The 230,686-nt window shown below is 35.0% G+C and carries 214 protein-coding genes, 5 tRNA genes, 1 other RNA gene, 1 pseudogene and 1 riboswitch (1 of these 222 cut by a window edge); of the genes and pseudogenes, 108 read left to right on the top strand and 113 right to left on the bottom strand.

What is annotated here, in order from left to right; translation table 11 throughout:
- The 6 genes from E5D58_RS11370 to E5D58_RS11345 all read left to right on the top strand — a co-directional run.
- Nucleotides 1-2,242, top strand: the 3' portion of a protein-coding gene (locus E5D58_RS11370; protein ID WP_136481988.1) for an alpha-amylase family protein. The gene continues 140 nt to the left of window position 1, outside the view; only the last 2,242 of its 2,382 coding nucleotides appear in the window; its start codon lies beyond the left edge, outside the window; the stop codon is at nucleotides 2,240-2,242.
- A gap of 5 nt (nucleotides 2,243-2,247) precedes the next feature.
- A complete protein-coding gene (locus E5D58_RS11365; protein WP_136481987.1) occupies nucleotides 2,248-2,847 on the top strand; it encodes a hypothetical protein in 600 nt (199 codons plus the stop codon).
- A gap of 58 nt (nucleotides 2,848-2,905) precedes the next feature.
- Nucleotides 2,906-4,054 (top strand): galactokinase, encoded by a 1,149-nt coding sequence (gene galK, locus E5D58_RS11360; RefSeq protein WP_136481986.1) that lies wholly within the window; start codon nucleotides 2,906-2,908, stop codon nucleotides 4,052-4,054.
- Between the two features lie 24 nt (nucleotides 4,055-4,078).
- On the top strand, nucleotides 4,079-5,101 hold the full coding sequence (locus tag E5D58_RS11355) for a UDP-glucose--hexose-1-phosphate uridylyltransferase (RefSeq protein WP_136481985.1): 1,023 nt from the start codon (nucleotides 4,079-4,081) through the stop codon (nucleotides 5,099-5,101).
- Nucleotides 5,102-5,154: 53 nt separating this feature from the next.
- Complete coding sequence (gene galE / locus E5D58_RS11350; protein ID WP_136481984.1) at nucleotides 5,155-6,195, top strand: UDP-glucose 4-epimerase GalE; 1,041 nt, start codon at nucleotides 5,155-5,157, stop codon at nucleotides 6,193-6,195.
- A gap of 234 nt (nucleotides 6,196-6,429) precedes the next feature.
- Complete coding sequence (locus E5D58_RS11345) at nucleotides 6,430-6,642, top strand: T9SS type A sorting domain-containing protein (protein WP_136481983.1); 213 nt, start codon at nucleotides 6,430-6,432, stop codon at nucleotides 6,640-6,642.
- Between the two features lie 234 nt (nucleotides 6,643-6,876).
- Here the strand turns inward: E5D58_RS11345 and E5D58_RS11340 are convergent, their stop codons facing one another.
- From E5D58_RS11340 to E5D58_RS11325, 4 genes are all read right to left on the bottom strand, one after another.
- Complete coding sequence (locus tag E5D58_RS11340; RefSeq protein ID WP_136481982.1) at nucleotides 6,877-7,605, bottom strand: head GIN domain-containing protein; 729 nt, start codon at nucleotides 7,603-7,605, stop codon at nucleotides 6,877-6,879.
- A gap of 118 nt (nucleotides 7,606-7,723) precedes the next feature.
- Entirely contained in the window at nucleotides 7,724-9,517 is a 1,794-nt protein-coding gene (locus tag E5D58_RS11335; RefSeq protein ID WP_136481981.1) for a PspC domain-containing protein, read from the bottom strand.
- The gene (locus E5D58_RS11330) at nucleotides 9,510-9,854 is read right to left on the bottom strand and encodes a PadR family transcriptional regulator (protein ID WP_136481980.1); all 345 of its coding nucleotides are present in this window, start codon (nucleotides 9,852-9,854) and stop codon (nucleotides 9,510-9,512) included. The genes E5D58_RS11335 and E5D58_RS11330 overlap by 8 nt, the downstream gene beginning before the upstream one ends.
- Nucleotides 9,855-9,979: 125 nt before the next feature.
- Complete coding sequence (locus tag E5D58_RS11325; RefSeq protein WP_136481979.1) at nucleotides 9,980-10,426, bottom strand: DUF4870 domain-containing protein; 447 nt, start codon at nucleotides 10,424-10,426, stop codon at nucleotides 9,980-9,982.
- A gap of 160 nt (nucleotides 10,427-10,586) precedes the next feature.
- On the opposite strand from E5D58_RS11325, the gene E5D58_RS11320 reads away from it, so the two are divergent.
- From E5D58_RS11320 to E5D58_RS11310, 3 genes are all read left to right on the top strand, one after another.
- Nucleotides 10,587-11,042, top strand: a complete 456-nt coding sequence (locus E5D58_RS11320) for a DUF4442 domain-containing protein (RefSeq protein WP_136481978.1) — start codon at nucleotides 10,587-10,589, stop codon at nucleotides 11,040-11,042.
- A 67-nt stretch (nucleotides 11,043-11,109) separates the two neighbouring features.
- On the top strand, nucleotides 11,110-11,910 hold the full coding sequence (locus E5D58_RS11315; RefSeq protein ID WP_136481977.1) for a TIGR00266 family protein: 801 nt from the start codon (nucleotides 11,110-11,112) through the stop codon (nucleotides 11,908-11,910).
- 122 nt (nucleotides 11,911-12,032) lie between these two features.
- Nucleotides 12,033-12,230: a hypothetical protein gene (locus tag E5D58_RS11310; RefSeq protein ID WP_136481976.1), complete on the top strand. Its 198-nt coding sequence runs from the start codon at nucleotides 12,033-12,035 to the stop codon at nucleotides 12,228-12,230.
- Between the two features lie 173 nt (nucleotides 12,231-12,403).
- Here E5D58_RS11310 and E5D58_RS11305 read toward each other — a convergent pair whose 3' ends face one another.
- Nucleotides 12,404-13,342, bottom strand: a complete 939-nt coding sequence (locus E5D58_RS11305; RefSeq protein WP_136481975.1) for a hydrogen peroxide-inducible genes activator — start codon at nucleotides 13,340-13,342, stop codon at nucleotides 12,404-12,406.
- A 103-nt stretch (nucleotides 13,343-13,445) separates the two neighbouring features.
- Between E5D58_RS11305 and E5D58_RS11300 the strand changes: the two genes are divergently transcribed.
- Nucleotides 13,446-13,925, top strand: coding sequence for a Dps family protein (locus E5D58_RS11300; RefSeq protein ID WP_136481974.1), 480 nt, complete (start codon nucleotides 13,446-13,448; stop codon nucleotides 13,923-13,925).
- Between the two features lie 66 nt (nucleotides 13,926-13,991).
- Here the strand turns inward: E5D58_RS11300 and E5D58_RS11295 are convergent, their stop codons facing one another.
- From E5D58_RS11295 to E5D58_RS11270, 6 genes are read right to left on the bottom strand one after another with little or no spacing between them, the layout of a single operon-like run.
- Nucleotides 13,992-15,323, bottom strand: coding sequence for a DUF58 domain-containing protein (locus tag E5D58_RS11295; protein ID WP_136481973.1), 1,332 nt, complete (start codon nucleotides 15,321-15,323; stop codon nucleotides 13,992-13,994).
- A gap of 17 nt (nucleotides 15,324-15,340) precedes the next feature.
- The gene (locus E5D58_RS11290; RefSeq protein WP_136481972.1) at nucleotides 15,341-15,700 is read right to left on the bottom strand and encodes a DUF805 domain-containing protein; all 360 of its coding nucleotides are present in this window, start codon (nucleotides 15,698-15,700) and stop codon (nucleotides 15,341-15,343) included.
- Nucleotides 15,701-15,703: 3 nt separating this feature from the next.
- Nucleotides 15,704-16,756 (bottom strand): AAA family ATPase, encoded by a 1,053-nt coding sequence (locus tag E5D58_RS11285; RefSeq protein WP_136481971.1) that lies wholly within the window; start codon nucleotides 16,754-16,756, stop codon nucleotides 15,704-15,706.
- A gap of 2 nt (nucleotides 16,757-16,758) precedes the next feature.
- Nucleotides 16,759-17,961, bottom strand: a complete 1,203-nt coding sequence (locus E5D58_RS11280) for a DUF4350 domain-containing protein (RefSeq protein WP_136481970.1) — start codon at nucleotides 17,959-17,961, stop codon at nucleotides 16,759-16,761.
- On the bottom strand, nucleotides 17,958-18,650 hold the full coding sequence (locus E5D58_RS11275) for a hypothetical protein (RefSeq protein WP_136481969.1): 693 nt from the start codon (nucleotides 18,648-18,650) through the stop codon (nucleotides 17,958-17,960). The genes E5D58_RS11280 and E5D58_RS11275 overlap by 4 nt, the downstream gene beginning before the upstream one ends.
- Nucleotides 18,651-18,679: 29 nt before the next feature.
- Nucleotides 18,680-19,669: a stage II sporulation protein M gene (locus E5D58_RS11270; protein WP_136481968.1), complete on the bottom strand. Its 990-nt coding sequence runs from the start codon at nucleotides 19,667-19,669 to the stop codon at nucleotides 18,680-18,682.
- Between the two features lie 24 nt (nucleotides 19,670-19,693).
- On the opposite strand from E5D58_RS11270, the gene E5D58_RS11265 reads away from it, so the two are divergent.
- Both E5D58_RS11265 and E5D58_RS11260 read left to right on the top strand, forming a co-directional pair.
- On the top strand, nucleotides 19,694-20,413 hold the full coding sequence (locus tag E5D58_RS11265) for an RDD family protein (RefSeq protein ID WP_136481967.1): 720 nt from the start codon (nucleotides 19,694-19,696) through the stop codon (nucleotides 20,411-20,413).
- Nucleotides 20,414-20,531: 118 nt separating this feature from the next.
- Nucleotides 20,532-21,158 (top strand): trimeric intracellular cation channel family protein, encoded by a 627-nt coding sequence (locus E5D58_RS11260; RefSeq protein WP_136481966.1) that lies wholly within the window; start codon nucleotides 20,532-20,534, stop codon nucleotides 21,156-21,158.
- Here E5D58_RS11260 and E5D58_RS11255 read toward each other — a convergent pair.
- Nucleotides 21,155-21,859 (bottom strand): peptidylprolyl isomerase, encoded by a 705-nt coding sequence (locus E5D58_RS11255; RefSeq protein ID WP_136481965.1) that lies wholly within the window; start codon nucleotides 21,857-21,859, stop codon nucleotides 21,155-21,157. The two genes, E5D58_RS11260 and E5D58_RS11255, sit on opposite strands and share 4 nt — an antisense overlap.
- 2 nt (nucleotides 21,860-21,861) lie before the next feature.
- On the opposite strand from E5D58_RS11255, the gene E5D58_RS11250 reads away from it, so the two are divergent.
- From E5D58_RS11250 to E5D58_RS11230, 5 genes are all read left to right on the top strand, one after another.
- Nucleotides 21,862-22,503 carry an NUDIX hydrolase gene (locus E5D58_RS11250; RefSeq protein ID WP_136481964.1) on the top strand — a complete coding sequence of 214 codons (642 nt, stop codon included), beginning with the start codon at nucleotides 21,862-21,864 and terminating at the stop codon, nucleotides 22,501-22,503.
- A gap of 51 nt (nucleotides 22,504-22,554) precedes the next feature.
- Nucleotides 22,555-23,352: a lysophospholipid acyltransferase family protein gene (locus tag E5D58_RS11245; RefSeq protein WP_136481963.1), complete on the top strand. Its 798-nt coding sequence runs from the start codon at nucleotides 22,555-22,557 to the stop codon at nucleotides 23,350-23,352.
- Between the two features lie 108 nt (nucleotides 23,353-23,460).
- Nucleotides 23,461-25,755, top strand: a complete 2,295-nt coding sequence (locus E5D58_RS11240) for a type IA DNA topoisomerase (RefSeq protein WP_136481962.1) — start codon at nucleotides 23,461-23,463, stop codon at nucleotides 25,753-25,755.
- A 71-nt stretch (nucleotides 25,756-25,826) separates the two neighbouring features.
- On the top strand, nucleotides 25,827-26,474 hold the full coding sequence (locus E5D58_RS11235) for a GNAT family N-acetyltransferase (protein ID WP_136481961.1): 648 nt from the start codon (nucleotides 25,827-25,829) through the stop codon (nucleotides 26,472-26,474).
- 45 nt (nucleotides 26,475-26,519) lie between these two features.
- Nucleotides 26,520-27,116, top strand: coding sequence for a pseudouridine synthase (locus E5D58_RS11230; RefSeq protein ID WP_136481960.1), 597 nt, complete (start codon nucleotides 26,520-26,522; stop codon nucleotides 27,114-27,116).
- A gap of 136 nt (nucleotides 27,117-27,252) precedes the next feature.
- Here the strand turns inward: E5D58_RS11230 and E5D58_RS11225 are convergent, their stop codons facing one another.
- Both E5D58_RS11225 and E5D58_RS11220 read right to left on the bottom strand, forming a co-directional pair.
- Nucleotides 27,253-27,885, bottom strand: a complete 633-nt coding sequence (locus tag E5D58_RS11225; RefSeq protein ID WP_136481959.1) for a hypothetical protein — start codon at nucleotides 27,883-27,885, stop codon at nucleotides 27,253-27,255.
- 3 nt (nucleotides 27,886-27,888) lie between these two features.
- Entirely contained in the window at nucleotides 27,889-28,383 is a 495-nt protein-coding gene (locus tag E5D58_RS11220) for an RNA polymerase sigma factor (protein ID WP_136481958.1), read from the bottom strand.
- A gap of 290 nt (nucleotides 28,384-28,673) precedes the next feature.
- Between E5D58_RS11220 and E5D58_RS11215 the strand changes: the two genes are divergently transcribed.
- The 7 genes from E5D58_RS11215 (at nucleotide 28,674) to E5D58_RS11185 (ending at nucleotide 35,391) form a co-directional block, all read left to right on the top strand.
- Complete coding sequence (locus E5D58_RS11215) at nucleotides 28,674-30,827, top strand: TonB-dependent receptor (protein ID WP_136481957.1); 2,154 nt, start codon at nucleotides 28,674-28,676, stop codon at nucleotides 30,825-30,827.
- A 234-nt stretch (nucleotides 30,828-31,061) separates the two neighbouring features.
- The gene (locus tag E5D58_RS11210; protein ID WP_136481956.1) at nucleotides 31,062-31,787 is read left to right on the top strand and encodes an energy transducer TonB; all 726 of its coding nucleotides are present in this window, start codon (nucleotides 31,062-31,064) and stop codon (nucleotides 31,785-31,787) included.
- 190 nt (nucleotides 31,788-31,977) lie between these two features.
- Nucleotides 31,978-32,601 carry a hypothetical protein gene (locus tag E5D58_RS11205; protein WP_136481955.1) on the top strand — a complete coding sequence of 208 codons (624 nt, stop codon included), beginning with the start codon at nucleotides 31,978-31,980 and terminating at the stop codon, nucleotides 32,599-32,601.
- Between the two features lie 22 nt (nucleotides 32,602-32,623).
- Complete coding sequence (locus E5D58_RS11200) at nucleotides 32,624-33,961, top strand: 2TM domain-containing protein (RefSeq protein WP_136481954.1); 1,338 nt, start codon at nucleotides 32,624-32,626, stop codon at nucleotides 33,959-33,961.
- Nucleotides 33,962-33,974: 13 nt separating this feature from the next.
- A complete protein-coding gene (locus tag E5D58_RS11195; protein ID WP_136481953.1) occupies nucleotides 33,975-34,307 on the top strand; it encodes a 2TM domain-containing protein in 333 nt (110 codons plus the stop codon).
- A 4-nt stretch (nucleotides 34,308-34,311) separates the two neighbouring features.
- Entirely contained in the window at nucleotides 34,312-34,629 is a 318-nt protein-coding gene (locus E5D58_RS11190; protein WP_136481952.1) for a 2TM domain-containing protein, read from the top strand.
- A gap of 6 nt (nucleotides 34,630-34,635) precedes the next feature.
- Nucleotides 34,636-35,391, top strand: a complete 756-nt coding sequence (locus E5D58_RS11185; protein ID WP_136481951.1) for a LytR/AlgR family response regulator transcription factor — start codon at nucleotides 34,636-34,638, stop codon at nucleotides 35,389-35,391.
- A 3-nt stretch (nucleotides 35,392-35,394) separates the two neighbouring features.
- On the opposite strand, the gene E5D58_RS11180 is transcribed toward E5D58_RS11185, so the two are convergent.
- The 5 genes from E5D58_RS11180 to E5D58_RS11160 all read right to left on the bottom strand — a co-directional run bounded on the left by E5D58_RS11180 (nucleotide 35,395) and on the right by E5D58_RS11160 (nucleotide 41,970).
- Nucleotides 35,395-36,609, bottom strand: coding sequence for an acyloxyacyl hydrolase (locus E5D58_RS11180; protein ID WP_136481950.1), 1,215 nt, complete (start codon nucleotides 36,607-36,609; stop codon nucleotides 35,395-35,397).
- A gap of 82 nt (nucleotides 36,610-36,691) precedes the next feature.
- Nucleotides 36,692-39,073, bottom strand: a complete 2,382-nt coding sequence (locus E5D58_RS11175; RefSeq protein ID WP_136481949.1) for an arylsulfatase — start codon at nucleotides 39,071-39,073, stop codon at nucleotides 36,692-36,694.
- A gap of 159 nt (nucleotides 39,074-39,232) precedes the next feature.
- Entirely contained in the window at nucleotides 39,233-40,405 is a 1,173-nt protein-coding gene (locus E5D58_RS11170; RefSeq protein WP_136481948.1) for an LETM1-related biofilm-associated protein, read from the bottom strand.
- Between the two features lie 104 nt (nucleotides 40,406-40,509).
- On the bottom strand, nucleotides 40,510-41,310 hold the full coding sequence (locus E5D58_RS11165; RefSeq protein ID WP_136481947.1) for a hypothetical protein: 801 nt from the start codon (nucleotides 41,308-41,310) through the stop codon (nucleotides 40,510-40,512).
- A gap of 36 nt (nucleotides 41,311-41,346) precedes the next feature.
- Nucleotides 41,347-41,970 carry a YceI family protein gene (locus tag E5D58_RS11160; RefSeq protein WP_136481946.1) on the bottom strand — a complete coding sequence of 208 codons (624 nt, stop codon included), beginning with the start codon at nucleotides 41,968-41,970 and terminating at the stop codon, nucleotides 41,347-41,349.
- 122 nt (nucleotides 41,971-42,092) lie between these two features.
- Here E5D58_RS11160 and hemN point away from each other — a divergent pair, with 122 nt between their 5' ends.
- Together hemN and E5D58_RS11150 are read left to right on the top strand one after the other, a co-directional pair.
- Entirely contained in the window at nucleotides 42,093-43,457 is a 1,365-nt protein-coding gene (gene hemN / locus E5D58_RS11155) for an oxygen-independent coproporphyrinogen III oxidase (protein WP_136481945.1), read from the top strand.
- Between the two features lie 15 nt (nucleotides 43,458-43,472).
- Nucleotides 43,473-44,306, top strand: coding sequence for a universal stress protein (locus tag E5D58_RS11150; protein ID WP_136481944.1), 834 nt, complete (start codon nucleotides 43,473-43,475; stop codon nucleotides 44,304-44,306).
- A 66-nt stretch (nucleotides 44,307-44,372) separates the two neighbouring features.
- On the opposite strand, the gene E5D58_RS11145 is transcribed toward E5D58_RS11150, so the two are convergent.
- The 12 genes from E5D58_RS11145 to E5D58_RS11090 form a co-directional block, all read right to left on the bottom strand.
- Entirely contained in the window at nucleotides 44,373-45,791 is a 1,419-nt protein-coding gene (locus tag E5D58_RS11145; protein ID WP_136481943.1) for a TolC family protein, read from the bottom strand.
- Nucleotides 45,788-47,146, bottom strand: a complete 1,359-nt coding sequence (locus tag E5D58_RS11140; protein ID WP_136481942.1) for an HlyD family secretion protein — start codon at nucleotides 47,144-47,146, stop codon at nucleotides 45,788-45,790. The genes E5D58_RS11145 and E5D58_RS11140 overlap by 4 nt, the downstream gene beginning before the upstream one ends.
- Before the next feature lie 10 nt (nucleotides 47,147-47,156).
- Nucleotides 47,157-48,815 carry a peptidase domain-containing ABC transporter gene (locus tag E5D58_RS11135; protein WP_136481941.1) on the bottom strand — a complete coding sequence of 553 codons (1,659 nt, stop codon included), beginning with the start codon at nucleotides 48,813-48,815 and terminating at the stop codon, nucleotides 47,157-47,159.
- Nucleotides 48,816-48,817: 2 nt separating this feature from the next.
- Nucleotides 48,818-49,492: a TetR/AcrR family transcriptional regulator gene (locus E5D58_RS11130; RefSeq protein WP_136481940.1), complete on the bottom strand. Its 675-nt coding sequence runs from the start codon at nucleotides 49,490-49,492 to the stop codon at nucleotides 48,818-48,820.
- Between the two features lie 138 nt (nucleotides 49,493-49,630).
- On the bottom strand, nucleotides 49,631-50,332 hold the full coding sequence (locus E5D58_RS11125; protein WP_136481939.1) for a sulfite exporter TauE/SafE family protein: 702 nt from the start codon (nucleotides 50,330-50,332) through the stop codon (nucleotides 49,631-49,633).
- Nucleotide 50,333: 1 nt separating this feature from the next.
- Nucleotides 50,334-50,780, bottom strand: coding sequence for a FixH family protein (locus tag E5D58_RS11120; protein ID WP_136482027.1), 447 nt, complete (start codon nucleotides 50,778-50,780; stop codon nucleotides 50,334-50,336).
- Nucleotides 50,781-50,893: 113 nt separating this feature from the next.
- On the bottom strand, nucleotides 50,894-52,318 hold the full coding sequence (ccoG, locus tag E5D58_RS11115; protein ID WP_136482026.1) for a cytochrome c oxidase accessory protein CcoG: 1,425 nt from the start codon (nucleotides 52,316-52,318) through the stop codon (nucleotides 50,894-50,896).
- Between the two features lie 53 nt (nucleotides 52,319-52,371).
- Complete coding sequence (locus E5D58_RS11110; RefSeq protein ID WP_136481938.1) at nucleotides 52,372-53,340, bottom strand: cbb3-type cytochrome c oxidase N-terminal domain-containing protein; 969 nt, start codon at nucleotides 53,338-53,340, stop codon at nucleotides 52,372-52,374.
- Nucleotides 53,337-53,525 carry a CcoQ/FixQ family Cbb3-type cytochrome c oxidase assembly chaperone gene (locus E5D58_RS11105; protein ID WP_136481937.1) on the bottom strand — a complete coding sequence of 63 codons (189 nt, stop codon included), beginning with the start codon at nucleotides 53,523-53,525 and terminating at the stop codon, nucleotides 53,337-53,339. Before E5D58_RS11105 ends, E5D58_RS11110 begins: the two co-directional genes overlap by 4 nt.
- Before the next feature lie 27 nt (nucleotides 53,526-53,552).
- Nucleotides 53,553-55,739, bottom strand: coding sequence for a cytochrome-c oxidase, cbb3-type subunit I (ccoN, locus tag E5D58_RS11100; protein WP_136481936.1), 2,187 nt, complete (start codon nucleotides 55,737-55,739; stop codon nucleotides 53,553-53,555).
- Between the two features lie 2 nt (nucleotides 55,740-55,741).
- Nucleotides 55,742-55,933 carry a cbb3-type cytochrome oxidase assembly protein CcoS gene (ccoS, locus tag E5D58_RS11095; protein WP_136481935.1) on the bottom strand — a complete coding sequence of 64 codons (192 nt, stop codon included), beginning with the start codon at nucleotides 55,931-55,933 and terminating at the stop codon, nucleotides 55,742-55,744.
- A gap of 76 nt (nucleotides 55,934-56,009) precedes the next feature.
- Nucleotides 56,010-58,385 (bottom strand): heavy metal translocating P-type ATPase, encoded by a 2,376-nt coding sequence (locus E5D58_RS11090; protein WP_136481934.1) that lies wholly within the window; start codon nucleotides 58,383-58,385, stop codon nucleotides 56,010-56,012.
- A gap of 106 nt (nucleotides 58,386-58,491) precedes the next feature.
- On the opposite strand from E5D58_RS11090, the gene E5D58_RS11085 reads away from it, so the two are divergent.
- The 4 genes from E5D58_RS11085 (at nucleotide 58,492) to E5D58_RS11070 (ending at nucleotide 62,785) form a co-directional block, all read left to right on the top strand.
- Complete coding sequence (locus tag E5D58_RS11085; RefSeq protein WP_136481933.1) at nucleotides 58,492-59,169, top strand: Crp/Fnr family transcriptional regulator; 678 nt, start codon at nucleotides 58,492-58,494, stop codon at nucleotides 59,167-59,169.
- Nucleotides 59,170-59,343: 174 nt separating this feature from the next.
- Nucleotides 59,344-60,474, top strand: a complete 1,131-nt coding sequence (locus E5D58_RS11080) for a vWA domain-containing protein (RefSeq protein WP_136481932.1) — start codon at nucleotides 59,344-59,346, stop codon at nucleotides 60,472-60,474.
- Between the two features lie 2 nt (nucleotides 60,475-60,476).
- Nucleotides 60,477-61,943: a MoxR family ATPase gene (locus E5D58_RS11075; RefSeq protein WP_136481931.1), complete on the top strand. Its 1,467-nt coding sequence runs from the start codon at nucleotides 60,477-60,479 to the stop codon at nucleotides 61,941-61,943.
- A 107-nt stretch (nucleotides 61,944-62,050) separates the two neighbouring features.
- Nucleotides 62,051-62,785, top strand: coding sequence for a carboxypeptidase-like regulatory domain-containing protein (locus E5D58_RS11070; RefSeq protein WP_136481930.1), 735 nt, complete (start codon nucleotides 62,051-62,053; stop codon nucleotides 62,783-62,785).
- A 51-nt stretch (nucleotides 62,786-62,836) separates the two neighbouring features.
- Here E5D58_RS11070 and E5D58_RS11065 read toward each other — a convergent pair whose 3' ends face one another.
- The 9 genes from E5D58_RS11065 to E5D58_RS11025 form a co-directional block, all read right to left on the bottom strand.
- A complete protein-coding gene (locus E5D58_RS11065; RefSeq protein ID WP_136481929.1) occupies nucleotides 62,837-63,403 on the bottom strand; it encodes a YdeI/OmpD-associated family protein in 567 nt (188 codons plus the stop codon).
- 3 nt (nucleotides 63,404-63,406) lie between these two features.
- Nucleotides 63,407-65,050, bottom strand: coding sequence for a M1 family metallopeptidase (locus tag E5D58_RS11060; RefSeq protein WP_136481928.1), 1,644 nt, complete (start codon nucleotides 65,048-65,050; stop codon nucleotides 63,407-63,409).
- Between the two features lie 32 nt (nucleotides 65,051-65,082).
- Nucleotides 65,083-66,420, bottom strand: coding sequence for a M28 family peptidase (locus tag E5D58_RS11055; RefSeq protein WP_136481927.1), 1,338 nt, complete (start codon nucleotides 66,418-66,420; stop codon nucleotides 65,083-65,085).
- A gap of 101 nt (nucleotides 66,421-66,521) precedes the next feature.
- Nucleotides 66,522-68,333 (bottom strand): acyl-CoA dehydrogenase family protein, encoded by a 1,812-nt coding sequence (locus tag E5D58_RS11050; protein ID WP_136481926.1) that lies wholly within the window; start codon nucleotides 68,331-68,333, stop codon nucleotides 66,522-66,524.
- Between the two features lie 48 nt (nucleotides 68,334-68,381).
- On the bottom strand, nucleotides 68,382-68,618 hold the full coding sequence (locus tag E5D58_RS11045) for a four helix bundle protein (protein ID WP_449397378.1): 237 nt from the start codon (nucleotides 68,616-68,618) through the stop codon (nucleotides 68,382-68,384).
- A 148-nt stretch (nucleotides 68,619-68,766) separates the two neighbouring features.
- Nucleotides 68,767-69,957 carry an acetyl-CoA C-acyltransferase gene (locus E5D58_RS11040; protein WP_136481925.1) on the bottom strand — a complete coding sequence of 397 codons (1,191 nt, stop codon included), beginning with the start codon at nucleotides 69,955-69,957 and terminating at the stop codon, nucleotides 68,767-68,769.
- A gap of 32 nt (nucleotides 69,958-69,989) precedes the next feature.
- Nucleotides 69,990-72,395 carry a 3-hydroxyacyl-CoA dehydrogenase/enoyl-CoA hydratase family protein gene (locus E5D58_RS11035; protein WP_136481924.1) on the bottom strand — a complete coding sequence of 802 codons (2,406 nt, stop codon included), beginning with the start codon at nucleotides 72,393-72,395 and terminating at the stop codon, nucleotides 69,990-69,992.
- A 9-nt stretch (nucleotides 72,396-72,404) separates the two neighbouring features.
- The gene (locus tag E5D58_RS11030; protein ID WP_136481923.1) at nucleotides 72,405-72,848 is read right to left on the bottom strand and encodes a MarR family winged helix-turn-helix transcriptional regulator; all 444 of its coding nucleotides are present in this window, start codon (nucleotides 72,846-72,848) and stop codon (nucleotides 72,405-72,407) included.
- Nucleotides 72,849-72,958: 110 nt separating this feature from the next.
- Nucleotides 72,959-74,731 (bottom strand): AMP-dependent synthetase/ligase, encoded by a 1,773-nt coding sequence (locus E5D58_RS11025; RefSeq protein ID WP_136481922.1) that lies wholly within the window; start codon nucleotides 74,729-74,731, stop codon nucleotides 72,959-72,961.
- Between the two features lie 442 nt (nucleotides 74,732-75,173).
- Here E5D58_RS11025 and pflB point away from each other — a divergent pair, with 442 nt between their 5' ends.
- The 3 genes from pflB to E5D58_RS11010 all read left to right on the top strand — a co-directional run bounded on the left by pflB (nucleotide 75,174) and on the right by E5D58_RS11010 (nucleotide 79,545).
- A complete protein-coding gene (gene pflB, locus E5D58_RS11020) occupies nucleotides 75,174-77,399 on the top strand; it encodes a formate C-acetyltransferase (protein WP_136481921.1) in 2,226 nt (741 codons plus the stop codon).
- 83 nt (nucleotides 77,400-77,482) lie between these two features.
- Nucleotides 77,483-78,235, top strand: coding sequence for a pyruvate formate-lyase-activating protein (gene pflA / locus E5D58_RS11015; RefSeq protein ID WP_317129283.1), 753 nt, complete (start codon nucleotides 77,483-77,485; stop codon nucleotides 78,233-78,235).
- A gap of 41 nt (nucleotides 78,236-78,276) precedes the next feature.
- A complete protein-coding gene (locus E5D58_RS11010) occupies nucleotides 78,277-79,545 on the top strand; it encodes an L-lactate MFS transporter (protein ID WP_136481919.1) in 1,269 nt (422 codons plus the stop codon).
- A gap of 243 nt (nucleotides 79,546-79,788) precedes the next feature.
- Here the strand turns inward: E5D58_RS11010 and purL are convergent, their stop codons facing one another.
- From purL to E5D58_RS10905, 22 genes are all read right to left on the bottom strand, one after another.
- The gene (gene purL, locus E5D58_RS11005) at nucleotides 79,789-83,511 is read right to left on the bottom strand and encodes a phosphoribosylformylglycinamidine synthase (protein WP_136481918.1); all 3,723 of its coding nucleotides are present in this window, start codon (nucleotides 83,509-83,511) and stop codon (nucleotides 79,789-79,791) included.
- Between the two features lie 380 nt (nucleotides 83,512-83,891).
- Nucleotides 83,892-86,171 (bottom strand): hypothetical protein, encoded by a 2,280-nt coding sequence (locus E5D58_RS11000; RefSeq protein ID WP_136481917.1) that lies wholly within the window; start codon nucleotides 86,169-86,171, stop codon nucleotides 83,892-83,894.
- Nucleotides 86,172-86,365: 194 nt separating this feature from the next.
- Nucleotides 86,366-86,512 (bottom strand): hypothetical protein, encoded by a 147-nt coding sequence (locus tag E5D58_RS14975; RefSeq protein WP_168796676.1) that lies wholly within the window; start codon nucleotides 86,510-86,512, stop codon nucleotides 86,366-86,368.
- 318 nt (nucleotides 86,513-86,830) lie between these two features.
- Nucleotides 86,831-88,978 carry a RagB/SusD family nutrient uptake outer membrane protein gene (locus E5D58_RS10995; protein ID WP_168796675.1) on the bottom strand — a complete coding sequence of 716 codons (2,148 nt, stop codon included), beginning with the start codon at nucleotides 88,976-88,978 and terminating at the stop codon, nucleotides 86,831-86,833.
- A gap of 361 nt (nucleotides 88,979-89,339) precedes the next feature.
- A complete protein-coding gene (locus tag E5D58_RS10990; RefSeq protein WP_136481915.1) occupies nucleotides 89,340-89,750 on the bottom strand; it encodes a VOC family protein in 411 nt (136 codons plus the stop codon).
- 258 nt (nucleotides 89,751-90,008) lie between these two features.
- Complete coding sequence (locus tag E5D58_RS10985) at nucleotides 90,009-90,221, bottom strand: T9SS type A sorting domain-containing protein (protein ID WP_136481914.1); 213 nt, start codon at nucleotides 90,219-90,221, stop codon at nucleotides 90,009-90,011.
- Nucleotides 90,222-90,312: 91 nt separating this feature from the next.
- On the bottom strand, nucleotides 90,313-91,938 hold the full coding sequence (locus E5D58_RS10980) for a hypothetical protein (RefSeq protein WP_136481913.1): 1,626 nt from the start codon (nucleotides 91,936-91,938) through the stop codon (nucleotides 90,313-90,315).
- 160 nt (nucleotides 91,939-92,098) lie between these two features.
- Nucleotides 92,099-93,166 carry a ribosome small subunit-dependent GTPase A gene (rsgA, locus tag E5D58_RS10975; protein WP_136481912.1) on the bottom strand — a complete coding sequence of 356 codons (1,068 nt, stop codon included), beginning with the start codon at nucleotides 93,164-93,166 and terminating at the stop codon, nucleotides 92,099-92,101.
- A gap of 427 nt (nucleotides 93,167-93,593) precedes the next feature.
- Nucleotides 93,594-94,133: a DUF3575 domain-containing protein gene (locus E5D58_RS10970; protein WP_136481911.1), complete on the bottom strand. Its 540-nt coding sequence runs from the start codon at nucleotides 94,131-94,133 to the stop codon at nucleotides 93,594-93,596.
- Between the two features lie 246 nt (nucleotides 94,134-94,379).
- Nucleotides 94,380-95,729, bottom strand: coding sequence for an alpha/beta hydrolase family protein (locus tag E5D58_RS10965; RefSeq protein ID WP_136481910.1), 1,350 nt, complete (start codon nucleotides 95,727-95,729; stop codon nucleotides 94,380-94,382).
- 179 nt (nucleotides 95,730-95,908) lie between these two features.
- Complete coding sequence (locus E5D58_RS10960) at nucleotides 95,909-96,652, bottom strand: ankyrin repeat domain-containing protein (protein WP_136481909.1); 744 nt, start codon at nucleotides 96,650-96,652, stop codon at nucleotides 95,909-95,911.
- Nucleotides 96,653-96,884: 232 nt separating this feature from the next.
- Nucleotides 96,885-98,120, bottom strand: a complete 1,236-nt coding sequence (locus tag E5D58_RS10955; protein WP_136481908.1) for a serine hydrolase domain-containing protein — start codon at nucleotides 98,118-98,120, stop codon at nucleotides 96,885-96,887.
- A gap of 12 nt (nucleotides 98,121-98,132) precedes the next feature.
- Entirely contained in the window at nucleotides 98,133-98,774 is a 642-nt protein-coding gene (locus tag E5D58_RS10950; RefSeq protein WP_136481907.1) for a hypothetical protein, read from the bottom strand.
- Nucleotides 98,764-99,270 carry an RNA polymerase sigma factor gene (locus E5D58_RS10945; protein WP_136481906.1) on the bottom strand — a complete coding sequence of 169 codons (507 nt, stop codon included), beginning with the start codon at nucleotides 99,268-99,270 and terminating at the stop codon, nucleotides 98,764-98,766. The genes E5D58_RS10950 and E5D58_RS10945 overlap by 11 nt, the downstream gene beginning before the upstream one ends.
- A gap of 359 nt (nucleotides 99,271-99,629) precedes the next feature.
- Nucleotides 99,630-100,505 carry a tyrosine-protein phosphatase gene (locus tag E5D58_RS10940; RefSeq protein WP_136481905.1) on the bottom strand — a complete coding sequence of 292 codons (876 nt, stop codon included), beginning with the start codon at nucleotides 100,503-100,505 and terminating at the stop codon, nucleotides 99,630-99,632.
- 327 nt (nucleotides 100,506-100,832) lie between these two features.
- Nucleotides 100,833-102,545 (bottom strand): arylsulfatase, encoded by a 1,713-nt coding sequence (locus E5D58_RS10935; protein ID WP_136481904.1) that lies wholly within the window; start codon nucleotides 102,543-102,545, stop codon nucleotides 100,833-100,835.
- 223 nt (nucleotides 102,546-102,768) lie between these two features.
- A complete protein-coding gene (locus E5D58_RS10930) occupies nucleotides 102,769-104,277 on the bottom strand; it encodes a DUF1254 domain-containing protein (RefSeq protein WP_136481903.1) in 1,509 nt (502 codons plus the stop codon).
- Between the two features lie 26 nt (nucleotides 104,278-104,303).
- Nucleotides 104,304-105,452, bottom strand: a complete 1,149-nt coding sequence (locus tag E5D58_RS10925) for a DUF1214 domain-containing protein (RefSeq protein ID WP_136481902.1) — start codon at nucleotides 105,450-105,452, stop codon at nucleotides 104,304-104,306.
- A gap of 18 nt (nucleotides 105,453-105,470) precedes the next feature.
- Nucleotides 105,471-105,947, bottom strand: a complete 477-nt coding sequence (locus tag E5D58_RS10920) for a MarR family winged helix-turn-helix transcriptional regulator (protein WP_136481901.1) — start codon at nucleotides 105,945-105,947, stop codon at nucleotides 105,471-105,473.
- 43 nt (nucleotides 105,948-105,990) lie between these two features.
- Nucleotides 105,991-106,323: a hypothetical protein gene (locus E5D58_RS10915; protein ID WP_136481900.1), complete on the bottom strand. Its 333-nt coding sequence runs from the start codon at nucleotides 106,321-106,323 to the stop codon at nucleotides 105,991-105,993.
- A 276-nt stretch (nucleotides 106,324-106,599) separates the two neighbouring features.
- Complete coding sequence (locus E5D58_RS10910) at nucleotides 106,600-107,133, bottom strand: dihydrofolate reductase family protein (RefSeq protein ID WP_136481899.1); 534 nt, start codon at nucleotides 107,131-107,133, stop codon at nucleotides 106,600-106,602.
- Nucleotides 107,134-107,183: 50 nt separating this feature from the next.
- On the bottom strand, nucleotides 107,184-108,398 hold the full coding sequence (locus tag E5D58_RS10905; protein ID WP_136481898.1) for an RsmB/NOP family class I SAM-dependent RNA methyltransferase: 1,215 nt from the start codon (nucleotides 108,396-108,398) through the stop codon (nucleotides 107,184-107,186).
- 484 nt (nucleotides 108,399-108,882) lie between these two features.
- On the opposite strand from E5D58_RS10905, the gene E5D58_RS10900 reads away from it, so the two are divergent.
- From E5D58_RS10900 to E5D58_RS10855, 10 genes are all read left to right on the top strand, one after another.
- Nucleotides 108,883-109,461, top strand: coding sequence for an RNA polymerase sigma factor (locus E5D58_RS10900; RefSeq protein ID WP_136481897.1), 579 nt, complete (start codon nucleotides 108,883-108,885; stop codon nucleotides 109,459-109,461).
- A 38-nt stretch (nucleotides 109,462-109,499) separates the two neighbouring features.
- Nucleotides 109,500-109,820: a hypothetical protein gene (locus tag E5D58_RS10895; protein ID WP_136481896.1), complete on the top strand. Its 321-nt coding sequence runs from the start codon at nucleotides 109,500-109,502 to the stop codon at nucleotides 109,818-109,820.
- Nucleotides 109,820-110,368 (top strand): periplasmic heavy metal sensor, encoded by a 549-nt coding sequence (locus E5D58_RS10890; protein ID WP_168796674.1) that lies wholly within the window; start codon nucleotides 109,820-109,822, stop codon nucleotides 110,366-110,368. The genes E5D58_RS10895 and E5D58_RS10890 overlap by 1 nt, the downstream gene beginning before the upstream one ends.
- A gap of 119 nt (nucleotides 110,369-110,487) precedes the next feature.
- Nucleotides 110,488-111,948: a CotH kinase family protein gene (locus E5D58_RS10885; protein ID WP_136481894.1), complete on the top strand. Its 1,461-nt coding sequence runs from the start codon at nucleotides 110,488-110,490 to the stop codon at nucleotides 111,946-111,948.
- Between the two features lie 89 nt (nucleotides 111,949-112,037).
- Nucleotides 112,038-112,574, top strand: coding sequence for an EF-hand domain-containing protein (locus E5D58_RS10880; RefSeq protein WP_136481893.1), 537 nt, complete (start codon nucleotides 112,038-112,040; stop codon nucleotides 112,572-112,574).
- Between the two features lie 211 nt (nucleotides 112,575-112,785).
- Nucleotides 112,786-113,577, top strand: coding sequence for a YHYH protein (locus E5D58_RS10875; protein WP_136481892.1), 792 nt, complete (start codon nucleotides 112,786-112,788; stop codon nucleotides 113,575-113,577).
- 248 nt (nucleotides 113,578-113,825) lie between these two features.
- Entirely contained in the window at nucleotides 113,826-115,151 is a 1,326-nt protein-coding gene (locus E5D58_RS10870; protein WP_136481891.1) for a sulfatase-like hydrolase/transferase, read from the top strand.
- An 18-nt stretch (nucleotides 115,152-115,169) separates the two neighbouring features.
- Nucleotides 115,170-115,940 (top strand): YHYH protein, encoded by a 771-nt coding sequence (locus tag E5D58_RS10865; RefSeq protein ID WP_136481890.1) that lies wholly within the window; start codon nucleotides 115,170-115,172, stop codon nucleotides 115,938-115,940.
- Nucleotides 115,941-116,510, top strand: a complete 570-nt coding sequence (locus E5D58_RS10860) for a toxin-antitoxin system YwqK family antitoxin (RefSeq protein WP_235835900.1) — start codon at nucleotides 115,941-115,943, stop codon at nucleotides 116,508-116,510.
- A 32-nt stretch (nucleotides 116,511-116,542) separates the two neighbouring features.
- Entirely contained in the window at nucleotides 116,543-117,178 is a 636-nt protein-coding gene (locus E5D58_RS10855) for an SCO family protein (protein WP_136481889.1), read from the top strand.
- 69 nt (nucleotides 117,179-117,247) lie between these two features.
- Here the strand turns inward: E5D58_RS10855 and E5D58_RS10850 are convergent, their stop codons facing one another.
- The 7 genes from E5D58_RS10850 to E5D58_RS10820 form a co-directional block, all read right to left on the bottom strand.
- Nucleotides 117,248-117,694 carry a sensor of ECF-type sigma factor gene (locus E5D58_RS10850; protein WP_136481888.1) on the bottom strand — a complete coding sequence of 149 codons (447 nt, stop codon included), beginning with the start codon at nucleotides 117,692-117,694 and terminating at the stop codon, nucleotides 117,248-117,250.
- Between the two features lie 13 nt (nucleotides 117,695-117,707).
- On the bottom strand, nucleotides 117,708-118,205 hold the full coding sequence (locus E5D58_RS10845) for a hypothetical protein (RefSeq protein WP_136481887.1): 498 nt from the start codon (nucleotides 118,203-118,205) through the stop codon (nucleotides 117,708-117,710).
- A 43-nt stretch (nucleotides 118,206-118,248) separates the two neighbouring features.
- Entirely contained in the window at nucleotides 118,249-118,794 is a 546-nt protein-coding gene (locus E5D58_RS10840) for an RNA polymerase sigma factor (RefSeq protein WP_394345710.1), read from the bottom strand.
- Between the two features lie 295 nt (nucleotides 118,795-119,089).
- Nucleotides 119,090-120,916: an ABC transporter ATP-binding protein gene (locus E5D58_RS10835; protein ID WP_136481885.1), complete on the bottom strand. Its 1,827-nt coding sequence runs from the start codon at nucleotides 120,914-120,916 to the stop codon at nucleotides 119,090-119,092.
- Nucleotides 120,916-122,646 (bottom strand): phospho-sugar mutase, encoded by a 1,731-nt coding sequence (locus E5D58_RS10830; RefSeq protein ID WP_136481884.1) that lies wholly within the window; start codon nucleotides 122,644-122,646, stop codon nucleotides 120,916-120,918. The genes E5D58_RS10835 and E5D58_RS10830 overlap by 1 nt, the downstream gene beginning before the upstream one ends.
- A gap of 113 nt (nucleotides 122,647-122,759) precedes the next feature.
- The gene (locus tag E5D58_RS10825) at nucleotides 122,760-123,710 is read right to left on the bottom strand and encodes a glycosyltransferase family 2 protein (protein ID WP_136481883.1); all 951 of its coding nucleotides are present in this window, start codon (nucleotides 123,708-123,710) and stop codon (nucleotides 122,760-122,762) included.
- Nucleotides 123,711-123,749: 39 nt separating this feature from the next.
- Nucleotides 123,750-124,280: a DUF4199 domain-containing protein gene (locus E5D58_RS10820; protein WP_136481882.1), complete on the bottom strand. Its 531-nt coding sequence runs from the start codon at nucleotides 124,278-124,280 to the stop codon at nucleotides 123,750-123,752.
- Between the two features lie 157 nt (nucleotides 124,281-124,437).
- On the opposite strand from E5D58_RS10820, the gene E5D58_RS10815 reads away from it, so the two are divergent.
- The 3 genes from E5D58_RS10815 (at nucleotide 124,438) to E5D58_RS10805 (ending at nucleotide 126,770) form a co-directional block, all read left to right on the top strand.
- A complete protein-coding gene (locus E5D58_RS10815; RefSeq protein WP_136481881.1) occupies nucleotides 124,438-124,689 on the top strand; it encodes a type B 50S ribosomal protein L31 in 252 nt (83 codons plus the stop codon).
- A gap of 100 nt (nucleotides 124,690-124,789) precedes the next feature.
- Entirely contained in the window at nucleotides 124,790-125,965 is a 1,176-nt protein-coding gene (locus tag E5D58_RS10810) for a GlmU family protein (protein WP_136481880.1), read from the top strand.
- A gap of 106 nt (nucleotides 125,966-126,071) precedes the next feature.
- Complete coding sequence (locus tag E5D58_RS10805; RefSeq protein WP_136481879.1) at nucleotides 126,072-126,770, top strand: lysoplasmalogenase family protein; 699 nt, start codon at nucleotides 126,072-126,074, stop codon at nucleotides 126,768-126,770.
- Here E5D58_RS10805 and E5D58_RS10800 read toward each other — a convergent pair.
- Nucleotides 126,757-128,376, bottom strand: coding sequence for an ABC transporter substrate-binding protein (locus E5D58_RS10800; protein ID WP_136482024.1), 1,620 nt, complete (start codon nucleotides 128,374-128,376; stop codon nucleotides 126,757-126,759). The two genes, E5D58_RS10805 and E5D58_RS10800, sit on opposite strands and share 14 nt — an antisense overlap.
- Before the next feature lie 88 nt (nucleotides 128,377-128,464).
- Here E5D58_RS10800 and mtaB point away from each other — a divergent pair, with 88 nt between their 5' ends.
- Nucleotides 128,465-129,790: a tRNA (N(6)-L-threonylcarbamoyladenosine(37)-C(2))-methylthiotransferase MtaB gene (mtaB, locus tag E5D58_RS10795; RefSeq protein ID WP_136481878.1), complete on the top strand. Its 1,326-nt coding sequence runs from the start codon at nucleotides 128,465-128,467 to the stop codon at nucleotides 129,788-129,790.
- 71 nt (nucleotides 129,791-129,861) lie between these two features.
- Here the strand turns inward: mtaB and E5D58_RS10790 are convergent, their stop codons facing one another.
- Nucleotides 129,862-130,158, bottom strand: a complete 297-nt coding sequence (locus E5D58_RS10790; protein ID WP_136481877.1) for an N-acetyltransferase — start codon at nucleotides 130,156-130,158, stop codon at nucleotides 129,862-129,864.
- Nucleotides 130,159-130,271: 113 nt separating this feature from the next.
- Between E5D58_RS10790 and E5D58_RS10785 the strand changes: the two genes are divergently transcribed.
- Both E5D58_RS10785 and E5D58_RS10780 read left to right on the top strand, forming a co-directional pair.
- Nucleotides 130,272-130,937 carry an alpha/beta hydrolase gene (locus tag E5D58_RS10785; RefSeq protein WP_136481876.1) on the top strand — a complete coding sequence of 222 codons (666 nt, stop codon included), beginning with the start codon at nucleotides 130,272-130,274 and terminating at the stop codon, nucleotides 130,935-130,937.
- A gap of 38 nt (nucleotides 130,938-130,975) precedes the next feature.
- Nucleotides 130,976-131,905 (top strand): lytic transglycosylase domain-containing protein, encoded by a 930-nt coding sequence (locus E5D58_RS10780; protein ID WP_136481875.1) that lies wholly within the window; start codon nucleotides 130,976-130,978, stop codon nucleotides 131,903-131,905.
- 73 nt (nucleotides 131,906-131,978) lie between these two features.
- On the opposite strand, the gene E5D58_RS10775 is transcribed toward E5D58_RS10780, so the two are convergent.
- The gene (locus E5D58_RS10775; RefSeq protein WP_136481874.1) at nucleotides 131,979-132,554 is read right to left on the bottom strand and encodes a DUF2892 domain-containing protein; all 576 of its coding nucleotides are present in this window, start codon (nucleotides 132,552-132,554) and stop codon (nucleotides 131,979-131,981) included.
- Nucleotides 132,555-132,849: 295 nt separating this feature from the next.
- On the opposite strand from E5D58_RS10775, the gene rpmH reads away from it, so the two are divergent.
- Both rpmH and carB read left to right on the top strand, forming a co-directional pair.
- Nucleotides 132,850-133,011 carry a 50S ribosomal protein L34 gene (gene rpmH / locus E5D58_RS10770; protein ID WP_027878648.1) on the top strand — a complete coding sequence of 54 codons (162 nt, stop codon included), beginning with the start codon at nucleotides 132,850-132,852 and terminating at the stop codon, nucleotides 133,009-133,011.
- 114 nt (nucleotides 133,012-133,125) lie between these two features.
- Nucleotides 133,126-135,981, top strand: coding sequence for a carbamoyl-phosphate synthase large subunit (gene carB, locus E5D58_RS10765; RefSeq protein ID WP_136481873.1), 2,856 nt, complete (start codon nucleotides 133,126-133,128; stop codon nucleotides 135,979-135,981).
- 36 nt (nucleotides 135,982-136,017) lie between these two features.
- Here carB and E5D58_RS10760 read toward each other — a convergent pair whose 3' ends face one another.
- The 6 genes from E5D58_RS10760 to E5D58_RS10735 form a co-directional block, all read right to left on the bottom strand.
- Nucleotides 136,018-136,554, bottom strand: a complete 537-nt coding sequence (locus E5D58_RS10760) for an acyl-CoA thioesterase (RefSeq protein ID WP_136481872.1) — start codon at nucleotides 136,552-136,554, stop codon at nucleotides 136,018-136,020.
- A gap of 15 nt (nucleotides 136,555-136,569) precedes the next feature.
- On the bottom strand, nucleotides 136,570-136,929 hold the full coding sequence (locus E5D58_RS10755; RefSeq protein ID WP_136481871.1) for a 6-phosphogluconate dehydrogenase: 360 nt from the start codon (nucleotides 136,927-136,929) through the stop codon (nucleotides 136,570-136,572).
- Between the two features lie 23 nt (nucleotides 136,930-136,952).
- Entirely contained in the window at nucleotides 136,953-138,341 is a 1,389-nt protein-coding gene (gene rmuC / locus E5D58_RS10750; RefSeq protein ID WP_136481870.1) for a DNA recombination protein RmuC, read from the bottom strand.
- A 97-nt stretch (nucleotides 138,342-138,438) separates the two neighbouring features.
- Nucleotides 138,439-139,233 (bottom strand): ABC transporter ATP-binding protein, encoded by a 795-nt coding sequence (locus tag E5D58_RS10745; RefSeq protein WP_136481869.1) that lies wholly within the window; start codon nucleotides 139,231-139,233, stop codon nucleotides 138,439-138,441.
- Complete coding sequence (locus E5D58_RS10740; RefSeq protein WP_136481868.1) at nucleotides 139,233-140,261, bottom strand: FecCD family ABC transporter permease; 1,029 nt, start codon at nucleotides 140,259-140,261, stop codon at nucleotides 139,233-139,235. The genes E5D58_RS10745 and E5D58_RS10740 overlap by 1 nt, the downstream gene beginning before the upstream one ends.
- Entirely contained in the window at nucleotides 140,262-141,401 is a 1,140-nt protein-coding gene (locus E5D58_RS10735; protein WP_136481867.1) for an ABC transporter substrate-binding protein, read from the bottom strand. It lies immediately after the preceding gene.
- 85 nt (nucleotides 141,402-141,486) lie between these two features.
- On the opposite strand from E5D58_RS10735, the gene E5D58_RS10730 reads away from it, so the two are divergent.
- A complete protein-coding gene (locus E5D58_RS10730; RefSeq protein WP_136481866.1) occupies nucleotides 141,487-142,137 on the top strand; it encodes a Dph6-related ATP pyrophosphatase in 651 nt (216 codons plus the stop codon).
- Here the strand turns inward: E5D58_RS10730 and cobC are convergent.
- Genes cobC through E5D58_RS10710 form a run of 4 tightly spaced genes read right to left on the bottom strand, consistent with a single transcriptional unit; the run spans nucleotide 142,115 to nucleotide 144,968 of the window.
- On the bottom strand, nucleotides 142,115-142,693 hold the full coding sequence (gene cobC / locus E5D58_RS10725; protein WP_136481865.1) for an alpha-ribazole phosphatase: 579 nt from the start codon (nucleotides 142,691-142,693) through the stop codon (nucleotides 142,115-142,117). The genes E5D58_RS10730 and cobC overlap by 23 nt on opposite strands.
- Nucleotides 142,678-143,442, bottom strand: a complete 765-nt coding sequence (locus E5D58_RS10720) for an adenosylcobinamide-GDP ribazoletransferase (protein ID WP_136481864.1) — start codon at nucleotides 143,440-143,442, stop codon at nucleotides 142,678-142,680. The genes cobC and E5D58_RS10720 overlap by 16 nt, the downstream gene beginning before the upstream one ends.
- A gap of 4 nt (nucleotides 143,443-143,446) precedes the next feature.
- Nucleotides 143,447-144,460, bottom strand: a complete 1,014-nt coding sequence (gene cobT, locus E5D58_RS10715) for a nicotinate-nucleotide--dimethylbenzimidazole phosphoribosyltransferase (RefSeq protein WP_136481863.1) — start codon at nucleotides 144,458-144,460, stop codon at nucleotides 143,447-143,449.
- A 4-nt stretch (nucleotides 144,461-144,464) separates the two neighbouring features.
- Nucleotides 144,465-144,968, bottom strand: a complete 504-nt coding sequence (locus E5D58_RS10710; RefSeq protein WP_136481862.1) for a bifunctional adenosylcobinamide kinase/adenosylcobinamide-phosphate guanylyltransferase — start codon at nucleotides 144,966-144,968, stop codon at nucleotides 144,465-144,467.
- Between the two features lie 93 nt (nucleotides 144,969-145,061).
- Nucleotides 145,062-145,281: riboswitch (cobalamin riboswitch) on the top strand.
- A gap of 68 nt (nucleotides 145,282-145,349) precedes the next feature.
- Between E5D58_RS10710 and E5D58_RS10705 the strand changes: the two genes are divergently transcribed.
- Complete coding sequence (locus tag E5D58_RS10705) at nucleotides 145,350-147,212, top strand: TonB-dependent receptor plug domain-containing protein (protein WP_136481861.1); 1,863 nt, start codon at nucleotides 145,350-145,352, stop codon at nucleotides 147,210-147,212.
- Between the two features lie 60 nt (nucleotides 147,213-147,272).
- Here E5D58_RS10705 and E5D58_RS10700 read toward each other — a convergent pair whose 3' ends face one another.
- Nucleotides 147,273-147,995 carry a Dph6-related ATP pyrophosphatase gene (locus E5D58_RS10700; protein ID WP_136481860.1) on the bottom strand — a complete coding sequence of 241 codons (723 nt, stop codon included), beginning with the start codon at nucleotides 147,993-147,995 and terminating at the stop codon, nucleotides 147,273-147,275.
- 11 nt (nucleotides 147,996-148,006) lie between these two features.
- A complete protein-coding gene (locus E5D58_RS10695) occupies nucleotides 148,007-149,437 on the bottom strand; it encodes a S41 family peptidase (RefSeq protein ID WP_136481859.1) in 1,431 nt (476 codons plus the stop codon).
- 145 nt (nucleotides 149,438-149,582) lie between these two features.
- Here E5D58_RS10695 and E5D58_RS10690 point away from each other — a divergent pair, with 145 nt between their 5' ends.
- From E5D58_RS10690 to E5D58_RS10675, 4 genes are read left to right on the top strand one after another with little or no spacing between them, the layout of a single operon-like run.
- Nucleotides 149,583-150,092 carry an RNA polymerase sigma factor gene (locus tag E5D58_RS10690; protein WP_136482023.1) on the top strand — a complete coding sequence of 170 codons (510 nt, stop codon included), beginning with the start codon at nucleotides 149,583-149,585 and terminating at the stop codon, nucleotides 150,090-150,092.
- Nucleotides 150,079-150,552: a hypothetical protein gene (locus E5D58_RS10685; RefSeq protein WP_136481858.1), complete on the top strand. Its 474-nt coding sequence runs from the start codon at nucleotides 150,079-150,081 to the stop codon at nucleotides 150,550-150,552. The genes E5D58_RS10690 and E5D58_RS10685 overlap by 14 nt, the downstream gene beginning before the upstream one ends.
- A gap of 48 nt (nucleotides 150,553-150,600) precedes the next feature.
- A complete protein-coding gene (locus E5D58_RS10680) occupies nucleotides 150,601-151,164 on the top strand; it encodes a DUF4252 domain-containing protein (protein ID WP_136481857.1) in 564 nt (187 codons plus the stop codon).
- Nucleotides 151,165-151,173: 9 nt separating this feature from the next.
- On the top strand, nucleotides 151,174-151,716 hold the full coding sequence (locus E5D58_RS10675) for a DUF4252 domain-containing protein (protein ID WP_136481856.1): 543 nt from the start codon (nucleotides 151,174-151,176) through the stop codon (nucleotides 151,714-151,716).
- A gap of 252 nt (nucleotides 151,717-151,968) precedes the next feature.
- Here the strand turns inward: E5D58_RS10675 and purB are convergent, their stop codons facing one another.
- On the bottom strand, nucleotides 151,969-153,312 hold the full coding sequence (purB, locus tag E5D58_RS10670) for an adenylosuccinate lyase (RefSeq protein ID WP_136481855.1): 1,344 nt from the start codon (nucleotides 153,310-153,312) through the stop codon (nucleotides 151,969-151,971).
- A gap of 71 nt (nucleotides 153,313-153,383) precedes the next feature.
- Entirely contained in the window at nucleotides 153,384-153,953 is a 570-nt protein-coding gene (locus E5D58_RS10665; RefSeq protein ID WP_136481854.1) for an adenylosuccinate lyase, read from the bottom strand.
- A gap of 37 nt (nucleotides 153,954-153,990) precedes the next feature.
- Between E5D58_RS10665 and E5D58_RS10660 the strand changes: the two genes are divergently transcribed.
- Together E5D58_RS10660 and E5D58_RS10655 are read left to right on the top strand one after the other, a co-directional pair.
- Nucleotides 153,991-154,464 (top strand): heme-binding domain-containing protein, encoded by a 474-nt coding sequence (locus E5D58_RS10660; RefSeq protein ID WP_136481853.1) that lies wholly within the window; start codon nucleotides 153,991-153,993, stop codon nucleotides 154,462-154,464.
- Nucleotides 154,465-154,482: 18 nt separating this feature from the next.
- A complete protein-coding gene (locus tag E5D58_RS10655) occupies nucleotides 154,483-155,718 on the top strand; it encodes a glycosyltransferase (RefSeq protein WP_136481852.1) in 1,236 nt (411 codons plus the stop codon).
- Nucleotides 155,719-155,740: 22 nt separating this feature from the next.
- On the opposite strand, the gene E5D58_RS10650 is transcribed toward E5D58_RS10655, so the two are convergent.
- The gene (locus E5D58_RS10650) at nucleotides 155,741-156,418 is read right to left on the bottom strand and encodes an SIR2 family NAD-dependent protein deacylase (RefSeq protein ID WP_136481851.1); all 678 of its coding nucleotides are present in this window, start codon (nucleotides 156,416-156,418) and stop codon (nucleotides 155,741-155,743) included.
- A gap of 67 nt (nucleotides 156,419-156,485) precedes the next feature.
- Between E5D58_RS10650 and E5D58_RS10645 the strand changes: the two genes are divergently transcribed.
- On the top strand, nucleotides 156,486-157,139 hold the full coding sequence (locus E5D58_RS10645; protein WP_136481850.1) for a TrmH family RNA methyltransferase: 654 nt from the start codon (nucleotides 156,486-156,488) through the stop codon (nucleotides 157,137-157,139).
- Between the two features lie 5 nt (nucleotides 157,140-157,144).
- On the opposite strand, the gene E5D58_RS10640 is transcribed toward E5D58_RS10645, so the two are convergent.
- From E5D58_RS10640 to E5D58_RS10630, 3 genes are all read right to left on the bottom strand, one after another.
- Nucleotides 157,145-157,921 (bottom strand): carboxypeptidase-like regulatory domain-containing protein, encoded by a 777-nt coding sequence (locus E5D58_RS10640; protein WP_136481849.1) that lies wholly within the window; start codon nucleotides 157,919-157,921, stop codon nucleotides 157,145-157,147.
- A gap of 102 nt (nucleotides 157,922-158,023) precedes the next feature.
- Nucleotides 158,024-159,811, bottom strand: a complete 1,788-nt coding sequence (locus E5D58_RS10635; protein WP_136481848.1) for a DEAD/DEAH box helicase — start codon at nucleotides 159,809-159,811, stop codon at nucleotides 158,024-158,026.
- A gap of 335 nt (nucleotides 159,812-160,146) precedes the next feature.
- Nucleotides 160,147-160,281: a 30S ribosomal protein THX gene (locus tag E5D58_RS10630; protein WP_136481847.1), complete on the bottom strand. Its 135-nt coding sequence runs from the start codon at nucleotides 160,279-160,281 to the stop codon at nucleotides 160,147-160,149.
- Nucleotides 160,282-160,436: 155 nt separating this feature from the next.
- On the opposite strand from E5D58_RS10630, the gene E5D58_RS10625 reads away from it, so the two are divergent.
- The 4 genes from E5D58_RS10625 (at nucleotide 160,437) to E5D58_RS10610 (ending at nucleotide 163,061) form a co-directional block, all read left to right on the top strand.
- A complete protein-coding gene (locus E5D58_RS10625) occupies nucleotides 160,437-161,117 on the top strand; it encodes a uracil-DNA glycosylase family protein (RefSeq protein ID WP_136481846.1) in 681 nt (226 codons plus the stop codon).
- Between the two features lie 224 nt (nucleotides 161,118-161,341).
- Nucleotides 161,342-162,622, top strand: a complete 1,281-nt coding sequence (locus tag E5D58_RS10620; RefSeq protein ID WP_136481845.1) for a DEAD/DEAH box helicase — start codon at nucleotides 161,342-161,344, stop codon at nucleotides 162,620-162,622.
- A 6-nt stretch (nucleotides 162,623-162,628) separates the two neighbouring features.
- Nucleotides 162,629-162,853: a DUF6500 family protein gene (locus tag E5D58_RS10615; RefSeq protein WP_136481844.1), complete on the top strand. Its 225-nt coding sequence runs from the start codon at nucleotides 162,629-162,631 to the stop codon at nucleotides 162,851-162,853.
- A complete protein-coding gene (locus E5D58_RS10610) occupies nucleotides 162,834-163,061 on the top strand; it encodes a VF530 family protein (RefSeq protein ID WP_136481843.1) in 228 nt (75 codons plus the stop codon). Before E5D58_RS10615 ends, E5D58_RS10610 begins: the two co-directional genes overlap by 20 nt.
- Here the strand turns inward: E5D58_RS10610 and E5D58_RS10605 are convergent.
- The 10 genes and pseudogenes from E5D58_RS10605 to E5D58_RS10565 all read right to left on the bottom strand — a co-directional run bounded on the left by E5D58_RS10605 (nucleotide 163,055) and on the right by E5D58_RS10565 (nucleotide 171,610).
- Nucleotides 163,055-163,861: a 3-keto-disaccharide hydrolase gene (locus tag E5D58_RS10605; protein ID WP_136481842.1), complete on the bottom strand. Its 807-nt coding sequence runs from the start codon at nucleotides 163,859-163,861 to the stop codon at nucleotides 163,055-163,057. The genes E5D58_RS10610 and E5D58_RS10605 overlap by 7 nt on opposite strands.
- 4 nt (nucleotides 163,862-163,865) lie before the next feature.
- The gene (locus tag E5D58_RS10600; RefSeq protein WP_136481841.1) at nucleotides 163,866-164,330 is read right to left on the bottom strand and encodes a tRNA (cytidine(34)-2'-O)-methyltransferase; all 465 of its coding nucleotides are present in this window, start codon (nucleotides 164,328-164,330) and stop codon (nucleotides 163,866-163,868) included.
- A 13-nt stretch (nucleotides 164,331-164,343) separates the two neighbouring features.
- On the bottom strand, nucleotides 164,344-165,075 hold the full coding sequence (locus E5D58_RS10595) for an SIMPL domain-containing protein (RefSeq protein ID WP_136481840.1): 732 nt from the start codon (nucleotides 165,073-165,075) through the stop codon (nucleotides 164,344-164,346).
- 22 nt (nucleotides 165,076-165,097) lie between these two features.
- Nucleotides 165,098-165,862: a tryptophan synthase subunit alpha gene (gene trpA, locus E5D58_RS10590; RefSeq protein WP_136482022.1), complete on the bottom strand. Its 765-nt coding sequence runs from the start codon at nucleotides 165,860-165,862 to the stop codon at nucleotides 165,098-165,100.
- 114 nt (nucleotides 165,863-165,976) lie between these two features.
- Nucleotides 165,977-167,158 carry a tryptophan synthase subunit beta gene (gene trpB, locus E5D58_RS10585; protein WP_317129282.1) on the bottom strand — a complete coding sequence of 394 codons (1,182 nt, stop codon included), beginning with the start codon at nucleotides 167,156-167,158 and terminating at the stop codon, nucleotides 165,977-165,979.
- 33 nt (nucleotides 167,159-167,191) lie between these two features.
- Nucleotides 167,192-167,779, bottom strand: a pseudogene (locus E5D58_RS15200) (phosphoribosylanthranilate isomerase); the annotation flags it as partial.
- Nucleotides 167,780-167,796: 17 nt separating this feature from the next.
- Nucleotides 167,797-168,582, bottom strand: a complete 786-nt coding sequence (gene trpC, locus E5D58_RS10580; RefSeq protein WP_136481838.1) for an indole-3-glycerol phosphate synthase TrpC — start codon at nucleotides 168,580-168,582, stop codon at nucleotides 167,797-167,799.
- A complete protein-coding gene (gene trpD, locus E5D58_RS10575; protein ID WP_136481837.1) occupies nucleotides 168,579-169,574 on the bottom strand; it encodes an anthranilate phosphoribosyltransferase in 996 nt (331 codons plus the stop codon). Before trpD ends, trpC begins: the two co-directional genes overlap by 4 nt.
- Before the next feature lie 60 nt (nucleotides 169,575-169,634).
- On the bottom strand, nucleotides 169,635-170,201 hold the full coding sequence (locus E5D58_RS10570; RefSeq protein ID WP_136481836.1) for an anthranilate synthase component II: 567 nt from the start codon (nucleotides 170,199-170,201) through the stop codon (nucleotides 169,635-169,637).
- 2 nt (nucleotides 170,202-170,203) lie between these two features.
- Complete coding sequence (locus E5D58_RS10565) at nucleotides 170,204-171,610, bottom strand: anthranilate synthase component I family protein (RefSeq protein ID WP_136481835.1); 1,407 nt, start codon at nucleotides 171,608-171,610, stop codon at nucleotides 170,204-170,206.
- Between the two features lie 286 nt (nucleotides 171,611-171,896).
- Here E5D58_RS10565 and E5D58_RS10560 point away from each other — a divergent pair, with 286 nt between their 5' ends.
- The 6 genes from E5D58_RS10560 to E5D58_RS10535 all read left to right on the top strand — a co-directional run bounded on the left by E5D58_RS10560 (nucleotide 171,897) and on the right by E5D58_RS10535 (nucleotide 176,257).
- Nucleotides 171,897-172,439 (top strand): TlpA disulfide reductase family protein, encoded by a 543-nt coding sequence (locus E5D58_RS10560; RefSeq protein WP_136481834.1) that lies wholly within the window; start codon nucleotides 171,897-171,899, stop codon nucleotides 172,437-172,439.
- Nucleotides 172,440-172,444: 5 nt separating this feature from the next.
- Complete coding sequence (locus tag E5D58_RS10555) at nucleotides 172,445-173,050, top strand: thioredoxin family protein (RefSeq protein ID WP_136481833.1); 606 nt, start codon at nucleotides 172,445-172,447, stop codon at nucleotides 173,048-173,050.
- A gap of 110 nt (nucleotides 173,051-173,160) precedes the next feature.
- Nucleotides 173,161-173,478, top strand: a complete 318-nt coding sequence (locus E5D58_RS10550; RefSeq protein ID WP_136481832.1) for a rhodanese-like domain-containing protein — start codon at nucleotides 173,161-173,163, stop codon at nucleotides 173,476-173,478.
- 81 nt (nucleotides 173,479-173,559) lie between these two features.
- Nucleotides 173,560-173,889 carry a rhodanese-like domain-containing protein gene (locus E5D58_RS10545; protein ID WP_168796673.1) on the top strand — a complete coding sequence of 110 codons (330 nt, stop codon included), beginning with the start codon at nucleotides 173,560-173,562 and terminating at the stop codon, nucleotides 173,887-173,889.
- A gap of 218 nt (nucleotides 173,890-174,107) precedes the next feature.
- A complete protein-coding gene (locus tag E5D58_RS10540) occupies nucleotides 174,108-174,377 on the top strand; it encodes a hypothetical protein (protein ID WP_136481830.1) in 270 nt (89 codons plus the stop codon).
- A 203-nt stretch (nucleotides 174,378-174,580) separates the two neighbouring features.
- Nucleotides 174,581-176,257: a coiled-coil domain-containing protein gene (locus tag E5D58_RS10535; RefSeq protein ID WP_136481829.1), complete on the top strand. Its 1,677-nt coding sequence runs from the start codon at nucleotides 174,581-174,583 to the stop codon at nucleotides 176,255-176,257.
- Between the two features lie 2 nt (nucleotides 176,258-176,259).
- Here E5D58_RS10535 and E5D58_RS10530 read toward each other — a convergent pair whose 3' ends face one another.
- A complete protein-coding gene (locus tag E5D58_RS10530; RefSeq protein ID WP_136481828.1) occupies nucleotides 176,260-176,616 on the bottom strand; it encodes a hypothetical protein in 357 nt (118 codons plus the stop codon).
- A 47-nt stretch (nucleotides 176,617-176,663) separates the two neighbouring features.
- Nucleotides 176,664-177,060: a transfer-messenger RNA gene (gene ssrA / locus E5D58_RS10525) on the bottom strand.
- A gap of 233 nt (nucleotides 177,061-177,293) precedes the next feature.
- Between ssrA and E5D58_RS10520 the strand changes: the two genes are divergently transcribed.
- Entirely contained in the window at nucleotides 177,294-177,728 is a 435-nt protein-coding gene (locus tag E5D58_RS10520) for a DUF1801 domain-containing protein (protein ID WP_136481827.1), read from the top strand.
- Between the two features lie 16 nt (nucleotides 177,729-177,744).
- Nucleotides 177,745-178,953: an NAD(P)-dependent oxidoreductase gene (locus E5D58_RS10515; RefSeq protein WP_136481826.1), complete on the top strand. Its 1,209-nt coding sequence runs from the start codon at nucleotides 177,745-177,747 to the stop codon at nucleotides 178,951-178,953.
- Between the two features lie 5 nt (nucleotides 178,954-178,958).
- Here E5D58_RS10515 and E5D58_RS10510 read toward each other — a convergent pair whose 3' ends face one another.
- Nucleotides 178,959-179,801, bottom strand: coding sequence for a hypothetical protein (locus E5D58_RS10510; protein ID WP_136481825.1), 843 nt, complete (start codon nucleotides 179,799-179,801; stop codon nucleotides 178,959-178,961).
- A gap of 109 nt (nucleotides 179,802-179,910) precedes the next feature.
- On the opposite strand from E5D58_RS10510, the gene E5D58_RS10505 reads away from it, so the two are divergent.
- Entirely contained in the window at nucleotides 179,911-180,288 is a 378-nt protein-coding gene (locus E5D58_RS10505) for a DUF1801 domain-containing protein (RefSeq protein ID WP_136481824.1), read from the top strand.
- 4 nt (nucleotides 180,289-180,292) lie between these two features.
- Here the strand turns inward: E5D58_RS10505 and kdsA are convergent, their stop codons facing one another.
- Nucleotides 180,293-181,111, bottom strand: a complete 819-nt coding sequence (gene kdsA, locus E5D58_RS10500) for a 3-deoxy-8-phosphooctulonate synthase (protein WP_136482021.1) — start codon at nucleotides 181,109-181,111, stop codon at nucleotides 180,293-180,295.
- A 261-nt stretch (nucleotides 181,112-181,372) separates the two neighbouring features.
- On the opposite strand from kdsA, the gene typA reads away from it, so the two are divergent.
- The 5 genes from typA (at nucleotide 181,373) to E5D58_RS10470 (ending at nucleotide 188,963) form a co-directional block, all read left to right on the top strand.
- A complete protein-coding gene (gene typA / locus E5D58_RS10495; protein ID WP_136481823.1) occupies nucleotides 181,373-183,172 on the top strand; it encodes a translational GTPase TypA in 1,800 nt (599 codons plus the stop codon).
- 400 nt (nucleotides 183,173-183,572) lie between these two features.
- A complete protein-coding gene (locus E5D58_RS10485) occupies nucleotides 183,573-184,880 on the top strand; it encodes an O-antigen translocase (RefSeq protein WP_136481821.1) in 1,308 nt (435 codons plus the stop codon).
- Nucleotides 184,881-184,916: 36 nt separating this feature from the next.
- Nucleotides 184,917-186,221, top strand: a complete 1,305-nt coding sequence (locus E5D58_RS10480) for an oligosaccharide flippase family protein (RefSeq protein ID WP_136481820.1) — start codon at nucleotides 184,917-184,919, stop codon at nucleotides 186,219-186,221.
- 31 nt (nucleotides 186,222-186,252) lie between these two features.
- The gene (locus E5D58_RS10475) at nucleotides 186,253-187,860 is read left to right on the top strand and encodes a phosphoethanolamine transferase (RefSeq protein WP_136481819.1); all 1,608 of its coding nucleotides are present in this window, start codon (nucleotides 186,253-186,255) and stop codon (nucleotides 187,858-187,860) included.
- A gap of 5 nt (nucleotides 187,861-187,865) precedes the next feature.
- Entirely contained in the window at nucleotides 187,866-188,963 is a 1,098-nt protein-coding gene (locus tag E5D58_RS10470; RefSeq protein ID WP_136481818.1) for a glycosyltransferase, read from the top strand.
- Between the two features lies 1 nt (nucleotide 188,964).
- On the opposite strand, the gene E5D58_RS10465 is transcribed toward E5D58_RS10470, so the two are convergent.
- Genes E5D58_RS10465 through E5D58_RS10455 form a run of 3 tightly spaced genes read right to left on the bottom strand, consistent with a single transcriptional unit; the run spans nucleotide 188,965 to nucleotide 191,446 of the window.
- Entirely contained in the window at nucleotides 188,965-189,903 is a 939-nt protein-coding gene (locus tag E5D58_RS10465; RefSeq protein ID WP_136481817.1) for a glycosyltransferase family 2 protein, read from the bottom strand.
- Nucleotides 189,900-190,760: a glycosyltransferase family 2 protein gene (locus E5D58_RS10460; protein ID WP_136481816.1), complete on the bottom strand. Its 861-nt coding sequence runs from the start codon at nucleotides 190,758-190,760 to the stop codon at nucleotides 189,900-189,902. The genes E5D58_RS10465 and E5D58_RS10460 overlap by 4 nt, the downstream gene beginning before the upstream one ends.
- A 2-nt stretch (nucleotides 190,761-190,762) precedes the next feature.
- The gene (locus E5D58_RS10455; RefSeq protein ID WP_136481815.1) at nucleotides 190,763-191,446 is read right to left on the bottom strand and encodes a cell division ATP-binding protein FtsE; all 684 of its coding nucleotides are present in this window, start codon (nucleotides 191,444-191,446) and stop codon (nucleotides 190,763-190,765) included.
- Between the two features lie 197 nt (nucleotides 191,447-191,643).
- Here E5D58_RS10455 and E5D58_RS10450 point away from each other — a divergent pair, with 197 nt between their 5' ends.
- Together E5D58_RS10450 and E5D58_RS10445 are read left to right on the top strand one after the other, a co-directional pair.
- Entirely contained in the window at nucleotides 191,644-194,664 is a 3,021-nt protein-coding gene (locus E5D58_RS10450) for a tetratricopeptide repeat protein (RefSeq protein WP_136481814.1), read from the top strand.
- 22 nt (nucleotides 194,665-194,686) lie between these two features.
- A complete protein-coding gene (locus E5D58_RS10445; protein ID WP_136481813.1) occupies nucleotides 194,687-196,426 on the top strand; it encodes a TonB-dependent receptor in 1,740 nt (579 codons plus the stop codon).
- Nucleotides 196,427-196,573: 147 nt separating this feature from the next.
- On the opposite strand, the gene E5D58_RS10440 is transcribed toward E5D58_RS10445, so the two are convergent.
- Nucleotides 196,574-197,275 (bottom strand): class I SAM-dependent methyltransferase, encoded by a 702-nt coding sequence (locus E5D58_RS10440; RefSeq protein ID WP_136481812.1) that lies wholly within the window; start codon nucleotides 197,273-197,275, stop codon nucleotides 196,574-196,576.
- A gap of 68 nt (nucleotides 197,276-197,343) precedes the next feature.
- Here E5D58_RS10440 and E5D58_RS10435 point away from each other — a divergent pair, with 68 nt between their 5' ends.
- Nucleotides 197,344-197,835 carry a YkgJ family cysteine cluster protein gene (locus tag E5D58_RS10435; protein ID WP_136481811.1) on the top strand — a complete coding sequence of 164 codons (492 nt, stop codon included), beginning with the start codon at nucleotides 197,344-197,346 and terminating at the stop codon, nucleotides 197,833-197,835.
- Between the two features lie 26 nt (nucleotides 197,836-197,861).
- Nucleotides 197,862-198,692, top strand: coding sequence for a sterol desaturase family protein (locus E5D58_RS10430; protein WP_136481810.1), 831 nt, complete (start codon nucleotides 197,862-197,864; stop codon nucleotides 198,690-198,692).
- Here the strand turns inward: E5D58_RS10430 and E5D58_RS10425 are convergent.
- A complete protein-coding gene (locus tag E5D58_RS10425) occupies nucleotides 198,689-199,753 on the bottom strand; it encodes a serine hydrolase domain-containing protein (RefSeq protein ID WP_136481809.1) in 1,065 nt (354 codons plus the stop codon). The two genes, E5D58_RS10430 and E5D58_RS10425, sit on opposite strands and share 4 nt — an antisense overlap.
- On the bottom strand, nucleotides 199,750-201,018 hold the full coding sequence (locus E5D58_RS10420; RefSeq protein ID WP_136481808.1) for an exo-beta-N-acetylmuramidase NamZ family protein: 1,269 nt from the start codon (nucleotides 201,016-201,018) through the stop codon (nucleotides 199,750-199,752). The genes E5D58_RS10425 and E5D58_RS10420 overlap by 4 nt, the downstream gene beginning before the upstream one ends.
- A gap of 8 nt (nucleotides 201,019-201,026) precedes the next feature.
- Here E5D58_RS10420 and E5D58_RS10415 point away from each other — a divergent pair, with 8 nt between their 5' ends.
- Nucleotides 201,027-202,262 carry an ABC transporter permease gene (locus E5D58_RS10415; RefSeq protein ID WP_136481807.1) on the top strand — a complete coding sequence of 412 codons (1,236 nt, stop codon included), beginning with the start codon at nucleotides 201,027-201,029 and terminating at the stop codon, nucleotides 202,260-202,262.
- A 26-nt stretch (nucleotides 202,263-202,288) separates the two neighbouring features.
- Here the strand turns inward: E5D58_RS10415 and E5D58_RS10410 are convergent, their stop codons facing one another.
- Nucleotides 202,289-202,684, bottom strand: coding sequence for a DUF2721 domain-containing protein (locus E5D58_RS10410; RefSeq protein WP_136481806.1), 396 nt, complete (start codon nucleotides 202,682-202,684; stop codon nucleotides 202,289-202,291).
- A 95-nt stretch (nucleotides 202,685-202,779) separates the two neighbouring features.
- On the opposite strand from E5D58_RS10410, the gene E5D58_RS10405 reads away from it, so the two are divergent.
- From E5D58_RS10405 to E5D58_RS10290, 24 genes are all read left to right on the top strand, one after another.
- Entirely contained in the window at nucleotides 202,780-204,051 is a 1,272-nt protein-coding gene (locus tag E5D58_RS10405; protein WP_136481805.1) for a DUF2851 family protein, read from the top strand.
- A 36-nt stretch (nucleotides 204,052-204,087) separates the two neighbouring features.
- Nucleotides 204,088-204,315, top strand: coding sequence for a PspC domain-containing protein (locus tag E5D58_RS10400; RefSeq protein ID WP_136481804.1), 228 nt, complete (start codon nucleotides 204,088-204,090; stop codon nucleotides 204,313-204,315).
- A gap of 3 nt (nucleotides 204,316-204,318) precedes the next feature.
- On the top strand, nucleotides 204,319-205,350 hold the full coding sequence (locus E5D58_RS10395) for a potassium channel family protein (protein WP_136481803.1): 1,032 nt from the start codon (nucleotides 204,319-204,321) through the stop codon (nucleotides 205,348-205,350).
- 100 nt (nucleotides 205,351-205,450) lie between these two features.
- Nucleotides 205,451-207,037 (top strand): alanine/glycine:cation symporter family protein, encoded by a 1,587-nt coding sequence (locus tag E5D58_RS10390; protein WP_136481802.1) that lies wholly within the window; start codon nucleotides 205,451-205,453, stop codon nucleotides 207,035-207,037.
- A 33-nt stretch (nucleotides 207,038-207,070) separates the two neighbouring features.
- Entirely contained in the window at nucleotides 207,071-207,931 is an 861-nt protein-coding gene (locus E5D58_RS10385; protein ID WP_235835898.1) for a ComEA family DNA-binding protein, read from the top strand.
- The gene (locus tag E5D58_RS10380) at nucleotides 207,932-209,098 is read left to right on the top strand and encodes an acyl-CoA dehydrogenase family protein (RefSeq protein WP_136481800.1); all 1,167 of its coding nucleotides are present in this window, start codon (nucleotides 207,932-207,934) and stop codon (nucleotides 209,096-209,098) included. It begins immediately after the preceding gene.
- A 118-nt stretch (nucleotides 209,099-209,216) separates the two neighbouring features.
- Nucleotides 209,217-209,411, top strand: a complete 195-nt coding sequence (gene rpsU / locus E5D58_RS10375) for a 30S ribosomal protein S21 (RefSeq protein ID WP_136481799.1) — start codon at nucleotides 209,217-209,219, stop codon at nucleotides 209,409-209,411.
- 135 nt (nucleotides 209,412-209,546) lie between these two features.
- The gene (locus E5D58_RS10370; RefSeq protein WP_136481798.1) at nucleotides 209,547-210,437 is read left to right on the top strand and encodes a tyrosine-type recombinase/integrase; all 891 of its coding nucleotides are present in this window, start codon (nucleotides 209,547-209,549) and stop codon (nucleotides 210,435-210,437) included.
- 34 nt (nucleotides 210,438-210,471) lie between these two features.
- Nucleotides 210,472-210,774: a ribosome hibernation-promoting factor, HPF/YfiA family gene (gene hpf, locus E5D58_RS10365; RefSeq protein ID WP_136481797.1), complete on the top strand. Its 303-nt coding sequence runs from the start codon at nucleotides 210,472-210,474 to the stop codon at nucleotides 210,772-210,774.
- A gap of 101 nt (nucleotides 210,775-210,875) precedes the next feature.
- A tRNA-Thr gene (locus tag E5D58_RS10360) sits at nucleotides 210,876-210,949 on the top strand.
- 48 nt (nucleotides 210,950-210,997) lie between these two features.
- Nucleotides 210,998-211,079, top strand: a tRNA-Tyr gene (locus E5D58_RS10355).
- 73 nt (nucleotides 211,080-211,152) lie between these two features.
- Nucleotides 211,153-211,225: transfer RNA gene (locus tag E5D58_RS10350), tRNA-Gly, on the top strand.
- A gap of 80 nt (nucleotides 211,226-211,305) precedes the next feature.
- Nucleotides 211,306-211,377 (top strand) — tRNA-Thr (locus E5D58_RS10345).
- A 74-nt stretch (nucleotides 211,378-211,451) separates the two neighbouring features.
- Nucleotides 211,452-212,639, top strand: coding sequence for an elongation factor Tu (tuf, locus tag E5D58_RS10340; RefSeq protein ID WP_136481796.1), 1,188 nt, complete (start codon nucleotides 211,452-211,454; stop codon nucleotides 212,637-212,639).
- Between the two features lie 62 nt (nucleotides 212,640-212,701).
- Nucleotides 212,702-212,774 (top strand) — tRNA-Trp (locus tag E5D58_RS10335).
- 75 nt (nucleotides 212,775-212,849) lie between these two features.
- On the top strand, nucleotides 212,850-213,044 hold the full coding sequence (gene secE / locus E5D58_RS10330) for a preprotein translocase subunit SecE (protein WP_136481795.1): 195 nt from the start codon (nucleotides 212,850-212,852) through the stop codon (nucleotides 213,042-213,044).
- Nucleotides 213,045-213,061: 17 nt separating this feature from the next.
- Nucleotides 213,062-213,616, top strand: a complete 555-nt coding sequence (gene nusG, locus E5D58_RS10325; RefSeq protein WP_136481794.1) for a transcription termination/antitermination protein NusG — start codon at nucleotides 213,062-213,064, stop codon at nucleotides 213,614-213,616.
- Between the two features lie 77 nt (nucleotides 213,617-213,693).
- Nucleotides 213,694-214,131: a 50S ribosomal protein L11 gene (gene rplK / locus E5D58_RS10320; protein WP_136481793.1), complete on the top strand. Its 438-nt coding sequence runs from the start codon at nucleotides 213,694-213,696 to the stop codon at nucleotides 214,129-214,131.
- Nucleotides 214,132-214,150: 19 nt separating this feature from the next.
- Nucleotides 214,151-214,840, top strand: coding sequence for a 50S ribosomal protein L1 (gene rplA, locus E5D58_RS10315; RefSeq protein ID WP_136481792.1), 690 nt, complete (start codon nucleotides 214,151-214,153; stop codon nucleotides 214,838-214,840).
- 19 nt (nucleotides 214,841-214,859) lie between these two features.
- Nucleotides 214,860-215,381, top strand: coding sequence for a 50S ribosomal protein L10 (rplJ, locus tag E5D58_RS10310; RefSeq protein WP_136481791.1), 522 nt, complete (start codon nucleotides 214,860-214,862; stop codon nucleotides 215,379-215,381).
- Nucleotides 215,382-215,446: 65 nt separating this feature from the next.
- A complete protein-coding gene (rplL, locus tag E5D58_RS10305) occupies nucleotides 215,447-215,824 on the top strand; it encodes a 50S ribosomal protein L7/L12 (RefSeq protein WP_136481790.1) in 378 nt (125 codons plus the stop codon).
- Nucleotides 215,825-216,017: 193 nt separating this feature from the next.
- On the top strand, nucleotides 216,018-219,830 hold the full coding sequence (gene rpoB / locus E5D58_RS10300; RefSeq protein WP_136481789.1) for a DNA-directed RNA polymerase subunit beta: 3,813 nt from the start codon (nucleotides 216,018-216,020) through the stop codon (nucleotides 219,828-219,830).
- Between the two features lie 32 nt (nucleotides 219,831-219,862).
- Nucleotides 219,863-224,164, top strand: coding sequence for a DNA-directed RNA polymerase subunit beta' (gene rpoC / locus E5D58_RS10295; RefSeq protein ID WP_136481788.1), 4,302 nt, complete (start codon nucleotides 219,863-219,865; stop codon nucleotides 224,162-224,164).
- 136 nt (nucleotides 224,165-224,300) lie between these two features.
- Entirely contained in the window at nucleotides 224,301-224,618 is a 318-nt protein-coding gene (locus E5D58_RS10290) for a DUF3467 domain-containing protein (RefSeq protein ID WP_136481787.1), read from the top strand.
- A gap of 214 nt (nucleotides 224,619-224,832) precedes the next feature.
- On the opposite strand, the gene E5D58_RS10285 is transcribed toward E5D58_RS10290, so the two are convergent.
- Together E5D58_RS10285 and E5D58_RS10280 are read right to left on the bottom strand one after the other, a co-directional pair.
- Complete coding sequence (locus E5D58_RS10285; protein WP_136481786.1) at nucleotides 224,833-225,060, bottom strand: (4Fe-4S)-binding protein; 228 nt, start codon at nucleotides 225,058-225,060, stop codon at nucleotides 224,833-224,835.
- Between the two features lie 117 nt (nucleotides 225,061-225,177).
- Nucleotides 225,178-226,767, bottom strand: coding sequence for a peptide chain release factor 3 (locus E5D58_RS10280; RefSeq protein WP_136481785.1), 1,590 nt, complete (start codon nucleotides 226,765-226,767; stop codon nucleotides 225,178-225,180).
- A 492-nt stretch (nucleotides 226,768-227,259) separates the two neighbouring features.
- Between E5D58_RS10280 and E5D58_RS10275 the strand changes: the two genes are divergently transcribed.
- Nucleotides 227,260-230,686: proprotein convertase P-domain-containing protein (locus E5D58_RS10275; RefSeq protein ID WP_136481784.1), on the top strand; the 3,427-nt coding region annotated here is incomplete at its 3' end.

Genomic DNA, 230,686 nt, shown 5'->3' with positions numbered 1-230,686 from the left:
GGCACGTTCAGAATCCATTGACGTGGCAAGGGAGGAAACCGTATTATGGTTTTCGAAGGAATTCTTAAAATTTGCCAATTGGGATGAAAACAACAAAGAAGCGGTTGCAAAGCTTTTTGGTTATGAGCGTTATTACGAACCTCAAAAGGACTCGCTAGCTGAAATATTACCAGATTTTGAAAGAAAAAAGGTGATTCAGATTTTAGATAAAAGTATTGATGATTTAAACAAAGAACTTAACGGTGAAATAAAACGAAGGCCTGTTAATAAGGTAGATTGGCAAAACACAAAAGCTGATGATAATATGTTTATTAGTAACGGAAAACCAATTTTTCCATATGATTATTTTTCTAAAACGGTGGGGCAACCATTAACTAATGAACAGGTTTACAACGACCATTTAGGAGCTTTGTATCACGGTGGAGAAAATCTTTATCCAGTGGATCACGATCGTGCCATCAACTCATTTCTTTTAAAAGAAGACGGCACATGGGACGAAGAATTGATGAAAGAGGTTACTGGTATTCCTGATACTAACATTGGTTTTTTATACTATTGGGATATGGGCATTCCTAAGTGGGTAGAGCAAAAGGAGCCAGAAGTACGCATAGGTCGTTCTTTGTTTACAGGTTTTGATATTGACAACCCTTTGGCTCGTGATGTTTGGGGGAAAATTATTCGTCATACAGGTGAACTTACCAAAGGAAAAAAAGTCACTGAGTTAGGATACGTGTTCGCCAACGAGCCTCATTGGTATTCTGAAAAGGGGCATTGGACCTATAAGTATAAAGAGATGAATGGTATTTCTTCTTATACTTTGAATAATTTTAGGTCTTGGTTGAAAGACAAATACAGCGATAATATTGAAGAACTTAATTCAAATTGGGATACATCATTTAAAAACTTTGCTTCCGTTGAAATTGCAATTCCAATAGACACAGTGCTGAGAGGTAAGCCAATGTGGTATGATTGGTGCCGATATAATATGCATAGAACATTGGATTGGTTTACATTTAATCAAGATAATCTGCATGCGGTAAATCCTGAAGCAGATACCCATATCAAATTATTTCCGCGCACGTTTTACGAAGATTCCCGTTCACACGGAATGGATTTCGAGGCTTTAACCGAGTTAACAACTATGATAGGTCATGATGCCAAAGCTTTGGGAGACCCAAGTATTCGTCCGCATATTAACTCCGATTGGCATAAAGATTACGTTTATAAGTGGGACGGGATGGCCATTTTACAAGATTTTCTAGAATCGGTTGCTCCAGATAAAATCAATATTAATTCTGAATCTCATTTCTTGTCGTCAGGACAATATAGAAAATTGGATATGCGTACGAGTTATGTACGAAATGTGTATTGGTTGGCCACTTTAATGGGAATGGATGCCAACATGGGGTGGTTTTGGGCTCGAGATCCTGATGGTTCACCAGAAGACCGTTTGGAGGGAGAACTAAACTTTTTTGATCCTGGATTGGGCGGTGCCTACGCAGGTTCAAATAATATGCAACCCCATATTACAAATGAAGTAACTCAGGTAATGTACGACTTGAATTCTTTTTCAGAGGAAATCATCGCTTTGCGGAATCAACCACGCCCTTTGCGTTTGTTCTATTCAGAGACTTCTGCTATTAACACATCAAACTATATGACACAAACAGGTAAGTTGTATAAATCATTATTTTTCGAAGGATTGCCACTAGGATTTGTAACAAAAAACATTATTGAAAAACAAGATAATAGTTCTTGGAATACAGTTGTTGTGTATAAAACTAAGTATGTTACCGATGCTGAGTTTGATGCTTTACAAACCTATTTGAGTAATGGGGGTACAGTGATTTTGGATTCTACAGAAAGCTTGTCCATGAACGAATATGGTAAAAAGCGAAACAAAACCTTAAAATCAGATAAGGGAAAGTTAATTTCAATGAAGGCTTTGGATTTAGAGGAAATCAAAACAAAAGCTTTGGCTCAACTTGTTGACCAAATGCCAGATGTAATTGTAGAATCGGATAATGGATTAGCGCATAAAACAACCATTTCAAGGGTTGTTCGGCAAGAGGATGGCTCGTACTTGGTAAACTTACTTAATGTGGGGCATAATAAAGCGAAAATTAAATTGTCATTAAAATCTGGGAAGTCTATTTCCGTGCAAAATATAATGACATCAAATTCTATGGATACTGAGTTTGATTTAGCATCTGAAGAAGTACTGCTATTAAAAGTTCAGTAAAAACCATGAATCTGTTCCAGTATTTTGTCATTTTATTTTTTGGCTTCTCAGTAAAATTTTATGGGCAAACACCGTTGAAAGTTTCAGATAGGTTGGCTTCATGGACATTTGTTGATAATTTTTTAGATGGGTTAGAAACTCCAGAAGTAGTAAATTGGAAGAATTGGTTCAAAAAAAAGCAATGTTGCCCAATACAACAAACAGGTTGGAAACGGAATAATACCGATAATGTAAAAATCGTCATTGGTTTAGCGGAATTGAGCATACATTATAATCCAGACAATGCATCAGATGGTGGAACCTATTTTAAATCGGGCATATTGAAGTCCAAAGAAACGTTTACAACAGGTTTCATAAAAGCTTCTGAAGAAGATGCTTTATTAGCTATAAAGGATAAGTTTGTAAATGATTGTTTCGAATCAAATTCAAATGAAGTCATCTTGAGATCACTTAAATATACCTTGGAATTTGATAGAACAGGTAAGAACAATTTTTTGCAAGTGCAAACGCTAAGCAAAAAAAATACCATTGCTATAGAACCAGCTTCAGTTGGATCGGCAGTTTTAATAACAAAAAAAGGCTTACAAACTTTAAATCCAAACTAAATATATAGCATCACCTGGAGTATAAAGGGTGATAATTAATCTAATAAATTAATAAGACATGAGTATTGAGCTAGTAAAGGATGTAAAAAAGACATTCATTGAAAAATTTAAAGCCAACCCCTTGTTAGTTTTTTCACCTGGGAGAATCAATATTATTGGTGAGCACACTGATTATAATGATGGATTTGTATTTCCTGCCGCCGTAGATAAAGGTATAGCTGCTGCGATTCAAAAGAGTGATTCAGGAAGTTCAACAGCTATAGCTTTAGATTTAGATAGTACTATTGAATTTGAATTAGATAAATTAAAACCTTCAAAAGGAGGGGGTTGGGAGAATTATGTGCTTGGTGTTGTTGCGGAAATACAAAATCGCAATAAAGTCGTGGGAGACTTTAATGCCATTTTTAAAGGTAACATTCCAGGTGGAGCGGGCATGTCGTCATCAGCCGCGTTAGAAAATAGTGTGGTTTTCGGCTTAAATGAATTGTTTGAATTAGGGCTCTCTAAAGAAGATATGATTTTAATATCTCAAAAAGCGGAACATAACTACGTAGGAGTAAATTGTGGCATAATGGACCAGTATGCGAGTATGTTTGGTATAAAAAACCATGCATTGCATTTAGATTGTAGAACCATAAAATCTAAATCGTACAAAATAGACTTTAAAGATTATCAATTGATGCTTATTAATACTAACGTTAAGCATAGCTTATCTAACAGTGCCTATAATGACAGACGATCTGCTTGTGAACAAGTTTCAGAATTACTAAAAGTTAAGTCACTTAGAGATGCTACTGAAGTGGATTTAGAAGCTATTACAGGTAAGGTTATACCAGCAAATTATCAAAAGGCATTATATGTTATTCAGGAAAATAATAGAACTCTGAAAGCAGTCAATGCTATTAAAAATGATGATTTAGACACCTTAGGAGCTTTGCTTTATCAATCTCATGAAGGCTTATCAAATCAATATAAAGTAAGCTGTGAAGAGTTAGATTTTTTAGTAAAGCAAGCTAAGAAAAACAAACACGTTTTGGGTGCCAGAATGATGGGTGGTGGTTTTGGAGGTTGTACTCTTAATTTAATAGCTAAAAAAGAAGCTAAAGCCTTTTCTGATCTAGTCTCAGAGGCTTACAAGAAAAAATTTAATAAGGCATGTTCTGTATATTTTGTTAGACTTTCGGATGGAACTCGAATAGTAAAATAAGCCAAGGAAATATAATATTCAGTTATGAAAAATTCAGATTTACAAGATTACTCTCATAAGCGCTTTAATATACTTACAGGGGAATGGGTTTTAGTGTCGCCACATAGAGCTAAACGACCGTGGCAAGGACAAAATGAAGCTGTTAATGATGAAAAGCGTCCAGAATACGATGAGACCTGTTACTTATGTGCTGGAAATACAAGAATTAACGGTGAAGTAAACCCCAAATACAAAGACGTTTTTGTCTTCTCCAATGATTTTGCAGCGTTGCAAAGCGACTCGCCAATTTTTTCAGTAAACGATGGTTTATTAATAGCCGAAAGTGAAAAAGGAATTTGTAAGGTAGTATGCTTTAGTCCAAATCATTCAGAAAGTCTAGCAGATATGACTCCTACTGCAATTCAAAAAGTAGTTTTTGCTTGGCAAAGAGAGTATAGAGAGTTGGGTAATAAAGACTTTGTTAACTATGTGCAAATATTTGAAAACAAAGGGTCGGTAATGGGTTGTAGTAATCCGCATCCTCATGGTCAGATTTGGAGTCAGTCTACCTTGCCAAATGAGGTAGAAAAAAAACATGTTCAGCAATTAAAATATTACAGAGAAAACAACAAAAGTATACTAGGTGATTATTTATTTCAAGAATTAGAAAAGAATGAACGTATTATTTTTCAAAATGATGCTTTCGTAGTATTGGTACCATTTTGGGCAGTATGGCCTTTTGAAACTATGATTGTTCCTAAAAAGCACCAATCTAATATATTAGAAATGAATGAAGAAGAAGTCTTTTTCTATGCAGAGGCTATTTCTGTTTTAACAAAAGTATACGACAAGATATTTAATACGTCTTTTCCATACTCTAGTGGTATCCATCAAGCACCAACCAATAATGAGGATAATAGTCATTGGCATTGGCACATGAGCTTTTATCCGCCATTATTAAGAAGTGCAAGTGTAAAGAAATTTATGGTAGGATATGAAATGTTTGGCACACCGCAAAGAGATATTACAGCAGAGCAGGCTGTAAAAATAATCAAATCGCTTTTGTAGCTTGAGGTTTAAATGGAGTAAGATAAAAATTAAAGCAAAATTTAAAGTAAATAATGAAAGGTAAAATAATTGTAACTGGAGGATGTGGTTATATTGGCTCACATACAGTAGTTTCACTAATAGAAAATGGGTACGAAGCAGTAGTTTTTGATAATTTATCAAACTCAAAAGAATTCATCCTAGATAGAATAAAAGAAATTACAGGTAAAAAACCTCGGTTAGAAAAAGTAGACCTAGCAGATGAGCAACAAGCAAAGGCAGCTTATAAAAAACATAGAGATGCTATGGCTATTATAAATTTTGCGGCCTATAAGGCCGTAGGGGAATCTGTAAAAGAACCTTTGTTATATTACAAAAATAATCTGTCTTCTCTTTTGAACACATTACAAGGGCAAGTTGATAATGGTATAGAAAACATAATTTTTTCCTCATCCGCTACAGTTTACGGAGAACCAGATGTTTTGCCCATATCGGAGAATAACGAAACCAAAAGACCTTTTTCGCCTTATGGGAATACAAAAAAAATGGCAGAGGAAATTCTTGAAGATTTTTCATATGCCAACTCCAATTTTTCTGCAATATCTTTACGGTATTTTAACCCTATTGGAGCGCATCAGTCAGGATTAATTGGTGAGTTCCCGAGTGGTACACCCAATAACTTATTACCATATGTAACGCAATGTGCGGCGGGTGTTCTAAAAGAGTTGCAAGTATTTGGTAATGATTATCCTAGTAAAGATGGTACACCTATTAGAGACTATATACATGTTGTTGATTTAGCTGTTGCCCATGTAAAAGCTGTTGAAAGGTTGGTGACAAACAAAAACAAATCAAATTTTGAAGTATTTAATTTGGGTACGGGTAATGGTTACACTGTATTGGACATTATTAACACTTTTGAATCTGTGGCTAACTTAAAATTAAATTATAAGATTGTTGGACGTAGAGAAGGAGATGTTACAGCACTTTATGCTGCTACTAATTTAGCGAAGGATGAACTAGATTGGCAGTCTAAATTTGATTTGGAAGATATGATATCTTCTGCTTGGAAGTGGGAACAAAATTTAAGATCGGGTACAAAATTTAGTAACTAATAATTCGCACTACTTTTAAATGTACCTATAGATAATTTGGAAGATGCAGGTATACCGTAGGTAGAGGGATGAAAGGAATTTTAGATGCTTTAAAAACAAATAATATTTATGAAAATACTTTGATAATTTTTACGAGCTACAATGGCGGTAGCTTACGATTTGCAGCAAGTAATAGACCTCTTTCAGGTCAAAGAAATACTTTAGAAGGTGGTTTCGGGTGCAAACATTCCTTCATTGGCCAGATACTGCCCTGCTGGCCTGAATTACGATTATCCAATTTCTGCTCTAGATTTTTATCCAGATCCTGCAAAAAATACTGTGCAAAGTAATATTGACAGTTCAAATGCATCTACTATTGACATATCCGTTTACAATATTCAAGGTATTGGAGTTTTTCAAAATAAGAATCTCCAGATAACAACTGGGAATAAGTTTATACTAAACTAAGAACAGAAAATAACTAATGGAGTTTATCAAGTGAAGATTAAGGTGGATGATAACATGTTTAACCAAAAGATTGTTGTTAAATAATATTAAAACACCTGTGTATTAATCTCCTCCCATGTTAGATAATCTTATCCCATCTAGCGAATCAGTTAAAAGTAGAGAATCTTAGCTATTTTAGTTTATGTAAATATATTCATTGGGAGTTATATCTCACAAAAAAACTAGCATATTGCTTTACTTTTGGGATATGCTTCCTGATGGATTATTGCTTTTTTCAACTTTTTCTGGATTGCCATAGTATTTAATGTCTCCTCCGCTACTAGCCTTAGCAACTAATTCTTTAGAACTGTTTACCACGATATCTGCCCCACTGCTGGCTTTAACCTGACTTGATTCGGCCATTAAATCGGCGGCATTAATATCGCTACCACTATTTGATTCTGCATACAGTTTTACCGTAGATCCAGAAAGTCTCATATCACTGCCACTTGTAGATTTACACGTTAAAACGTTGGTTTTTAAATTGAGTTTCATATCGCTGCCACTGGTAGATTTGAGCTCCAAATTTTCAAGAGTAAGTGTGTTTGTCGAATAAACATCTGCGCCGCTCGTTGATATGATTTTTGAAATATCTTGAAAGCTCACCATTATTTTTTTAGACGATGCGCTTCCAATATTTTCCTTAGTATGAATCTTTAATACACCGTTTTCAATTTCTGTTAAAATAAGCTCTTGCAAGTTTTCATCGGCCTCTACTAAAATACTGGGGGTGTTGCTCTGTGTTAAGTACACATCAAGTCCTTCTGTAGCTTTAATAGTGTTGAATGTTGCGTCGGTGTTTCTAGTTTCTGTAACAACATTACCGTTACCTCTAATTCCAGTGTTTAAGTTAAAATCGAAATTACAGGAAAAGAGGGTTAAGCTCAAAATGGTGGCTACTATAAGTTTGATAAGTGTGGTCATAATGATTCGTTTTTTGATTGATGATTAAATGTTATTGATTTGATAACTCAAATATTATGTTTTACAAGTGTTTTTGATAGTTTAATTACTTGAACTGTTGTTTTTTAATGATGAATTGTTAGTCTTCTGATTCGATATTAATTCCATTGGAATCGATGTTTACTTTAACGTCGTCAGATTCTGCTTTAATACCTTGATCATTAATTTCTAAATGACTCCCATCAGCATGCACTTCAATCCCATCTTCATTTATTTTAACATTTGGAGTATTCACATCTACATGATATGCCTCTGAAACGGGACAATCTAAGCACTCGGAATCGTTATCCCGTATTTTCATATAATGATTGGCATTTTTACGAGTTATGATATTGCCTCGATGTTTTCGGTGACTCATAAATGGTTCGGAGCTATTACTGAAATAAGCGATGCTTTCTTCTGGCAAATACAGAATAATAGAAATTTCTTGATTGCTGAATTTAGCTTCGGGATCTAGAGTAAAAAACGAGTCAAAGTGAAGCTCATTATCGGTAAAATTAAAATTATAATTAATAGTTTTTGCTCTGTTAATAGCGGTATCAAAGTCTTTTCCATCGGCGCTTTTTTCCACTGCAATGGTGGCAATAGAATCGGAGGTTGATTTTACTAGAATTGTAATATCCGATGAAAAAATAATCTTATTTCCGTTTTCGTCGTGAGTAAGCTTAAAGTCTCTGTGTCCCTTATAATATTTGGAACCCAGTAAGTCATTGTCTAACATTTTTATGTGTAACGTGTCTTTTGCTTTTAAAGGTATTTCTGTTCTTTCAATATAGGATTCTTCAAAAGCATGCTCACTAGCCTGACGTACACCAATAACAATAAGCGCGATTACAGACATAAGCCAAAGACCAAGTAACGAGAATTTGGCAATGTTCCCTATAGATTTTAAATTATTAATTAAAATTTTAAGCCCTAAATAAAACAGGAAAAAGAAGGGGATTCCAACCGCAAAAAAGGCAAAAAGTGAAACCAACCAAATAGGCGAATTCCCTGTATTTGCAATATCCACCAAATCTAAACCTGGAATATTAATGAAATCTACAATACTTAAAGAAAGAAAACCTACAATTAACCCAATAAGGGTGGCTGCAGCAACAATTATTAAAATAATACCAATAAATTTTGCAATTATTTTAAAGAAAAACATGATGATATCGGCTAGCGTGTCAAAAAATGTCCTTGATGAAGATTTAATTGAATTAGCTCCTTTTTTTACATCCACATTTTTGGCGGCATTCGATACAGAATCCGAAACATTTTTGGCTACGTCTCCAACCTTTTCTGTAACAGAGTCAAACCCGTCTTTAATTTTTTTTTCTATGTTACTTATATTAACGGGTTCACCTCGCATCATTAATTTTTCGGTTGTTGTTTTGGCTTCAGGCACCAAAACCCATAATAGTATATAGAGTAAAATGCCTGTGCCTGCACCAAAAATCAATAATATCCATGCCAGTCTAATCCAAATGGCATCGATACCAAAATAATGCCCGAGGCCAGCAGAAACCCCACTTATGTATGAGTTCTCTGCGTCTCTAAAGAGTTTCTTAGGATGTGTGGATTTAGACTTGTATGATTGTTGAGGCTCGTCTTCAAAAATTTCATCATCTACCAAATAGTCCTCTGGTTGTCCCATTATAGAAATAACCTCATCGACCTCGGTGATTCTAATAACTTGTTTGTCGTTTTTTATGCGTTCATTAAACAATTCTGCAATTCGAGCTTCAATGTCGGCTATTATCTCTGATCGCCCTTGAGAGTCGGTAAATGAACGTTTAATAGCCTCTAAGTAGCGCTGTAGTTTTGAGTATGCATCTTCATCAATATGAAAAAATATGCCGGCTAAATTTATGTTGACTGTTTTATTCATTGTTAGTTGTTTTTTTTGCGGTTACTATATTAACCGCGTTTTGTAATTCGTTCCATGTGGTGTCTAGTTCTTTTAAGAAGAGCTTGCCAGTTTCTGTTAACCCATAATATTTTCTCGGTGGTCCAGATGTGGATTCTTCCCATCTATAGTTTAAAAGTCCGGCGTTTTTAAGGCGCGTTAGTAACGGATAAATAGTACCTTCAACCACAAGCAGTTTTGCGTCTTTCAAGGTGCCTAGTATTTCTGCTACATAAGCATCGTTGTCTTTTAAGACCGAAAGTATGCAGAATTCTAGGACGCCTTTACGCATTTGAGCTTTTGTGTTTTCTATTTTCATAGTGTCATTCTTTTAATGTTGTAAAACTGTTCATTTTTTGATTGATTTTGTGCTGAAACGAGTTCAGTACCGATTGATGATGATTATTGATGAAATTCTTTTTGTCTGTTTTTAATAGGAGCCATTTATTTGAAAAAATTAATGGTTAAGGGGTACTTATAAAGCTCGCCATCTCTAGCTTTTAAACTGGCAACTACAATGAGTATTAATTCTATGATAAATGCTATAATGGCTAAAGCTCCCAAAAAACCACCTAGGTATAATAGTGGTGATGGTTTACCAAGACTAATATGAAAATCATGAAAGCCGTTAAAATCCATAAAGTCAAAATCGCTAAGTAACTTAAATATAAAAAAGGGGATTGTTATGGATCCTAAAATAACGGCATATAACAAAATGCTTATTTGGAAATTGATAGCTTGCTTTCCATGGGCATCAATGAATTCAGATTTATCCTTGTTGGAAATCCAAAGAATTAAAGGACCAATAAAGTTACCAAAGGGAATTATAAACCTGCTGAAGGTAGATAAATGAATAAAGGTGGCAATGTTTTTTTGATGATTAGTTATCATGATTTTTTTGATTGATGTTAAAACATATAATAGTTTCTTATGCAAATATATGTCTAAAAACAGGTATTATGTTACGCATAGTACTTAAATTTAACATAATATTAACAAATAAAGGTCTTTTTAGTTTTTATAACTTAGTGCCAATTAAATACTAAGAATTATGAGTTTAACCCCCAGAAAATTAAATGGTTTTATCATTTTTAAATTACCGGCAGCTTTTATGTGCGGGGTAAGAACCAAGTATCTTGATACTAATAAATGTGTTGTAACGGTAAAACACAGATGGATTAATCAAAATCCATTTAAGTCAATGTTTTGGGCGGTTCAAGGTATGGCTGCCGAGTTTTCTACTGGAGCTATCATGACCTCAAAAATTCAATCGTCTGGGAAACGTATTTCAATGTTAGTTACTTCAAACCAAGCTAGGTTCACAAAAAAAGCAACGGGTAGAATTAGTTTTACGTGTTACGACGGACATTTAATTGATGAGGTTCTAAGTAAAGCGATACAAACAGGAGAAGGTCAAACCATAGATTTAAAATCGGTTGGAGTTGATGAGCATGGAGACGAAGTATCCTCTTTTACTTTCGAATGGAGTATTAAGCTAAAGACTTGATTAATTTATTTGTAACAAAACTAAGATTCTGTCAACAAACATGTAATTAACAAAAAAAACGATTAAAATGACCGCACACGAAATTGATTATAATATCTATGGAGAAGAAATGCAATACGTAGAAATAGAACTAGATCCTCGTGAGGGCGTGGTAGCAGAAGCAGGTAGTTTTATGATGATGGACGATGGTATCAAAATGGAAACCATATTTGGTGATGGCTCCAAAAGAGATTCTGGTTTTTTAGGTCAAATTCTAGGAGCTGGAAAAAGAATTCTTACTGGAGAAAGTTTGTTTATGACCGCCTTTTATAACACACTTTCAGATAAATGTAAGGTGTCGTTTGCGTCTCCTTATCCCGGAAAGATTATTCCAATAGACTTAAAAAAGTTTGGGAACAAATTTATTTGTCAAAAGGATGCTTTCCTCTGTGCAGCTAAAGGCGTGAGTATAGGAATGGAGTTTTCAAAACGCCTTGGTAGGGGGTTGTTTGGAGGCGAGGGCTTTATTATGCAAAAGTTAGAAGGTGATGGTATGGCCTTTGTGCATGCAGGAGGAACTATGGCCATGAAAGAACTTAAGCAAGGAGAAGTCTTAAGGGTAGATACGGGTTGCATCATCGGGTTCGATCAAACAATTGATTACAATATTGAATTTGTGGGTGGCATAAAGAACACTATTTTTGGTGGTGAAGGATTGTTTTTTGCTAAGCTTCAAGGTCCTGGAACCGTATATATTCAATCCTTACCGTTTAGCAGGTTGGCAGGGCGTGTATTGGCGTCTGCACCTCAAGGAGGCGGTAAGAATAAAGGAGAAGGGAGTGTGCTTGGGGGCTTGGGAGATTTACTTGATGGGGACAACCGATTTTAAATGTTAATTTTGTTTTAAAAATAACATGATACACAATTTTTTAGTAAATTTAGATGTTATTTAAAAAGACGTAGCCTATAAAGAAAATCTACTATTAATTTAACCTAAACTTAAACAAAACAATGGCGAGAGCAATGTTAGAGTATACCAAAACGGTACTTAATAAAGTTAGTTTTGACACCACGTTGTTTTGCAAAGAAGTACAGAAGGCATTGCAAAGATTGTTGCCTTATGAGATTGAAGAGCTTAAAATTTTTATTCATTCTCTAGTACAGCAAAACCCAGAATTAAATCAATGTTTAATTTATTTAAAAGCATAATAAAAAAGCGACTTATTTAGTCGCTTTTTTTATGCAATAACGTCGCTGTTTATAGTTTAGCACCTTTAAGAGTAAACAGCTGCATTCTAGAATGAGATAATAATGAAATAATTTATGACAACTTCGTTCATTTTAGTTTTTTTATGGCTTGCTTTAGTAAATGTACTATCAGCTTATCTTGGCAGAGGACTTATAATCTGTACATTTTGAAATGCAATAGCACCTCTAATAATTCCTGAAATCACATCTTGAAGAGCTTCAATAATTTGCATTTTTAATTCACTTTTGTGATAAATGATACTAACCTCTCTTGCAGGAGCTGGTTCGTTAAAATAATGTAAATTCTTTTTTTCTTTATCGTGAACTTCTAGAGTGTGTAGGTAAGGAAGCAGAGTCATACCTAAACCTTCGTTTGACAATTTAATAAGCGTTTCTATACTACCACTTTCAAGTTGAAAATTATCATCGGAATGATCCTTAAAAGCCTTACATAAATTAATAACACCATCTCTAAAACAATGACCATCCTCAAGGAGTAACATGTCGTTAATGTCTAAATCCGAAGCGTCTATTTTTTTATTATTATGTAATCTATGGCCTTCTGGGATATAACTTACAAAAGGTTCAAAATATAAGACACGCTCTCTTATGGTGTCGTCCTCAAGAGGTGTAGCTGCAATAGCGGCATCAAGGTGTCCATCTTTTATTCTGGCAATAATCTCTTCAGTGGTTAACTCTTCTATTTTAAGTTTTACTTTTGGATGTTTTTTTATGAAAGCTTTTAAAAACATAGGCAGTAGAGTAGGCATTATGGTAGGAATAATACCTAGTTTAAACTCGCCACCAATAAAACCCTTTTGCTGATCTACAATATCTTGAATTCTGTAAGATTCATTAACAATATTTCTAGCTTGCGTTACTATTTTTTTGCCTACATCTGTTAATTCTATGGGCTTTTTACTTCTATCGAAAATTTGAACGTCCAACTGATCCTCCAGTTTCTGAATTTGCATGCTCAAAGTTGGTTGCGTAACAAAGCATTTTTCGGCAGCCTTTGTGAAATTTTGGTTTTCGGCAACTGCCAAAACGTAATATAATTGGGTAATAGTCATTTGGTATCAATTTAGGCTATAAAAATATAAAAATCATCAATAAAACTTATTGAAATTACGGTTTATTATAAGTTAAATTTGTTGTAAGTAAATTATACAAGAGATGAAATTAAATAGTATTGGATTAGATGCTGAAAAAGCAAAGGTTTTAGCGAGTGATTTGAATCAATTATTGGCTAACTTTCAAGTTTATTACCAGAATTTAAGAGGAATTCACTGGAATATAAAAGGGAAAGCATTTTTCGATTTGCACACAAAATTTGAAGAGCTTTATACAGATACGAATATAAAAGTAGATGAAATAGCCGAGCGTATTTTAACACTAGGAGAGACACCGCTGCATACCTTTTCCGATTATAACCAGAATGCGCAAGTACCTGTTGGGAAAAACGTTTCACAAGATGAGAAGGCTGTTAAGTTAATTGTAGATTCCTTAACTGAATTGTTAAAAATAGAACGACAAATTTTAGACAAATCAGCAGAGGCTAATGATGAAGGGACTAATTCAATGATGGGGGATTTTATATCTGAGCAGGAAAAAACCGTCTGGATGATGAATGCTTGGTTAAGTGAAACTGTTTAAGTTGCTACTTGGGTTGCAAGAAACTTGAAGGCGTTTTTTGAATATAAAATATTCTCAATTATGTATTTAAAAAAGACCTCTAGATTTGAATTCTAGGTATTTATTTATGGTATCTATAGTTAGGTTTTCTGGAGTAGTTAAAATAGAATAAATACCATATTTTTTTAACTCGTTCACGATTAAACGCTTTTCAAAAGCAAATTTTTCGGCTATTACTTTATCATAAACTTGCTGGGTCGTTTCTGCTTTGCTGGTTATAAGTTGTTTTAACTCATTGTTTTTAAAGAATATAACTACCAATAAATGACTTTTGTTAATAGCTTTTAAATAAGGTAGTTGCCTATTAAGTCCATCCAGGGTTTCAAAATTGGTGTAAATTAAGATAAGACTACGATGGGTAATGTGCTTTTTTATGTTACCATATAATCGGTTAAAATCACTTTCGTAGAAGTCTGTTTTAATATTGTATAAAGATTCCAGAATAAGCTGCATTTGGGTACTTCTTCTCTCAGCAACCACCACATTGTTAATTTTTTTTGAAAACGACAACATACCTGCTTTATCGTGTTTTTTTAGAATAATATGACTTAACACTAAAGTTGAATTTATGGCGTAATCAAGTAGACTTAAACCATTGAAAGGCATTTTCATTACCCGACCTTTATCAATAACCGCATAAACAGGTTGTGATTTTTCATCTTGAAATTGATTAACCATAAGTTGATTTTTCTTTGCCGTAGCCTTCCAATTTATGGTTCTTAAATCATCACCAATTACATAGTCTTTTATTTGTTCAAATTCCATTGAATGTCCTAAACGCCTTACTTTTTTAAGTCCATATTCTAATGAGTTCCTGTTAATGTTTAGTAATTCAAACTTTTTTAGTTGTAAAAAGCTAGGGTAGGTGGGCACCATGGTATCTTTATGAAAGGAGAAACGCTTTGCAACCAAATTAACGATAGAATGGGCATAAATGTTAAGGCTTCCAAAGTAATACTCGCCACGCTCTTTTGGGGTAAGCCAATAGTTAACACTTTTTGATTTTTGAGAACTGATATGTGCCTTAATTTTAAAATCTCGTATTTGAAATTGTTCCGGAATCTCATCAATAATATCTAAATAAGCCGTAAAGGTGTAGCTGTTTGTGATATGAAGGGTTACCAAATTTTTGTCTCCATTAGATAATTTATCTGGCAATTGGCGAGTGGCTTCAATTCTTTTTTTTCCAGCAAAGACCATTAGAAAATCACAAAACACTAAAAGTACCAATACCAAAATTGAAAGCTGAGCTATATTAAATAGTAACGGAACAAAATAGCTTAAAGCAAATAATACAACAATGCTTATGCCAGCATAAAAAAAACGGGGTTGTATGTAAAACGATTTAAACAGTTTCAAGTTGTAATATTTGCAGTTTAGAATTCTATGGGCTTGCCTATATCTTCAATGTCATCATGATTTCCGATACCTTTGGGGTTTTCGCCATATTCATTAGGGCCGTGGTCGCTATCTGCAAAAATCATCCAAAACACATAAAAGGGAATAATTTGATACCACCCACTGTTTCCTCTGTCATGGCAGCGTTTAGCTCCCTGTGCTAATAAGATCCATAGCATGGGAATTAGAATAATAAGTTTTATGACTATTGATGTTTTAATGTTGTAAAAAATTTCAAGAACATCCGATATGTTCGCTATTATTATATAACCAATATAGGTTAAGCCATATTCAGTTCTTCTAATTCTGCCTTCAAACGAAAAGATATTTTTAAACATAATTTACCTTGGGATTTCAACAGTTTCTATTATTTCCCTAATAATTTGTTTACTGTTTACACCCTCCATTTCGCGTTCTGGCGTAACAATAACACGATGTTGCAAAACAGGTGTCGCCGCACGTTTTATATCTTCGGGAGTAACAAAGTCACGACCATTCATAGCCGCAAAAGCCTTACTAGATTTTAAGATTGCAATTGAAGCTCTAGGAGAGGCTCCTAAGTATAAAAAAGGATTGTTTCTTGTAGCAACAATAATTTGAGCAATATAATTAAGCAGGTGTTCTTCAACTAAAACCTGTGTAACTAAATTTTGATATTCCGAAATTTGTGACGCCGTTAAAAACGGGGTTATTCCGTCGGTTTTATTTTTATTTTTTAGTTGATGCTCTCTTACAAGAATTTCTATTTCTTCTCCCAAATTGGGGTGATTAACATCAATTTTAAATAAGAATCTATCAAGTTGAGCCTCGGGTAACCTATAAGTGCCTTCTTGTTCAATCGGATTTTGGGTTGCTAGCACCATAAAAGGCGTGTCTAATATAAATTTGTTTCCGTCAATAGTTATTTGTTGTTCTTCCATAACTTCAAATAAGGCAGCTTGGGTTTTGGCGGGTGCTCTATTTATTTCATCAATTAAGATCATGTTTGAAAAAATAGGGCCTTTCTTAAACTCAAATTCAGAGTCTTTAAGATTGAATACGGAGGTCCCTAAAATATCGCTGGGCATTAAATCTGGGGTAAACTGAATTCTGCTAAAACCTACGCTAAAAGATTTAGCTAAAAGCTTTGCAGTAATAGTTTTTGCTACTCCCGGGACACCTTCAATGAGCGCGTGCCCTTTTGCTAAAAGTGATGCAATAAGCATATCAACCATGTCGGTTTGGCCAACAATTATATTCCCAATTTCCTGCTTTATCCTTTGAACACTATTTTGAAGTTCTGAAAGGTTTAGTCTGTTTTCAAACTGTAACGAATCTTCTTTAGATGTGTTGCCCTCTGTTGCTCGATTAGCTAAACCCTTTTCATGATCTTGGGGTGGTTTATTTTCGTCCATAATTATTTTGAATAAAATGATTCAATATGTCTGTTTAGTTTTATTAAGTTTTCTTCAAAGAACTCATTTTTACTTCTTAACCAATTAATAAAGTTGATGATTTTTTTAACGTCTTCTGTTTTCTTGTTTGATTTTGATGCTAGTTTTTTAATAAATTCATCATTAAGATTGGAAGTACTTAAGTTATAGTCTGTTCTTATTTTTTCTAGGAAATAAGTGATTTTTTTATCAATAAGATTTTTATGATCTTGGGTTTCAAAGTATAAATTAGATACTGTTTTTACAAAGCCAACGGTGGTGTTTTGCAACGGTTTAATTATTTTAATGGTACGCTGTCTTCGTTTGGCATTAAAAATCATGAACAGAACTCCAAGAATAATTGTTGTATACCATGCCCATCTAAAAGAAGCTTGTTCAAGAAACCAACTTAGATTTGATTCTTTTTCGACATGACCACCATAGCCTGTTTGAATTTTAGTGTATGAATCAAAATATACATTATTATCCTGTAAAACCGATAAAGCAGCTTCCACATATTGATAGGTATTGTCCTTTAGAAGATGGTAGTTGGTAAACACTTTTGGTTCTGTGTGTAAATAGATAGTGCCATTACCAAAAGGGATTTCCAGAAAATTAACGCATTTAGAATCTATTTTAGAATGTCCTAATATGCCGTAGTTAGATTCGAATTCAGAGAAATAGCTATGACCTTCATTTCGGTCAATTTCAAAGCCTTGTTTGGTATGGTAGTTTAAAAAAAGATGTGAGATGCTGTCTTTTTCATTTTTCACATAGTTTGTAGAAACTTGCAACGTGTCATGAAGCTTTTGATGAAAATTATAATCAGAAATAAATAGGGTGTTACCAGAATCTACGAACTTTAAAAGTTCATTAACAGAATCATCTTCCAAATAATTAGAATTACCAATAATAATATAGTTTCCTTGAGCGATATGGTTGCCAGAACCATCGGTTTTATGGGCCTTTAAATAGCCGGCCGGCTGGTGGTAAACCGTTCGAATCTTATGGTTGTCAAAAAGATTCGTAAGCTCTTTGTACAAGATACTAACCCCATAAGGTTTATTGCTTTTTTCGTTGTAAGACTCTTCCCAGTCAACCGTTCTATAACGGTTGATGCTCAGCACTATGGAGGCGGTTATAACCAGTCCAATAAGTATGATGACTATGGGGATACCCTTTTTCATGCGTTCACCTGCTTTATAAGTGTGGTAAAGTTAGTTTTAGCTTTTTCATACTTAGAAAATGATAATGGAAATTTGCCATACCAAACGTAATTATATAGGTATGAGGTGTATGCAAAGTTTTTACTAAAAGGAGTTGTGCTTACTTCACTTTGGTATTCACTGTTCGTCTTATCTTCTTCAAACCTAATATGGTCTTTTAGGCTCAAGGTCTTCAATACTAGAAGGTAATGGTATCGAATGGCAAGCCTAAAATCTTGGTTGTTTTCGGCATCTTTTATTAAGCTATTAATGTCTGTGTTTTCAATGTTATTGGCTGTTATTTCTTGATAGTTGTTAATTTTTTTGTTTCTCTTAGAAGTGAATAAACTGGTTCCGCCCTCATTAAAAATAATGTATACCAAAAAAATAACTGCTCCAGCAATAGCAAGATAAAACAGCCAAGCAAGAGGGCCTAAATTTATTGAAAAATAGTCTGAATTGTTTTCTTCGTTTTGGCGAGGCTTACGGTCTTTATAGTCCTCATAATTACCCGATCCAGCGGGTGTTTGTGAGATAATGGCTTTACCTTCATAATTAAATTTGTCACTTGAGTATCGTTCTTTGAAATCGTCGTCAAAATGCCTGATAGTAAAAGTAGAACTATCTAATTGCGCATATATGATACTGTGGCAGATAACCACAAAAATCAAAAGAGAAAAGTTATGACATCGAAAGTTTTTCAAAGAGAAAGTGAACTAAAATTTTTGGGTTGTGTAATTTGTTTTTGCACTTTATAAGGGTAAATTAAATAGTAATATGTAATAACACTAAGCGTAGTTAGTATAATGCCAACAGATAACCAATGCGGCATAATGTTAGAATATCTTGTAACAAAGCCTTCTAAAAAACCAGCTGTAAATGTAAAAGGAAATGTACTTATTAAAATTTTAATACCCGTTTTTGCTCCTATTTTAAAGGATGTGTATCTTGAATGTGTGCCTGGAAATAAAATGGCAGCACCAAGAAGTAAGCCTGCGGCGGCTTCTATAACAATGGCAAAAATTTCCATAGCGCCATGAATCCAGATACCTCTAACGCTCTCCCAAAACACACCTTTGTCATAAAAAAAATACTGAAACGATCCCAACATAATACAGTTGTTAAACATGATGTATAAGGTGCCAATACCTAAAAATACGCCTAGTACAAATGCAATAATACCCACTTTAAGGTTATTAATGGTTATTCCTATAAAACTGCCCCAATTGCTACCACTTTTGTATACGGCCACAGGGTCGCCGGCTTCAATGTTTTCTAGAGACATGTTTACATAATTATCGCCTAAAATAGAGCGAACAAATCCCTCATCATTGGCTGCAGAAATGGCGCCAATAAATGTAAATGCAAAAAAGATGATGAAAGCAACGTAGATGAATTTTCTATACTGATAGCAAATAAGAGGGACTTCGGTTTTCCAAAAACTAAAGATTCTGTGACTATCTTCGCGTTTGGTCTTATAAATTTTTTGAAAAGCCTTGGCAGCTAGTTGATTTAGGTAAGCAATAACTTTACTTTTTGGGTAGTAAGTTTGGGCATAAGCCAAATCATTAATCAACTGAATATATTGCGAGGCTAATTCATCTGGGTTTTCGAAGTCGTTTTGAAAAACAGCCCTTTCAAAACTTAACCATTTTTCCTTATTTTGCTTGATGAATGAAACTTCTCTCATATATTTGATAAATTAAAATATAATATGTCAGAGTTACAAATTAACACTACTCAAAATGTGAAAATTTCGTTTAATGCCTCTGGTCCTGGAGTGCGTTTGCTTGCTTTTATTATAGATTCGGTAATTAAGATTGGTTACATGTTAATTCTTAATTGGACTTTTGGAGCATTCGACAATATGGATCAGTGGTCGCAAATTGCGATAAATACAGTGTTAAGCTTTCCTGTAATGTTTTATACTTTGGCTTTGGAGTCTTTTTTTCAAGGGCAGACTATAGGTAAACGGGTTATGAAAATAAGAGTTGTTAAATTTGATGGGTATCAAGCATCATTTTCAGATTACGTGGTACGTTGGTTTTTTAGAATTGTAGATGTTTATATTTTTGGTTTGGGTTTTTTCGTCATGCTATTTAATAGAAAAACCCAGCGTTTAGGTGATATGGCGGCGGGAACGGCAGTTATTAGTTTAAAAGATAGTGTTAGTATAAACCATACCATTTTAGAAGATTTAAGAGACGATTATAGGCCTAGCTATCCCAATGTTATTAAGCTGTCTGATAATGATGCCCGCATTATAAAAGATACCTTTAACGTGGCCCGAGCCTCTAAAGATTATCAAACGTTAATTAAGTTGAGGTCTAAGATTATAGATGTTGTTGGTATTAAGAACGTAATTCAAAAGACAGATATTGAATTTATTGATGTTATATTAAAGGACTATAATTTTTATACGCAAAATATGTAGTTGAACATATGACTATTCTCTTTGTATTAACAAAAGGAGAGGCTATTTTAAGTAAAAGGTAAATAGTTTTTGTTTTAATTTTTTATCACTCTATGAATTAAGGTGAATTTTTATGGGTATGTTTTATACAATTGATATTCTTGGAACTATTGCTTTTGCCATCTCTGGCGTTTTAGTGGCTATCAACAAAAAAATGGATTTATTTGGAATATTAATAATAGCCTTTGTAACCGCTGTTGGAGGTGGTACATTGCGCGATTTACTTATTGGTAATACGCCTGTAAGCTGGATGCAGGATATGAATTATACTTATTCCATTCTTGCAGCTTCTGTATTAGCCATTGTGTTTAAAAGTAAAATTAATTACTTGAGAACCTCTCTTTTTTTATTTGATACTATTGGTATTGGCCTATATACCCTTGTTGGTATTGAAAAAGGGATTTTAGCAGGACTACATCCTATAATTTGTATTGCTTTAGGAACTATAACGGCAAGTTTTGGAGGTGTTATAAGGGATATATTGTGTAACGAGATTCCCGTTATCTTTAGAAAAGAGATTTATGCAACCGCTTGTATTTTAGGAGGTACTGCGTACTTTTTACTTAGTGAGCTCCCTATTAAAAACAATGTGGCGTTTATAATAGCTGCAGTTATGGTGGTTGTAATAAGGTTACTTGCGGTTAAATTTAAAATTGCCTTGCCTAGTATTTACGGTAATAAATCGGGGCCGGGAAACGGTTTCTAATTAATAATCTCAGCTTTTCTAATATAAATATTTTTCATCGGCCAGTCCCCGTCATCAGTGTCTACAGCAGCAATTTTATCGACCACATCCATACCTCTAGTAACACGTCCAAAAATGGTATAATCACCATCTAAAAAATGTGCGCCTCCTTTTTGTTGCACTATAAAGAACTCATAGGGAGATGCTAATTTATGCGGATTGTCAATTTCGCTACTAGGCATAGAAACAACGCCTCTATCATGTTTGAATCCTCTTTTAGTATCGGCAGGAAGCAGATATTTTCCAATATGAGCCCTTTTTCTGGCTGTTTTTTTGTCATCGCTATTTCCTGCTTGAACCATAAAATTATCAATTACCCGATAAAATTGAGTGCCATCAAAATAGTTTTGTTTAGTCAACCAAATAAAATTAGAGCGATGAAACTTGGTTTCATTAAAAAGCAGGATATCAATTTCTCCAAAATCTGTTGTTAGCCGCACTTTATTTTCTTTATGATGCTTATCGTACTCTAAGAAGAAATCCATGGCACTTCTTGAATTTAGCTTGGGGAATTCTCGCTCCGGTAACTCAGGAATAGTTTTTTTCTTTGTTTGTTTTACCTGTTTAGTGTTTTCAATTTGCGGTTCAGCCTTATGTTTTGTTTTTTTATCTTCACAGTTTAAAAACAGAAATAAGAAGCAAAAACCTAGGACAGTTCTCATAAATGAATTTTGATGTTTTTTTACAATCGCTTTCAAAAATAAAAAATATACCGCTTCCAGCAGAAGACTCCCACTTTAAAATGGTACCGCCATTTCGTAGAGCACTTTTAAAACAGCAAGAAAAAGCTGTTAGTACAGCGAAAGAGGCTGGTGTTCTGGCTCTTTTTTATCCAAGCGATGGTAACCTGACTCATTTTGTGCTTATTTTAAGGAAGACCTATAAAGGGGTGCATTCTGCACAAGTAGCATTTCCAGGAGGTAAGTTGGATGCTTCAGACAGGAATCTTGAAAAAACAGCTTTAAGAGAGACTTTTGAGGAGGTTGGAGTCTCCTCGAGTATGGTTGAAATAAAACGAAAGTTATCACAAGTTTATATCCCACCAAGCAATTTTTATGTGCAACCTTTTATAGGCATTACTCAAAAAACACCGCGTTTTGTTAAGCAAGAGGATGAGGTAGAAGCTATTATAGAAGTAAATTTGGACGACTTTTTAGACGAATCGGCATTGATTACAAGAACGGTTAAAACCTCTTATAGTGTTGATGTTGAGGTGCCTGCCTTTAAATTGAATAATCATGTGGTTTGGGGAGCTACCGCCATGATGCTCAGTGAAATTAAAGACTTATTAAAACAACTTGTGTAGTTCACAGATTTATTACCTTTGTGACCAACCAACAAATTTGACGTGTGATTTATGGGATTGTTTAAAAGAAATCCGTTTGGACATATATTATTTTTAAAGAAGTGGATTATTCGAGTTTTCGGACTGCTTACCCATAGAAGGTTTAGAGGATTTAACGAGTTACAAATTGAAGGATCCGAGATTCTTAAAGACCTTCCTGATACCAATGTGCTGTTTATATCAAATCATCAAACATACTTTGCTGATGTTGTGGCTATGTTTCATGTGTTTAATGCTAGTTTAAGTGGGCGTGTAGACTCTATTAAACATGTTGGTTACATATGGAATCCTAAGCTAAATATTTATTATGTAGCCGCTAAAGAAACTATGAAAGCAGGCTTGTTGCCAAAAATTTTGGCCTATGTGGGCTCTATTAGTATTGAGCGTACTTGGAGGTCTGAAGGAAAAGATGTGAACAGGCAGGTAAGGATGAGTGATATCTCTAATATTGGTAAAGCTCTTGATGATGGCTGGGTAATTACCTTTCCTCAAGGTACAACCACACCATTTAAGCCTATAAGAAAAGGGACAGCACATATTATAAAACGCTATAACCCTGTTGTGATTCCTATTGTTATTGATGGGTTTCGGCGTTCGTTTGATAAAAAAGGACTGCGCGTAAAGAAGAAAAATATATTACAATCTATGGAAATCAAGGCTCCGCTTGAAATAGATTATGATAATGAAACGACTGATGAAATTGTCAAGAAAATTGAGTTTGCAATAGAGCAGCACCCGTCTTTTTTAAAAGTTATACCCAAGTCTGAAATCAAGGCTCAAGCAGAATTAGACAAGTTAAGAGAGTGGTAAGCCAACTGTCTTTAAAAATTAAGAAAGTCCGTTAATAACTCCTAATAAGTCCCTTTTTTAAAATTCTGGAAAATTTTTACTTTGCCTTGCTTCAATAATAATAAGTAAATGAAAGTCTGTATCGCAGAAAAGCCCAGCGTTGCTAGAGAGATTGCCTCTGTATTGGGTGCAAATACTAAACGAGATGGTTATTTTGAGGGTAATGGTTATGCCGTTACATATACGTTTGGTCATTTATGTACTTTAAAAGAACCCACAGACTATAAGCCATATTGGAAAAGCTGGGATTTAAATAACTTGCCTATGCTGCCTGAGAAATTTGAAACAAAAGTGGTTTCTAATTCAGGTATTCAAAAGCAGTTTAAAGTAGTAAAGGCGTTATTTGATAAAGCAGATGTGGTTATAAACTGTGGCGATGCTGGTCAGGAAGGCGAGCTCATCCAGCGGTGGGTGCTCAATGAAGCCAATTATAAAGGCGAGGTTCAGCGTTTATGGATATCATCGCTAACCACCGAAGCAATAAAGGAAGGATTTGAAAACTTGAGGCCTTCAAAGCAATACGATAACCTCTATTATGCTGGATTTTCTAGAGCGATTGGGGATTGGCTTTTGGGCATAAATGCAACCAGACTATACACGCTGAAACATGGTGGTTATAAGCAAGTTTTGTCTGTAGGAAGAGTTCAAACACCAACATTAGCAATGGTGGTCCAGAGATTTAAAGCTATTGAAAACTTTAAACCACAGCCATATTGGGAACTGCAGACTATGTATAGAGATACTTTGTTTAGCTATGAGGAGGGACGCTTTTTAAAGAAGGAAGATGGAGAAGCTATGGCTAATAAAGTGAAACAAAGTGTTTTTGAAATTAAATCTATAATAAAAAAGAAGGGAAAAGAGTATGCGCCTAAGCTGTTCGATTTAACAGGGTTGCAGGTGTATTGTAATACAAAATTCGGGTTTTCAGCCGAAGAAACTTTAAAAATTGTACAGGCATTATATGAGCGTAAAGTAGTGACTTACCCCAGAGTAGATACCACTTTTTTGCCAACAGATATTTACCCAAAAGTGGAAGGCATTCTTAAAAAATTAACTAATTATGCATCACTTACCCAACCTTTAATTGGCAAGACGATTAAAAAATCGAAACGGGTTTTTAATGATAAAAAGGTTACCGATCATCATGCTATAATTCCAACAGGCTTGCAGACTAACTTGGCTTATAGCCAACAGCAAGTTTATGATATTATAGTGAAACGTTTTATTGCTGTTTTTTACGAAGACTGTGCCGTATCTAATACAAATGTAACGGGAGTTGCTGCTCAAGTTATGTTTAAAACCACAGGCAAAGAGATTCTTGATAAAGGGTGGCGCATAGTATTTGAAAATCCTGACGATAAAAAAAAGGAGTCAGGGGTTCTACCTACTTTTGAAAAGGGAGAAAAAGGAATGCATGAACCGTCATTTTTAGAAAAGGAAACTAAGCCTCCTAATCAATTTACAGAAGCCTCCTTATTAAGAGCTATGGAGACGGCAGGAAAGCAGGTTGATGATGATGAATTGCGCGATTTAATGAAAGAAAATGGGATTGGTCGACCGTCTACTAGAGCGAATATAATTGAAACACTTTTTAGAAGAAAGTATATTAAACGTAATAAAAAGCAGGTTTTACCAACAGAAACAGGTATTCAACTCATAGAAACCATTAAAAATAACCTGCTAAAATCGGCAGAACTAACCGGATCTTGGGAAAAGCAGCTCAAGGATATTGAAAAAGGTGAGTTTAGCGCAAAGGCATTTATAAGTAACATGAAGCGAATGGTGGATGCTCTAGTTTATGAAGTTCGAAGCGAAACCAAACGAGCCAATATTTCCTATGAATCTAACAGGAAAAAGAAGGAAGTTAAAACAAGCACCAAGAGACAACAGGGTATAAGTTCTGAAACCTGCCCGAAATGTAAAGAAGGATATATTATCAAAGGAAATTCGGCTTATGGTTGCTCATTATTTAAAACTGGGTGCGATTTTGTGTTACCTTTTAAGTTCGCAAGTAAGAAGATTTCTGAAAAACAGTTTATAAGGCTTTTAAAAAAAGGTTCTACGGTGAACCTTAAAGGATTTAAGACGGAGAAAGGAGCAACAGAAGGCTTACTGCGTTTTGATGACTATTTTAAGTTAAAATTGGAGCCTAAAAAAGTAGTGGATTCTGAAGAAACTGTAAATAGATTAGAGTGTCCAAAGTGTAAGAAAGGAATAGTTATTAAAGGAAAAACAGCCTATGGGTGCTCGGCATACAAATCGGGGTGTGATTTTAAGGTGCCTTATGATGTAGTAAGAAGTAGTTTGAAGGGTATGCCATTTACCAAAGAGCATGTGTATAGCATATTGTGCAGTAGCTATTAGTTCAATACTTCAGTGTGCTTTTTTTTGTAAGAAAAAACAAAGTTGTATTTTACTCAATATTGAATTTATACATGGAACTAGGTCGACAAGAACGCTTTTACAAAGTTAAGTGGTTTTGGAATATTTTAAAATATGGTATGCTATTTCAAGGCATACGGAATCGCCTTGCTCATATTGGTATAGATGTGATGCCTTATTATTGGACCATAGAAGGGAAAGATAAGATAAAACCACCATGCATTGCCGGAGATCAATCAGGATTTGAGGTTTCGTTTTTAGGCAAAGAAGATTTAGTTTATGTGAAACAGGTTGTAAAAGGGATAGCTCACAAGGATTTAATTAAATATTTTGAAGATGGACAAGCTTGTATTGGCTTGAGGTGTTATAAAGATCTTGTTGCTTATATGTTCGTTCAAAGAGATAACTATAGTTTTAGAGGTAGAACATTTAAGTTTAAATCCAATGAAGCTTATTTGCATAGTATGTATACTTTTGAATCTTTTAGAGGAAGAAATATTGCCCCTTACTTAAGGTATCACTGTTGTGAATTGCTAAAGAAGGAAGGCATAGATACGGTATATAGTATTACCGAGTATCTCAACAAATCTAGTATTAGGTTTAAAAAGAAATTGCAAGTAAGACATACTGAACTTCACCTGAATATTAATTTATTTAACAAAATCAATAAAAATATCCTGCTTAGAAAATATTCTTTTTAAGATTATTTCAAAGGAAAAATGAAATGTATTTAATATTGCAGAATAATGGAATATTCAAAAGAGGATCATAAGCATTTTGCAATTTATAAACCTTACGGGGTTTTGAGTCAGTTTAAAAGCAATGATTCCAAACAGCAGTCAAAGCGATTTTTAAGCAGTTTGTATAATTTTCCACCGGGTATCATGGCTATTGGCAGACTTGATGAAAAATCAGAAGGCTTGCTATTGCTTACTACTAGCGGCAAGGTAAGTGATTTTATAAACAGTCGAAAAGTAGAAAAAGAGTACTATGCTCAGATAGACGGCCACATTTCAGAATGTGCTATAGAAGAATTGAAACAAGGTGTTGAAATAGGTATAGAAGGTAAAAAGTATCGAACAAAACCGTGTAAGGTTCATAAATTAAGTGAAGCACCTCAATTACCAGAGCGCTCTAAAAAAATTAGAGATGATAGGCATGGACCCACATCTTGGGTGTCTATTACACTTCGAGAGGGCAAGTTCAGGCAAGTTAGAAAAATGACTTCGGCTGTTGGTTATCCTACTTTAAGGCTTGTAAGAGTTAGGGTGGGGAACATGAATTTAGACGCTATGAAAGTTGGAGAGGTAAAACTTATTGATGATTATAGTTTCATTCCATAACACGTTTTAAGTTATAAATATTGAGTTTTATTAAACGTAACTTAAATTAGGTTTATTCGACAAATAAGAGCCGCGCCTAATAAAATAACGCGAAACCGTAAGCCCTCTTTAAGTTAAAGTGAAAAAACTATTGGAGTTAAACTTCTAATTTCTTTAGCTCTTTATAGTTTTTATTTAAACGCCTTAAAAGTAAGCCATAAATAAGTTTATAAAACAACCATAGCAACAAAACAAATACCACTGTAAAAATTGTGAGGAAGCCATAGATAACAAAAATTTCATAGTTACTTGAGTGTTCTAGTTTAGCCGAGATCTCAGGGTTGTGTTTTATGCCAAAATATAGGCCTACTACCATAGAGATAAAGGCTATTGAGAGATTGTATATCACATAATAGCTTACAATTTTTCTGGTTTTTAATATGCTCTCCATGAGTTTCTTTGCGTTGTCGGTAACAGAAATTGATTTGTAAGCTTTAAACAATAAATAAATGAATAAACCAATAATAGCGTAGCTAATTACATTAATTAATACAAGTACAAATTTATTAGTATAAACATTATCTAATTGGGTGCGGTAGGCTGGCGATGTGAAATAAGGAATAATGTTTATCAATGTCCAGAAAACAAGTTCTGCAATACTTATATAGAATAAGGTTTTTACAATAGAGGACGATTTTTTTTGAAGCATAGGGTAAATGTCCTGTGCTGTGAGTTTTTTATTTTCAGGTTTTTTGTTCCAGTCCTTCTTTAATAAATCTAATTCATCCATAAACTAGGGATTTAAAATGGTTCTTAGTTTGGTTTTAATTCTATTCATTTTCACACGTGCATTCACCTCGCTAATTCCAAGTGTTTCACTAATCTCTCTATAATTCTTATCCTCTAAATAAAGGAAAACAAGTGCTTTTTCAATATCGTTTAATTGGTGTATGGCCTTATAAAGTACTTTTAATTGTTCTTCTTCTGTATTGTCGTAATCTTCTGCTTTTATTTTGAATGATACCCCATCAAAATCTTGTGTGTTTATGGTGCGTTTAGACTTCCTATAAAGTGTAATGGCTGTATTCAGCCCTACTCTATACATCCACGTACTAAACTTGGAGTCGCCTCTAAATTTTGGGTAGGCTTTCCATAATTGAATGGTGATTTCTTGAAATAGATCATTGTGAGCATCATAATTATTGGTGTAAAGTCTACAAACTTTATGTACAATATTTTGATGCTTTTCAAGCAACTCCACAAAACTATGTTCCAGCGTTTTACTCAAGATGATGGTTTAGTTATTATGTAGGTAGTGAAATGGTATAAAATGTTACAACAAATAAAACCAATTTTATCTATAAAATGCTAAAGGTTTTCGTGGATCTTATTTAAAAGTAACATTTTCAGCTGTTTACATGTGTTTAAGATTTTGGTTATTCTTTTTTTTAAATGTCAATTCATCATTCATTTTTTACAGTTCGGTAAAGAAGAGTTTTTGAAAACAGGAAAGGGGTACATATTTGTTCTGTCAAAAAAAATCAAACGATATGTTAAAAAAATTTAAAACACCGAATCATGAAAATACTAACCGCTAGTTTATTTCTTCTTTTTGGTTTATATATTCATGCGCAATCAACAATTAATGGGCTTGTTTTGGATGAAAAAAATCGACCTGTAATGGGTGCTAATATTTATTTGGAAGGCACTTATGACGGTGGCTCAACGGCTGAAGATGGTACTTTCTCGTTCTCAACTTTGGAAACAGGTACAAAATCTCTTGTTGTATCCTTTTTGTCTTTTGAAACATTTACCATGGCGGGGGACGTAACGTATATGAAAGATTTAACGATAAAGTTGAAGGAAGATGTTAATGCTTTAGATGCTGTCGTGTTGTCCGCCGGAACGTTTTCAGCAGGAGATAATAGTAAGGTGAACGTACTTAAACCTTTAGATGTAGTTACAACGGCGAGTGCCTTAGGGGATTTTGTAGGTGCTCTACAAACCTTACCAGGTACTACAACTGTCGCTGAAGATGGACGCCTATTTGTTAGAGGAGGGGATGCCGAAGAAACACAAATTTTTATTGATGGTATACGTGTGTTTTCACCTTACACGCCAACTACTAATAATATTCCCTCAAGAGGACGCTATTCTCCTTTTTTATTCGACGGCATTACGTTTTCAACAGGTGGATACTCTGCGGAGTATGGTCAAGCTTTGTCAAGTGTGCTTTTGTTGAATACCATTGATGAACCAGATCAAGAGAAAACAGATATTGGAATAATGAGTGTTGGTGGTACTTTGGGGAACACTCAAAAATGGGAGAAAAGTTCGGTAAGTGTCAATGCTTCCTATATTAATCTAGCTCCATATATAGCATTGTTTCCAGATAGAAATGATTGGATAAAGCCTTATGAAATGGCCTCAGGAGAAACTGTTTTTAGAAAGAAAACCAACTCTGGACTTATCAAATTATATGCGGCTTTCGATGCTACAAATTTTGAGTTGATTCAAGAGGATATCAATTTTTCTGAAGGACTTAGGTACAAACTGAATAATAAGAATTTATACGTTAATGGATCTTATTCTGGGGTTTTAAACGATACATGGTCCGTTTTTGGAGGAGGGAGTTATACACGAGCTTCAAATAAGCAAGGTATAATGGAACGAAATATTAATAGTGTTGATAATGCTTTTCATGCCAAGGTAAAGTTTAAGAATAGAGTTAGCAATAGGTTTAAAATATATACGGGGGCAGAGTTTTTCTCTACGGATTTTGAAGAGTCTTATGGTGATGAGACTATTAATAATGTGAATTACGGATATAAAGATAATTTGGCGGCGGCATTCGCTGAGGCCGATATTTTTATATCTAAAAATTTAGCATTTAAACTAGGATTGAGGGGTGAGTATAGTACCGTTTTTAAAGATTTTACTTTTGCGCCACGGGTGTCTTTTGCCTATAAACTGTCTAAAGCAAGTCAGTTATCAATGGCTTATGGGAATTTTTATCAAAACCCTTCCAGTAATATTTTAAAATTTACTCAAGATGTGAAGTCGCAAAATACCAGCCACTATATTTTAAATTATCAGTACAACGCAGACCGTAAACTATTTCGGGCAGAAGCTTATTATAAGAAATATAATGACTTGGTAAAGTACTCAGGATATTTTCCAAGTTTTCAAAGTGTGTTTAATAATGATGGTTATGGATATGCTAAGGGCATCGATCTTTTTTGGAGGGATAATTCTAGTTTCAAGAATTTTGAATATTGGCTAAGCTATTCGTTTTTAGATACTGAACGCGATTATCAAAACTACCCTACCGCCGCCCAACCAAACTTTGTAAACACGCATAACCTTTCAGTAGTTGGGAAATATTGGATTGATAAATGGCGCAGTCAAGTAGGGTTTGCTTATAGTTGGGCCTCAGGGAGAACCTATACAAACCCGAATAAGGCGGGCTTTTTAAACGAAACGGCGAAACCTTTTAATAGCTTAAGTTTAAATTGGGCTTATTTAATTAGTCCGCAAAAAATACTCTATGCATCTGTAAATAATGCACTCGGGTTTAAAAATGTTAATGGCTATCAATATTCAAACACTCCAGATATGAATGGTGATTTTAATAGACGCGCATTACGGCCAGCGGCCGACCAGTTTTTCTTTATTGGTTTCTTTTGGACTATTAGTGATGATAAAAAGAGCAATCAACTGGATAATTTGTAGGGCATAAAGTCTGAGTCTTTTCTATAGATAATACAAGGTTGAAACAGACTGGTTGTTCGTGATCTCGTTCTGTAATGAATTACAGATTATTTTCTTAAAATTATTTTTTGTTAATGAATTCTCGGTATTTGTGGGATATTTTGAGATATGATAAATATCATAGTTATTATGGTGAGAATATGATAACTTTAATTACCAAGTTGATGGTGATCTAAACTTTAAAATTAAATTATCATGGAAGCCAAAAAAAACCCGCAATTAGAGATAGGAAGAAATAGCGGTATCTATTTTGCTATCGGGTTAAATTTAATGTTGCTCTTTTCATGGCAAGTTTTAGAATACAAAACTTACGAACAAGACGAAGTCGACATAGGTATTGTAAACGTGCAGAATGAAATAGAGGAAGAAATACCAATTATTAATACCAATGTACCTCCTCCACCTCCGCCTCCGGCTGTGGTGAGTGAATCTGTCACCGTTGTAGAGGATACAGAGGAGATAGAGGAAACCATAATTGAAAGTACAGAGATTACACAAGAAACAGCCATTGCAGATCCTGTTGAGATAAGCGAGGTTGTCGTAGAAGAAGTAGAGGAAGAAGTAGAAGTTGCTTTTGCTATTATTGAAGATGTTCCGGTGTTCCCAGGATGTGAAGGCTTATCTAAAGCACAGACCAAACAGTGTTTTCAAAAAAAAATACAAGAGCATGTGGTTAAGCATTTTAACTATCCACAAATGGCTTTAGATATGGGAATACAAGGTAGGGTGTCTGTTGTCTTTATTATTGATTCTAAAGGACATATTACGGGTGTTAGATCGAGAGGCCCAGATGAAATCCTTGAAAAAGAAGCCGAAAGAATTGTAAAGAAATTACCTCAAATGAAACCAGGGAAGCAACGAGGTAAGCCTGTAAAGGTGGCATACGCTATTCCTATCTTTTTCAAATATCAGGAAGGTTAATTAGATTTTTGAAAAGGTTTTTTATATCTATGTAAGGAAAGGTTGTTTAATCAAATTAAACGGCCTTTCTTTTTTTTAACATTCTGAGTTACAATTCGTCATTAGAAATCTACAATTCAGTCATTCCCTTTTTATATCCTGCTACCATCTTTAAATATTTGCGTCATCAAATTAATTTAAACTTTTTATCATGAAACATTTAATTATCATTGCAGCATTTTTGGTTTCTTTTATCAGCCATTCGCAAACCAATTATGAAAAGGGAATGCAAAAAGCATTTCAATTATGGGGAAGCAACCAATCAACCGAAGCTTCTAATCTTTTTGAACGTATAGCTGGAGCAGAACCAGATAATTGGCTGCCGCCTTATTATGCGGCACAAATTAATATTACATCCAGTTTTGGAGAACGCGATAAAGAAAAGTTGGCTCAACAACTTGGCAAAGCTCAAGATTTGATTAATGATGCTACGGCATTATCAAAAAACAACCCAGAAATTATGGTGCTCCAAGCCTTGCTTCATACAGCGTGGGTAGCCTACGATGGGGCAACATATGGTGCGACTCTGTCCCCAAAAGTAGCACAGCTTTATGCGAAGGCATCACAAATAGATCCAAACAACCCAAGAGTTGTGTTCTGTAAGGCTGAGTGGGATATGGGTAGCGCAAGATATTTTGGACAGGATACTTCGCCATTTTGTAAGGACATAGAACGTGCCATAGAACTTTTTGCTAACTTTAAGCCAGAAACTCCTTTTCATCCTAACTGGGGTGCAGAAAGAGCAGAGCAAGTATTGAACACTTGTAAAAAGTAATTTAAAAGCATATCACTGAATTATGTCTAAACACTTAAAAAGTATCATACTTACCATTGCAATAGGCTGCATCGTTTTTGTTATTGGTAATATTCTAGAAAGCGGATTTACGTTTAAAAGTAGTCACGAGTTTTTTGAGAGTTTTGCATTTTATCAGTTATATTCATTTGTGCTTGGGTATTCCAACATGGCGTTTTTTGATTTTATGGCGCATAGAGGTTGGAAGAAAAATGATACTATTAAGCGCATTATCATTGGTTTTTTAGGAGCCATTATAATAACTTTATTGGGGCTGTTTGTTTTAAGAGTCGTGATAACGGTATTTTATTTTGGAGTACCATTTAGCGATTTTATTGAAAGAGAGCGCTTTAGTTACTATCAATTTGGACTCTGGATAACGGTTATTATTCTTGCTGTATTTCATGCTATCTATTTTTATAACAGGTACCAGCAAAACAGGATAAAAGAACAAAAGGTTATTGCGGGTACAGCAAGTGCCAAGTTCGATGCTTTAAAAAACCAGTTAGATCCACATTTTCTGTTTAATAGCTTAAATGTTTTAACCAGCTTAATAGAGGAAAACCCTGGTAGCGCTCAAAAGTTCACTACCTCCTTATCAAAGGTATATCGGTATGTTTTGGAGCAGAAAAATAAAGAACTTGTTACGGTCGATGAAGAATTGCAATTTGCCAAAACGTATATGTCTTTATTAAAAATGCGATTTGAAGACAGTATTGTTTTTAGTGCTCCAGAGCGTGCCATGAATCCCGAAAGTAAGGTAGTCCCTTTGTCCTTACAGTTATTGTTAGAGAACGCTGTAAAGCACAATATGGTAACAACAACAAAGCCCTTGCATATAAAGATTTATGAAAAGCAAGGAGATCTAGTAGTTGAAAATAATTTACAGCCTAAACAAATAGTTAAAAAAAGTAGCGGTGTTGGTTTAAGTAATATCCAGCAGCGATATGATTTGTTAACGAATAAAAAAGTAAACATTACAAAAGACGCAGGGCATTTTGCTGTAGCGGTGCCTATGCTAACTAAACAAATATCAATTATGAGAACACCATCTAAACCTCAAATAGACGATAATTATATTAGAGCTAGAAAACATGTCGAGGAGCTTAAAGGCTTTTATTACAGCCTGGGGTCGTATGTTTTAGTGATCCCTTTTTTAATATTTATCAACTTAAAAACCGTTCCTCAGTTTCATTGGTTTTGGTTTCCCATGTTTGGATGGGGACTAGGTCTTGCTATACAGGGGTTTCGAGTTTTTGTGGATAACGGGTCCTTTGGAAGAGGTTGGGAAAAAAGGAAGATAGAAAAGTACATGGAGGAGGAACGTAAAAACTGGGATTAATACACTGTTAATTATGGATAATCAAAACGTAGAGGAATACAAAAGAATATATCGAAAAGAAGATGCCTATTTAAGAGCGGAAAAGCGAGTAAAAGAACTAAAAGGCTTTTATTGGCACGCTTTCTGGTATGTTGCTGTCAATATATTTATTATAGGGATGATCCTTTCTAATGGAGGTGAATTATGGCATTTTGGAACTTTTGCTACTCCTATTTTTTGGGGAATAGGATTAGGGTTTCATGCTATGGCGGTTTTTGGTAAGCATTTAATTTTTGGGAAAGCTTGGGAAGATCGTAAAATACGTGAGTATATGGATAGAGAGCAACAAAACTCTCGCAAATACTAAAACTATGGAGACTAAATATGATGAACAGGAGCGCTATATTAGAGCTCAAAAAAAGGTTAGGAACCTTAAAATGTTTTATATTCATTTGATTGGGTATATTATCGTTATGGCCTTACTCGCTTTCAATATGTATATCGCTGAGGGATCGTATAAAGACTTTTTTATTTGGTTTGATAGTATAATAATGGTTGGGTGGACTATTTTTATTGTGCTACATGGATGCCGTGTTTTTTATGGGAAGCCATTTTTTGGAAAGACTTGGGAGGATAAGCAGGCCCGAAAATATTTAGAAATGGAAAAAGAAACTACAATTTGGAAATAAAGATTTATGAGAGTTATAATCATTGAAGATGAAAAACCTTCGGCAAGACGCTTGAAGCGTATGCTTGAAGATCTTGGTTTAAAAGTGACAATAATGTTGCACTCTGTGGAGGAATCAATCGCATGGTTTAAGGAACACGAACACCCCGATCTGATATTTTTAGATATTCAGTTAAGTGATGGTCTATCATTTGAAATCTTTGAATTAATTGAAATTAAATCAGCCATTATATTTACAACTGCTTACGATGAGTATGCACTTCAGGCCTTTAAGCTGAACAGTATTGATTACTTATTAAAACCTATTGATGGTATCGATTTAAAAACAGCCGTACATAAGTACCAAGAACGTACTCCTACAAGACAGGCGGTTACCCTTGATTTTAATGATATTAAAAAGATGTTAGTAAATCCAATTGATAGGGCTTATAAGAAACGATTTTCAGTAAAGGTAGGGCAGCATTTAAAACTTGTAAATATTGACGATATTGAGTGTTTTTATAGTCAAAATAAAGGTACCTATTTACATACGTCTGAAGGAAGAAACTATTTAATAGATCATACATTGGAGCAGTTAGAAGATGAATTAGAACCACATAGTTTTTTCAGAATTAATAGGAAGTTTTATGTTAATATAAATGCCATTAGAGATATGGTGAGTTATACAAACTCCCGTCTTCAAATTAAACTTAATTCCTACAAGGAGCAGGAGGTCATTGTCGCACGAGAGCGTGTTAAAGATTTTAAAACATGGTTAGAGTAATTTTTACCATTTAAATGGTTTCCATCCAATACCAAATTCAATCCAATCTGCTGCGGCACCATTGCTGGTTTTTAAACCTATTTGAGCAAACAGGTTTTTAGGAAGTTCATATTGTATGGCTGGGCGCAGGTAGAAATTACCTTTACCTCTGCTATCCGTTAAGTAGGTTCCTGCCTGAACCCTTACATCTAATTTCCAAAACATAAAATCATACCCAGCATGTGCTCCGAGTAAAAAATGGTCGCCTGAGTCTGGGTACTCCGCTGCTAACGATCCATCTATCATAAAATCTAAACCAATAGAGGCTCCATGCATTTTATTGAAATAGTGGCGATAATCTATGGAGCCTGTAAAGTTGCCATAGCGATTGCTGGTACCAGCATCTTCATCGTTTTGGGTGGTTCCAATAGCAGCATAAATGTCCATAGAATTACCAAAAGCATTCTTAGGGCTTTTGGGTCTTACCGACCTTTGAAATCGTGACGGTAATACATTCGTAGTGTAAAGATTTTTGTCGTGCTTGTTTTGTAGGGCATTAAAGTTATATCGCATGCCTAGATTGAAACCAAATAGGTTTAACCCGTAGTTGGGCATGTAAGTTCTACCGTTACTAAAATGCGTAAAATCAATGCCATATAGGAAATCAATATCTCTATTAACCTTGTAAGCTCCTCCAAAATGCAAGCTAAAATAAACGGAGATTCTGGAGCCTATAGCATCATTAAGCGGATTGGTTTCAGGGTTGAAAGGATTTAAATTATAAGTTAATCCTAATGCAGGACTAAGTTCTAAAGTGTTTCTTCTAAAAGGATTGCTAAGGTAAAAATTGACAAAGCCATACAAGGCATTTGGGTTTCCAAAAACTTGAGGGTCGCCAATAGAAGCAGAGTAAAAACCAATACCATAGGAGGCATAACCTGTGTCCCTGGCCCATTCAGTATCGGTGCTTGGTTGCCATGAATAGCGCACATCTATTGCGCCATAGCCATATTGTAGCTCTTCGTCTAGAGTTTCTCCAGAATATATGTGAGCCCCAGAATGGCCTTGGATTGAAAAAGACCTAAACTTGCCGATAGGCTCATTTTGCGCAAAAGTATTTGTATGGATTACACTAAAAACTAGTAGGGTAATAAGGTAATAATAACTACTCATTTTAATATTCATAGTTGTACAAGTTATGTTATTGGTAGTGCCCACAAATATAAGAAAACCGCTCATTTAGTAATCGGTTATGCATGATATAAAAAAAAGTCACAAGAATAAATTCTTATGACTTTCTTCTGTCTTAATATTTTTAAAATTATCCTTCTGGTATACTTATGGTTACTTTATTGATATATCCTGTAAACTCAGAGTCTTCTACATTTTTAAATACCTTGTCCGCTACTTGTGTGGCATCGTCTTTACCGACATCGGCCGTTTCATCGGCAGAGAATACTGCAGGCTGTGTTTTTTCAATACGGCCCTCTGCAACTAAATTACCATCAACAAATAATTTGGCTAAACCACCCTTACCTGTACCGCCACCATCATAATCAAACTGAAGTTTTATATTGGCAGAATCATTTTTTATAGGTTTTGTAGCTTCAATGGTATAACTGTCAAGACCAAAATAATTGTACGTATAGGCAGGTTTTCCGTTTTTCATATAAAGGGCCCAACCACCGAATTTGCCTCCTTGGCAAAGTATAATACCACTGTCCTTCCCTTCAAGGCTTACATTGGCATCAATGGTTTTGGAGTTGTTTTTAATATTTAGAAAAGTATTTTCTAGCATGCCTTCCATACCTTGAGCCAAGGTTAATGATTTTCTATCACCCATTAAATCTGGTCGCCCAGCAATTTTTGCATTGAACCGTTCATAAAGTCTATCATCCAAAGGGTAAACATTGTTAGCTATGGCTTCTTTTTCAAATAGTTTTTTAAGTTCTACTACTTTTTCAGGATGCTCGTCTGCAATGTTATTTACCAGACTAAAATCTTCTTTGGTGTTGTATAATTCCCATTTTTCTTCAGAGAATTTGGCACGTGGTTTACCAACCCAAGGAACCATATGTACCACCCGTGCTAACCAGCCATCGCTATAAATAGCTCTATTGCCAAACATTTCAAAATATTGTACCGTATGTCGGTCTTTGGCGTCTTTGTTTTTGGCAGCATAAAGCATACTCACTCCATCCATTGGAATTTGCTTTACCCCATTAATTGAAACTGGTTCAGGAAGATTGGTAGCTTCTAAAACAGTTGAAGCAACGTCGTTAACATGATGCCATTGCGAACGAATTTCTCCTTTGGCGTCGAATCCATTTGGCCAGTGCATGACCATTCCGTTTCTTGTGCCTCCGTAATCGGCAGCCATTTGTTTAGTCCATTTAAATGGAGTGTCGGTAGCTACGGCCCAAGCCGCAGAAAAGTGCGGGAATGAGTTTGGTCCGCCCCAGTCATCGGCATGTTCGAGCATAGACTCAATGGTTTCTTCTCCAAAAATTCCGTTTAGGTGAACTAGCTCATTATAAGTTCCTTCAAGACCACCCTCTGCACTAGATCCATTATCTCCCATAATATAGATGAAGAGTGTGTTATCTAGCTCGTTTACTTCTTCAATTGCGTCTACCATCCTACCAACTTCACGATCGGTATGTTCTGCAAAACCAGCAAAGGTTTCCATTTGTAAGGCAAATAGTTTTTTTTCATCAGCACTTAAAGATTCCCAATCTTTAATGTCACTTGGCATCGGTGCTAACTGAGCATTATCAGGAATAACGCCCATTTCTTTTTGGCGCTTAAAGGTGTCTTCACGAAGTTTTAACCAGCCACTATCAAACTTGCCTTTGTATTTTTCGATCCACTCTTTTGGTGAATGATGAGGGGCATGCGTTGCTCCAGTAGCATAGTATACCATAAAAGGTTTGTTAGGAGTCATAGCTTTTTGGAATTTAATCCACTCAATAGCTTCATCGGTCATATCTGTTGTGAAATGGTAATCAGGATCGTCCTTTTTACTTACTTTCGTTACGCCATCAAAAATAACAGGGTCCCATTGGTTGGTTTCCCCACCAATAAATCCGTAAAATTTATCAAACCCAGAGTTTGTAGGCCATCTGGTATAAGGCCCTGAAACAGAAACTTCCCATGTGGCTGTTTCGTGCCATTTTCCGAAGGCAGCAGTACTATACCCATTCTGTTTTAGCGTTTCTGCAAAATACTTGGCGTTATCTGGGCGAATACCTTGATTTCCATAGAATCCTGTGGCTACTTCCATAACAGATCCTACGTTCATGTTATGGTGGTTACGTCCAGAAAGTAAGGATGCTCTTGTAGGGGAACAAAGTGCTGTTGTATGGAATTTATTAAATCGCAGACCATTGTTGGCTAATCGCTCAAAAGTTGGTGTCTCAATGGTACCGCCAAATGGCGTTGTTGCTCCAAATCCAATATCGTCTATTAATACAACCACTATATTGGGTGCGCCTTCAGGAGCCTTAATTTCAAAAGTCTCTGGTTTTTCTACATCTCTAGCATCCATGATTTTTATAGGCTCGTGAGGCGGCGGCTGTATGGGGAGTACCGTCCGATCCATTTTATAGTCGCCAGCGGTTGCTAGTTTTTCCGATTGTTTGCCAGGGGAGTTGCAACTAAATACCATGCTCAGTAGAGCAATGGAAAGCAATTTGTGTTTCATAATAAGGGTTGATTAATTGTTTATATCTCTAAGATTATGACTTTTTTAAATGTATAAAAAAAATAGTACAAAATCAAGGGTGGGTTTAATAACAATGAAACTCCCTATTAATATAGAATAAAAAGGTTACACAAGTTTCACTTTTCTGAGACATCAAAATTAATCATCAATCCTATTTTCATCAAAGGCAGATGGTAACAGTTTTGGAATAAACTTAACAACCAACGGAAGTAACAACGCACCTCCTGGCAATAGAAAAATCGCTAAGCTTGGTATAGATTTAAAAATGTCCAGCAATTGTTCTTGTACTTTTTTTTGTTCTTCTTTGCTTAAGTCTCTTATGGTAGATTGCGAAATAAGTACCATAAGTTCTTTACTGTCCTTCATTTCCTGGTACAATCGTTTGCTATTGCGACTAATTAATTTATGTACCATTTTACTTGAATTGTTATAAAAACTTTGCACCACATTTTTTGAACTCAGTAGGGCTATATGGTCTTTATTTAGGGTGTAAAATTGATGAACGGTTTTTATAGATTCGTTAATTCTAGACGGATTTAAATCCAAATCATATCCTAATTTTTCTATAAATAGTTGCTCTTTTGAATCTATCATTTGATCACTCCAGGTGGCCATACATGCTAAATCAAGTATATAATGTTTCTCTTGAGGAGTTTTAATATGTAGAATAGCTTTTTTGTATTCTAAATCGGCGTTATCGTGATACCGTAAAGACGATTCGAACAATTTGATTAAACTCGCGTCATACTGGTTTTTTACTTCTTTTGAAGTAAGAACGTTAAGAGTTATTGCAACGATAGTAGCTTCTAGCTTTTTTATGTAATCTTCAGAAATCCTACTGTTTTTTAAGAACTCGGCGTAGGCTAAAATATCAACGTATAGCAGCGCATTAATCACAAAATAATTAAAGTTTTTAGTAAGTATATTGGGATCAATTTGAATACGTTTATGAATTATTTTTTCAAGTTGTTCGTTCGATTTTTTGTCGCTAAGTAAATCCTGAAAAAAAGAGGTTTTAATTTCATTTATATGCTCGTAAAAGTCAATAACATTTTCAACAAATGGTTGCTCTGTTTTTCGGTTTTTGTGAACAAAATATAGCGCTAGAACTAAATTAATTTTACAAATCTCTTCTTCGGTAAGGTCTTTTTTAGGAAAAACCTTTAGAACCACGTCTAAATTGGTGCCATATATAAAACCGCAATCTCTTAAACTATCATAAAAGATGTCTTGATCTACATGCAACGTAAGATCACTTTTTTGTAGTTCGTTAAGCAGTTTTTTTATCCAACCAGTTGACGAGGGATTCATAGTTTTTTATAAAATGAGTGGTGAATTTAGTACTTTTAAATACGATTTACTCATATATACGATTATGTTATTGAAACAGGACTATAAATATATAATAATTGAATTCAATAAAGCTTAAAACTTGCACCAATTACCGGGCCGAAGACGTTAACCGTTGTTTCTAAGTTCCCCGTTTCATTGTTATCTATTCTCTTATATTTAAAATTTCTGAATCCAGCATTAATACTCAGGAGTTCTGATATTTTAAATGTATTTATATAAGCAAAATCGTAAGCGTATTTGGATGAATCATTAATTCCGAAACCGCCATAATCAAACGCTACGTTTAGCATAAATTTATTGGTAATAATGAAATCGGCTTTTATTCCAATCATTAAATCCCACCAATCTAAGGTTTCGTTAATAGTGCCAGAGGCAAGTTCTTCACCTTCAAATTTCAGGACATAGTTTAATTTTACCTGGTTCTTCCAATATTTAGTGCCAATACTTGGTGTTAAAGACCACCCTTTTAAAATTTCATCCTGCTCGTAGCTAAAGTTTTCATATATCATGTAGCCCAATTTAAACCCCAATATATTTTGAACAACTTTTAGGTTTATATTTAAAACAGACTCATTTGATTGATCTCCAAGTGTTGCCCAGGTTCCATCAAAAAACAAATGAAATTTTTTGTATCGTGCTGATGCAGCCAGCTGAAAACCTGCGTCCGTTATAGATGCTAGATCATTAAATGATTGTCTTATTCTGGTACCTCCAACATCGGTAGAGTTAAATGCTAGTAAGCCATAAGGCGTAATTTTTAATGACCAATCTTTCTTTTTTAACTGGTTTGTATCTGTGCTTTGAGAATTACCAATTCTTACTATTGTTAAAACAATGAGTAACAGAATAGTGTTAAATTTCATGTTTATTTAGATTAAACCATGTTATTTAAGGTTTTCTTAACTCTTCCTTAAATAGGTGTTGACTTCGATAGCCACATCTTCCCAAGTTTTGCTAATGCCATCAGGGCCTTTATGCAAGTCATAACAAACTTTATTTAATGAAGCTAAAGCGTTAAGGGCATCCCAGTCGGCTAAATTCATAGTTCCTTTTAACGATACGCGTCTCTCATCACTTATGTTGATATCCATGGGTAATTCATGAGTCACATTATTCATTGTCAACGAGACAACAACGTTATTATCAATATAGTTGATTTGCCCTTTAATTAATTCTGTATTTAGCATGGCGCCAAAAAAGAACTCTTTTATTTTGGCATCTCTCCCAGCATCTTTTGTGAATAAGTTGCTAACAGGAATGGAGAAACTTAAACCATTTAAAGCTTCTTTAACAGATGAACCCTCTTTTTCGTCAAATTTCAAAACAGAAAACTCACCTCCAACACCCTTTTTCTCGGTAGTTTTATAGGCTGTCCAATTTACTGAAGTGGCTTCTGGTTTTACCACAAATTTGTCTGTAACTACAGCTTCGGTATCTTCTTTAACTTTAGACTCTTTATTTGGTTTTTTACATGATGTAAACCCTAAAGTTAATGCGATAAGTAGGATAATTGTTTTTTTCATTTTCTTAGTTTTTATTTAAGCGAAAGTTAAGGTATTAATGACTTAATTACAAATATTAGCTATGACATATGTCATATTTTGAAGGTCCTGAAAATCATAATTTTGAATTATAAATGTTAGGTATGTTAAAATCATTAGTCAATAAATATAATATTGCTGGTCCACGCTATACCAGTTACCCAACGGTTCCATATTGGGATGGGGATACGTTCTCACTAGAGCGTTGGAAATCTTCTTTGATAAAATCATTTAAAGAAAGTAATTCGAAGGAAGGTATTAGCTTATATATTCATTTACCTTTTTGTGAAAGTTTGTGTACATTTTGCGGATGTAATAAGCGTATCACAAAGCAGCACAGTGTAGAATCGCCCTATATTGAGGCTGTTTTAAAAGAGTGGAATTTATATGTAGACATGCTGGATGAAATGCCCGTAATAAAGGAGATGCATTTGGGAGGTGGGACTCCTACTTTTTTTAGTCCAGAACATTTAAAAATTTTAATTCAAGGGATTCTTAAGCGTGCAGAAAAAGCCCAGCAATATGAGTTTAGTTTTGAAGGACACCCCAACAACACAACCAAAGAACACTTAAAAGCACTTTACGATGTTGGGTTTAGAAGAGTGAGCTATGGTGTGCAAGATTATAATGAAACCGTACAAAAAGCCATTCATAGAATTCAACCGTTTAATAACGTAAAACGAGCTACAGAGCTTGCAAGGCAAATAGGGTATACATCTATAGGGCATGATATTATTTTTGGACTTCCCTTTCAAACTTTAGAGCATGTTAAGGAAACTATATTAAAAACAAAATCACTACAGCCAGATAGACTTGCTTTTTATAGCTACGCTCATGTCCCTTGGATAAAAGGTAATGGGCAGCGCGGGTTTAATGATTCCAATTTACCCACGGCAGAATTAAAACGAAAACAGTATGAACTTGGTAAGAATTTATTAGCTGAGGTTGGTTATGAGGAGATAGGAATGGACCATTTTGCACTAGCTACCGATAGTTTATATAAGTCCATGATTAGTGGTGATTTGCACAGGAATTTTATGGGATATACTGCTTCGAAAACTCAGGCCATGATTGGTTTGGGAGTTTCCTCTATTAGTGATAGTTGGTACGGGTTTGCCCAAAATGTAAAGCGTATTGAAGATTATTATAGTTTACTAAAAGATAATGTTATTCCTGTATTTAGAGGTCATATTTTAAATCAGGAAGACTTAATAATTAGAAGGCATATTTTAAATTTAATGTGCCAGTTTAAAACCTCCTGGACTGCTGATGACTTATATTTTGATGAGTTACCAGATACTATTATTAGGCTAAAAGAAATGGAGAAAGATGGGTTGCTTCAAATAGAGAACAATACTATTGAAGTGACAACAAAAGGTCAGCCATTTGTAAGGAACATTTGTATGGCTTTTGATGTGTTATTACAACGAAAACAACCGAATACACAGTTGTTTTCGATGACTGTTTAATCTAAAACTTATATTATGAACAAAATAATTGTACCGATAGATTTTTCCGAGCATTCTGAATATGCTCTGAAAAGTGCAGCTAGATTAGCAAAACGATACAATGCTGAGTTATTAGCTTTACATATGCTTGAAATGTCTGATATTATGTTATCAGCATCAGATGGTTTGCAAAACCAAAAAGCAGCTTTCTTTCTTCAATTGGCAGAACAGAAGTTTGAGACTTTTCTAGATAAAGACTATTTAAAAGATGTAAATGTAACTCCAATTATAAAGCACTTTAAGGTATTTAGTGAGGTTAATGATGTGGCCTTGAAAAATGAGGTCGACTTAATTGTTATGGGGTCGCATGGTACAAGCGGGCTTCGAGAGTATTTTATTGGTTCAAATACAGAGCGTGTGGTGAGGAACTCAGATATTCCTGTCCTTGTTGTAAAAAACGAATTGCTAAACATTAATTTTGATGTTGTTTCGTTTGCTTGCGATTTTTCTGAAGAATGTATTAAGTCCTATTTAAACGCCATGAGCCTGTTTAAAAAGTTAAAGTCGAAAGTGTATATGGTATACGTTAATTTACCAAATGATAGGTTTAGAAGTTCTCTTGAGATAGAACAGCGTGTGGTGAATTTTTTTACTAAAGCAGACGGGAATCTTGATAAAATGAGTGATGTGCACTACGTGTCTGATTACAACGTTGAAGATGGTGTCTTAACCTTTTCGAATAAAATTGGAGCAGATCTTATCGCTGTGCCTACGCATGGTAAAAAGGGGCTTGCTCATTTCTTTGAAGGTAGCGTAGGGGAAGACGTGGCCAATCATGCTACCTTACCAGTAATAACGTTTAAAATATAGTCATAGTTTCTTAATAGTGACTAATTTTGCAGAGAGGATGGTGTGTTAAGCACCATCTTTTTATTTTTATAGGATAGATAAAGCCAATACATTGAATAAATTAGCCTTAGTTTTAAAGAAATCGTTTTCAATTGAAATAGCCTTTAGTTTAGCATCAATTAATTTAGATTCTCTTGAGTTTACTAAGAATAAAGAACTTTCTCCTAAAAAGAATTTTCGTTCTTCAGCATTTAACATTTTGCTGTAGTCCTCAACTATAACCTCTGTATAATCATTTTGAAGAAGGAACGACGATAGTTCTTGATTAATAGCGCTTATTTTATTTTTAAGCGCCACTTTTGTTGATTGAATCTCATACTCTGTGTCTTGCATTTTAATTTTGGCAAGTTTTAAATCACCACGCTCTTTTCTTAAGAAAAGTGGAAAACTTACGTTTACACCGCTCTTGTAATTAGAGGTGTTAAAAGAATTTATTTCCTCTGGAGTTTGCGATAAAAAATTATACTGTAAATCGATTTTTGGTAAAAGATTATTCATTTTTAACCGCTTTTCAATAGTTAAACTCTGAAATTTATAGCCTAAAGATTGTAGCTTCGGGTGTTCATCAAGGTTCAAATTTTCAATATCTAAAACCGAGGTGTTTAGCGTATGATCTATGGTTTCAAAAGTATTTATATCGGGTATAATACCTTCCTGAAGCTCGATAGGGGTGTTGTTATCAAGCCAAAGGTAGTTAGAAAGCTCTAAAGATGACTTAACAAACTTAATTCTGGCCTTCTCAAGATTAAGTTTTCTATTATTTAATGTTATTCTAGCCTCAAGGGTGTCTATGGCTGGTTTATCTCCGACTTCGTAGCTTTTTTTAATACCATCAAAACGTATTTGCGCATTATCTAGAAAGCTTTCGAATACGCGCTTTTCATTATAGGTTTTAAGCCAATTAAAATAGGATAAGGTAGCTTGGTAAAGGATATTGTTTACTAGTAATTGTCTATCGGCTTTTGCCTGATTAACAAACATTTTTGCTTGTTTTAGCATGGCCATACGTCTATTAGTCAGCAAACCTCTTGCAACAGAAACAGAAACTCCCACACTGTATAGCCCATCTATCGGGACATTAGATTCTGGATTCAAAAAAGCTCCTGTATTTTCCTCAAAGTTTCCTTTTAATTCGACGCCGTACCAAGTGGGTATTTTAAAAGCAGCATTAAGTTTGTCGTAATACTCGGTATTTTTAAACTTTTTTCTGTCGTAATCAACTTCAAGTTTGGGGTCGAAAGCACCTCTGGATTTCATTAACTTGGCTTCACTTTCATTTATTACCAAATTAGCTTGCTTCACGATAGGGTGAAATGCCTTAACGTATCCTAAATATTCAGGTAGACTTATAATCGATGTACTGTCGATACCGAAAACAGGAAATTTTTCTTGAGCCGACAGACATAGACTTGAAAATAATGCGATATTTAATAGAAAACCTTTCATTTTTTTTCTGTTTTTGACATCGATTTTTCTCCCTCTGGTTGATAATAATTAGGTGGGAAACTATTAATTTGTCGCCATAATTCAAACCAAATAGGGACGTCTTCAAGTAGGGCAATGGTTCTGGCTCCAGAGCCAACGCGTACTGCGTCTGGCCATTCATGATCATTTTGGTCTGGCGCTAGTAAGATTCTGTATTTTCCATTAGGACTTATAAAACGTTCTATAGCGACTACTTTAGCACCGTAAGTTCCATACGATACGTTAGGCCATCCACTAAACACAATAGCTGGCCATCCATCAAATTGAACTCTTACCTGTTCCCCGATATGGATTAGGGGTAAATCGATAGGTCTTACAAAGGTTTCTACTGCTAAATCGTATTTAGCTGGCATAATACCAACTAGTTCTGTGCCTTCCTTAAAAGTAACACCAATGCCTCCGGTTAGAGCCTTGTTTATAAAGCCATCTTGAGGGGCGGTAACATACAAAAGGCTATTTCTACGTTTGTAATTGGTATAGGCATTCTCCAGTTTAGTAACTTGAGCCTGTGTGTCGAAACCACTAGATTGTGCGGTAAACATATCGCTCTCTGCTTTTGATATCTTGTCGGCATAGGCAGCATTGGTTCTTGAAAGTTCTAAGCGTGCATTAATCACTTCATTTTTGCTAGCGAGTAGTTTATTTTGCTGAGAAATAAATTTTGCTTGATTCTCTTGAAGCTTTAATCGCTTTTCTTCAACATCTTTAACAGCTTTTAAACCTTCTTTTTGAAGTGTTGCTATACGGTTAAATTGGGTTTCAGCAATAGTTAAATTCGTTTCGGCAGCTTCTAAATCAATACTATCACTTTCAACTTTAAGCTTAGATTGCATTAATTTGTTCCTGGTCTGTTCAAGTTTAAGCTGTAGTTCGCTTTTTAAAGCTTCAATCTGCCTTTTTAGAGCATCAACTTTACCTTCATAAGCAGTTACAGAAGATGATTTTGCCTGAATTTGCTGGTTTGTTCTTTCCACAAGCTGATCGTCAAAATAGTCACTCTTAACTTCCGAAATTCTTACTATAGTGTCACCTTTCTTTACAAAATCACCTTCTTGAACAAACCATTCTTCAATTCTTCCTGGTATTTGGGACATAATATGTTGTGGACGTTGATTGGGTTTTAGTGTAGTAACTAAGCCCTGTCCTGTTATGTTTTGTGTCCAGGGCAAAAACAAAATAATAATTAATATAATGGCAAAAGCTAATAGAAACCTATTAAAGTATTGGTAATAAACTTTTTCCATTAAATTCTTCCCAGACTTAAATTTAGAGAGGTCAATGGTTTTGTTTAATTGGTTGTGTGATATATTAAGCATAGTCTGTTTTTTAATTTTTTACTTTTCCTTTTTCTAAAGTGATAACGTCACTACACTTGTTTAACCAAGCATCACTACTACTTACAACAACAAGAGCCCATGGTCTGTCTTGGTGTGTTAAATAGTTAATTATACTGTTGGTTTCTGCGTCATTAAATCTGTCCAAAGCATCCTCAAGAATAAGTATCTTTGGTTGCTTTAGAATGGCTCTTGCTAGGACTAGTTTTTTAGAAAGGGTATATGAAAGTTGTTTGCCATCTGGATACAGAACTGTATACAGTCCATTGGGCTGCTCTTTTAAAAAGTCTTTAAGACCAACTTCATTTAATACATCATGAATGTGTTCGTCAGTAATTTGTTTATTTCCAAAAGTAAGATTGTCTTTTATGGTTCCCTCAAAAGGTGTTTCATCCGATAAAGACAGGCCAAGCTGGGACCGGTAAAAATTTAAATGCAAGCTACTTATGGACATGTCGTTTACGTAAAGGTTTCCCGAAGTTGGTTGAATAACGCCAGAAATTAACCTTAAAAGAGTTGATTTTCCAGACCCGCTTTCTCCCTTTATTAGCATTCGGCTATTGGGTTTAATTTTTAAAGAAATATCCTTTAAAATATGTTTGTCTCTATTGGAGACTTCGTAGGCAACATGGTCTAGCTCAATATGAACGCCTTTCTTAAAGGAAGGTCTTTCTCCGTTTTGACTCTCCATGCTCTTATCTACAATTTGTCCAATTTTTTCAAGAGATGTTAGGGTGTCATAAAAGGATTCCAAACCAAGGATTAGTTTTTCTACTGAAGCTATTACCAATAAAATAATAATTTCGGCAGCTACAAACTGACCTATATTCATTTCTTGGTTAAGTACCAATGCACCTCCAATAAGCAATAAACTAGCTGTTACAATAACCTTAAAGCCTATCATTTGAGTGTATTGAAGAATCAAAACCTTAAAGTGGCTTTCTCTGGCTTTTAAATAATCGTTAACCAAATCGTCATTCTTGTTAATTCCTAAACTGGTGCTTCCAGACAGTTTGAAGCTTATTACTGATCGTGCTATCTCTTGAATCCAGTGGGCCACTTTATATTTGTTTTTTGACTCTTTTAAGCTGGTTTCCAAACCTTTTCTTGCAGTGAATTTAAAAACCACAAAAATGAGAATAAGTAACAGCAATCCAAATATGATAAAGAAGGGGTGATAGAATGATAGCAGAATAAGGGCGAACAGAATTTGAAGTACTGCTGTTGGCACATCAATTAGTATTTTAGATAGGCTCTTCTGGATAGTAAGGGTGTCAAAAAAACGATTAGCTAATTCTGGTGGGTAATAATTGCGTAATTCAGACATCTTTATTTTTGGAAATCGGTAGCTTAATTCGAATGAAGAACGTGTAAAGATACGCTGCTGTATGGTTTCTATAATACGCAATTGCATGAGCTGTAAGGCCCCAGCAAACGCAACACCAATTGTAACTAAAGTCACTAATACTACCCAGGAGGTCGATACCTGAGCACCTTGAATTAAATTAATAATGGCTTGTATTCCTAAAGGTAAAGAAAGCGAAATAACACCTGAGAAAATGGCGTAATAAAAGATTTGTAAAATATCTTTTTTTTCAAGTTGTAATAATCCTAAAAGACGTTGCCATGGGGTCATTGACGGCTGAGACATATTTAAAGTTTTAAGGTATTAATGGTTAGGTCAATATAGAAGTCAGAAGGCGTTATATGTTCCTTACAATCGGTCATTGATATAAAATGATCTTTTAAAAAGTGTTGATGCAGCCCTCCCTCGACAATAGTGCTTGCTAAAGAAGAAGGGAACTGATAATCTGGCGATGTTTCCAAAATCATATCTCTCAATCTGTGAATCACGCGTTTATATATAACAAAGTAACCATCTTTATTTTCCTGATCCACTTCTTTTGTTAGAAATGATTTTGAGTTTTCATTTATGATGATTCGACAAAGAATAATTTCATTGATATGTGAAAATTTAGAATCTTCTTTAGTGGCTCTACAAACAATATTAATGGCTTTTTTTAGTTTCTCTGTAGAATTAATAATACTATGCGTTTCAAAGACCAATTGATATTCTATCCAAGCCCAATACCAAGATGACAAGTAAAGTAGCAATTTGTGCTTACTTTCAAAATACCTGTAAATAGAGCTTTCATTAGAGCCTATTTTGGTTCCTAGCTTTTTAAATGTAAAGCTGTCAAAACCAATATCGTTTATAAGGAGAATACTGTTTTCAATAATACGCTTTCCTAATGCAGACGATTCAGGGTCTTTTACAAATATTTTCTCGGGTACCGAGATTTTAAGATTTGACAGTAGATTATGCATAACTAATTATTTTGATTTCAAATATAATAGTAATACTATTAAAAAAGGAATCAAAGCTATCATTATTATCAATGCACAATCAATAAATACTATGATTAGTTTAAAATGTGGTAGCTAAAAAATGACTAGACTCTAAGATTAATGACATTCAATACCACCGGTTACAGCATCGTAAGCTGGACCAGGGGACAAATAGGGTATGCCTAAACCTAAGCCGCGGATAATAAACAGTATGCCAATTATAACGACAAAAACGGGAATGATTTTTTGTATACGTTGCCTAGTTTGGCCTTTCAAAAATTGGCTTAGATAAATTGCAGTAGTCATTAAAGGGATAGTTCCTAGTCCGAAGACAAGCATGTAAAGGGCGCCATTAAGAGGGCTTCCTCCTGCTATAGCTGCAAAGAGAGCCATATAAACCAGTCCACAAGGTAAAAATCCATTAAGAAAGCCTATGGTTAGAAAAGTCTCTAAAGTTTTTTTTTGCATCGCCTTTCCTAATGCGGATTTTACTTTAGAGATAATTTTGTAAACAGGTTTAGAAAAATTGTACTTACTAAGTTTTTTCGGAGGAATAATTACTAGGAGAATCATAATAATGCCAATAATAATAGAAAGCTGCTGTTGAAAACCAAAAAGATAGAGGCCTTTGCCAACCAGTCCAAAAACAAGCCCTATTAAGCTATAAGTTAGGAGTCTGCCGAAATGATAAACAATGATTTGAGATGTTTTTTTGAGGTTATTAGATCGGTCCACAGGCAGCATAAAGGCAATAGGGCCACACATGCCAACGCAGTGAAAGCTTCCTAAAAGCCCTAATATGAATGCCGAAATAAGCATGCTAATAAATTATGGGTTCTTTAAATAAATAAGATTTTCCCTTATATTGCCAATCTATTTTAATGTTCCAACGACCATCTACCAAACGTTTGTCAGGTATGAGCAAATAAGGATTAGACAGTGAAATAGGAGTTTCAAAGTCTAGTTGTTTGTTAGATGGTCTATATAGGAACACATTTCCAGTAATATTATTATAGTCTAGAGAGCTAGGGAACTTAATGAGCAAGCCATTTTCAGTTCGTTTGTAGCTAATATTTTCTTTTAAGGTTTTGGCATTATTGAGTTTGTCGATGTCCTTCTGATATGCCAATTCTTCTGCATAATAATCTTCTGTAACAAGTTCATGATCAAAGTCCTCATTCACATTCATAGTGATGATAAAGTATAGGATAAAAGAAATAAACCCTATGAACGCTAATACAATTCCAGTTCCCCAATTAAACTTCATCATTTTTAATTTTTATAGCATGTCCCGCCTAGGGCGGGTCAGGCTTTTCGTTATATCTTTTTTTCGTTTCTCAAAAAAGGATGCCACTGCAATCCTTAATGCAAAATACGGTTCTATTTAAAACTCCTTGGCCCTAAAAAGTTGGCTGTAGTGGTTTCAATTAGTTTATCACCTTCATAAACTCCAATTTCAATTTTGTTTCTATCTCCGGATAAGGCAGCATTATTAATCTCTACAAATAGCGTGCCTTCTGCAATTCCCTGGCTGGGAACCGTAAAATCATCATGTGTAGCCACCAAATTTAATGTGCCTTCATGAGACATTAATTTTAAGGTAACATGGCTTATGTCTCTGGATGTTTTATTTACAAGTTTATAGGTAAAAACATTACTAATAATATTATTCTCTTTATGCTCGTATAATTGCCCAGGTAGTCTTAAAACGTTTGCTTCAACATCATTTCTTAAAAAGAGCATCCCAATTAACAAGCCTACCATAATAGCCAATACCGCAATATAGCCTTTCATTCTTGCGGTTAGCTTAAAGGATGTTTTCTTCTCTATATTTTCTTCACTGGCATAGCGTATTAAACCTTTTGGCAAGTTAATGCTCTCCATAATATGATCGCACTCATCAATACAAGCGGTGCAGTTAACACATTCTAACTGGGTGCCGTTCCTTATATCTATTCCAGTAGGGCAAACGTGTACACATTGCAAGCAATCAATACAATCGCCATGACCTAGGGCATTTCTATCTTCGTTTTTTCTGAATTTCTTTCTGCCGCTTTCTCCTTCTCCACGTTTATGATCGTAGGCAACAACAATGGACTTCGTGTCTAGCAAAACCCCTTGTAGCCTTCCGTACGGACAAGCTATAACGCACACTTGTTCTCTAAACCAGGCAAATACAAAATAGAATACTGCCGTAAAAATAGTAAGCGATATTAAGGTGCTTAAATGGTCTTGCGGGCCGTCGGTAATATACTGGATAAGCTTATCACTACTTATTAAATAAGCTAAGAATACATTAGCTATAATGAATGAAATAATTGCAAATATGATAAATTTAAGGCCTTTCTTTTTTATCTTTTCTGCATCCCATTTTTGTCTTGCTAGTTTACGCTGTTTATTTCTATCACCCTCAATCCAATATTCTATTCTACGAAAAACCATTTCCATAAAAATAGTTTGTGGGCAGATCCATCCACAAAATATTCTACCAAAAGCGACGGTAAAAAGTGTGATGAATACTACACCAATAAGCATAGAAATAACGAATAAATGAAAGTCTTGAGGCCAAAAAGGAAACCCAAAAATATTAAATCGACGCTCCAGAACATTGAACATCAAAAACTGATTTCCGTTTATTTTTATAAACGGCGAGAATAACAGAATCGCAAGTAAAACATAACTTACAAGTTTCCTATAGTTATAATACCTTCCGCTAGGTTTCTTTGGAAATACCCAAGCCCGTTTTCCATCTTCTGTTATGGTTCCAATGGAATCTCTAAATATTTCGTTTTCTGGGGTTTCCACGGCAAGGGATATTTTAGACCTCAAAAAGATATTCTTTTGAGGTCTATTTAAGTTTAGTTCGCTACTGTTATTTGTGTAGAATCTACTTCTATCTGTAAAGGAGCTTCATCTGTATTTTGGTCAGATGTTTCAGTTTCAACACCTTCATTATCATCAATCATAAGATCACCCTCTGGTGCTTTGGGATTGGCTGGGGTGGTGCCTTGAAATTTAAGTACATAACTTGCCACTTGAGCCATCTCTAAAGGTTTTAATTGTGCTTTCCAAGCAATCATACCTTTTCCAGATCGTCCTCCTTCGGAAACGGTTCTAAAAATACTCTTAATATCCCCGCCTAAAATCCAGTGCTTATCGGTTAAATTAGGACCAATACCACCACCGCCATCAGCCATGTGACAAGCTACACAATTAGTTTCAAAGATCTTTTTACCAGCAGCCAAATCTGATGCTTCAGTAAGTTGAGTTACCGTATTAACATCTACGAGTCCTTTAGCGGTTTTCTTGTATGCCTCAATAGCACTTTTAGCTTCCGCAAGTTCAGTTTCTAATTCATCTATTTGCGACGGTCCATTAAATACATGGTATCTTAAAAGGTACACGGCGCCAAAAATGATGGAAATATAAAAACCATACAACCACCATGGCGGTAAGTTATTATCCAGCTCCTTAATACCATCATAATTATGATCTAATATAATTTCACCTTCTTCTTCAATGGGCTTTTGTCCAAGAAGTTTAATATAAGTTTCTTTTAACCAGGTTAACTTTACCGAGCTTTCTTTTTCTGCCAAGAATCTAGCTTTAGCTTCCTCATCAAGCTTGTGAAGCATCACGTTTTCCAAAGCACCTATTATGGCTTCGATGGCAATTAAAATTAATAACACCAGAAGCAAGAATAGCATAACTACTGGGTATTCCACGAAGGCTGGTTTATCTCCTGAGTCTATGAAGAATTCTACAGCCCCAAAAATGATAAAAAATACGATTGGAACGCGAATCCAAGATGGAACTAAATTTCTCATAATATATCGTCGTTTTGTTGGTTATCTAATGGCAGGTTACTTACTGTTTTTATATAGTCTTTTTTAGCACTAAATACCCACCAAAATAGCGCTACAAAAAAGATAAAAAAGATGAGCAAGGAGATGATGGGGTATATTTCTATACCTGCTATAGTCTCCATATGATTTTTTATATATTTTAACATGATATGCTGTATTTGTATTGGTGGTTATTAATTAGCATCTACTTTAATGTCGGTTCCTAAACGTTGTAAATAGGCAATTAAAGCTACAATTTCTCTGTTTTTCATTTCAATAAACGCTTCACCATTTTCAGCTGCCGATTTTTTGTCAGCTTCATAAGCAGCTACAAAATCAGGATCAGAATACAGGTTCTTTTCAATTTGAGCACCTTGCTCGTCCATGCTTTTCTGTGCATTAGCGATGTCTTCTTCTGTATAAGGAACCCCAAGGCTTACCATGGTCTTCATTTTAGCTTCGGTTTGCGATTTATCTAACTCACTACCTTCTCCAGTTATTAGCCAAGGGTAGCGGGGCATAATAGATCCTGACGATGTACTTTGTGGATCATACATATGGTTAAAGTGCCAGTTGTCTGAGTATTTTTGACCTAACCTGTGTAAGTCTGGACCAGTACGTTTACTTCCCCATAAAAATGGATGGTCGTACACATATTCACCTGCTTTCGAATACTCGCCGTAACGTTCTACTTCATGTCTAAACGGACGTATCATTTGGGAGTGGCAACCCACGCAACCTTCCCTTATGTAAATGTCTCTACCTTCAAGTTCTAATGCGGTATAAGGTTTTACACTTTCAATGGTTGGGATATTAGATTTAACCATAATGGTTGGAACAATCTGGATAATACCACCAATAAGTATAGCTACCGTTGCTAAAATGGTTAATTGAATTGGCCTTCTTTCTAACCACGTATGCCAGCCTTCATTGGCCGTACGCTTGCTAGTAACTTTCTCAAGGGCTGGAGCCTCTGCTAACTCATCTTCAACAGCACTACCATTTTTAATGGTCACAATAATATTGTAAACCAAAATAAACATACCTACAATATAGAGAGTTCCCCCAATAGCACGCATCCAGTACATCGGGATAATCTCTGTAACGGTTTCTAAGAAGTTTCCGTAAACTAAAGTCCCATCTGGATTAAACTGCTGCCACATGGAATACTGCGTAAAGCCTGCAACGTACATTGGCAATGCGTAAATAATAATACCAAGCGTACCTAGCCAAAAGTGCAAGTTTGCTAAAGGCAAGGAGTATAGCTTGGTTTTAAATAATCTTGGCACCAAATAATAAATCATTCCGAATGCCATGAAACCATTCCATGCTAAGGCCCCCACATGCACGTGTGCAATAATCCAATCTGTAAAGTGCGCTACGGCGTTAACATTTTTAAGTGATAAGGTAGGTCCTTCAAACGTTGCCATACCATAACCAGTAATTGCCACTACCATAAATTTTAGTACTGGATCAATTCGAACTTTATCCCATGCACCGCGTAAAGTCAGGAGTCCGTTTATCATACCTCCCCAAGAAGGCATAAGAAGCATTACTGAAAACGCAACACCTAAATTTTGAGCCCATTCTGGTAAAGCCGTATATAGTAAGTGATGTGGTCCTGCCCAGATGTAAATAAAAATTAGCGACCAGAAGTGTACAATAGAAAGTCTATAAGAGTAAACGGGTCTATTGGCCGCTTTAGGAACAAAATAATACATAAGCCCCAAAAACGGTGTGGTTAAAAAGAACGCTACCGCGTTATGACCGTACCACCATTGTACAAGGGCATCTTGAACCCCGGCGTAAACAGAATAACTCTTTAAAGCACTAACGGGAAGTTCTAAACTATTAAAAATATGTAGAACGGCAACCGTAACAAACGTGGCGATATAAAACCAAATGGCCACATATAGGTGACGCTGTCTACGTTTTAAAATAGTCCAAATCATATTAACACCGAATACTACCCATATTAAAGCAATGGCAATATCTATTGGCCATTCCAGTTCTGCGTATTCTTTGGAGGTTGTAATTCCTAAAGGCAGCGTAATAGCAGCTGCAACAATAATTAACTGCCAACCCCAAAAGTTGATATTGCTTAATAGGTCGCTAGCCATGCGTGTCTTAAGTAACCTTTGAAGTGAATAATACACCCCAGCGAACATAGCATTTCCAACAAATGCAAAAATTACTGCATTGGTGTGTAATGGTCGCAGTCTACCAAAGCTTAGCCATGAAATCCCATCAGTAAGATTCGGGAATAGAAACATAAAGGCGAGAAGTAAACCTACCGCCATTCCTACAACTCCAAAAACGATTGTTGCATAGAGGAATTTAGTAACGATTTTGTTATCGTAATGAAACTGTTGCATTTCCATAATTAATTATTAGTCTTTTTGGTTAGTACTGTTTTTTGTGGTTTATCTTTAACAAGTTCGTCCTCGAATAACATCCGAACAGACGGGGTATAGCTGTCATCATATTGACCGCTTCTTACAGCTAAAACAAAAGCTATAAAAAAGCCAATAGCAACTATAATGCTAATTGCCAGCAAAATATATATAACGCTCATACCTATTTGAAGTTATGGTTCAAAAGTAATTTTATACCCATTTTAAAAATATGACTTTTATCATGTTTTAACAAGCTTATTTTAATTTTTTACCCTCGATGTTGGTTGCGATGGTGGTAAATACCACTATGCTAATTGAGCTTAAAGGCATTAATATAGCAGCAATAACAGGAGCCAACTGTCCAGTGACAGCAAAGTATAATCCAATGGTGTTATAAATAATAGATAATACAAAACTCCATCTTATAATCCGGATAGCCGATTTAGAGGCTTTAATAAACTGAAACAATTTATTGAATTTCGAGGCGTCCAAAATGGCATCACAGGCCGGAGAAAAAACATTTACGTTTTCTGAAATCGCGATTCCTACATTACTTTGCGCTAGAGCTCCCGCATCATTTAATCCGTCGCCTATCATAAGTACTTTGGCGCCAGAACCTTGGTGATGTTTTATATACTCTAATTTGTCTTCTGGTTTCTGATTGAATATTAATTTGGTTTTGGCTGGAAGTAATTTAGTTAAGTTTTCTTGTTCCCCTGCGTTATCTCCAGAAATAACGGCTAAGTCGTAATCTTTTTTTAGCTGATTGAAAAGTTCGGATATTCCAGCTCTATACTTGTTGTAAAAGGTAAACTTGCCTTTGTAGTTGTTATTGGTGCTTACATGCACCGAAGTATTCAAGGTGGCGTTTTCTGCAGAAAGACCAACATAATTTGCCGAACCAATTTTAATACGATTATCGTCTTTTTTAGCCTCAATCCCGTGGCCTGTATATTCTTTATAATCGTCTAGAGTAACAATATTATTGTCTTGCAGAAGCTCATAAAGTGAGCGACTTAACGGATGGTTTGAGTTTCTCAATGTGCTTTTTAGCAACCGTTCTTCAGAGGTAGATAGCTTCTTGCCGTCATAAGATATAACAGTTTCCTTATTGGCCGTAATAGTGCCAGTTTTATCAAAAATAATGGTATTTATAGTTGCCAATTGTTCAATAACCAAAGCGTTCTTTGCATATAGTTTTTGTTTACCAAAAATGCGCAAAAGGTTGCCAAAGGTAAAAGGAGCTGCTAGTGCAATGGCACAAGGGCACGCAATAATTAAAACGGCTGTAAAAACGTTTAGTGCCTTGCTACTGTCAGCATAAAGCCAATAACCGGTGGCAACCAAAGCAATACTCAGTAAAATAATAGTAAAGCGTTTACTAATAGCATTGGTAATATTGGTAAATCCTTCTTCTTTATCCTTGTTAAAAACATCGTTACTCCATAATTGAGTTAGATAGCTCTGTTCAACCGTTTTTAGTACATCTACTTCAATACTCCCGCGTAATTGCTTACCTCCGGCAAATAATTTATCTCCAGATTGTTTGGAGACTGCCACAGATTCACCTGTAACAAAGCTATAATCTATTTGAGCTTTTCCACGTATTAGAATACAATCTACTGGGATAAGTTCTTCGTTTCTTATTAAAAGTCTATCCCCTTTTTTAATATCATAGACTTGTATGGATTCTTCCTGGCCATCGGAATTTATTTTTGTAATACCTATCGGGAAATAAGATTTGTAATCTCTTTCAAAAGAGAGATAGCTATAGGTTTTTTGTTGAAAAAACTTGCCAACCAATAAAAAGAAAATTAATCCAGATAAGCTATCAAAAAAGCCAGTGCCTAAGTTGAATATAATTTCAGCAGTACTTCTTATAAATAATACCGAGGCGCCAAGCGCAATAGGAACATCTATGTTAAGAATACCAGATTTTAAACCCTTATAGGCCGAAATAAAATAGTCTTGCGCACAGTAGAAAATAACAGGAAGAGAAAAGCTAAACATGAGCCACCTAAAAAGAGGAGCGTATTTTTCAATCCAAAAACCGTTAACCTGAAAATATTCTGGAAAAGAGAGGAACATAATATTTCCGAATGCAAATCCTGCAACTCCCAGTTTGTAGATTAATGACCTATCAATGTTTTTTTTACCCACCGTGTAGTCATCCAAACTTATAAAAGGCTCGTAGCCTATCTTGCTTAAAAGTTTTACTAGATTTTTAAGTGTTATTAGGTTGCCATTATAGGTAATTCGAACATTTTTCTTTCCAAAGTTAACAATAGAAGAAGAAATACCAGGGTTAAGCTTGTAAAGATTTTCAAGAATCCAAATACACGAACTGCAATGAATATGTGGGATATACAGGGTAACAATCTGGGTATTATCATTGTTAAACTCAAGTAAACTATCGACAATTTTATCGTTATCAAGAAAGTTGTATTTACCTTCAATTTCCTTTGGAGTGGCACCAGGCGCCTCTTGCAAATCGTAATAACAAGTTAGATTGTTAGCAGAAAAAATTTCGTAAACGGTTTTACACCCCTTACAACAAAACGATTTATTATCAAAGATGATTTTAGACTTAGTCGCATCTAGCCCACAGTGGAAACATGATGTATGTTCCATAAATATTTGCTCAATTATACCTGTTACAAAATTGAAAAGTTAATGATTATTTTAATATGATATATGTCATGTTTTATTTATTTTTACGGTACTCTAATATGGAATTATGGGCAAGTGCGAACAATGTATAATTAAGCAGTTTAACTCTCTAAAAGCATTAACTAAGGATGAACTGGTACGCATCTCTGGATGTAAAACATCAAAGAAGATAAAAAAGGGAGAGATTATTTTTGAAGAAGGCGAGGTGCTAAATGGTGTTTATTGTGTTAGAGATGGTATTTGCAAGTTATCGAAATTGAGTGAAAATGGTAAAGACCAAATTGTAAAAATGGTTGTGAAGGGGCAATTATTAGGACAACGATCTTTAATAAGCGAAGAGAGTTCTAATTTACAAGCCACGGCATTAAACGATATGGAGGTTTGTTTTATTCCCAAGAGTGAAATATTTGCCGACTTACAAAAGAACTCCAAGTTTTCTCTTGAGGTATTAAAAGATATGGCTCATGATTTAAGAGATTCTGACGATATTATAGTAAATATGGCTCAGAAATCTGTTCGTCAAAGGTTAGCAGAAACACTCATATACATTCATGACAGTTTTGGGACAAATCCAGACGGAACATTAAGTGTACTCTTATCAAGAGAGGATTATGCAAATATTGTTGGAACTGCTACAGAATCAGCGATTAGAGTGTTGTCTCAGTTTAAAAAGGAAGGCACGATTTCTACAGTCGGGAAATATATAAAAATAGAAAATCTGGCGGCGCTTAAGCGTATCGAATAGAACATTTTTTCTATCGCCAGTTTAGGCTTTCTAAAAAAAGAATTACGGCGTAATTTACTTTTTACCTGCTTCTAGGATTAAATTCTTGAACATAGCGAAAATTTATCATGACATTATTTAAATAAATGTTAATGACTGAGTCTTCTCTGTTATTTATAGTATTTTTATAACGCTATGGACAAAAAAGAAATACCAAAAAAGGGGTTTGTGTTCAATACATACAAAGTGCCTAATCAATCGCCATTCGATAAACTTTTTGAGATTTTCAAAGAGTTAATAACCCATACTTCTGGTGATTTTGACGAAGCTATCGACTGGTTACGAGAACTTGACAAAGAATATAATCTAACAACACCCGAGTATACTATTGAAGATTTTATAGAGGACTTAAAAAAGAAAGGGTATATTAAGGAAGAAATAGATCCCGATGGTAACGGGGAAGGTATGGCTATTACTGCAAAAACCGAACGGGCTATTAGACAACAAGCTTTGGATCAGATTTTCGGAAAAATTAAACGAAGTGGACAAGGTAACCATAAAAGTAAAAGCCCAGGTTTGGGAGATGAGCATACAGGTGATTATCGTGCTTATCAGTTTGGCGATGCTTTAGATAAAGTCTCGATGACTGAAAGTTTAAAAAACGCTCAAATAAGTCATGGTATTACAGATTTTTCTATGACTGAAGACGATTTGGTTGTTGAAGAAACCATGCATAAGGCGCAAATGAGCACGGTGCTCATGATCGATATTAGTCATAGTATGATTTTATACGGTGAAGATAGAATTACACCTGCCAAAAAAGTAGCAATGGCTTTAGCCGAATTGATAACTACCAGATACCCCAAAGACACGCTTGATATATTGGTTTTTGGGAATGATGCCTGGCAAATAGAAATAAAAGACCTGCCATATCTTAAGGTGGGACCTTATCATACCAATACCGTAGCTGGATTACAACTGGCCATGGATTTGTTGAGAAGGAAGCGTAATACCAACAAGCAAATATTTATGATTACAGATGGTAAACCCAGTTGTTTGAGGTTGCCAGATGGCCAATATTACAAAAACAGTATGGGGTTAGATGAGCATATTGTTAATAAATGTTATGCCATGGCCCAGCAAGCCCGAAGATTGCATATTCCAATCACCACGTTTATGATTGCTCAAGATAGTTATTTGATGCAATTTGTTAGAGAGTTCACATATGCTAACCAAGGAAAAGCTTTTTACACCGGTCTTAAGGGACTTGGGGAAATGATTTTTGAAGATTATGAAACCAACAGAAAAAAAAGAATTAAAGGATAAATATGAAAATAGAAAGTATTAAAACTTTAGGAGATTTAAAAGCAGCGGGTTACAAATGTAAATCTATTAAGGAAGAGTTAAGAGACAACCTAATTTTAAAAATCAAAAATAATGAAACAACCTTTAATGGTGTTCATGGATATGAAAACACGGTTATTCCAGAATTAGAACGGGCTATACTATCAAGGCATAATATAAACCTTTTAGGATTGCGAGGTCAGGCAAAAACAAGGTTGGCACGCTTAATGCTAAATTTATTGGATGAATATATTCCTTGTGTAAAAGGCTCTGAAATTAATGATGATCCATTAAACCCTATTAGTAGGTATGCTATTGAAGTTATAAAAAAAGAAGGTGATTACACAGAAATATCATGGTTACATAGAAGTGAACGGTTTGCTGAAAAATTGGCTACGCCAGATGTTACAGTAGCCGATATTATTGGTGATGTAGACCCCATTAAAGCAGCCAACTTAAAACTAAGTTATGCCGACGATCGAGTGATTCATTATGGTATGATACCTCGAGCTAATCGCTGTATTTTTGTTATTAATGAGTTGCCAGATTTGCAAGCCAGAATTCAAGTAGCTCTTTTTAATATTTTGCAAGAAGGGGACATTCAAATACGAGGTTTTAAACTAAGGTTACCCCTAGATATCCAGTTTGTATTCACGGCTAATCCCGAAGACTATACCAATAGAGGCAGTATTGTTACCCCCTTAAAAGATAGAATTGGTTCTCAAATTTTAACGCACTATCCCAAAGATATTGAAACAGCTCGATTAATTACAGAGCAGGAGGCAAAAGTTGTGGAAGGACAAAACAATGCTGTAATTGTACCAGATTTAGCGCGGGATTTATTAGAGCAAATCGTTTTTGAAGCAAGAGAATCTGAGTATGTTGATGCCAAAAGTGGGGTTAGTGCCAGATTAAGTATTACAGCTCTAGAAAACCTTTTGAGTACTGCGGAGCGTAGGGCTCTTATTGCCGGAGATGGCCAAACAACTATAAGATTATCAGATTTTGTTGGTATTATCCCTGCTATTACAGGAAAAGTAGAACTAGTTTATGAAGGCGAACAGGAAGGGGCTGCCGTTGTTGCCTATAATTTAATAGGTGAGGGGGTAAAGAGCCTTTTTCCAGAATTCTTTCCAGCTATTGAAAAACTCAAAAGGCAAGATGATGATAGTCCTTATGATGATATTGTGTCTTGGTTCTTTAATTTAAAAGATGGTTTGGAGCTTTTAGATGATTTAAGAGATAAGGAATATAAGGCGCTTTTAAATTCAATTTCGCCTTTAGATGATTTATTGGGAGAATATCAGCCTAATTTATCGAAACAAGATAGTTATTTTGTTAAAGAATTTGTTCTTTGGGCCTTAGTTGAATTCAAGCAGCTGAGCAAAAAAAGATTTACCGAAGGCATTCAATTTAAAGATCCTTATGGTAGTTTTATAAATGGAATTTAAATTCTAGCTCATTGATTTATAATAGTACATAAATTATCCATTTTTTACTTAATAGAATAAGTTTTACGGTTATATTTAAAAGATTAATTAATTTAAAGTTCGACATTATGAAATCCAATTTTTTACTATTTTATTTCCTTGTCACTATTGGTTTTGTTTCGTGTAGCGATAGTAATGATAATAACCCAGATCCACCAAAACCAACAGCAGCCGATATTAGCGGCACTGTGAATTTGTATGATGAAGGCATAAACGAAATCGACAATGCGGATATGTTGGTTAAAGTTGAAGGTTCGTCTATAGCAGCAACAACAGATGCCGAAGGTAGATTTAGGCTGTTAAATGTACCTTTTGGTGACGTTACTCTGGTTTATGAGAAAACGGGTTACGGCACATTTAAAAAATATGATATAGAACATAATGACGGCGACACGTTTATAACTGATTCGCCATCATTAGGGCAAAAGTCAACCACATCAATAACTAATCTCGTTGTTAGCACAGGTACAGGAACTGTAACCGTTGCTGCAACTACAGATCCTGTTGCTAATATTGGCAATACTCGCTATATTCGATATTTTTTCTCTACGCAATCTAATGTGAGTAGTGAGAATTTTGATGCAGTTTTAGATGCTTTTCCTGCTCAAATTACACCATATAATCTTAATTTAAATAGCGATTCTTTTGAGGCTCTAGGATTCGAAAGTGGACAAACCGTTTATGTGAAGTGTTATGGCGAATCGTTTTGGTCCAATCAATACGAAGATCCAGATCTTAACACAACCGTATTTCCAAATGTTAATGCAAACTCCGCGGCTGCAGTTTCATTTGTTGTACCATAAAAAGTTTTGTCCTAAGACATTTGTTAATTTGAAGAGAACTACAGAGGCGTATTATCTTGACTTAATATTGGCTTCACAAAGTATAATGATTTCTGTAATGCGTTTAATTCGGGTAGCTTCGCGTTTTGCATTATACAGCCAAGACAAGTAACTTTTTCGGTAACCTTTTGAGAAGTTTTGATAGTTCTTAAAAGCCCTTGGGTTTTGGTTAAAGGCCGTCTGTAAATCTTTGGGGATGATGCCATTTTCAACATCATCCATGGCAGTCCAGGTTCCAGTCGTTTTAGCTAAATCAATCATATGGTAGCCAGATTCATGGATTAGTCCTTGGCGTTCTAATTCTTCAATGTACGTTTTATTAAGAGCACTCCATGTACTTTTAGGATTTCTAGGACAAAAGTATTGCCGACGTTTTCCATTACCCAAACTTTTTACGGTAGAATCAATCCACCCAAAGCACAGAGCTACTTTTACAGCTTCTTCCCAGCGCATGGTTGGAATCTTCATTTCTAGCTTGTAAAAAATGAGATATACGCCATTTACTCTATTATGATTATCCAATAGCCATTGGTGCCAATCTGTATCTCGCTCAAAATATAATTCAGGAAGATTTTTCAAATTCTAGAAAGCTTCATTGGTTTCTATATAAAAATTCTTGTCTACCACAACAGGTGTTTTACTTGAAGGCGTTTCTATGGCTTTCCATTCAGAGTTCGGGTAAATCCAAATAGCATCGTCTCCAATTTTCACCTTAACAGGCATATCAAAATTAGCCACAACATTAGTCCATCTATATTGTAGTTTTCTTTTTTTACGTGTAAGCTCCAGCTTTGGGATATTGGTAGTTCTTAAATATTGATTGAAGAATGCCGTTAAATCTATTCCTGTTTCCTGACTTAGAAAGTCTTCAATTTGACTCGAAGTCACGGTTTTGTGATAAAATACTAAATTCATTTTCCGAAGTATTTGTCGCCATTTTTCGTCATTTTCAATAAGTTGCCTTAGTGTGTGAAGCATGTTAGATCCTTTAAAGTACATATCTGAAGAACCCTCGCTATTAACATGGTAGTGGCCTATAATTGGTCTGTCATTTTGAATGTTTTTTCTTGTACCAATAACATATTCTGAAGCAGCTTTTTTTCCATAATAATAATCAAGAAACAGACTTTCGGAGTAGGCCGTAAAGCTTTCATGGATCCACATGTCTGCAATATCTTTATTGGTAATACTGTTGGCGAACCATTCATGACCAGATTCGTGAACGATAATAAAATCAAATTTAAGTCCCCATCCGGTGCCAGACCAATCCGTTCCCAGATATCCATACTTATATTGATTACCATAGGTAACAGAACTCTGGTGTTCCATACCTAAATAGGGCACTTCTACCAGTTTATAGCCGTCTCTATAAAAAGGATATTGACCAAACCAATACTCAAAGGCTTTCATCATTTTAGGAGCATCTTTAAAATGTTGCTGCGCTCTATCTAGATTATATTTTAGTACATAATAGTCCATGCTTAAGTCGCCTGCCATACCATTATAGATTTCCGAAAAATGACTGTAGTCTCCAATATTAATATTGACACCATAATTATTTATGGGGCTTTTAACAATCCAAGTGTAGGTTTTTGTATCGTCAATACGCTCAACGCTTCTAAGTCTTCCATTGGATACGTTCGTTAATTTGGCTGGAACGTTCACGCTTATTTGCATGCTATCAACTTCGTCGTACATATGGTCTTTGCATGGCCACCAAACGCTTGCCCCCAAGCCTTGACATGAGGAGGCTACAAAGTGATTTCCGTTTTTATCTTTCTCCCAAGAAATACCACCGTCCCATGGGGCATTTACTGCAGTTTTAGGATGGCCTTCGTAGTAAACGGTTAAATTGTTTACGGTTTCAACGTACTGTGGGTCTGCAAGAGAGATGAAATGAGCATTACCTTTCTGTTTGATTTCTAATTCTTTACCATTTTGTGTCGCTTTCAGTAGTTTTAAAGGCGCCTGCAAATCGATTTGCATCACAGCATTTTCTTTTAATACTTTATACTGAATTGTGTTCTTTCCAGAGATAAACCTATTATCTGGGTCTACTTTTATATCTAAATCGTAATAGGTTAAATCCCACCACGAACGTTCTGGGGTAATACTGCCTCTTAGGGTATCTTGTCTTGTAAAAGTGTGCTTGTCTTGCAGTAACTGAGCACTTAAAGGCGTTACAATAAGGGCTAAAAAAACGAACGTGATTAATCTAAAGATCATGGATTAATGCTTTTTTAAGATTTACTAAGATGTTAGTCTCTAATTATTTGATTAGGAAATGTTACCATGCTTTCAAAACCATTTTTGCCAATAGCCGAAATTCCAAAAAAGGAGTTGTCAATAACAATACCACTAAGCAAAAACTCATCTACATCTCCAACATAACGACTATTATCCCATGTGGGGGAGGTAGTGTCTCTCCAATAGATTTTATATCCTGTCGCTCCAGGTAATTTGTCCCATTTGAATTTAGCAGCTGGCTCAACAATGCCACCTATAGCCACGTTTTTAGGGCTAGGAGGGGCCCACGCCAAACTTGCCAAATTAATAGCGTTTACAGCCGTTAACTTTTTTGCATAATCAAAATTGACATGCTCAATAACATCACCATAAGCAATACCGTTTTCTTTTCTAATATCTTGATGTTGTTGCGTGTAATTTTCATGTGCCTCCATAATTCTGATACCAGCATACCCTAAGTCATTAAACGGACGGTGATGACCACCTCTGCCAAATCGATCCAATCTATAGACCATCATCGGATTCATCTCAGGCATATATGTTTTAGTGGTTTTATGAACATAGCGAGCCAGTTGCCTGGAAATACCATCAACTTCACCACCATAAAAACGTCTTAACATGCGTTGGCGTTCTGTTTCATTTGGAGGTGTAGGTTCGGAAAAAATCCTAAAGGTTCTATTATCAATAACTCCATCAACCCCTTTAATGTTTCCAATCATATCGTTGTTTAGAATACCTATAATTTCCCAATTCTTATCTTTGGCATATTTAGCAAGTCCAGCACCACCAAATAAGCCTTGTTCCTCACCTGATAACCCCACATAAACAATACTGCTTTTAAATTGATACTTACTTAGAACCCTGGCGGCTTCTATAGTACCAGCCATCCCTGAGGCGTTGTCGTTGGCTCCTGGGGCGTCCGTAGTAAAATCCATAGTATCACTAGCCCGCGAGTCAATATCTCCACTCATAATAATATATCTGTTAGGATATGTGGTTCCTTTTTGGATGGCTACAACATTAACCACCCATGCATCATGAGGAACACGGCTGTTTCCTTCTTTGGTTACAAAGTCTTTTTGGTAGAATACATTCAAACAATTGTCACATGACTTTGAAATAGTTTCGAACTCCGATTTAATCCATCTTCGGGCCGCTCCAATACCTCTGGTCTCAGAAAGGGTGTCACTAAACGTATTTCTTGTGCCAAAATTAACAAGCGTTTGTATATCATGTTGGAGGCGGTCTTTTGATACCTTATTAATAATATCGTAAATGTCTAAAGATGTCTGGGCATTGCTCAAATTAACAAGGCAACAAGAAAAAAAGAAGAAAAGGACGCGTATCATATTTTTTCTTTAAAAATACAGAAAATAAAAACGCTTCAAAAACAAATTTGAAGCGTCTTAACAATTTTGAGTTAGTCACTACTCTGTTTCAAAACATATATTTAGAAACAATACTTATTTTCTTTAATTACTTTCTCTGCAATAATGTGCCTCAATTCAATAATGTTAGGCATGTTTACATATTTAATATAGCGTTTTAGCCCCATAAGCATCATACGCTGTTCATCTCCTGTAGAAAAAGAAATGATAGAGTGCTTGCCAGCGGTTTCAATAACATCGATAGCATGGAACAGGTTTAATTTGGCCATAGCTATTTGCTCCTTAGCATGGTCTTCGCCATTTTTTTTGGCCATTTTTTCAGCCCTTAAAATAGCCGATTCGGCAAGATAAATTTGAATTAATATATCCGATGCTGCAAGCATTAATTGCTGCTGGGATTCAATCTTTTCACCATATTTTTGTAGTGCGGCTCCGGCAACCATCAAGAAAAGTTTTTTAAGATTTTTTATGATGTTTTTTTCTTCTGAAAATAACTCAGAGTAATCTGGAACTTCAAAAGAAGGGATGCCTACTAATTCGTCTTTAACCGCCATTGCAGGGGTTAGCACATCAACATGCCCTTTCATTGCTTTTTTAATAAGCATGCCAATGGAAAGCATTCTATTAATTTCATTTGTACCTTCATAAATCCTAGAAATTCTAGCATCTCGCCATGCCGACTCAATGGGGGTTTCTTCTGAAAAACCCATACCGCCATAAATCTGAATGCCTTCATCGGTACATTTCTGAATAAACTCTGAAACAGCAACTTTTAAGATGGAGCATTCAATCGCATATTCTTCAACACCCTTAAGTTCTGCTTCTTGATGGGTGTCTTTGCCATTATTTTTTCTGAGCTCAATTCTATCTTCAATATTCTTTGCAGCTCGATAGCTGGCAGCTTCGCCTACCCAACAATTGGTTGCCATTTCGGCGATTTTTTGCCGTATTGCACCAAAACTAGAGATAGGGGTTTTAAACTGAATACGCTCATTGGCATACTTCACAGATTCGGTAATGGTTCTTCGTTGGGCATCTAGACATGCTGCAGCTAATTTGATTCTACCAACGTTTAAAGCATTCATGGCAATTTTGAAACCGTTCCCTCTTTCTGAAAGCATATTTTCTGCTGGGACTACAGTTTCATTGAAAAACACCTGTCTTGTTGAAGACGATCGAATACCGAGCTTATGTTCTTCTTCTCCCATGGTAATACCATTAGGGTTTGCAGAATCATATTCTACAATAAATCCAGTAATATTTTTGTCGTCTTCAATTCTGGCAAATACAATCATAAGATGACAAAAACCAGCATTGGAAATCCACATTTTTTGCCCTGTAATTTTATAGAATTTGCCATCATCAGATAAAACAGCTTTTGTCTTTCCGGAATTGGCATCACTTCCCGCACTTGGTTCTGTTAAACAATAAGAGCCAAACCATTCTCCAGATGCCAATTTAGGTACATACTTTTGTTTTTGCGCTTCTGTACCGTACAAGGTGATTGGCATGGTTCCAATACCAGTATGCGCACCAAAGGCCGTACTAAATGAGCCTGTGGCCCCAGAAATGAAATCGCACACTAACATGGTATCTACAAAACCCATACCCATGCCACCATATGTTTCAGGTACGGAAACACTCAAAAATCCTAGTTCTGCCGCTTTTTTCATGCAGGTTTCTGTTAAAGCAAAGTCTTTTTGTTCAAACTGTGCTTTATTGGCCCAAAGCTCGCGATCTACAAATTCGGTAACAGCTTCTTTCATCATAAGCTGGTCTTCATTAAAATCCTCTGGAGTGAAAATATCTTCACAGTCAATTTCTTTAACCAAAAATTGACCACCACGTAAAATGTCTTTTTCTTCTTTTTTCATGTGTTATGCTTTAAGATGTTAGAGCCAAGAATCGAGAACCAAGACCTGCTATGTTAGTCTGGACTGAAATCTTGAAATCATTTTTTGTATTTGAGTTATTTTACTTTCTAATTCACTAAATTTTTCTTCTGAAAGATAATTTTGATTGTATGCCACAATCAGTTGAGTTTCCCATTCAAATGCCGAGCCCAAACTATCTTCAAGGTATTTATTAAAATGTTTATTTGTGCTTTTACTGCTACCTTCTGAAATGTTAGAAGGGATTGAAACTACACATCTATTCATTTACACAGCCAGACCAAATTTCTCGAAATCAGGAAATGTACTAGTTAGTTGATAAGTGTCTCCTACCAGAGTAATACTATCCTGCCATATTTTGAGATTCTTAAAATTATGCATTTAATCTTGATTCTGTATTCTTGAAATCATGATTCTAATTTAAAAATTCGAATATGCCGCAAGCACCTTGTCCTGTACCCACGCACATGGTTACTGCTCCATATTTGCCTATCATGTTCCGTTGTCTCATTTCGTCAAACAGCTGTACAGAAAGTTTAGCGCCGGTGCATCCAAGAGGATGGCCTAAGGCTATAGCGCCACCATTAACATTAACAATGCTCGGGTTTAGGTTTAACTCTCGTATAACAGCAAGGGATTGCGAGGCAAAGGCTTCATTTAACTCAATAAGTTCTAAATCATTTTGTTTTAGGCCTGCTTGATCTAAGGCTTTAGGAATAGCCTTTACAGGGCCAATACCCATAATTCTTGGTTCCACACCTGCAGCCGCGTAATTTACTAATCTCGCAATAGGTTCAAGATTTAGTTCTTTAACCATGGTCTCGCTCATTACCAAAACAAAAGCCGCCCCATCACTCATTTGCGACGAGTTTCCAGCAGTAACGCTGCCTCCTTGAGCAAAAACTGGTCTTAATTTGGCAAGTGCTTCTAGACTTGTGCCGGCTCTAGGTCCTTCATCTTTTGTTACGGTATACGTTTTTGTTGCTTTTTTTCCATTCGAATCAATGTATGTTTGTTCGACTTCAATAGGAACTATTTGCTTTTGAAAACGGTTTTCTGCCTGTGCTTTTAAAGCCTTCATATGTGAATTATAAGCAAACTCATCTTGGTCTTCTCTCGATACTTTAAATTGATTGGCAACTGCTTCAGCAGTATTTCCCATGCCCCAATAGTAATCCTCATGGCCTGCTTTAACGATGTCATAATTTAATTCAGGTTTAAACCCTGTCATTGGGACTGCGCTCATACTTTCGGCTCCACCCGCAATAATGCAATCTGCCATTCCAGACCGTATTTTTGCCGTGGCAATGCCAATAGTTTCTATTCCTGAGGAGCAAAATCTGTTAACCGTTACCCCGGGAACGTCTACAGAATTAAGACCCATTAAAGAAATTAATCTAGCCATATTAAGGCCTTGAGAACCCTCGGGCATTGCATTTCCAACAATAACATCATCAATCCGGGCTTTGTCTAGATTGGGAAGTTCTTTCATCATATGCTGAATGGTCTCGGCTGCCAGCTCGTCTGTTCTTTTAAAGCGAAAAACGCCTTTTGGGGCTTTGCCAACCGCTGTTCTATACGCTTTTACTATATATGCTTGTTTCATTTTTTTTTGCTTTTACGATTCGCTTGGTAATTTTAGTTTCGTAACGGTTTTCCTGTTTTAAGCATGTGTTGAATACGCTCTAATGTTTTTCGTTCGGTACAAAGACTTAAAAAAGCTTCGCGTTCAAGGTCCAGTAAATACTGTTCCGTAACTAAGGTAGGCTCTGAGAGATCGCCCCCAGCCATAACATACGCAAGTTTATTAGCAATTTTATGGTCGTGCTCACTAATATAGTTTGCGGCTTCCATAGAATCTGTACCAACTAAAAACATACCTAGGGCTTGTTTGCCCAAAACTTTAACATCTTTTCTTTTAATGGGCATGGTATAGCCTGCTTCGGCCATTAACTTGGCATGCGATTTGGCGGTTGCGATTTGGCGGTCTTTATTAATAACAATGGTGTCTTTCCCTTTTTGAAGCAAACCTAAATCGAAAGCTTCGTAGCCAGAGGTTGATACTTTGGCCATGCCTACGGTTAAGAAGTATTCTTGAAGTACGTTTAGTTGTACATCGCCTTTTCTAAACGAATCGGATGCTCTTAATGCCATTTCTTTAGACCCTGCACCACCTGGAATAACACCAACTCCAAACTCAACCAACCCCATATAAGTTTCGGCTGCGGCCACTACTTTATCCACATGCATGGAGAGTTCGCAAGCTCCTCCCAAAGACATACCATGTGGTGCTGAAACGGTTGGAATGCTTGAATAGCGCATACGCATCATGGTGTCTTGAAAATATTTAATCGCTGCATTAAGCTCGTCGTATTCCTGTTCGACTGCCATCATGAAAATCATACCAATATTGGCGCCAACTGAGAAATTGGCGCCTTGATTTCCTATTACCAACCCCTCATAATTTTGTTCTGCTAAATCAATAGCTTTATTTAAGCCAGCTAAAACGTCACCACCAATCGTGTTCATTTTCGACTGGAACTCGCAATTTAATATGCCATCACCCAAGTCTTCAATAACAACACCAGAGTTTTTATAGACCTCATTAGATTTTCTAATGTTGTCAAGGATTATAAAAGCCTCTTGTCCAGGAATTTTTTCCTGTTTTTTAGTAGCAGTATTGTAACAATAGGAAGCTCCGGTTTTTACGGTGTAAAAAGATTCATTCCCAGCAGTAACCATCTCGGAAACCCATGAAGCTAACGTTAAGTTTTCAGCTTTAATGAGATCAAGTCCTTTGCTTAGCCCTATTGCATCCCAGATTTGAAACGGCCCATGTTCCCATCCAAACCCAGATTTCATGGCATCGTCTATTTTATAGAGGTCATCTGAAATTTCTGGAATTCTATGGCTTACATAAGCAAATAAAGCTGCAAAGGTTTTTCTGTAAAACTCCCCAGCTTTGTCCTTACCTCCAACAAGCACTTCAAATCGGTCTATAACTTTATCAATTGGTTTTGTAAGTTCGAGAGTGGGAAATTTTGCTTTTCTTGACGACCTGTATTCTAAAGTATTCAAATCTAAAGAAAGAATTTCCTTTTTACCATTAGCGACTTGCTTTTTATAGAAACCTTGCCCCGTTTTACTTCCTAACCAATTGTTTTTAATCATGGTCTCGATAAAACTTGGTAGCTTAAAAAGTTCAAGGCGCTCGTCGTTTTTACAATTTTCGGCAATACCATTGGCAACATGTACTAAGGTGTCGAGTCCAACAACATCTACAGTTCTAAAAGTTGCCGATTTGGGTCGGCCAATAACAGGGCCTGTTAATTTATCGACATCCTCAATGGTTAGCCCCATATCCTTAACAGTATGGAACAGACTCATAATACTAAATATTCCAATTCTATTTCCAATAAAAGCGGGCGTGTCTTTGGCAACAACCGAGGTCTTTCCAAGAAACTGCTCGCCATAATTATTTAGGAACTCAAGGACTTGAACATCTGTTTTAGGACCCGGAATAATTTCAAAAAGTTTTAAATATCTGGCAGGGTTGAAAAAATGAGTTCCACAAAAATGCCTCTGGAAATCTTCGCTACGCCCCTCACTCATAAAATTTATTGGAATCCCTGAGGTATTAGAAGTGATTAAAGTTCCTGGTGTTCTATGTTTCTCTAGTTTTTCAAATACTTGTTGTTTAATATCTAGTCGTTCTACTACCACTTCCATAATCCAATCGACGCTAGCTACTTTTGAAATGTCGTCTTCTAGATTTCCAGTTGTTATTCTGTTGGCAAACGTTTTGTGGTACAAGGGTGCAGGTTTTCCTTTTAAGGCTGCGGTTAATGCATCGTTTACAATTCTGTTTCTTACAGCCTTGTCTTCGATAGTCAAGCCTCTCGTTTTTTCTTTGTCATTGGGTTCTTTGGGTATAATATCGAGTAATAATACATCAACTCCAATATTAGCAAAATGACAAGCAATTCCACTTCCCATAATGCCAGAGCCTATAATGGCAATTTTTTTTATTCTTCTTTTACTCATCTGTATTTACTAATCGTTTTGATTAAATATTTTCTTGTTATTCACAAGTTCATTTATAACTTCGGCAACTTCATAAAAGTGACTCAGTTTGTTGTCAGAAATGTGTTCCCTAATGGTATCATTAAACTTTAATACACGTTCTCTGGAATAGTCTCTATTTTCTCTCCCAAATTCGGTTAAGCATATAATAACCCCTCTGCCATCTTCTGGATTCGGTTTGCGCTCAATAAGACCTTTGGTTTCCATCGTTTTTAAAATTCTTGATAGGCTAGTTGCCTCCATACCCATTTTAGGTCCTAATGCTGTAGAGGACGTTCCTTTTTCTGGATCTATACTTAGTAAGGTAAAGCCCGTTGCCATGGTGCTCCCAAACTTGCTGGCTTCCTCATTATACATTTTTTGAACTGCAAGCCATGTTGTCCTTAAAACATAATCAATGGTTTTGTCCTTCATATTTTTTAGGTTGGTTTTTTCAAATATATGAAAATATATTATGCGTGCATAATATATTTAACAAAATTTAAAGGTTTATGTTGCTATGAAATCGTGGAAGATTTTATTGGTTATTGAGGACGATAAATACTCTCAATAAGATCGTTATATTTCTCTTTTATAACACTTCTTTTCATTTTCATAGTGGGGGTGAGGTGCCCGTCTTCAATGGACCAAATCTCTGGAGTAAGTTTGAAAAGCTTAATTTGCTCCCATTTACCAAATTTCATGTTGCATAGGTTTATCTCTTCCTGTATTCTATTGTGAATAATATCAGAACTGGTAATGCCCTCAAAGGTTTTATCAATACTATGATGTTTGTGTTCTACCCATTCGTTTATAAATTCAAAATTAGGCTGAATAAGTGCTGCAGGCATTTTTTCACCCTCGCCAATAACCATAACTTGCTCGATAAATCTTGATTGCTTTAATTCGTTTTCTAGTAACGTAGGAATGATATACTTTCCGCCAGAGGTTTTAAACATTTCCTTTTTACGACCAGTAATCTTTAAAAACCCATCGCTGTCAACTTCTCCTTTGTCTCCGGTATGAAAATATGCGCCGCTCATAACACTACCTGTTTTCTCCGGGTCTTTATAATACCCCATCATTACGTTAGGGCCTTTACATAAAATTTCGCCGTCATCGGCAATCTTAACTTCAACCCCTTTAATAACTCTACCAACATGGCCAATTTTCCAGCCACCGTTTCTTCTATCGCTAGCAGATACCCCAGGCGAGGTTTCAGTAAGCCCATAGCACTCCATAATTGGCATATTGGCTGCTCCAAAAATTTTGCCCAGTCTTGGTTGTAAAGCTGCACTTCCAGAAGCCATAAAAACTATATTTCCGCCCAAGGCTTCCTGCCATTTGCTAAATATTAGTTTTCGTGCTATGGATAGTTTAAGCTCGTAAAAGAAGCCATTTTTCTTGTAAGGTTGAAACTGTGCACCTAATTCAACGGCCCAAAAAAATAATTTCTTTTTTATACCCGTTAGGTCATTGCCTTTGTCCATTATTTTATCATAGACCTTCTCTATTAACCTTGGCACTACCGTCATAGTAGACGGTTTTATTTCTTTTGCGTTATCTCCAATTTTATCTAGGGCCTCAGCAAAATAGGTTTCTATACTACCATATTGATATAAATAGGTGAAGACTCTCTCAAAGATATGGCAAATGGGTAAAAAACTTAAAGCTCGGTCTCCATAAGGTAGAGGGAATCTTTCTGCTGCGGCCAAAACATTAGATACAATATTGTTGTGGGATAGCATAACCCCTTTAGGTTTACCTGTGGTTCCTGAGGTATATATAATGGTAGCTAATTCTTCAGGCTTTACTTCCGCTTTTCTAGTGTCAACAGTCTCTTGGTTTTCACCAGACGCCCCAAGTTCAAGAAGCTCAGAGTAGTGCTGGCAGCCTTTAATTCTATCAAAAGAATAAACTGCTTTAAGTTTGGTCTTTGATTTTACTTGGTTAATTTTTTCAAGTACCTCTTCATCAGACACAAAACAATAAATTGATTCACTATGATTAAGGATGTACTCATAATCTTCGGCGCTTATAGTCGGGTAAATTGGTATATTTTGTGCTCCCACTTGAAGCACTCCAATATCGACAATATTCCACTCGGTTCTGTTAGTAGAAGAAATAACAGCAATTTTATCATGTTTTTCGACACCTAATTTTATAAGCGCTCTGCTAATGGCATTGGCCTTATCAATGTATTCTTGAGTAGACGTTTTTTTCCATTGGCCATCATATTTAGTTACTAAGCAAGCTTCTAAAGGATGATTATTTAGCTGGTAATAAGGAAAATCAAAAAGTCTGGTTATCGCTGCCATGGGTTTTTTATAGAATATGTTATTGCAAAATATGAAAATAAATAGCCATTTCAAACTTGTAAAACAACTTGAGTAAGATATTAAATTAAAACCCCTAAATTATATGTAGGTTAAGTAATTCCTAAAAATAAAAAGAAATTATGATGCACGGGTTAATATAATGATGATATTTTTACGAATCTTTCATAAAACCATTTTTGTTTGTCGTATTATTTCTTAGAAATCGTATGAAAGTTTGCATTATTTGAAACAGAAAAACCTAAACCATAAATAATTATATATAAGGAGGTTATAACTCAAACGTTTTCGTTGAAATCTGAATAAAAAATCTTTTCAATAATAGCGGTTTACTGACTTTTGTCAGCTTTATTTTTTAATTCTGTACTTACTTTTGGTGAAGAAATTATAACGGATTATTTCAAAATATTAATACCAGATAAAGATGGAAGTAAAACAATTTAAAGACGGAATTTGGACTAAGCAGGTCAATGTTAGAGATTTTGTGATTAATAACATTACCCCTTATTTAGGAACTCATGAGTTTTTAGTGGGTCCAAGTGAAAAAACTCAAAAATTGTGGGATGTTTGTAAAGCAGCCACTTTAGAGGAACGAAAAAATAATGGGGTACGTTCTGTAGATACTGAAACCATTTCAACAGTTGGTGCATTCTCAGCTGGTTATATAGATAAAGATAATGAGGTTATTGTAGGGCTTCAAACAGATGAGTTATTAAAACGTGCTATGAAACCTTTTGGAGGTTTTAAAGTGGTTCAAAAAGCCTTGTCAGAGCAAGGTGTTAAGCCAAATGATACCTTAACAGAATTATTCTCTAAGTATGTAAAAACACATAATGATGGGGTTTTTGATGCTTACACTTCAGAAATAAGAAAGTTCAGATCTTTAGGATTCCTTACTGGTTTACCTGATAATTATGCAAGAGGTAGAATTATTGGTGATTACCGTCGTATTGCCCTATATGGAGTAGACTTTTTAATTGAACAAAAGAAAGCTGATTTAGAGCAAATCACTGGGCCGATGACGGAATCTGTTATTCGTTTACGTGAAGAAGTTTCAGAGCAAATAAAGGCTTTAAAAGAAATTATTGCTTTAGGTGCTAAATACGACTTAGAATTGGAGCGTCCTGCAGAAAATGCCAGAGAGGCGGTGCAATGGACCTACATGGCTTACTTAGCTGCGGTTCAGGAGCAAGATGGTGCTGCCATGTCATTAGGTAATACCTCTACATTCCTAGATATCTATATTGAAAATGATATCCAAGAAGGATTAATTACTGAGGAAGAAGCTCAAGAATATATTGACCAGTTTGTGATGAAATTAAGAATGGTTCGTCACTTAAGAATGGGCGCTTATGATGAAATATTTGCAGGAGACCCTACTTGGGTAACTGAAGCAATTGGTGGTATGTTTGAAGATGGAAGAACCAAAGTTACTAAAACCTCTTTCCGTTTCTTAAATACCTTATATAACTTGGGTCCATCACCAGAACCTAATATGACAGTTCTTTGGTCAAAAGATTTGCCAGAGAATTTCAAAAAATTCTGTTCAAAAGTAGCGATTGATACCTCATCTATTCAGTTTGAAAATGATAATTTAATGCGTGCACAACGTGGTTCTGATGATTACGGTATTGCTTGTTGTGTGTCTTACCAAAGCTTAGGTAAATCAATCCAGTTCTTTGGTGCACGTACCAACTTGGCTAAAACATTATTATTAGCTATTAACGGTGGTCGTTGTGAGAATACCGGTACTTTAATGGTAGAAGGTATTGAGCCACTAAAAGGCGATGTGTTAGACTTTGATCAAGTTATGGCAAACTTTAGAATAGCCATGAAGGAAGTTGCAAGGGTTTATAATGATTCTATGAACATTATTCACTACATGCATGATAAGTACTATTATGAAAAAGCACAGATGGCTTTAATTGATACCAACCCAAGCATTAATATTGCTTATGGTATTGCAGGTTTATCTATTGTAGCAGATTCGCTTTCGGCTATTAAGTATGCTCAAGTAACACCAATTAGAAATGAAGAAGGATTAACTGTAGATTTTGATATTAAAGGAGAGTTCCCTTGCTATGGTAATGATGAAGACGGTGTGGATGAATTAGCAGCGCAAGCAGTGGCAGATTTCAATGATGAGTTGAAAAAACTACCAGTTTATAAAAATGCAGAGCCTACCATGTCTGTATTAACGATTACATCAAACGTGTCTTATGGTAAGAAAACTGGGGCAACGCCAGATGGTAGAAAAAGCGGTATTCCTTTTGCTCCTGGTGCCAATCCAATGCACGGGCGTGATTGTAATGGAGCCATAGCTTCTTTAAATTCTGTAGCTAAAATTGATTATAAAGATTCTTTAGATGGTATTTCTAATACCTTCTCAATAGTGCCAAAATCATTAGGTGCTGATGACGTTGAAAGAATTGAAAATTTAGCAACTATTATTGATGGGTATTTCATTAAAAATGCACAACACCTTAATGTAAATGTGTTGGACAAAGAAATGCTTCTTGATGCTATGGAGCACCCAGAAGAGTATCCACAATTAACCATACGTGTATCTGGTTACGCTGTGAATTTTGTTAGACTTACAAAAGAACAGCAAATGGAAGTTATTACACGTTCTTTCCACGAATCCATGTAGTTTTATTAATATTTTGAACGCATCTGAAAAAGGAGTTTAACCGCTACTTTTTCGGATGCTTATTTTAAACACTAAAACCTAATATTATTAAAACTCAAGATAACATACTAAATGTACACTCCATTGAGTCGTTTGGAACCCATGATGGACCTGGTGTAAGGATGGTTATTTTTCTGCAAGGATGTAAGCTTAAATGTCTGTATTGCCATAACCCAGATACCATTGATACCCATGGAGGAAAGAGTTACCATGTTGACGAATTGGTGGAGATGGCTATTAAAATGAAACCTTATTTTGGTAAAAAAGGAGGTGTAACTGTTTCTGGTGGCGAACCGTTATTACAAGCTAAGGCTTTACTACCGTTTTTTAAAAAACTTAAGGAAGCTAATATTCACACTAATATTGATACCAACGGTAGATTATTAAATCATTTTACCCAAGAATTACTGGATGATTATGCAGATTTAGTGATGTTGGATATCAAACACATGACAGAAGAAGGTTATAACTATATAACAGGTCAAAAAAATAAGGAAACCACTTTTGATTTTGCCAAGCATAGAGAAGCTTCAGGAAAGAAAATGTGGTTACGTTATGTACTCATTCCTGAAATTACTAACAAGCCGGAATTGTTGCATCAAATGGGAGACTATTTTAAAGATTATAAAACCATTGAAAAAATAGAATTGCAGCCATACCATAAATTAGGAATTCATAAGTGGGAGGCCTTAGGATGGACGTATGAGTTGAATGATGCCAGAGAAAATACCAAGGAGGAAATAGACGCCGCTGTTGAAATTTTACAACAATATTTCAAAGAGGTAAAAATAAACTAACTAAAGAGATACTACTTCAGAGTATCCAAATCATACTAATTATGAAAACACAAAAATTAAAAAACAGATGGCTTATTGCGGCTTCGGCTGTTGGAATACACATTTCAATTGGGTCTGTTTATGCTTATTCTGTGATGACAAACCCCGTTAAAGATGTCTTTGATGTAGATGGTAGTGTTATTAAGTGGGCCTTTAAAATAGCTATTTTATTACTTGGCCTTTCAGCTGCTTTTTTGGGGCGCTGGGTTGAAAAAGTAGGACCAAAAGTGAGTGGTACCACAGCAGGTATCTTTTATGGTCTTGGTATTTTAGGTTCTGGACTAGCCGTTCAATTGGAGTCCTTATGGCTGTTTTATTTATGCTATGGCGTAATAGGTGGTATAGGACTAGGTTTAGGATATATAACACCAGTAAGTACGTTGGTTAAATGGTTCCCAGATAGACGTGGTTTAGCAACAGGAATGGCCATTATGGGCTTTGGTTTTGCTGCTCTAATATTTGGTCCTGTTATGCAATCATTATTTGATTCGGTAGGTGTTGCCAATGCTTTTTACGTGTTAGGTGCCATTTACATGATTCTTATATTGTCTTCTGCAAGATATATTGAAAGACCACCAGAAGGCTATATGCCAGAAGGGTTTAAGCCCGGAGAAGGGAAGACTATAAAGGCAGATATGGCCAATATTGATGCTAATGCATCATTAAAAACAAAGCGTTTTTATTTCATGTGGATCATGATGTTTATTAATATTTCATGTGGTATTGCTATTATTTCTGCAGCAAGCCCCATGATGCAAGAAAAATTGAATTATACCCCTATGCAGGCAGCTGCGATTGTTGGTTTTATTGGGGTTTTTAATGGCTTAGGTAGATTGGCCTGGTCTACACTTTCAGATTATTTAGGACGTGCTAATACCTTTATCATTTTCTTCGGATTTCAAATATTGGCATTCTACTTTTTACCTCAAATTACGGTAGAAGTTGGGTTCTTAATAGTTTTATTTACCGTAATTACTATGTACGGTGGTGGCTTTGCTACACTACCAGCATTTTTAGGAGATTTGTTTGGAACCAAACAACTAGGAGCCATTCATGGAATGGTATTAGCTGCTTGGGGATTAGCTGGCGTAGTTGGCCCAACTATATACGATGTGGTTAAAAATGCAACAGGTTCATTAGATGTAACGTTAAAAGTATTTGCAGGCTTATTTGTTGTTGCTTTAATTGTTTCTATTCTTATGAAAATTGAAGTGACAAAAGCCTATAAAAAAATGGATGATATTAAAAAAGGCAAATTAAAATTTGCTTAAACTTTGCTTGGTTGGTTAGTCAAAAAAGATGCTTTGTAAGTGAGAGTGCAAAGTGTCTTTTTTTTGTTTAATATCCCGTATGACAGCAAAGGAGATTAGGTGGTGAAAGTGTGTTTTTTTACTTGCATATCCCCATGTTAAAAATCACAGAGACATGACGCTATTAATAATATTTTCAGGCGGTGTAATGTAAGAGTGAAAAAAAGCGTTCCTAACAACGCTTTTTTCTTAGTGTTTTTTTAACTACGACTTTTCTATCCAAAGGCGTGCATTTACAAAGGCCTCTATCCATGGCGATACTTCGTCTTTGCGACCATCAGGGTAATTGGCCCAGTTCCACTGAAAAATAGAACGTTCAATATGAGGCATGGTTACTAAATGACGCCCAGATTTATCGGTCATCATGGCTGTATTAAAATCGGATCCATTCGGGTTATGAGGGTAGCCTTCAAAACCGTATTTACCAACAATATTGTATTGTTCCTCAGTATAAGGTAAATTGAATTTACCTTCACCATGAGAAATCCAAACGCCTAAGGTACTTCCTGCTAAAGAGGATAGCATTACAGAATTATTTTCTTGAATCTTTACCGATGTAAACGAACTCTCGTGTTTATGCGAATCGTTATGATGCATCTTTCCGTGCACTTCGTGCTCTGGGTTGATGAGGTCTAATTCCATCCAAAGTTGGCATCCATTACAAATACCAACAGATAAGGTGTCTTCCCTTTCAAAGAAATTCTTAATAGCTTTGTTAGCTTTTTCGTTGTATTTTATGGCACCTGCCCAACCTTTTGCAGACCCTAAAACATCTGAGTTAGAGAAGCCGCCAACAGCCCCTAAAAATTGAATATCTTCTAACGTTTCGCGACCAGAAATTAAATCGGTCATGTGTACATCTTTTACATCAAAACCAGCTAGGTACATGGCGTTTGCCATTTCACGTTCAGAGTTAGACCCTTTTTCGCGAAGAATCGCTGCTTTAGGCTTCTTTCCGTCATTACGAGGAGCTTGCGATGTGGTAATCTCATTATTTTCTGCAGATTGCTTCACTGTGTTCGCAATGACGTCAGCAAGTTTTCCTGTAAACTGTTTAGGGAACTTGTATTGTAGAGGCTGATTTTTGTAATTGTCGAATCTATCTTGAGCTAAGCCATTTGCTGTTTGCTTTTGGTCTAATAAGTAAGATGTTTTATACCAAACATCTCGTAGTCTTGAAACGCTCATAGTAAACACGTCCGTACCGTTAATCACGCTTAGGGTGTCGCTTGCGGTAACGTTTCCTATATTGAAGAACTCAATATTAGCATGAGCTAAAGTTTTTTCAATCGAAGCATCTTTTGCTTGAATAACAATACCTGCATTTTCTGCAAATAATATTTTGCACGAGTCGGTTTCACCTAAGGCAGACAGGTCTAACTCAGCTCCTAAATTGGTGTTGGCAAAACATAACTCTAAAAGTGTTGTAATTAAACCACCTGATGCGACATCATGTCCTGCAATTATTTGATCCTTTCTTATTAAATCTTGAATGGTATTAAATACCGTTTTAACGTAACCAGCATCTTTTACATTAGGTGCATCATTACCTATTTTATTTAGAACTTGAGCAAAAGAACTTCCTCCTAATTTAAAATCGTCTTGCGATATATTTATATAATATATACTTCCCGCATTCTTTTTAAATACAGGCTCTACAACTTTTGAAATATCGTTACAATTAGCTGCAGCCGAAATAATAACCGTACCAGGAGATATCACATCTTCGTTAGGATACTTTTGCTTCATAGAAAGCGAATCCTTTCCTGTTGGTACGTTAATACCGAGGTCGATTGAGAATTGTGATACAGCTTCTACGGCTTCGTATAGGCGCGCATCTTCACCTTCGTTTTTACAAGGCCACATCCAGTTAGCTGATAGTGATATATTTTTAAGACCATCTTTTAACGGTGCCCAAATTATGTTAGTTAAGGCTTCGGTAATAGAATTTCTACTACCAGCTTCAGGGTTAATTAATCCAGAAATAGGCGAGTGCCCGATAGAGGTTGCAATACCTTCTTTGCCTTTATAATCAAGGGCCATGACCCCCACATTGTTTAAAGGTAATTGTAGCGGACCGGCACATTGTTGTTTAGCGACTTTACCACCAACACAACGGTCTACTTTATTTGTTAACCAATCTTTACAAGCCACAGCTTCCAGCTGTAACACTTGGTCTAAGTAGCTGTAAATCGTATTGGAGTTATATACTACATCCCCATAGTTGCGTTTAACGGTGTGATCGGTCATTATTGTTTTTGGCGAACTTCCAAACATGTCTTCCATAGCTAAATCCATTGGCGTGTTGCCTTTGGTTTTAGATTGGAAGGTAAAACGATCATCACCCGTTACATCGCCCACGGTATACATTGGCGAACGCTCTCGGTCTGCTATCTTATTAAGCGTTTCAATGTGTTTATTGGAAATGACCAATCCCATACGTTCCTGAGATTCATTACCAATAATTTCTTTATCAGATAGGGTAGGGTCTCCAACTGGTAAGGCATCTAAATCAATTTTTCCTCCAGTATCCTCAACCAGTTCAGATAAACAGTTGAGGTGTCCACCTGCACCATGGTCATGAATCGAAACAATGAAATTTTCATCACTTTCTACCATACCACGAACGGCATTGGCAGCACGTTTTTGCATTTCAGGATTGGAACGCTGTACAGCATTTAACTCAATTCCAGAAGCGAACTCACCAGTATCTGCCGACGATACTGCGGCACCACCCATACCAATGCGGTAGTTTTCTCCACCAAGAATTACTATTTTATCACCTGCTTTAGGGATGTCTTTTAGGGCTTGGTCTTGCTTGCCGTAACCTATACCTCCTGCCTGCATAATCACCTTATCGAACCCAAGCTTACGGGCATCTTCTTCATGCTCAAAGGTTAATACCGAACCGCAGATTAGTGGTTGCCCAAATTTATTACCAAAATCGGAGGCTCCATTAGAGGCTTTTATTAAAATATCCATAGGTGTTTGGTACAACCAATCGCGCTCTTTAACGCCTTTTTCCCAAGGTCTGTTTTCTTCTAAACGCGAATATGAGGTCATGTAAACAGCAGTACCCGCTAAAGGAATAGATCCTTTACCTCCTGCTAGCCTATCACGTATTTCACCTCCTGATCCTGTTGCCGCCCCATTAAAAGGCTCAACCGTAGTGGGGAAGTTGTGGGTTTCTGCTTTTAGTGAAATAACCGAATCGAAATCTTCGGTGGCGTAGTAATCTGGTACATCAGCACGTTTTGGTGCAAATTGTTCCACTTTAGGACCTTTAATAAATGCCACATTATCTTTATATGCTGAAACAATATCGTTAGGATGTTGTTTCGATGTTTCCTTAATTAATTTGAATAAAGAGGTCGGTTTTTCTTCACCATCAATGATAAAGGTGCCGTTAAAAATTTTATGGCGACAGTGTTCAGAATTCACCTGAGAGAATCCAAATACCTCCGAGTCGGTTAACGGTCTGCCTATTTTCTTTGCAACACCTTCTAGATACGCAACCTCTTCATCACTTAATGACAACCCTTCCTGTGCATTATAAGTTGCAATATCATCGATGTTTAGAATAGGTTCTGGTTCAATATCAATGGTAAAACTCTCTTGGTCTAAACCGTTAAATTTTTCCGAAATCATGGGGTCAAACTCCTGAAAACCTTCAGTAACCGTCTCAAACTCTTCGATTCTAACAATGTCTGTAATCCCCATGTTTTGGGTGATTTCTACAGCATTAGTACTCCAAGGGGTAATCATAGCAGCACGTGGCCCAACAAAAAAAGCATCCAAAGATGCTTGTTCTATTTTCGGCTGGTTGCTAAATAACCAGGTTAATTTTGAAATGGTTTCAGTAGATAATTCTTTTGTTGTCTGAACAGCAAAAACTTTGCTATTTACGTTTCCAAAGAAATGAATCATTGTATCAGGATTTGTGTATGATTTAGAAAACGCAAAAATACACTTTTTTAACTATTTGGTATGGCTTTTTTAATGAAAGCCTTAGATGTTGTTAACAGGGTTTTAATAATAAAGTAGGGTTAAGTTAAGAGATTAGAATGGGACTGACATACTAAATATTAGTAATGAAATATTTTAGCTAATTTGTTTATGTTATGTGGCTTTAAGCTTGTACGACCGTTGAATATAAGCATACTTTAATACCAACAGCTTCGTATAATGCCTAGTTATGTTGGCAGGAACTAAGTTAACAAAAGACAACGAACCCGAGGAAACACTTTGGATTCTCTAAGTAGGCAAGAACCGAGCAATTATTTTTACGCTGCGGTGCATTCAGGATTTTAGTCATTTTCTTTTTTGTATACTTTAAAATTAAAATCTTCAAAACCTAGTATGCCAGTTCCGCCAACGCCTTCAATAGCTCCTGTAAAAATAGTATGAATATCAGAGCAATAAAACTCTATTCTAGCTACACCTTTTGCATTAGTAATTATATCTGGTTTCCAAAACAGGGTATTTCTGTAATCAGGAAAAGGGTCATTTATAGTTTCATTATTATAAACAGTCTGGTAGAATTCTCGTTCACCGTAATAGCCTTTTAGTATTTTTAGATTGAACTTTTTTATAAGTTGTTCATTTGTATATTTTATACGATCATTTTTTCTGTATATAATTTCACTTACTCTATCCTCGGCTATATATGTTTGACCATCAATAGGTTTTGTTATTTTGAAACGTTGATTATTAGTTATACAATTTACACAATTTAATAAACCATAGCCACATACATAATCTGGCGATGGAAGTGAACTAACCAAAGAACTTAAAAACTTATCTCTGGGCGGTCGATTTTTCTTTGCTGAAACGACAACCTCGTTTAGTTTAGTAACGTTATCTGCTATGATTAATGGCGGTCTAACATCTTTAAATGGTTCTTCAATTAATTTTGGAAAGGGATAATTCGTGGACATGGCTTCATTATTCCTATTAATGGTATTAAAAGGAGTATCTGTAATATCAATAACATATTTATGTTTTTTCGGTGCTAGTGGTCTTAAATAAAAATAACCTGTTTCTGCCGTTTTTAAATGTTTATAATTTATCGTAAAAAACCCCATAGAATCTGCCATGATAGTTCCTTGCTCCTTTGCAGATTCTGGATCAAAGAGCGTTACATACAGAGGTAGTTGGATTTCTGATTTCTTCTTATTTTTTTCTAATCGAACCTTTCCTATAATGGAGTCTGAAAGTATTGTTTTTCTAAGTTCGTTGTTTTCTTTTAAGGAGTCTTCATTCCAAACGTACCGCCGCCACCCTTGTGTAAGCAATAGGAGGTTTAAAGCTTTATGTCTGTTTTTATTAGCTTCATTAAAATAATAAGTTGGGTTATAAATGTTACCTTTTAATTGTGTTGATAGTTGATAGTGGGTAAGTATATTTTTGGGTTCAAATGTATTATGATAAATTTTGTCGTAAACACTTAACCCTAAATGTGCCCTAACGGGTTCTTTGTCCTTATTTGTAGTTATTATTGTTAAAGTTACTCTTTCTCGGGTTTTATATTCACTTTTGTCTAGAACCGTTTTTATGTTTAATTTTTGGTCCGGCTTTACATAAACTAGCCTTTCAGCAATTGGTTTTAAATTAGAATTAAAAAGGGTTGCTTCTGCAATGCCTTGGGGTACATCTTCTAAAGGCATTTTTATAATCACTTCCTCTTTTAATCTAGCAGATGCTACACTGTAAATAACGCCTCTTGTCTGTAGCCGTAAGTATATAGTTTCTGGCTTCTGGTTTTTACTTTGAGCTATTTTAAAGGTTAAAAAATCATTTGTGCTTGCTATTAAGCTGAGTGTTTTACCCGTAGTTTTAATTTCAGGTAATTGATGTTTTTTATCAGACTCATGTAGTTTGATATAATAGGAGTTTGCTTTTTTTGGTGTGAATTTTAAACTTCCCATTCCTGCATGCACACTTTTAATATTAAAAAGAGGTAAATTGTTTTCGTATATGGTTCCTGAAAATTCTACAGGCAATCCTTCTTTGTTTACAGCTTTAAATGCAAGTTTGTTTTCTATATCAGAAACTAAATAACCTCCTTCCGGACATAATGAAAATTGAGATATGGTATCATTTTTAATTGAACTAGCTTTAGTTTTTTCTTTTATCTTTTTAACGATGTTAACTTTTTTAAGAGCATAAAATGCTTTTTGATTTTTAAAGTAAGAATGTTCACTATAACCCGTAAGAACGTATTGTCCTGATTTTAATGAATCTTGAATATAAATATGGCCATTAACAAAGCCATTTTCTATTTCATATTTTTCTTCCCAAACGGCTTGTTTTGTTTCATTATTAATTAATTGAACATAAAGTGTTTTACTTTTTTGAGAAGGAATTAGTAATTGTGCATCTAAAATATAGGCTTTGAACCATAAGTCTTCTTCGGTTTCATAAATATCCTTGCTTGTTTGAAGGTAAATATTATCGAAAGATTGATTGTTCGCGAGCTTTTGAAAATTATTTGCTATCGTATCGATAGCATTTTTATTATTTTGTGAATGGACCAAACAAGTAATAAAACAAAAATATATTAAAATGTAGTTTAACTTTTTTTTCATTTTACAAGATGTTTTTTCTTTTGTAACGTCCTGAAATATGGCTACAGTTTAAAATGGAGTTTATGCTGTTAATTTGTAGACCATATTTGGTGGCTTAAAGTCTAAAGATAAGCTTTATCTTACTTCATTGTTATAGATGGATTGCATTTTTTGTAGCCCTTTTTGTGTTGTATCCTATAAAGGGTTTGGTTTAGCTAGTATTCGTCTTTCAAGATGTCATTGACATGTTCAGCTATAGCATTCTTGCCTGCAGGAAGCCAGTAGGCACTTCTCGATATTTTAATTCCTTTAAATTCTTCTGAACTTATTACCATATCAAGATCCGACTTCTGTTCGTTCAAATTTCATAATTCCTATATAAGAGAGAAAAGACCGCCGAATTCATTAAAACAAAATTAAACAGCCCTATAATTTAAGAGTAATTTAAAATCACTAACTGATAAACTTGTAAATTTTAAAAGCACTAAGTTCTAATTGCGTACTAACATCTTTTAGAGTTCATTCTTGGTAATCAGTTAAATCCATAAAAACAAGAATTCGAGTAGCAAATTTTTGGAGTTTATCTTAAATCTGTTTTCTCAAACTTCGTAGTTCTTTTTCTTTATTTTTGGGTTATCTCCATCAATAGTTGATTTTTGAATCAATCTTACAAATAAGTTTTAGTATTTAATAATCGTCTTTGTATTTCCATTATAACGAAGAAAGTATACTCCTTTTTCTTGGGTAGATAAATCAATTGTTTTTCCTTTTCCGGAAATAATTAATCTACCAGTAATATCATAAATAGAATATTTAATATTCTCAGAAATTTTAAATATGCCAGAAGAAGGGTTGGGGTATACCAACAGATTATTCTCTTTATTAGTAACGTCTTTTACAGATAAAACGATATTTTCCCAACCTGGGTTTTGGGGGAAACCTTCAGCGAATTTTATTCGATTTGGAGCAAAAGGTAACCAATAGTGCTTAGGGTACTCGCAAACTCTCATAACAAGTTCACCTTCTTGATATCCTCCAGAAGTAGCATGGTTTTCTGGAAAATTTAATTGCGTTTTTTGTCTATACCTTTCCAAATGCGCTACTCCCCAACGACGAATATCTACCCACCTGTGTCCTTCATACGACATTTCTACAGCTCTTTCTCTTCTTAGTTCATCCATAAACTTATTGTTATCGGCAAGTATATTAGCATGTACATTAGGAATACCTGCTCGATTACGTAATAAATTAATAGCTCCTTCAGCAGTTAAGCTGTAAGAAGCTGGTGCTGTTGTAGCTCCTTTAGATGCATGTAATGCTTCTGCATACATTAAGTACACGTCTGTAAGTCTCATATGCAAACGCACGCCGTTAAAATCATCTATTATCGGATTCCATCTGCTATGGTACTCACCGTCAATTATAGGATAAAACTTGGTATGCATATAACCTGTTGTCGATTTTTTATTGTCATAAGCACCTCTACGGTGTATCCCTACATTACCCTCATGTTCATACCAAAGATTTGCAAACTGGTGAAAGAAATCAGCACCTGTTGCTTTTGGAGCTATTTCCTGTCCATCAATAATATGCCATTTATAAAAACGTGGATCACGATTCTCGAAAGGCTTATTAGGATTATAAGTTGGTGCACCAAAATTACCAGAAAGGTCGTCTTCTATAGAAAGGCCGTTTGCCATTCCGAAATTGTAATGAATATAATTATGCGTAGGAGAAATACTCTCCGATATACTACCATGTAATTCTCTATTGACCCCTGATGTCATAAATCTTTGAGCTTGAGATTTATCTCCTAAAATCGCTGCAAAGATGAACTCTGTACTTCCTGGCCAAGTGTCTGGTATCGGTGTCTTCCAAAAAACTTCATCGTAACTTTCCCATGACGCTAAAGAATATTTATTTAACTTAAAAAGTTCTGCAAAGGCATCTACAGCCATATCACATAATTCAATATCATAGTTATATGTATTTATACCAGAATTATTATTATAAAACATTAATGGACTTGCTGCTAGAAGTAAATTTTTACCTTGAAAAGCATACGCTATTCCTTTAGTCAATTTATTTTTATTCTCTCCTAATGTAGCCATTCCATAAGCTTCTTCATCCCAATCTACGGGCAAAAATTCTGCAGCTTTCTTATAGTCTTCATGAGCCAGCAAAGCAACTTCCTTATATGTTTCTGGACGTGGTATTGCTATCTCTATCTCATCAGCATCAAAAACGTCCATAATATAAGGGAAGCGTCCCCAAAACTTCATTATTTCATTATGAAAAAATGCTCTAAAGAAATATGATTGTCCAAGAATAACATCTTTTTCAGCTTGAGTAGCATTTACTAAAAGGTCTATATTTTGTATTACAATATTTGCTTTACGGATACCATGTATACTACCATCCCATAAACCAGGTCTTTGTTTATTAAAACTATTAGGGTTTTTAAGATTTGCTGAATTGGTTCCTGTTGATCCATAATCAGAATTGTAATGATTATTAAAGTAAGTAAAGTTATCTCTTAAAACTAAATTTAAATTTCCTGCATCAATATCACCACTTACTTTTGATTCTCTATTAACATGTCCGTCATCACCTAAAAGATAGTCTTGAAAAGTATGCGATTGTAGCTCATAAGACACTACTAAGGCATACATGTCTTCCACAAATTCTTGCGTACTTTCGAAAGTAGCAAATATAGTTTCTAGACTAGGCTCGAATTCACTAAGGCTAGACGAGTTACTTGTTGTTGTTTGACCAAAAAGAAAAGGAGAAACAACTAAGCCAAAAAATAAATGTAAAGTCTTTTTCATAATCATGAAATAAAAACGTGTTTTTGTAAGTAAATTTATAAATGTAATTAAAAAATTGTAAGTATTCAGCCAAATTAGAGAGAAGTTTTATGCCTATGTTATCTGTTTAATATTTTTCAATATGTTTTGTTGATTTTCTTTAAGCGCTGATATATACGGCCTTATTCTGGAAAAATATGTAGTATAACCTGTTTGCCTAAAGCGGCTTAACACTCTTTGTTATAACTAATACTTACTTACTCTTAGCGTCACTAGTTTTGAAAACTAGCAGGAGCGGGGGAGCGGGGTTGATTATTAAAGTGCTAAGTACAGCTATTTTCTAAATTTAGCTTACAAATGGACTCTATTAGGTTTGCTTTTATTAAGAAAACACCTCATCAGGATTCGAGAATGATTTAAACTCTATAGGGTTTCCACTAAAGTCAAACACAAACATGGTAAGTTGTTCGCCAATCAAACCTTTATATCGTTTCTGTGGTTTCACAATAAATGGTACCTTTTCTAATTCTAGTTTTTTCTGGATACGACCAAATGCCTCTTTTGTTAATAAGCATCCAAAGTGTGGGATGGGTACACTAATGCCATCTACTTTACCACAATAGTCTAAGTCTGGAAAATGATTGCTAACGTGCGCCGATAGTTGATGTCCAAAAAAATCGAAATCAATCCAAGATTCGGTAGATCTGCCTTCGCGACATCCTAAAAGGTCCACATAGAATTTTTTTGTAGAATCGATATCTTTTACTTTAAATGCTAAATGAAATGGGTTCATAACGTGATGCTTTTCTTGATTTGTTTTTTACTGTTTGCATTCCAACGGGCCTGTAGAATATCTTGTTGTGTGATTTAACAACGAATTTAGCAAATACAAACTAAACTTGTCCGTTGGAGACCATTAGAAAATCCTCGTAAATTTTCGTTAGGGGCTTTCCTTAGTAATTAACTTTTAGGTTCTGTTCCCGTATATGATTTAATTCCGTTGAAGCACGCCATTTCTTAGCCCGCTATTTTGGTAAGCAACTAAGTTGTTTTAAATTTTTATAAACTTCTTGGTAATGGTGTTTTCTAAATCATCTTCAATTTTAATAATGTAAACCCCTTTTGATAAGGTTTTAACATTAATAGGTTTTGAATTTTCTAATTTTTCTGAAATTTTTAGCCTCCCAAGAACATCAAAAACCTGAATACAACAATTAATCTTTAAAGCTCGCTGATGAAAGTTTGAATATGTGATGTTTAACATTTCAAACACTAATCTGTCAAACCTTTGTATATGTTATTGAATGTCACAATACTCAAAATTAGCAATGTTCGCCAAAGGATCTTTTTTTTTGTTACCGGCTTTTGTCAATCCTAAACAAAGAATATTTATAATCAAATATTGCCTTTAACCCATTGTATGATCGATACATAAGCCAAGTATTATGGCCAACGTCAGGGACAATTGAGATAGAATGTCCAGAAACGTTTTTTGCTCCAAACTCTTCTCTCAAATGATCAAGAAAGATGAACCCTCGCTCAAAACGATTTTTTCCTTGAAGCATTGCTTGACAGGTTTTATCTAGGCCAAGATCGTCTTTTGTGTCCTGATCACCCAGTAAATATATTACGTGACGGTTTTTTACATTGGATATAAGATCCACTCCATCACGAGACATATAGTCATTAAGATGAATGGCTTCGTAATGAGACGGATTATATTCAGAGCACTCCGTTTTTTTAGTGGTGAAACTACCATCTGGCCAAATGCCTCCCGACCACCTTTTGTTACTAAAATACATGTAAGAAGATGGGTTCGATACTATAAAACGAATAGAGGGTTTTTCTATGGTATTAAGGCTAAGCTTTTCTGGAATTTGTGTACCAGTACTATAGCGCGTAACAATTTGGCCACCGGCGCTATGTCCAACTAAAACAACGTTTAAAAGATTAGGGCAGTTATTGACTGCAGACTCTATTAATCTGTCTATAATTTCAAAACTACTGACTTGACCAAGGTTTGCAGCGTTATCTCCTTTCCGCCAGTCGCCATCTTCCTCATTAGTCCAGTAAAGTACATTATCGGGTTGTCCATCATTGGTTTGACAAAAATGTGGAGCCAACACCATAGTAGAATTATTGACTCCCAGAGCAATCGAGAGATCTTGCACATATTCATAGCTGCCAACTGCATTTCTTCCACCACCATGAAAAGAAATAATACAGCGGGTAATTAAATTATTCACAACCGTAGGATCATGACTCCAAAACATTGCCAAATCACCGCCGCCAGTCCAACCACCATTGAAGTACTTTGTGCCAATTTTAGAAGAATTATTCATTACATGTTGAGCAGTATGAAAGGTGGTAGAGCCCTTGCTAGTGAGACTTATTACCTTGGTTGCTTTTCCATCAACTCCCATAACGAATTCGATTTTCTCATCAGTGTTAAGAACTATAAATTCTGTCGGAGAAATTGGAAACAATTCCCGTTTTTCAAGTTTATCACCTGAGGCACTAAGTCTGTAGAGTCTATTGTTTTCTTCAACAATCTTACACCCTTGATATATATACTCTCCTTGGATGTCAGTATTGGTTTCTAAAGCATTGATTTTTTGAGCAAAAACCTTATATGACTCTTTTTTATTTCTATAATGTATAAGACCAATTTGCTGTGAGTCTTTGCCCAAACTAAAGACTATCCGACCGTTTGGTATTTTATAAGTATTGGGCTTATCTTTAACTGGAATGAGGGTGACTTTTTGGTACTTACCTCCTAAAAGCTCGATATACGATGAATCCCTGTTTTTTGTGACTTTAGCAATTAGTCGTGTATAGTTTCCTTTGAATGCCGAAAAAGATTCTGCAATGGATGTTAACTGCTTATCATCATTAATTATTCTGTAATTATCACAGCTTAATACCAAGACAACACTTGAAAAGAAAGCTAATACCTTAAATAAATTATTATAGTTTTTCATGTACTTAGTTTCTATTGTTTTAATGAAATTGCTTGGACCTCTTGTATAGGAGTAGTAGCGGATTTAAAACGACTATTTTCGGATTACAATATAGTTTAATTAAACGAAAAAGCGGTTCGAGTTGCCGTCCAAACCGCTATTTCCCATAGCCTTGTTGTGCTTAGTACTTACTTGATTTCTTTAAGTTTTTGAATTGCTTGACCATTTTTCCAAAGTTTTTGTCCTTTTTACGTTTTTCAGTAACAGTCGATTCAAAATGTTCTTTTTCTCGTTTCATTTTTAGATAATTTTCATAGAACAATTTATCTACTTTTTCACTTTCAACGGCTGAGATTATTGCACAACCAATTTCTATAGTATGGGTGCAATCTTTGAACTTACAGTTTTTGGAAAGCTTAATTATTTTTTCAAATGTTTTTTCTAACCCTCCAACTGAATCTACGATGCCTACTTCTCTCATTCCGGGATTATCGATGATGATTCCACCATTGTCAAGAACTATCAATTCTCGACGGCTTGTTATGTGTCGTCCTTTATTTGTACTCGTGCTAATCATATTTGTATTCATCAATTGTTTACCCGATAGGTTATTTAGAAAGCTTGATTTTCCTACTCCTGACGAGCCCAACAAACAGTATGTTTTGCCCCTTGCTATGTACGTCTTTACGCGCTCAATCCCTTTTCGGGACATATTGCTTATAGCTATTACTGGTACTTGCTTTACCCTTTCTTGAACTCGGGATATTAAATCAATTAAAGTGGTATCATCTATCAAATCAATTTTACTTAGAATAATAATTGGTTTTACATTGGATGCATTACAAATTGTTAGATACCTTTCCACTCGATTGATATTAAAATCTCTGTCAATGGCTTGTACTATAAAAGCAAAGTCAATATTTGTTGCTATGACTTGTTTTTCTCCTTGTTTGCCAATTGCCTGTCTTTCAATGATGGTTTTTCTTGGAAAAATAGAATGTATGAGAACTTTATGATCATCATATTCAGAAATTGTAACCCAATCTCCCACAGCGGGAAAATCTTTGCGAGTATCTGCAGTATATCTTAAGTTTCCTGTAATTTCTGCATCGAACTCTCCTTTTTCAGTTTTAACTATATATCTTTCTTTATGCTCTGAAATAATTCTTCCAATTTCAAAGTCTGTTGGATTATGTTGAATTCTAAGTTCTTCTATTCTGCTGTTATATCCGAAATGTTCTAATTTCATATTCTGTGTGTTTTGAAATATTGCAAACGCTGTCTTACTTATAAATCAATTTAAAAGCGTTCACAATCGATGTATTTATTTGTAAAATGTTGGTAAGTAGAAATGCTTCAGATTATTATCTGAAGTAAAGAATGGCGATAGTCAAAGAAAATGGACTATCTATTTTACAATCTCCGAATATGATATTACGGATGTAATAGACATAAAACTTAATTAGAGTACAAAATTAAAAAAAAAGCTTATAATGTGTCTAAAAAAGAGTGTGTTTTTGCATTAAGGACAGTGTATAGGTATAAGAATAGTTGTGTGGATTGGAAATTTATTTAACAGAAGTTGATAAACTAAGGGAATATCCGCAGGATTTTCCGATTAAGCAGAGGCTGAGCAATTATTTTGATGCTTTATTGCATGACGTTTTATCACCAAATTAAAATCGGTAGCCAAAATTTAATCCAAATCTTGCAACTTGGTCATGGTCTGTCTTATTAGCGTTAAATAATAGTTTTCCCCAACCAGCATTAACTTCAAATATGAATCCACTTTTAGTAACCCATTTTCCTCCTAAACCGATACCAAGCGAAAAATCAATGACATCAGAACCTTTAGTAAATATTGAATTATCATTTGGGTCATATATTTTTTTTCCATCAATTGAGCTTAACATTCCAAAACCTTCTGCAAAAAAGCCAGAAGCAAATTTCTTTCCAAAATATCTTCTATAATATGGAGATATAGAATAATTTAAATCTTCATGGGAATTGTCATTGTTATATACAGTAAAAGCAGAAATACCTATAGAAGATTTATCGTTTAAGATTCTTTCATAAGTTGCTTCAAAAGCTCCGGTAAGAGGTAATATTACGTTTAGCTTTAATTCATTTCTTTTTTCATTTTCAGAGGTCCTATTTTGCGAATTAACAGTAAGAACATAAAATAAGATTAGAATTATTAAGTATTCTTTTTTCAAAAATTTATGATTGATTGTTTAGTCAAACATATAATAATTTGATTTTAAAAATGTTAATAAAAACTATAGTTCAAGTTAAATTAAATACAAAATAAGTCAGTCAAAATTCTGTAAGTTGATTGGTTCTTTAAATGTATTCCCTTGGTCTAGTGTATTAGTAGTATTGGATTTCTAATTACAAACCTTCCAGTTTTACACTGTCCTTTTTTTTTATGTTTATACTTTAGGTTTTCACTTAGATACCTATTACTTATATACCATGTTGGCAGTAGTTGGTTTTATCCACTCAAGCGATGCATCCATTACGACTATATTTTTATGGCTACCATTTAATTGTTTAGCTATAAAAGAAAGAATTATTTTTGTTTTAAGCTCGTGTCCTCTGACTTTATCATAATTGGGAGCGCTCATCATCGGAATCATATAGGGAATATCTGTAAAATCCAGATGATTTGCATTTTTAAACCTTGCCCAATATTTTTCATCACGATTATTATTAAACAATTCCTGAACAGCTTCTAATTCATATTTTTTAACACCTTTGTAAAAACTAGGTGGTACTTGTAGTTTTTTTAATTCATCCTCCGATAAATCTGGTGAAAAAGAACTAAAATATAAAAGAGGCAGTGAAAAATTAGAAGTTATCTTTAAGTCAATTGGTCCATCCATATTTACAACTGCTTTGACATTTTTAATTTCTAAAGCACCAGAACAAGCAGTAGCACCACCTAATGAATGTCCAATTAACACAATATTGTTAAAATCAATTTGGTTGGGGTAAGATAATTTTAATTCATGAATAATAGCCTTATAATGTGAAACTTGATTGGGGACTGCTTTTTTTATTAGTTGGTTAATTAGTGTCTTTTGTGCTTCTATTTCTATTTTTTTAGCATCATTTATATCAAGTCCGTATTGTTTAAAACTAAATTTGTGATTAACTGCTGCAACGACATATCCGTGACTTACCAATTCTTCTATTAGTGCTGTGTTGTCTACTTCTGTGCTGCTTGCACCGTGAGAGTACAATATTAATGGCTTTTTATTTTCAGTTTTAATTGTTTCGTTGCCTTGAAATGCATTTGTTTTAACTAGTTTTAAGTGACTAAAAATAAATCCTGGCATTCCCATTAGTCCATCTAAATCGTTTGATGGACTTTGATGGTAATTGCTTTTTAAAGAATTTAAATCTTGTTTAGTGGGTAACCAAATTTTATACTCCAAATCACTCGAAGTTGTTTGATTTAGTGTAACAATAGTAAATTTTCCATTTGTTTTAGGTAATGAAAATATTGGAATTAGGTAGGAAAGTGTATATGATATTACTATACCTAAAACACAAAAGAAAAATACTATCCATTTTACAATTTTATTTCTAATTTTAAGATTAAAGAGTAATGCCAATATTGTGCAAAAAAGTATTAGATAAATTAAGCTCATTTGCCACCTCATACCTTCATAGAATAAGTGAATCAAAAAAAATATACAAGTGATACTTGGTAGTATGTACTTTGGTTGTTTTATTTTTATAGCTGAAAACGATTGTAGTACCAGGATAAAGGAAATAAGTGCTAGTAATATTTCAAATAATCTCATTTATAAACTTAGGTTAATGTGTTGTTTTTAATTTTAGCCATTGGTTTGTGCATGAAAAGTTGCGTTGTTTGTAAGCAAGGGTTTTCAGAAGGAAAATAGGGAGCTAGTATACAAGTATCTAGCTTTGTTTAAGTTAAAAGCATCAATTTTCTATATACATCTTTGTTGGCAACTGGCTTTTATTCATTCAAATATTTGTTTGGGATATTTTTTGCTCGGTAGTTAATTCCGTATTCGTGCTTTAGCAATTTAGATACCGTGTCTGAAATAGTCCTTTCATCTCTGTGCATTTGCGGTAAAAGTCCAAACATAGCATAGCTGATTGCATTTACGGATGGAATAAAGGTTTCCCAAGGTAAATCTTCTCCCCAAATTATTCCCTTTACCGTATAACTCAAATCAGCACCTTTAGATAATAAAAAATCCATCATTTCTGAAGAGCTATTATTGTTCTGGTTTACTGTATGAAAAATAGGAGTTTGCCCGCCAAATCCCTTATTGTCAGTTCCAGATTTACGATTGACATCTATTCCGTTTTTTATTAATATTTTAGCGCATTCAAGGTGGTTGAATTCCGCACAAACATGCAGTAAGGAAGCTTTTTTTAAAGGAGTGTAAGCAGCGTTTAAGTTTATTTCCTTATAAGTTTCATTTGGTTTGTTTTCGAGTTGTTTTTCCAAATCCTGCGCATTATCAGACAAAACTGCCAACAAGGTTTTGTCCTCAAATTCAAGCCCGTAATCAATAAATGCTTTTACACAATCCTTAAATCTCGGACTTCGGGTGTACATACTTATCAATAACTCAAAAAGAGGTTTCCCATCATAATCCAAGTTTGGATTCAGTCCGTTTTCGAAGCAATCTTTAATCCCTTGAACTGAATGAAGTTCAATTTGATGAGGTATTTTTTTCTTTAAGTCCATTTTTCTGCTTGTTGTCAACGGTTGGGTGTAAGAAAAGTAGGGTGGATGGTAAGCATTTTCGTTTCGGTTTTTTACATAGCTAAATATAAATATTTTGCTTTTATCTTTTCTTCTATAAACACCAAATTTTATATTTAGCAGGCTTTGTAACTATTCACAGACCTTTCGGTTTTGCACAAACGCCTTATGTTTTTTATATATTGTAAGCGGCTTTTCTTTTCTCATTTTTAATTTAATGTTTTATCAGCCAGTCGTTATGAAATAAATTGGAAATCTTTGTAGCAGCACGTTTGAGTGGTAGTGATCCGTAAATATATGAGTTTGTAGCGATGTACACGACTATGCCAGATTCCGGAATCATTACTATACAAGATTGTCCTCCAGTTGGAGATCCTGTTTTATTAACTATTCTAATTCCTTGCTTTTTCCGAGGTATAAAATCCCAACCTATAGCATGGTACTGTGGAAAAGGCGATCCCTCATAAGGATTTAAAGGAGCCAACATTTTTTCAAAAGTATTTTTTTTAACAATTCTATTGTTCAGTACAGCCAGACCAAATCGAACTACATCTGTTGGTGTAGATAGATAACCACCTCCAGCCCACTTATAGCTACAATTTTCTTTTTCGGACTTTATGACTCTTGAACCTATGATAGTATTGCTATAACTAACAACCCTGTTTTTTATTTTGTGATTAAAATAATCCGGCGTTGTATTAGTCATATCAAGTGGTTTAAACATAGTTTCAGACATGTATGAATTATAACTCATTTCGGTGACAGACTCAATGACTTCACCCAACAGTGTGTATCCATAAGTGCTATAACTATATCTGCTCCCTGGTTTGAAGAGAAGGGCGTCATTGGCAAATAAAGCGAGTTTTTTTTCTGTTGTTTCAAACGTTTCATCTAGCCTTGAATCTATAGTAAAATAAGGGGGAGGCCATTTGATTATTGGTTTATAATGCCTTATTCCAGACGTATGAGCTAATAGTTGTTCAATGTTAATAGGGTGTTTCTTTTTAGGAAATGATGGTACATATTCTTGAATTTTGTTTTTTAATTCAATCTTCCCCTGTTCAACTAAATCCATAATTGTCATTGCGGTAAACGTTTTGGTTACACTACCAATTGGGAATTTTGAATCTACACGAGCGGGAATTTTCTGTTCCAAGTCAGAATAACCAAAGGCTTCAGACCAAATTACTTGGTCTTCATAGCCCACCGCTATGGAATAACCTGGAGTATAAAACTGATTTTTCCATTTATCAAGCACTAACCTTGCTTCTTTTACTTGTGGTTCATATTTTTTGATTAAAATACCTGTATGGTAAATAGATTTGTCTTCCTCAGATGGGAGCGGGATACCACTATAATAATTCCATATTAGAGAAAAAAAGATGAACACTACGAATAAAATAATCGTAAGCAAAATTAGTTTCAAAAATTTGAAAATATTTTTTTTCATGAATCAAGTACTTTATGAATTAATATTAAATTTTTGAATGAGGAGATTGATTTCAATTAATTGAGGCTTATATTTTTTTCGTATCTTTTTTCGAGTCCACCATATCAAAAGTGTTATTATAATGATGTCTGGTATAAATAATGATAGGGTGAGTATTAATGGATAAGTATAAAAATAGCTAAATTCTGGAGTAATCAACTGCCCTAGATTAGTGAAAATGATAGCTAGCAAATAGATAAAAGGTATTTTTTTCAAAAGAGAAATACGACTTTCAACTTGAATTTTTCTGATTTCTAATAAACTATTTAGCTTTTGATCAAATCTATTATTTTTTTTGCCTTGAGAAAGGTAATTATATATAGAAATGCACCCTGCAAGAGCTACAAAAAGTGGAAACATTATAAACCAACCGAAAGGAGGGTAAATATCTTGTTTTCGCATTTCTATTACGCCTACAGTTAGAAACAAGTATGCCCAAAAAAGCAGGAGAGAGATAGCCATAAATACTGCTAATATCGAGAAAAACAAGAGTAGTTTTTTACTTTTCTCCATTTTCAAAATCCGTTGCTTTATTAATTTACTCGTCCCCTTTTCATTAAGAGTAGGAATGTCTTGCTGGTTGTTCCAGTTTTTTTGTAATTCTTCAAAATTCATGACTAGTTTTTTTTATAAGTTCAACTAGTTTTTTCTTAATGCGGTGTACTCGAACTCCAATGTTGGATTCTGAGGTGTTGATAATTTTGGATATTTCACGATGACTTAGACCATCAAGAACTAATAAAATCAATGATCTATCCGCTTTGTTAAGCTGACGAATTCCTTCATAGAGATATTCCACCTGATCAGTAGTATCACTAGCTTTAATATCCCTATAATGACTTTCTAGTTGAACTATTTTTATCAAACCTTTCCGTTTAGACTCACGCTTTTTCCATAAAATTGCCTTATTTAAGGCGACTCGGTATATCCAAGTTGATTCTGATGATTCATTCCTGAAGACTAAAACAGATTTCCATATTTGAATAAGAATCTCCTGATAGAGGTCGTTAAAATCGTCGGAGGTCTGGCTAAACGACCTAGTGATTTTGATAATTATACCCTGGTGCTTTTTTAACCAGTTTTCAAATTGTTTTTCTTGATTTATACCCATTTACTATTATTAGAATAAGAAGCAAACAGAATCTTACATTTTAAGTGTAATTTTTTTACTATCATTATTTATTGGGCTGTATAATGAGTCTCTAATTAAATGGAGTCAAAGGTTAAATTGAACTGTGGAATTGCCGCTAACGACCTGCTAAAGGCAGTTCGGCTATGAAAACGAAGATACAAAAAGTGGAAGATAATGAAGCGTGAAGTCGTGCTGTAGCGTGATCGCCATTATCCATCGCGCTTATCACATTTTTTCTTTAGAAAAATGTGGTGAGTGAGCCAATTTATTGTATTGGGAGTTTGATTAGTCAAGCCAAATTGCTTTTAGCTGCTGATGTAATACATTGTTACTATGTGTTATTGTTCATTAATCAAATTCTTCTTTACCTTTGATATTTCTTTTTTAGTTAATCCTAAATATTCAAAATACTTATCAAAGGAGCCATAAGTTTCTTCTATATGTCTCTTGGTGCCAAGAATATAGTCACTTTCCAGTAAATAAAATGCTTCGATATACTCTCTGTTTTTGTCAAAATCCAAGTTGTCATAACCCTGTCTAGCCATTGAATCAAGTTGCTCAATACGCATTTCGCTCTCATGTTTTCTACATTCGTTTGATAGCAGGTAATCAGTTTCTATTTGTGACCAAGGAACTTCTAGCAAGCTTAACAACAAAGCAGCAGCTGTACCTGTCCTATGAACACCATGAGAGCAGTGAAAAAGAACAGGATAAATTGTCGAATCAGCAAGTAATTTTAAAAATTGGTAATAAGAGTCTTTTCCAACTTCTGGCAATATCTTATGGATATTATAATTCAATTCAACTGGGACTTTTGAAAAATCCCCTGTCTGTCTCGCATTCAAAACTGTTGATGCTTCATCATTATCTCCTGATATCGGTAAATAAACAGATTTTACATTTACTGGTAAATTATCTGAACCTCGTTTTGCAATTTCTTCTTTGGTAAGGAAGTTTATCACTGTTTTAATTCCTAATTCTTTAATGATAGCTTTATCTTGGTCCGTAATTTTTGACAAGGTACCAGAACGATATATGAGGTGTTTTCTAATAACTCCCCCCTTCTCGTTAGAATAGTTTCCTAAATCACGAAAATTATTTTGACCCGCAAGTTGTATTGTCCTTTTATAAGCCTCTTGACTGGAAGTGTTCTCTTTGTTTTTACATCCAATCAACAAGATCAGAAATACTGGTAAATAAAACATTTTTTTCATATACCTGTCCTTTTAGAAGGTAACATTTATAGGGTTGGTTGGTTTTAATACATGGTAACGACGTGCTAAATGCAGTTCGATGGAATACTTGCACCGAAATAGTGGGAGCAAAGCAATTGCGGAGTTATTTTGGTCAGCTTTCGCTGAAAGTATTCCGTCTGTAAATGGTATAAGTAATGGCAGATTTCGTGGTAGTTTCATGTCAAAACGGCTACACAGTTTGAGCGGGCTACAAACCTTGATATTTAACACATTGTTTGACTTATTTATACCAAATGTTAGCGGTAGAATTTTATGATGCATAACTTCCACTTACTAGTTTTACTTCTACTGCTCAAATTTATAAAAGGTTTCTGCACCTATGCAAATGACATGTAATTCTCCTTCAGGTTTTATATAGCCGTATTTTTTACTGTACTCCTGCCAATCTTCTTTTAATTCTGTGAATTTTTCTGGATTCTGTCCTGCCAAGTCAATTTTTTCTCCTGGGTCGTCAGCAAGGTTTACCAACTTCCATTCTGTGCCTGTCGAGAACTCATCACCAGACATTAATTTCCAATCTCCTTTTATGACTGCCTTATATCCATTTAATTCAAAGCACAATGGTTCATTCATTGTGTTTCTTACTGATTCAGAATTATTTGTCAAAAATGATTTTGCTGATTGACCATACAACGGATTTAGTGTATTTCCTTTGTAGGTGTCTGGTCGTTCAATACCTACATAATCCAAAATAGTAGGAAAGATATCTGTAACGTGCATTGTCGCATTTTTAATCCCATTGGTTTCGATTCCTTTTCCGGAAACAATTAACGGAGTACGAATACCGCCTTCGCCTGTAGTTGTTTTATAATAAGTATATGGAGTAGCACTAACCTCTGCCCAAGAGCCACCTTGTGAAACAAAAGAATTTGTTCTTCCCATATTCTCTAAACTATTATCGAATCCCATACTGTCAAACAATTCTTTATTCCCTAAATAATAAAATAATGGCTCTTTGGGATTAGCTCCATTATCTGACATAAATATAAATAGTGTATTGTCGTATTCTCCTTTTTGTTTTAGAACATCTATCAATCGACCTACCTGAACATCTACGTAATCAATCATTGCCGAATAAAGTTCCATTTTTCTGGCTTGGAGTTTCTTTTCGTCTTTACTTAAAGATTTCCAAGTAGGAAAATTGCCAGTTCCTGGATTATTGGGAACAGATTTATCTATGAGTCCCATTTCCTTCATTCGATTAAGTCTGGCTGTACGAATAGTATCATAGCCATTATCATAAATACCTTTGTATTTATCCATATAGTTGTCTGGTACGTGAAGAGGGTCGTGTGGAGCTGTAAAAGCTAAATATCCAAAGAATGGTTTGTTGTCCTCCTGTCTGGTAATGTATTGAATCATTTCATCTGTAAAAGCTTTTGTCGAATAAAAGTCTTCTGGCAATTCATCAATCCGTTTATCGTTTCTTGTATAGAATGTAATTGGAGTTTCAAATGGACCAAGGTCAAACCCATCTTGAAAATAGCCTGAACCTCCACCCATTTGTGCAAAGCTTTTTTTAAAACCTCTACCTATAGGATAATTGTCTGTTGAATGAACTCCTAAATGCCACTTTCCTGCCATATAGGTGTGATAACCATTATCAGAAAGGATTTCGGGCAGTGTAATTACATTTTTGTTCAGATATCCTTCGTAACCCGTTTGCATGTATTGGTTGCTTGTATGTAGGGGTGGCATGTTTCCCATTCCGTTTTGATGATTATCTACCCCTGTTAGTAAACATGCTCGTGTTGGAGCACACATTGGAAGCGCATAAAAATTAGTCATTTGCACTCCGCTTTCAGCAAGCCTATCAAGATTAAGTGTTTTTATTTCTCCTCCATAACAACCAAGGTCTGAGTAGCCCATATCATCAACAACTATTAGCATTATATTGGGCTTTTTTACTTTATCTTCTGTTGGAGTACAAGAAATAATACTAATTGATAAAATCGCAATTAGAAAAAACAATTCTGCTTTTTTATTTTTAGTTTTCATTGATATATGGTTTTTGTCATGTTACATTAATGTCCTTGAGTTAACGACTCTTATATATTACCACCAACAACTCTGGTATGGTTTCGTTGGCGATTTTATAGCTCATACTACTCACAAGATACTAAAATTTATAAATTGAGGCATTAATGTTCTTAAACCACAATCTCGCTAATGTACTATACCCATCTTAAGTTTTCAATCTCTTAATTTTTTCATATTCAGATTATTTTACCAATTCAAAATCTCCAGGTCTCCAGGTTTTATTAAACCATGTAGCCAACGGTCCATATAGTCGTAACAAAACACTATAGCCTTTACCTGTCATAGTTTGAACCCAATTATTCTCATGCCCTTCTGGTGCTTTGGGGCCAAACCAAATAGTATAGGAGCCATCTTTATTGGTTTTAACATCGGGGTTTAAATTGTCGATGCCTGCTGATTTTTGATCTGTTTCTAACATTGAGCGATGTTGGTTTGAATAGACCACGAAAGACCAAAAATCTTTAGCTGGAATTGGTGCAGGTAACGTTACCTTATAGGTTTTACTACCATCTAAATAGTTAGCTTCCGAATCGTGGGCAGTAAAAGCGTAAACAGAACCCGTTCCAACAGCTGGAGCTGCCATTGCTGGTGTAATTCCAGTTGCCATATAATGAAACATGATACGATCGTCTAATACCATTTCTCCATTATTCATAAAATCATGTACCCCTCCTGAAAACGATGAATACCATTGTCTATCTTCATAAAAATAAGCCGATTCATTTCTTGGTCTATAGCATAACGATCTGGCGGAAACATTACCTATAGCTACCGCCTCTTCTAATAATGACTTAGTGTGTTCATTAGGCGAAAACGAATTTCCTTTTTTAATACCAACAGAGGCAAATAGACCTACTAATTCTTCATTAAAGGCAGTGGCAGGCTCATATTGAATTACGGCATTAAGTTCATTATAAAACTCATAATCATTCGCATGGATGGTGTTTACTTGCTGTCCTGATAAATCAATAAAATTTTGCTTTGGCTTATTTTCTGCTTCCGACAAGGGGTAGCAATTAAATGTTTCTTTGAATTTGTTCATTGCCACTTTAGCTTCTTCTGGTTTTGAAACCAATCGTAAAAGCATCCAGTGCCTATAGGTTTTTGAGTTTACTGTAATATAGTCATTAGGTACTTCTCCTTCATAATCCGGACCTATGAATAAGTATTTACCACCAGCTCCTTTATCTTTTCCAGTAATTCCCAAATCAGCAAGATGATGAAAAAAAGCATCGTTAACGAACCCTAAAACAGGTTGTGCAATTTCAACAACAACAGGTCCATTTTTTAAATCGATTTCAGCAAGGATATAAGGAGTACTAGAGTTTGCGGTTAAAAATAGTGTACGTGCATCCATTAAATTTTCAAAGGTTGCTATATCTCCGGGTTTAACTCCTGCATCTTTCAAGCCCTCTAGCATAGCGTATATTGATGCCGCTGGCATACCGTTTAAGAAGGCCTGAACGCCTCTGGAAACCGTTAAAAAATCGTATGCTTTATTTACGGTAGCTTCATTTGGTAAACCGTCTGTAAACTCCAAAGTGCCTAATAAATTTGTTTCAACTTTATCTGGGGTTAGCAAAGATTGTGGGACATCAGCTCCGTATTTGGCACTGGAATTATTTTGAGCAAACGAAAATTGAAAAAGAAAGCACGCGCAGATGAATGAATAGAAATATTTTAGTCTCATAATTCTGGTTTTTACTGATGAAAAATTTATTTGGTTTGTAGTATAGGAAGAGGCATTGTCCATTTGCCAGAAATTAAATCTTCATGAGGTAAATAGTAACGTACTGCCAGGTCAAATTTACCCGCAGGTACTTCTAAACAATTAAGGTCGCCTTCTTTACAATTGGTTTTAAAAGTAAAGGTGATGGTTCCATCAGCATTACGTTTGGCAGTGGTATTGTTGATGTGGTAACGATTGTTTTTGTTTGGGTGAAAAAAGCCACCACGCTCGCTATCATAAACTGTGATAGACCAAAAGGCATCAACTTTTGGTTCTTCAGTGGTAACGGTATAAGTTCCTTTACTACCATCAAGAGCGTTGCCTTGGTTGTCAAAAAACATCATTTGGTAAGAGCTGTGTGAAGCTAGAGGACCTCCCCAACCACCTTTTGTGCCTGCTGCCAATTTTAGATATGAAACTTCTTTGGGAACTTGTTCTGGCGAAGCAACCAACTCTTTAAAGGAAACATTAGCAAAAACTGAATCCATTATTTGATTGGCCCTATTGACTACAGAATCTTCAAAACTGCTTAATAAATCAAGTTTAGGGAATTCTTCTATTTCAGGTCCGGAAATTCTTAAGCCATTAAAGACTTGCCTTGCTGTTTCGACGTCTTTAGCATTATCTTTATCCTTAACTTCAACACGCGTTATTACGGCTATAATTAAAGATGGTGCTTTTATGAGTTGTTCCTCTTTAATACCTTTGGGCTTCTCGTGGTAGTATAAATAATAATCTCCCTCAGGGTTTATCAAATTATGAAAATTGCAATTTTTTTCATCAACTAACTGAAAGGAATAAAACCGTGTTGGGTCGCTATATGTAGCACTTAATTTTACAGGTCCATTTTTCAAATAGATAAATCCCCCGGTATAATAAGTATCATTGTTCATACGAACAACTTTATCTTCACCTGCTTTTGTTAGCTCAGCTTTTGCATCGGTAGGTTTATTTAATTTACTCGGATCGCCTCCCGTATATTTAACCATATAATTGTAGGTGTCCTGATAGGGGAATTTCTGAATGTAATCGTTGACTTTATCATCAAAGCTCAGTTCTTGTTTTTTGTCTGTTGTATTTCTGCATGATGCAAACAAAAACATCAATACAATTACTAAAATTAAGTTTGTTTTCATTGGGCTTATTTTTAGTTGTTAGGATAAAATATGTTTTAAATCCTCAATGAACCGCTCTTGGTCAGGAAGCTTACTAAAGAATTCTTCATTAGCATGTAGTTTTATTTTAAATGCCTTTTGCATTGTTTCTTCACCTACTTGAGTTAGAAAGACACATTTAGCTCTTGTGTCCTTTTCGTGTTCTTTTCTAGCAATCAACCCTTTCTTTTGAAGTGTCCTCAGAATTTTGGAAACCATCATTCTATCAGTTTTACTGAAGTCGGCAATTTCCGATTGAGTAACATTTGAAGATTTTTTCAATAACCACCCCAGAGATATTAGTATAACAAATTGAGTATGTGTTAATCCGACTTGGCTTAATGCAGTGTTCATTTGTTTTTGCCACAACATGGTTGTTTGCCAAAGTAAATAGCCAATATTGTTATTTGGTTCTTTAGTATTGATGTCTTTATTAATTGTAGTCGCAAATATAGTATATGCGACAATAATATTCATAAAAAAAGGTACTATTTTTCAAAAAATAGAATTATTTTAGGCTTTAGGGAATGTATTCCATCGGTCTCGTATAATCGTCAGTTACGGGTTCAACATTAGGAAGTTTAATGCTTATACTATTTTCATTAGTTTCTCCAGTAATTTCTTTGAAACTTTTACTTAAAGAGCCTACAAGATTTATTAAATAATCCAATTTTGCTTTTAATGGACTAGCTTCATTTATGTTTAATGAAATTTTATCTTTATTTGTTGTGAAAATTGCACTATAACGTAGTTCATTTATTTCGTCTATTAATAAACCTGTTTTCTCCAATTTATTTATTGCTTTTCTAAATCCAGCGAATTTATCAAAATTAGGACATTCCATTATTTCCATTTTCGTTATACTCAAGAACTAATTCTTCGTTAAGTTCTGAAAAATGGTTTTTTAATTCTTTAATTTTCATATGAGGTTTTAATTGTTGCCAACTCCTTTTAAGTGGCCATAGATTCTTATTATCCCACACAATAGCCAGAGTATGGTGATGCTTGTATGTATTAGTTTATAAATTTAGTTTATTTTCTTACAGGCGTAGGAAGTGTTTTTTGGGAGTCTTCAACAAAAGAGGCATGGGTTATTAACTTGCCGTGTAAAGGATTGCAAGCTCATATTTTAGCGCCTCCTTGCATAACAACTCTGTACAATGTGCGTGTTAAAGACTTGGGTGTTAAGGTGATCAAACACCAGTGATTTTGGTAATACACTAAACAATGGGATGCCATCCCCAAGTATAATAGGCAATGTGGTTAAGCGTAACTCATCAATTAAATCTTGTTTTAAAAAGTTTTGTACCACCCTGCCACCATCTATATACAGGTTTTTAAACCCCTTATTGTGGAGGGTTTTTAACACATCGGTTTCGTTGCCGTGGACTACCGTGACTTTCTTTTTAAGATGTTCGGGTATGGTTTTTAGGTTATGGCTTAGTACAAAAACAGGTTTGTTGTACGGCCAAGGCCCATTAAAACCTAAAACTGTTTTAAAAGTGCTGCTCCCCATAACAATGGCATCAATGTCGTTCATAAGGGCATTGTACCCCATGTCTAACTGCTCTGGATTGGGTACCATTTCTAACCAATCGAGCTCACCTTGTTTACCGGCTATGTAGTTGTCTATACTCTTGGCTAAAAACACAATATTTTTCATAAGCCTAAGGTACACATAAGGCAATATAAAACAAAGGATGTTTGTGGTGTTTAAGCTTTTCGCGCCATTAAGGCCATATAAAAGCCATCGAATCCAGAGCTGTAGGCGAATACGTTTTTGTCTTTTATAAGTTCGAAATTCTCACCAGCTTCCGATTTTAAAAAGGCCTGTACCTGATTTTGATTTTCGGAAGGCAGCACCGAGCACGTAGCGTATACCAGTTTGCCCTTAGGTTTTACCATTCTAGAGTATTGTTGTAAAACATCTTGTTGCACCCCACGAATACGATCTAAAAACTCCGGTTCTAGTTTCCATTTGGCATCTGGATTTCGGCGTAGCACCCCTAACCCCGAACAAGGTGCATCGATTAATACACGGTCGGCTTTATCGTATAATTTTTTAATAGGTTTTGTGGAATCGATAACTTTTAAATCGATATTATGTACACCGTTTCGTTTAGCTCTTACTTTTAGCTTTTTAAGCTTACTTTCATAAATATCCATGGCCACAATTTGCCCTTTATTTTCCATTAGAGAGGCCATATGTAAGGTTTTACCACCAGCGCCAGCACAGGTGTCTACCACTTTCATCCCTGGTTTTACATCCAGAAATTCAGCTACCAGTTGTGAGGAGGCGTCTTGCACTTCGAACAAGCCTTGCTTAAAGGCATCGGTAACAAATACATTGGCACGCTCTGTAAGTTTTAGGGCAAACGGATAGCCTTTTATTAATTCGGTTTCAATACCTAAATCGAAGAGTGTATTTTGTAATTTTTCTTTGGTTGTTTTTAGGGTGTTTACTCTTAAAATGACTTGGGCTTGCTCATTTTGCATGGCTATTTCTTTAGTCCATGTGGCTTCGCCGAGTTCTTTTACACCAACGGCATCTATCCAGTCGGGAATCGATTCTCTAAATTTTCTAATTTTTGAAAGTTCATCAAAACGCCCCTTTATTTTACGTGTAGGGGTGCTTTCAAAATATTTCCAATCGGGTAATTTAATCCCCTTTAGGGTGGCCCATACGGCAAACATGCGCCACAGATTATCACGATTAAAAGGTGCTTTTACTTCTGCTATTTCGGCATATAGACGTTTCCAACGTACTATATCGTAGGTGGTTTCTGCAACGAAACCTCTATCTCTTGAGCCCCAGCGTTTATCGCGTTTTAATAATTGCTGAATTACTTTGTCGGCGTATTGCCCGTCATTAAAAATTTGTGTGAGTCCGTCTATAACGGCGAAGCAAAGGTTTCTGTGTAATCGCATTTTTTAAGTACTCAGTGTTCAGTGGTAGTTTGCAGTACGCGCTCAAACCTAAATTGAACTGATTGAAAATTTGACGGCAAAGGTACGTTTTAAATGTGTAAAAGTTAATGTCTTTTATTCTTTTTGGCGGATGTACAATTTACCATTTTCTATACATTCTATACTTTGGTGGATTATTTGTTAGCATGGATTTGGATCCTGACTTTCTTGCGGCGGTTTGGTTTATTCTTTACATTGCTAATTGTTTGCAAACCATCTTTATTTTAAAATTAGAATAAACTTTGGCGGGAGGGGTTTGCACTAGTGATTGTAATGAAAAGCCCACAGCCCGACGCAGGAGGTGCGCGGACTTGTAATGTAAAGCCCGACCCGGTTCCTGAACTTGTTTCAGGATATAGGGGAGCGCCCAAATAAAAAACACAAAAAATAGCGCAAGTTTTATTTTTTATATACATCTAAACTTGAACAAGTTTAATTAACGTATTTGACAGAAAACGAATTTATAGCGGGTTTGCGTAACCATCATGCCAGTGCATATGGGAAGTTGTTGGACGATTTTCAGCAGAAGGTGTTTGCTACCTGCATATCGTTTGTACCCAATAAGGAGGATGCCGAAGATATTGCACAAGAGGTGTTTGTAGAGGTCTTTAAGAGCATTGAAAAGTTTAAAGGGCAGTCTAAATTATCAACTTGGGTTTATAGGATTACAACTAATAAATGTTTAGAGTTTATTAGGAAACGGAACACGAAAAAGCGGTTTGGGTTTATGCAATCTATTTTGGGAAATGAGATTCCTCTTGATAAAACAAGCTATTTTACCGAGATGAATCATCCAGGGGTTATTTTAGAAAACAAGGAGAAAAGCCAAACTTTATTTTATGCGATTAACCAACTACCCGAGGCACAAAAAGTGGTGTTTACCCTGCATAAGGTAGATGGTAAAAGCTATCAAGAAATTAGTGCTATTACAGAGAAGAGTATAGCGTCTGTAGAGTCTTTAATGTTTAGAGCAAAAAAGAATTTACAGAAGCTTTTAGAATATTTTTATAAAAACAATAATTAGCGCAAGTTTTTAAAACTTTGGGCATCTAAATATTTGATATGGATAGAGATAACAACATGCAAAAGCAAATTGACGAGACGTTACATGTGTTAGAGAACCTTGAAACGGTTCATGTATCTCCCTTTTTTAAAGATAAAACCATGCAAGTTTTATTTGCAGAAAAGACGGAAGCGCCAATGGCTTGGTCTTGGTTTACACCTAAATTGCAATTAGCGACTTTAGTGTGTATAGTGGTACTAAATGTGTTGGCGTTTATTAAGCTTGAAAAGGCCTCGGCTTATGAGGTGCATGTGAGTGAGTTTGCAGAATCTTACGGATTATCCGTTTATAACGAAGACACTTCAATTTTAAACAACTAATGATGCAAAAAAAACTACCTATATATATATTACTTGCTTTTTTGATTGTAGTGAATGGTTTTTTTCTATTCAATTATTTGGGAAGCGGAGAAAAGGAAGAGCCTACTAAGGAACGCAAACCACCAGGAGCTTTTTTAAAAGATCAGCTGGGTTTTGATGCTACTCAAGAAGAAACATTTGATGCGTTGTCTCGTGCACATCGTCATGAAATGAGAACTATTTTGGAGGATATTCGCGGGTTGAAAGATGCCCTGTTTGTAGGTTTGTCTGAACCGTCTACGACAAGGGCAGGTATAGACTCTATTGCGACACGTATAGGAGAAAAAGAGAAGCAACGTGAACTTTTAACGTATAATCATTTCAAAGACATACAAAACATATGTAATGCAGAACAGAAAGTGATGTTTAGTAAGATAATTAAGGATGCCTTGAGACCTAGTGGAAGGGAACATGGGCCGCCGCGAGGCGGTAGACCCGACGGCGATAGACGGCCTGGACCTAGGGAAGGAAACGGTCATGGACCGCCTCATCGTTTTAAGCATGAATAATTTAATTAAGACTTTCATTTATTTTGAGAGTCTTTTTTTTATTGCTTTTTAACATAAACGAGCGCAGGTTTTTAATCTAATGAACATCTAAATAGCTACAAACATAAAATTGTAAGCATATGAAAAAGTTAAAAGAGTTTAAAAGCACATTAAAAACCCTAGTTATACTATCGGGAGTTTTACTTGTAGTGGGTTGTAGTAGTGATGATGCTCCTCCTTCGTTAGTCGATGTTTCTGAGGAGGTTGAAGAGCTAGAAGGAGAAGCTCCAGTTGTTGACGATACGCAGTTTGAAGCTATAGATTGGACCACAGAAACGCATACTAAAGATATTGATCCTAATATAGACGAGGTGTTTCAAGATGATGTGGTTAAAAGACTAGATATCGTAATTACTGAAGCCCGATGGCAAAGTATGTTAGACGACATGACCAAGCATTATGGAACTTTTGGTGCTGGTAATGGTGGCCCTAGAGGTGGTGGTTTATTGGATACAGATGAAGATCCCATTTTTGTGCCCGCCGAGGTGTTCTATAAGGGGAAACAGTGGTATCGTGTAGGGGTTCGTTTTAAAGGGAATTCTAGTTTACAATCTAGTTGGAGAAATGGGATATTAAAACTATCGTTTAAGCTTGATTTTGATGAGTTCGAAGATGATTATCCGCAAATTGACAATCAACGTTTCTATGGTTTTAAAAAGTTTAGTCTTAAAAACAACTACGGCGATAAATCGATGCTTCGAGAAAAAGTGGCTGGCGATGTTTTTAGAAATGCTGGCTTGGTAGGATCGCATACTGCCTTTTATACGCTTTATGTAGATCATGGTGACGGTCCCGAATATTTTGGTCTCTACACCTTGGTAGAAGAAGTAGATGGTAGTGTTTTAGATACTCAATTTTCTAGTGATGATGGTAATTTATATAAGCCCGATGGAGATGCCGCCAGTTTTGCTTTAGGCACTTTTAATGAAGCCGAGTACGTAAAGAAAACTAATGAGGAAGAGGCTGATTTTTCTGATGTTAACAGTTTATTAAGCCTTTTACATGACGAATCTAGAATAACAAACCCCGAAATTTGGCGAGCCAATCTTGAAACCGTTTTTGATACCGATGTGTTTTTAAAATATTTGGCAACCAATACCATTATTCAAAACTGGGACACCTATGGTAAGATGACGCACAATTATTATCTATATAATAATCCCGACACGAAAAAATTAACTTGGATTCCATGGGATAATAATGAGGCACTTCAAGAAGGGAAACAAGGAGGAGCTGCGCTTCTAGATTTTTCCAATATATCTACATCACAGTGGCCTTTAATAGGGTATCTATACCAAGATGAGGTTTACAAGGCTAAATACGAGGCTTATCTTGAAGAGGTTATTAACGGGGCGTTTAAAATGAGCGACATTCAAGCTTTATATAATACTTATACAGCGCTTATCGAACCTTATGCAACAACCGAAGTTTCTGGATATACATTCTTAAACTCGAGTGCCGATTTTCAAATATCGGTTAATCAGTTAATAAACCATGTGTCGTCACGAACGTCTGCAGTTAATTTATACCTCAATAAATAAGGGGTCCCTACTGAATCATAAAATAATTAGGTTAAACCGCAAGTTTTTAAAAAAGACCTCATCTAAACATAAAACAAACATACAATACCATGAAAAGCGACATATTAAAAACAGCACTTGCTGCATTTGTATTTATAATAACCATTGATATTTATGCCCAAGGACCTCCAGGGGGTGGCCAAATGGGAACTAGAGGGCCAGGGTCAGGGCAAGGTCAACAACCTAGACCGCGCCCCAACGCATCGCAAATACTAACCATGTTAGATACTAACGATGATGGAAAGATTAGTAAAGAAGAAGCCTCTAAAGCCAAAAAAGGGAAATTATTAGAGGATTTTGATAAGATAGATACCAATGAGGATGGTTTTTTGGGTTTAGAAGAGCTTGAAGCATTTTTTAACCACAAAAAGGTTAAAAAAGTATCACCAGAAAAGCTCATAAAAAAGGCAGATAAGAATGATGATGGGGAGCTAAGCAGGGAAGAGCTAGACACCAAACGGAATGCGCATCTGTTAAAACACTTTAAGGCTATTGATACCGATAAAAATGATATGTTAAGTTTGGAAGAGTTAGAAGCATTCTTTTTGAAGGAGCAGAGTAAAAGGCCTAAAAAAAGACCGCAGTAGCCGCAAGTTTATTTTTTAATTAGCATCAAAAGAGATAAATCAAACCCAATTAAATGAAACTTAGCCAAAGAAAATTCATTATAGGACTGGCTCTAGCCATCCTTACCATATTATTTTTAAACGTCTGCATGATATTTAATTTGTTTTCTGATAGGAATATCCAGATGTCTGGGGCGGAAACTATCATTGCTAAAAAGTAAAAAAACAGCTTATGAAAACGACAAAAAAACTAATAGTATTATTTCTATTGATAGGCTTTATCTTTATTGCCTGTTCTAATGGTGATGATGCCATAAACCTAGAACAAGAGCAGGAGCAGGAGCTGGAGCAGGAAGAAATAGCTACACAAACTTACGATATAACTAATATATTGTCGAAATTTAAAGGCACGGGACTTTCTTATGAAATTGCAGGTAACGTTGTGATTTTTACAACTTCAGATTTGCCAGATCATAAAAGTCCGTATTGGCCGACTAGTAACCCCCTGTACGAGGCTTACAATGGGACCAATTCTAATTTTCGAATAAACCCTAACACTATTAGTGAACAAAATATCGTTTTTACAATACCCTTAAACCCAGCCGAAGCTGTTAACAAAGAAGCAACAGGTTTAGGTCCCATAGGAATTTCAAGAAACGGGGTGGTATTTTTTAATCAGTATGCTGGGCCAGATCAACCATTAACCAATGAGATAGATTCTTTCGATCAATATTTAGGACACCCGCAACGTACGGGGGTTTATCATTACCACATTGAGCCAACTTACCTAACACAACAATTTGGTGAAGATGCTTTTTTAGGATTGTTGTCGGACGGTTTTCCTGTATATGGACCAATGGAAAATGGACAAATTATTACCAATGCCAATCTGGATGATTATCATGGGCATGTATCTGTAACAGCCGATTTTCCTGATGGCATTTATCACTATCATATTACAAGTGAAGACCCTTACTTAAATGGAAACGGCTATTTTGGAACACCAGGAAATATAACACGGTAATATGAGATAAAAACCTAAGATAAGAGCATGATAATTTGATGTCGCATATTGCTTCAGGAGCTCTTTAGAATAAAACTGAATATGACTTACAACACCATTCGGGTTTTGTTAAAATGATTTGAATCCTGCTTTTCCAGCGGATTTAAATCCAGATATTAAACCTTATTATCTGAGGGCTAAAGCTAGATTGACTTTTAAACCTTTCTCAAGGTAGCTAGTCTAAAGATAATTACCAGTCAAAACCTACTATGAAAACTAATTATTACTTTTTTTTACTTATTCTACTTTTGCTTTCGGCTTGCACAAAAACGGAAGCCGATATATTAGAAGAACAAGAAGCGGTTCAAACGGAATTTTCAAACCCTAATATTTTATTAATTATTGCTGATGATATGGGCTTAGATGCAACACCTGGCTATGATATTGGTAATGTTAAGCCTAATATGCCCAATTTGGTATCAATGATGAACAATGGCATTAGGTTTACAAACCTTTGGTCTGCTCCGTTATGTTCACCTACTAGAGCAGGAATGCTTACCGGTAAATACGGATTTAGAACGGGAGTGACGAGTGTTGGAAGAACTTTATCAACTAGCGAAACGTCAATACACAGTTATCTAGATGCTATGAATTCGGGGTACAGTCATGCCGTGATTGGAAAGTGGCATCTTGGAGATCGACAGGATACGCAACATCCTAATATTATTGGGGTTGAGAATTATTCAGGTATGTTGAGTGGTACGGTAAACTCCTATTTTAATTGGGATTTTGTTGAAAATATGCAAAGTACGGTTTCTACAGAATACTCAACAACAAAACTAACAGATTTAGCTATTGATTGGATTGGAGATCAAAGCCAACCCTGGTTTTTATGGCTGGCTTATAATGCCCCACATACACCTTTTCATTTGCCGCCAAATGACTTACATAGTCAAGGGGTATTGCCTTCGGATGAAGCGAGTATAGCAGCAAATCCGCTACCTTATTATTTGGCCATGTTAGAGGCTATGGATTCGGAAATGGGACGCCTTTTTGATGCTTTGCGTCCTGAAGATAAAGATAATACCATTATTATTTTTGTTGGTGATAATGGCACGCCTAATCAGGTAGTACAAACCTACAACAGGCGTCGAGCTAAAAACAGTATTTACCAAGGTGGTATACATGTGCCTATGGTAATTTCGGGTAGTAATGTAACACGTAAAGGTGTTGAGGATAACGCATTGATTGGTACCATTGATTTATTTGCTACCATTGCAGCTTTGGCTGGGGAGGATATAACAAGTATAAATGATAGTAAAAACTTTACTTCTTTATTGAATACTTCTGGCGTTTCGGTTCGTGATTATTTGTATTCTGAGGTTGGAACTTCTACCAGCACATTGGATTATACTTTGAGAGACAGTCAATATAAGTTGATGAAATTTTCTGATGGAAACGAGGCGCTTTATGATTTGATGAACGACCCTATGGAAGAAATTAATTTATTAAACGCTAGTCAATTACCATTGTCTGATGCGGCGAGTGCTGCTAAGTTGGGCTTAGAGGCAGAATATACTAGGATAATTCAGTAATTTTAAAACTCAAATACAATGAAATCTACAAAGCTTAGCATACCTTATATACTGATTATGGCCTTCATGACTTTTGCATGTTCCAGTACGGATGATGCCATGGAAAGCGCTCAAGAAGGACAAGAAAATAATACGGCTTACGATATTTCTGGAATACTTTCAAAGTTTAGTGGTACTGGTGTTTCTTATGCAGTTAATGGAAATACCGTAACCTTTACTACCCAAGATTTGCCAAATCACACAAGCCCTTATTGGCCCACAGACAATCCCTTATACGAAGCATACAATGGTACAAATAGTGATTTCCGAATAAACCCTAATAGAATTGAAACTCAAAATATAGTATTTACAATACCCTTAAACCCTGAAGAGGCATCAAATAAAGAGGTTACGCCAATGGGACCCATTGGTATTTCAAGAAACGGGGTGGTGTTCTTTAATCAATACGCCGCTGGCGGTTCGCCTTTAACGAATGAAATTAATTCTTTCGACCAGTTTTTGGGGCACCCCGCTGGACAAGGGATCTATCATTATCACATAGAACCGGCATTTTTAACACAGCAATTTGGTGAAGATGCTTTTTTAGGATTGTTGTCAGACGGTTTTCCTGTTTATGGACCAATGGAAAATGGACAAATTATTACCAATGCCGATCTGGATGATTATCATGGGCATGTATCTGTAACAGCCGATTTTCCTGATGGCATTTATCACTATCATATTACAAGTGAAGACCCTTATTTAAATGGAAACGGCTATTTTGGAACACCAGGAAATATATCAAGGTAATTGAGCGGTCATATTTTAAATAGTGTTTTAATTATTTTGTTGTTTCTTGGTTGTGATTCAGCTACAAACAATAATACGGTCTATGATTCAAATGAAAACTTGAGATTAGATAATGGTGTTTTGTTATACAAAACGGCTCCCTTTAACGGTGTTTTAATGTCAAACTATAATTCTGGTACTATAAAGTGTAAAGTAGAATATAGGGATGGAAGAAAAGATGGTTCTGAAAATCAGTGGTTTGAGAATGGTAACAAACAGGTAGAGCGTTTTTATGCTAAAGGATTTAAAGTTGGGATACATAGATCATGGTGGGATAATGGTATGATTAAATTTGAGTATCATTTTAATGATAAGGGGCAGTATCATGGAGAAATGAAGGAGTGGTATCAATCAGGACAACTACTTCGGGCGTTTAATTATGTTAACGGAAAAGAAGATGGCTCCCAAAAACTTTGGAAGCCAGATGGAAATATTAAAGCAAATTATCAGGTGGTGAACGGCGAGCGTTTTGGATTAATTGGCCTAAAGAAATGTTACACGGTGACTGTAAATAGTGATGAAGTGAAATAATCAATTTCAGTCGCATAAATATTTGGATTAACATGAGTCTCAGAAGAAAATGTCTAGGTATTTTTATTGCAGTGGTTTTATGCGCATGCAAGGAGGAAAAGCCTGCTCAGGCCGTGGCAAAGTTACCCTATTTTAATACGGCAGAATTTACGCCAGAATGGGACATGCCAAAACATAAAATACCACCGTTTACATTTATTAATCAAAACGGTTTACAAGTAACAAATGAAACATACAAGGGTAAAATTTACATTGCAGATTTCTTTTTTACCAGTTGTCCTGGTATTTGTCCTAAACTCACCAAAAATATGGTCAATATTCAAGAAGCCTATAAAAATGATGATGATATTATGTTATTGTCTCATACGGTGATGCCTTGGCGAGATTCGGTACCCTTGTTAAAAGCTTATGCAAAAAAAAATAAGGTTTTAGATGACAAATGGCATTTAGTGACCGGCGATAAAGATGCTTTGTATAGTATTGCTCGGACAGGTTATTTTGCTGATGAAGATTTTACTAAAACCCAGGATGAAAGCAATTTTATTCATACCGAAAACTTTATTCTTGTAGATAATGAGGGTTATATTAGAGGTGTATACAATGGTACAATAGGATTAGATGTTGAACGCTTAAAAAGACATATAGATATACTGAAAAGGGAATTTTAGTTGGTTTGATTACGTAAAAAAGCTTCATGGAAATCATGAAGCTTTTTACATTTTACGATTGAATTGAAATTAGTTGGTTCTATCCTTTTTTCGTTTTTTAAATTCCTCGAACATTTTCTTTTTAAAATCTTCCTCAGCGATTTTAAGCTTAATGATTTTTTTTGGAGGAAGAATGTCCGAAAGCTTTTTTGCAAAGGCTAACCGTGTAGTATGCATCTTATTTTCTGCCCGATTGTATTCTTCAACTAGTGCACTAGCCTGCTCGTCACTCATAGTTTCAAGGTTATCTCTAATCTCTTTTCTTAAGTCTCTAATGTCATGATGCCGGATACTGCTTATTTTTTCTTCATAATCATTATAAACAGGCCAAAAATCTTGAGACTCTTTTTCAGACAAGTTTAATTGCTCTGTTATAAAGGCCACTTTCAAAGCTTTAATACGCTCTCTATGTCCTTTTTTTTGCGCATTAACCGAGAATGAAAATAATAAAAGGACAATAATTATTAATTGTTTCATAATTCTATATGTTTTATTCTGTCATCAGTAGTTCTAAGTCGGCATTATCCAATAAATAAGCTTCTAGATTGTTTTCGTCCAAATCGTGTTCAATGATATCTTCACTCAATTGTTCATCGGTAAGCAAAGAAGCGATCTCATAGGAGTTAAAATGGTCATCCAACACATAACTCTCAACAGTTGCTGTTTCTAAATTATCAAAAGTAGGAGCTTCTTCAAAAATAGAAAGATTTAGTAAAATAAGTATAGCGGCAGCGACACCACTTACATAAATAATGGTTTTTTGAGAAAACCAGATGACCTTACCTTGGGGTTTCTTAGAAACTTGGGTTAAGATAGTATTATCTATATTTTCAAAATAAGTTTTAGGAACTTTAAAACCAGAGGTTTTCTTTTCTAACAGTTGTTTTTCTTTTGAAAGATTTAATATATCCATATCAAAAGTATCGAAATACCCTTTTGGGGTTTCAAAACCACTGGATTTTATGTTATCTAAATTAATCTTTTTCATTCTATCTATACTTAAATCTTTGACTAAAAAATTATTTAAAGGTTTAATTATTAATTAGATACGACTCTATTTTTTTTACAGCTATATGATAAGATGCTTTTAGGGCACCTTCACTTGTGTCAAGTATTTCAGACATGTCTTTGTATTTAATATCTTCAAAATATTTCATGTTAAATACTAATTGTTGCTTTTCTGGTAGTGTTGCTATGGCACGTTGCAATTTAAGTTGTATGTCATCACCTTCAAAATAAACATCAGATTCCAAGTTTCTTATGGCATGACTTTGAATTTCTTCGTTGCTTACATTAAGCCGCCTTGCTTTTTTGTTGATAAAGGTAATGGCTTCATTTGTAGCAATTCTATACATCCAGGAAAACAATTTACTCTCTCCCTTAAAGTTATCAATACCTTTGTACACTTTAATAAAGGTGTTTTGAAGCACATCGTCGGCATCGGCATGTGTTTTAACAATATGTCTAATATGCCAATACAGACGCTCTTTATAAAGCTTTAATAACGTTTTAAAAGCCTGCTCTTTATAAACCTCGGATTTTAGGTGTTCTAATAGTTTGTCTTCTTCGGTCACCAACAATTATTTATGCTTTAGACTAATAAATATACTAAAAGTTTAATAAGAGCCTTATAAATTATAGTATTTGGGGGTTGGCAGCGAAACTAAAGTATATTGCATAAAAAATCGATGAAATGCAGTTAAATAACGATTAAGTGCAATTTTTCTTGTAGGATATGTATTTATGAATTATGTTTGTAACAGAAACCTACTTATGATGTTAGGCGTCCCCAAGTCTAACATGAACAAAAAAAAGGATAGAAGCCCAAATCTCTATCCTTTTTTATTTAGTTCTATTTTTTTTGGCAATATTTTAGTCAAAGCTTTGCATTTCAACTAACTTTTGGTAGACCCCTTTTTTAGCAATAAGTTCGTTGTGCTTTCCTTTTTCAACAATTTCCCCTTTACTTAAAACAATAATCTCGTCGGCATTTTGTATGGTTGAAAGACGGTGAGCAATAACAATAGAGGTTCTATTTCGCATCATATTTTCTAGTGCTACCTGGACCAGACGCTCACTTTCTGTATCAAGAGCAGAGGTTGCTTCATCTAAAACCATAATAGGTGGGCTTTTTAAAACGGCTCTGGCAATACTTAAACGTTGCTTTTGTCCGCCCGAGAGCTTGTTGCCCGCATCGCCAATATTGGTTTCAATACCCTCTGGCAGTTTGCTAACAAATTCCCAAGCATTTGCCACTTTTAACGCTTCGATGACCTCGTTGTTAGTAGCATTATCTTTGCCTAACTTTAAGTTGTTTTTGATGCTGTCATTAAAAAGGATGGCATCTTGAGTTACAATACCCATTTGATTGCGTAAAGAATCGGTGGTTAAATCCTTAATGTTTATGCCATCAATTGTAATAGCGCCCTTAGTAACATCATAGAATCTTGTAATAAGATTGGCAAGGGTAGATTTGCCGCTTCCAGATTGGCCAACTAACGCTACAGTTTTACCTTTTGGTATGGTCAGGTTAAAATCTTTTAGAACAAAATCATCTTCATATTTAAACCAAACATTTTCGAACGTTACGTTTTGGTTAAAACTTGTTTTTACAACGGCATCCTCTTTATCTTTCAAAGGGTTTTCAGCGTCAATAATTTCTTGAATACGTTCTGCTGCCGCATTACCTTGTTTAACGTTATAAATACCTCTAGAAATGGCTTTGGCAGGAACCATAATATTATAAGCTAAACCCATGTATGCAATAAAGGAACTGCCATCTAAAGACTTATCTACTAAAACCAACTGTCCGCCATACCAAAGTAAAATAGAAATAACTACAATGCCTAAGAACTCACTTGTTGGTGATGCTAAATTTTGTCGGTTTAATAGTTTATTTGAAAAATGATAAAAGCGCTCGCTAGAGTCTTGAAATCGTTTGTTGAATTTATTTTGCGCGTTAAACCCTTTTATAATGCGTAAACCTGTTAAGGTCTCCTCAAGGGTCGATAAAATAACACCTTGTTCGGTTTGCACACGATCCGATTTGCGCTTTAAGCTCTTTCCAACTATTGAAATAACCCATCCAGACAACGGAATAAAAATAAAAACAAACAACGTAAGTTTAACACTTATTAATAGCATCATGATAATCGTAAAGATAATTGCTAAAGGTTCTCTAGCAATTAACTCCAGCACTGGTAGCATAGAGTATTGTAGAGTCGCAACATCTGTAGTAACCCTTGCCATGATATCACCTTTTCGTTGTTCAGAAAAATACGATAATGGGAGTTCTACTGTTTTTTTATAAACCGCATTTCTAATATCTCTTACCACACCATTTCTTAAAAAAACCATGAAATAATATGCGAGGTAACTAAAAATGTTTTTTAATAGGAATAAAACAATTATTAACCCTACTACCAGCAATAGGGCCTTTTGTGGGTCATCTTGGGCGTAAGTATTTACATGGTACGCCAGATAGTCTTTATAAAAGTCTTTAAGGTTTCCAATACCCTGATAAACGGGTTCTTTGGTGGGCGCTGGAAAATCAGTCTTGAACAAGATATCTAGCATTGGAATAAGCGCTATAAAGGATAGCGCTCCAAAAAAGGCATAAAAAATATTTGATATAACATGCCCTACAGCATAGGCCTTGTAGGGCTTTGCATATTTAAGAATATTTGTTAAGTGACTCATTAAATAAGATTCATATCTTTTAAGATATTGTCAGCTTTAGTATCTAGACTGGATTCAATAGCATTAAATTCCTCTGTAGAATTTAAAACGTCATTGACACTCACATAAAACTTAATCTTTGGCTCGGTACCACTTGGACGTAACGCTATTTGGCTGCCATCTTCGGTACGATAGATGATAACATTAGATTTTGGAATGTCTAGAGTAGCTATCTCTCCAGTAATCATATTCTTCGAAGTAGAAGATTCGTAATCGTCAATTTTAGTTACTTTCGATCCATTGACTATGCTTAAAGGGTTTTCTCTGGCATCGGTCATCATTTGTTTAATTTCCTGAGCACCTTCAATACCTTTTTTAGTTAAGGATACTAGCTTTTCTTTAAAACAACCATGTTCAACATAAAGCTTTACAAGCTCATCGTAAAAAGAGCTACCGTTTGCTTTGGTTATAGCAGCAATTTCGCAAGCTAGAAGTGTCGATGTAACAGCATCTTTATCTCGAACAAAATCTCCAACCATAAATCCAAAACTTTCTTCACCGCCACCAATAAAGCTTAGCTCTGGAAAGTCTTTAATAAGTTTAGCTATCCATTTAAAGCCAGTAAGCACAATTTTATTTTCTACACCATATGCATCTCCCAATTTATTAAGCATTGGAGTAGATACAATAGTTGTTGCTATAAACTCTCTACCTGTTATTTTTCCATCTTTTTTCCACTGTTTTAATAGGAAGTCAACCATCATAAGCATGGTTTGATTACCATTTAATAACTGCAGGTGTCCATCAGCATTACGTACGGCTACACCAAGTCTATCACAATCAGGATCGGTACCAATTACGATATCTGCTCCTTCTTTTTCGGCTAATTCTAATGCCATTTTTAAAGCAGCTGGTTCTTCGGGGTTAGGCGAAGCAACTGTAGGGAATCCCCCATCAGGGACCTCTTGTTCTTTAACAATAGAAACGTTTTTATAGCCAGCTCGTTTTAGTGTTTCGGGAACAGCCGTTATCGATGTTCCATGCAGAGAAGTAAATACAATTTTTAAATTATCCTTTGCTTCTTGAGAGGCTCCAACGCATCCATTCGCTACAGAGGCATCAACAAATTTATCATCAACCTCCATACCAATAAAATGAATCAGGCTATCATTGGGCTCAAATTTAATATCGGCGTAATTAACCTGACCAATAATATCGATAAGCGCATTGTCATGTGGCGGTACTAATTGACCACCGTCTTGCCAATATACTTTATAGCCATTATACTCAGGAGGGTTATGAGATGCCGTTAGCACAATCCCGCAATGACAGTTTAGATGTTTTACTGCAAAAGACAACTCGGGAGTAGGTCTTAAATCTTCAAATAAATAGACCTCAATACCATTTGCAGAAAATACATTGGCTACAACCTTGGCTAAAGTTTTACTGTTATGTCTACAATCATAGGCTATAACAGCCCTTGGTGTTTCGTTAGAAAACTGTTTATGTAAATAGTCACTTAAACCCTGGGTGCTCTTTCCAAGCGTATATTTGTTAATACGGTTGGTGCCAACCCCCATAACGCCTCGCATACCTCCAGTACCAAATTCTAAATCTTTGTAAAAGCTCTCCTGAATGCCTTTTGGATCATTAGCTATGCTATCTTTGATTAATTCTTGCGTTTTTTCATCAAATTCTGGACTTAGCCAGCTATTTATTCTTTCTAAGATTTTTGGTTCAATGTGTATCATAATTAAGTTGTTGTCTGTTAAGCAAAAGTAAACATTTCGTTCTTTTTTTAGGGTTTTAAATTATGAAAACCTCCGTAAAAGTTGTGGTTAACTAAAAAAGTAGATTTAGGTATTTACGCTAAATTCAATTTTTCTTGAATTAAATACCGCTTTTTGTCTTGTCTGTTTCTTAGAATTATTTCTCCCAAGAAGCCCGCTACAAAAAATTGTGTTCCTATAATCATAGTAACCAGGGCAATAAAAAATTGAGGACGCTGCGTAATAAGCCTGCCAGCTGGGTTTAAAAACAACTTATCAATGCCTAGGTATGCAGCAAAAGCAAATCCAATAGCAAACATAATAAATCCTAGGGCACCAAATAGATGCATTGGGCGTCTGCCAAAGCGAGATAAGAACCATATGGTAATTAGGTCGAGAAAACCATGAATAAACCTATCCATGCCGAATTTGGTTTGGCCGTATTTTCTGGCTTGATGCTGCACTACCTTTTCTCCAATATTTGAAAAACCAGCATTCTTTGAAAGAACAGGGATGTATCGGTGCATTTCTCCATTAACATCAATATGTTTAACAACGTTTATGTTGTAAGCTTTTAATCCGCAGTTAAAATCGTTAAGATTTACACCCGAAGTTTTTCTGGCAGCCCAATTAAATAATTTAGATGGTAAGTTTTTGGTAAGCACAGCATCATAGCGTTTCTTTTTCCATCCCGAAACCAAGTCAAAACCGTCTTGCGTAATCATATTATATAGCTCGGGGATCTCGTCTGGATTATCTTGCAAATCGGCATCCATAGTTATCACAACTTGCCCTTTTGCCGTTTTAAATCCGGCATGAAGCGCTTGCGATTTCCCGAAATTTTTTAAAAACCGAATACCCTTAACTTGAGGGTTTTTTGCCGAGAGTTTGGTAATGATGTTCCATGATCCGTCGGTACTGCCATCATCGATGAAAATAATTTCATATGAAAAACGATTAGACTGCATAATCTTTGCAATCCAATCATGTAATTCTGTTAAGGATTCTTGTTCATTAAGTAGTGGTATAACTACAGATATATCCATAAAGAGAAATTTCGGTAATAAAATTCAAAAATACAGAATTTATGCTTCCTCTGGATTACTTTTTTTCATGGCAGCGGCAACAATTAGGCCGATAATACTAAATACAACTAAGTACCCAGCTAATCCTTTAGCTACATTGGCTAGGGAATATTGATTTTGCGATTCTATTTGTGTTACCGCTTTATCTATAGCTTCTGAGGGAGAATTAAAGCCTTCTAGCATCTCAACGGTCTTTTCAATAGTTGCTTGCTTCAAGGTTTCAGCGGCTTCAGTATCAATTACATTGAATAACAAATAGGATACCAATGTACTAATTAGCAAACCAATGAGTACGGTTATAAAATAGGCCGTAAAGGCCTGTTTAAAAGAAGCAAACCCATGCTGAGCTTGTTTAACCTTGGCAACAGCAATGATGCCTAGTACAATTATAGCCACCATAATAAAAATACCTAGCCACATATTAGTCAGTAATTCTATATTTATGGCATAACTTAGTACCGTAATTAATGCTAACAAGACTCCTAAATAGAGACCGTAATTTGTAGCGATGGACTTCAATGATCTTTCCATAATATTTTAAATATTGTTTTGTTGATTTGTTAGTAATCAAAGGTAGGGAAATGTTACATTTAAGAAGAAAATAAAAAAATATAAAAAGTATTGTTCATTTGTAAAAAATACTTAAATTTGCACTTCCAAAATTGAAAAGAATAAAAAGCATTTAGCGATGAGAAAAGGTATACATCCAGAAAATTATAGAATAGTAGCATTTAAAGATATGTCTAATGATGATGTGTTTTTAACAAAATCTACTGCAGACACTAATGAAACGATTGAGGTTGATGGTGTTGAATACCCATTAATAAAGATGGAAATTTCTAGAACATCGCATCCATATTACACTGGTAAATCTAAATTAGTAGATACGGCTGGTCGTATTGATAAATTCAAAACTAAATACGCTAAGTTTAAAAAATAATTTTAGCGCTAAATATATTTTTAAAAAGCCTTTCTACTGTTGAGAGGCTTTTTTATTTTTACCATCGTGCTATTAACTTCAATCTAAATTTCTACTCCGTATGAATTATATTCTTTTTGATGGACCTTCAAGGAATAGTTTATTGCCATTTACATATACAAGGCCTGTTGCAGATATTCGTGTTGGTATTTTAACCATAAGAGAAAAATGGGAAGCGTATCTGCAGTTTACCACAACAACGGTAACAGAAGCGTATTTGTCTGATAAATACCCGATGGTTGAAATGGACGAGAATATTATGATTAATGCATCCTTTCTTCCAAATTTGGAATTGGTTGAAATGGTTAAAAACCTTAAAGAAAATCAAGCCATTTTTAAAGAAGAAAATGTAATCGCTTTTTTTACAAAAGAAGCACAAGATGACATTAATTTTGAAGACTATGAAGCCATTGAGTTTCATGACGATGTTATAGAAATAAATAATACTTGGGGTATTTTTTCAAAGAATGGATTGGCTATTCAAGAGGATTTTTCGCTTTTAACTAAAGGAAGAAGGTCTCAGTCAATTCCAGCTAGTAATAACATTATTGCTGCTGAAAATATTTTTATAGAAGAAGGTGCCAAGTTAGAGTTTGCAACACTAAATGCCTCTAAGGGTCCCATCTACATTGGTAAAAACGCCGAGATTATGGAGGGCTCCGTAATTAGAGGGCCTTTTGCGTTGTGTGAATCTGCCACGGTCAACCTAAGTGCAAAAATTTATGGACCCACTACAATTGGGCCTCATAGTAAGGTTGGAGGAGAGGTGAATAACTCGGTGCTTTTTGGTTATTCCAATAAGGGGCATGACGGTTTTTTGGGAAATTCTGTGCTTGGCGAGTGGTGTAATTTGGGAGCAGATACGAACACTTCTAATTTGAAAAATAATTACGCCGAAGTAAGGTTATGGGATTACCAAACTGAAGGTTTTGCGAAAACGGGGTTGCAATTTTGTGGATTAATGATGGGGGATCACTCTAAATCGGGTATAAATGCAATGTTTAATACAGGCACTGTGGTTGGGGTGAGTGCTAACATTTTTGGGAGTGGTTTTCCAAGAAATTTTGTTCCTAGTTTTAGCTGGGGAGGGAGTGCAGGGTTTACTCCTTATCTTACAAAAAAGGCTTTTGAAGTCGCTAAAGTGGTTATGCTAAGAAGACGTGTTGAGTTTTCAGAGCAAGACAAAGCCATACTTGAACACGTTTTTGAAGAAACAAAAAAGTACAGACGCGTTTAACCTTGATTATGTCAACTTGGGGCTATTTTAGAGCTGGATAATTTGCCTGATTATTTTTCGTATTTTCGTGAGCATGATCATATTGAACGTTTGATTTGCCATGAATATGCCTGGATTTTTTAAAGATAAATACAAATTCACAATTTTATATTTTTGTGTTTTGGGTTTCGATGTTTTAGTTAAACTCTGTTGTCCTGCATTTCCATACCGCTATATTTCTAAGCCGCCTATTTTAATCATCCTGTCACTATTTTACTTTTTTAATCATTCTGAAATAAAAAGAAGTAGGTTTAGGTGGGTATCTCTTGGTCTATTTTGTTTTTTATTGGCCGATATTGTTCTTATCGATGTTGAAAATACAATTTCTTTAGGCGTGGCATTGGCTCTTGTGTCGTTAGGAAAATTACTTTTTTGCTTCAGGTTTTCGCATAAGTTTGATTTTCAAGTTAGGCGTTTACTTCCTTTTTCTATTATCATGTTTAGTTACACTTTTGGATTAGTGAGTTTGGTTTACGATGGATTAAAAGGGTTTTTTATTCCAGCGCTATTTAGCTTTTTCATTTCCTTGTTATTATTTCAATTTGCTTATTTAAGAAAAGGTGTGGTGAATAATAGGAGTTATTGGCTAGTGTTTTATGGCGTGCTTCTTTTTATGATATCGGAAGGGTTAATGGCTATTAAAACGTTTAGAACCGATTTGCCATTTCAAGATGGCGTTATCATGTTTACCTATGGGAGTGCTATGTATTTATTGGTTATGGGAATGGTAACAGAACGTGTTATTAGAAAAGTTAATCTTTTCTAATGGTTTTCAAATCCAATAAATTAATTGGGTTTACCCCTAAACCGGTCACATTTTTTCTGGTAAATCTAATCACTTCGTCATAATACAATGGCACCATTAGGGCCTTGTCCATGGCTAAAGAGTCCATGGTGGTATAAAGTGTTTTTCGCTCATTAATATTAGCTATAGTAAACGATTTATTGTAAAGGCTATCAAATAGCTTGCTCTTGTAGTGAAAATAATTAGATCCACCAGGCGCAAAATTTTTGCTATAAAAAATAGATAGATAGTTTTCGGCATCTAAATAGTCCGCGACCCAAGAGCTTCTAAACATATCCACTTTTCCGTTGGATCTTGCCGATCGTAACGAAGCTTCAGGCATAACATCGACATGTATTAACAATCCAGCCTTTTCTAGTTCGCGTTGTATAAATTCGCAAAAACTAAGATAGTTACTGGTAGTTACCAAAGTAATTTCTGGATTTTCAATACCACTTTCTTTTTTAAATTGATTAATCAAAGCTTTCGCTTTTTTGGGTTGATAGCTAAAACCAATGGATTTGCTATGCCCTTTTAATCCAATAGGAATAAACCCACCAGTTGCTGGAATACCTATGCCATTTCTTAAATAAGTCATCATTTTGGCCCTGTCGAACCCTATGTTTATGGCTTTCCTTACCAATTCAGATTGTATTTCTGGAGTCTTGGAATCGAGGTAAAAACCAAGGTATTCTGTATTAAGAAATGGGCCTCTTATTAAGTTAATGCTTTTTTTGTATTTCTCTCTAAGTCTACCATCAGCAGTAAGTAGCTCATCTTTATACGAAGCGTCCAGACTGTTAAGAAAATCAATATTGCCTTGAGCGAACTGCAAAAATTCACTTTGCTTATCTGGTAAAAAGGTAATAGCTACGGCTTCTAAATACGGAAGCGGATAGCCATTTTTGTCTTTTTCAAAATAGATATGATTCTTTCTTAGAACTAGCTTGGTGTTTTCTTCCCAGCGTTTAAACTTAAAGGGGCCTGTTCCAATAGGGTGCGATCTAAACTCTGACCCATAAATTTCGGCAATTTCATGCGGTATCACCGAGCAATATTTCATGGTGAGTAAACCAATAAAAGCAGGAAAAGGTTGTTTTAGTTTAATCTCAAATATTGTATCGTTAATAGCTTTAAAATCATCAACTTTATTTAGAACCCAGCTGCCAGGAGCAGCAATTGTTTCATCCCTTAACCTATTAAGACTATATTCAAAATCTGAGGCTACTACGGTTCTTGTTGAATCTTTTCCAAATAGAGCATGTTTATGAAAATATACGTCACGCCTTAAATAAAACCGATAGATCGTACCGCTGTCAGAGATTTTCCAGTTTTTAGCAATACAAGGCAATATATTTAGCTGGTCGTCCAATTGTACCAGCCCATTAAATAATTGGTTGCAAACGTTATTATCTTGAAGTGTTCTAGAGAAAGCAGGATCTAATGTGTTAATATTTGCATATTCGTTATACCTAAAAACTAAGTGATCTTTGTTGCTATTTGGAGGCGCCCCACAGTTAAAAAACAAAAGAAGTATACAACCAATTGATAAATAGGATGTTATTTGCAATAATACGGGTTTTAACATATAATTTATTAGTTGTAAATTTGCAGACTTTAAAGCCAGGACAGGTAAATATAATGAGATTTCCATGGTCATGGAAATATATTTAAAAATGAATAAAAAAGTTGCTTTTTATACACTTGGATGTAAATTAAATTTTTCTGAAACATCTACTATTGCAAGGTCTTTTAATCATGAAGGTTTTGATAGGGTTGACTTTTCAGAAAGCGCAGATATTTATGTTATAAATACCTGTTCGGTAACAGAAAATGCCGATAAACGTTTTAAAACCATAGTAAAACAAGCTCAAAAAGCAAACCCCGATGCATTTATTGCTGCTGTTGGGTGTTATGCGCAATTGAAACCTCAAGAATTGGCCGATGTTAATGGGGTCGATTTGGTGCTTGGCGCAACAGAAAAGTTTAAGATTACAGATTACTTGAATGACCTATCAAAAAATGATTTTGGTGAAGTACATTCTTGTGAAATTGAAGACGCCGATTTTTATGTGGGCTCCTATTCTATAGGCGATAGAACGCGGGCTTTTTTAAAGGTGCAAGATGGTTGCGATTATAAATGTACGTACTGCACTATTCCTTTAGCACGTGGAATTTCTAGAAGTGATACCATGGATAATGTTTTAAGAAATGCACGCGAAATTTCAAAACAAAACATTAAGGAAATCGTTTTAACGGGCGTTAATATTGGTGATTATGGAAAAGGGGAGTTTGGAAACAAAAAGCATGAACATACGTTTTTAGACCTTGTGAGTGAACTAGATCAAGTTAAGGGTATTGAACGCTTGCGCATTTCGTCTATAGAGCCTAACCTTCTAAAAAATGAAACCATAGAATTAGTTTCAAAGTCTCGAGCCTTTGTGCCACATTTTCATATACCCTTGCAGTCAGGTAGTAATACTATTCTAAAAAAAATGAAACGACGTTACATGAAAGAACTTTATGTAGATCGTGTTTCCAAAATAAAAGAAGTTATGCCTCATGCTTGTATTGGGGTAGATGTCATTGTAGGGTTTCCAGGAGAAACAGAGACATGTTTCTTAGAAACTTATAATTTCTTAAATGAGTTAGATATTTCCTATTTGCATGTTTTCACCTATTCAGAACGGGATAATACAGAAGCGGCTCAAATGGATGGGGTGATTCCTTATAATGTTAGAAGTAAGCGCAGTAAAATGCTAAGAGGGCTATCTGTAAAAAAGCGGAGAGCGTTTTATGAGACTCAAATAGGGGAAACACGAACGGTTCTTTTTGAAAGCGAAAATAAAGAGGGGTATATTCATGGGTTTACCGAAAATTATGTTAAAGTAAAAACGCCATGGAACCCAGAATTGGTAAATACACTTCATAAAGGTGTTTTAACTCATATTGATCAAGACGGTATCGTTCGATTTGATTTTGCAACGGTATTCTCAAGTTAGAGTTGTTAAAAAAAACGCAAAAAAAAAGCTGAAACCAGAAGGTTTCAGCTTTTTTTTTTATTTATCACATGTTAGATTCTCACCCCTACAGGCAGCATACGTTTGTATTTTCTATTGCTTCTAACAAACTTTGCTATTTCTGGGCTAGTAGGAACCACGCTTAGATTGCGTTCTCCAATTTCTTCAAAAACCATAGATAAAAATTCTTTTTTAAAACCTTCATCATTTACGTTTTCCGGAATAATTAATTTGGTTAAAAAAATCTTTCTTTCTTGTAGTGAATATTCAATTTTTGCCAATTGATCATCTACTTTAATTTCGTATTGACGTAAAAAATCATTGTCAACTAGTTCTGCTGCTTCAACCATATGCTCTTGTTTTATTTCTTAGGAATACAAAATAGTGAGGACTATTTCTCTAACTTTGTGCAAAAGTACGAAAAAAAAATGTTACTGTAAAGTAAAACAAAGTATAATGCCTTATGGATCAGGATATAATACATGTTTATTTGATGCCCGGAATGGCTGCAAGTTCAAAAATTTTTGAGTACATCGAGCTACCAAGCGATAGGTTTAAAATTCATTATTTAGAATGGATTATGCCCAAACATAAAGAGCCTTTACGCGATTATGCTTCCAGAATGACTAAGTATATAAAGCACGATCATGTTGTTTTATTGGGGGTCTCTTTTGGTGGTGTTTTGGTGCAGGAAATAGCTAAGATTATTTCTGTTAGAAAACTTATAATTGTATCCAGTGTGAAATCTATGTTTGAGCTGCCCAAAAAAATGCTCTTAGTTAAATCTACGGGGGCTTATAAAATAGTGCCAACGCATTTAGCAAGTAACATCGAGATTTTTGAAAAGTATGCATTCGGGAAACAGATGGCAAAGCGGCTTGAATTATATAAAAAATATTTATCGGTAAATGATAGTGACTATTTAAGCTGGGCTATAAAAGAGATGGTTTGCTGGGAACAGAAGAAATACGATTCTGCTGTGATTCATATTCACGGCGATCAAGATGCGGTTTTTCCAATTAAAAATATCTCCAACTGTATAAGGATTCCGAATGGGTCACACATTATGATTATTAATAAATATAAGTGGTTTAATGAAAATTTACCCAGAATAATCTTAGATTCGTAGCGTTATTTTTTTAATTTTAAAGAAAACTTAATTTAGTCATGAAAATTATAGAAAGAGGTCTGGCTTTGGTGGGATTATTAAGTTTATGTATGTTGTTTATTTATGCCCTCCAAGATGCGCCTACAGATGAGAATTTTGAAAAAAAGTTAATTAACGATTATAACGTTTATGCGCTTCAAGTGCCTAGTGATTTGAGTTTCGCAGGGGAGCCGCTACCTTTGCAAAATCCAGATATTTATGAGCGTATGGATCGGGAATTGCTAGTAAACACGTATTGGCAGTCAAATGGATTGCTAATGTTTAAGCGTGCCAAGAAGTATTTTCCGATTATTGAGCCGATTCTAAAAGAACATGGTGTGCCAGATGATTTTAAATATTTAGCAGTTATTGAAAGCGGTCTTACCAACGCCGTGTCTCCTGCCGGAGCGAGAGGGGTGTGGCAAATTATGCCCACCACAGGAAGAGAAAATGGATTGGAGGTAAATAAAAATGTGGACGAACGCTATAATTTGGAAAAAGCTACCGAGGTAGCTTGTAAATATCTAATTGGTGCCAAGGAGAAATTAGGGTCTTGGACCTTAGCAGCCGCTTCTTATAATGCGGGTAGAGCTGGGATTTCTAGACGTTTAAAAGAGCAAGGAGTTTCAACTTATTACGATTTACTCTTGGGAGAGGAAACGGGTAGATACCTATTTAGAATTGTGGCTCTAAAAGAAATCTTATCCAATCCATCTAAATACGGGTTTAATTTTAGAGACAAGGATTTGTACACCAATGTACCTACCTTTCAAGTGGAGGTAGATACGGCAGTTCATGACTTTTCTAAATTTGCCGAAAAGTTTGGGATAAACTATAAGATACTCAAAATACATAATCCATGGTTAAGAGAGCCGCATTTAAATAATAAATCTAGAAAGCAATACCTTATTGAAATTCCAAAAGAAGGGCATTACGATGTAACTAGATAAGGCTTACAATAGGCTAAAAAAAAAGGTTAGAGCTTTTGGCTCTAACCTTTTTTTGACTTGACAAGTATATCTTTTATCCTCTACGCTTTTGTGCTCTTAAAGATCCACCAGCCCCATAGTGTTGGTTAGGACCAGCCGATCGCTTCATGTTTTGTTTCATCATTTTAATTTGATCGGTCAGTATGCCTTGCTTGTCTAATTTAGTGGCTTCAGTGAGTAATTTTTGAGCCTCTTGCTTTCTGCGTTTAGAAAACGCAATCCCCGCTAAATTTAGTTTGGCCATAGCTAAATCATGATCCATAGATAAGCCAAGACTTATGGCTTTTTTGAAAAATTTCTCGGCTTCGTTCATATTGCTCTGAGAAACCATGATGCCGTGTAAATAGTTGTAGTACCCCTGTTGTTTTTTTACAAGTGCAGCTTCTGGATTTTTAATTTTATCCAACCACTTTTTAGCACCATCAAAATCTTGTTTTCTCAACTTTAAAAACGCAAGGAGTATGAATTCATTTTTAAAGTATAAGAAAACAAATACAGAAGCTAGTAATATTAAGGCAATGCCATTTCCTATATTACCTTCTGTAAATTGATAAACCGCGTAAGCTAAGATGCCGACGGCAATAATTAATTTTATGACTTTATTGAACATAGTTTTTATTTTAGGAATCATTATTATCTGCAAATACCATCCTGTCTGGCCGTATTTACAAATTTGTGACTGCAAAGAAACTAAATTTTTGTGAAAACCCATGTAATGGTTTTTAACAAAAGTGGCTCTTATCCTAAATAAATAAAGGGACTTAATAAGTTTTTGATAGATGAAAAAAATATTTTAAATATTTTACAAAAATGATTTGCAAAGTTGTAAAGGCTTCGTATATTTGCCCTCGGTTTTTAGGAAACCTCTATTTAAAATTACATTTCAGATTTAAAGATATAAGACAATGAGTAAAAGAACATTTCAGCCTTCTAAAAGAAAGAGAAGAAACAAACATGGTTTCAGAGAAAGAATGGCTTCTGCTAATGGTAGAAAGGTATTAGCTCGTAGAAGAGCCAAAGGAAGAAAAAAATTGTCTGTATCATCTGAAACTAGACATAAAAAATAATGATTAACAATTGTTGATAATATAAAGGTGTTACTTAAGTGTAGCGCCTTTTTTTATATCTCCTGATTGCTATTTTTGTAAAAAATTAAAAGACAACATATTATATCCAGTAAAATGCCGAAAAATCCAAAACTTAAATCGATACTAATTATTGGCTCAGGACCTATAGTAATAGGTCAAGCATGTGAGTTTGATTATTCAGGTTCGCAGTCTTTAAGGTCGCTTAGAGAAGATGGAATTGAAACTATTTTGATCAATTCTAATCCTGCAACAATCATGACCGACCCTTCTATGGCCGATCATGTTTACCTATTGCCTTTAAATACAAAGTCGATTATTAAAATTTTAAAAGAACATCCTCAAATTGACGCAGTACTGCCCACTATGGGCGGGCAAACAGCATTAAATTTATGTATTGAGGCTGATGAAAAAGGAATCTGGGAAGATTTTGGAGTAGAATTAATAGGTGTTGATATTAATGCCATTAATATTACCGAAGATAGGGAACAGTTTAGAGAGTTAATGGGGAGAATAGGTGTAGATATGGCACCTCAAGCCACAGCAACGTCTTTCTTAAAAGGAAAAGAAATTGCTCAAGAATTTGGTTTTCCTTTATGTATACGTTCGTCATTTACCTTAGGTGGTGCTGGAGCTGCTATTGTATATGAAGAAGAAGATTTTGATAAATTATTGCGTCGTGGTTTAGAGATTTCTCCGATCCATGAAGTAATGATTGATAAAGCCATGATGGGGTGGAAGGAGTACGAGTTGGAGTTACTGCGTGACAAAAATGATAATGTAGTAATTATTTGTTCTATAGAGAACATGGACCCTATGGGAATTCACACAGGTGACTCTATTACCGTGGCACCGGCCATGACATTAAGCGATACCACGTATCAGAAAATGCGCGATATGGCTATTAAAATGATGCGTAGTATTGGCGATTTTGAAGGTGGTTGTAACGTGCAATTCGCAGTAAGTCCAGATGAAATAGAAGATATTATAGCCATTGAAATTAACCCTCGTGTATCGCGTTCTTCAGCATTGGCAAGTAAAGCCACTGGATATCCTATTGCGAAAATAGCTACCAAATTGGCTATTGGTTATACTTTAGATGAGCTTGATAATCAGATTACTAAATCTACTTCGGCGTTATTCGAACCTACGCTTGATTACGTGATTGTAAAAATACCGCGTTGGAACTTTGATAAGTTTGAGGGTTCTGATCGTACCCTTGGTTTACAAATGAAAGCTGTAGGTGAGGTAATGGGAATTGGGCGTTCTTTCCAAGAAGCACTGCATAAGGCAACACAGTCATTAGAGATTAAAAGAAACGGCTTAGGTGCCGATGGTAAAGGTTATAACGATTACAATCAAATTATTGAGAAATTAACACATGCCAGTTGGGATCGAGTTTTTGTGATTTATGATGCCATTGCCATGGGGATTCCTTTAAGCCAGATTTACGATATCACAAAAATAGATATGTGGTATTTAAAGCAGTACGAGGAATTGTTCCAGTTAGAAAAAGAAATTTCAACCTACACTATTGATACCTTAGAGCGAGATTTATTATTAGAAGCGAAGCAAAAAGGTTATGGTGATCGCCAGATTGCTCATATGCTCGGATGTTTAGAGAGCCAGGTGTATAACAAACGTGAAGAGTTTAATATTCAACGTGTATTTAAGTTAGTGGATACTTGTGCCGCTGAGTTTACCGCTAAAACACCATATTACTATTCTACTTTTGAGAATGTCGTGGAAACAGCTTCGGGAGAAACCTATACGCATAATGAAAGTGTGGTTACAGACAAGAAGAAGATTGTAGTTTTAGGTTCTGGACCAAATAGAATTGGTCAGGGTATTGAGTTCGATTATTGTTGTGTTCATGGAGTTTTAGCAGCTGCAGAATGTGGTTATGAAACCATTATGATTAACTGTAATCCAGAAACCGTTTCAACTGATTTTGATACCGCTGATAAACTGTATTTTGAGCCTGTGTTCTGGGAGCATATATACGATATTATCCGTCATGAAAAACCAGAAGGCGTTATTGTGCAACTTGGTGGGCAAACCGCTCTTAAGTTAGCGGAGAAATTAACCAAATACGGAATAAAGATTATAGGAACTAGTTTTGAATCGCTTGATTTAGCTGAAGATAGAGGTAGTTTTTCAAAATTATTAAAGGAAAATAATATTCCGTATCCAGAATTTGGAGTTGCTGAAAATGCCGATGAAGCTTTAGCGCTTGCAGATCAATTAGATTTCCCAATTCTTGTAAGACCTTCCTATGTATTAGGTGGACAAGGCATGAAAATTGTAATCAATAAGGAAGAATTAGTTGAGCATGTTGTTGATTTGCTTAGGAAAATACCTAACAATAAGCTGTTATTAGATCATTATTTAGATGGTGCTATTGAAGCGGAAGCTGATGCGATTTGCGATGCCGATGGTAATGTTTACATTATTGGTATTATGGAGCATATTGAACCTTGTGGGGTACATTCAGGAGACTCCAATGCTACATTACCTGCATTTAACCTAGGTGATTTGGTGATGCAACAAATTGTCGATCATACGCATACCATTGCAAGATCCTTAAATACTGTTGGGTTAATTAATATCCAGTTTGCTATTAAAGATGATACGGTTTACATAATTGAAGCGAATCCAAGAGCTTCAAGAACGGTGCCTTTTATTGCAAAAGCATATAAAGAACCTTACGTAAATTATGCCACTAAAGTGATGCTAGGCGAGAAAAAGGTAACTGATTTTAATTTCAATCCAAGATTAGAAGGTTATGCTATTAAACAACCAGTATTCTCTTTTAATAAATTCCCTAATGTAGATAAACGTTTAGGACCTGAAATGAAGAGTACAGGAGAAAGTATCTTATTTATAGATAGCTTGAAGGACGATGAATTTTACGATTTATACTCAAGACGAAAAATGTATTTAAGTAAATAGTAAGAATAAAAAAACCGCTTTTTAAAAGCGGTTTTTTTATAGTTCTATTTTTGCATTTTGGGTTCTAATAAGTTCTATATGCTCCTCCATTTTAAATTCTGAAGCCTTAAACTTAGTTGAACGTTTTTTAGCCTGTTCTTGTCTTGCAATACTTCTAGCAAAGCGTCGTATGCTTTGCTCATTATCTAAAATAAGTCCTGGCACGGTTGCGTTTTTTCCGTTTTCTGCTTTGGCAACCATGGTAAAATAGGAAGAGTTACAATGTTTTACTTTGCCTGTTCGTATATTTTCTGATTCTACTCTTAAACCAATAACCATGGAGGTTCTACCAGTGTAATTAACAGAAGCTTTAAGGGTAACTAGTTCGCCTACTTCTATAGGGTTTAAAAAGTCAACTCGATTTACCGATGCAGTGACGCAATAATGATTGGAATGTTTAGAAGCACAAGCAAAGGCAATTTGGTCCATAAGATTTAAAATATGCCCACCATGAATTTTTCCACGAAAATTAGAGTGGGATGGAAGCATAAGTTCTGTGATTTCTACTCGAGATTCTTTGGCGTGTTTAAACATGTGTTGTTATGATTGTTATTTATTTAGTTTTCTATCGGTCTTTTCAACCTTCGTGATAAAATATTTGGTGTCTCCTAACCAAAATAAATGCTTGTATCGTTCAAAATAGTGAAGCTTAACGTAATAGCCTTGTAAATTGTTTAGATCCTCAATAACCTGATTTTCACTGTCTTCTACCGAGAATTTAAAAAACTGCGAATCTGATACGCCTTGACTAATTTCGCCTTCCCACGTTTTTATAATAACCCCTTTACTACTAAATTTAACCAACTCTCCAGCTCTAACCCCTTCACTATAACGGGCAAAATATAGAAAGCAGAAATACCCAATGAATATAATAATAAGGCCAATAATAATTTTAGTTAAAATTTTCATGATATTAGGTTTATGTTATGAGTTTAAATGGTGTCTTCTTCGGCACGTTTAATAATTGCTTCAGGAAGCGACTTTTTGGCTTTCGCTCCCATTTTTTTTAGTTTTTCAACGCTGGTAACTAAATTGCCTCTTCCTTCAACCAGTTTATTCATGGCAGCAGAATAATCGCTTTTTGCTGCGTCAATTTTTTTGCCAACACCTGTAAGATCTTTTACCAGACCATCAAACTTATCGTAAAGCGCTCCGGCCTGTCTCGCAATTTCAATAGCATTGCGTTGTTGTTTTTCATTGTTCCACATGGTATCAATGGTACGCAAGGTGGCTAGTAATGTAGAGGGTGTTACAATAACAATATTTTTCTCAAAGGCTTTGTTATAAATGGTGTTATCTTCATTAACAACAATGGCAAATGCAGGTTCTATGGGAATAAACATTAAAACAAAATCTGGCGACTCGATATCGTATAAATCTTGATAGTTCTTTTCTGATAATTGGTCAACGTGTTTTTTAATTGAATTAATATGTGCTTTTAAAAAGTTTGGACGTTCATCTTCTTTAGCATTCACCAAGCGCTCATAATCTGTTAGTGAGACCTTACTGTCAATAATCATTTTTTTTCCATCTGGAAGATGTAACACGACATCTGGTAAAACTCTAGTGCCGTCTTCTAGCATAAAACTTTGCTGCACATAGTACTCTCTGTCTTTTTCCAATCCAGATTTTTCTAGCACCCGCTCAAGCACCAATTCGCCCCAGTTTCCTTGCATTTTGCTATCTCCTTTAAGTGCTCGTGTAAGGTTGGTGGCTTCTTTTGTCATTTGCTGATTTAAGTCTTTCAGCCCAAGTAATTGTTCTTTTAAGGCTGAGTGCATGCTGATACTTTCTTTTTGAGAAGCTTCAACTTTTTTCTCAAAACCTTGTATTTTTTCTTGTAACGGACTTAATATATTTTTAATATTTTCTCTATTTTGCTCGGTAAATTTATTAGACTTTTCTTCAAGAATCTTGTTTGCCAAGTTTTCAAATTCTTTCGTGAATTTTTCTTGGAGTTGCTCAACTTCTTGTTTTTGTTCGAGGTTTTTTTGATTGAGATTATCGTATTCCGTATTTTTTCTTGCAAGTTCAGCATTAAGAAACTCTTTCTCTCTACGAATGCCTTCTCGTTCTTTTTCTAGCTTTTCAATTGTGCTTCTAAGTTCATCAAGCTGAGATTTAAAAACTTCACTTTGTCTTTGCGCTTCGCTTTCAAAAGACGTTTTTAAACTAGATAGTTGTATGGTTAAATTATTATTTCGTTCTTCTAACGTGCTGTTTTCACTTTTGCTTTTTAATTTAGAAATAAGCATACCTAAATAACCACCAATGCTGGCAGAAATAATAATAGCAAGAATAAGAATTAGGCTGTTTTCCATTTAAAGGTTGAAATATATTCAAATATAATTTTTTTACATTGAACTTGATAATGTCGGTAAATAAGATTCATGATTTAAAAACCGTTTTTTAAAATCCTTATTTTTTCACCCTAAAACTTCCCGTTTCCTCATCAAAAGCTATTAAATCTTTGGGAAACAAATTTTCAAAAGTGCCAGAAGAAATAAGGTTGCAAGGTGTGTCTGAAACCACCTCATTAGGAGTCATTACGATTAGTTTATCACACAACTGAATGGCTAAATCTATTTCATGCGATGAAAATAAGATGGTTTTATTAGTGTCTCTTGCTAACTGTTGAAGCAGTTTCAAAATGTAGGCTTTATGATACATATCCAAATGGGTTGTAGGCTCATCCAGAATAATTAAATCGGTATCTTGAGCAAGGGCACGAGCAATCATAACTTTTTGTAATTGGCCATCACTCAATTCGTAACACATCTTATCTTTTAGGTCTTGAATGTTTATTTGCACTATGGCTTGTTCTACTATTTGAAGGTCCTTACTGGAAAGGTTTCCAATCCAATTGGTGTAAGGTTGTCTACCAAGTGCTACGAGTTCAAATACCGTTAAGTTTTTAGATACAACAGGTTCTGTTAAAACCAAACTTAACACCTTGGCAAGTTCTAAATTGGTATATTGCTTTAAAGACTTTTCATTTATTTGAATGCTACCTTTTAGTTTGGGCTGTACTTTAGTTAGCGTTCGTAATAGTGTGGATTTCCCGATACCATTCGCACCTATAAGTCCAACCAATTCACCTGAAAATAGTGAAATATTGATATGCTCAGCTATTACCGTTGATCCTTTTTTTGAGCGGTAACCAATAGACAAACCTTCTGTTTTTACGATATGTTGTTTTTCAGCCTTATTCATTAAAACATCATTTTTCGTTTTCTTACTAGGAGCCAAATAACCACAGGAGCTCCAATTAAAGAGGTGATGGCATTTATAGGAAGCGTTAATTCGCTCGATGGAAGTTGAGCAATACTATCACAAATTAGCATGATGATGGCGCCTAATATAAACACCGCTGGCAACAGTATTTTATGGTTCGAAGTATTAAATACTTGTCTTGTTAAATGCGGAATAGCTAGGCCAACAAAAGCAATTGGTCCTGTAAAAGCCGTGATACTGCCTGCTAAAAAACTGGTAGCTATGATGATGATGATGCGTCCGCGTTTAATGTTTAAACCTAAGCTTTTGGCATAGTTTTCACCTAGTAACAGGGAGTTTAAGCTTTTTATACTAAACACGCTTAGTAGGATTCCTAGGGTGTAAATACTTGATAAAATTGATAATTCTGGCCAAGTTAAATTGCCTAAGCTTCCAAAGCCCCAAAACACATATTGTTGCAATTCAGCCGCCGAACTAAAATAAGATAAAATACTAACCACCGCAGCCGAAATACTTCCGAACATCAATCCAATAATTAAAATAGCCATGGCGTCTCTTACTTTCAATGATACAATAAGTACCGTAAACAGCACTAAAAAACTTCCGAAGGTTGCACCCAAAACCATGCTCCATTTTGAGCCCAATAATAAGATTAAGGTGCTCCCAAATAGAGACGTTCCCATGGTGATAAGGGCCACACCGAGGCTGGCACCTGATGTGATACCCAACACAAAGGGGCCGGCTAACGGATTTCTAAATAGGGTCTGCATCATGAGACCCGATATGCCCAAGCCAGAGCCTACAATTATGGCAGTTATGGCTTTTGGCAGCCTGTAATCCATGATAATGTATTGCCAGGAATTATGTTCTAATTCGCCAAAAAAACTCTGGATTATAGTTGAATTGGGAATAGAAATTGAGCCTAAACTTATGTTGATGAAAAAGCAAATTACCAATAATATCAGCAGTGCTAAAAACGCGTATTTGTATGAGTTTTTGTTTGGCAATTATTCTATCGGTTTAAAAAAGAAGGTTTCGTAATTTGGTAACACCTCGGGGTGTGCAATGTAAATGATATCTTTTAAAATTAGGTCTGGACGCAATGAACCTAATTCATAATACAATAAGCCACCGTTGGGACCAATATTTTTGGTGTAACTATAAACCACATTGTTTTTAAAGGGTTTAAAATAAGAATAGACTTCGCTTTGTTCAAGCATTTGACTTTTATTTTCAAATGAACCTGCACCAATCCAAATATCGGCTTCATCCGCTTTTTCTAAAATATTTTCAAAATTAAACTGTAAACTTCCAGTGCTATCGTCGTCTTTCCAAAGATAATGGGTGCTAGCGTCTTCAAAATATTGCGCTATAAAACTTTGGCCTCCAGGTACGTGCCAAACATCTTTAAACATGGAACCTGAAAAAATTACCGGCTTAGTTTTTGTTTTTGAAACCAACTGTTTCGCTTCTAAATAATTGCGTTCTATCTGGTTGAAAATACTGTCCGCTTTTTGTTCTTGATTAAAAAAAGCAGCAACAAATTTTATCCATTCTGCTCTTCCTAATGGGTGCTGTTCTGTCCAAGCTCCATCAAGAACTAGCGGAATTCCAAATTTTTTAATTTGATCAAGTGACTTGGTCATTCCATTTACCGTATAACCAATCACTAATTCTGGATTTAAGTCCAGTAGCAATTCCATGTTAATTTCAAGATCGCTGTTCAAATCTTTTATTTTTCCATTTTCAATATGGTTTCTTGTTTTTTCAGAGGAAATATAATGTGTTCCTGGAAAGCCAACTAAGGTTTGGTCAATGCCAAGATATTCTAAAGCCGGTATGTTTGTTGTAGACATCACCACCGAGCGATCTACAGGGCATTCAACCATCGCGTCAACTGGTTTTTGGGACTGAAAGGTGCTGCCTTTATTGACCAGAATATAATGAAGTGTATCTAAACTATTGGGCCATGGTGAAGTGACAACAATCTCTTTGTGAGTGTCATAATGCGTAATAGAAAATCCCTTGGCATACTTAAGCGTTTCTTTTTTTAAAACCGTTTTATTTGATTCAAGATTTTGCTTTTTGTCCGTTTTACAGGCGATAGTAAAAACTAATAAAACTAGAAGTAATAGGGTTTTTTGCATACAACATTATTGAATTTCAAAGGTCATTATTTTTTTTGTAATACCGCGTACATAAGGTTATTTTTGGCGAATAAAAGTAGGGAAAATGAATTTTTTGTGTTCTTGGAGTGGCGGAAAAGACAGTAGTTACGCCTTTTTTAAAGCGATAAATCAAGGCTATGCACCGAAAGTCTTACTCAATGTTATGAACGAATTTGGAGATAGGTCCAGATCTCATGGTATCCCCAAAGCCATTTTGAAGGCACAAGCCAACGCTTTAGATTTACCGATTCATTTTTTTAGCAGTACTTGGGCTGATTACGAAGCCAAATACATATCTAATTTAAAAACTATCGCCAACAAATACTCGATTAGTCATGCCGTTTTTGGTGATATTGATATTGAATCTCACCGTGCATGGGAAGAAAAAGTATCAAAGGCAGCAAACTTACAAGCTGTTTTGCCATTATGGCAAGGCAACCGCAGAAATTTTGTTATAGAAATGATTGAAGCCGGTATTGAAGCGATGGTTGTTTCTTGCAACAATGAATTAGGACCCGATTTTCTTGGAAAAACAATAACCGAAGATTTGGTTCAAACTTTAGAAGATAGGGGGATTGATGCTTGTGGTGAAAACGGCGAGTTTCATACCTTAGTGGTTAATGCACCGTTTTTTAAACATCGCATTAATGTAAGTGTTGATGCAACGGAACAGTCAAGTAACTATAATTTTGCTAGCTTGGTTCTTGAAGGTTAATTTCAGGGGTAATGCGGTAACCAGCTGTAGTTTTTGAAATTTTAAACACCGCACCATAATCAATTTTTATTTTGAAAGAATCTTCTAATGAAAGATTTAAGAGATTAGCTAATAAGGCTCGCATTGGGCCCGCATGCGTAATTATTATGCAGGTTGCATCATGATGTGTTTTATGTATTTGGTTGAAAAACTGCTGAACTCTTTCAGCTAAATCAAGGTATGACTCTCCAGAAGGAACCTTGATATTTACAAAATCATTCATCCATGGTGTTAATTCATGTTCGGGAATTTTATCCCAAAGTGTCATCTCCCAACTTCCGAAATTTAATTCCTTTAAACGTTCATCGGTGATTACAGTTTTACCAAATGAATTGGCCAACATCATGCAACGTTTTAATGGACTTGAATACACCTGAAACTCATCATTAATAGTCAGGGATTCATGAACCAACTTGAATTCTTCTAGATAGTTTTCAACTAAATCTAAATCTGTTTGCCCATAACAAATGCCCTTCTCAATGTTTGGCGTGGTATGTCTGATTAAATAAAGGTCCATAGCGCCAGTAAAGAAAGATAGAAAATCACTTCCGATAGTTGCTGTGTGGCTCCTGCACAATCACCAGTTTGACCTCCTAACCATTTTTTGAATTTTGCAGCTAAAAACATTTTAGATAGATAACATGGAATAATCACCAAAAAAACAAGAGGCCGTTGAAAGAACACTAGTGGCAAAACGCCAAACAAGGCACTTATCAATAACGAATACCAACTCATGGTTTTGGCGGCAGGTTTGGCTTTGCTGTCTTCAGTGTCGCGTACATAAGGATGTGTGAAAATGAGCGTGGTGGCTATAAACCGGCTCAGGCTATGCCCAGAGATAATAATTAATGGTAGGTAAAATTCAGGCATTTCCACCAAGGCTAAGTATTTCGTGCCCAAAATTAACCCTAGACCAACAGCGCCATAAGTGCCTAACCTAGAATCTTTCATAATGAGCAGAATACGTTCTTTAGTCCAACCGCCTCCTAGACCATCACAAACATCGGCAAATCCATCTTCATGAAAGGCACCAGTAGCATAAATAGTGGCTACCATACTTAGTATAACAGATAGTTCTATTGAAAATATAAATTGTGATACAATAAAAACAAGTGCTCCAATAGCACCAACAACCATACCTACGAGTGAAAAATATTTTGAGCTTTTCTCTAAAAATTCAGGCTCATGATTTACCCATTTGGGACAAGGAATACGGGTGAAAAACATAACAGCGGTAAGGAATATTTGAATTTCTTTTTTAATCATTTTCTTAGGATTCTGTACTTACGCCGGCACTGGAAAAACTAGCCATATGGTTTAAAAAATCTACAGCAGCGCGCAACAACGGAATGGTTAATGCAGCACCTGTGCCTTCACCTAAGCGCAACCCTAAATTTAGCAAGGGTTTAGCATTAAGAAATTCAAGCATTTTTTGATGCCCCTGTTCATTTGAATGGTGGGCAAACACACAATTTTCCAATACATTTTTATCAATAGCTTGAGCAACTAATAATGCTGAAGTTACAATAAAACCGTCAATAACAACGGTCATTTTTAATTTCTGAGCTTTAAGAATGGCGCCACAAATCATAGCGATTTCAAAACCACCAAAAGTAGCTAAAGCTGCTTTTGGGGATTGTGGTTTATGGGTTTTAAAAACTTCAGACAGTACCTTTGCTTTTTTCGCTATGCCTTCTTGGTTTAGGCCGGTACCAGAACCTACACAGGCTTCAATAGGTAAGTTGATGAAATGTGCCATTAAAAGCGCTGCCGACGAGGTGTTTCCGATGCCCATTTCCCCAAAACCAATGGTGTTGCATCCTGATTTATGAATTTTTGCTACGATGTCTTGTGCATGTTGGAATGCCAAATCACATTGTTCTGTTGACATGGCTGGTTGATCTTGGTAGTTTTTGGTTCCGAAGTCAATTTTAGTATTAATAATATCTAAACCCGATTCAAATTTATGGTTAACACCCGCATCTACTACTTTTAAGGTAATGTCGTTGGTTTTACTAAACACGTTAATAGCCGCACCACCATTAACAAAATTATATACCATTTGAGCTGTAACTTCTTGAGGAAACGGATTGACTTCACCTTTTTCAGTAATGCCATGATCGGCAGCAAAAACCACAATATGCGGCTTTTTAATTTCGGGAGATGTAGTTTCTTGAATAAGTCCTATTTGTAATGCCAACGCTTCTAAATCGCCAAGAGCACCTAAAGGCTTAGTTTTAGAATCTATCTTGTCTCGAAGTTGTTTTTTTAAAGTTGAGGTCATAAATTTATTTTAGGGCTAAAGGTAGTCCAGAAACCATTAAAGTTGCTTTGTTGGCATGCTTCGCAATATGTTGATTCATCCAGCCTTGGAGTTCGGTAAATTTTCTGCCTATTTTAGTTTGGGCATGCACCCCCATTCCTATTTCATTGGAAATGATAATGATTTTGGCTTTGATGTTTAGAAGTTTGTCGAATTCATTTTTGGCTAGTTCTAAACAGGTATCAATGTTGTAATCATGATCTAGATAAAAGTTGGTTAGCCATAAGGTTACACAATCAATGACTACAACATCATCAGGTTTAATGACGGACGCTAAGTTTTTTTCTTCTTCAATTGAAGTCCAACGTTCATCTCGATCCGCTATATGTTTGTCAATACGTTTTTTATGATCTTCATCCCAGATTCTTGATGTGGCTATGTATTTAGGAGAGGAAGAGAGAGACAGTGCCAGGTCTTGTGCATAGCTGCTTTTTCCTGATCTTTCGCCTCCAGTTATATAGTAAATCATGAGTTGTTTTGTTGTCAAATGGAGTTGCAAAGATTGACTTTTTTTTTGAATAAATAAATCAAGAAAAGCAATTCTAATTTAAAATTAGGTGGTACATTTGCAGCGAATTTTGGTTCTTTTTTTGTTTCATCGAAAAGGATTAAAAGGGAATCTGGTGAAAATCCAGAACTGTTCCCGCAACTGTAAGTTTATGCTGAACTTATTTTCAGTATCTAATTAATAGAATGTTATTCACTACAAAAGCCACTGGGAAACTGGGAAGGCAAAATAGCATTAAACAAGTCAGGAGACCTGCCAAATTCAAACAAATAAAGTTAAACTTTCGGGATAAAAGTTTGCGTATGATAAGCCATGCGATTCTCGATTAATTAATCATTTAAAATGAACAAAAAAACTAATGTTTTTGGTATCCTATGTTTAGGTGTATCATGGTTTGGATTTGCTCAACAAGAAGTAGATTCGATGAAAGTAGAACAGCTCGATGAGGTTGTTATTTCAGATTCTCGTTTTGCTTTAAAACGTGAAAATTCAGGTAAAACGGTTATTCAGATATCTCAAGAGGAGATAGATAAAAACCAGGGGAGAACCGTTTCAGAATTAATCAATACTAAATCTGGTATTGAGATTAATGGAAGTAGGAGTAATGCAGGTCAAAATCTTGGGACTTATGTTCGCGGAGGTCGTAACAGGCAGGTTTTAGTTATGATTGATGGGGTACAAGTTAATGATCCGTCGCAATTAAGTGGAGAGTATGATTTCAGGCTTTTAAATTTAAGTCAAATTGAATCGATTGAAATTATAAAAGGTGCCGCAAGTACGCTTTATGGAAGTGGTGCAGCTACCGCAGTTGTTAATATTAAATCCAAAAAAGCTAGTGAGAAGAAATTAAGAAGTGTTGTAGCGTCTTCTATAGGTACTAATCAATCTCAAGAAGATCAGAATTATAACATTTCCGATTTTAATAACAGTTTTGCTGTTGATGGAACACTTAATAAGTTTACATATCGTGCTGGTTTTAACCAGCAGTTTACCGATGGAATGTCGGCAGTTATTACCAAAGAAAATGAGAAAGATGCCTTTTCAAAATATGGAGTTGATGTAAATTTGGGGTATAACTTTAGCGATGCTTTTTCGCTTCAGATTTTCGGGAATTACACAGATGTTAATGCTGAAATTGACGGTTACGATGCTAGTTTTATGTTAACAGATACTGACGACCGTTTTAAAAGCAAACAATCTCGTACGGGTTTGTCTGCCGCATATAAATACAATAATGGCAGCATTCATTTAAATGCTGCCTACAGCGCGTATGATAGAGAGTTTATTTCTAGTTTTCCTTCAGTATTTGAGTCAAAAAATTATGTTGCCGATTTTTATAACAAGTATGTATTTAATGATAAGTTTTATACCATTCTTGGGGTGAATGCTATTGAAAATTCTGCAGTATTTTCAGAAGAAAAAACCTTTACCATTGTCGATCCTTATGCTAATGTTGTTTATGTTTCAGATTTTGGTCTTAATGTAAATGCTGGTGTTAGAATGAATAACCATAGTGAGTATGGTTCGCACTTTACTTATAATGTGAACCCCTCGTATGTTATGAAATATGATAATAGTTCTTATAGTAAATTATTCGGTTCTTATAGCACATCTTACATAGCACCATCACTTTCACAATTATTTGGAAACTTTGGTCCAAATCCAAACTTAGAGCCGGAAGAGAATAGAACTATTGAAGGAGGACTCGAATATAAAATGTCGAATAGATTAAGAGTTAGCGGACTTTATTTTAATAGAGAAGAGAAGAATTTTGTTGTTTACGATTTTACTCTTGGGTACCTTAATGCAGCCGATTTAGTAAAAACTCAAGGTTTTGAACTTGAAGTTGATGCTAATATTGCTAAGAGCTTAAACTTAACGGCCAACTATACTTTTGTAGAGAATAAAGATGATGATCCTGTTAGGATTCCAAAACACAAAGGAAATTTACTTTTAGGTTATGACTTTTCTCAAAAAACATTTGCTTCATTGGCTTACCAATATACAGGAGATAGATTAGATAATGGAAATGTAACTCTAGATAGTTTTAGTCTTTTTAATTTTTATATCAGTCATACAGCATTAAAAAACAAGATTAAATTCTTTGCTGGGATTGATAATATTTTGAATGAAGATTATTTAGAAATAGCTAATTATACAACTAAGGGAAGAAATGCGCGAATAGGCTTTCAATTAACTTTATAGATATTATTTATCTGCCCAACTTACCACTTAATTAAAATGCCACTTCTTTAGTGGCATTTTTTATGGAATTAAGTCGCAGTACCAGACTCCGTATTTTTCAGAGTTACTTCTACAAACAGAGTCATCATCTGTTTTGGGAGTGTTATATTCGCGGTATACTTTTTCTCCAAGGGTGAATCTTACTGGTCTTTTAAATATGGGGCCATCAAAACAAAAGGTATGAAATTCTCCATTTTCACCACAAGGATCAACCCCTTTAGGCAAATTGTTAATAAAGCTTTTATCGATAACAGTACCTACAAAATCTTCCCCAAAAAACTTCGAGTTGGCACAAACTATTACGGTTTTAAAGCCTAAGTCTAAGAATTCATTAAGCAATTCCTTGGTGTTTCTTTTCCAAATGGGGAATATGGCTTTTATGCCTTCTTTGGCCAATTGCGCTTCTCTATACTTACGTAAATCTTCAAGGAAGATATCACCGAAAGCAGTATGTGTGAAACCATCAGTTTTTAGTCTAGAAACTGTTTCTAGCATTTTTTCTTCATATACTACCATACTTGGCATTTCGGGTAATTCTATTAAACTGGAAGGGATCCCAATGGCTTTGGTTTGAGCAATGAGTAGTTCTTTTCTTAAACCATGCATGGATACTCTATTGTAATGACTATTAACGGTGGTTATTAGCTCATCAATTTGGTAGGCCGAATTGTTTAACAGATGGTATAAAGCTAAGGCAGAATCCTTACCGGTACTCCAGTTAAAGTAGGTTTTGTTTTTACTCAAAAGTTCTATGATTAGTCAATATACATACCGCCTTCGTACGGATTAAAATCGTTACTATTTGCAATAGGTTCAATATTTTTGGCTCTTGTTTTTATTTTAGATGCTTTTGCGGTAGCATTATCAATATCTGCCAAGGCTAGGGCTAGCATGGGTTCCTCAGCGTCTCCAAGGATTCCAAAATTAGTTGGGTCTTCATTATAATCATACCCGAAGCTAGGAGTCAATCCCGTACCGGGAACTTGTTCATTATTTTTATTAAGGCCATTTGCAATTAAAGGCTGCATCGCATACGTATGTGCAGGATTAACGCCTTCTCTAGTAAAATCTGGCGAGTCGTATAGGGTTCTAGAAGCCTGAGTTTTACCAACCGTATTAGATCCTATATGTATCACTTCAATATATGGGTTAAGTCCGTTAATAAGGCCTTCGCTGGCAGAAGCGGAAGACCCGGTAGCTAACACATAAAGTTTATTTAACCCTAACGAATTAACTGGTTCGTTTTCTGGTAGCGTATTATAAAAAAGAAAGTCAAAGTTGCTATCGGCCTGATTTACATTGTATCGCAACTTTTCAAAGACTTCACCTGTAAATTGCCCAGTAATCATACTGGCCAGATAGGCGGTTGTTAATACAGAGCCTCCAGGATTATATCTAAGATCAAGCACTAGGTGCTGAACGTTGTTTGATTTAAAATCGGCAAAAACGGTGTTTAATTGGTTTTGAGAATTTCTAATAAAACCGTTGTACATTAAATAACCTACATTTTCTCCACCAACATTAAAGGTTGCTGTTTTAAAAATGGGATCTTCGGTGTAAGTGATTTTTGTTAAAGGAACATTTACATTAAGAGGCTCTACCGAATCATCAGATTCATCTGGTGTACCATTGTCATTGTAAATTCCTAAATTTAGTGTATGGCTTTCTTTATTAAATAACGACCTGAAGTTTTCTCTTGTAAGCCTTATTCCATCAACCCCATATACAATATTTCCGCGCTTTAGTTCGGTGTTAGAAGCCGGGCTATTAGGCAATACTAGTCGTATAACCGCATAAACATTTGTTGCATTATTAGGTACACCATAATAGTTGTACTCTAAACCAGTGGTTCCTCTTGTGCCTTCAAATTGTCGTTCTAGTTCAAAATAGTCATCAACAATCCAGCTAAATCTATCAATAGTTTGTGGCTCATAAATCAGGCTTTGGAATAGTTCTTCTGGTATTTGAAAACTGTTTAAGTAATTCGCATATTCTCCATCATTTGCAAATCGATCGTTTGCAAGGTCAGGGGTGTTCTCAAGATATAAATAAAATGAATTCATACCTTTCCAAACAAAATCATTTATTTGACTTGCTGTAACGGTAGAGTCATCATTATCTTCAAAACAACTTAGACTGCATAGTGCCAGCGTAAGCATTAGAAGTGGGGCTATTAATCTTTTCATGCAATTAAACTTTTTCGATAAGTCTATTAAACCTTAAAAATACTTACATTATTGTTTAAAAAAAAATTTTGTAACAAAAGGCAAACTAGGTCGTCGTAATATCAAATAGCAAAACCAAGCTGTTTTTAATCTAATGAAACCAAAAATGACTCAAAAAGAGTTTTTGAATATTGTAACACCTTTTAAGGATAAAGTATTTCGTTTGGCAAAACGGTTGCTAGTATCTACCGAAGAGGCTGAAGATGCGACTCAAGAAGTTTTGATTAAGCTTTGGAATAATAAAACAAAAATTCAAGAGTATAAAAATGTAGAGGCGTTTTCAATGACCATGACCAAGAATTATTGCTTTGATAAGCTAAAGTCAAAACAAGCACAAAATTTAAAAATTGTTCATAGTAATTATGAAGACAAACAAACGGGGTTACAAAAACAAGTTGAACTAAATGATAGTGTAAGTTGGGTAGAACGAATTATAGAGGATTTACCAGAACAGCAGCGTATGATTATTCAGCTTAGAGATATCGAAGAATATGATTTTGACGAGATAGCCAAAATGTTGGATATGAATAATACAGCAGTCCGTGTATCGCTATCTAGAGCACGAAAAACCATTAGAGAGCAATTAACTAATACACATAATTATGGTATTAAATAATATAGAAAAGTTACTTGAAAAGTACGAAAACGGTGAAACCAGCTTAAAGGAGGAGCAAGTGTTGAAAAACTATTTTTCTAGCGGCAATGTAGCTCCGCACCTAGAGATGTACACCCCCATGTTTACGTATTTTTTAAAAAACCAGCAAGAACAGTTTACAAAAGACGTTCCATTAAAAACTAAGATGAAATTAAATTTCAGGTGGATTTCTGTCGCGGCAGTAGTACTTATAATGTTAGGTTTTTATTTTGGTGCCTCGTTACGTAGTGATGAATTAGGTACCTACGATGATCCAGAATTAGCGTTTAACGATTTTTCTAAATCTATGGAGATGATATCGAAAAAACTAAACAAGGGCACATCGGCAGTTGGATATTTAAATGAAGTTAATAAAGGCACTTCTACCTTAGGATATCTTAACGAAATTGAAAATACAACAAGTATAATTTTTAAGAAATAATAAGATTTTAAAACGATGAATAGCATAAATAATTTAAACACAAAGACAATGAAAAATAGAATGTTAGTATTGGTTCTGGCTATAATGCTCATGCCAATAATTGGAATGGCTCAAAGCGATATTTTCGAAAAATATAATGATGATCCCGATGTAACTTATGTATCCATCAAGCCAAAGATGTTTCAAATGATTGCAAAAATGGGAATTAGCGTAGACGATGCCGAAGCTCAAGCTTATATGGATATGGTAAAGAGTATAACGAGTTTTAAAACGATTGTTACAGATAATAAGGCCATATCTGAAGATATTTCCAAATGGGTGTCTTCACGTTCTAGCTCTTTAGAAGAATTAATGGAGGTAAGAGATGATGGCACCGATGTTAAGTTTTATGTGAAGGAAGGTAAAGACGCCGATCATGTTAAAGAGCTTTTAATATTTGTTAATGGTATTGATAAAGCCATGAATGGGGAAGGTGTAGAGATTAATGGCGAAACCAGAAAAATAGAAACGGTAGTGGTATCGCTTACTGGTGATATTGACCTGAATGAAATATCAAAACTAACTGACAAAATGAATATTCCCGGAGGTAAACATCTAGAGAAAAATAAATAACAATCAATCATGCAACGAACAATCAAATATTTCTTTTACACCTTAATTACCGCAGTTACATTGGTTAGCTGCGGTAATAGTGAGAGTTTACAGCGGTATTACGTAGATCACCAAGAAGCTAAAGGGTTTGTGTCTCAAGATTTTCCGCTTTCAATGATAGAAATTGATAAAACGCAATTTACAGCAGCTCAAAAAGAGGCTTACAACTCGGTAGATAAATTAAACTTTTTGGGGTTTAAAGTTAGTGGAGATAACCAAGATGCTTATCAAAGGGAGTTACAAAAAATAAAAACCATTTTGAGTGATGGCAAGTATAACGATCTTATGGAGTTTAATGATAAAGGGAATAAAATATCTGTAAAATACTTGGGAACAAATGATGAAGCCGATGAGGTTGTTTTGTTTGGAAGTTCAGATGAAATGGGTTTTGGGATTGTTAGAGTTTTGGGGAATAATATGAGTCCAGATAAAATGGTGACTTTAATCGAGGCGTTAAAAGGAGCCGATATAGATGAAGCTCAAGTAGAAAAGGTTATAAATTTCTTTAAGTGAGATATTTATGTTTAATGTGTTAATAGCTAAAAAAGCTTCCTCTGTTAAGGAAGCTTTTCTTATTTGTGAAGCTCTTTATTTGATGTAGGTTTTTGATAAACAATATTTATTAATACTGTAAAAAATATGATGGTCAATACCGTAAGCACGATAAAATTTTGAAGCATTTCTAGTATTCCAAAAACAAAGATACCTCCAACCATTATTCCTGTTAATATTAAAGTCTGCTTATCGGTTAACATCTCTAAAAAATTAAATTCCTGTATAGTTACTAGGACTTATACGTTTTAATTCCTCTTTTATTGTATCAGATACCTCTAAAGTATCGATAAAACTAGAAATGGAATTTTGATTTATTACAGAATTTGTTCTAGTCAACCCTTTTAGTGCTTCGTATGGATTAGGGTAGCCTTCGCGCCTTAAAATAGTTTGAATAGCTTCAGCTACAACTGCCCAATTGTTTTCTAAATCTTCAGCGAATTTTGTTTCGTTTAAGAGTAATTTATTAAGTCCCTTTAGAGTAGATTTAAATCCTATAATGGTATGACCAAAAGGAACGCCCACATTTCTTAAAACGGTACTATCTGTTAAATCACGTTGTAATCGAGATAGTGGTAATTTAGCAGCAAGGTGCTCAAAAACAGCATTTGCAATGCCTAAGTTTCCTTCAGAATTTTCAAAGTCAATAGGATTTACTTTATGAGGCATCGCAGAACTTCCTACTTCTCCAGCTTTTATTTTTTGCTTAAAATAGTCCATAGAAACATAGGTCCAGATATCTCGATCTAAATCTATAAGAATGGTATTAATGCGCTTTAAGGTATCAAATAATGCGGCCATATGGTCATAGTGCTCAATTTGAGTGGTCGGAAAAGAATGGTGTAGACCTAATTTACCTTGCACAAATTTATTTCCAAAAGCTTTCCAGTCTATTTCTGGATAAGCCACATGGTGGGCATTAAAATTTCCTGTAGCTCCACCAAACTTAGCGGCACTTGGTATGTCATTAAGTAAGTTGAACTGCTCCTCTAAGCGGGTAACAAAAACTGCAATTTCTTTACCTAATCTGGTAGGTGATGCTGGTTGACCGTGCGTTCTAGCTAACATCGATATATCGGCCCAATCAACAGAAAGTTCTTTTAGTTTGTTTAAAACTATGGTGTATTCAGGAACGTAAACGGTATTTATAGCATCCTTAATACTTAACGGAATAGCTGTATTATTTATATCTTGAGACGTTAATCCAAAGTGAATAAACTCTTTGTAGTCGGCCAAGCCTAAGGCATCAAACTTTTCTTTTATAAAATATTCAACGGCCTTTACATCATGATTTGTAACCCCTTCTATTTTTTTAATAGCCATGGCATCCTTTTCAGAAAAATCATTGTAAATAGCTCTTAAATCATTAAACACTGCTGGATTAACAGATGTAAGCTGAGGTAGTGGAATTTCGCATAAAGCAATGAAGTATTCTATTTCAACCAAAACACGATATTTTATCAAAGCTTCTTCTGAGAAAAAAGGTGCTAATTCGTGGGCTTTACTTCTATAGCGACCATCAATAGGAGAGATGGCATTTAATGCAGATAATGACATAATTTGTTGAATTTTTTGAAGTGGCAAAGATAAAGTTTTTAGACCGAAGACCGAAGTTAATGTGCTTAGTTTTACTTGCCTTTTTTCATCTTTTTTAAAATATGACGCGCTCGTGCTTTAAAAGCGGCACTCTGGTTTTGAAAATCACGTTTTAATATGAGTTCTAGTTCTGGGTGTACCCAATTGTATTCTTTTCCTAACATAAATAAGGTGGACATACCGTAAGCTTTTGCTGCTACTTTTTCATCATTAATCATGTAATCAAAACATGTTTCAATGATACGTTCTTTATGCCATGCTGTGAGTACTTTTTTTACAATTGTATTATTCTTATTAGTGTACTGTTTGGCAAGAAGTTCACAAATTTTGGCAACTGGTCGTACAGCAGAATCTAAATGAACTTTATGAATGTTTGTAGTAAAAACATCTAAATGGGGTAGTATAGTTTTTATGTTTTGAGAACATGCAAACTCGAGAACCCAAGCAGCTCTTGGAGATATGCTATCGTCAACTCTAAACAGTATTTCAAGAAGCTTCGGGGTTAAATTTGGATTACTTAAAACTAAATTGGCATAGTGTAAACGCTTTTCACGAGAGTGGTTTACATAATTTAATTTATTATAGAGTTGTTCGGTAGTCAAAAGCTTTTCTTATTTTTATTTTTTAAAATTAGCTAAAATGAAGTTATTAAAAAAAGTGTTTTTAGGGCTTGTCATAATATGTGTTGTCGCACAGTTTTTTAGACCTGAAAAGAACGTTGGAAATGTAGATTCTTTGAATGCTTTTTTAGAAGAAACACAGCCTCCCAAGGATGTTAAGCTAATTTTAGAGGGATCTTGTTATGATTGTCATAGTGATGTAACCCAATACCCCTGGTATAACCATATAACTCCAATTAATTATTGGCTGGCGGGTCATATAAAAGAAGGAAAAAAGCACTTTAATCTGTCAAATTGGGAGGGAAACTCAGTAAGACGTAAAGATCATAAATTCGAGGAGCTTATTGAAATGGTAGAAGACAAAAGTATGCCGCTAAAATCTTATACACTAACACATTCTGATGCCAAATTATCCGAAACCCAAATAAAGTGGGTTATTCATTGGGCTAACTTGGTTAGGTTAAAATATAGTTTCACGCCTCGACCAGATTAGTTTTATACCTTTTTTAATATGCAAAAGCAAGTACTCATTATTGGTTTTGTCTGGCCAGAGCCTAAAAGCTCGGCAGCAGGGTACAGAATGCTGCAACTTATTGGGGCGCTTAGGCATGCTAATTATCAGGTTACCTTTGCTAGCCCGAGTGCTAAAAATGATAATGCTTTTGACTTAAATTCAATTGGAGTAGAACAAGTTTCCATTGAACTGAATAATTCAAGTTTTGATGGGTTTCTTCAAGATTTGAATCCGCAAGTAGTTCTATTTGACCGTTTCATGATGGAAGAGCAGTTTGGTTGGCGCGTAGCTGAATATTGCCCAAATGCCCTTAGGGTTTTAGATACGGAAGATTTGCACTTTTTAAGAAAAGGCCGACATATGGCGTTTAAAGATGGAAAACCATTTAATGGAGCATATTTATATAACGATATAGCCAAAAGAGAAATAGCAAGTATCTATAGATGCGACTTAAGCTTAATTATTTCTGAAGCTGAAGTGGAGATCCTAATGAATAATTTCAAGGTTGAAGAATCGCTCTTATTGTATTTACCATTTATGCTCGATAAAATTAAGGACGAGACCTTTGTTAAGCTTGCAAATTTTGAAAATCGAACTCATTTTATTACCATAGGGAACTTTTTGCATGAGCCTAACTACAATGCTGTTTTGTATTTGAAAGAAACCATTTGGCCGTTAGTAAAAAAGCAATTACCCGAAGCAGAGCTGCATGTTTACGGAGCATATGCCTCTAAAAAAGTCAATCAGTTGCACAACGAAAAACAGGGTTTTTTAATAAAGGGATTTGCCGAAGATGTACATGAAGTTATGCAAAATGCAAAAGTGTGCTTAGCACCAATTCGATTTGGCGCTGGATTAAAAGGTAAGCTGTTTGATGCCATGATAAATGGGACTCCCTGCGTAACAACGAGCATTGGAGGTGAGGGGGTGTACGGCGATTTAAAAGTGAACGGTTTTATGGAAGATAACCCGATAGATTTCGCTAGCAAGTCCGTTATGTTGTATAAAGCGAAAAACAGCTGGAAAGAAAAGCAAAAAAATGGTTTTGACAACATTAATAAACGTTTTAATCGTTCCTATTTTCAGAATAAGTTACTACAGAGAATAAAAGAAATACAATCTCAACTAAAAGAACATAGACAAGACAATTTTACTGGGCAGATGTTGCAACATCATACGTTACAAAGCACCAAGTACATGTCAAAATGGATTGAAGCCAAGAATAAAAAGTAGGAAAGCATGAAGCGTAAAATGCTTATGTTTTTATAGCTTTTACTACTTTCTTTATTCCTGCTGTTGCTGTGTCCGAAATAACGGTAAGGTTGTGCTGACTTGCAATATTTGGTTTAGGGTCTATAAAATAAGTGGGTGTATCCTGTGGCACATAATGCATTAATCCGGCAGCAGGATAAACCTGCATTGAGGTACCTATAATGATTAATATATCTGCAGTTTCACATATTTGCATGGCCTTTTCTATCATGGGGACATCTTCTCCAAACCAAACAATATGTGGCCTCAATTGATACCCTTCTTCACAAAGGTCGCCTAGTACTAAATCGGTTTCCCAGTTTTTTATATTCGAAGGGTTTCCGGTGCTTCTTACTTTTAGCAATTCACCATGTAAATGAATCACTTTAGTACTACCAGCGCGTTCGTGTAAATCATCAACGTTTTGAGTGATTACGCTTACTTTATAATTGGCTTCTAAAGCTGCTAAATCATAATGTGCTTGGTTAGGCTTAACTTCAAAAAGTTGGCGCCGCCGTTGGTTATAAAAATCTAAAACCAACGCTGGGTTGGCAGCAAAACCTTCTGGTGTAGCCACTTCCATAACATCATGACCTTCCCACAACCCATTGGCATCTCTAAAGGTTTTTATGCCACTTTCGGCACTCATACCTGCTCCGGTAAGTACAACAATATGTTTCATGATTTAAAGATAATTTTTCCTTTTTTAAAACAGGATACTTTCAGATAAAACTTCTTAGTTTTGAAATATGACAGATTTAAAATTACTTGAGCATTTAGAATCTTACCTAACAGAATCTAGAAAACGTCGTTTTGATGAGGTGTTATCTCAACGAACAAAGCATTTTACGGTTGCTACAGAAGATGTTTACCAATTACATAATACCAGTGCGGTCATTAGAAGTTGCGATGTTTTTGGAATTCAAGAAGTCAATATTGTTGAAGAGCGCAATACTAAAAGAATTGATAGAGAAATAGCAATGGGTGCTCAAAAATGGGTGGATTTAAACAGGTACCACTCCGTTAAAGATTGCATCGCTAGTTTAAAACAAAGAGGCTATCAAATTGTGGCTACTACCCCGCATGGCAACGATTGTGAATTGGATGCCTTCGATATTACACAAAAATCATGCTTTTTCTTTGGACGTGAAACAGAGGGACTATCAGATGAGGTTATAGCTAGTGCAGATGCTTTTTTAAAAATCCCTATGTATGGATTTACAGAGAGTTTAAATATTTCGGTTTCGGCAGCTATTATTCTTCAGCACGTAACTACTAAATTAAAACAATCGGGCATAGATTGGAGGTTGACAGACCACGAAAAAAATGAAAAACGCTTAGATTGGTGTAAAAAAACGCTTAAAAGCTATGATGACATTGTTGAACGATTTTATCAAAAATAAAGGGGCTATATTTTTCTACTTCGTCCTCTGCTTAACAATTTATATTCTTCATAGCATTCACTAATAGCGTCCAAAATTTGTAAATCGTTTGCTGTTTGTATAAAACCCGCAGAATAATCGCATTGATTTACAATTTCGTCTAAATCAATGCGGTCTACCTGTAATAAAACCATAAGCATTTCTCTGTCAAATCTGGAAGCTAAAAGGTTTCTAATTTCATCATCCTCTTTCATCTTTTTGAGTTTTTTCATCTCATTTGGTTTTTTACCAAACATGCGATGTAAAAAGTCGGCAGGATTAAAAATGGAGCCAATAACATTGGTTAAACCTGATTTTTTACTGGCTTCATAACCAGTACCCTCTAAACCAGAGATGCTATAGCGGTAGTTATCGTTTATAATAGGGACTTGCTTGATATCGACTTCTAAATAACCCGTAAGCTTCAATTGGTTCACAACCACCTCTTCAAGAGCCAAAGCCAGTTCTGTAAGTTCTATTTCTGCACTTCCAAATTTTAACCAGTCGTTAGTCACTCTTACCTTAATGGACTTAAAGCCCAAGTAAGAAAGGTGAAGGGTGTCATTGGGTTTGGCCGAAATTTCAAACTCTCCTTTTTTATTAGTGGTGGTTCCAATAACTTGATTAAGATTAACAATATTTACGCTTTCAAGGGGCGTATCATCTGCAGCATTTATAATCACTCCAAAAACCTTATCTGGTTCTTGTGCTATTCCGATAGCAGAAACAAAAAACAAAGTAATAATAAGTAGGTAATGTTTCATAGAATGATTAAACGTCAATTTTGATATAAAAGTACTAAAGAAAACCGTAGTATAGGTTTTTCAACTTTTAATTTTGTCTAAAAATTAACAAATTCTGTAAGATTATCGTCTAGAACGTCTTGGTCTTGAACTTCCAATATCTCCCGAATTTGGGCGTCTAGGCTTCGATTTTCCTTCAGAACGTCTACGATCACTTCTATTTCCAGAAGTCTCTTTTCTATCCTCACGTCTTCTTCCCGTTCGTTTACCTCCTTTTTTATTATCGCGTCTGCCAGCGCGGCCTCTGTTTTCAGAAACTTCTACGTTTACAAAACGTCCATCATGTTTAAAATCGGTAAAATGTGCTAGTACTTTTTCTTTAAGTTCATTTTCAGTATTAAAAAATGAAAAACTGTCTTTAGTTTCTACCTTAAAAATATCGTCCCTTCCAAGATTTAATTGTTCTTTCAAGAAATCTTTTAATTTCATCCAGTCAAAACCATCTTTTCCACCGACGTTAATAAAGTAGCGAGTCGAGTTTTTACTGCCTCGGTAATCGCGCCCAGAATCTACATCACTGCTACTGTCGGAAACGTTTAAGTTCTTGGCTTTCTGATAGTAGTTGTAAAAACGAGTAAACTCAACAGAAAAGAATTTCTTAATTAATTCATCCTTGCTGGTATCCTCAAAAAGTGCATTTATACTACTAAGGTGTCTGTCAATTTCATGATTAATCTCTGTATTATGAATTTTATTAGCCAAAGACATAAGTTGGACTTCGCATATTTCCATACCATCTGGAATGTCCTTTTTCTCAAACTGTCGTTTAATAATACGCTCAATACTTTTAATTTTACGCACTTCACTTTTTGAGACAATAACCATAGAAACTCCCGTTTTTCCGGCTCTTCCTGTACGTCCAGAACGGTGGGTATAGGTTTCAATTTCATCTGGAAGCTGATAGTTGATAACGTGCGTAACATCATCCACATCGATACCTCGGGCAGCTACATCGGTTGCTACGAGCATCTGGATTTGCTTTTTTCGAAATGCATTCATTACCAAATCACGCTGATTCTGACTCAAGTCACCATGTAATGCTCCGGCATTATAGCCATCCTCAATAAGGTGTTCAGCCACTTTTTGAGTATCACGTTTGGTTCTACAAAAAACTACTGAGAAAATATCGGGGTTGGCGTCTGCAAGTCGTTTTAAAGCTTGGTAACGATCTCTGGCATTTACCAAATAATACTCATGAGAAACGTTAGTGGTACTTTCATTTTTGCGCCCTACTGTAATTTCCTTTGGGTTGTACATAAAGTTTTTAGCAATAGCAGCCACTTCTTTTGGCATAGTGGCCGAAAACAACCAAGTGCTTTTATCTTCTGGAGTATGCGACAAAATGTCGGTAATATCTTCTTTAAACCCCATATTGAGCATCTCATCAGCCTCATCTAAAACAGAATATTGAATTTTAGAAATATCAACCAATCTTCGGCTAATCATATCTTTCATTCTTCCAGGGGTAGCTACAATAATCTGTGCCCCTCTTTTAATTTCTCTGGCTTGGTCTGTTATACTCGATCCGCCGTAAACAGCAACTACATTAAGGCCTTTGCAATACTTTCCATATAACTTCATTTCATGAGTAATTTGCAAACAAAGCTCTCTGGTAGGCGATAAGATTAAACCTTGCGTAGTTCTACTATCTACATCAATTTTTTCTAGCATAGGAAAACCAAACGCTGCTGTTTTACCTGTTCCTGTCTGGGCTAAGGCAACTAAATCACCTTCCGATTCTAATAATAAGGGGATGGCCTTTTCTTGTACCTCACTTGGTTTGGTAAATCCTAAATCTGTAATAGCTTGTAATAGATCTTCGTTAAGACCTAAATCTTGGAATGTGCTCATTCTTGTTTAAATGTATGCGATTTTATTATGTAGTGTTACATAAAGAAGCGCATCGACATACTTAACCTTAAACTTCTTGTAACACATCCTCACCCTGAGGAATCTGAACTCTTCTTTTTGAGTTTCAAGCGGCAAATATAATGTTTTTTTATTTGGGCGTTTTAACACGCTTTCCGCTATATCTTTTTCTCGATCCTCAAAAAAGGATGCCGCTGCAATCGTTAACGCACTGTACTACTAATTTGGGGAAATAATAACCATAATTTAAAGCTTCTATAACTAATCTAATTCAAAAAGTATTCTGTCAATTTTGATGAGGTAAATTATTTAATCACCTATTTAGGTTGTGCCTTATCATTGATATTAATCTTTTGTTCAATGCTTGGGCGCTTTTTTATTTTGGGTCTTCTAACCCCAAAAGTACCCCGATTTATTTTACCCCGTTTTGTTTTTTTATCGCCTTTTCCCATCTTGTAAATTTTAAGTAAAACATACGAAAAATAAGACTTAAAGTCAAGATGAATTTTTATAAATTGTAAAGTTTTAGTTTCATTAGATGTTGGTTTGTTGGAGCTAAAGGTTTATGAATTCATAGAAGAATACCTTTTTTATATATGTAAATTACATGTTTAAACACCGTCATCCATATCCGCCATTTATAATGAATGATACCACTAAGTTAATAGTTGGGACATTACCTCCACCAAGATTTTCAACGGGAGCACTTTTAGAAAAGGATGTTGATTTTTGCTACGGGAGTTATTACAACTCGTTATGGTTATTCATTGATAAAATCCATGGGCTTGATTTACGTTATGATAATTCTGAAGAAGCTATTAATCAGCGCAAGCAGTTTTTAATAAAGCATAAGATAGGTGTTTGCGATATAGTTGAAAGTGCTGAACGTCTTAAGGTAGATGCTTCGGATTTAGGAATGAAAAACATTGAATTGCGGGATGTTATTGGGTATATAAAGCAGTATCCAACTATAGATACGATATTGTTTACTGGTGGTAATAGCAAAAACGGCCCCGAATATTTCTTCAGGCAGCATCTAAAGGATTACCAGTTGAAACTAGAATTGGTAGATAATGAGGTGCCTAGTATTCATCAGTTCGTCATGCCCAACGAAACGCCAGAATCTGCCAAAACAATCCGAATCATCAAAACAGTTTCCTTAACTTCTGGTTCTGGAGCGGCCAATATATCTATAAGTCGATTACCTCTTTATAAACAACTCAAAGCTAAAAATCCCAATTTTAATACTTTCGATTTTAGGGTGCTACAGTATCGTGAGTATTTTTAAGAGTCTTGGCATTTGGTAGTTCTGGAATGAAACAGTTTTGCTTTAAAAGGGAAGTGCTTTCTAAGGAGCAGGTGTGACCTGTAAAAGGTTTTCTTGTTTTCATAATTTAAAAGATGTTTATACAATGATAAAATTAAACGTACATTTGCGCCTTAGTAAAAAAAAGAGGTTGAAAATATTGAGTTTTAATCTCAATGGCCAATAGGCTGTTTTAAACACAAAATATGTCATTTCAATCTTTAGGCTTATCTGATGCCTTGCTAAAAGCTATTAGTAAAAAAGGATACACACAACCATCGCCAATTCAAGAAAAAGCAATACCTCCAGTTTTAGAGGGGTATGATGTACTAGCATCTGCACAAACAGGAACCGGAAAAACTGCTGGTTTTACATTGCCATTGTTGCATATTCTTTCTGAAAATCCGAAGCAAAAATATAGACCAATACGGGCCTTAATTTTAACACCTACGCGTGAGCTTGCAGCGCAAGTTTATTCTAATGTTAAAGCGTATAGCGAGTTTTTAAACTTAAGAAGTGCTGTGATTTTTGGTGGTGTAAACCAAAAACCTCAGGCTGCAACCATTCGAAAAGGAGTGGATATTTTAGTAGCTACACCAGGTCGTTTATTAGATTTACAAAATCAAGGTCTCTTATCATTAAAGCGCATTGAAATTTTTGTGTTAGATGAGGCAGATCGGATGCTTGATATGGGTTTTTTAAGAGATATTGAAAAGGTTATTAGTTTAATGCCTGAAAAACGTCAAAATTTGATGTTCTCCGCTACTTTTTCAAAGGATATAAAGAAGTTAGCTTATGGTATTTTAAATCAACCAATACAAGTTGAAGCTACACCCGAGAATACGACTGTTGATGCCATCAAGCAAAAGATATATCGGGTTGCAAAAGCAAAAAAAACAGGCTTAATTATTAAATTAATCTCCGAGGGTAATTGGCATCAAGTCTTAGTATTTACTAGGACAAAACATGGAGCCAACAGACTGTCTGAAAAAATGAATAAAGCAGGTATTACATCTGCCGCTATTCATGGAAATAAAAGTCAAGGGGCAAGAACCAAAGCTTTAGCAGGCTTTAAGAGCGGAAAAGTTAGGGTTTTGGTAGCTACAGATATTGCCGCAAGAGGGCTAGACATTCCATTATTGCCACATGTTATTAATTTTGAATTACCCAATGTCTCTGAAGATTATGTTCATAGAATTGGAAGAACAGGTAGAGCAGGGGCAAAGGGAGAAGCATTATCTTTGGTAAGTGCTGATGAGACCACTTTTTTAAGGGGTATTGAAAAGCTGATAGACATAAAGCTCCCTGTAGAGATTATAGAAGGTTTTGAGCCCGACCCTAATGCGTCTACAGCACCTATTAAGCAAGGTCAGAGAGGGCAACGTCGTCATTCAAGGCAAGGTGGTAATTCTAGGAATTCGAGTAGAAGTCAAAATCGAGGAAATAAGTCTAGAAAGCCTAGGAGAAGTAATGATAGGCACAATTAATCTGGTATGCAACAAATTCTTAAAGATAAGATTATAACCGTTTGTGATAAGAAAATAGCAGAGAAGGGTGAAAACGTTGGCGTTTCCTTTTATGCGTTTTTTAAAAATAAAAATGATAATCCTGAATTGCTTATGGAAGCTGCTACTTGGTGGATTAAAACGCATAGGCTTGACCATTTTGAAAAGGCAGTGAAAATTAAGAATCTTGTAAATGGAATCTCAACCAAATAATCCCTTGCATGGTGTAAAGCTGGAACAAATTATAAATGATTTAGTGGGTCATTATGGTTGGGAATATATGGGATATACTATAAAGATTAGATGTTTTACAGATAACCCATCAATAAAATCTAGTTTGAAATTTCTGCGAAGAACCCCCTGGGCAAGAGCTAAGGTTGAAAAAATGTATTTGAATTACCTAAAGAATAAAAATCAATAATCAAATACTTTTATTAGAATGTCTTTAAAATTTATGCCTTGACCTTCTGCTTGTAATCCAATGTATCCTTTATTAAGAAGTTTTCCATCTATTTTTATGGAAGGGTCGAAATCGCGAATTAAAATATTTCCGCCAATTTGAGGTTTGCTGTACTCTAGAACCTTAGTACCATTAACAAAATGTTGCACTAAAGAGTCTTTATAAACAATAAGTTCACCCTCTATCCATTCATCCCATTTATAAGTAGGTGATGAGGACCTCACACAATGAGCGTCACTAATTTTATTGTTGATAACTACATCGGTTCCTGGAGAGCACATGTTTCCCGTAGGTCTTGGTTCATTTTCTTTGGCTTCAGCAAGTATCTGATATTCCACTGAAATAGGCCAGTTTTGATCTTTTAAAATAGTTTTTGGGTCTTGAGTATGGAACATAATGCCGCTATTCCTATAAGTGAAATGCGGTGCATCTTCCATCCATTGGTCAGTAAACTGATATTTAAATTTTAAATGGTATGATGAAAATGACGTCTTGTAGAATAAATGTCCGTAGCGCTCGTCGAAAGTAGAATATTCATCATAGTTTACTTGAATAGCTCCATTGGAAACTTGGAATGTATTAAGATAGTTTACTCCAGTTTCTTCTTTATAAAACTTAGGAACCCAACCCTCTAGGTTGATTCCGTTAAAAAGACTTATCCATTCATTTTTTTCAGTCTTAGTATTCTTTACGGTGTTATTTTTACAGTTGAAAAGAGTCAAACCTATAAGTAAGAAACTAATTATTTTAGTCAGGTTCATGTTGTTAAGGTTTTATAGAATTAATCATTTTTAATCCTTCATAAACTACGATACTAACAGCATTCGCAAGATTCAAACTTCTAATATGTTCACTATACATAGGAATTTTGAAAAGCTGGTCTTTGTGTTTTTCAATCAAAGATTTAGGCAACCCTACAGATTCTTTACCAAATACTAAAAAGATGTCATCTTCAAATGGGATATCCCAGTGATTTGTTGAGCCGTGGCTGGATAAAAACACCATATTTTTGTCTTCATTTGTTTTGAAAAAGTCCTCTACATTGTCGTAAAAGCTAATTGGTACGTGCTGCCAATAATCTAAACCAGCACGCTTAAGTCTCGTATCATTAATTTCAAACCCGAAAGGTTTTACTAGATGTAAATGTGAGCCTGAAGCAAGGGCAAGTCGACCTATATTCCCTGTGTTATTTGGGATTTCCGGCTCAATCAAAACAATGTTTAAAGGCATGTTAAAAGAGTTGCTAGTCTACTTTATAAATAAGCTTCATAGTAATGGAAGCTGTTTTTTCTTTGGAAGATGTATTGTAAACACCACCCCAAGAATAATTCTCATTCGAATTCTGGCCCGTTATTTGAAAAATCCCCATGTTAGCACTTACAAGTTCCTCCAATTTTGCTCCAGAGTTTTCAGCTATTCTTTTAGCTCTCAGATTTGCGTTTTCTGTGGCACGCGCAATCATCTCTATTTTTAAATCTTCAAGTTTTGTGTAATAATACCTTGGAGGGTTTGAATAGAGCTGTATACCTTTGTTAAGAAGGTCGGTAACTTCTCTTGATATTTTTTCAACGGTTTCAACCGCTTTCGAATCTATTTGAACCGTTTGAGTTAAGGTATAACCCGTAAATTCATCTCCTAAATAATTGCCTTTGTCGCTATAAATAGGTTTTGTGTTTTTTTGAGTTTCTACAGCACTAAATACAATAACGCTATCTGGTAAGCCTTTGGCTTTTAGATAATTTAAAATTACAATTCGATCTTTCTGTAATTTGGAGTAGCCTTCCTTTAAATTTCTGTTAGACTGCAAGAATCGGGCTTCCCAAACAATAAGATCCGAGGTAAAATCGCTTTTCCCTAAACCTGTTACCGAAATGGTGCCATCTTTTTTGTTTCTGTTTATAACGGCATTGGCAAGAACGATAGACGCTATTACAATAGCGATGGAAAACAGTACAGCGTTAAGATTTTTTTTCATTACTAGCTTGCTTTAAAACTGGTTATTTTAAGATGCGCTTTACAAACGTATCAATAGTTTTAACTCCCGAGTTGGTTATGTGCTTAATAAAGGCACTACCAATAATGGCTCCTTTGGTATAGGTAGTTGCAGATTGGAAGGTCGTTTTATCAGAAATCCCAAAACCTACAATTTGTGGGTTTTTTAGATTCATATTTGATATACGCTCAAAATATTGTGTTTGGACGTTACCAAAACCGGACTGGCTGCCCGTTACGCTTGCGCTGCTAACCATATAGATAAAACCATTAGAGACAGAATCGATATAGCGAATGCGCTCATCGCTGGTTTGTGGTGTTATTAAAAACACATTGATTAAACCGTATTTTTTAAAAATGGCTTGGTATTGTTCATGATAGACATCTACGGGTAAATCAGGGATAATCAACCCATCAATTCCAAGTTCCTGACATTTTGCACAAAAGGCTTCAACGCCATATTGAAACATGGGGTTAAAATATCCCATAATAATTAACGGAATATTTACCGTTTTTCTAATGTCTTTCAATTGATTGAAAAGGACCTCAGTAGTCATGCCATTTTTTAAAGCGGCCGTAGAGCTGTCTTGTATGGTAGGGCCATCGGCTAAAGGGTCGCTAAAAGGCAAACCTATTTCAATCATATCAACACCATTTTTTTCCAAATCTTGAATAATGGAAACAGTGTCGTTCAGATTAGGGTATCCTGCTGTAAAATATATCGACAATAGTTTTTTGTCTTGTTGTAATTTATTTTGAATGCGATTCATTTCGGTTTTAAATTTTGGCGTTACCACAAGGGTCGGGCTTTCACTACTCGCACCCTCCTGCGTCGGGGAGCTCAAACATACCGTTTAATCCCTAACGCAATGGTAAATCGCAATTTATATTTTAAAATAATCAATATAGTTCTGTAAATCTTTATCGCCACGACCAGAAAGACTCATCACTACAACGTCGTCTGGTTTAAATGGTCTTTGTTTAAAAATAGCCAAAGCGTGCGAGGTTTCAATTGCAGGAATAATACCTTCAAGTTCACAAAGTTCTAAACCGGCTTTCATGGCTTGATCGTCTGTAATAGATATAAACTCGGCGCGTCCCGTTTTGCATAAATGTGCATGCATTGGGCCTACACCTGGGTAATCTAGTCCAGCAGAAATAGAATAGGGCTCGGTAATTTGTCCGTCGCTGGTTTGCATCAATAGGGTTTTGCAACCATGAATAATACCTTCTTTTCCTAAAACAGATGTTGCTGCACTTTCTCCAGAATCAATACCCAGTCCAGCTGCTTCCACAGCAATTATACCAACGTCAGGTTCATGTAAATAATGATAATACGTACCAGCGGCATTACTTCCACCACCAATACAGGCCACAACATAATCAGGGTTTTCACGCCCCTCCTGTTCTTTTAACTGCCATTTAATTTCTTCTGAAACTACCGACTGAAAGCGCGTAACCATATCTGGATATGGATGCGGGCCAATAGCTGAACCGATTATATAATGCGTATTAACAGGATTGTTTATCCAATCTCGAATGGCTTCGTTCGTAGCATCTTTCAAGGTGCGACTTCCCGACAAAGCAGGTATTACTGTGGCACCTAGCATTTTCATTCTTGCTACGTTTGGTGCTTGTCTGGCAATATCAATTTCACCCATATAGACAATACACTCTAATCCCATTAAAGCACATACCGTAGCAGTAGCTACACCGTGTTGCCCTGCGCCGGTTTCGGCAATAATTCTAGTCTTACCTAAACGTTTTGCCATTAAAATTTGTCCGATGGTATTGTTGATTTTATGTGCGCCAGTGTGGTTTAAATCTTCACGTTTCAGATAAATTTTGGTATTATATTTTTCTGAAAGCCGTTTTGCAAAATACAAAGGAGAGGGACGCCCAACATAATCTTTTAATAGTTGGTTGAACTCTTTTTGAAAATCTGGTTCAGCCATAACTTTAAGATAGTTTTGGCGCAATTCTTCTACATTAGGATATAGCATTTCAGGGATGAAAGCCCCTCCAAACTCGCCATAGTATCCTTTTTCGTCTACATTATAATTCATTGTTTTTTTATCATTCAATTTATTAATGAATTCTCTTAAAATGGAAACATTTTTTAATCCGGGTTCTTTTTCAAATTTACTATTTACATCGATAGCATAACAATACTTTGAAACCTCACTATTTTTAAATGTTTTAATAGCTTCTGCTTCGTCTAGTCCTATGCCTCCACTTAAAAAGAAAGGTTTCTGGGAGGGATAATTATTCAATAAACTCCAATCAAATCTATAACCGTTGCCGCCAGGAAGTTTGCCTTTGGTATCAAATAGGTAATAGTCACAAACATTTTCATAAGCTTCAAGCACATTAAAGTTAAAGTTATCTTTAATAGAAAATACTTTAATGATTTCAACAGGTCTTGACAGTAGTTGAGTTGAGCGCAATATGCTGCAATAGTAAGGGGCTTCTTCGCCATGAAGTTGTACGGCGTCTAATTTAAATTCATTGATTTTTTCTATAACCGTACTAACCTCCTCATTAACAAAAACCCCCACTTTTTTAATATCTTCAGATAATTCTGGAATTTTAGTATCGAAATGACGAGGGGTTTTTTTATAAAAAATAAATCCAAGATAATCGGGTTGCAAGGCTGCAACTTGTTCGATATTATCTTGATATTTCATGCCACATATTTTTAGTTTCATAACTCTAATTCTTTTATAAATGCACCTGCACTTTCGCCAGGATTATCAGTCTTCATAAAGTTTTCTCCAATTAAAAACCCTTGGTATCCGTAAGGTTGTAATTCTTTTATTGCTTCTATGTTACTAATGCCACTTTCCGAAACTTTTACAAAATCATTTGGAATGATATTGCTTAAACCTTTGCTAGTTTCTAAACTCACTTCAAAGGTTTTTAAGTTCCTATTGTTTACACCTAACATATCTAGGCTTGGCATAACAGCCTTGTGTAACTCTTCTTCATTATGTACTTCTAACAGGACATCTAAATTCAAACTCTTAGCAAATTCAGAAAATTGTTTGATTTCGTCTCTTGATAAAATAGCAGCTATTAGCAAAATAACATCGGCTCCATAAGCTTTGGCTTCTAGTATTTGGTATGAATCAATAATGAATTCTTTTCTTAGAAGCGGTAAATTACAACTTGCCCTAGCTGTTAATAAATCGTCTAGTGATCCTCCAAAGTACTTGCCATCTGTTAATACAGACATGCCGCAAACACCAGCCGATTCATAACCTTTAGAGACGTCTTGAACGGTTAAAGTGTTATTGATAACTGATTTTGAAGGCGACCTACGTTTGTGTTCTGCGATAATACCTGATTTACTATTACGTAAATTGTTAGCAAGTGAAACCGTTGGTCTTTCAAACAAAACCGATTGCTCTAATTGCGAAACAGGAATTATGCTCTTTTTAAGAGCTACTTCTTTACGTTTATCTAATGTTATTTTATCTAAAATATTCATGATTTACTTAACTCAATCAATTTATCTAAACTTGCTTTGGCTTTTCCAGAAAACAAAGATTCTTTAGCCATTTCAAAACCTTCTTGATGCGTAATTTGCTTACTTGTGGCAATGGCTAACCCGGCGTTGGCACATACCACATTGTTTTGCGCAACTGTCCCTTCGCCACGAATAATATTCTCAAATATTTTTACTGCATCGTTAATAGTATCACCTCCAAAAATAGCTTCTTGTTTTATTTTTGAGACTCCTAAGTCTTCTGGAGAGAATAATTTTTCAGTATGATTGGATACAATTTTAGCTTTACCTGTTAGGGAAATTTCATCATATCCATCTAAGGCATAAACTATATTGTAGTTATGCCCGGAATTTTGGTGTATAAAACTATAAAGCCTTAAAACTTCTAAATTAAAAACACCAAGAACATGATTCTTAGGAAATGACGGGTTAACTAGAGGGCCTAGCATATTGAAAAACGTTTTAACACCTAGCTCTTTTCTAATTGGAGCCACATTTTTCATGGCAGGATGAAAAAGTGGAGCATGCAATATGCATATGCCAGCATGATCTAAGCAACGTTTTAAAAAATCTTCATCATTGGAAAATTTAACACCCAGATTCTCCATAACATTAGATGACCCTGAAGTTGATGACACCCCATAGTTACCATGCTTTGAAACGTTAACACCAGCACCAGCCGTAATGAATGAGGACAGCGTTGAAATATTGAAGGTGTTTTTACCATCACCGCCAGTACCAACAATATCAATAGCATTAAAGTCTTTCAAATTTACTGGAACACACAGTTCTAAAAGCGCATTTCTAAAACCAGTAAGTTCTTCAATAGTTATACTGCGCATCATATAAACCGATAGAAAACATGCAATTTGGCTTGGGTTATACATGTCGTTGGATATATTAACAATAACCTGTTTTGCTTCTTCTGTTGAGATGGTTTCGTGGTTGATTAGTCTATTAAGTATGTCTTTCATTTTTTTATGGGCTTTTGGCTATATGTTTTTAGCTAATGGCTGGAGACGACAGGCTAATTACTAATTATTTACCCAATTTTCTAAAATTTTCTTACCGTCTGGTGTTAATACAGACTCTGGGTGGTATTGCACACCTCTCACATCATATTCTTTATGCCTTAAAGACATAATTTGTCCGTTTGCATCAAACGAAGTAGCTTCCAAGCTATCTGGTAAATTAGCACTAACAACCCAAGAGTGGTAACGTCCTACTTCAATATTTTTATCTAAACCGTTAAATATATATTCATCGTCTACACTTATGGTTACGTTCGTTGCAACACCATGATAAACATCCTCTAAATTATCTAGAAATCCACCAAATACTTCGCCTATTGCTTGTTGCCCAAGGCAAACCCCAAAAATGCTTTTAGTGGATGCGTATTTTTTGATAATGGGTTTTAACAGGCCAGCTTCATCTGGAATTCCAGGGCCCGGGGATAACACAATTTTATCAAAAGGTTCAACATCTTCAAGTGTTAATTTATCGTTTCTCACAACGGTTACATCACAGTTTAAATCTTCTAAATAGTGTACAAGATTGTATGTAAAACTGTCGTAATTATCTATAACTAATACCTTCTTCATATTTAAATATCTTCCGCTAATTCAATAGCTTTTGTTAATGCCCCTAACTTATTATATACTTCTTGCAGCTCGTCTTCTTTATTTGATTTTGAAACTAGACCAGCACCCGCTTGCCAGTTAAGTCTGTAATCCTTGCTTAAAAATGTGCGTATCATAATGGCATGATTAAAGTTGCCTTCAAAATCCATAAAGCCTATCGCTCCGCCATAATAACCTCTACTTGTTTTTTCGTAATCCTCTATAAGTTGCATGGCTCTATGTTTTGGGGCACCGCTTAATGTTCCAGCAGGAAAGGTGTCGGCAACTACTTGCATGGTTGAGGTTGTATCGTATTTTTGTCCTGTTACTTTACTCACTAAATGGATAACATGAGAAAAAAACTGGACTTCTCTATAAGTTTCTACTTTTACTTGATTTCCATGACGGCTTAAGTCATTTCGTGCAAGATCCACTAACATAACGTGTTCTGCATTTTCCTTGTCGTCGTTCTTAAGTTTTTCTGCCAAGGCCTCATCTTTTTGCTCATCGCCGGTACGTTTAAAAGTACCAGCAATGGGATGTATTTCGGCTAAACCTTCTGTAACAATTAATTGAGCTTCTGGAGAGCTTCCAAATATTTTAAAGTCGCCATAATCGAAATAAAACAGGTATGGAGATGGGTTGATGCTTCTTAGGGCCCTATAGATGTTAAAATCATCACCAGTAAATTCTTGTGAAAAGCGTCTCGATAAAACCAACTGAAAAACATCCCCTCGCTGGCAATGTTTTTTCGCTAATTCAACATGTTCTTTAAATTCATTATCTGTTAGATTAGATTTTATATCTCCTTTGGTATTGAATTTGTAGGAAGCAAATTTTTGAACGTTAATGAGTCTATCAATTTCATCAATATTATTGTCTATACCTTTAAAACAGTGTGCAAAAATATAGGCTTCGTTTTTAAAATGATTGATAGCAATTATATTTTGATAAACTGCATAATACATATCTGGAATAACAACCGAATCGTCTTTTTTACCAATCTCAATGTCTTCAAAATACCTCACAGCATCATAGGCTGTATATCCAAAAATGCCGTTGTTAATAAACTTGAAGTTTTCTTCTGATTCGGTGTTAAATCGCTTTGTAAAGTTGTAAACTTCATCAACCACATTTACATCATTAGTAATCTCTAGAGTTGTTTCGCTTCCATCAGGAAAGGTTTGCGAAATAACTTCATTTTCTATTTTTATAGAGGCTATTGGGTTAAAACAGATATATGAGAAATTTTTATGGTTTCTATGGTAGTCACCACTTTCTAATAAAATACTATTCGGGTATTTATCACGTATTTTATAATATACAGTTACGGGTGTAATGGTATCTGTTAAAATGCGTTTGTGATGCGTATAAAGACTAAATTTTTTCATTTTTTGTTGTTTAGATTCTGAGCAATCTCAGAATTCAAAGAAAAAGGCTTGTCGTGAATGACAAGCCTTTTCGATATTTTAAGTTTAAATATACTAGGGTTTTACTTCACGAATTTTAGTTTCGAAAGCACCACCACCATGTATTATTTAAAATTGATTTCATATTATTTTTTGTGCTCCAAATATAGAAATGAAAATATAATTCCCCAAAACTTTAAAACAATTTTTCCATAAAAGTTTGTTAAACTGCCAGATATACAAAGAACTATTAATTAGTTTTATGCATATGAAGTTAAAAGCGTTATTTGTTGCCATTCTTTTAATGGCAAGCTGTGGTAAAAATAAAGAGAAGGCTCAGGCAGAACCTAGTCAATCATTTGAAAGCAAGAAGACTGCTGAAGCATCAAAAATAGAACTAGAAGTCTATGACTTTAAGGGATTCAAGAAGTTTTTAAGTTTAAAAGATGATAAAGTCCATGTAATTAATTTCTGGGCCACGTGGTGTGCACCCTGTGTAAAAGAGTTACCTTATTTTGAAATGTTGAATAAACAATATGCAGTTGCTAATGTTGAGGTTATGCTTGTAAGTCTTGATTTTCCGCATTTATATGAGAAAAAGTTAAAGCCCTTTATTAAAGAGAAAAAGTTAATGTCTAAGGTTATAGCTCTAGACGATGTTGATATGAACTCTTGGATTCCAAGGGTAGATAGTAACTGGTCGGGTTCAATTCCGGCTACCATTATCTATAATAAGGATAGAAGTCAATTCTATGAACAGTCCTTCACTTATGAGGAACTAGAAAATGAAGTAAAAAAATTTTTAAATTAAACATTATGAAAAAAACTATCACATTAATGTCATTGTTCCTTGCAATAATTTTTATTACAGCATTTACAGTGGGTAATGGTTATAAGGTTGGTGACGTGGCCGAAGATTTTAAGCTAAAAAATATAGATGGGAAAATGGTTTCCTTGTCCGATTACCAAGATGCCAAGGGTTTTATTGTGACATTTACCTGTAATACGTGTCCTTATGCGGTGATGTATGAAGACCGAATAATTGCTTTAAACAACAAATACGAATCGAAAGGCTATCCTGTTATTGCCATAATGCCTAATAATGTTAAAGTAAAACCTGGTGATGCGCTACCAGAAATGAAAAAGAGAGCAGAGGAGAAGGACTTCACTTTTCCGTATTTAATTGATGCAGATCAAAGTGTTTACCCAAAATTTGGTGCAACAAAAACCCCGCATATGTTTGTGCTTCAAAAAACTGACAAAGGAAATGTGGTAAAGTATATTGGCGCTATAGATAATAATTATAAAGATGCTACTGCAGTTACTACAAAATATGTTGAAAATGCCGTCGACGCTTTATTGAAGGGAGAATCGGTTAAGGAAACAGAAACTAAGGCAATTGGTTGCTCAATAAAAGTATAGCATAAAGAAAATAATTTACTTAAAACCAAGGTGTAATACTTTGGTTTTTTTTTCGTCTATAGTCTCAGATATCTTAATTTTGTGATTCTCTAAAAAAGATTAATCAATATATGGAAGATTTAACTCAAGAAGAATGGGCTGAACAATTAGCAAAGGATGAAAACGCTATAATACTAGATGTTAGAACAGACGCAGAAGTAGCCGATGGTATTATTCCTAATGCTATTCATTTAGATATTTATAAAGGTCAGGAATTTATAAGTGATCTAGAAGATTTAGATAAAGAAAAGAATTATTATGTGTATTGCAGATCTGGTAACAGAAGTGGGCAGGCTTGTAAGATTATGGAACAACTGGGTTTCGAAAACGCCTATAACCTAGAAGGTGGTATGTTGGATTGGACTGGCGATGTTGTTGACTTAGAATAGAGGTAATTGAAAGCAAAACTAATTTTCGGTGCCATAATTCTTCTCTTTGTTTGTTGTAATCAAAATGTGGTTCAGAAAGGAGTGAAGCATCTTCAACCTGAAAAATTTTGTGCTTTTATAGATTCAGATAGCGTAGTAATAATTGACGTAAGAACGTTAGAAGAATTTAATAATGGACATATTCCTAATGCGATTAATATCGATTATTACTCTGATAATTTTAAAGACTTGGTAAAAGGATTAGATTCCTTAAAGCCAATTGGTATTTATTGTCGTTCTGGAAAACGAAGTGATAAAAGTATTGTTCATTTTAAGGAAGTTGGATTCAAGCAAATTTATAATCTTCACGGTGGCTTTTTAAATTGGATAGAAAAAGATCTGCCTGTTCTAAAGAGTACTAGTCCATTCTGATAAAGTGTCGTTTTAGGTGTCGTAATTAACTAGGAACATATAATAAACTACTAGAGAATACTAGTTGAAATAGCATTATGTAATCATTTAACTAGTTTTTTTGTAATTCACCTTTTTTATTTCATCCTTAATAGTCATTTATTATATCTTTAATAAAAATTTGTATAAAAATTGAATATTTAATAAATCTAACACTGATTTTATAATTAATAGCACAAATGGATAACGGGTACGTAATATTGGGGATTATAGCCTTATTGTTTATAAGCATGTATGGGTTCTCTTATTATTCAGTTGCCAGAGAAAAAATGGCAATGAAAAGAGAAAAAAATAGGCAATTGGAAAAGGAGGCGTCAATTCGTGAAAGACGATTAAAACATCAAAAAATAATTGATGAAAAAGTGAGAAAGTTTAACGAAAGAAAGGCTCAAATTCAGCATGAGTTGCAATTATTGGAAAAAATGAAAGAACAGCAAAAGGTGAGTTAATAGACGAAGCCTAAGCTTTTAAATAACATTTGAGTCTGTATATTAGTATATACAGACTTTTTTATTTTAATATATTTTATGATTTCTTGTTTCATTTATTTTAATTTGCGAAACTATACACGGGTTTATTTATCGAAATATCAATGTCTTAAGCTATTAAATACATTAAATACATTAAATACATAATAGTTATTTTAATTTCATTGCCAGTTTTTTCTCAAGAAGAAGGAATCACTGCGCAGTTTTCTTTTGATGGTAGTTTATTCAAAAAAATAGATGTTCAATCAAATGAGTTAATAGAACCAATTGCAGAATTTAATGAAGCAGAAACATGTGTAGTCCTAAGCTATATTGGTCGAGATAACTATCAGGTAAAGTATCAAGATTATGTTGGAATAGTTACTCTTGAGGACCTTGAGGTTACTGAAGAAATCATGGATCTCTATTATGCTTATCAGGAAAAGCAAAGAGCAAAAGCTATTGCAGATAAAGAAATGCGAATTGATAAAATTCGTCAAATTGAACTAGCAAAAGAAGTTGAGAAACAAAAGGCATTAAGAGTCAAATTTGTAAAAGATTCTGTCGCTCATGCCGAAGCGAAATTGAAAGCTATTCGAGAACAATTTGTTAGGGACTCTATAGCTAAAGAAGTAGCAAAACGAAAGGCGTTAAGAGTGAAGTTTATTATAGACTCCATTGCCGAGATTGAAGAAAGGAAAAGAGTTATTCGCGAACAATATGTTAGAGATTCTATTGCTAATGAAGTAGCAAAGCAAAAGGCACTACGAACACAATTTGTAAAGGATTCCTTGGCTGAGGTTGAGTCTAGAGCACGAGCTATTCGAGCGCAGTTTATTAGAGATTCTATAGCTAATGAGGTAGCAGAGCAAAAAGCACTACGAACACAATTTGTAAAGGACTCTTTGGCTAAGGTTGAGGCTAACGCACGAGCTATACGAGAGCAATTTGTTAGAGATTCTATAGCTAATGAGGTAGCAGAGCAAAAGGCACTACGAACACAATTTGTAAAGGACTCTTTGGCTAAGGTTGAGGCTAACGCAGGAGCTATACGAGAGCAATTTGTTAGAGATTCTATAAGGCAAGAAACCTTAAATAAAAAGGCTAATAGAGTGCAATTTGTTTATGATTCCATAGCTCATGCAGCAAGAAAGAAACGTAATATACGCGTCCAATTTGTAAAGGATTCAATGACAAAAATACAAGAAAAGCAAAAAGAGGAAAATGAACTATTCATTAGAGATTCTATTGCTAAAAGTATAAGAAACCTACAAGGTTTCAGAGAACAAATTATTAAGGATTCAATTGCTCGAAGTTTCAAAGAAGAATTGTTAAAAAGGGAGCAATTTCTTAAAGACTCCATTGCCAAAGAATTTGAAACTAAAAGAGCCCCTGCTATAACACCCGAAAAAGTTAAGGAGGAAGTTTATTCTTTGGAGTATAGAAATACTTGTCATTTTAGTATTAACGAATTTGATCCTTTTTATAACGTTAAAACAATTCGCACAGAACCTTACGAAGTGGCAGAGTCGCTTTCTATGGAGTTATATATGCAGGGAAGAAAAACCAATATTTTTGTAAGTGCGCAAGTCGATTTGGGATGTGTTAGCTATTTTTCACATAACCGCTCATCGGTAAAAGTTAAACTTGAGAGTGGACAAAAAGTATCTTTTTACCACTCTTGGGATATGGAATGTGGTGAGTATCTGTTTAAAGGTAATTTATCCCAATCACAAAGAAATATTTTGAGTAGTTCGCCAATAAAGTCAATTATTCTTCGAGGAACCAAAGGTCGATTAGAAATAACTGAAATTATGTATAAAACTTTTTTCATTGATAAACTTAAGTGCCTAGAAGAATAGTATTAGTCTAGTAATTGAAAACTATCAGCTTTAAAACATCTTTCAGTTCCCAAAAAGTTAGGATCGCCTAAATCTTCAGACCAAAATCCGTCTAGAATATTATTGTTTAGACACCTGTAAACAACAACACCATAATACTTTAATCTGTCTTCACCCCAATAACTAAAATTAATCACCAAGATATCATCCTTAAAAAAGCCTATTCCTTTTTGTTTTTGTTCTTTATTTATAATCCATTCAGCCAAAATTCTATTATTTGAATCTATACTTAATTTAAGCGTACCAGTATAGGTGTTTCCACTGTTATCTTGGTTGGTGCCACTCAAACGGTAATTGCCAATTAAATTTTCTATGGTCATTCAAATAAAAATTAAAAGCCTCACAAAGGGGTATTTATGAGGCGTTTAAGTGGAGTCGGAGAGAATCGAACTCTCGTCCAAACAAGTAACCAAAGGGCTTTCTACACGTTTAGTCTATTCTTGGGTTTTCGATTGTAAGCTGGTTAAAGACAACCCACTTACAACTTAGCTTCTAAATCTCGAAGGTGTATCAAAGCGCTACACTATCTTAGTTAATATTTACGATGCCTCTAAAAAGAACGCCACTAACCAAGGCTTTCTGGAGACATTTAGCTTGCACACCTTGTGTGCCGGGGCTTGAACTTACTATAATTCAGTTATTAAGCAGCTAAAGCGTAATTATTTTCGCCGTTTAAAGTTTGATTTAGCCTTTTAGGTGTTTCAAAATCATTACACCACGTGCTTACCGTTCAATTAATCTCGCTGTCAAAACCAGTCGACCCCTATTTACTGCCAAGGCAGTAACGTTGTTAAAAAACTGTAATTATCATTTAGGCGTTCCGCACATTTGCTTTTTAAGGCAAAAGTACGTCGGGCTTTACGCTATATCTTTTGTAAAAAAGCAAAAGGATGCCGCTTCAATCCCTAACGCGGAAGGCAAATTTACCAAAAACTTTGCTAATCCTGCCAAATCCAAGTAAATTAGAGCAAAACTTATTCCATCTGGTAGTCATATCATGAAAAACAGAAATTTTGAATTAGTTACACAGCCAAAAGTTAAGGAGGTTTTTAATAATTACCCCAGAGCTGTAAAACCCCTCATGCTTAATTTAAGAGACTTGGTATTGGAAGCAGCGTCCGAAATTGATGGTCTAAATAAGTTAGAAGAAACACTAAAATGGGGAGAACCAAGTTATTTAGCTAAGTATGGAAGTACTATTAGAATGGATTGGAAACCAAAAACCCCCAATCAGTATGCCTTATATTTTCAATGCTCATCCAGATTAGTTTCAACTTTTAAAGTTATTTACAAGAGTGAGTTAAGCTTTGAAGGAAATAGAGCTATAATTTTTAAATACAATGACAGCTTACCCAAAAGAGCAGTAAAGCATTGTATTAAAATGGCTCTAACTTATCATAAAATAAAACACTTGCCTTTGTTAGGCGCATAAATGAAAATTTAATACCATGAAATTTGCCATTATAAAAGAATGTAAAAATCCACCAGACCGCCGCGTCGTTTTTTCACCAGAAAAGTTAGCCGAGGCCAAGGAAAAATTTCCCATGGCAGATTTTGTTGTGGAATCATCCGATATACGAGTTTTTGATGATGAACAATATCAAAATAAAGGGTTTGATGTGGTGCATAATGTATCTGATTGTGATGTTATGTTGGGAGTAAAAGAAGTGCCAATTGAGAACCTTATCCCGAACAAAAAGTATTTTTTCTTCTCGCATACTATAAAAAAGCAACCTTACAATAGGAAATTATTACAAGCTGTTTTAAAAAAGAATATAGAATTATACGATCATGAAACTATAGTAAACGACAAAGGGTTTCGACTTATAGGGTTTGGTAGATATGCAGGAATCGTTGGCGCCTATAATGGATTTAGGGCTTGGGGTTTAAAGTTTAGATCTTGGGAATTACCCAAAGCAGGACCCTTACCCAATCAAGATGCTTTAATAGATGAGTTAAATAAAATAAAACTCCCCAATATCAAAATTCTCCTAACAGGTAGTGGAAAAGTATCCAATGGCGCTCAAGAAATGCTCGATGCTATGGCAATTAAATCAGTTTCAGTTGAAGCGTATTTAAGTAAGAATTTCGATCAGCCAGTATATTGTAAAATAGATGTTTTAGAATATAATAAGCGATTAGATGGTAAAGTAGTCACCGATGTTTTCGATTTTTTTAATCATCCAGAGAAGTACGAATCTAATTTTATGAGATTTGCTAGGGTAACCGATTATTACATTGCAGGTCATTTTTATGGAGATGGATCACCATATTTATATACCCGAGAAGATGTTAAATCTTCTGATTTTAATATACAAGTTGTTGCAGATATTAGCTGTGATGTAGACGGACCTGTGGCTACCACATTAAGGGCTTCAACAATAGCAGACCCTATTTATGGATATGATCCCGAAACAGAATCAGAAACTGACTATAGGAATGAAAAAGCTATCACAGTTATGGCGGTTGATAATTTACCATGTGAATTGCCTCAAGATGCTAGTGAAGGTTTTGGTGACATGTTTTTAGAACATGTAATCCCTGCGTTTTTTAATGGCGATGAACATGGGGTTTTAGCGCGTGCGAAAATAACTGAAAATGGGAAGTTGACTCCGAGTTTCAGGTATTTACAGGACTATGTAGATGGTATTGAATAAGTAACTCAAAACCTTGCGGAAAGGAATAAATTGAAGCCTCCAAAATTAAAATCAATTTTACCACTAAAATCCTCGCCTATGGGCACATCCCTAACTAAATAATCATTCGTGGAATAAGCAAGTCCAAGTCCAAATTTTTTAAAGAAAAAATATTCGACCGAAGCGTTGGATTCAATCACACTAATATCAATACCATTAACACTAAGGTAAAAATACTCTAACGAATATCTTGCTAAAAGCTTAGGCGTTAAGTAAGCCCCTCCATGAACTCCAAAAAGTATTGCAGGCGCGGTTACCGACGTATTTTCGTTAAATAGCCTATCATTTACTCGAGCTCTGAATCCTGTTTTTATGGATACAGCTCTAGCTCCTAAGGAAAGACCTGCATTCCAGTTTTTTTCATTAAAAAAGGAGTAGCGCCAAGTTAAAGCGTAATAATCTACATTAAATTCAAAACCCAAACCCGATCCTGCTTCAAACGTAGTATTTCCAATTACAATGTCTCTTTCAAGAACAGCGCTGGCATCTCTGTTTATACTTGTATAAGCGATAGCTAATTGCGATTTAGGTGATACACGCAACACAGTTCCTAATTTAAAAACACTCTTGTCTTCCTCTAGCCCCAAGTCTTCAAGACCTATTTCGGTTCCTAAGCCAAGTCTGCCATCTATTCTAAGGGATGTGTTAATAGAAGGAAAATAGTACCCCGCAGTTACATAAAGTCTTGGATTAATAGAGTCCCCTTCCTTAGTTTCGTAACTTTGAGCAAATACTTTTGCGGTCCCAAATAAGGTTATCATTAATAAAATAAAGTAACCAAGTCCTTTGCTTCTAAAATTATTAGTCATTTTGGTTCTAGTTTGGTTATATATAAAGGTATAAATTTTTTTTTTGAAACAGGATAATAAGTGTTACAAAACAATCAACTAATTTTATACTTAATTATATTTAGAGTTAATGAAACCAGTAGACGAATACTTTATCAACCAAAAAGAACCCTATCGGTCTATAATGTTATATGTAAGAGGTATTGTTCTAAGTACCATCCCAGATATTTCAGAACGGTATAGTTATAAAATTCCCTTTTATAATATTGGTAAAAAACCTTTACTATATATAAACATCTTAAAAGGAAAAGACTTTGTAGACGTAGCTTTTGTTCAAGGTGTTTTGTTAGAAAAAGACTTTTCGATATTAAAAAATGATAATAACAGGAAGCAGGTAAGATCAATTCAATTAAAGACTATTGAAGATTTAGATCATGACAACTTTGTTGAATTATTACGTGCTGCTGCCAGTCGATTAAGAGAAAGTAAAAAGGCTTGGTTTATTTAAATATTTAAAGACTTTTGATGGTTTTTCTAATGGCTGTTAAATTCGCCAGTAACTGTTCTAGGTTGTCTAAATGGAGCATATTGGCTCCATCACTTTTCGCATTAGCGGGGTCAAAATGAGTTTCAATAAATAAGCCGTCAACATTATTTACAATACCTGCACGGGCAATGGTTTCAATCATATCTGGTCTACCACCAGTAACACCAGCAGATTGATTAGGTTGTTGTAAGGAGTGTGTAACATCTAGCACTGTTGGAGCAAATGCTCGCATGGTAGGAATACCTCTAAAATCAACAATCATATCTTGATAACCAAACATAGTGCCTCTATCTGTAATCCAAGCTTTGTTGCTTCCTGCATCTTTAACCTTTTGTACAGCGTGCTTCATAGCTTCAGGACTCATAAACTGGCCTTTTTTTAAGTTAACAACTTTACCTGTTTTAGCGGCAGCAACCACCAAGTCTGTTTGACGAACCAAAAACGCAGGAATCTGCAAAACATCCACGTATTCCGCAGCTTTTTCGGCATCACTTACCTCATGGATGTCGGTAACAGTTGGAATGTGAAAAGTATCGGAAACTTTTTTTAAAATTTTTAAAGCTTTTTCGTCTCCAATACCTGTGAAACTATCAATTCTACTTCGATTAGCTTTTTTGAAACTCCCTTTGAAAATATAAGGAATTTCCAATTTATCGGTTATAGCTACTACTTTTTCGGCAATTCGAAGCGCCATGTCTTCTCCTTCAATAGCACATGGACCGCATAATAAAAAGAAATTATTAGACTTTATGTGTTTTAATTTAGGAATTTCTTGAAGATTCATATCTGCTGCGTCTTTGTATTTATGATGACAAATATACAATTCTGAAGTTTCAAACATAGAACTTTTGCTAATTTATGGATTAACGAATAATAGCGTGTTTTTATGTGTATCTTGTTGTTTATTAGTAAATTGAACGAATTGGATGTTTACCTTTAATTTAAAAAGGAAACCTAAACAAGCTTCGTGCGGTAAAACTATATAATAGTATTATTTATCCATTAATTATAAGTACCTTTGCACGCTTAAAATAAGGCACTCATTATGGCTAATATTAAAAACATTGCAATTATTGCTCACGTAGATCATGGTAAAACTACTTTGGTTGATAAAATCATGTACCATTGTCAATTATTCCGTGAAAACGAAAATACAGGAGATTTAATTCTAGATAATAATGACTTAGAAAGAGAAAGAGGTATAACAATTACGTCTAAAAATGTTTCTGTAACCTATAAAGAGACCAAAATCAATATTATCGATACGCCCGGTCATGCCGATTTTGGAGGCGAAGTAGAACGTGTGCTAAATATGGCTGATGGTGTTTTATTATTGGTTGATGCCTTTGAAGGCCCTATGCCTCAAACACGTTTTGTGCTTCAAAAAGCTATTGATCTAGGTTTAAAACCCTGTGTTGTTGTTAATAAGGTAGATAAGGAAAATTGTACGCCTGATGAGGTTCATGAAAAGGTGTTTGATTTAATGTTTGAATTAGGTGCTGAAGAATGGCAATTGGATTTTCCAACAGTTTATGGTTCCGCAAAGAACAACTGGATGAGCGATGATTGGCAGAAGCAAACCGAAAATATAGAGCCCCTGTTGGATATGGTAATAGATCATATTCCAGAACCAAAAATTGAAAAAGGAACAACCCAAATGTTAATTACGTCTTTAGATTTTTCATCCTTTACCGGACGTATTGCCATAGGACGCCTAACACGAGGAGAGCTTAAAGTAGGGCAAAATATATCGCTTGTGAAACGCGATGGTAGTATTGTAAAATCTAAGATAAAGGAATTACATACTTTTGAAGGTTTAGGACGGAAGAAAGTTGAAGAGGTATTGGCCGGAGATATTTGTGCTATTGTGGGGTTAGAAGGTTTTGAAATTGGTGATACGGTTGCAGATGGAGAAAATCCAGAAGGTTTAAAAACGATTGCCATTGACGAACCAACCATGAGTATGCTATTTACTATTAATGATTCGCCATTTTTTGGGAAAGATGGTAAATATGTTACCTCTCGCCATATTAAGGAACGCCTTACTAAAGAGTTAGAAAAGAACTTGGCGCTGAGAGTTGAAGAAACAGATAGTGCAGATAAATTTATGGTCTTTGGGCGTGGAGTGCTTCACCTATCGGTTTTAATTGAAACCATGAGAAGAGAAGGTTACGAATTGCAAATTGGTCAGCCACAGGTTATTATAAAAGAAGTCGATGGTGTAAAGTGTGAACCAGTAGAAGAAATGACCATTGATTTACCAGAGGAAGTTTCAGGTAAAGCTATTGAAATGGTAACTTTAAGAAAAGGTGAAATGCTAAGCATGGAGGCAAAGGGAGATAGGATGGTCTGTGAGTTTATAGTGCCTTCAAGAGGTATAATAGGACTTCGTAATCAATTATTAACCGCTACTGCTGGAGAGGCTATTATGGCGCATCGTTTTAAAGAATATCAGCCATTAAAAGGCGGAATTCCAGAACGTCAAAACGGATCATTGGTTTCTATGGAAAAAGGCACGGCCATTCCTTATTCAATTGATAAATTGCAAGATAGAGGTAAGTTTTTTATCGACCCAGGAGAAGAGATTTACGAAGGTCAGGTAATTGGTGAGAATTCGCGGGGTGATGATATGACGGTAAATGTTACTAAAACGAAAAAGTTGAGTAACGTACGTTCAGCTGGTGCCGATGATAAGGCTAAAATTGTTCCAGCGATTAAGTTTTCATTGGAAGAAGCATTGGAGTACATTCAAAAAGATGAATATGTTGAGGTAACTCCAAATCACTTAAGATTAAGAAAAATTTTCTTAACAGAAGTAGAACGGAAACGAAACAAATCAATTTAGTTTATGGAATTCTTCGGAATTTCACAAACAGAGTGGTTAGGTTATATAGCCATGTTTACAGTAGTGATTTCGTTTTTAATGAAATCAATAAAAACATTAAGAATAGTAAATAGCTTGGGCTGTTTACTATTTGTGTTTTATGGCTTTTTATTGAACCCCATCTCATTACCCATAGTCTTAACAAATACGGCAATTTTATGTGTCAATTTGTACTATGTTCTTTTTAAGAAAACATAGTTTTATTTACCGGTATGGAATTACGTTGTAAGGTGTAATTAAGCTGCGTTATTTGTATTTATTGAATGTTTTCTTTTTTTAAGCAAAGAATATTTTGTTCTTTTATGCGTTAAAAAGATTGTCTTTCATAATAGCCCAATTAAATAAAGAACCTTCTAATTAATTGAGAAAACTACTAGATTACATAAATAATAAGGTTTTAGTTAGAATCGCCTCACTACAAATGGCTTCTGTGTTAACTAGAATCATAGGTGGGCTTTTAACTTCAAAAGCTATTGCTATATTTATTGGAGCCGAGGGACTTGCTCTGATAGGAAATTTACAAAATTTTGTAAATGCATTTCAAACGGTTGCAACTGGCGGGTTTTACAAAGGTGTCGTTAAATTGGTGTCCGAGATAAAAGAGGATACTTTAAAGCTGAGCAAAACCTTATCAACAGCTTATTATATTGGTTTTATACTTACGGTTCTCGTGTCATTTTTCTGTTATTTTAAGTCAGAATGGATAAACGATATTATTTTTCCAACCTATAACGATTACGCTTACGTAATTCGAATATTCGCTATTGTTCTACCATTTTATGCTTTAAATATGTTTTCCTTTTCCATTATGAATGGGTTTTCAAAGTATAAAATATTGATAATAATCAATATAATAGGTCAGATTCTTAGTGTTTCCATTGCCCTCTTATTAATATATCAAAATAAGATTGACGGGGCCTTAATATCTGTGGTTATAGCAGAATCATTAATATTTTTAATTACCCTTGTGGGGATTATTAATCGAAGAAGTTTGGTGTCATATATAAGGGTTGCTAATGTAGATACTAGCTACTTAAAAAAACTAGGGCCTTATGCTTTAATGGCTCTTTTTACTGCAGTTTTGCTACCTTTAGTTTATTTAGCGATTAGGTCACATATTATTGATAATATTGGTTATAAAGAAGCCGGTTTTTGGGAGGCTATGACTAGGGTTTCAAAATATTATTTAATGCTTGTTAGCTCTTTAATAGTTTTTTATTTGCTCCCAAGGTTTTCTGAAATTACCGATGTACGAGAGTTTAAAAAGGAAGTGATTAGTTTTTACAAAACTGTCTTACCTATTTTATTTGTTGGTTTGGTTTTAATATATATTCTAAGGGACTATATAATTCTATTGATTTTTTCGGAAGAGTTTAGTGTTATAGAAGAGTTGTTCTTATGGCAACTAATGGGTGACTTTGTTAAAGTCTTGTCTATAGTTATAGCCTATCAGTTTTTAGCGAAAAAAATGTTTTGGCACTATGTTTTAACAGAAGCTTTTCTCATTGTTATGATATATATATCAAGTATTTATTTTATTGATATGTATGAAGGTGTTAAAGGAGCAGTAGTTGCGCACTTAGTTAGCTATAGTATGTATTACGCTATCATTTTATTTATTTTTGGAAGTTCTGTGTTTAATCTAGATAAAGGAGTTTTGGAAGATTAGGAATGGAATATGTTCAAAAATGTAAAAACTATTTAGGTGAATAATTATTTTAAAAAGTTTAAAAATATTGTTGATAATAACTTATTGAAGATAGGTGTTTTTAATTCTTTTTCGCTCTTTATAAAATTTATTGCTGGTTTAATATCTTCTAAAGCCTTAGCTTATTTTATTGGTCCCGCAGGTTTGGCTGTATGTGGGGTGTTTCGGGAGTTTTTTTTTATGACGGTAAATGTATCGTCCTTAGGTTTACAAAAAGGCATAATTAATTATTCAGCGAAGTTTAAAAATGAAAAAAAGAATAGACAAGCTTTAGTAGATACGTTAATAATTATAGGAACTGTAATAAGTTTAGTTATGGCTATTATCTTGTTTTCTTTTTCTAAAGCTATTAACGGGGCCTTATTCCCAAATTACGATTTTGTTTTTGTAATTAAAATCTTGGCTCTTGGTATCCCACTAAGTGTTTTTACGGGGTTTTATATATCTTTTATTAATGGGTTAGGTTATACTAGTTCTATTGTTAAGATTAATGCAAGTGTCAGCATATTTAATGCAATATGTATTATAATTTTCACTTATTATTTTGGTGTTGCTGGAGCATTATTAGGGATTGTTTTTTTTTTTATTACCCAATCAATTGCTATTTTAGTTTTTAAGCCAAGGGCAACTTTGTTTCAGCTTTTAAGAATCCCAAAGTTTTCAATAGAAGTATTTAAAAAGTTATCTGGTTATGCATTAATGACCATAATTTCGTTGTGCCTATTTCCGTTCATATCTATTTTAATAAGAACTGAAATTATTGATTACTTGGGTGAGGATGCTGCCGGATACTGGGAAGCAATGAAACGGATATCAGATAATTATTTGTTTTTTGCATCTTCCTTAGTCGTGTTATCTGTTCTACCAGAGTTATCCAGTGGAAAAAAAAGTTTAAAAAGCGCAGTTTTAAGTTTTTATGGGTCAATAATACCTGTTTTCATTTTGGGGTTATTCATTCTTTTTTTTTTAAGAAAATATATTGTCTTAGCCTTTTACTCTGAAGAGTTTATGACGACCACCATTTTATTCAAATGGCATGAAATAGGAGATTTGTTTAGAGTTTTAGGACTGGTTATTGCGGCCAATTTTTTTGCAACACGTGACATAAAAGGATATATTATTACAGATATGTTTCTTGCAGCTGTGTTGTATGTTTCTTCTATGTTTTTTATTGAAAGGATAGGTTTGGAAGGAGGGGCTTTCGCTTATTTTTTAACCTATTTTTTGTATTTTTTATTGTTGCTTGGTTATTTTAGAAAGAAACTATTTACTAAACGTGTAACGACATTCTTGAAAATTTAAGGCTATTCATTATAAAAGGCGAAATAATAATATGTTCAAAAAAAATATAAAAATTAGTACGATTTTTTTAGTACCAGTTTTGATTGTTTTTCTTTTTGAGATTATTACAGACGATTTTACTTTTAACAGAAGCTTTAATCTTATTGAAAACCTACTTTTTTTAATAGTCATTATCATTCTATCATTATTTTTTGGTAGACAACAATATAGGAAATGGTATTTCTTTGTTGCTTTCACTATTTTTAATTTAAGCTTGTTCTTCGAAAGCTTTTACAATTATCATTTTAAAGGTGTTTTAAATGATTCAGCAATTTTTGTGATTTTAGAAACAAATATGGCAGAGTCTAGTGAGTTCTTATCGTCTTATTTTAACAAACCTATTTTAATATTACTCATAATATTAGTTTTCGCAAATAGTATAGGTTTAGTTCTCATTTCTAGGTATACAATAGCTCTAAAACAATCTATAAATAGAAAAGTGGTTTTAATATTGACTGTTTTTCTAATTATGGCTTTTTTAAAAATAACAAAGCTTATCATGTACAATGTACCATATTTAGTAATTAGAACACCTATTTCCTACTATAAGGAGATACAGAGGTTAAAGCTATATGGTGAGGAAAACCCATTTGGCAGTTTCAATAATGTAAAGCATTTAGGAACAGATAAGAACAAGGAGTTATATGTTATAGTATTAGGAGAATCAACGAGTGAATTACATTTTAATTTACACAGTGAATATTATAGAGAAACCACCCCTTTACTGAACAAAATTAAAAATGAATTATGTATAATCGAGGATGCTATTAGCCCACATGCTTATACTATTGGCTCTTTATCTAAAGCTTTAACTTTAGGGAATTACGAAAACCCATTAGCCCAATCAAAGGGATCAATATTGCAATTATTAAATCAAGCAGGATTTAAAACGTATTGGATTTCTAATCAAAGACCAGTAGGTATTTCAGATACCCACATAACGAAAATAGCGAAAGGCGCAGATGTTATTAAATTTCTTAACGTAAATCATACAAGCGAGCGTACGCCTTATGATGAATTATTGCTCGATGAGCTTGATTCTGTTCTATTGGAGGAAGGAAATAAGAAGGTTGTTTTTATGCATATGATTGGGGCTCATTTTGCTTACGAGAAGCGTTTTCCTCCTAAATTTAAATATTTTAGAACAAAACCTAAGACCAAGTTTGAAAGACAGGAGGTATACGAAACTATAAATGCTTATGATAATGTTATGAGATATACAGATAGCATTCTTAATGAAGTGATAGTAAAGACTAGGAAACAACAAGTAAAAAGTTTCATGCTCTATTTTTCAGATCACGGACAAGAAGTTTACGATGATATTGATTTTTTTGGTCATTCTGTTGATCAAATGGTGACTAAGAATATGTTTAAAATACCATTGTTTTTATGGAGTAGTGAAAACTATCAAGCTAATAGGCAGTTAATAGATAATTCTAAAAGAAAATATATGATAGACGATATGATACACACAATTGCCGATTTATGCAATGTATCGAGTGACGAGATAGACCTTTCTAGAAGTATTTTTAATTCAAAATTTAAAGATAGAACACGGTTTATTAAAGATAGTATAGATTTTGATACTTATTTTGACTAAAAGGAATGGAGGATTATTCAAATAGAAAAAAAATATGTATTGTATGCTCTAAACTAAATGGAGGAGGAGCTGAGAAAGCTTCCGCAATGCAATCCATTATGTTTCATAATTTGGGTTATGAGGTAACCATTGTAACGGTCGACTCTGGAGTTTCATTTAATTATAAAGGTAAAGTCTTCGACCTTGGGCAGTTTAAAAATAAAAAAGACACGCCTATTAGAAGAATATCGCGCTTGGTTAAGCTTAAAAGGTTTTTAAACAAAAATAACTTTCAATATATCGTTGATAATAGGCCAAGGAATCAAACTTATCGAGAAATTATAATTACAAAGTTTATATATACCTCTCCTACAATTTATGTGATTCATTCTTTTGAAGAATCTACCGCTTTTACCAAGTATAGAACTATTAATAAATGGCTCTATAAAAACGAAATTATGGTTTGTGTTTCTAGGCTAGGAAGGCAAAAGTTTGAAAAGCTTTATGGTTTATCTAATATAAAAACGATTTATAACGCATTTGATTTTAAGGAAATTAATAGGTTGTCTCAAAACGGAAGTGACGTATTAGATAAAGAAAAGTATATTATTTATTGTGGTAGGCTAAATGATCGCGCGAAAAATTTAAGGTTACTCTTAGAGAGTTATAAGATATCTCAATTAAAAGAGAATAGTATTAAACTACTTTTATTAGGTGATGGAGAAGATTTAGATGTTTTGAAAAATTATTCCGAAGTTTTGGGGATTTCTAATAATGTTGTTTTTAAATCATTTACAAAAAACCCTTATCCATATATAAGAAAGGCCATGTTTTTAACCTTGTCCAGCAGGTCAGAGGGCTTTGCAATGGTTATTCCAGAGGCATTAAGCTTAAGTACTCCTGTGGTTTCTGTTGATTGTAATGCTGGTCCAAAAGAAATTATAAAGAATCGTTATAACGGATTACTTGTAAAGAACTTTGATCCTAAACAATTAGCAGCTGGTTTTAATATGTTTGTAGAAGATAAAGAGCTGTACAACAAGTGTTTGGGTAATTCTGTGTCTAGTGTTTCTAAATTCACGGTAGAAAAGATTACAAATGATTGGAAAGAATTGTTATCATAATTTATTTGTAGGCAGTAATATAGATATTATAGCTGATAAGTTTTTTTTGAATCCTAAACAAACACGAGAGCATAGGTCTAGGAAGCGATAATAATAGCTTTTGTTTAATGTTTAAATTAGATAATACAATATTCTTCTTTAACTCATTGAATAGGACCATGTCATTTTTTAATATACTAGATATAGCTAAGGAATATCGAATTATATCCAAATATTTTTTTAGCTGAGGATTGGTTTTTTCAATTTGTTTATACTTGTTAAATATATTTTTTCGTATTGTGTTTAAGTCATTTTTAGATAAGCTATTTTCTATGTGATTATTGTAACAAGCGGTTATTTTAGGATTAAATGCCACCTTAAAACTTAAGGCAAACCTAATCCATAAATCTGTATCTTGTCCTGACAAAAGTTTCAAATCGAAACCACCCAAGTCTAAATAGTCATTTCGAGAAAAACATACCGCTGATGTCCAAGCAACGGGATCAATTAAACTTGCGTCAAAATAATTGGTTACAATTAGAGAATTATCATTATGCTTAAAATTAAATTTTGTTTTTCTTATAAATCCATTTTCTAAGACAATTTCGTAGTTGTTACAAAACAAACCTGCATTTGGAAATTTTTTTGTAAGAAATAGTAATTCATTCAGATGATTTTTATACCATAAATCATCGCCATCCAGTAAGGCAATGAATTGTCCTGCCGATAGTATGATCCCTTTATTTCTCGCGGCAGAGGCTCCTTGATTTTTTTGATTAATTAGTCTTATTCTGTCATCATGAAATGAGGAAACAATTTCTACTCCTTTATCGGTACTCCCATCATTGACAATAACCACCTCAAAATCTTGAAAGGTTTGATTTAAAACACTATTGAGCGTGGCTTCAATGTAATTTTCTTTGTTATAAAGCGGAATGACTACAGAGAAAAAGGGATTCATGAGTTGTTTTTTAAAGAACAGTAGTACCCTAAACGATAAAAATCATATAGAAATAGCACTGGATATGACGAATTTAGGTTTTTTCTTATTAACGGTTTAATAAGAATGTAGAATCGAAATACTAGATAATTTACTTTAAACCTTTCTAAAAAGGCGTAGCATCTGGAAACACCTATTTTTTCTATAGAAAACTCTTTGTTTTCAATTAAATAAATAAGGTTTTTTATAGCAGTTTCATTTTTTTTGATAAACGTATCAGCATTATCATCTGCGCTATGTACTACCGGGTTATTTATTTTTTTCGTTTTGTAATTTAGTTGTATTAAACTATCAAAAAAAAGAACATCTTCATAGCCATATCCTTTTAAGGATTCATTAAAAGGATGCTTTTGTATAATACTTTTTTTGATTAAAAAGTTACACGAGTGTAGCCCCTTTTTACTTTCTCTTTTTTTAGTGTAAAGCCATCGAAGTGTATAAGGTTTTTTAGGAGCAGTGTTCAAATAACTCATGCCACCTATAAGTATTTCATAAGAGGTCAATTCTCTTAGGTATGTGTTAATGAAGTCATCGGATTTAGGGTACGTACCTGCATCCACGAATAAAAGATTCTCGAATCTCGCATGGGTACTAAGTAAATTTCGAATAGCACTGCGACCAAGATTATTAGGAAGCTCTGTGAATTTACAATACTCGAGTTGGTTAATAGATGAATTTACTTTGTTGTGTGGTGATTTAGATCCGTCATCTAAGGCGATAATCTCAAAATTAATCTTAGACAAAGATAACTGATGGTGTAAATTTTCTACAAGGGGAACAATATTATAACTATAAACGGGGATTAGTACCGAAAGCATAATCAACTTCTTTTTTGCACTACCTCAAAAACCTTATTTTCATCACATTTTAAGGTTTTACTTGGGTATTTTAGCAGTAAAGCATAATCATGCGTCGCCATTAAAATAGTGTTCCCATTTTTATTGATTTCCTGAAGCACCTCCATAACTTCTATACTGGTTTGCGGATCTAAGTTACCCGTAGGTTCGTCTGCAAGAATGAGCTCAGGATTATTAAGTAAAGCCCTTGCTATGGCCACGCGCTGTTGCTCTCCTCCAGATAATTCATGTGGATATTTATGTCCTTTAGATTTCATTCCAACCTTGCTCAGAACTTCATTGATTCTCGCGATCATCTTATCTTTATCTTTCCAACCTGTGGCCTTTAGGACAAAACGTAAATTGTCATGAACAGTTCTATCGATTAATAGTTTGAAATCTTGAAATACAACGCCAAGCTTTCGCCTTAAAAAAGGAATGTCTTTTTCCTTAAGTGTTTTTAGGTTAAAGTCTACAATAAGGCCATCTCCTTCTTTTAAAGGCAAGTCCCCATAAAGCGTTTTCATGAAACTGCTTTTTCCTGTACCTGTTTTTCCAATTAAATAAACAAAATCTCCTTTATTAATTTCTACACTAACTTTTGAAAGGACAAGGCTATTACCTTGGTAAATAGAGGCATCTTTTAATTGTAATATAGAGTTGTTCATATAAAGGTTTGCGCTTGTTTGTCTTGCTGTAAATGTATTACTAAAATGTTAATTCTTAAAAAGTAAGGGCTAAAAGTTTAAATTAAAAGCCAAGGCTAAAAGGATATTTAATAATTCCGTTTATAATTAAGGAACGATTATTTCGTTATACATTTTAGATTAAATTATATTTGATTCAAATTAAAACCAAACGCTTAATGATTAAAAAAAGTATTGTCGCCACGCTATTTATTATAGCTATATGCCACCTTGTTTCGGCGCAACAATCGGCAATTTTTACAAGTAATTTGGTGAAGTATCAAAAAGCACTTTCACTATATAACAATCAACAATTCCAAGCTGCACAATCTTTATTTTATAAAGTTAGACAAACCACAGACGAGCTCGTTTTACAATCTGATTGTGCTTATTATATTGCGAATTGTGCCGTAAGGTTAAATCAACAAAATGCCGACCAATTGATAACAGATTTTGTCGATGAATACCCTACAAGTACAAAGCGCAATACAGCTTTTTTAGATGTGGCCGATTATTATTTTAGTAAGTCAAAATACGCCTATGCTAGGAAGTGGTATAGTCGTGTGGACGAAACGGCCTTGGGCTATAACGAGTTGCAAAAATTTTATTTTAATAATGGTTACACAGCCTTTTTAACCAAAGATTTTAAAGAGGCTAAAAAGTATTTAAGCAAAGTAGAGAACTCTCCTGTATATGGTTCTCAAGCGAAATATTATATCGGCTTCATGGCTTATCAAGGTAATGATTATGATAGAGCAAATCAATACTTCGATCAGGTTCAAGATCAGGATCGTTACAAAGAAAAGCTGTCTTATTATCAAGCGGACTTAAATTTTAAATTAGGTAAATTTGATAAAGCTATTGCGTTGGCCAAAAGTAAAATGGACTCCAGTGATGAGGATGAGGTGTCTGAGTTGTCTAAAATTATTGGAGAGAGTTATTTTAATTTGGGTAAATACAGCGAAGCTGTTCCTTATTTGAAAGACTATAACGGTAAAAACGGAAAATGGAATAATACAGATTATTATCAACTTGGTTACGCGTATTATAAACAAGAAGATTATGAAAACGCCATTTCTGAGTTTAATAAAATTATTGAAGGTAACAATGGCATAGCCCAAAATGCCTATTATCATTTAGGTGAAAGTTACATACATTTAAACAAGAAGCAAGAAGCCTTGAATGCTTTTAAAAATGCTTCAGAAATGAGTTTCGATGTAAAAATTCAAGAAGATGCTTGGTTAAACTACGCTAAAATTAGTTACGAGATTGGGAACCCCTACCAATCGGCCCCTCAGGTGTTATCGGCTTATTTAGATAAATATCCAGAATCTGCCTATAAGGAAGAAATAGAAACACTTTTAATAGACTCTTATATAACATCAAAGAACTATAAAGAGGCTTTGGTTTTGTTGGAGGGTAAGAAGAGTTTTGAGAATAAGCTAGCGTATCAAAAAGTCACATTTTACAGGGGCTTAGAGCTTTTTAATGAAAGTCAATATTTGGAGGCAGCAGCTCTTTTTGGTTCTTCTTTAAAATTGGCTGTTAACCCTATTTATACGTCTAGAGCAACATTCTGGAAAGCAGAATCAGATTACAACTTGTCCAATTACGACGAAGCTTTTGTTGGGTTTAAGCAGTTTGAAAATCAGACAGAATCATCTGATACGCCAGAGTATAAAAGTTTAAACTATCATTTAGCTTACACCTATTTTAAGCTTAAAAAGTATAATCAGGCTTCCAAGGCTTTTAGTGCTTTTGTAGAGTCTTCAGTAAATGATAAGGTAAGGTTGAATGATGCGTATCTAAGGTTGGGAGATGCTTATTTTGTGTCTAGTGATTATGGTAACGCAATTAAAGCCTACGAAAAAGCCATAAATTTAAGTGAAATTGAATCAGACTATCCCGCTTTTCAGAAGGCCTTAAGCGTTGGTTACTTAGGTAATTCTTCGAAAAAAATAAGTGAGTTAGAACAATTCATTGTTACCTATAAAAAATCAAAGTTACGTGATGATGCGTTGTACGAACTTGGCAATTCTTATGTTAAAGAAAACGAGTCCGATAGAGCTATGATAAAGTATAACCAGTTAGTAGATGAGTACAGAATGAGTTCTTTCGTTCCAAAGGCTCTGCTTCGTAAAGGTTTGGTATACTATAACGAAAATAAAAATGTTGAAGCACTAACGCAGTTTAAGAAAGTAGCAAAAGATTATCCAGGTTCACCAGAAGCGGTTCAAGCGGTTTCAACGGCGCGCTTAATTTATATCGATATGGGGGAGGTTAATGAGTATGCGGTATGGGTGAATACCTTAGACTATGTTGAGGTTACAAACGTTGAACTAGATAATGCAACTTACGAATCGGCAGAGAAGCAGTATTTAGATAATAATGTAGATAAAGCCATAAGGGAGTTTAATGATTATCTTAATGAGTTTCCAAAAGGATTACATGCCTTAAAGTCACATTTTTACATCGCTCAGTTATACGATAATAAAAATTTAAAGGAGAATGCAGCGCCTCATTACAAGTATGTAGTGGAAGCATCGCAAAGCGAATTTACCGAAGAGGCTCTAGTTAAATTATCTCAGTATTATTTGGAAAATAAAAGCTGGGATTTGGCCATGCCATTGTTAAAAAGACTGGAGGATGAGGCCAGTTTTCAGCATAATGTTGTGTTTGCTTTATCAAACTTAATGAAGGCAAATTATCAAATAAAGGAATATGAAGTCGCGGTTTCTTATGCAGAAGATGTTTTAAAAAACTCTAACATTGACAATAAAATTTTGAGTGATGCCCAAATTATTATTGCAAGATCAGCAATTAATACTGGTAATGAAAAAAAGGCCCAATCTGCTTATGCTGAAGTAGAAAAAACAGCTACGGGAGAAATGGCCGCCGAAGCATTATACTATAGAGCTTATTTTCAAAATAAGGAAGAAAAACATGAAGCGTCAAACGAATCTGTTCAAAGGCTAGCTAAAGACTTTTCAGGGTATAAAGTATATAGTGCCAAAGGGCTTGTTCTTATGGCTAAGAATTTCTATGCTTTAAATGATGCGTTTCAAGCGACTTATATTTTAGAAAGTGTTATTCAAAATTTTACTGAGTTTGAAGACGTGGTTGCAGAAGCAAAAGAAGAGCTATCAAAAATTAAGAAGAACGAATCGAAAACTAACACTTCAGTCCAATCAGAAGATTAACATTATCTATAAAAATTAAGAGATGCATAAGCACAAAAATATATTTGTCGTATTCATATGGTTGTTAAGTGTTGCAGCGGTGAGCGCTCAAAAAAAAGGCGATACACTTACTACAGGAGTAATAGATGTGGTAAAACCTTATACACCAACCATTTCAGATGCTTTTAAAATTAAGGAAGTACCAGTTCTTGATGATGAGACTACCGAAACCAAAAAGGATATTAAGTATAATATAAATTCATTTCCCGTAGCTTCAACATTTACGCCAGCAAAAGGAAAAGCAGCATTGGTAGAAAAAAAGAAACCAGCAAAACTCTATGATAATTATGCCTCATTGGGTTTAGGTACTTACAATACAATTTTGGGAGAAGTTTATTTAAACCATGCCTTAAATAGACATGAGAATATTGGGGGATATGTAAGTCATCATTCCTCGGGAGGAGGTATAGACGAGGTGGTTTTAGACGATGATTTTATAAACTCAAAATTGGAAGTGAATTATGCTTTTAAGGAGCGCGATCTGACCTGGGATATAGATGGTGGATTTCAGTTTCAACATTACAATTGGTATGGTATTAATGACCTGTTTAAAGATGATTCTAATTTAATAAATAATTTAAACGTAGGACATTCATTTTTTGATGCTCATGTGGGAGGTGAACTTACTTTCGAGGATACGTATATTAATTCTGGGAGTGTGTTTTTTCGTCATTTTTCCGATAACCAAGGATCTGGAGAAAATAGGTTTATTGCCAAGGCTAGGGTAGACATTCCAATAAACGACTTAGAAATTTCAACAGATTTTAAAGCGGAGTATCTTGGTGGGAGTTTTGATAGAAATTATTTGGATAACGCCGAACTAAAATATGGTAATTTTCAGATCGGTGTATCGCCAACATTTCAATTGAGGCAAGACGATTTAACCGTTAATTTAGGGGTGTCGCTTTATTATCTAAATGATTTTGAAAATAGTAAAAATAAGTTTTATATATACCCAAATATTGACGCCTCTTATAGGTTGGTTCATGAAGTTCTTATAGCTTACGGTGGTATTAAGGGCGGTTTATTCCAAAATAGCTATCATGGCTTTGCAAACGAAAACCAATTCGTGTCTCCAACCTTGTTAATCATGCCTACAGACCAAGTTTATAACGTTTTTGTAGGGTTAAAAGGAAAGATTTCTAGCACTATGAGTTATAATGTTAGCGGTAGTTACATGGCAGATAAAGACAAGGCACTTTTTAAATCAAACATTATTAAAAATGTTTCAGCCGAAAGAAGTTATGAATTTGGTAATTCATATGGCATTGTATACGACGATGTTGATACCTTTAAATTTACGGGGGAGTTGAATGCCGATGTTAACAGGGATTTCAAACTCGGTGTTAAAGGGGAGTATTTTATTTATAGTTCAAATGTTGAAGCCGAGGCTTGGAATTTACCAAATATGAAGGCTTCCATGTTTTTCGACTATCAAATTGATGAACATTGGTTTACTGGTGCTAGCCTATTTTTTGTAGGAGAGCGCAAGGATCAGCAAAGCATAGAAGCAACCTTAATGCCAGACAATGCAGTTCAAACAGTTAGTTTAGATAGTTTCTTCGATGCTAATGCACACGTTGGTTATCATATTAATGAACAGTTTTCATTTTTTGCGAAGGTTAATAATATAGCAAACCAACAATATCAAAAATGGACTAATTACCCTGTTCAAGGTTTACAATTTATGGCAGGCGCAATTTACAAGTTCGATTTCAGATAAACGTATGTTGTACTTGGTTTAAGGGCGTTCCCACTTGGGGCAGACTTTGCGTTGCAAGTCTTCGCAATGCCAAATATACCATTTGGCACCACTGCGGGCTTTTCACTACAATCCTTAACGCAGGCTAGCCAAAAGGATCCTATTTCTTTATGGTTCACTCAGTTTAGCCAAGTAGTCAAAGTGATTGCCTTCTAAAATAAGCTCACACTGTAAACCAACAGTTTTACACGCTAATCTCAATGTTTCAAAATCGAGATAAAGCCATTTCATAGGTGTTTCTTTATCATCTTTATAAGACAGGTAATAATCCAATTCTCCGTAGTAACCGGCGTTCACGTCCATCCAATAACCTCCATCTTCATCCTGGTACATGTATTTAATATCTGAGGAGTCGATTAAAATCTGTCCGTTGGGATTTAATAGCTTTTTTAAATGACTAAGGTATTTAGACACTTGTTTAATTTCTTGAAAAATTCCAGTACCATTCATTAGCAGTAATATGGTATCAAAACATGCGTTTTCTTCTAAGAGCGCTTTAACTTGAGCTTGTTTAACCCCTCGTTTTTTACTTACTTCAATAGCGCCTTCAGAAATATCAATAGCTTTTACCTCAAAACCATTGTTTTGAAGATATAGACTATGGCTTCCACTTCCACAGCCCACATCTAGAATTTTACCATTACAAATATTTAGGGCCTTTTGTTCTATTTTAGGCATGTCACTATAATCTCTAAATAAATAAGGTAATGGTAATATGTCCTTTTCAGAGATACTGGTTTCGGTGATTATATCCTGTATATAGTTTCCGTTGTAGTAGTCTAGTAGGGCTTTTCCAAAAAGGTCTTTCATGGTTGCGGTGTTCTTTTTATGTTTTAGATACAAGATGCAATCTATAGAACTTTGATTATTTTTGCTGTATGCAAGACCAAATAAACAATCTTCCAAAGCATGCCAAAGATAAGCATAACCAGAACAAAAAATTCTTTGCTAAGCTTAAAAAGAAACCGCCTAAAAATTTAGACTATATCATGCAGGACTTGCATGACCTAGAGTTTGAGCGTACCAATTGTTTGGAATGTGCTAATTGTTGTAAAACAACAGGTCCATTATTTACAGATAAAGATGTCGATAGAATTGCAAAACATTTTAGAATGAAGTCTCAGCATTTTATAGAGCAATATTTAAGAGTCGATGAGGACAATGATTTTGTTTTGCAAAGTGTACCGTGTACATTTTTAGGCGCAGATAATTACTGCTCTATATATGATGTTAGACCGAAGGCATGTAGAGAGTTTCCGCATACAGACAGAAAAAAGTTTCAGCAAATTTCTAATCTCACTTTAAAAAATGTAGCCATTTGCCCAGCAGCCTTTAACATTGTTGAAGCTATGAAAGAAAAAATTAAATAAGTATATTTATTGCAAATACTTGTGCTCTGGAAACTATAATACATTACTTCGAAATCATTCCATCTCATCATCGCGCCATTTTAATTATTGGAGGGTTAACGTTTTTTTGGATTATTGAAGGCTTTATACCCCTATTTCATTTCAGTTATAAAAAATGGAAGCACGCCATACCTAATTTGTTTTTTAACCTCACCTTATTATTGGTGAATTTACCTCTGGCCTTCCTACTATTAAAATCAGCAGATTGGACCGTAGCTAATAATTTTGGAATTATTAATTGGCTACCAGAAATGCCACTGGGAATTTATGTGTTTTTAGGTTTGTTGTTTTTAGATTTTTTTGGTGCTTACCTACCTCACCTCATTGAGCATAAAATAAAACCACTATGGATGATTCATTTGGTACACCATACAGATCATAACGTAGATACTACCACAGCCAATAGGCATCATCCAATAGAAAGTGTTATTCGGTTTTTCTTTACGGCTTTTGGCGTTATAATTGTTGGTACCCCAATAGGGTTAGTTATGCTATATCAAACACTATCTGTAATTGCTACCCAGTTTAGTCATGCCAATATAAAGCTACCAAAACGAGTGGATAAGATTTTAAGTTATGTGATTGTTTCGCCTAATATGCATAAAGTACATCACCATTATGTTTTGCCTTATACCGATTCAAACTATGGTAATATTTTTTCGGTGTGGGATAGGCTATTTGGAACATATATGGATTTAGATCCAGATAAAATCATTTATGGAGTTGATGTATTTCCTGATGAAAAAGAAAATAGTAGCATTATTAATTTACTCAAACAACCTTTCCAAAAGTATCGACGCTCAACTATTAAGGATTAGTTAAAAAAAATAGCCTCTAAGCCTTCGATAAATGACGCAATTTTGACGTTAGACTTGTTAGTTAGTATGCAAATAACTAAGGCGTCTTCCGGGTAGATAATAAGTGCTGTGGAGGCGCCCACACCACCACCAGTATGGTAGTATTTCAGTTTTTTACTTTTGGTGTATTCAACAGAAAACCCAATACCATAACCTGTTGAATGGCCATTCTTTAATTTTTGAGAGGTTATAAGCTCCAATAAAGAAGCTTTAGAAATAATTGAAGGATTTATAACCTCCTGTCCCAGTTTTATTAAATCTTCCGAAGTTGATAAATAACCTCCACCAGCTATTTTGTATTCATTGTTAACAGGCGTAGACAGTTCCCATTTAGTTTTATAAAATTTTGATTGAAAGGGCAGATTTTTGTCAGGAGCATCTACTGTAGTATGAGTCATCTGTAACGGGGAGATGATAGTCTCAAAAGCTAAATCTTCAAAGTTTTTTCGAGCAGCTTTTTGCATAATGTCACTCAACAGTACATAACCAAAAGTATTATATGAAAATTGTGTAGATGGTTCAAAAAGAAGAGAGTCGTTGGCAAATAAGGCTACACCTCCAGAAATCGATAGGTTTTTGTTAAGCGTAAATTCGTTGCCTCGATACGATCGTATACCCGCAAGGTGACCTGCCAATTCCCTTACGGTGAAATCATGTTTCTTTTTCGGGTAATCTGGAATGTAGGTATAGATACTTTCATTTAAATTAATGAGCATATCGTCAACAAGTTTAGCTAATATTAAGGCGGTTATCGATTTAGAAATGCTTGCAATTCTAAATAATGTTCTGCTAGGATCGACCTTTACTTTTGGATTACGTGAAGCATAGCCAAAACCTTCCGACCAGATAAGTTGTTTCTGATACGAAATAGAAATTGACATACCCGGAACCTTCTGTTTGCGCATAAACCTTTTAGCAAGCTTCTTTGCTTTTTTCGTTTCTTCAGTTTTGTTTAGCTGAGAATTCTGACTAAATCCCAAAGAGGTCAATAAAAATGATATCACAATAAAAAAACGTATCATGGATACATCAGGTATTTTGCTCTGGTGGATTTGAATTTTTCCAATTCTTTTTTCCAAGATGCTTTTATTTCTGCCTCAGATAAACCGGACATGATTTGTTTCTGTAAAAGGTCTGTGCCAGCATGTTTTGTGAAGTTACTAGTGTTAAAAAACTTAGAGGTATCTGTAGTGTTTTGATAGGCTTTAATAACCCATTTTAAGGACATGCCTTTAACACTAACATCTTTTAAATCTTCTCCATAGCACAAGATGTTTTTGTGTTTTGGGTGTTTGGCTCCAAAATTAGGGATAGGCGTATATTTAAAAGTCATAGTTTTATTGTTTAAAAAGGGTGCGCCATACCGTTGAAACTGAAATTCAGTACCCCTTCCAGCGTTAATATTAGTGCCCTCAAACAAACCAAGACTTGGATAAAGTTTAATCGATTGGTCGTTGGGCAAGTTAGGAGAGGGTCTAATCGGTAAACTGTAAGGGGTGTAATGTGTATAGTTTTTTACAGGGATTATTTTAATGTCACATGGTACTCCATTAGCTAACCATTGCTCTCCATTAATCATTTTAGCATATTCGCCAATTGTCAAACCATGCACTAAAGGTATGGGGTGCATTCCGAGAAAACTCTGGTTTTCAATTTTAAGAGTTGGTCCGTCCACATAGTGCCCATTAGGGTTTGGCCTGTCTAATACTATTACTGGAATTCCAGCTTCGGCACAAGCCTCCATAACATTATGTAATGTTGAAATGTATGTATAAAATCTTACACCAACATCTTGAATGTCAAAAACAACAATATCTAATTCTTTTAAAGCTTTTGGAGTTGGTTTTCGATGTTTTCCATGTAGAGAAATTAGTGGAAGCTTTGTTTTCTTATCTATACCGTCGGAAACATTGGCACCTGCATCAGCAGTTCCTCGAAAACCGTGTTCCGGTGCGAATACTTTCCTAACGTTTATGTTTAAGCTTAAAAGGGAGTCAACTAAATGAGTGTAAAGTGTCTTTTTGGTCTCAGAACTATGGTTTTTAAAAATAACCGATGTTTGATTAGCTACAATACCAACGTGTTTACCTTTTAATAGGGGTAAATACAATTCCGTTTGGTTCGCCCCAACCAGTATCCTAGTACTATCAACGTTTATAGTTTTATTTACAAGATAAACAGATGCGTTTTTATCATTGGTATGGTTATTTGTTTTCATTTTAGAAGCACAAGAAATCATGGCTAAAACAAAGAATAAAACTGTATTTTTGAACACATTTAAGGTCATAAGGTAAATTGAATTACGAGTTTTTTATAGCTAAACGCATTATTGGTAGTAAAGCGTATAAAAGTAGCATATCAGCACCAATTATAAAAATTGGTATAGCGGCCATTGCTATAGGTATTGTGGTAATGATGATTGCTATAGCCACGGGTATTGGCTTACAACAAAAAATACGTGATAAAGTAGTTGCTTTTAATGGCCATGTTACCATTACAAACTACGATAGTAATAATTCTCAAGAAAGTGGAACCCCTATTTCGATAAATCAGGAGTTCTATCCAAATTTTGACGCAGTAAAAGGGGTAACTCATGTTCAAGCTGTAGCATCAAAATTTGGTGTGATTAGAACAGAAACCGATTTTGAGGGAGCTTATCTTAAAGGGGTTGGAGCAGATTACAATTGGGGGTATTTTAAGGAGTTTCTAGTTTCAGGTAGATTGCCCGATTATTCTGGCAAACGAAACGAAGAGGTTTTAATTTCGGAATATTTGGCGAACAGGCTTGGTTTTAATGTGGGCGATACCTTCCAGATGGTGTTCGCTAAAGATGATCCAGAAAAACTACCTAATATTATAACTTACAATGTTGTGGGTCTCTTTAATTCTGGGTTTCAAGAATTAGATGCAACATATGTAATAGGCGATATAAGACATTTGCAACGTATCAATAGATGGAAGCCTGACCAAGTTGGTAGCTTTGAAGTGTTTATTGACGACTATAGTGAATTAGAGGAGAAAGGACTTGAAATTTATCATAACACGCCTTCTACGTTCAATACCATAACCATAACTGGGAAATACTTTTCCATTTTTGAATGGATCAAGATATTTGATAAAAATATCTTTGGAATTATAGGTATTATGATTCTTATTGCAGGAATAAATATGATTACCGCTCTGTTAGTCCTAATTTTAGAGCGCACACAAATGATTGGCATTTTGAAAGCTTTAGGAAGTAGTAACTGGAGTATCAGGAAATTGTTTATTTATAACGCCGGTTACCTTATTATACTGGGTTTGTTTTGGGGTAATCTTATTGGCTTAGGGCTCCTGTTCGCGCAAAAGTACTTTAAGTTATTTCCTCTTGATCCAAGTGTTTACTATGTTACCGAAGCCCCTGTTTTCATTAGTTTTGGGTATATATTGGCCTTAAATCTTGGCACACTCGTTTTGTGTTTATTGATGTTATTGGTGCCCTCTTATATCATAACAAAAATATCTCCAGTAAAAGCGATCAGGTTTCAATAGGTAAAGTACTTTTTTGCCTTTTTAGGTTAACCGTTTTCAATATCACTAATATGATGCTCAAGAGCCTTTACTGAAATTTGAATTTCCACAATTAGTAACGATAAAGAGAGAATAAGTAAAATAAGTGCTAAGCCAAACACCCATATGGCAATATACTGCTGTTCAATATAGATTAAAAACATAGTTAGTACACAGAGCAAGAGGCTGCTAATTCCCAATATCTGCATAGATCTTGTTAAATACAACCGCTTTTTAATGTTATCAATTTGGGCAATTAATATTGAATCTTTGTTTTGAATGTACTTGTCGTGTAAGCTCCTTATGGTGGCTGCATAGGCTAAAAACCTATTTGTATAGGCTAGCATAATCAAGGAAATAGCAGAGAATAATAGGGCTGGTGTTGTGAGGGTGAGTTGTTCCATTTTTTGGTTTTAAGCGAAATTACAAACTTAGACACATTACAAATAATTTAAAAAGTCGTTTTGGTTCTTTTCTGTAAGAATTTTATATTTAACAGATGCGAGAAGACTTTTTACATTATATCTGGAAATATAAAAAAATTAGGCTTAACAACTTAGAAACAACGCAAGGAGAAGAACTTGTTGTAATTTCGGTGGGCCGACATAATTTAAACTCTGGCCCCGATTTTTTTAATGCGTCCATTAAAATAGGAGGGCAACTTTGGGCTGGTAATGTTGAGGTTCATGTAAAATCATCAGACTGGTTTCTTCATAATCATGAACAAGATAATGCTTATAACAATGTTATTTTACATGTGGTTTGGGAAGACGACACCCATATTTTTAGGAGCGACAATTCTGAAATACCTACTTTACAGTTAAAAGATTTTGTTGATGATTTTATTATTCATAACTACCAAAAGCTGTTTTCTCGCGAAATGAGGTGGATTAATTGTGAAAATGAATTTCATCAAACTAAAAATATCGTTCTCAATAATTGGCTAGAACGACTTTATTTTGAACGTTTAGAGCGAAAATCTAAGACTATTGAAGATCTTTTAAGAAAATCGCAAAACGATTGGGAAGCTGTACTGTTTAAAATGCTTGCCAAAAATTTTGGATTAAAAGTTAACGGCGAATCATTTTTTAGCTTGTCTCAGTCAATAGATTTCGCAATAATAAGAAAGGTGCAATCTAAAAAAATAGCTTTGGAAGCGCTGCTTTTTGGACAGGCCAAATTATTAGACAAAAAGTTTGAAGATGCATATTACAATGAGTTAACTAAAGAATATAAATTTTTAACACAGAAGTTTAGATTAGAAAATTTTCAGGTTATAGCTCCAGATTTTTTTAGGTTAAGACCTGCCAATTTCCCAACTATTCGTTTATCTCAATTGGCGAGTTTATATCATGAAAATCAAAACTTATTTTCGAAAGTAATGAGTTTGAATGAATTGGAAGATTTTTATAGTTTGTTTAATGTGTCAGCAGCAACTTATTGGAAAACACACTATACGTTTAAGAAAGTATCAAAACCATCAATTAAGAAGTTGTCAAAATCATTTATAGATCTGATTTTAATCAATACAATCCTTCCCTTAAAATTTTGTTATGTAAGGCAGAAAGGACAAGGAATGGATGCTACTATTGTGGCTTTAGCTAGTAAACTAAAATCGGAGAAGAATAGTATTGTTAGTGCTTATAACGATTTAAAAATAGTGTCCGATTCCTCATTGAAGTCACAAGCCTTGCTTCAGCTTAAAGCAGAATATTGCGACAAAAATAATTGCCTAAAATGTGCTATTGGGAATCAACTTTTAAGCCATTAAACTTTTAAACAACTAAAGTAAGTATTAAATTGCGGCATGAACGTTATTTATAAACCATTACTCTTTTTTCAGAAGCATGGATACTATGTTTGTCAGCGTATAGCCGATAGGTTAGGGATTCGGGCCAAAGTGGTTAGAACCACATTTATGTATCTTACTTTTGTTACTGTTGGGTTCGGTTTTGCTTTGTACTTATTTTTAGCTTTTTGGATGCGTATAAAAGATTTGGTTTATACTAAGCGTTCTTCTGTATTTGATTTGTAACCTATGAATCCACTTATTAAGTTTTTTAGAACCAAAATATACACCGCGGTATTCCTGCTTTGTGTTATTTTATTAATAGGGGTGGTTGGTTATAAGTTTTTGTCTGGTTACTCCTGGATTGACGCGCTATACATGACTGTAATTACAATGACTACTGTTGGTTTTAGCGAAGTAGTGCCTTTGGATACAGAATCAAAAATTTTTACAATATTCTTAATACTTGGAAGTGTTGTTATCGTGGGTTATGCACTTTCCGTAATCACTGAATATATATTGAGTAAAAATGATGTTGAAGAATTAAAACACAAAAAGATGCAAAAATTAATTGATAGTTTTAAAGGCCACATCGTTATTTGTGGGTACGGTAGAAATGGTAAGCAGGCGGCAAGAAAGTTAATGGCCTACAAAAAGCAGTTTGTGGTTGTTGATAAAAACAAAGAAATGGAAGAGCGTTTACAAATGGACGACGTACCTTATGTAATTGGTAATGCGAATGAAGATGAGGTGCTTGTTAGCGCTGGTATTGACAGAGCTGCGTGTTTTATTTCGGCTTTGCCAAATGACGCCGATAATTTATTTGTGGTGCTATCAACTAGGCAGCTAAACAGTAAGATTAATATTATAAGCAGGGCATCTAATGAGTCGTCTTATAAAAAACTCAAGTTTGCAGGGGCTAACAATGTGATATTACCGGACAAAATTGGTGGCGATCATATGGCATCTCTTGTAGTAGTGCCTGGTTTAATGGAGTTTATAGATAATCTCGCCATTGTTGGCAAGTCTAATATTAATATTGAAGAAGTCGCTGTAGAAAAACTATATAATTCTAAAAAAGCAAGGACTATTAAAGATCTTGATTTAAGAAAAAAAACGGGTTGTACAGTTATTGGGTACAAGGATAGTCAGGGGGAATATACAGTAAATCCAGAAGCAGAAATGAAACTGGAACCAAATTCTAAAATTATTGTTTTGGGACGTCCAGAACAAATCGAAAAACTTAATTCTAAATTCGATATTGAAATTGAAGATCAGTAAGTTTTAACTGCCGATGTTTTAGAATTTCATTTATTTTTAGCATCTTGCTTTCTTTTCAGTAAGAAATTTTCAATGAAATTTATTAATCTATAACACCATTATGAAGAAATATCTTCTTTCTATAACTACACTATTGTCACCTTTTTTGTTTTTTGCGCAAGAAGTTGCTGAAAAAGGTATGGATGAAAAATTTAATGAAGCTTTTAAGCCAATTTCAGATGCATGGGGTTCCATTGTTTTTTATCCTATTCAGTTTACAGAAGATGTTGGGATGCCTATTGTAATAATCATGCTTTTAACAGCAGGATTGCTATTTACTGTTTTATTCAAGCTTGTTAATATTAGATTATTTCCTGTTTCAATAAACATTGTGAGAGGTAAATATGATGATGTAGACCATCATGAAGTAGAGCAAAAGTCTATGGTAAATGTAGTTGATGGCGACATTGTAGATACTATTGCTATAGAGGGTAAGGAAGGAGAGGTGTCTCATTTTCAAGCCTTAACAGCGGCGTTATCTGGTACGGTTGGTTTAGGGAATATTGCTGGGGTGGCCATAGCGATTTCTTTGGGTGGGCCTGGCGCCACGTTTTGGATGATTTTAGCGGGGCTATTAGGTATGTCTTCGAAATTTGTGGAATGTACTTTGGGTGTAAAATATAGAGATATTGGGGAAGACGGAACCGTTTTTGGCGGACCTATGTATTATCTAAAAAAGGGGCTTGCAGATGTAGGTAAAGGAACTTTAGGAAAAGTGCTCGCTGTTATTTTTGCAATTATGTGTGTAGGTGGATCTTTTGGTGGTGGTAACATGTTTCAGGCTAACCAAGCGGCTCAACAGTTTAATACCATGATTGGTGCAAACTCAACTTCTGCGGGTGTTGTTTTTGGTGTTGTTATGGCTGCTGTTGTTGCAATTGTAATTATTGGAGGTATTAAAAGAATAGGCAGTATTACAGAGAAGATAGTGCCTTTTATGGTTGGTATTTATTTCGTAGCAGCTATCATTATTTTGGTATCTAATTTTGGCCTAATAGGTTCTGCCTTTGGACAAATATTTGATGGAGCATTTAATGCAAAAGGCATAACAGGAGGTGTTCTGGGAGTTCTGATTATTGGGTTTCAAAGGGCTGCTTTTTCAAATGAAGCAGGAGTAGGTTCTGCGGCTATTGCACATTCAGCTGTTAAAACAAAGTTCCCAGCTTCCGAAGGTTTGGTTGCTTTGCTTGAACCATTCATAGATACAGTAGTCGTGTGTACTATGACGGCTTTGGTTATTATAATCACAAATGGCGATGGTAGTATTATGGAATACGGAGTTAAAGCTCCAGATGGGGTTTTGGCAACATCAAAAGCCTTTGCTTCTGTTTTGCCTTGGTTTCCATACGTACTTACTCTAGCTGTAGTGCTGTTTGCTTTGTCCACTATGCTGTCATGGTCATATTATGGTTTGCAATCTTGGATGTTTTTGTTTGGAAGATCAAAGACCTCAGATTATTCATATAAAATTATATTCTGCCTATTTATCGTTATAGGTTCTGCAGTAAGTTTGGGAGCGGTAACGGACTTTTCGGATGCTATGATATTTGCTATGGCAGTTCCTAATATTATAGGATGCTTTATATTGTTTCCAAAAGTTAGAGAGGAATTACAAAAATATATTGCAGCCATTAGGGCGAATAAATAATACAAACTTATAATGAGTTTTAAATCCCATTTTATGTTTACAAGAAAACAGCGAAATGGGATTTTTTTATTTTTGGCACTCATTATTATACTTCAATCAATTTATTTTTTTATTGACTTTTCTCAATCGCCGGTGGCTGTAAACCAAGAAGAATTAAAGGTTTTTATTAATGAGATGGATTCATTAAAAAGAATAGAGCTAAAGAAGCAAGCGCCTAAAACTTATCCTTTTAATCCTAATTTTATAGATGATTATAAAGGTTCTATATTGGGAATGACAAACGAGGAAATAGATAAACTTTTAGCCTACAGGAAGGAAAACAAATGGATTAATTCAACAAAACAATTTCAGAGGGTTACCGGAGTTTCAGACAGTCTACTTCAAAACATGTCACCCTATTTTAGGTTTCCGGATTGGTTGGATCAGTCAAATGAGCATAAAGGGCTTAGGTTAAATGGAGATATCAAAAAGAATTTTGGTGAAAAACAAGATTTAAATACGGTCACGGCGAAAGAGCTTCAAATAGTTAACGGAGTAGGCAAGGTTCTATCCGAGCGCATAATCAAATTAAGAAACAAGAGGAAAGGAGGTTTTAATTCTATCGAGGAGTTAACGGATGTTTACGGTTTAACTCCGGAAGTTTTTAAAAATATAACATACTTGTTTGCTGTTAAAACACCTCGACACATAAATAAAATCAATTTAAACACGGCATCGGTAGATGATTTAGTTACTATTCCTCATATTGACTATGACGTAGCCCATAATATTATTGAGAGGAGGCAATTAAGAGAAGGTTACAAAAGCTTAAATGAATTAACAAAAGTTAAAGACTTCCCCGTAAATAAAATCAATATAATTGAATTATATTTGCACATTGAAAAAGAAAACTAGATGAATAACATGTACTTCACTGAAGAGCATAATCTTTTTAGAGCTAGCCTTCAAGATTTTTTACAAAAAGAAGTTGTTCCACATATTGACAAGTGGGAAAAATCCGGAACTATTGATCGCTTTATTTGGGAAAAATTTGGTGATATGGGTTTTTTTGGAATCAACTATCCTGAGGCATATGGAGGTTTAAATCTAGATCTTTTTTACACTGTTATTTTACAGGAAGAACTTCAAAAAATAAATTCAGGAGGTTTTGCAGCAGCAATTTGGGCGCATGTATATTTGGCTATGACGCATCTTAATGCAGAAGGGGACGAAAGCATAAAACAAAAGTACTTAGTGCCAAGTATATCTGGAGAAAAAATAGGTTGTTTATGTATCACAGAGCCGTCTGGAGGAAGCGACGTTGCTGGTATTAGAACAATGGCAGTTAAGGAAGGAGATTTTTATGTGGTTAATGGGTCTAAAACCTTTATTACTAATGGCATGTATAGTGATTATTTGGTTGTTGCGGCCAAAACTAGTCCAGAATTGGGGAATAAAGGAATGAGTATTTTTGTGGTAGACAGAGAAACAGAAGGTATTTCGTCTACAAAACTGGATAAGCTTGGTTGGAGAGCATCCGATACTGCAGAAATAGCGTTTGATAATGTAAAGATTCCAGTTGGAAATCTTTTAGGTAATGAGGGGGAAGGCTTCGCTTATATTATGCAGCATTTTTCATTAGAAAGATTGGTAATGGGAATAAACGCGCATGCTCGAGCAGAATATGCCTTGGAGTATGCTCTTAATTACATGTCTGAAAGAACTACTTTTGGGAAATCTCTCGATACATACCAGGCCTTAAGACATAAGTTTGTGGAGCTTTATTCAGACATGGAGCTTTGTAAGCAATTTAATTATTCGGTGGCCTTTAGACTAAATAAAGGAGAGTATGTGGTTAAAGAAGCAACCATGTCGAAACTTAAATCTACTAAAATGGCTGATGAGGTAATCTATGAATGTCTTCAGTTTTTAGGAGGCTATGGTTATATGGAAGAATATCCTTTAGCTAGATTATTAAGAGATAGTAGGTTAGGACCAATAGGAGGCGGAACCTCAGAAGTACTCCGTGAAATATTGTCAAAAATAATTATTGATAAAAAAGCATATAAACCGGTAACTTAATAGGATATAATAAAAGCGGTTTTTAGAAAAAAGTTTTTTGATTTATGCAATTGTAATTCTTAAATTACTTTTTATATTTGCAGCCGAAAAATTTTAAAAGAGAGGAGGTTAAGACACTATGTTAATAATTCCGGTAAAAGAAGGTGAAAATATAGATAGAGCGTTAAAGCGTTATAAACGTAAGTTTGTAAGAACGACTATTAAAAATCAGCTTCAAGATCGTAAGGAGTATAAAAAGCCTTCTGTAGAGCGCCGTGCTCAGATTCAAAAAGCGCAATACATTCAAACATTAAGAGATGCAGAAAACGTATAGTATCTATGCGTTTTATTGAATAAAAAAATCCCGCTTTTTGCGGGATTTTTTGTTTGCCTCTATATAGAGGTTTAAACAAGTAAGATATCAACATATTTCTTTATTTTTAACATATCAATTCAATCTTGCTATGTTATGTCTTTTAAACCCTTTATAGATTATTTGCTTCTTGAAAAAAAATACTCGGGGCTAACGGTAAAGGCTTATCAAAATGATTTAAATACCTTTTCAGAATTTATTGAAGAAGAGTATGAGACTGCAACTATAGTAGATGTTAATTATGCTCAAATTAGGAGTTGGATAGTGGTATTGGTTGAAAACCATATTTCGAATAGAAGCATCAATAGAAAAATATCGGCTTTAAACTCATATTATAAATTCTTGCTTAAAATTGGCGATATTGAGGTTAACCCGCTTGCTAAACATAAAGCATTAAAAATGAGTAAAAAAGTTCAGGTTCCTTTTTCAGAGGATGAAGTTAAAAAGGTTTTGAATGATTTTGGTGATAATAATGATTTTGAAAGTATTCGCAATAGGTTTATTATAGAGTTGTTCTACTCTACAGGTATTAGAAGAATAGAATTAGTAGAGCTTAAATTAGTTGATTTCGATTTAGAAAGTAAAATACTAAAAGTTTTAGGGAAACGAAACAAGGAGCGCCTCATCCCTTTGTTAGGATCTGTTGTTAATATTGGACGTAAGTATTTGATTAAGAGGCAGGAATTAGAACGTATTTCAAGTGCAGAATATCTTTTTTTAACAAAAAGAGGGGTTAAAATTTATGAAACACTTGTATACAGAATAATAAATGATTATTTTAGTTTTGCATCTTCAAAGGTAAAGAAGAGTCCGCATATTCTTAGGCACTCCTTCGCTACGCATTTGTTAAACCAAGGTGCCGATTTAAATGCTGTAAAAGAACTTCTAGGACATTCCAGTTTGGCGGCCACTCAAATTTATACCCATAATAGTATTGCCGAACTTAAAAAAGTGCATGTTAAGGCGCATCCAAGAAGTAAGAAGTAGTATTTAGTATTATTGTTAAACCAAAACGAGTATTATGAAGGTAAACACACAATCAGTAAATTTTAATGCAGACCAGAAATTAATAGATTTTATCCAAAAGCGTATGGATAAATTAGATATGTTTTATGATAAAGTTATAAAATCTGATGTTTTTTTAAAAGTTGAAAATACTAGTGATAAAGAGAATAAAATTTTTGAAGCCAGAGTAAGTGTTCCAGGTGATAGTTTTATTGTAAAAAAGCAGTGCAAGACTTTTGAGGAGGGTACAGATATGGCGGTGGCCTCGTTAGAAAGACAGCTTAAAAAAAGAAAAGAAAAATTAAGAGCACATTTATAGTAAAATTTTTCTAAAAATGTTTTGAATAAAGTAAAAAATCTATACATTTGCAGTCCGTTAGAAATAACGGGCTTTTTTTATGCGCAAAAAGTGTAGAAAATGCCGATGTAGCTCAGCTGGCTAGAGCAGCTGATTTGTAATCAGCAGGTCGTGGGTTCGAGTCCCTCCATCGGCTCTTTGAAAAATTGAAAATAACTTTTAAATTTTTGTTTAAAAGTGGTCCGGGGAGATACTCAAGCGGCCAACGAGGGCAGACTGTAAATCTGCTGACTATGTCTTCGCAGGTTCGAATCCTGCTCTCCCCACAAAATTCAGGTTTTCTGGATATGAGATTTTTGAAATATTGAATACCAAAATAAGCAAAAGCTTATTAAAAACGCGGGAGTAGCTCAGTTGGTAGAGCGTCAGCCTTCCAAGCTGAATGTCGCCGGTTCGAACCCGGTCTCCCGCTCTAAAATTCCTGCGAAGGCAGGAATCTCTTCTTTCATTATAAATATAATTAATTGAAAGAAAAGGAAATAAAAACTTTACGCCGGTGTAGCTCAGGGGTAGAGCGTTTCCTTGGTAAGGAAGAGGTCACGAGTTCAAATCTCGTCATTGGCTCTAAAATATTAGAGTTAAAAAATTAGAATACACTAATATTATTATATAACTAAGATTAAAATTATTTAAAAAACATGGCAAAGGCAACTTTCGATCGTTCAAAACCACACTTAAATATTGGTACAATTGGACACGTAGATCACGGTAAAACAACTTTAACTGCTGCTATTACTAAAGTATTAGCTGATGCAGGTTTATCTGAAGCAAGAGATTTCGATCAAATTGATAACGCTCCAGAAGAGAAGGAAAGAGGTATTACAATTAATACATCTCACGTAGAATATCAAACGCAAAACCGTCACTACGCGCACGTAGATTGTCCAGGTCACGCCGATTACGTTAAGAACATGGTAACTGGTGCTGCTCAAATGGATGGTGCTATTTTAGTAGTAGCTGCTACAGATGGTCCTATGCCACAAACTCGTGAGCACATCTTATTAGGTCGTCAAGTAGGTATTCCTCGTATCGTTGTTTTCTTAAACAAAGTTGATATGGTTGATGATGAAGAGCTTTTAGAATTAGTAGATATGGAAGTTAGAGATTTATTAAACTTCTACGAGTATGATGGTGACAATGGTCCTGTTATTTCTGGTTCTGCTTTAGGTGCTCTTAATGGTGAGGCTAAATGGGTTGATACTGTAATGGAATTAATGCAAGCTTGTGATGATTGGATCGAAGAGCCTGTGCGTGATATGGATAAGCCTTTCTTAATGCCTATCGAAGATGTATTCTCAATTACTGGTCGTGGTACTGTAGCAACTGGTAGAATTGAAACTGGTGTTGCTAATACTGGAGATCCTGTAGAGATTATTGGTATGGGTGCTGAGAAATTAACATCTACTATTACAGGTATCGAAATGTTCCGTCAAATATTAGATAGAGGTGAAGCTGGTGATAATGCTGGTATCTTATTAAGAGGTATTGAGAAAACTCAAATCTCAAGAGGTATGGTAATTACTAAGCCAGGTTCTGTAACGCCACACAAAAACTTCAAAGCCGAGGTTTATATCTTGAAAAAAGAAGAAGGTGGACGTCACACACCATTCCATAATAACTACCGTCCACAGTTCTACGTGCGTACAACTGACGTAACTGGTAACATTGCTTTACCTGATGGAGTTGAAATGGTAATGCCTGGAGATAACCTAACAATTACTGTTGAGTTAATTCAACCAATTGCAATGAACGTAGGTTTACGTTTCGCTATCCGTGAAGGTGGTAGAACAGTTGGTGCTGGTCAGGTAACTGAGATATTAGACTAATTATAGTTTAAACAAATATTGAGTTAAGGTATTCCGTTTTCGGAATACCTTGACTTATATTTACGGGTTTAGCTCAGTTGGTAGAGCACTGGTCTCCAAAACCAGGTGTCGGGAGTTCGAGTCTCTCAACCCGTGCAATCTAAAATAGGGGAACCTATTAATTAATTTAAAAATTGAGATCAATCAATTTAAATTATAAAGAATAACAAAATGGCTGGAATTGTAAATTATATAAAAGAATCATTCGGAGAACTAAAAAATAATGTGACGTGGCCAACATGGGCAGAAGCACAAAGTTTAACAGTTTTGGTTGCTGTGTTTTCTATTATATTTTCCCTTGCTATTTGGGGTGTAGATACGGTATTCAGTAAAGTTATCACAACTTACTTTCAATGGATTAGCTAATAGGTAAAGGAAGAATTATGTCTGAAGTAAGTGAAAAAAAATGGTATGTAGTTCGCGCGGTAAGCGGACAAGAAAATAAAATAAAAACCTATATCGAAAACGAGATTGCTCGTTTAGGTATGCAAGATTATGTAGATCAAGTATTGGTGCCTACAGAGCGTGTGATACAAATACGTAATGGGAAGAAAATACATAAGGAAAAAGTGTTTTTTCCTGGATACATCATGGTGCAAGCTAATTTAACTGGAGAGGTCCCTCATATTATAAGATCTGTAACTAATGTTATTGGTTTTTTAGGAGAGACCAAAGGCGGAGATCCTGTGCCGTTAAGACAATCTGAAGTAAACAGAATGTTAGGTAAGGTTGATGAGTTGGCTGTTGAAGAATCGGCTAATGTAGCGATTCCTTACACTAAAGGAGAAACGGTTAAAGTAATTGATGGGCCATTTAACGGATTTGATGGTACTATTGAAAAGATAAATGAAGAAAAGCGTAAGCTTGAGGTAATGGTTAAGATTTTTGGAAGAAAGACACCATTGGAGTTAAGCTACATGCAAGTAGAAAAAGTATAATAATTGTTACACTATATAAATTGATGCGTTCTTTCGCTTCCAAAACATAAGAACAGCATCAAATTAAATTATTAAAAATGGCAAAAGAATTAGGTAAAGTAGTTAAGTTACAAGTTCGGGGAGGTGCTGCGAATCCATCGCCACCGGTTGGACCCGCTTTAGGTGCTGCTGGAGTTAACATTATGGAGTTCTGTAAGCAATTTAATGCAAGAACTCAAGATAAACCTGGAAAAGTATTACCAGTGGTTATCTCTGTTTACAAAGACAAATCATTTGATTTTGTAATCAAAACTCCTCCAGCTGCAGTACAATTATTAGAAGCGGCCAAGGTGAAAAAAGGTTCGGGTGAGCCAAACCGAAAAAAAGTAGCTAAAGTATCTTGGGATCAGATTAGAACTATTGCAGAAGACAAAATGGTAGATTTAAACGCATTTACTCCAGAGTCTGCTATGAAAATGGTTGCTGGTACAGCAAGATCGATGGGAATTACTGTAACAGGGAAATTTCCTTCTTAATCTATTAAAGCATTAGAAAATGGCAAGATTAACAAAAAAGCAAAAAGAGGCTTTAGCGAAAATTGAAAAAGGAAAGGTGTATTCATTAGATGAAGCATCTGCCTTAGTTAAAGAAATTACCAATACAAAGTTTGATGCATCAGTTGATTTGGCGGTACGTTTAGGCGTAGATCCTCGTAAAGCAAATCAGATGGTGAGAGGGGTTGTATCGCTTCCTCACGGTACTGGTAAGGATATGAAAGTATTAGCATTAGTAACACCAGATAAAGAAGCAGAAGCTAAAGAAGCTGGTGCTGATTATGTTGGTTTAGACGAGTATCTTGATAAAATCAAGAGCGGATGGACCGATGTTGATGTTATTATTACTATGCCAAGTGTAATGGGTAAATTAGGTCCTCTAGGACGTGTGTTAGGTCCTCGTGGTTTAATGCCAAACCCTAAAACTGGTACAGTAACTATGGATGTTGCTAAAGCTGTAACAGAAGTAAAAGCTGGTAAAATTGACTTTAAAGTCGATAAAACTGGTATTGTACACGCTGCTATAGGAAAAGCATCATTTAGTGCTGATAAAATTGCAGGTAATGCAAATGAATTATTACAAACGTTAATTAAATTAAAACCAACAACTGCAAAGGGAACTTATGTAAAAAGCATTTTTATGTCTTCTACAATGAGTCCTAGTATAGCTGTTGATCCTAAGATTGGTTAATTAAGTTAAAACTTTTATTATGACAAGAGAAGAAAAATCATTGGTAATTGAGGAGTTAACTGCAGAATTGGCCAACAGTGCAAATATCTATTTAACAGATATTTCTGGATTAAACGCAGGAACTACCTCAGATTTACGTCGTGCTGCGTTCAAGGCAAACGTAAGAATGGCAGTTGTTAAAAATACATTACTTGAAAAGGCAATGGAAGCTTCAGACAAGGAGTTTGGAGATCTTCCTTCTGTATTAAAAGGAAATACATCTGTGATGTATTCTGAAACAGGTAATGCACCAGCTAAATTAATTAAAAACTTCCGTAAAAAATCTGAAAAGCCTTTATTAAAAGGTGCTTTCATTGAGGAAGCTGTTTACATTGGTGACGAACAATTAGACATGTTAGTAGATATCAAGTCTAAGGAAGAGTTGCTTGGAGAAATTGTTGGGTTATTACAATCTCCTGCTAAAAATGTTATTTCAGCACTTAAATCAGGTGGCGGTACAATAGCTGGTATTATTAAAACACTATCTGAAAAAGAAGGATAGTATTAAAATAGTACGCACTTATTACAATTATATTATTATTACAAAATTATTAAAACGATAGAAAAATGGCAGATTTAAAAGATTTCGCAGAACAATTAGTTAACCTTACTGTAAAAGAAGTAAATGAGTTAGCAACTATATTAAAAGATGAGTACGGTATCGAGCCTGCTGCTGCTGCTGCAGTTGCTGTTGCTGGTCCTGCTGCTGGTGGTGATGACGCTGGTGAAGCTCAAACTGAATTTGATGTAATCTTAAAAGCGGCTGGTGGTTCTAAATTAGCAGTTGTAAAATTAGTTAAGGAATTAACTGGTTTAGGATTAAAAGAAGCTAAAGGTTTAGTTGACGAAGCACCAAGTGCTATCAAAGAAGCTGTAACTAAAGATGAAGCTGAGGCTTTAAAAGCATCTTTAGAAGAGGCAGGAGCTGAGGTTGAGCTTAAATAAGCTTAACAACTCAACAATACAAAGGTTTAGGTTTGTCCCGCTATATGCGGGATAACACCTAGACCATTTTGCGTATATAATATATACCAAAAGAATATTGCAAATGGCACATAAATATTAAAGAATATTTCAACCATTTTATTTGTGTTTAAAAGCACTCTCACTATTTTTTTAATCAAAATTTCGTCCATTGATGTTATCAACACAAGCTGAAAGATTAAATTTCTCCTCTATTGTAAATAGAACAGAGTATCCTGATTTTTTGGATATTCAGATTAAATCCTTCCAAGATTTTTTCCAATTAGAAACTAAGTCTGAAGAAAGAGGTGATGAAGGTTTATATAATACCTTCATGGAAAACTTTCCAATTACAGATTCTCGTAATCAATTCGTATTAGAGTTTTTAGATTACTTTGTAGATCCACCAAGATATGCCATTGAAGAGTGTATTGAAAGAGGATTAACATATAGCGTGCCGCTAAAGGCTAGGTTAAAGTTATATTGTACAGATCCTGAACATGAAGATTTTGAAACCATTGTTCAAGATGTTTACTTAGGAACAATACCTTACATGACGCCTTCTGGTACATTTTGTATTAATGGAGCAGAGCGTGTAGTAGTTTCTCAATTACATCGTTCACCAGGTGTATTCTTTGGTCAGTCGTTCCATGCTAATGGAACCAAGCTGTATTCAGCAAGAGTTATTCCATTTAAAGGTTCTTGGATAGAGTTTGCTACAGACATCAATCAAGTGATGTATGCGTACATTGATAGAAAGAAAAAATTACCTGTTACAACACTTTTCCGTGCTATTGGCTTCGAAAGAGATAAAGATATCTTAGAGATCTTTGATCTGGCAGAGGAAGCAAAAGTTTCTAAAACAGGCTTGAAAAAATACTTGGGTAGAAAATTAGCTGCTCGTGTGCTTAATACATGGCATGAAGATTTTGTTGATGAAGATACAGGAGAGGTTGTATCTATCGAGCGTAACGAAATTGTGCTTGATCGTGACACCATTCTTGATAAAGAAAATATTGAAGAGATTCTTGAAGCAGAAGTTAAAACAATTCTTTTGCACAAAGAAACCTCTGAACAAGGTGATTATGCAATTATCCATAATACCCTTCAAAAAGACCCAACAAACTCCGAAAAAGAGGCTGTTGAACATATCTACAGACAATTACGTAATGCTGAGCCGCCAGATGAGGAAACAGCACGTGGTATCATAGATAAATTATTCTTTAGTGACCAACGTTACTCTTTAGGAGAGGTAGGTCGTTACAGAATGAATAAAAAATTAGGTTTAGATATTGGAATGGATAAGCAAGTGCTTACCAAAGAAGATATCATAACCATTATAAAATATTTAATCGAGTTAATTAATTCAAAAGCTGAGATTGATGATATAGATCACTTATCTAACCGTCGTGTACGTACAGTAGGTGAGCAGTTATCATCACAGTTTGGTGTTGGTTTAGCACGTATGGCACGTACCATTCGTGAGCGTATGAACGTTCGCGATAACGAAGTCTTTACTCCAATAGATTTGATTAATGCCAAGACTTTGTCTTCTGTTATCAACTCGTTCTTTGGAACCAACCAGTTGTCTCAGTTTATGGATCAAACTAATCCATTGGCGGAGATTACACACAAGCGTCGTTTATCAGCATTAGGACCTGGAGGTTTATCTAGAGAAAGAGCAGGTTTCGAGGTTCGTGATGTTCACTACACGCACTACGGACGTTTATGTCCTATTGAAACACCAGAAGGACCAAATATTGGTTTGATATCTTCACTTTCGGTATATGCAAAAGTGAATTCCATGGGATTCATAGAGACCCCTTATAGAAAAGTAGAAGAAGGTATTGTTGATATTAAAAATGCACCTACTTATTTAAGTGCCGAAGAAGAAGAGGAAAAATTAATTGCTCAGGCAACTGTTGAAGTTGATGATAGTGGTAAAATTTTACATGATAAAGTTATTGCAAGAATGGAAGGAGACTTCCCTGTAATAGACCCTAATGAGTTGCATTATACAGATGTGGCTCCAAACCAAATTTCTTCAATATCGGCATCTTTAATTCCATTCTTAGAGCATGATGATGCAAACCGTGCATTAATGGGGTCGAACATGATGCGTCAGGCAGTACCGTTATTAAGAGTGGATGCTCCAATTGTTGGAACAGGTTTAGAACGTCAAGTCGCTTCAGACTCTAGAGTTTTAATTAATGCGGAAGGAACAGGAGAAGTACTTTATGTTGATGCAAACGAAATTAAAATAAGATACGAGCGTACTGAAGATGAAGCTAAAGTAAGTTTTGATAGTGATGTTAAAACATATCCTTTAGTAAAATTCAGAAAAACGAATCAAGGAACTTCAATTAACTTGAAACCAATTGTTACTAAAGGAGATAAAGTAACTAAGGGTCAAGTTTTATGTGAGGGTTATGCAACTCAGAAAGGAGAATTAGCACTTGGTAGAAATATGAAAGTAGCCTTTATGCCTTGGAAAGGGTATAACTTTGAGGATGCGATTGTGATTTCTGAGAAAGTAGTTCGAGAAGATATATTTACCTCTATCCACATTGATGAGTATTCTCTTGAAGTTAGAGATACGAAATTAGGAAACGAAGAGTTAACTAACGATATTCCAAATGTTTCTGAAGAGGCTACCAAAGACCTTGATGAGCATGGTATGATTCGTGTTGGGGCTGAAGTAAAACCTGGGGATATTTTAATTGGTAAGATTACGCCTAAAGGAGAATCTGATCCAACTCCAGAGGAAAAATTATTACGTGCTATCTTTGGTGATAAAGCTGGAGATGTTAAGGATGCTTCACTAAAGGCGTCACCATCGTTAAATGGTGTTGTAATTGAGAAGAAGTTATTTGCTAGAGCTGTAAAAGACAAGCGAAAAAGAGCTCAAGATAAAGATGATATCCTTGCATTAGAAGCGCAATATGACAGAAAGTTTGATGAATTAAAAGATGTTTTAGTTGAAAAACTTTTTGCTATTGTAAATGGAAAAACAGCTCAAGGTATTTATAATGATTTAGGAGAAGAAGTATTACCAAAAGGTAAGAAGTTCACTTTAAAAATGTTAAATGCTGTTGATGATTATGCGCATTTGGTTTCTGGAAAATGGACAACAGATGATCATACAAATCAACTAGTAGCTGATTTAATTCATAACTATAAGATAAAGGAAAACGATCTACAAGGGTCTTTACGTCGTGAGAAGTTCACCATTTCTGTTGGAGATGAATTACCAGCAGGTATTATTAAGCTAGCCAAAGTTTATATTGCTAAAAAACGTAAGCTTAAGGTTGGTGATAAAATGGCAGGACGTCATGGAAATAAGGGTATTGTAGCGCGTATTGTTCGTCAAGAAGATATGCCATTCCTAGAAGATGGAACGCCTGTAGATATCGTATTAAATCCACTTGGTGTACCATCTCGTATGAACATTGGTCAGATTTATGAAACCGTATTAGGATGGGCTGGTCAAAAATTAGGTCGTAAATATGCGACACCTATTTTTGATGGTGCTAATATTGATCAAATAAATGAATTGACTGATGAAGCAGGTATCCCAAGATACGGTCATACATATTTATATGACGGTGGAACAGGAGATCGCTTTGATCAACCGGCAACAGTAGGTGTGATTTACATGCTTAAACTTGGTCACATGGTTGATGATAAGATGCACGCGCGTTCTATTGGACCTTACTCATTAATTACACAACAACCGCTTGGTGGTAAAGCACAATTTGGTGGTCAGCGTTTTGGTGAGATGGAAGTTTGGGCACTTGAGGCATATGGAGCATCAAGTACCTTACGTGAGATCTTAACTGTAAAATCTGATGATGTTATTGGTAGAGCCAAAACTTATGAAAGTATTGTTAAAGGTGAACCAATGCCAGATCCAGGTTTACCAGAATCTTTCAATGTATTAATGCATGAACTGAAAGGTTTAGGATTAGACATCAGATTAGAAGAGTAGTTAATTAATTAAATTCATTTCACCCATATATTATGGCAAGAAAACAAGATAAAAATACAGTTAAGAGATTTAATAAAATCTCAATTGGTTTGGCTTCACCAGAGTCTATTTTAGCAGAATCTAGAGGTGAGGTTTTAAAACCTGAAACTATCAATTATCGAACTCACAAACCAGAACGTGATGGTTTGTTCTGTGAACGTATTTTTGGTCCTGTTAAGGATTATGAATGTGCTTGTGGAAAATATAAAAGAATTCGCTACAAAGGTATTGTTTGTGACCGTTGTGGTGTTGAGGTAACTGAGAAGAAAGTACGTCGTGATAGAGTAGGACATATCAATTTAGTAGTTCCTGTAGCGCACATCTGGTACTTCCGTTCTTTACCAAATAAAATAGGTTATTTATTAGGTTTACCATCCAAGAAATTAGATATGATTATTTACTACGAACGTTATGTAGTAATTCAACCTGGTAATGCCAAGAATGAAGAAGGAGAACCATTACAGAAAATGGATTTCTTAACTGAGGAAGAATATTTAAATATTTTAGAAACGCTTCCTCAAGATAATCAGTATCTAGATGATTCAGACCCAAATAAGTTTTTAGCTAAAATGGGAGCTGAGTGTTTAATTGAGTTGTTGGCAAGAATTGATTTAGAATCACTTTCTTATGAGCTAAGACACAAAGCAAATACCGAAACGTCAAAACAACGTAAAACGGAGGCTTTAAAACGTTTGCAAGTAGTAGAGTCTTTACGTGAATCTAATCAGAACAGAGAGAATAGACCAGAGTGGATGATTATGAAGGTAATTCCTATCATTCCACCAGAATTACGTCCATTAGTACCGCTAGATGGAGGGCGTTTTGCAACTTCTGATTTAAATGATTTATACCGTCGTGTAATTATCAGAAATAACCGTCTTAAGAGATTGGTTGAAATCAAAGCTCCAGAGGTGATTTTGCGTAATGAAAAGCGTATGTTACAAGAATCTGTAGATTCATTATTTGATAACACGCGTAAATCATCAGCTGTAAAAACAGATTCTAACAGACCTTTAAAATCATTATCAGATTCATTAAAAGGGAAACAAGGACGTTTCCGTCAAAACCTTTTAGGTAAGCGTGTTGATTATTCTGCACGTTCTGTAATTGTTGTAGGTCCAGAATTGAAATTATACGAATGTGGATTGCCTAAAAATATGGCTGCAGAGCTTTACAAGCCTTTTGTAATTAGAAAACTAATTGAAAGAGGAATTGTAAAAACGGTAAAGTCTGCAAAGAAAATTATAGATAAAAGAGAGCCAGTGGTTTGGGATATCTTGGAGAATGTTCTTAAAGGACATCCAGTATTGCTAAACCGTGCGCCTACGCTGCATAGATTAGGAATACAAGCGTTTCAACCAAAGTTAATTGAAGGAAAAGCAATCCAATTGCACCCATTAGTGTGTACGGCATTTAATGCCGATTTTGATGGAGATCAAATGGCGGTGCACTTACCACTTGGTCCAGAGGCTATATTAGAATGTCAATTATTAATGTTGGCGTCTCATAATATCTTAAATCCAGCAAATGGTTCACCCGTAACGGTACCTTCTCAGGATATGGTACTTGGTCTTTACTACATGACTAAGCACCGTAAATCAACGCCTGAATTACAAATTAAAGGTGAAGGCTTAACATTCTATTCTCCAGAGGAAGTGGAAATCGCTTTCAATGAGAAGCGTGTAGATTTGAATGCTGGTATCAAAGTAAGAACTATCGATATCAATGAAGATGGGAAATTAGATAGAATGATTGTTGATACGACTGTTGGTCGCGTATTATTCAACCAGCATGTTCCTCAAGCGGCAGGTTTCATTAATACGGTATTAACTAAAAAGTCTTTAAGAGATATTATTGGTGATATTCTTAAAGTAACTTCTGTTCCGGAAACGGCAGATTTCTTAGATGCTATTAGAACTTTAGGTTTTAAATTCGCATTCCAAGGTGGATTATCCTTTAGTTTAGGTGATATTATCATTCCGCCAGAAAAGCAAGGTATGATTGATAAGGCCAATGGTTTAGTTGATGGAATTACTGGAAACTACAACATGGGACTTATAACAAATAACGAACGTTATAATCAGGTTATTGATATTTGGACTTCTACCAATGCGGAGTTGACAGAGTTATCCATGAAACGTATTAGAGAAGACCAGCAAGGGTTTAACTCGGTGTTTATGATGCTTGATTCTGGAGCTCGTGGATCTAAAGAACAGATTCGTCAGCTTACCGGTATGCGTGGATTGATGGCAAAACCTAAAAAATCTAATGCTGGAGGAGGTGAGATTATTGAAAATCCAATTCTTTCCAACTTTAAAGAAGGTCTTTCAATTTTAGAATACTTTATTTCTACACACGGTGCTCGTAAAGGTCTTGCAGATACAGCTCTTAAAACAGCGGATGCAGGTTACTTAACTAGAAGATTAGTGGATGTATCTCAAGATGTTATCATCAATACAGAAGATTGTGGTACGTTAAGAGGTGTTGAAGTAGAGCCATTAAAGAAGAATGATGAGGTTGTAGAAACGTTAGAAGAAAGAATAGTTGGTCGTGTATCACTCAATGATGTGCATAACCCATTAACAGATGAATTGTTAGTGGCTGCAGGTCAGTTGATAGAAGACGACATCGCTAAGGCAATTCAAGAGTCTCCAATCGAGAGTTTAGAAGTGCGTTCAGCATTAACCTGTGAGGCTTTGCAAGGTATTTGTGCTAAGTGTTACGGACGTAATTTAGCTACTGGTAAAATGGTACAACGTGGTGAGGCTGTTGGTGTTGTTGCAGCACAGTCTATTGGAGAACCAGGTACTCAGCTTACATTACGTACATTCCACGTAGGTGGTATTGCTGGTAACATTTCTGAAGATAACAAGTTAGCCGTTAAATTTGATGGTATTGCTGAAATAGAAGATTTAAAAACTGTTAAAGGTCAAGATAGTGAAGGAAATGAGGTTGATATCGTTATTTCCAGAACATCTGAACTTAAGCTTACAGATAAGAAAACAGGTATTGTTCTAAGTAATAATAACATTCCTTATGGTTCAACCATTTATGTTAAGAATGGTCAAGAACTATTAAAAGATGATGTCGTTTGTACTTGGGACCCTTACAATGGTGTGATTATTTCAGAATTTGCTGGTAAGGTTAAGTATGAAAACATTGAGCAGGGGGTAACTTATCAGGTAGAAATAGATGAGCAAACTGGTTTCCAAGAAAAAGTAATTTCTGAATCTAGAAATAAGAAATTAATCCCAACACTTCATATTGAAGATGCAAGTGGAGAAACGATACGTTCTTACAACTTACCAGTTGGGGCTCACTTAATGATTGATGATGGAGAGAAGATCAACGTTGGAAAGATCTTAGTTAAGATTCCTCGTAAGTCTGCTAAAGCAGGTGATATTACTGGTGGTCTACCTCGTGTTACAGAGTTATTTGAAGCGCGTAACCCATCTAATCCGGCAGTAGTGAGTGCTATTGATGGTGTCGTATCTTTCGGAAAAATCAAAAGAGGTAACCGTGAGATTATAGTGGAGTCTAAATTAGGGGACGTTAAGAAGTACTTAGTGAAGTTATCAAATCAAATTCTAGTTCAAGAAAATGATTATGTAAAAGCTGGGATGCCATTATCGGATGGATCTATTACGCCAAATGATATCTTAAATATTAAAGGACCTTCAGCAGTGCAACAATACTTAGTAAATGAGGTACAAGAAGTATATCGTTTACAAGGTGTGAAAATTAATGATAAGCACTTTGAAGTTGTTGTTAGACAGATGATGCGTAAAGTAAGGATCATTGATTCTGGTGATACTATTTTCCTCGAAGATCAATTGGCTCATAAAGCTGACTTTATTAAAGAGAATGATGATATCTTTGGTAAGAAAGTAATTGAAGATGCCGGAGATTCAGTAAATCTTAAAGCTGGACAAATTGTTACACCTCGTGAATTAAGAGATGAAAATTCAATTTTGCGTCGTGAGGATAAACAACTTGTAGTTGCTAGAGATGCACAGCCAGCAACAGCCACACCAATACTTCAAGGTATTACTAGAGCATCACTTCAAACGAAATCCTTTATCTCAGCGGCCTCTTTCCAAGAGACTACTAAGGTATTAAACGAAGCAGCAGTTGCTGGTAAAGTAGATTCGTTAGAAGGCTTAAAAGAAAATGTTATTGTTGGTCATAGAATTCCAGCGGGTACCGGTATGAGAAGTTATTCTGATATCATTGTAGGCTCTAAAGAAGAATTTGACGAAATGATGCAAGTGAAGCAAGAATTGAATTATAATTAAAAGAGACTCAGCATTCACAAGCCGAAGGTGTAGAGAATGTTGTTAGTCAAATTTACACTGAGCGAAGTCGAAGTGTCTTATAAAATAAAAGCCTTCATGTATATTATACCTGAAGGCTTTTTAATTTTTAAATATTATGGCAGAAGAAAAAGATAATCAAAAACAAGGGCAGATAAATATCGAACTTGATGAAAAGGTGGCGGAAGGTACCTATTCAAACCTAGCTATTATTAATCATTCAGTTTCAGAGTTTGTGGTAGATTTTGTTAATATTATGCCTGGAGTTCCAAAAAACAAGGTGAAATCTAGAATTATTTTAACACCGCAACATGCAAAAAGATTACTTAAAGCTTTAGGAGATAATGTCGCAAGATTCGAAAATGCCCACGGCGAAATTAAGGATTACGAGCAGCCTCCAATTCCTTTAAATTTTGGACCAACAGGTCAGGCATAAAATAAAAGCCTTTTGAAGAAAACTCAAAAGGCTTTATTTTTAGATAAGATGATAATTGAAAAATATTATTTAATGGTTTTGTAATAACTTTTATTTATGCACCTTGAAATTCGATTAAATTTAAGTGTTGTTTTTTGGCCTTAAACTAAGTTTTGATGGTAGAATATTAAACACTAGTCAAAAATGTCTCAAAAAACATCTATTACAATTTTCTCTAAGCAACCTTATTTTTAAACGAAAATTTAAGTGCTCCAGATGGACATTTTTTTACCTGACTATTAATTTTTTCAGGAGGAGCTCCATCAATATCTATCCACGGGATAACAGAATTTCTAAAGACATTAGATAGTTGTTTTGCACAAGTATCTGATTGTTGACATACACAAGGGTCGTAGGTTATAGTAATATTGTCATTACTAAATTCTCTAAAATTAATTTTCATGACTAATCATTTTTTGGGTTATGATTCTATCTTAAAATTAAAATTATGACTTTTTTTTGAGTATTATACTCGACGAAATACAATTTCTGGCCATTTATTCGACGAAATGCACAATTTTTAATCAAATTCAGATGTAAAATGAAGTTTTACGTTCGGATATTTTTGTTGAGTCATTTGTAATGAAAATGCGGAATCGGCTAAAAATACAAGCTGACCATGCTTATCTTTAGCTAAAAACCGTTGCTTTACCCTAACAAATTCTTTATACTCATCGGAGGCAGAGTTTGATGGGTCTATCCAACAAGCTTTATGAACATTTAAGTTTTCGTAGGTACATTTGGCACCATATTCATGCTCCAGTCTATATTGAATTACTTCATACTGTAGGGCTCCAACTGTACCAATTACTTTTCTTCCGTTAAGTTCTAACGTAAACAATTGCGCTACCCCTTCGTCCATGAGCTGGTCTATACCTTTATATAATTGCTTAGATTTTAAGGGGTCAGCATTATTTATATATCTAAAATGCTCTGGAGAAAAACTTGGTATACCTTTATAGTTAAGGGCTTCTCCCTCCGTTAAAGTGTCACCAATTTTAAAAGTTCCTGTGTCTTGCAACCCAACAATGTCTCCAGGATAAGAGATATCAACAATTTCTTTTTTCTCAGCAAAAAACGCATTTGGACTCGAAAACTTTAACTTTTTGTTGTTTCTTACATGCAGGTATGGTGAGTTTCGTTTAAACTCTCCAGAAACTATTTTAACAAATGCTAATCGATTTCTATGATTAGGGTCCATATTAGCATGAATCTTAAAAACAAATCCGCTAAATTTTTTCTCATCTGGTTTTACCAAACGTTCTTCACTTTGTTTAGCTCTGGGTTTAGGAGCTATGTCCACAAAGCAGTCAAGTAATTCTCTAACCCCAAAATTATTAAGGGCTGATCCAAAAAATACAGGTTGCAACACCCCGTTTAAATAATCTTCTTTATCAAAAGAGGGATAAATACCATCAACCAATTCAATTTCTTCACGAAGCGTATTTGCCGAATCTTCGCCAACCAATTCGTCTAGTTTTGGTGAGGATAAATCTGAGATTTCTACTGTTTCCTCAATGTCTTTTCTGCTGTCTCCAGAAAAGAGGTTCACGTTTTTCTCCCAAATGTTATAAATACCTTTAAAATCATATCCCATTCCAATAGGGAAACTTAAAGGAGTAACTTTAAGGCCTAATTTTTGCTCAACCTCGTCTAATAAATCAAAAGCATCTTTACCTTCACGATCCATTTTATTAATAAAAACAATCATTGGTATGTTCCGCATTCTACAAACTTCAACTAGTTTTTCTGTTTGCTCCTCAACACCTTTGGCTACATCTATAACTACGATAACGCTGTCTACAGCAGTTAAGGTTCTAAACGTGTCTTCTGCAAAGTCTTTGTGGCCTGGAGTATCTAGAATATTAATTTTAATACCATTGTATTCAAAAGCTAATACCGATGTCGCTACAGAAATACCACGCTGGCGTTCAATTTCCATAAAATCACTAGTTGCGCCTTTTTTTATCTTATTACTCTTTACAGCTCCGGCTTCTTGAATCGCACCACCAAAAAGAAGTAGTTTTTCGGTAAGCGTGGTTTTACCAGCATCTGGGTGAGAAATAATCCCAAAAGTTCGTCTTCGCTGTATTTCTTCTAAAAATGACATAAAATAAATTTTGGCAAAGATAAATTATATTGTTGGCTATTGGAACTTCTTTTATGCTTAAAACATGATCTAAAAAAAAGACATAAGCTCATTGTTGTTCAAAAAAGGGACGAATTTATTTAATGTTCAGTTAAAGGTTCTAAATAGCGATTTATAGTAAGAATTTGTAGTTCATCTAATATCGACAACAAATGTTAAAAAAAATGAAAATTAATCATTGCTAAATTATATATTCACGCATAATATTTATTTGTAAAACGATATATTTTGGTTGAGTTAAGGCTTGAAATTTGAGGGATTTCTTTAATCACTAATTTATACTATAATTAATAGGGGTAATACTTTGTAAAGACTCATTTGATCTGTATAAAGTTATTAACTATGATTTTTAATAAATTCTTCGTATCGTTTGTATTATGGACCTATTATGTCCATATTTTTATATATTAAAGTTAGAGTAAAAATACATCAAACATCAACATTTCTCTCTGTATGACGATAGATTTATTAATGAATAAATTATTAAAAGGGTTCTCTGGTCTTTTTTTAATTTTTTTAGTTTCTTTCTATTCTGATAATGTATTTGGGCAATGTACCACTCAGTCGTTTAGTGGTCCGGCAGCTACAATTCCAGATAATACACTGGGCGGAGTTTCTCGAACCGTTTCCTTCACTACAACCAGTGCCGTTACAGATGTAAATGTAACACTCGATATAACACATACTTGGGATGGGGATCTGAGTATCTCTCTTACAAGTCCGGCAGGAACTGTTATAGACCTTTCCAGTAACAATGGTTTTTTCTTTGATGATTATACGAATACAGTTTTTGATGATGCTGCTGCCACAGCGATAACAGCAGGGTTTCCTCCATTTACTGGAACGTTCAGTCCAGAACAACCTTTGAGTAATTTTAATGGAGAAAATCCTAGCGGTACTTGGACGCTTACGGTAGTAGACGATGCAGGGGGGGATGTAGGAACACTAAATAGCTTTTCTGTAGAGGTGTGTACGGCTTCGGCTGCCGCAGATTTGGCAGTATCAAAAACGGTAAGTAATAGTACACCAAATGAAGGAGATACAATCACGTACACGTTGTCTGTTACAAATAATGGTCCCATTCAAGCAACAAATGTGAGTATTACGGATGTGTTGCCTTCAGGAGTTACCTATGTTAGTGATGATGGGGCTTATGTCGCGGGTACAGGAGTTTGGACTATTGGTACTTTAAATAATGGAGCTACTGCTACACTTAATATTACTGCTACTGTTGATGCTGGTACAGGTGGATCAAATATTACTAATACCATAACAGCTGTTAATGCAGATCAAACAGATAGCAATGCAACTGCAGATGATTTAAGTGAATCAATTGCTGTAGCAAGTTCAGGCCCTGGTCCAGGAACAGACACTGATGGGGATGGAATTGATGACACCATCGATATTGATGATGATAATGATGGAATGACTGATGAAGAGGAATATTGTACAACCGCTAACACCACATTTTTATTATCACAAGATGTGGGTACAAGATCTGTTGTTGTTAACCATACGGATACGGGGTACTTGAGACTCGATTTTTCTTCAATGGATAATTCGTTTCAATTGGATATTAATGGAACAACAGTACATCCTTCAGTTTTAGAGTTTGAAAATGGAGCTTTAGGTGCTGGAGAAGAATATTTTTTATTCGCGTCAGATAATGCCTTTATAAGTAGTCCTTGGCTTGCAAATTCAAATGGACTTCCACGTCTTCGACTTATTATTGATGATTCTGGAAATGCAGCACTTTATGGAACTAGAACAACAAGTTCAACATCGTTGGAGCTTATGCAAGCGCAAGCGGGTACATCGTTTAACACAATTAATTGGGTTTCAGGGGCAAATAATACGTTCACTGTAATAAATCAATCTGGTCCAGGACCAGAAGGGTTTACAGGAGAGTTGTTTGCTAGTGCACTTTGTGATGATGATGGAGATGGTATAATCAATAGTTTAGACTTAGATTCTGATAATGATGGTATTTATGATATTGTGGAATCTGGAGTTTTAAATATTGCCGGGGTTAATGATGCAAATAATGATGGTATAATTGATGGTGCCGCAGGAGGTTCTGGAGCTAATGGTTTATTCAGTAGTATTGAAGATAATGATTTTGTTTATGCTAATTTAACATATACTATTGCAGATACAGATTCAGATGGACTATATGATCCATATGAATTAGATGCTGATGATGATTCGTGTAATGATGTATTAGAAGCAGGATATACCGATGGAGATTCTAACGGCTTGTTAGGTACTGGAACATTTGGATCGGGATTAACAATTGATGGAAATGGTTTAGTTACAAGTGGAACAGATGGCTATACAACACCAGATGATGGTGATTCTAATGGGACTTTTGATTTTCAACAAGCAAATGATGTCGTAATTAATACCCAGCCAGCAGATGAAACAGTTTGTGATAATGATAATATTAGTTTTTCCGTAGGAGTTTCTGGTTCAGGATTATCTTATCAGTGGCAGGTTGATACTGGTGCAGGGTTTTCTGACTTAAGCAATGGGGGTGTATATTCTGGAGTTACCACGAATACTCTAAATATTACTGGAGCTACTCAAAGTATGAATAATTACGAATATAGAGTGGTTATTTCAAGCAGTGCATATACTTGTGGAACGGTTACCTCAAATGCAGGAACGCTCAATATAGATACATTAGACGATGCAACTTTTAGTTATAGTGCTGCAAATTATTGTGCTAATGCTTCAAATCCTTCACCAACAATAACAGGTTTAGCAGGAGGTACTTTTAGTTCTGCAGCTGGATTGTCAATAAATGCTAGCTCGGGAGTTGTAGATTTGAGTTTGTCTACACCAGGTCTATACTCTATTACTTATACAACATCTGGGAGTTGTCCCAATAGTAGCGCCGTTAACCTTACCGTTGATGCAGCTCCAAGTGCTCCAGTGGTGACTACTCCGGTAGAGTATTGCGTAGGAGATACCGCCTCAGCTTTAACAGCTACAGGTACTAATTTATTGTGGTATACACTACCATCTGGAGGTACTGGAAGTAGTTCGGCTCCAACACCAAATACCGTAGTAGCTGGTAGTACATCTTATTACGTAAGTCAAACTAATGGCGCTGGATGTGAAAGTGCAAGGTCAGAAATTGTAGTGACCGTTTCAACACCTGTTAATATTTTTTGCGAAAGATATCGAGTTCGTGATGCTTCTAATACTTGGGGCCCTTGGGTAGCATTTTCAGGTGGAAGTTGTAACATTCCACTTTGTGATGATGGGGGTTTTCAGGATATTCAATTCGATGGGGGTCCTAATATTAATACTGGGTGGGTTTGGACTGATGAAGATGGAAATGTGGATTCTGAAGTGGATGAAATTGTGCGATTTGATAATATAGGAATAGATGATGCTGGTACATATACAGGTGTTTATACAAGTCCAGAAGGTTGTGTTTCCAATATATCTTTTGATGTTACTGTAAGCCCTTTACCTAATGCAGGTACTGATGGAGTGTTATCTTTATGTTCTGGAGAAACTGCAACATTAGCTCAGTTGAATGCTGCAATATCAGGTGAAGATACTGGTGGAGTGTGGAGTCCTGCTTTAGCAACAGGGGTAACAACTTACACTTATACTGTAGCTGCATCAGGAGCATGTACAGTTGATGATACTTCTACGGTAAGTGTGACATACAATGCTTTACCCACAGCAGAAGCAGGTCCAAGCTCAGAGATTAACTGTAATAACCCAACAGTAACTTTAGATGGCACAGGAACTACAATAGGAGGAGTCACATATTTATGGACGGGAGGCACAATAGATAGTGGATCAACAACATTAAGTCCAGTAGTAAGTGCAGCAGGGGTATATACTTTGACAGTAACTAATA

Source organism: Cognatitamlana onchidii (assembly GCF_004804355.1).
GTDB classification, from domain to species: domain Bacteria; phylum Bacteroidota; class Bacteroidia; order Flavobacteriales; family Flavobacteriaceae; genus Cognatitamlana; species Cognatitamlana onchidii.
This window is presented reverse-complemented; position numbering and strand designations above follow the sequence as displayed.

Coding starts and splice junctions, on each gene's coding strand:
- E5D58_RS11365 (WP_136481987.1), top strand. CDS start 2,248: ATGAATCTGTTCCAGTATTTTGTCATTTTATTTTTTGGCTTCTCAGTA.
- galK (WP_136481986.1), top strand. CDS start 2,906: ATGAGTATTGAGCTAGTAAAGGATGTAAAAAAGACATTCATTGAAAAA.
- E5D58_RS11355 (WP_136481985.1), top strand. CDS start 4,079: ATGAAAAATTCAGATTTACAAGATTACTCTCATAAGCGCTTTAATATA.
- galE (WP_136481984.1), top strand. CDS start 5,155: ATGAAAGGTAAAATAATTGTAACTGGAGGATGTGGTTATATTGGCTCA.
- E5D58_RS11340 (WP_136481982.1), bottom strand. CDS start 7,605: ATGACCACACTTATCAAACTTATAGTAGCCACCATTTTGAGCTTAACC.
- E5D58_RS11335 (WP_136481981.1), bottom strand. CDS start 9,517: ATGAATAAAACAGTCAACATAAATTTAGCCGGCATATTTTTTCATATT.
- E5D58_RS11330 (WP_136481980.1), bottom strand. CDS start 9,854: ATGAAAATAGAAAACACAAAAGCTCAAATGCGTAAAGGCGTCCTAGAA.
- E5D58_RS11325 (WP_136481979.1), bottom strand. CDS start 10,426: ATGATAACTAATCATCAAAAAAACATTGCCACCTTTATTCATTTATCT.
- E5D58_RS11320 (WP_136481978.1), top strand. CDS start 10,587: ATGAGTTTAACCCCCAGAAAATTAAATGGTTTTATCATTTTTAAATTA.
- E5D58_RS11315 (WP_136481977.1), top strand. CDS start 11,110: ATGACCGCACACGAAATTGATTATAATATCTATGGAGAAGAAATGCAA.
- E5D58_RS11310 (WP_136481976.1), top strand. CDS start 12,033: ATGGCGAGAGCAATGTTAGAGTATACCAAAACGGTACTTAATAAAGTT.
- E5D58_RS11305 (WP_136481975.1), bottom strand. CDS start 13,342: ATGACTATTACCCAATTATATTACGTTTTGGCAGTTGCCGAAAACCAA.
- E5D58_RS11300 (WP_136481974.1), top strand. CDS start 13,446: ATGAAATTAAATAGTATTGGATTAGATGCTGAAAAAGCAAAGGTTTTA.
- E5D58_RS11290 (WP_136481972.1), bottom strand. CDS start 15,700: ATGTTTAAAAATATCTTTTCGTTTGAAGGCAGAATTAGAAGAACTGAA.
- E5D58_RS11285 (WP_136481971.1), bottom strand. CDS start 16,756: ATGGACGAAAATAAACCACCCCAAGATCATGAAAAGGGTTTAGCTAAT.
- E5D58_RS11280 (WP_136481970.1), bottom strand. CDS start 17,961: ATGAAAAAGGGTATCCCCATAGTCATCATACTTATTGGACTGGTTATA.
- E5D58_RS11270 (WP_136481968.1), bottom strand. CDS start 19,669: ATGAGAGAAGTTTCATTCATCAAGCAAAATAAGGAAAAATGGTTAAGT.
- E5D58_RS11265 (WP_136481967.1), top strand. CDS start 19,694: ATGTCAGAGTTACAAATTAACACTACTCAAAATGTGAAAATTTCGTTT.
- E5D58_RS11260 (WP_136481966.1), top strand. CDS start 20,532: ATGTTTTATACAATTGATATTCTTGGAACTATTGCTTTTGCCATCTCT.
- E5D58_RS11255 (WP_136481965.1), bottom strand. CDS start 21,859: ATGAGAACTGTCCTAGGTTTTTGCTTCTTATTTCTGTTTTTAAACTGT.
- E5D58_RS11250 (WP_136481964.1), top strand. CDS start 21,862: ATGAATTTTGATGTTTTTTTACAATCGCTTTCAAAAATAAAAAATATA.
- E5D58_RS11245 (WP_136481963.1), top strand. CDS start 22,555: ATGGGATTGTTTAAAAGAAATCCGTTTGGACATATATTATTTTTAAAG.
- E5D58_RS11240 (WP_136481962.1), top strand. CDS start 23,461: ATGAAAGTCTGTATCGCAGAAAAGCCCAGCGTTGCTAGAGAGATTGCC.
- E5D58_RS11235 (WP_136481961.1), top strand. CDS start 25,827: ATGGAACTAGGTCGACAAGAACGCTTTTACAAAGTTAAGTGGTTTTGG.
- E5D58_RS11230 (WP_136481960.1), top strand. CDS start 26,520: ATGGAATATTCAAAAGAGGATCATAAGCATTTTGCAATTTATAAACCT.
- E5D58_RS11225 (WP_136481959.1), bottom strand. CDS start 27,885: ATGGATGAATTAGATTTATTAAAGAAGGACTGGAACAAAAAACCTGAA.
- E5D58_RS11215 (WP_136481957.1), top strand. CDS start 28,674: ATGAAAATACTAACCGCTAGTTTATTTCTTCTTTTTGGTTTATATATT.
- E5D58_RS11210 (WP_136481956.1), top strand. CDS start 31,062: ATGGAAGCCAAAAAAAACCCGCAATTAGAGATAGGAAGAAATAGCGGT.
- E5D58_RS11205 (WP_136481955.1), top strand. CDS start 31,978: ATGAAACATTTAATTATCATTGCAGCATTTTTGGTTTCTTTTATCAGC.
- E5D58_RS11200 (WP_136481954.1), top strand. CDS start 32,624: ATGTCTAAACACTTAAAAAGTATCATACTTACCATTGCAATAGGCTGC.
- E5D58_RS11195 (WP_136481953.1), top strand. CDS start 33,975: ATGGATAATCAAAACGTAGAGGAATACAAAAGAATATATCGAAAAGAA.
- E5D58_RS11190 (WP_136481952.1), top strand. CDS start 34,312: ATGGAGACTAAATATGATGAACAGGAGCGCTATATTAGAGCTCAAAAA.
- E5D58_RS11185 (WP_136481951.1), top strand. CDS start 34,636: ATGAGAGTTATAATCATTGAAGATGAAAAACCTTCGGCAAGACGCTTG.
- E5D58_RS11180 (WP_136481950.1), bottom strand. CDS start 36,609: ATGAGCGGTTTTCTTATATTTGTGGGCACTACCAATAACATAACTTGT.
- E5D58_RS11175 (WP_136481949.1), bottom strand. CDS start 39,073: ATGAAACACAAATTGCTTTCCATTGCTCTACTGAGCATGGTATTTAGT.
- E5D58_RS11170 (WP_136481948.1), bottom strand. CDS start 40,405: ATGAATCCCTCGTCAACTGGTTGGATAAAAAAACTGCTTAACGAACTA.
- E5D58_RS11165 (WP_136481947.1), bottom strand. CDS start 41,310: ATGAAATTTAACACTATTCTGTTACTCATTGTTTTAACAATAGTAAGA.
- E5D58_RS11160 (WP_136481946.1), bottom strand. CDS start 41,970: ATGAAAAAAACAATTATCCTACTTATCGCATTAACTTTAGGGTTTACA.
- hemN (WP_136481945.1), top strand. CDS start 42,093: ATGTTAAAATCATTAGTCAATAAATATAATATTGCTGGTCCACGCTAT.
- E5D58_RS11150 (WP_136481944.1), top strand. CDS start 43,473: ATGAACAAAATAATTGTACCGATAGATTTTTCCGAGCATTCTGAATAT.
- E5D58_RS11145 (WP_136481943.1), bottom strand. CDS start 45,791: ATGAAAGGTTTTCTATTAAATATCGCATTATTTTCAAGTCTATGTCTG.
- E5D58_RS11140 (WP_136481942.1), bottom strand. CDS start 47,146: ATGCTTAATATATCACACAACCAATTAAACAAAACCATTGACCTCTCT.
- E5D58_RS11135 (WP_136481941.1), bottom strand. CDS start 48,815: ATGTCTCAGCCGTCAATGACCCCATGGCAACGTCTTTTAGGATTATTA.
- E5D58_RS11130 (WP_136481940.1), bottom strand. CDS start 49,492: ATGCATAATCTACTGTCAAATCTTAAAATCTCGGTACCCGAGAAAATA.
- E5D58_RS11125 (WP_136481939.1), bottom strand. CDS start 50,332: ATGCTTATTTCGGCATTCATATTAGGGCTTTTAGGAAGCTTTCACTGC.
- E5D58_RS11120 (WP_136482027.1), bottom strand. CDS start 50,780: ATGAAGTTTAATTGGGGAACTGGAATTGTATTAGCGTTCATAGGGTTT.
- E5D58_RS11110 (WP_136481938.1), bottom strand. CDS start 53,340: ATGAGAAATTTAGTTCCATCTTGGATTCGCGTTCCAATCGTATTTTTT.
- E5D58_RS11105 (WP_136481937.1), bottom strand. CDS start 53,525: ATGTTAAAATATATAAAAAATCATATGGAGACTATAGCAGGTATAGAA.
- ccoN (WP_136481936.1), bottom strand. CDS start 55,739: ATGGAAATGCAACAGTTTCATTACGATAACAAAATCGTTACTAAATTC.
- ccoS (WP_136481935.1), bottom strand. CDS start 55,933: ATGAGCGTTATATATATTTTGCTGGCAATTAGCATTATAGTTGCTATT.
- E5D58_RS11090 (WP_136481934.1), bottom strand. CDS start 58,385: ATGGAACATACATCATGTTTCCACTGTGGGCTAGATGCGACTAAGTCT.
- E5D58_RS11085 (WP_136481933.1), top strand. CDS start 58,492: ATGGGCAAGTGCGAACAATGTATAATTAAGCAGTTTAACTCTCTAAAA.
- E5D58_RS11080 (WP_136481932.1), top strand. CDS start 59,344: ATGGACAAAAAAGAAATACCAAAAAAGGGGTTTGTGTTCAATACATAC.
- E5D58_RS11075 (WP_136481931.1), top strand. CDS start 60,477: ATGAAAATAGAAAGTATTAAAACTTTAGGAGATTTAAAAGCAGCGGGT.
- E5D58_RS11070 (WP_136481930.1), top strand. CDS start 62,051: ATGAAATCCAATTTTTTACTATTTTATTTCCTTGTCACTATTGGTTTT.
- E5D58_RS11060 (WP_136481928.1), bottom strand. CDS start 65,050: ATGATCTTTAGATTAATCACGTTCGTTTTTTTAGCCCTTATTGTAACG.
- E5D58_RS11055 (WP_136481927.1), bottom strand. CDS start 66,420: ATGATACGCGTCCTTTTCTTCTTTTTTTCTTGTTGCCTTGTTAATTTG.
- E5D58_RS11050 (WP_136481926.1), bottom strand. CDS start 68,333: ATGAAAAAAGAAGAAAAAGACATTTTACGTGGTGGTCAATTTTTGGTT.
- E5D58_RS11045 (WP_449397378.1), bottom strand. CDS start 68,618: ATGAATAGATGTGTAGTTTCAATCCCTTCTAACATTTCAGAAGGTAGC.
- E5D58_RS11040 (WP_136481925.1), bottom strand. CDS start 69,957: ATGAAACAAGCATATATAGTAAAAGCGTATAGAACAGCGGTTGGCAAA.
- E5D58_RS11035 (WP_136481924.1), bottom strand. CDS start 72,395: ATGAGTAAAAGAAGAATAAAAAAAATTGCCATTATAGGCTCTGGCATT.
- E5D58_RS11030 (WP_136481923.1), bottom strand. CDS start 72,848: ATGAAGGACAAAACCATTGATTATGTTTTAAGGACAACATGGCTTGCA.
- E5D58_RS11025 (WP_136481922.1), bottom strand. CDS start 74,731: ATGGCAGCGATAACCAGACTTTTTGATTTTCCTTATTACCAGCTAAAT.
- pflB (WP_136481921.1), top strand. CDS start 75,174: ATGGAAGTAAAACAATTTAAAGACGGAATTTGGACTAAGCAGGTCAAT.
- E5D58_RS11010 (WP_136481919.1), top strand. CDS start 78,277: ATGAAAACACAAAAATTAAAAAACAGATGGCTTATTGCGGCTTCGGCT.
- purL (WP_136481918.1), bottom strand. CDS start 83,511: ATGATTCATTTCTTTGGAAACGTAAATAGCAAAGTTTTTGCTGTTCAG.
- E5D58_RS11000 (WP_136481917.1), bottom strand. CDS start 86,171: ATGAAAAAAAAGTTAAACTACATTTTAATATATTTTTGTTTTATTACT.
- E5D58_RS10995 (WP_168796675.1), bottom strand. CDS start 88,978: ATGAAAAAGACTTTACATTTATTTTTTGGCTTAGTTGTTTCTCCTTTT.
- E5D58_RS10990 (WP_136481915.1), bottom strand. CDS start 89,750: ATGAACCCATTTCATTTAGCATTTAAAGTAAAAGATATCGATTCTACA.
- E5D58_RS10985 (WP_136481914.1), bottom strand. CDS start 90,221: ATGTTAAACATCACATATTCAAACTTTCATCAGCGAGCTTTAAAGATT.
- E5D58_RS10980 (WP_136481913.1), bottom strand. CDS start 91,938: ATGAAAAACTATAATAATTTATTTAAGGTATTAGCTTTCTTTTCAAGT.
- rsgA (WP_136481912.1), bottom strand. CDS start 93,166: ATGAAATTAGAACATTTCGGATATAACAGCAGAATAGAAGAACTTAGA.
- E5D58_RS10965 (WP_136481910.1), bottom strand. CDS start 95,729: ATGAGATTATTTGAAATATTACTAGCACTTATTTCCTTTATCCTGGTA.
- E5D58_RS10960 (WP_136481909.1), bottom strand. CDS start 96,652: ATGGACTTAAAGAAAAAAATACCTCATCAAATTGAACTTCATTCAGTT.
- E5D58_RS10955 (WP_136481908.1), bottom strand. CDS start 98,120: ATGAAAAAAAATATTTTCAAATTTTTGAAACTAATTTTGCTTACGATT.
- E5D58_RS10950 (WP_136481907.1), bottom strand. CDS start 98,774: ATGAATTTTGAAGAATTACAAAAAAACTGGAACAACCAGCAAGACATT.
- E5D58_RS10945 (WP_136481906.1), bottom strand. CDS start 99,270: ATGGGTATAAATCAAGAAAAACAATTTGAAAACTGGTTAAAAAAGCAC.
- E5D58_RS10940 (WP_136481905.1), bottom strand. CDS start 100,505: ATGAAAAAAATGTTTTATTTACCAGTATTTCTGATCTTGTTGATTGGA.
- E5D58_RS10935 (WP_136481904.1), bottom strand. CDS start 102,545: ATGAAAACTAAAAATAAAAAAGCAGAATTGTTTTTTCTAATTGCGATT.
- E5D58_RS10930 (WP_136481903.1), bottom strand. CDS start 104,277: ATGAGACTAAAATATTTCTATTCATTCATCTGCGCGTGCTTTCTTTTT.
- E5D58_RS10925 (WP_136481902.1), bottom strand. CDS start 105,452: ATGAAAACAAACTTAATTTTAGTAATTGTATTGATGTTTTTGTTTGCA.
- E5D58_RS10920 (WP_136481901.1), bottom strand. CDS start 105,947: ATGAATATTATTGTCGCATATACTATATTTGCGACTACAATTAATAAA.
- E5D58_RS10915 (WP_136481900.1), bottom strand. CDS start 106,323: ATGGAAATAATGGAATGTCCTAATTTTGATAAATTCGCTGGATTTAGA.
- E5D58_RS10910 (WP_136481899.1), bottom strand. CDS start 107,133: ATGAAAAATATTGTGTTTTTAGCCAAGAGTATAGACAACTACATAGCC.
- E5D58_RS10905 (WP_136481898.1), bottom strand. CDS start 108,398: ATGCGATTACACAGAAACCTTTGCTTCGCCGTTATAGACGGACTCACA.
- E5D58_RS10895 (WP_136481896.1), top strand. CDS start 109,500: ATGGATAGAGATAACAACATGCAAAAGCAAATTGACGAGACGTTACAT.
- E5D58_RS10890 (WP_168796674.1), top strand. CDS start 109,820: ATGATGCAAAAAAAACTACCTATATATATATTACTTGCTTTTTTGATT.
- E5D58_RS10885 (WP_136481894.1), top strand. CDS start 110,488: ATGAAAAAGTTAAAAGAGTTTAAAAGCACATTAAAAACCCTAGTTATA.
- E5D58_RS10880 (WP_136481893.1), top strand. CDS start 112,038: ATGAAAAGCGACATATTAAAAACAGCACTTGCTGCATTTGTATTTATA.
- E5D58_RS10875 (WP_136481892.1), top strand. CDS start 112,786: ATGAAAACGACAAAAAAACTAATAGTATTATTTCTATTGATAGGCTTT.
- E5D58_RS10870 (WP_136481891.1), top strand. CDS start 113,826: ATGAAAACTAATTATTACTTTTTTTTACTTATTCTACTTTTGCTTTCG.
- E5D58_RS10865 (WP_136481890.1), top strand. CDS start 115,170: ATGAAATCTACAAAGCTTAGCATACCTTATATACTGATTATGGCCTTC.
- E5D58_RS10855 (WP_136481889.1), top strand. CDS start 116,543: ATGAGTCTCAGAAGAAAATGTCTAGGTATTTTTATTGCAGTGGTTTTA.
- E5D58_RS10850 (WP_136481888.1), bottom strand. CDS start 117,694: ATGAAACAATTAATAATTATTGTCCTTTTATTATTTTCATTCTCGGTT.
- E5D58_RS10845 (WP_136481887.1), bottom strand. CDS start 118,205: ATGAAAAAGATTAATTTAGATAACATAAAATCCAGTGGTTTTGAAACC.
- E5D58_RS10835 (WP_136481885.1), bottom strand. CDS start 120,916: ATGAGTCACTTAACAAATATTCTTAAATATGCAAAGCCCTACAAGGCC.
- E5D58_RS10830 (WP_136481884.1), bottom strand. CDS start 122,646: ATGATACACATTGAACCAAAAATCTTAGAAAGAATAAATAGCTGGCTA.
- E5D58_RS10825 (WP_136481883.1), bottom strand. CDS start 123,710: ATGGATATATCTGTAGTTATACCACTACTTAATGAACAAGAATCCTTA.
- E5D58_RS10820 (WP_136481882.1), bottom strand. CDS start 124,280: ATGGAAAGATCATTGAAGTCCATCGCTACAAATTACGGTCTCTATTTA.
- E5D58_RS10815 (WP_136481881.1), top strand. CDS start 124,438: ATGAGAAAAGGTATACATCCAGAAAATTATAGAATAGTAGCATTTAAA.
- E5D58_RS10810 (WP_136481880.1), top strand. CDS start 124,790: ATGAATTATATTCTTTTTGATGGACCTTCAAGGAATAGTTTATTGCCA.
- E5D58_RS10805 (WP_136481879.1), top strand. CDS start 126,072: ATGCCTGGATTTTTTAAAGATAAATACAAATTCACAATTTTATATTTT.
- E5D58_RS10800 (WP_136482024.1), bottom strand. CDS start 128,376: ATGTTAAAACCCGTATTATTGCAAATAACATCCTATTTATCAATTGGT.
- mtaB (WP_136481878.1), top strand. CDS start 128,465: ATGAATAAAAAAGTTGCTTTTTATACACTTGGATGTAAATTAAATTTT.
- E5D58_RS10790 (WP_136481877.1), bottom strand. CDS start 130,158: ATGGTTGAAGCAGCAGAACTAGTTGACAATGATTTTTTACGTCAATAC.
- E5D58_RS10785 (WP_136481876.1), top strand. CDS start 130,272: ATGGATCAGGATATAATACATGTTTATTTGATGCCCGGAATGGCTGCA.
- E5D58_RS10780 (WP_136481875.1), top strand. CDS start 130,976: ATGAAAATTATAGAAAGAGGTCTGGCTTTGGTGGGATTATTAAGTTTA.
- E5D58_RS10775 (WP_136481874.1), bottom strand. CDS start 132,554: ATGTTCAATAAAGTCATAAAATTAATTATTGCCGTCGGCATCTTAGCT.
- rpmH (WP_027878648.1), top strand. CDS start 132,850: ATGAGTAAAAGAACATTTCAGCCTTCTAAAAGAAAGAGAAGAAACAAA.
- carB (WP_136481873.1), top strand. CDS start 133,126: ATGCCGAAAAATCCAAAACTTAAATCGATACTAATTATTGGCTCAGGA.
- E5D58_RS10760 (WP_136481872.1), bottom strand. CDS start 136,554: ATGTTTAAACACGCCAAAGAATCTCGAGTAGAAATCACAGAACTTATG.
- E5D58_RS10755 (WP_136481871.1), bottom strand. CDS start 136,929: ATGAAAATTTTAACTAAAATTATTATTGGCCTTATTATTATATTCATT.
- rmuC (WP_136481870.1), bottom strand. CDS start 138,341: ATGGAAAACAGCCTAATTCTTATTCTTGCTATTATTATTTCTGCCAGC.
- E5D58_RS10745 (WP_136481869.1), bottom strand. CDS start 139,233: ATGAATAAGGCTGAAAAACAACATATCGTAAAAACAGAAGGTTTGTCT.
- E5D58_RS10735 (WP_136481867.1), bottom strand. CDS start 141,401: ATGCAAAAAACCCTATTACTTCTAGTTTTATTAGTTTTTACTATCGCC.
- E5D58_RS10730 (WP_136481866.1), top strand. CDS start 141,487: ATGAATTTTTTGTGTTCTTGGAGTGGCGGAAAAGACAGTAGTTACGCC.
- cobC (WP_136481865.1), bottom strand. CDS start 142,693: ATGGACCTTTATTTAATCAGACATACCACGCCAAACATTGAGAAGGGC.
- E5D58_RS10720 (WP_136481864.1), bottom strand. CDS start 143,442: ATGATTAAAAAAGAAATTCAAATATTCCTTACCGCTGTTATGTTTTTC.
- cobT (WP_136481863.1), bottom strand. CDS start 144,460: ATGACCTCAACTTTAAAAAAACAACTTCGAGACAAGATAGATTCTAAA.
- E5D58_RS10710 (WP_136481862.1), bottom strand. CDS start 144,968: ATGATTTACTATATAACTGGAGGCGAAAGATCAGGAAAAAGCAGCTAT.
- E5D58_RS10705 (WP_136481861.1), top strand. CDS start 145,350: ATGAACAAAAAAACTAATGTTTTTGGTATCCTATGTTTAGGTGTATCA.
- E5D58_RS10695 (WP_136481859.1), bottom strand. CDS start 149,437: ATGAAAAGATTAATAGCCCCACTTCTAATGCTTACGCTGGCACTATGC.
- E5D58_RS10690 (WP_136482023.1), top strand. CDS start 149,583: ATGACTCAAAAAGAGTTTTTGAATATTGTAACACCTTTTAAGGATAAA.
- E5D58_RS10685 (WP_136481858.1), top strand. CDS start 150,079: ATGGTATTAAATAATATAGAAAAGTTACTTGAAAAGTACGAAAACGGT.
- E5D58_RS10680 (WP_136481857.1), top strand. CDS start 150,601: ATGAAAAATAGAATGTTAGTATTGGTTCTGGCTATAATGCTCATGCCA.
- E5D58_RS10675 (WP_136481856.1), top strand. CDS start 151,174: ATGCAACGAACAATCAAATATTTCTTTTACACCTTAATTACCGCAGTT.
- purB (WP_136481855.1), bottom strand. CDS start 153,312: ATGTCATTATCTGCATTAAATGCCATCTCTCCTATTGATGGTCGCTAT.
- E5D58_RS10660 (WP_136481853.1), top strand. CDS start 153,991: ATGAAGTTATTAAAAAAAGTGTTTTTAGGGCTTGTCATAATATGTGTT.
- E5D58_RS10655 (WP_136481852.1), top strand. CDS start 154,483: ATGCAAAAGCAAGTACTCATTATTGGTTTTGTCTGGCCAGAGCCTAAA.
- E5D58_RS10650 (WP_136481851.1), bottom strand. CDS start 156,418: ATGAAACATATTGTTGTACTTACCGGAGCAGGTATGAGTGCCGAAAGT.
- E5D58_RS10645 (WP_136481850.1), top strand. CDS start 156,486: ATGACAGATTTAAAATTACTTGAGCATTTAGAATCTTACCTAACAGAA.
- E5D58_RS10640 (WP_136481849.1), bottom strand. CDS start 157,921: ATGAAACATTACCTACTTATTATTACTTTGTTTTTTGTTTCTGCTATC.
- E5D58_RS10635 (WP_136481848.1), bottom strand. CDS start 159,811: ATGAGCACATTCCAAGATTTAGGTCTTAACGAAGATCTATTACAAGCT.
- E5D58_RS10630 (WP_136481847.1), bottom strand. CDS start 160,281: ATGGGAAAAGGCGATAAAAAAACAAAACGGGGTAAAATAAATCGGGGT.
- E5D58_RS10625 (WP_136481846.1), top strand. CDS start 160,437: ATGTTTAAACACCGTCATCCATATCCGCCATTTATAATGAATGATACC.
- E5D58_RS10620 (WP_136481845.1), top strand. CDS start 161,342: ATGTCATTTCAATCTTTAGGCTTATCTGATGCCTTGCTAAAAGCTATT.
- E5D58_RS10615 (WP_136481844.1), top strand. CDS start 162,629: ATGCAACAAATTCTTAAAGATAAGATTATAACCGTTTGTGATAAGAAA.
- E5D58_RS10610 (WP_136481843.1), top strand. CDS start 162,834: ATGGAATCTCAACCAAATAATCCCTTGCATGGTGTAAAGCTGGAACAA.
- E5D58_RS10605 (WP_136481842.1), bottom strand. CDS start 163,861: ATGAACCTGACTAAAATAATTAGTTTCTTACTTATAGGTTTGACTCTT.
- E5D58_RS10600 (WP_136481841.1), bottom strand. CDS start 164,330: ATGCCTTTAAACATTGTTTTGATTGAGCCGGAAATCCCAAATAACACA.
- E5D58_RS10595 (WP_136481840.1), bottom strand. CDS start 165,075: ATGAAAAAAAATCTTAACGCTGTACTGTTTTCCATCGCTATTGTAATA.
- trpA (WP_136482022.1), bottom strand. CDS start 165,862: ATGAATCGCATTCAAAATAAATTACAACAAGACAAAAAACTATTGTCG.
- trpB (WP_317129282.1), bottom strand. CDS start 167,158: ATGAATTATAATGTAGACGAAAAAGGATACTATGGCGAGTTTGGAGGG.
- trpC (WP_136481838.1), bottom strand. CDS start 168,582: ATGAATATTTTAGATAAAATAACATTAGATAAACGTAAAGAAGTAGCT.
- trpD (WP_136481837.1), bottom strand. CDS start 169,574: ATGAAAGACATACTTAATAGACTAATCAACCACGAAACCATCTCAACA.
- E5D58_RS10570 (WP_136481836.1), bottom strand. CDS start 170,201: ATGAAGAAGGTATTAGTTATAGATAATTACGACAGTTTTACATACAAT.
- E5D58_RS10565 (WP_136481835.1), bottom strand. CDS start 171,610: ATGAAAAAATTTAGTCTTTATACGCATCACAAACGCATTTTAACAGAT.
- E5D58_RS10560 (WP_136481834.1), top strand. CDS start 171,897: ATGAAGTTAAAAGCGTTATTTGTTGCCATTCTTTTAATGGCAAGCTGT.
- E5D58_RS10555 (WP_136481833.1), top strand. CDS start 172,445: ATGAAAAAAACTATCACATTAATGTCATTGTTCCTTGCAATAATTTTT.
- E5D58_RS10550 (WP_136481832.1), top strand. CDS start 173,161: ATGGAAGATTTAACTCAAGAAGAATGGGCTGAACAATTAGCAAAGGAT.
- E5D58_RS10540 (WP_136481830.1), top strand. CDS start 174,108: ATGGATAACGGGTACGTAATATTGGGGATTATAGCCTTATTGTTTATA.
- E5D58_RS10530 (WP_136481828.1), bottom strand. CDS start 176,616: ATGACCATAGAAAATTTAATTGGCAATTACCGTTTGAGTGGCACCAAC.
- E5D58_RS10520 (WP_136481827.1), top strand. CDS start 177,294: ATGAAAAACAGAAATTTTGAATTAGTTACACAGCCAAAAGTTAAGGAG.
- E5D58_RS10515 (WP_136481826.1), top strand. CDS start 177,745: ATGAAATTTGCCATTATAAAAGAATGTAAAAATCCACCAGACCGCCGC.
- E5D58_RS10510 (WP_136481825.1), bottom strand. CDS start 179,801: ATGACTAATAATTTTAGAAGCAAAGGACTTGGTTACTTTATTTTATTA.
- E5D58_RS10505 (WP_136481824.1), top strand. CDS start 179,911: ATGAAACCAGTAGACGAATACTTTATCAACCAAAAAGAACCCTATCGG.
- kdsA (WP_136482021.1), bottom strand. CDS start 181,111: ATGAATCTTCAAGAAATTCCTAAATTAAAACACATAAAGTCTAATAAT.
- typA (WP_136481823.1), top strand. CDS start 181,373: ATGGCTAATATTAAAAACATTGCAATTATTGCTCACGTAGATCATGGT.
- E5D58_RS10475 (WP_136481819.1), top strand. CDS start 186,253: ATGTTCAAAAAAAATATAAAAATTAGTACGATTTTTTTAGTACCAGTT.
- E5D58_RS10470 (WP_136481818.1), top strand. CDS start 187,866: ATGGAGGATTATTCAAATAGAAAAAAAATATGTATTGTATGCTCTAAA.
- E5D58_RS10465 (WP_136481817.1), bottom strand. CDS start 189,903: ATGAATCCCTTTTTCTCTGTAGTCATTCCGCTTTATAACAAAGAAAAT.
- E5D58_RS10460 (WP_136481816.1), bottom strand. CDS start 190,760: ATGCTTTCGGTACTAATCCCCGTTTATAGTTATAATATTGTTCCCCTT.
- E5D58_RS10455 (WP_136481815.1), bottom strand. CDS start 191,446: ATGAACAACTCTATATTACAATTAAAAGATGCCTCTATTTACCAAGGT.
- E5D58_RS10450 (WP_136481814.1), top strand. CDS start 191,644: ATGATTAAAAAAAGTATTGTCGCCACGCTATTTATTATAGCTATATGC.
- E5D58_RS10445 (WP_136481813.1), top strand. CDS start 194,687: ATGCATAAGCACAAAAATATATTTGTCGTATTCATATGGTTGTTAAGT.
- E5D58_RS10440 (WP_136481812.1), bottom strand. CDS start 197,275: ATGAAAGACCTTTTTGGAAAAGCCCTACTAGACTACTACAACGGAAAC.
- E5D58_RS10435 (WP_136481811.1), top strand. CDS start 197,344: ATGCAAGACCAAATAAACAATCTTCCAAAGCATGCCAAAGATAAGCAT.
- E5D58_RS10425 (WP_136481809.1), bottom strand. CDS start 199,753: ATGATACGTTTTTTTATTGTGATATCATTTTTATTGACCTCTTTGGGA.
- E5D58_RS10420 (WP_136481808.1), bottom strand. CDS start 201,018: ATGACCTTAAATGTGTTCAAAAATACAGTTTTATTCTTTGTTTTAGCC.
- E5D58_RS10410 (WP_136481806.1), bottom strand. CDS start 202,684: ATGGAACAACTCACCCTCACAACACCAGCCCTATTATTCTCTGCTATT.
- E5D58_RS10405 (WP_136481805.1), top strand. CDS start 202,780: ATGCGAGAAGACTTTTTACATTATATCTGGAAATATAAAAAAATTAGG.
- E5D58_RS10400 (WP_136481804.1), top strand. CDS start 204,088: ATGAACGTTATTTATAAACCATTACTCTTTTTTCAGAAGCATGGATAC.
- E5D58_RS10395 (WP_136481803.1), top strand. CDS start 204,319: ATGAATCCACTTATTAAGTTTTTTAGAACCAAAATATACACCGCGGTA.
- E5D58_RS10390 (WP_136481802.1), top strand. CDS start 205,451: ATGAAGAAATATCTTCTTTCTATAACTACACTATTGTCACCTTTTTTG.
- E5D58_RS10385 (WP_235835898.1), top strand. CDS start 207,071: ATGTTTACAAGAAAACAGCGAAATGGGATTTTTTTATTTTTGGCACTC.
- E5D58_RS10380 (WP_136481800.1), top strand. CDS start 207,932: ATGAATAACATGTACTTCACTGAAGAGCATAATCTTTTTAGAGCTAGC.
- rpsU (WP_136481799.1), top strand. CDS start 209,217: ATGTTAATAATTCCGGTAAAAGAAGGTGAAAATATAGATAGAGCGTTA.
- E5D58_RS10370 (WP_136481798.1), top strand. CDS start 209,547: ATGTCTTTTAAACCCTTTATAGATTATTTGCTTCTTGAAAAAAAATAC.
- hpf (WP_136481797.1), top strand. CDS start 210,472: ATGAAGGTAAACACACAATCAGTAAATTTTAATGCAGACCAGAAATTA.
- tuf (WP_136481796.1), top strand. CDS start 211,452: ATGGCAAAGGCAACTTTCGATCGTTCAAAACCACACTTAAATATTGGT.
- secE (WP_136481795.1), top strand. CDS start 212,850: ATGGCTGGAATTGTAAATTATATAAAAGAATCATTCGGAGAACTAAAA.
- nusG (WP_136481794.1), top strand. CDS start 213,062: ATGTCTGAAGTAAGTGAAAAAAAATGGTATGTAGTTCGCGCGGTAAGC.
- rplK (WP_136481793.1), top strand. CDS start 213,694: ATGGCAAAAGAATTAGGTAAAGTAGTTAAGTTACAAGTTCGGGGAGGT.
- rplA (WP_136481792.1), top strand. CDS start 214,151: ATGGCAAGATTAACAAAAAAGCAAAAAGAGGCTTTAGCGAAAATTGAA.
- rplJ (WP_136481791.1), top strand. CDS start 214,860: ATGACAAGAGAAGAAAAATCATTGGTAATTGAGGAGTTAACTGCAGAA.
- rplL (WP_136481790.1), top strand. CDS start 215,447: ATGGCAGATTTAAAAGATTTCGCAGAACAATTAGTTAACCTTACTGTA.
- rpoB (WP_136481789.1), top strand. CDS start 216,018: ATGTTATCAACACAAGCTGAAAGATTAAATTTCTCCTCTATTGTAAAT.
- rpoC (WP_136481788.1), top strand. CDS start 219,863: ATGGCAAGAAAACAAGATAAAAATACAGTTAAGAGATTTAATAAAATC.
- E5D58_RS10290 (WP_136481787.1), top strand. CDS start 224,301: ATGGCAGAAGAAAAAGATAATCAAAAACAAGGGCAGATAAATATCGAA.
- E5D58_RS10285 (WP_136481786.1), bottom strand. CDS start 225,060: ATGAAAATTAATTTTAGAGAATTTAGTAATGACAATATTACTATAACC.
- E5D58_RS10280 (WP_136481785.1), bottom strand. CDS start 226,767: ATGTCATTTTTAGAAGAAATACAGCGAAGACGAACTTTTGGGATTATT.